A 229728-nucleotide genomic window follows, 5' to 3' on the forward strand; every position below is an offset into this window, starting at 1 on the left:
TCAGGGCTAACGGAAACAACGCATGACCCATCCCAACGAACATCATTTCACCTCTTCGCACGGCGACATCTGCTATTTCGAATGGGGCAGGGCCGGCGAGGGCCGGTCCGTGCTGCTGCTCCACGCCACCGGCTTTCATGCCCGCTGCTGGGACAAGGTCGTCGATGGCTTTCCGAAGGGAACCCATGTTGTCGCTGTCGATCAGCTGGGCCATGGCCGCAGCGCAAGACCGGAGATCAAGGACTGGGCGATGATTGCCGACGCAACCACGGAATTGGTGAAGTCGCTGGATGTCGCGTTTGATGTTGCTGTCGGCCACAGCATGGGCGGCCATTGCCTGGTCCAGACAGCCGCACAGCTGCCTGACAGCATCAAGAAGCTGGTGCTGGTTGATCCGGTGATCATGCTGAGGGCTTCCTACCAGCAACCATCCGATTTCAGTGCGACCAGCGAGATGGTCGGCAAGCGCCGCAACAGCTGGGCCGGGCCGGATGCGATGTTTGACCGGTTCAAGGATCGCCATCCCTATAGCCTCTGGGACCCGGCGGTGCTGCGCGACTATTGCGAATATGGCCTGCTTGCCGACGGCGAGGGCGGTTTCGAACTGGCCTGTCCACCGCAGACCGAGGCCTCGGTCTACGCGACCAGCCTCTCCCTCGACCCCTGGCCGCTGATCGAAAATATCGGGCAGCCGGTGAAGGTGCTGCGGGCGCCGCAGCTCGCCCCGGGCAAGGCCTTCGATTTTGCCAGTTCGCCGACACCGCCCGAGCTCGCCGACAGCTTTGCCGACGGCACGGATGTCTATCTGCCGGACCTGACCCACTTCATGCCGATGCAGGACCCGGCACGGATTGCGAATCTGATCATTTTCAGCTAATAGGCGGGACCGCAAAATTCAGCGAATGATCGATTGTCAGGGGGTGGGGCATGAACCGGTTGTTGCCCGCAGGAATCACCGCATTGATTGCGATGTTGGGGCTGCCCTCGCTCGCGCGGGCCTAGGTTCTGACCATCGAAGGCCTGACTCCTGCCGGTTCTCCGGACTTTGCCGATATCCGGTCGGTTGCCGTGGACGGATTCGGCGGCCGGGATGGCCGCGCGCTGGCGTTTGAGCTGGAAGACAGGTTGTCTGCGGTGAATATCCTTGGCCAGCCCTATTTTGACGTGATCGGCGGTCGCTCGGCGGTGCAGCCGGATGCGAGCCTTTCGGGCAATGTGACCGCCGACATCACCCACCGGGACACGGTTGCCAAACGGCGGCGCTGCGTAGAACGCGACGCCAAGGACAAATGTACCTCCTACAAGGACATCGACGTGGATTGCCGGACCCGGCTGATCGATTTCCGGGCCCAGATAAGGGCGACCCGTTTCGAGGACGGCCGGACCATCTATGCCGAAAGCTTCCCCAACCGCAACGAGCAGACCGTCTGTTTCGGTGACGATCAGGACTTCGCGAGCAGCGAGACGGTGATCCGGTCGATGATTGCGGACACCGCCGAGGCCATCCGCGGCGACCTTGCGCCGCGCCAATATCGGCAGGACATCCGGATATTGGAAAGCCGCAACGGCATGTCCAAGGCCGACGCTGCGCTGTTCAAGGCGGCGATCCAGATGACCAAGACCGATGCGAGCGAAGCCTGCCGGATGTGGGATGAAGCCGACGCAAACAGGCTGGTCCATCTGTCGCTGCAGTTCAATCGTGCGCTTTGTGCGGAACAGCGCGGCGATCTCGACGAAGCGCTCGCCCTTTATCAGGAAGCGGGCCGGCTCTCTCCCGGTAAGCTGGAAGTGACCCAGGCGCTGCAACGCACCAGCGACCATCGGCGCGCGCTCGACGAGTGGGAATTGCGCCAATCGGCCAAGCCCTGAAATCCAAAATGATGATCAGGGTTAACCGGTTGGCGGTTTGCGCGCATCTGGTATAGGTTGAGCCGGGCAATGAATGCCATGTGCGCTCGTCGCCCTCCGGGCCGGCAGGTTCGGCGCAAACGGAGTGAAGATGACGATAAATCTGTCCGACTTTGAATCCGGCGATAAATTCGACGGCGACTATGAAGCGGCGCTGCAATCTTTGCAGGAACGGCTCGCCCATGTCCATTTCAAGCATATCATCCATGGTAGCCGGTCGATCCTCGTGTTCGAGGGTTGGGACGCGGCGGGCAAGGGCGGAACGATCCGCCGGATGACCGGCGAATGGGATCCGCGCTATTATGACGTCTGGCCGATTGGCGCCCCGACGAAGGAAGAGAAAGACCGCCATTTCCTCTGGCGCTTCTGGCAGAAATTGCCGGGCAGCCGCGAAATCGGAGTGTTTGACCGCAGCTGGTATGGCCGTGTGCTGGTAGAGCGGGTCGAGGGCTTTTGCGAGCCCGCCGACTGGAAGCGGGGCTATGACGAGATCAACGAGTTCGAGGCGCAGCAGATCGACGGCGGTACCCAGCTGGTGAAGCTGTTCTTCCACACCACTCAGGAAGAGCAGGACGACCGCTTGGCCAAGCGGCTCGACACGCCACACAAGCGCTGGAAGATCACCGCCGAGGATTTCCGCAACCGGGACAAGCGCGCCGCGTATCTCGAGGCGATGCACGACATGTTCGAGTTCACCGATACGCGCTGGGCGCCGTGGAAAGTAATCGACGGCAATGACAAGAAGGCAGCCAGGATTGCGGCATTGACCCATGTCGCGGACACGCTGGAGGCGGCGTTGCCGGCCGACCTGCCCGAAGCGGATCCGGAACTGGTGGCATTGGCGAAGGACGCCTTCGGCTACGAACCCGGGAAATAGCCACGGCTTTTTTGGGCAAGTTCGAGCAGGCTGAACGCCTGCCGATGGTGTGCCGGCTCCGCTTGCCAGGCACGATCGGACAAGAAATTTCTCCAAAAAGTTCAATCTGCTACTGAAATAATCGCCACTTCTGCCGTGAACAGGAACAACCATGGAGCAGGATTGAAGGAATTGCCGCGTGCTGCATAAAATCCCGGCCAGCCAGCTCGAGCTGGGAATGTTCGTCCATGCCATGGATGGATCATGGTTTGACCATCCGTTCTGGCGATCGCGGTTCCTTCTGACCGACCCGGCTCAGCTGGAGAAAATCATCGCCAGCGCGACGGTGATGGTCACCATTGACGATTCTCGAGGAACGGCGCCGCCGCTGCCGGAACCAGAGACCCCGCCTGCGCCATCGGCCGAAGCCCGTGCGCCTTCCGAATCGGAGCCGGTCCCGGCCAGCGCTTCGTTGCAGCTGCGCCGACCCCGGTCGCTGTCTCAGGACATCCAGTTGCCGCTATTCACTCGCCTTTCGCCGCGCGCGCGCGGCCGAGGTCCGCAAGGCATCCGGGGCGATCAAGCGATCACGGGCCGCCGTCATGAACCTGTTTGCCGACGCGCGGATGGGCAATGCGATCAAGTCGGACAAGATGGCCCCGCTGGTCGAGCAGATTGCCAGCTCGGTGACGATCGATCCGACGATCATCCTCAATATCGCCCGTCTGAAGACCAAGGACGAATATACCTATCTCCACTCGGTTGCCGTTTGCGCGCTGATGGTCAACCTGGCGCGGAAGATGGGAATGGCCGAATCGGTGATGCAGGAGGTGGGCATGGCGGGGTTGCTGCACGACGTCGGAAAAACCTCGATCCCGGACAATATCCTGTCCAAGCCCGGCAAGCTTGATGACCTTGAATGGATCACCGTTCGCAACCATCCGCAGCGCGGCCACGACATCCTGTCCGCCTCGACCGGAATTGGCAGCATCGCGCTCGAAGTTTGCCTTCGGCATCACGAAAAGATGGATGGCACCGGCTACCCGGGCGGCATCCCGGCCGAAAATCTAAGCGTTTACACGCGCATGGCGGCGATCTGCGACGTGTATGATGCCATCACTTCCCAGCGGTCCTACAATACCCCCATGTCCGCTTCCCAGGCGCTTGCGAAAATGCAGTCCTGGTCGGGTCACTTCGACAAGATGATCCTGCGGGATTTTATCGACAGCCTTGGGATCTTGCCGGTGGGAACGCTGCTGCGTCTCGATCGCGACGAACTGGCGATGGTGGTTGGCGAGTCGCCATCCAACTACGCGGCTCCGATCGTCCGCCGCTTCTATTCCCTGCGCGGCCATTGCGAGATTGAACCGAAGGATCTGGATATCGGACGGATCAAATCCCGCAGGATACTCGCTATCGAGGATCCCGAAGACTGGGGGTGGTCAGACTGGTCGGCCTATTCCCAGAAGCTCCTGGCAAAAACCGCGAGTTGAGGGAAGGCGGTCAGCAGAGACAGTGCTGCTGCGCGTGATCCATCGAGTTTTCGTAACCGCTCACCCGGGGCTGTTCTTCCCGATATAGCGCGTCAGCGGCGTGTCGCTGCGGATCGTTGGGCCGCGGGGGTTCTTGGTGTCATAGACAACTGCATTCTCGAGCACCCGTTTGACGTAATTGCGCGTTTCGGAAATCGGAATCTCCTCGATCCACTTCACCCAGTCGATACCGCCCATGCGAGGGTCGCCATTGGCGCGAAGCCATTTGTTCACATTGCCGGGGCCAGCGTTGTAGGCTGCCACCGCAAGCGGGTAGCTGCCGCCGTAATAGGAGAGCATCCGCTGGATGTAGCCGCTGCCAAGCTGGATATTATATTGCGGGTCATCGGTCAGGGACGACAGGTTGTAGGACAGATTGGCCTTGCCCGACTGTTCCCGGGCGGTGCCGGGCATCAGCTGCATCAGTCCACGCGCACCGGCATGGCTGATTGCGCCTTCCGCGAACTGGCTTTCCTGCCGGGTGATTGCGTGAATGATGGTCCAGCTGCTTTCATGGCCAAATGGTACCGGCATCGTCGGGAAGGATGTCTCGTCGATCGGGCCGACACCGGAACTCAGCGCGCTGATTCCCTTGATCACGCCAAGATCGCGCGCGCCGGTGCGAACGGCAAGGTCGCTGAGCAGCATATAGTCCTTCGGCGTCTTGGCATTATAGGCGAGCGCCCGGTTGAAGCGGATCTGCTCGCGCCACGGACCGGTCCGGAACGAAGCCTTGGCGGCGATGACCAGCGGCTCGCTGTCGTAGGCCCTGCGATCCTGGTCGGTGATCTCGACCGCCGGCTTGCGGTTGAATACCGGCAGCGGGCGTCCCAGCCGTTCCAGCGACAGCTGGCCATAGAAATAGTCCGGAAATGCCGCGGCCTTCTCGAAATAGCCATTGGCCCGGTCGGTCTGGCCGGCTTCCGCCGCGGCGCGACCCGCCCAGTAATAGCCCTTCGAAGTGATATTGGGCGAGTCATAGGATTGCGCGTAAAGGTCGAACATGGGCACCGCCTTGGCCGGCTGGCGCATGCCGTTCAAAGCCGATGTGCCGGCGATCCAGGCGAGGTCGGAATATTTATCGCGCACACGTGAATTCTGGTCGGCGATCGGGGTCGGGACCGGATAGGCATCCTCGATTTTCGAGGCAATGTCATAAGCGACCGTCCATTGGCGGTCGTTGGCGGCGGCTTCGGCATTGATCAGCAGCGCCTCGAACCAGGTTTCCGGCATCGCCGGCTTTACCCGCAGTGGCAATCGCGTGGCCAGCAACTGGCGTGCCGCATAGCTCTGGCCGCTGTTCCGCAAATAGCGGGCGCGGTCGGCGAGATAGCCGGCGTCATCGCGGGCAATGGTACCGACTGCGGTGGCCTGTTCATTGGCATCGCTGGCATCGGTCAGCTGGGCCAGCCTGGCCGCGAACACGGTCCGTCTGGCAGGGGATGTAAAGGCCAGTTGCCCAGCGGCATCCCGCGTCGCCCGTGCCCAGAGGAGCGCATCCATCCGCGCGTCATGGTCGTCCATGCTGAACGCGGAACTGAAGCGCGCCATCAGTGCGGCCTCGTCCTCGTCGGTCAGGGTTCCGCCCCGCCAGGCCGTACGGGCCCATTGCTCAGCCTTGTCACGCTGCCCCGCGGCGAGCAGGGCGACGGCATATTTTGCCGCACCCGCGTTGGTAATCGGCTCGAACCGAGCGAAATAGGCAAGGACACGCGACGGCGAGAAACTGTTTATGTTGATCGCCTGTTCGGCGTTGCGCTGCATCCGCGTATCTTCCGGCCAACCGGGAAAGGTGACCAGGAAACCGGCATAATCCTCGAACGAATAATTGTCCGACTGGGTCAGGACGCGCCAGCGCTGCAAACCCAGCACGGGGTTGCCGCCGGTCGGATCGGACAAGCCGGCGTCGCTGTTCTGCCAACCGAGCTGTTCGCCGAGATTGTCTGCCGCCATGCAGGTCGCGGGGGCCAAAAGCAGCGATGCCATAAGAATTCTTGATACCATGCTGGACATTTTACGCTTAGGCTCCTTATCAGGCGCTGAACGGCGAACTATATCGCCGTTAATGATGGAAAAGACTTGGTGTCGGCTTTGCCGATTTCCAAGGCAAACATAAAGGATTATTAGATGTTCTCGGGTTCAATTCCGGCTCTGGCGACGCCCTTTCGCGATGGATCGTTCGCCGAAGACCAGTTTCGCGCTCTGGTGGACTGGCAGATCGAGCAGGGCAGCAGCGCCCTTGTTCCCTGCGGCACGACCGGTGAAGCATCGACCCTGTCCAACGCCGAACACCATCGTGTCATCGAAATCTGCGTCGAGCAGGCAGCAGGGCGGGTGCCCGTTATCGCCGGCTGTGGCTCGAACGACACGACCAATGCGCTCCTGCACCTCAACTTCTCCAAGAAATGCGGGGCCGCGGCAGGGCTCGTGGTCGCGCCCTATTACAACCGGCCCAACCAGCAAGGGATCACCGCCCATTTTACCACGCTGACCGAGAATAACGATCTGCCGCTGGTTCTTTACAATGTACCGGCGCGGACGGTCACCGACATCATGCCCGACACCGTGGCGGCGCTGTCAAAGCTGCCCAGCGTGGTCGCGATCAAGGATGCCAGCGGTGATCTCGACCGGGTGACCGAGCATCGTCTCAACTGTGCCGATGACTTCGTGATGCTTTCGGGGGTGGATGAACTGTCGCTGGCGTTCAATGCGGCCGGCGGGATCGGCTGCATTTCGGTGACCGCCAATGTCGCGCCGAAACTCTGCGCTGAATTTCAGGCCGCCTGTGCTGCGGGTGATTACGAAAAAGCGCGGGCGCTCAACGACGTGCTCTATCCGCTGCACAAGGCGCTGTTCTCGGATGCCTCGCCAGGCCCGATCAAATATGCCATGTCACGGGTCCTGAAGGATTTTCCGACCGAGCTTCGGCTGCCGATGACGCCGCCGTCACCAGCCAGCTGCAAGGCGGTTGACGCAGCGCTGGAAGGGGCAGGGCTGGTCTGATGGCAAAACCGCGGCCGGAGGAATTTGACAAGCAGAAGATCGTCGCCGAAAACCGGCGCGCGCGCTATGATTATTTCGTCGACGACAAGTTTGAGGCCGGGATTATGCTGACCGGAACCGAAGTGAAGTCCCTGCGCTTCGGGTCGGGTGCGATTGCCGAAAGCTATGCCGAGGTGAAGGATGACGAGATCTGGCTGATCAACGCCAATATCCCGGAATGGAGTCACGGCAACCGCTATAACCATACCCCGACGCGGCCGCGCAAATTGCTGCTCAACCGTCGCCAGATCAACAAGCTGCACGGCGCCGTGATGCGCAAGGGCATGACCATCGTGCCGCTGTCGATCTATTTCAACAGCAAAGGCCGGGCAAAGCTGGAGCTGGCGCTGGCCAAGGGCAAGAAGGCACCCGACAAGCGGCAGACAGAAAAGGATCGCGACTGGAAAAGGCAGCAGGGCCGGCTGATGCGCGAACATGGCTGATCACAAACCGAAGGTGAAGGACAAGGACTTCGCCGCGCGCACGATCAAGAATGCGGTGCAGTGGTTGCAGCGAAAGATGCCGACCCGTGCGGGTATGGAGCGGAACAAGTTTCTCAAGCCGATCGCCCACCGGTTTCTGCGGTCGGAGCTGTGGCGTTTCACCAGGCGCTCGGTGCCGCGGGGCGTCGCCCTTGGCATGCTGGCCGCCTTCCTGGTGCCGGTGGGCCAGATATTTGCCGCGGTTTTTCTGGCACTTCCGGTTCGCGCAAACGTCCCGATCGCGGCGCTGACCACCTTCATCACCAACCCGCTCACCTATCCCTTCTGGATCGCCGCAGCCAACCAGGTGGGCCGGTTCGCGCTGCAGGTCGATGCGCTGACCTCGAGCCGGCCGATCAACACGCATATTCAGAGCGAATTTGGCCAGTGGCTCAGCTGGCTGGTCCGCGAAGCGGGGGTCACGGCCTTCGGCTTTCTGCTGTTTGCCATTGTTTTCGCCGCCATCGGCTACCTGGTCAGCTCGTTCGGATGGCGCTGGTGGATCGGTCACAAGAGAAAGGGACGGCTGAGTCAGATTCTCGCCGATCGGGCCGGCGATGGCCAGTAAGGCGCCGACGACCAGCGGGTTGCTAAACCCCAGTACGCGCCAAATGCAGACCGATGTCCGGATGCGCGCGGTGCTGCTGACGGTGGCCGTGCTGGGCTCGGCCGGTCTTCTCTACTGGCAGGTGCAGAGTATCTCCCTGGTCATCGCGTTTCTTGCCCTGGTCACCTGCATGACAGCCATCGCCTATTTTTTGCGCCCGCAGGCTGCTGCCAAGGATGGCGACGCGGCCGATCCCGAAGACTGGGCGGTGACGCGAATGGTCGCGGACCAGTCCTCGATCGGGCTGGCCATCACCGACCGGGCCGGTCGCCTGGTCTGCGCAAACGAGCTGTTCACCAAATGGTTCAACGGTGCCGCAGTGCCGCCGGAACTGCCCTTGCAGGGCAGCGGCAACGAACTGCTCGCGACAGCCGGCCGCACCGCATGGCGTGATGGCCGGGGCTATGCCGAGGGACTGAAACGCGGGGTCGCCGAATATAGCGCGAAGGTCGTGCGCGCCGGACAGGGCGACGAATATCTGCTGTGGCAGATGATACCGCAGGTGCGGGCGGATCTGCTGGACGACATGATCAGCCTGGTCAGTGGGGCCGGCGGTCGCGCCTTTTCGGAATCGGGCATCCTTGCCAGCGTCATCGGCGGCGAGGGACGGATCCGCGCGTCCAACCAGGCGTTTGCCCTGCGCGCAACCGGGCGGATGGATGCCAATATATCCGGTCGCAATTTCATCAACTTCCTGCGCTCCGACGACAAGGGCACGATCTTTTTCGAGCGCGAGGGACGGCACGGCACGCCGGTACGGCTCTTCCATGTCCCGCTCGACCGGGAGAAGGACAAGGGCCCTGCGCTGATCCTGCTGATCGACGATGACGGCGGCATGGTCGAGCGCGGTAAGGCCCTGGAGCAGGTCGAGTCGATGTTGTCGTTGCTTCCGCTGGGACTGGCGCTGACCGACCGCGACGGGCGTTTCCTGTTTCTCAACGAAACCTTTGCCAAGACGGCGGGCATCGGCGAAAACGAGCAACCGCTCTATCCCGGCGACCTGATGATCCGTGATGACAAGTCTGCGGTGGCCGACGCGGTACGGCGCTACGCAAGCGGCCCTGCGCTGGCTGGAGATCTGGCGGTGCGTCTGCGCAGCGGCGGCGAGGAACCGGTCGCGCTCGGCATTGCCGGCGTCCGCGGACTGGGCGAGGCAGCCGTGCTGCTGTCGATCCGCGACAACAGCGAAGAATCAAAACTGAAGAGCCAGGTGGCGCAGGCAACGAAGATGCAGGCGGTCGGCCAGCTGGCCGGCGGCGTCGCCCATGATTTCAACAATATCCTGACCGCGATCATCGGCCACTGCGACCTGATGCTGCTCCGCCACGCACCGGGCGACAGCGATTATGACGATATCCAGCAGGTCAAGAACAACAGCAACCGGGCGGCGGGGCTGACCCGGCAATTGCTTGCGTTCTCCCGGCAGCAGACGCTGCGCCCGCAGGTGCTGCAACTGCCCGACGTCGTCGCCGATGTATCGAACCTGCTCAAGCGGCTGCTCGACGAAAAAATTGAGCTGGAGGTACGGCACGGGCGCAACTTGGGACTGGTCCGCGCCGATCCCGGACAATTGGAGCAGGTGATCATCAATCTCGGCGTCAATGCCCGGGATGCGATGCCGAATGGCGGCAAGATATCGATTTCAACCCAGGCGGTGGTGGCCTCGGATGTTCGCGCGCTGAAAAGCGATATCCTGCCGGTCGGCGACTATACGGCCCTGATCTTCAGCGACAGCGGCACCGGTATTCCGCCGCACGTGATTGGCAAGATTTTCGAGCCGTTTTTCACCACAAAGGCCGTTGGCAAGGGCACCGGGCTTGGCCTGTCGACCGTGTACGGGATCATCAAGCAGTCCGGCGGCTATATTTTTGCCAGCTCCCAGCCGGGCGCGGGCACTACATTCTCGATCTATTTTCCGGTGCACCGGCCAACCGCCGACGATCTGTCCCGTGCGAGCTTGAGTTCGCCCCCGGTCAAGGCGACCGCGCGGAAGGAATTGTGGGGCACCGGCCATATCCTTCTGGTCGAGGACGAGGACATGGTCCGGGCGGTGGCCGAACGGGCCCTCACGCGCCAGGGCTATACCGTTGTGACCGCCAGCGAAGGCGAGGAGGCGCTGGGGCTACTCTCCGCCCAGGCAGAACAGGAACAGCCGTTCGACATGATCGTGTCCGACGTGGTGATGCCGAACATGGACGGCCCGACCATGGCCAAACATGTGCGCAAGCATTTTCCCGATCTGCCGATCCTCTTCATGTCCGGCTATGCCGAGGAGCAGTTGCGCAAGTCGATCGATCTCGACAGGGTCAATTTCCTGCCAAAGCCCTTTTCGGTGGCACAAATTGCCGAAGCGGTCGGCGAGACCTTGGCCGAACATGCCAAGAAGGGTTGATTTTCGTTCCAATCCTGCAGAAAATTCAGCGAGATAACAAAAAGTAGAAAAAATAATGTTCCCCTCTTGTTCTATGAGAACAAATAAAGTACATCATCACAATCATTGATTGATGCTGCTTAAACATTTAGCGAAGGGGACAGGCAAATGGCCGGCAACTTAAAAGTCGTAGAATCGGAAAATCAATTGAACTCATCAGACAGGCAAAAGGCGCTCGACGCCGCACTGGCGCAGATCGATCGCGCCTTCGGCAAAGGCTCTGCGATGAAGCTGGGTCAGCGCAAGGCGCTCGAAGTGGAAGCCATTTCCACCGGCAGCCTGGGACTGGATATCGCGCTGGGCATCGGGGGACTGCCAAAAGGACGCGTGATCGAGGTTTATGGTCCGGAAAGCTCGGGCAAGACCACGCTGGCACTCCACGTTATTGCCGAAGCGCAAAAGGCAGGCGGCACGGCGGCATTTGTTGACGCCGAACATGCTCTGGATCCGATCTATGCCAAGGCGCTGGGTGTGAATACCGACGAGCTGATCATTTCGCAGCCCGATACCGGTGAACAGGCGCTGGAAATTGTCGACACCCTGGTCCGCTCCAACGCGATCGACATCCTGGTCGTCGATTCGGTCGCCGCCTTGGTTCCGCGTGCGGAAATCGAAGGCGAAATGGGCGACACCCATGTCGGCCTGCAGGCCCGGCTGATGAGCCAGGCGCTGCGCAAGCTGACCGGCTCGATCAGCCGCTCCAAGTGCATGGTGATCTTCATCAACCAGATCCGCATGAAAATCGGCGTGATGTACGGCAACCCGGAAACCACATCGGGCGGCAACGCGCTGAAATTCTATGCCTCGGTCCGTCTCGACATCCGCCGTACCGGCCAGATCAAGGAACGCGACGATATCGTCGGCAACACCACCCGGGTCAAGGTCGTCAAGAACAAGGTTGCACCGCCGTTCAAGCAGGTCGAGTTCGACATCATGTACGGCCAGGGCATTTCCAAGGTGGGCGAGATCATCGATCTCGGCGTGAAGGCCGGCGTGGTCGAGAAATCGGGCGCCTGGTTCTCCTATGACTCGGTTCGCATCGGACAGGGACGCGAGAATTCGAAGCGCTTCCTCATCGAGAACCCGGAAATGATGGCCAAGCTGGAAAACCAGATTCGCGGCAAGCAGGAAGAGGTTGCGGAGGAAATGATGAACGGTCCCGTCGGCAAGGCCGATGACAGCGACGAGGACGCCTAGTCTGATCCCTCCGCCGGTCCGGTGACGGTCGGGCAGGTTACGGCTTTCCCCGTTCTTGCCCGCTACCGATTTGGAGGCCCGACCACCGCCTCGACCGCATCGCCAACAGCTAAGTTTTGCCGGATTGTTCTCCCCCGAGGCGATCCTTGGCATAGGGCCGTCCTTCTGTCCCCCGACACCAAGGACGGCCCGTTTTTATGTCCGGGTGCGGTGGATATGCCGGAAAAGATTGACACGAGACCCGTAGCAAGGCTTCGTCGGTCCTTCGACCCGGTGTCCGTATCGCAGAAGGCCAGACCATATGACCATAATCATCCACCATCTCGAAAACAGCCGCTCGCAGCGGATCATCTGGCTGCTGGAGGAGCTGGAACTCCCCTATGTCATCAAGCGGTATGAACGGCATCCGAAAACCCAGAGGGCCCCGGACAGCCTCAAGGCGATCCATCCCCTGGGCAAATCGCCGATGATCGAAGATGACGGTGATGTCCTTATCGAGACCGCGGCGATTGCCGAATATCTGGTGGCGAAGGCGGGCGGCAAGCTCGGTGCCCCGGACGACAAAAAAGGCGCGCGCCTGTATACGCAATATCTCCATTTTGCCGAGGGCTCGATGATGCCACCGCTCTACGGTTTGCTGGTGGTCGGCCGTCTGGGTTTGCTCGGCCTGCCGGCGCGCAAGCCGGTTGGCCAGATGGTCACCGACCTGCTGGTATGGCTGGAGACCGAACTTGCCAGCCGCGACTATTTTGCCGGGGACAAGCTGACCGCCGCCGATATCATGATGAGCTTCCCGCTCGAGGCGTGCCAGTCGCGCGCTGGGCTGGATTCCCGCTATCCCAATCTGATGGCCTGGCTGGAACGGATTCATGCCCGTCCCCAATATCAGATCGCGCTCGAAAAGGGCGGCCCCTATGCCTATGCCTGACTCGGCTGCCGATTTTTTCCGTTCGTGCAATGACAGCATTGTCAACGGCAGATCGCTCGCCTAAGTCCATGCCATGCAAACAACCAATGATATAAGACGGTCTTTCCTCGACTATTTCGCTGAGCAGGGTCACGAGATCGTGGCGTCAGCGCCGCTCATTCCGTACAATGACCCGACGTTGATGTTCATCAACGCAGGGATGGTGCCGTTCAAGAATATTTTTACCGGTGCCGAAAAGGTCTCTTACACGACTGCCACTTCGAGCCAGAAATGTGTTCGCGCCGGCGGCAAGCACAATGACTTGGACAATGTCGGCTATACCGCCCGGCACCACACGTTTTTCGAGATGCTCGGGAATTTTTCCTTCGGCGATTATTTCAAGGAACAGGCGATCCATCACGCCTGGAATCTGGTCACCAAGGTCTGGGGCATATCGCCGGACCGGCTGACGGTGACCGTATATCATACCGATGACGAAGCCTTCGACCTGTGGAAAAAAATTGCCGGACTTCCGGAAGAGCGAATTATCCGGATCGCCACCAGCGACAATTTCTGGTCGATGGGCGATACCGGCCCCTGCGGCCCGTGCAGCGAGATATTCTATGATCACGGCCCCCATATTGCCGGTGGCCCTCCGGGTAGTCCGGACGAAGACGGCGACCGCTTCGTCGAGATATGGAACCTGGTGTTCATGCAATATGACCAGCGCGGCGAGGGGGATCGGGTCGACCTGCCGAAACCGTCGATCGACACGGGCATGGGGCTGGAACGGGTTGCCGCCGTCATGCAGGGCGTGCACGACAATTACGACATCGACCTGTTCAAGGCACTGATCGCAGAATCCGGGTCACTGACCGGCACCGCAACCACCGGTGACAATCAGGCCAGCCATCGCGTCATCGCCGACCACCTGAGGGCATCTTCCTTCCTCGTCGCCGACGGCGTGTTGCCCTCGAACGAAGGCCGCGGCTACGTGCTCCGCCGGATCATGCGCCGCGCGATGCGCCACGCCCATCTCTTGGGCGCGAAGGATCCGCTGATGCACCGGATGGTCGGGTCGCTGACCGGCGAAATGGGCAATGCCTTTCCGGAGCTGATCCGGGCGAAGCCGCTGATCGAGGAAACTTTGCTCCGTGAGGAAACCAATTTCCGGCAGACGCTCGCCAATGGCCTCAAGCTGCTCGACGCCGAGATCGCAGACATGGGCGAGGGCGATGTCCTGGCCGGCGAGACCGCGTTCAAGCTCTACGACACGTTTGGGTTCCCTTATGACCTTACCGAGGACGCGCTGCGGGCCTGTTCGCTCGGCGTCGACCGCGAAGGCTTCGACAAGGCGATGGCAGAGCAGAAGGCTGCCGCCCGCGCCGCCTGGAAGGGTTCTGGCGATCAGGCCTCCGATGCCGTCTGGTTCGACATTGCCGAGCGCGAAGGCAGCACGGAGTTTACCGGTTATACAGCGCAGGAAGGCGAGGGCGTAGTGATCGCGCTGGTCCGGGATGGTGCAGAAATCAGCAGCGCGCAAAGCGGCGATACGGTCACACTGCTGACCAACCAGACCCCCTTCTATGGCGAGAGCGGCGGTCAGATGGGCGATGCCGGAGAAATTTCTGGAGCCAATGGCTTTGCCGCCACGGTTTCCGACACCCGCAAGCCGCTGGGTCGGCTGCATGCGCACCAGGTCGAAATCGGATCGGGTTCGGTGGCGATCGGCGACAGTATTCACCTGGTCGTCGACGGCGCGAGGCGGAGCGCGCTGCGGGCCAATCACAGCGCCACCCATTTGCTGCACAAGGCGTTGCGGCACCATCTCGGTGATCATGTGACGCAGAAGGGCAGCCTGGTGGCACCGGATCGGTTGCGCTTCGATTTCTCGCACGTGTCACCCCTTACGGATGCGGAACTGCAAGCCGTGGAAGCGGATGTGAACGCGCAAATCCGGGGCAACAGCCCGGTCACCACGCGTCTGATGAGTCCCGACGAAGCGGTCGCCGCGGGCGCGCTTGCGCTATTCGGCGAAAAATATGGCGACGAGGTTCGGGTCCTGTCGATGGGCAGGGATCTGGACCTCGACTATTCGGTCGAGCTGTGCGGCGGCACCCATGTCCACGCGCTCGGCGAAATCGGGGTGATGGTTGTCATCGGAGAATCGGCCGTGGCCAGCGGGGTTCGCCGGATCGAGGCGCTGACCGGAGAGGCGGCGCGCCTGTGGCTCACCGACCGGGACGCCAAGTTGAAGGCAATCGCGGCATCGCTCAAATCGTCACCGGAGGAGGCCGCTGATCGCGTCGCCACGCTGGTCGAGGAACGCAAGAAACTCGAGCGCGAGCTAAGCGAGGCAAAGAAATCCCTGGCTCTGGCCGGCGACGGCGGCGGCGCGAAGGCTGCCGAAGCGGAAACTATTGGCGATATCGCTTTCGCCGGGCAGGTGATCCATGGGCTCAATCCCAAGGAACTGCGCGGCCTGGTGGATCAGGCCAAGAAAAAGCTCTCGAGCGGGGTCAGCGCGCTGGTCGCTGTCAATGATGGCCGCGCGACCGTCGCAGTGGGTGTAACCGATGATCTCACCGGCCGATTGAGCGCGGTTGACTTGGTGCAGGCAGGCGTGGCAGCCGTCGGCGGCAAGGGTGGTGGCGGTCGTCCGGATATGGCTCAGGGCGGCGGGCCCGATGGCGCAAAGGCCGAGGACGCGATCGCGGCGATCAGGTCTGTTCTTGCGGGCTGAGCCCGTCGGGTACCAGATCGTCGGCAGTGGCTTGACCGACGGACGTGCTCATCGACTTGAGCTTGGGTTCATATTCTAGGTCGCCTTCTTCCTGAATCTGCTTGCGATAGATGTCGCGCAATTCATGGATTGAGGCGATGACGGGTCCCATGGCGACGCCATTTTCCACGAGCACGGCTTCTGACAGCTGCAGGGAACCCTCCAATGCTTCCGGAACCGCGTTGGTTGCGCCGGCCTGATAGAGCTCGGCGGCATGCTCAATGTCCCGGGCCCTCGCAATGATCGGCAGGTCGGGCACCCAGGCCCGAACCTTTTTGACGATCTGCACCGACAGGACCGGTTCGTCCATCGTCAGCACCAGCGCCTTCGCATGGCCCAGGCGCAGCCGATCAAGCATTTCGTTGCGCGAGACATTGCCAAAAATAATGGGATAGCCCGCGCGCCGCGCGCGCGCGACCGAGTCAATGTTGGACTCCACGGCCAGAAATTTCTGGTTGTGGGTCTTGAGCAACTCGGCAACCAGCTGCCCGACTCGGCCAAAGCCGATGATGATCGTCTGCTGCGCCTCGACCGGTTGCTCATCCGGCGCCGGTCCGCCGTCGCTGCGCATTTCCATGCGTCGGGCGATGTCATGACCAAAGCGGGCGAGCAGCGGCGTGATGGTCAGGCCGATCGCGGTCACGATCTGCCAGAATGCTGCCGTCTGTGGCTGGATCAACTGCGCCTGTGTTGCCGCAGCGAGCACGATCAGTGTGGTTTCGGAGGGACTGGCCATCAGCACGCCGGCTTCGGTGGCGGTGCCTGGACGAGCCCCCGCGAAGCGAAGCAATCCGCCGGTGACGGCCGCCTTGACGAGAACGACGCCGACCACGGCGGTCAGCAGGCTTGCCCAGTTTTCCAGGACCACGCGAATATCGACCTGCATGCCGACCGTGATCAGAAACACGCCGAGCGCCAGGCCCTTGAAGGGTTCGGTGATCACCTCGACTTCGCCGTGATATTCGGTCTCGGCAATCAGCAGGCCTGCGAGCAACGCGCCGACAATCGGCGACAGGCCCGTGGCCGCCGTGGCCAGACTGGCGAGAATGATGACCAGAAGGCTGACCGCGAGGAACAGTTCCGGGCTCTTGGTCCGCGCTGCCTGGGCAAAAATCCTTGGCAGCAGCAGCCGCCCGAGTACCAGCATTATGGTGATCACCGCGCCGCCCATCAGCAGCGTCTTGCCCAGACTGTCCCAGCCGCCATCGGCGGTGATTGCCGGCGAAATCGCACCGAGCAGGAAGATGATCGGAACGATGGCGACATCCTCGAACAGGAGCATGGCCAGCGCCGCGCGGCCGACCGGGCTCTTGGTTCCGGACATCGGCAGCACCAGCGCGGTCGAGGACAGGGCCAGCGCCAGGCCCAGGCCAAGCGCACCTGGCGCATTCTGGCCAAGCAGATAGAGCACCGAACCGATGATCAGGCCCGACGCCAGCAGTTCTGCCGCACCGACTCCGAAGACAAGCCGCCGCAGCGACCAGAGCCGCTTGAATGACAATTCAAGCCCGATCGAGAACAGCAGCAGGATGATGCCCATCTCGGCGAAGGGTTCGATCGCCTCGCGGTCGCTGATCGTGACAAATCGCAGCCATTCATATTGGGTCTGCAGCGAGCCCAGGCCAGACGGGCCGAGCAACAGCCCGACCAGGATGAAGCCGATGATCGGCGTGATCCGGAAACGCGTAAAGGCCGGGATCACGATGCCGGCGGCTCCGAGTATCACGATGGCGTCAATGAAGGCGGGATTGTCGAGCGGGCTGTGCATGGGAAGACTCTATACGCGAACAATGCTATTTGTCAGCAGCTTACATTGAGGAGAGCGTCAATGGAGGACCGCACGCGTGACATATTGATCGTCGGTGGCGGACCGGCGGGGATGATGGCCGGCTTGCTGTTCGCCCGCGCCGGACTGAAGGTGACCGTGCTCGAGAAGCATGCCGATTTCCTCCGGGATTTCAGGGGGGATACGGTTCATCCCTCCACGCTGGAGCTGTTCCATCAACTCGGCCTGCTGGATGAGCTGCTGGCACTGCCGCACAGCCGGGTGGACGAGGCATCGATCCATATTGCGGGTCAAGAGATGAAGGTGATCGACTTTCGGCATTTGCCGGTCGCTGCGCCATCTATCGCGATGATGCCGCAATGGGACCTGCTCAACTTCATCGCCCTGCAGGCCGGCCGATATCCCGGCTTTGACCTGCAAATGGAGAGCGAAGCGATCGACCTGATCGAGGACGAGGCGGGCCGCGTTTGCGGTGCCGTCACCCGCGTCGGCGACAGGTTGCCTGCCAGGCTGGTCATCGCCGCCGACGGGAGGCACTCGGCGCTGCGCAACAGGTCAGGCCTGCCGCTGCAGGATATCGGTGCGCCGATGGATGTGTTCTGGTTCCGGGTCGACAAGCCCGATGGTTGTGGCGGGGATGTTTTCGGCACGGTGCAGGCGGGGCGCTTCATGGTGATGATTGATCGCCGCGATTATTATCAGTGCGCCTTCGTGTTCAACAAGGGGCAGGCGGACAAGGTCCGGGCAGAGGGGCTGGAGGCCTTTCGTGCCGGCCTGCGATCGCTGGTGCCTGACCTCGCCGCCGCGTTCGACCAGATTACCAGCTGGGATCAGGTCAAGACACTCGAAGTGGCGCTGGACCGGCTCGAGCGCTGGCACCGCCCTGGTCTGCTGGTCATAGGTGATGCGGCGCACGCGATGTCGCCGATCGCCGGGGTGGGGATCAATATTGCCGTGCAGGATGCGGTGACCGCGGCAAATGTGCTGGCGGGAGCCATGGCGAGGGGAGAGGATCCGGACCCGCTATTGAAACAGGTCCGGCACCGTCGTATAGGGCCGGTGCGGCGCATGCAGGGGTTGCAGAAACTGGCGCAGGACCGGGTGATCGCGCCGCTGCTTCGGCGCACGACGCCGATCAAAAAACCGTTTCTTCTGTTGCGTTTGCTTAACCGGGTGCCGCTATTGCGCCGTATCCCGGGGCGGATCGTCGGGCTGGGCTTCGGGCGGGAAGATATCCAGTCACCCGAAGCCGCTAGCCCGCGAAACTGACTATTTCCAGTTCTGCATTTCCGCTTCGAGATTGGAACGAACGGCTTCGAAAAACTGCTCGGTCGTCATCCAGGATTGGTCGGGACCGATCAGAATCGCGAGATCCTTTGTCATGTCGCCATTTTCAACGGTCTGGATGCAGACCCGTTCCAGCGTTTCGGCAAAACGCGTCACATCGGGCGTATCATCGAACTTGCCGCGATAGATCAGGCCGCGGGTCCAGGCGAAGATCGAGGCGATCGGGTTGGTCGAGGTCGCCTTGCCCTGCTGGTGCTGGCGATAGTGGCGGGTCACGGTGCCGTGCGCCGCTTCCGCTTCCACGCAATCGCCGGTCGGGGTCATCAGCACCGAGGTCATCAGGCCGAGCGAACCGAAGCCCTGCGCGACCGTGTCAGACTGGACGTCGCCGTCGTAATTCTTGCAGGCCCAGACGAACTTGCCGCTCCATTTCAGCGCCGAGGCGACCATGTCGTCGATCAGGCGATGCTCGTAGGTGATGCCCGCCTTGTCGAACTTGTCCTTGAACTCTTCCTGGAAGATTTCCTCGAACAGATCCTTGAAGCGCCCGTCATAGGCCTTCATGATCGTGTTCTTGGTCGACAGGTAGACCGGCCATTCGCGGTTCAGGCCGTAGTTCATCGAGGCGCGGGCAAAATCGCGGATCGAATCGTCGAGATTGTACATCGCCATCGCAATGCCGGGGGACGGGAACTGGAACACTTCCTCGTCGATGGTATCGCCATTGTCGCCTTCCCAGATCAGGCGCAGCTTGCCAGGGCCGGGGACCTTGAAGTCGGTGCAGCGATACTGGTCACCAAAGGCATGACGACCAACCACGATCGGGTCGGTCCAGCCCGGCACGAGGCGCGGCACATTGTCGATCACGATCGGCTCGCGGAACACGACGCCGCCGAGAATATTCCGGATGGTGCCGTTCGGCGATTTCCACATCCGCTTCAGACCGAATTCCTCGACCCGGTCCTCATCGGGGGTAATGGTTGCGCATTTTACGCCAACGCCATGCTTCTTGATCGCATTGGCCGCATCAACCGTAATCTTGTCATTGGTGTCGTCGCGGACCTCGATCGAGAGGTCATAATAATGCAAGTCGATGTCGAGATAGGGTTCAATCAACCGTTCGCGAATCCATTGCCAGATGATCCGCGTCATTTCGTCGCCGTCAATTTCGACGACCGGGTTTTTGACCTTGATTTTCGACATAGTGCTTAATTCTTTCCTGAATCGGGAACAGAAGGGAGGAATGATGTTGCGAGCCTCTTAGCAAAGATTGTCATTTGTTCAACCTAGAGTTGCGCGGGGCGATTGTCGGTCGCGGCGCAAATAGGCATTGGCGAATTTTCAATATATCAACGGGAGTGTTGTCAGAACAATGAGCCGCCTCTAAGTAGCATCCATGGCAATCGAGAAATATTCAAACAAGGGGCTGGGAGAGGCCAAGTGGTCTTTTCCCCCGGTGCACCCGGAAGGCCGCAAATTTGCGGTAATCGCGGGGGCCATCACGCTGTTTTTTGCGTTGATGGCGTGGGAGACCCTCGCTTGGCCGATGGCGGCGGTGACGGCATGGGTCCTCGCCTTCTTTCGGGATCCGAAACGGGTAACGCCGCTCGATGAAAAATATATCATGGCACCCGCCGATGGACTGATAAATTTGATCATGCCGGTGAAGCCACCGGTGGAATTGCGGGGTGAAGGCGGACTCGGAGACGAAGAGCTGATCCGGGTCTCGATTTTCATGAGCGTCTTCGACGTACACATCAATCGTACGCCGATTGAAGGTACAGTGAAGCGGCAAGCCTATATTTCCGGAAAATTTCTCAACGCCGATCTCGACAAGGCAAGCGAAGAAAATGAACGGCAGCATTTCCTCGTCGAACGCAGCGACGGCCTGAAAGTCGGATTTACCCAGATCGCTGGGCTCATCGCGCGGCGGATCATGTCCTTCGTCAAGGAAGGCGATTTTGTTGCCGTCGGCCAGCGTATCGGCCTGATTCGCTTTGGTAGCCGTGTTGATGTCTATCTGCCCAAGGGAACGACGCCCAATGTGGTGCTGGGACAACGCTCCATCGCCGGGGAAACCGTTCTTGCGGTGGTCGGTGACATGCGCGAGATTGAAGGTGTCGGCCAATGACCATCACTCCGCTCCACAGCAGATCGCGGCAAGGCTGATGGCAAAAAAAGGTTCGTTGAAACGGCCCGAGCGGGGCATTCCGCTGCGCGCATTTGTTCCCAACGCGGTTACGGCGCTGGCGCTGTGCGTCGGCCTGAGCAGTGTCCGTTTTGCCTATATGGACCAATGGGTGTTGGCCGCAGCATCGATTGTGCTGGCAGGCATATTGGACGGCCTAGACGGACGGGTTGCCCGCCTGCTCAACGCGCAGAGCCGTTTTGGCGCGGAACTGGACTCGCTGTCCGACGTGATCGCGTTCGGCGTGTCACCGGCGCTGGTCATGTTCCTCTGGTCGACACAATATATGCCGCAATTCGGCTGGGTGCTGGCGCTGACCATGGTTGTGGCCTGTGCGCTTCGCCTGGCACGTTTCAACGCCCTGATCGATGCTGATGACCAGCCGCACAAGTCGGCCGGCTTCCTGACCGGCATACCTGCTCCGGTTGGCGCGGGCCTGGCGATGCTGCCTCTCTATCTCTGGATGATAACCGGCGAGGATATTTTTCGCCACTATGCGCTGGTGTCGCCGTGGATCGTCTTGATTGCGTTTCTCATGCTGTCCAACACCGCCACCTACAGCTGGTCATCCCTGCGCTTGCGCAAGAATATCCGGCTGGAAGCCATCGCCATCATTGCCTTGGTTGGCGTCGCGCTGATCAATTCACCATGGATCATGCTCTCGGCGATCAGCATTGTTTATCTGATAATGATACCGTTCAGCGTCCGAAGCTACGCGAAGGTCAAGCGGCAGCGCGCAGCGGAACGGTCTGCAGCGAGCGATGCTGGCTCATAAGCTGCGGCGTTTTGACCGTGCGATGACGATACGGGGATGACGGTGTGCCGGCCTTGGCCCTGATGGGCTGGAGTTCCGCCTGGATCACGCTGGCAATCTTGTCCCGATATTGAAGAAACATCATCGCGATAACAGCAGCGGAGCCGAGGAAGGCGATTACAAAAAAAGTCGAGATAGCGATACCGAGCATGTGATAATTCCATTCGTTCTATCAATGAACTCTTAATGTTCCATTTATGTTCTCATTGTCAAGCGCTTTTTGGAACATGTATATCAATGCAGCTGATGCCTCGAAGGTTCCATTCTGGTGGCCCAACGGTTCTCATTTTATATTGGTTATGAGAAAAGCCGGGCGCCGGTGAGTCGGCGCGGGCGCAGGCTAGCGCCGTCCGGGCAGCATCCGTTGAAGCGTATTGTCCTTCACGACATAGTGGTGGAACAGCGATGCGAGAGCGTGCAGCCCGATCAAATAATATCCCACAGTGCCCACCGTCTCGTGCAGTTCTTCGATTTGTTCGGACAGGGTCTTGTCCGGTCCGATCAGGGGAAACAGCTCCAGACCGAAAAAGGGAATGGTCTTGTCGCTGCTGCTGAGGATCAGCCAGCCTGCAATCGGCATCGCCAGCATGAAGGCGTACAGCGCGAAATGCACCAGCTTGGCCAGTATCATCTGCCCGTGCGCCGGTACCGGCGTGATCGGCGGTTTGGCGGTCAGCAGTCGGGCAATGACCCGGACAATCACCAGCAGCAATACCGAAAGCCCCAGCATGAAATGCCAGCTTTTCAGGCCTTCGCGCAGGTCGCTGCCCCTCGGATAATATTCGCGCAGCAGGATGCAGGCGTATACTGCGGCTATCAGGAGCAGCATCCCCCAATGGAGCAGGATGGAAATGGACGAATAGCGAGCGGGTGTTGCGGGTGCAGTCATGGACGGGTCCTTGTTTTCGGGGAAGGGGCATGAATGCGCCCTTGGACAGGGCGTTCCGGTAATTTGGCGTCGATGCCGTTGATCATTGCCGTCCCTTTAGGTGCCCAATGCCGCTCGCCACCTAACTCCCACCTGATCAGGTGTCACGCGCGGAACGATTGATGTCCCGATTAGCATCAACGGCAGGCCAACAGTACTCTGGAAATATACCTATCTCGCGGAAACGGGATGGCGAGAGCGCTAAGCTCTTCTGGCAACGGCGGCAATCTCTGCTAGGTCGGGCTTCACGGATTGCCCGTCTGTTTGGTTGGGGCCGAGTTTTGGGGTTGCATTTCCTCGCGCTTGGCCTTAACGGCACGCTCATCCCACATGGAAAGCACTCATACCGGTGCCAATGGCGGTCTTTCAGGCTGTTTGAGGTTCTCAGCTTTCCAGAGGCATAACCGGACAAGGAGAAATATTATGGCGGCCCCTGTCGTCACCCTACAGCAATTGATTGAAGCCGGAGCGCATTTCGGCCACCAGACCCACCGCTGGAACCCGAAGATGAAACCTTACATCTTCGGCGCCCGCAACAGCGTCCATATTCTTGACCTGTCGCAGAGCGTACCCCTGTTCGCACGGGCGCTCGACTTTATCGCCAACGCCACTTCGGCTGGCGGCAAGGTCCTGTTCGTCGGTACCAAGCGTCAGGCGCAAGAGCCGATTGCCGAAGCAGCACGCGCCAGCGGCCAGCATTTTGTCAACCATCGCTGGCTCGGCGGCATGCTGACCAACTGGAAGACCATTTCCAACTCGATCCGCCGGATGAAGACCCTGGAAGAGCAGCTTGGTGGAGACACCGCAGGCTTTACCAAGAAGGAAGTCCTGCAGATGACGCGCGAGCACATCAAGCTCGAGCTTTCGCTTGGCGGTATCCGCGACATGGGCGGCATTCCCGATGTCATGTTCGTGATCGATGCGAACAAGGAAGAGCTGGCGATCAAGGAAGCCAATGTTCTGGGTATTCCGGTCGTCGCAATTCTCGATTCGAACGTTGATCCAAGCAACATCGCATTCCCGGTTCCGGGCAATGACGATGCGGCACGGGCAATTCGCCTCTATTGTGAATCCGTTGCTGCGGCCGCTACCAAGGGCGGTCAGGACGCTTCGGTTGCAGCGGGCGAAGATCTCGGCGCAGCGGTTGCTCCTCCGGTCGGACAGATTGTTTCGAGCGAAGCCAATGCCAGTGCCATGGTTTCCGGCGAGGAAGCGGCGGTTGCCGACATCGCGGATATTGCTGCGGAAATGACGGCGGCAGACGAAAAGGCTCCGGCTGAAGAACCAAAGGCTGCAGAGACGCAGCCAGCCGAGAAAAAGGAAGAAGCAAAGGCAGACGAAAAAGCCTGAACTTGAAGCTTCTTTCTGCGGTCATATATGGACTGTAATGAAACATAAGTGGGGCGGCATTTTTGTCGCCCCAATTTCACATTTCCCGATCAAGAAATTGAGGAACCTACAATGGCTATTACAGCAGCAGCAGTGAAAGAACTGCGCGAACGCACCGGTGCCGGCATGATGGACTGCAAGAAGGCACTGAACGAAACCAATGGCGACGTGGAAGCGGCGGTCGACCTGTTGCGGACCAAGGGTCTGGCAGCGGCGCAGAAGAAATCGAGCCGCACCGCGGCCGAAGGGCTGGTTGGCGTTGCCGTCGAAGGCACGCGCGGCGTTGCCGTCGAAGTAAACAGCGAAACCGATTTCGTTGCCAAGAATGACCAGTTTCAGGATTTCGTTGCCAAGGTTACGGATGTAGCGCTCGGTCTGAAGGATGACGATGTCGAGGCGCTGGCTGCGGCAGAATATCCTACCGGCGGTACGGTCAAGGACGTCCTGACCAACAATGTGGCAACCATTGGTGAGAACCAGGCGATTCGCCGGATGAAGACCGTTGCGGTCTCGAGCGGCCTTGTTGTCCCGTATATTCACAACGCCGTGACCCCGACGATGGGTAAGATCGGCGTTCTGGTTGCGCTGGAAAGCACCGCCGGCGCCGACGTTCTGGAGCCGTTGGGCAAGCAGATCGCGATGCATATCGCTGCTGCCTTCCCGTTGGCCCTGAACGCCGACGGCCTCGATCAGGAAATGCTGGCTCGCGAGCGGGCGATCGCGACCGAGAAGGCTTCTGAATCGGGCAAGCCTGCCAATATCGTTGAAAAAATGGTTGATGGCGCAATGGCAAAATTTGCCAAGGAAAACGCTCTGCTCAGCCAGACGTTCGTCATGGACAACAAGACACCTGTTGCCCAGGTAGTCGAGCAGGCCGGCAAGGATGCTGGCGTCGAAATCAAGCTTACGGAATATGTCCGCTTCCAGCTTGGTGAAGGCATTGAGAAAAAAGAAGAAGATTTCGCAGCGGAAGTTGCGGCTGCGGTTGCCGGCTAATCGAGCAGCTGATTCAATATTTCAGGCGGTAACGCTTGGCAGCATGGCGCGGACTATCTATGGTCCGCGCCATATTTGTTTTTGGGGCCGGGCGATGATTCCGGCGGGATGGAATTTGCATGAAACGACCGGCGTTCAAACGCATATTGCTCAAGCTCTCGGGCGAAGCCCTGATGGGGACGAGCGAATTCGGTATTGATCCGGAAACGGTAAATCGCATCGCGGCGGAAGTGAAATCCGCCAAAGAGGCAGGATTTGAACTCTGTCTTGTGGTCGGCGGCGGCAATATTTTCAGGGGGCTTGCTGCGGCCGCAAAAGGTTTCGACCGGACCAGCGCCGATTATATGGGGATGCTGGCCACGGTGATGAATGCTCTGGCGGTGCAGAATGCGCTCGAACAGATGGGCTGTGATACCCGTGTGCTTTCTGCAATCCCGATGGCAAGCGTGTGCGAACCTTATATCCGGCGCAAGGCCGTGCGTCATCTGGAGAAAGGGCGTATCGTGATTTTTGCGGCCGGCACCGGCAACCCCTATTTCACCACCGATACCGCTGCCGCGCTGCGCGCCGCTGAAATGGGTTGCGAGGCCCTCTTCAAGGGAACCAGCGTGGATGGCGTCTACAACGCGGATCCGAAGCTTGATTCCGCCGCCGTTCGTTATGAAGAGCTCAGCTTCGATCAGGTGCTGAGCGACAATCTCAAGGTCATGGATGCCAGCGCCGTTGCGCTTTGCCGCGAAAACAAGATACCGATTGTCGTCTTCTCGATCCGGCAGCAGGGCAATCTCGCCACCGTATTGGGCGGCGGCGGTACCGCCACCATGGTTGGCACAACCGAATAATATTTAGAGGAAACAGCAATGGCAAAATATGACAAAGCCGATCTGCAAAAGCGGATGCTAGGCGCCCTGGAGGCACTGAAGCACGATTTGAGCGGTCTGCGCACGGGTCGGGCCAACATCGCCCTTCTCGATACCATCAAGGTCGAAGTCTACGGCTCGAACATGCCGCTCAACCAGGTGGCTACCGTGTCCGTGCCGGAACCACGGATGCTGTCGGTCCAGGTCTGGGACAAGGGCAATATCCAGCCGGTTGAAAAGGCGATCCGTTCGGCCGGCCTGGGACTGAACCCGATGGTCGATGGCCCCAATATCCGGCTTCCGATCCCGGATCTGACCGAGGAACGGCGCAAGGATCTGGCCAAGCTTACCGGCCAATATGCCGAAAAAGCGCGGATTGCCATTCGCAACGTGCGGCGCGACGGCATGGATGACCTGAAGGCGGACGAGAGCAAGAAGGAAATCAGCGAAGACGACAAGAAGCGGCTCGAGACCGAAGTCCAGAAGCTGACCGACGAGATGATTGCCGAAGCCGACAAGCTGTCCGAAGCGAAAGAACAGGAAATCCTCACCCAGTGAAGCTGGCACGTTCCAAGAACGGCTCTGATGATCCGGCAGCGGGCACGGCCGGTTTATCCGACCCGACCTTTGGCGTGCGCCATGTTGCGATCATCATGGATGGCAATGGCCGATGGGCCAAGCGCAAGCATCTGCCGCGCGCACTGGGCCATAAAAAAGGGGTCGAAGCCGTTCGCAATATTGTCCGCACGGCCGGGGAAATGGGTGTCGAGGTGATGACCCTCTATGCCTTTTCCTCGGAGAACTGGAGTCGGCCCGAGGAGGAAGTCAGCGATCTCATGGGATTGCTGCGCCAGTATATTCAGTCGGATATCGAGGAATTTGTCCAAAATGGTGTCCGGCTCAAGGTTATTGGCAACTACAGAGCGCTGGATGGCGATATCGTCGCAATGATTGACAATGCGATTGAACGGACCGCGCAGAACAGCAAGATGACGCTTGCCGTGGCCCTCAATTATGGCGCGCAGGATGAGATGTTGCGGGCGGTCCGGCATCTAGCGGAACGGGTTGGTGAGGGCGAGCTTGATCCGCAGGCGATTGGTCTCGATGATATTGCCAATGCGCTCGATACCGCTGATCTGCCGCCGCTCGACCTGCTGATCCGAACCTCGGGAGAGCTGCGACTGTCCAACTTTCTGCTCTGGCAAGCAGCCTATTCCGAGCTTTATTTTACCGACGCGCTGTGGCCGGATTTCGACAAGGCAGAGCTGGAAAAGGCATTTCAATCGTTCGGCCACCGGGAACGACGTTTTGGTGGTCGTTGAGCATGTCTGAGCCCGCTGCTCCGGCGCCTGGCAAGGCCAGCGAATTGCAAACCCGCATCATCGTCGGGGTTCTGTTGATCGCCGCAGCCGTGCTCGCGGAATATTTCGGCGGGGCTTTTCTCTGGATTCTGGTCATTCTGATGGCGCTGGGCATCATGAGCGAATGGGCCGGTCTCACCGGTCGCCGGAAGAACCGGCTGCTGGCTATGTACGCCTTGTCGGTGCCGCTCGCAATCATGTCGCCCTGGGCGGCCGGACCTTCCTTTCTGGCGCTCGGCATGATCATGGGGGCGGCAATGTTCGTCGCGGTCTTCGATCAGTCGCTCAAGCTGGCAGCGGGGGTATTTTACGCCGGGCTGCCGGCGCTCGCGATCGTCTTCATCCGGGAAATTGACAACGGCATCCTGATCCTGTTCTGGACGCTGGTCTTGGTCTGGGCGACCGATATCGGCGCGTATTTTGCCGGCCGAGCCATCGGCGGTCCGAAACTGGCGCCGCAAGTCAGTCCGAACAAGACATGGGCGGGTCTGATCGGCGGGGTCGCCCTGACCGCAGCGGTCAGTTTCGTCCTGCATGTCTATTGGGACCTTCCCTTCCATCTGGTGCTCCTCAGCATCCCGCTGGCGGTGCTGGCGCAAATGGGTGACCTGTTTGAAAGCTGGCTCAAACGGAAGGCGGGAGCCAAGGACAGCGGCACGATTTTTCCCGGCCATGGCGGCGTGATGGACCGTCTCGACGGCCTGATCCCCGTGGCCCCGGTTGTTGCCCTGATCACGCTCGGCGAAAACCTCGCCGCTCTGTCATGACCAAGTCGGTCTCGATATTCGGCGCGACGGGATCGGTGGGGCAGTCCACTCTCGACCTGATCCGTCAGAACCCCGACGAATATAATGTCGTCGCCCTGACCGCGAACGGAAACGCTGCTCAGCTGGCGGCGCTGGCAAAGGAATTTTCGGCGCAGGTTGCGGTTGTGGCCGACGATTCCGCTTATGATGAACTCAAGCAGCGGCTGGCAGGAACGGCGATAGAGGCAGCCAGCGGTACCGACGCGCTGAGCGCCGCGGCCGCGATGGGCGCGGACTGGACGATGGCGGCAATAGTGGGCTGTGCCGGCCTGCTGCCGACGCTGGAAGCTCTGCGCTGCGGAAAGACGGTCGCATTGGCGAACAAGGAGGCTCTTGTGTCAGCCGGTGCGCTGATGATCGCCGAGGCCCGCAAGGCGGGCGCGACGCTGCTCCCGGTCGACTCCGAGCATAACGCTATTTTTCAGGCGCTGCAGGGCGGCCGGATTGATCAGGTCCGCAAGATAACGTTGACGGCCAGCGGAGGGCCATTTCGGACGTGGACGCGCGAACAAATGGCGGTCGTGACGCCGGAACAGGCCGTGGCCCACCCCAATTGGGATATGGGCGCGAAGATTTCCGTCGACAGCGCAACGATGATGAACAAGGGGCTGGAACTGATCGAGGCCCATCACTTGTTTCCCGTCGGGCTGGAGAATATCGAAATACTGGTGCATCCGCAGTCGGTGATCCATTCCATGGTCGAATACCGCGACCGTTCCACGCTGGCCCAGCTGGGCTCGCCGGATATGCGGATACCGATTGCCAACAGCCTCGCCTGGCCGGATAGAATGACCACCAATTGTGAACCGCTCAATCTGGCGGATATTGGCCGGCTCGATTTCGAGCAACCGGATGAAATCCGGTTCCCGGCCACCCGGATTGCGCGGGCGGCGATCATGGCAGGTGGCGCCAAGCCGGCAATGCTCAACGCGGCCAATGAAGTCGCGGTCGCGGCGTTTCTCGATCGAGCGGTTCAGTTTCTGGACATCACAGAGATTGTAACGCGGCTGCTGGATCGTTATAGCCCGCCGGAACCGAGCGCACTGGCGGATATTTTCGCGATCGACAAGGAAACGCGCGTGCGAACCGAGCAACTGGTCAAGGAATTGAGAGTTTGACGGATAATCCCGGCATTTTGGTATATTTGTTATCATTTCTGGTTGTCATCGGCGTGCTCGTATTCGTGCACGAGATGGGCCATTATCTGGTCGGCCGCTGGTGCGGGGTAAAGGCAGAGACATTTGCCATTGGCTTTGGCAAGGAAATAGCCGGCTGGACCGACAAGCGGGGTACGCGCTGGAAAATCTGCATGTTGCCTTTAGGGGGCTACGTCCAGTTTGCCGGCGACATGGACCCGGCTGGCACGAAAAGCAAAGAGTGGCTCAGTCTGCCCGCAGCGGAGCGCAACCAGACCTTCCAGTCCAAGTCTCTCTGGCAACGGGCCGCGATCGTGTTTGCAGGTCCTGCGATCAATTTCATATTTGCGGTCTTGATCATCATGGGCTTCGTGATCGCCTATGGCACCAGCGCCACACTGCCTGTGGCAAGCACAATTACCCCGGATTCAGCTGCCTCGGCCATCGGGATGCAGCCGGGGGATCGCATAGTCTCGATCGATGGCGAACAAATCGAGCTGTTCGAGGATCTCCGGCAGAAAGTCATGTTGATCCCGGAGCAGGACGTTGAAATCACCTATGAACGGGATGGCGAGCGCATCACCCGACAGGCCGAGATCGGCGTCCAGATATTGCAGGACCGGTTCGGCAACGAATATCGTTTGGGCATGCTTGGCATGTCTTCAGACAATGTGGAGTGGCGCGAAGTCACGCCGCTCGAGGCGCCAGCAGTGGCAGTCGAAAAAACCATCGGCATCGTTGACCAGATCGTCACCACTCTTGGTCAGGTGATCTTGGGCAAGCGGTCGATAAAGGAACTGGGGGGGCCGCTCAAAATAGCTCAGGCGTCCGGTGAGCAATTCAAGCTGGGCATGGAAAGCTTCATTCTTTTTGTGGCGCTCATCTCAATTAACTTGGGGTTCATCAACCTGCTGCCAATTCCCATGCTGGATGGAGGGCATCTGATGTTCTATGCGATCGAGGCCGTGCGGAGAAAGCCGGCCAATGCGAAGGTTCAGGAATGGGCGTTCCGTTCCGGTCTGGCACTGGTCATGGTGTTCATGCTGGTCGTTACATTCAACGATTTGTCGTCTTTTGGTCTGTTCCAGTCTTTCTCTGGATGATTGACCATTGATTGACACGCTGCATTGGGGCAGGGGGTTGGCGAAGCTGGCGCGTTGAAGCCAGTTTTATTTATTTTTGGTTTATGGTGTGAAAGCGAGTTTGTCTGTGAATCATAAAAAGCGACTTTTGCCCCTGTTGATGTGCGGCACGATCTTGGGTGGCACGGCGGTTTCTGCGCAGGCGCAGGAGCAGGGCGAAGCACAGGCCAGTCCTGCAGCTCAGGATACTATACGATCGATCGTGGTCAATGGTTCCCAGCGACTGGAGCCGACAACCGTGCTCTCCTACATGAAGTTGCGCGTTGGCCAGACCTACACCCAGGAAGCGGCCGATCAGGCGCTGAAGGATCTTTTTGAAACCGAGTTGTTCAAGGATGTCAGCATCCGCAACAACAACGGGGCCGTGGTGGTCGAAGTTGTCGAAAATCCGGTGATCAACCGTATCCTTCTGGAAGGCAACAAGCGGATCAAGGAAGACAAGATCTATCCGGAAATCCGGCTGGCTCCCCGTCAGATATTCACGCGCTCGAAAGTTCGTGCCGACGTCGCTCGGATCATCGAACTGTACAAGCGCAAGGGCCGCTTCGCAGCGAATGTTGAACCGAAGATGGTCCAGCTGGAGCAGAATCGCGTCGATATCGTTTTCGAGATCAACGAGGGACCGAAATCCAAGGTCCAGCAGATCAATATCATCGGCAACGAGGAGTTTTCGGACGGCAAGCTACGCGGCGAAATGGTGACCAAGCAGTCGCGCTTTTATCGCTTCTTCAGTTCCAGCGACACATATGACCCGGATCGCCTTGCGTTTGACCAGCAAAAGCTGCGTCAATTCTATTTGACCGAAGGCTATGCCGATTTTCGTGTGATCTCCGCAGTGGCAGAGCTGACACCCGACAAGCGCGACTTTATCATCACCTATGTGGTAGAGGAAGGCGAGCGATATAAATTCGGCGACGTCACGGTCGAAAGCGAGATACGGGATTTTACGCCCGAGTTTCTGACTCCCCAGCTGCCGATGAAGTCCGGAGACTTCTACAACGCCAAGCAGGTTGAAGATACCGTGGAGCGTCTCTCGGAGACCGCGGGGCTGTTTGGCTATGCGTTCGCGGATGTCCGCCCGCAATTTACGCGAAACAAAGAAACGCTGACCATGGATATCCTGTTCCAGGTCGCGGAAAGTGACCGCGTGTATGTCGAGCGGATCGACATCAATGGCAACACCCTGACGCAGGACAAGGTAGTGCGGCGGGAATTCCGTCTCAACGAAGGCGATGCGTTCAACAGTTTCCAGGTCAAGCGCTCTGCCAACCGGATTAAATCACTGGGGTTTTTCCAGGAAGATCTGGAAATCGAGCAAAAACAGGGCAGTGCGCCGGACCGGATCATATTGGAAGCCAATGTGGAAGAAAAAGCCACAGGCGAACTCCAGCTTTCGGCCGGCTTCTCGAGCGTCGAGAATTTCATTTTGCAGGCGTCGGTCCGACAGCGCAATTTCCGCGGCAAGGGCCAGGAGCTGCGGGCCAGCGTGAGTTATTCGAGTTTCTCGCAATCGATCGAACTCGGCTTTACCGAGCCCTATTTGTTTGACAGAAATATTGCCGTTGGTGCGGATGTTTTTCGCCGTGACCTGAACAGCTTCAATTTCGTCAATAATAATCGCGAAACAACCTTTGAGCAGTTGACCACCGGATTCCAGATCCGGGCCGGTGTGCCGATTACTGAATATCTCTCGGCTTCCGTCCGCTATGGCCTCAGCCAGGATGATGTCACGCTGGAACCCAGCCTGTTCTTTACGGATAGCAACGGTGACGGTATTCGCGGCAACAGCCCCGCCGATGCCTGCGACCCGCTGCTTGCCGGACGGTTCTTGTGTGATGCCCTGGGCAGCCGGACGACCTCCTCTATTGGTGCCTCCTTAATCTATGATGATCGGGACAACCGCATTCGGCCGTCCCGTGGCCAATCGATTGTGGGTAGTCTGGATTTTGCCGGACTGGGTGGTAGCGTCAAATATGTCCGCGGCCGTCTCAATGCCTCCAAGCACTGGCGTGTCTTGGGTGACTTCATCTTTTCGGTCAGCGGTGAGGGCGGATATATCCACCCGCTGGAAAGCCGTTCCACCGGTCCGGGCGACGGCATCGATGATGTGCGGCTGACCGATCGCTTTTTCCTTGGGGAACCCCAAATTCGCGGCTTTGATATTCGCGGGGTTGGTCCTCGCGTCGTCCGCTCTTCGACGGTTCCGGGACTGGATGCTAACGGCAATCCGATCAACGAGATTGTTGAAGTGACCAATGGTCGTCAGACAGATGATGCGATCGGTGGCCGGGCCTATTATCTGGGGCGAGCCGAATTGGAGATTCCACTAGGATCCGGCGCGCGTGAGCTTGGCTTGCGGCCGTCCATTTTTGTCGATGTTGGAGCAGTGTTCAAGGTCAGGCAACCTTTGTTGCTCACGGATCTGCAGACTCAGCGCCAGCGCACGATATTTGACGATGACGGAAACGCGATTGGTGTGGCCCCTGAATATCTGACGGTAGATGCCGACGGCAATGCTGGCGTGACGCTTGATGCGGTGGATGCCAACGGGAACCCCAATCCGATAGCAACCAATTTCGTCGAACGCTTTTTCGGGGATTCTCCGAGTCCTCGCGTTTCGGTGGGCTTCGGCGTCAACTGGAACTCGCCCTTCGGTCCATTCAGGATCGACATAGCCAAGGCGCTGCTCAAGGAGCCTGGCGATGACACCAAACTTTTCACATTCAACGTAGGAACACAATTCTGATGACACGTTTTCTTAAAACTGCACTCACTGCACTGACCCTTACGGCGGCTCCCTTGGCATTTGGTTCGGCCGCCCAGGCACAGGTATCTGGCATAGCGACCGCAAATCCGACCATCGCGATTGCAAGGTCAAAGGCCTTTTCAGCCGCCTATTCGCAGATTGGAACCCAATATGCGTCGAACTTCGACCAGATTGACACCCGCAACAAGACCCTGAACGGTTTGCGTGCTCAGCTGGACACCGACAAGAACAAGCAACTGACGCAGGAAGAAATCGATGCGGCGGTAAGAGGCAACAATCCCGTTCTCAAGAGCATTGAGACGGAAGAAACCGAAATACAGAAGCTGCAGACACCAGCGATAAAGGCGCAGATGTTCGCTGTGGAGAATATTTTCAAAGAATATTCCAATGCCCAGCAGCAGGTTGTTTCGGACAAGAAGATTGCGGTAATCCTGAGCCCGGATGCATTTATCTACGCGCCGCCGCAGGCGGACGTGACCGATGCGATCACCGCAGTGCTCGATACGCGCATTCCATCAGTCAGCACCGCAGCTCCTGCTGACTGGCAGCCGCAGCGCAATACGGTTTCGCTGCATCAGCAGCTTCAGCAATTGCTGGTGGCAAGTGCCCGCAATCAGGCAGCCCAGCAGCAACAGCAGCCGCCAGCCGCTCAGCCGGCCAGCCGCTAGTTGATCCGGCATGACGGAATTGCTCGACTATGACGTAACCCGGGTGATGGCGGTGCTGCCGCACCGCTATCCCATGCTTCTCGTCGATAGGGTGGAAGAGCTCGTAAAGGACGAATCCATCCGGGCGATCAAGGCCGTGACCTTCAATGAAGGGTTTTTCCAGGGCCATTTCCCTGGTCGACCGATCATGCCCGGGGTCATGATTGTCGAGGCGCTGGCGCAAGCCGCCGGCGTACTCGCCATGGAAAGCTTTGACATGGTGGGGTCAGGCAAACTGGTCTATTTCATGGCAATCGACGGCGCCAAATTCCGTCAGCCGGTCGAGCCTGGCTGCCTGCTGTCGCTGAATGTGAAATTTGAGCAGAAGCGCGCACGCGTCTGCAAGTTTTCGGGGCAGGCGATGATTGGTGACAAGCTGGCCGCCGAAGCAAGCTTCACTGCGATGATTGCCGACCCTCCTGCAGCCTAAGCTTTTGCAAAAGAATCTTGCCCTTTTGCCAATCCGCGGTTAATGGGCCGCTTCCGCTAAATTTATTCGCTTTGGGTCTGGTTGGTAACCAGCCCGTTTAGGAGCCGAAAATGAAATCCGATACGCATCCAGACTATCACATGATCACCGTTCAGATGACCGATGGCACCAGCTATGAAACCCGTTCTACATGGGGCAAAGAAGGTGACACGCTGCAGCTGGATATTGATCCGTCGTCGCATCCTGCATGGACCGGCGGCAATCAGCGCCTCCTTGATCAGGGTGGCCAGGTGGCTCGCTTCAACAAGCGCTTTGGCGGTCTGTCGCTCAAAAAGAGCTAGGGCATCTCGGGCTTGCCCCGAGCGCCTACCATAAATCGACCCGGCCCAGCCAGGAAGACAGCAGGGAAAGCTTCTCCCTGAGGATTTCTGCTGCGCGCTGAGGGGTGATGGCGACAAATTGAATCTTGGCGCCCTGACGCAGCTGACCGATCAAATGTCGGTCGGCGCGGATCACCTGTGCAATTCTGGGATAACCTCCGGTCGTTTGCGCATCGGGACCGAGCAGATAGGGTTGGCCGTTTGGCGGCAGCTGGAGCGTTCCCGGAAAAACCGCGGCACTGGGCATATTTGCGGATTCCAACACTTCAAGCCGAGGGCCTTCGAGAGCCATGCCCATGCGGCTGCTGCGATACCCGACGGTATAGGGATGGCTGCAAAGGTTTGTCAGCAGATTGGCACTGTCTCCGGTGGCTTCGGGGCCGGCGACAACGCGCAAAAGATGATCATCGCCATAATGGGGCCTGAGCGCCTCGGGTGTCGCCCGGTCCATGCCGTCCGCTGCCGAATCCGGCGAAAGCGCGACCAAGTCACCGTCTTCCAGGGCTCGACCATGAAATCCGCCAAGTCCTGCGGCGAGACAGGTCGACCGACCGCCCAGCAATTCGTCCGCATGAATGTCTGCGGATAGCGCCAGATAGGTCCGGCAGCCACTGTGGCTTGGTCCGATTCCCAGCGAATCCCCCGCAGCAACGGACAGCATTTGGTGTTTGGGCATCTCTTGCCCGTTGATCCGCACAAATTCGGCCGGTCCCACCACGGCAATCGCGCAGGCTTCCATCATCGTGAAAACCGCTTCCGATTGCGTGATCTCGAATGCTATTGCGTCACCGGCCTTGCCGACAAGAAAATTGGCCAGCGCCAGCGACAGGCAATCGGCGGCGCCGGCTGCCGGCATGCCGAGATGTCGATGGCCCCGGAACGGTGCGCCCTGCAGGCTTGTCTGGAGTCCCGCTTTTTCAACCCTGATGCTCATCTGGCGGCCGGTGTCCATTCGTCGAACATTGTCCTCGAGATCGGCTCGAAGCGAACCGTCTGTCCGGCGAAGAGCAAGGCTGGCGGCTGCAGCGCGGCGTCAAACAGCGACCGGGGAGTGCGCCCGATAATAGGCCAGCCGCCAGGGCTATCGAAGGAATAGATGCAGCTTTGCTGGCCGATGATCCCGATGGAACCGGCCGGGATCCGCTGCCTCGGTTCCGCCAGCCGGCCAATGACCGAGCAGGGCTCCGGACTCTCGAGATAGGCAAAGCCGGGCATGAAGCCGAGCATGGCCACCCGCTGTTTCCTGGATGCGTGCCAGCCCGGTAACGCCTCTGCGTCGATGCCAAGTTTGCCGGCTACGAAGGCAAGGTCGGGAGCGAACTCACCTTCGTAACATACCGGGATCGTTATATCTCTATTTTGCCTCTCCGGGACATTTGCCGCACCGCCGAGTTGCTCCCCAATCCTGTCGGCGGCGTCATCGGGACAGAGCAAGGCAGGGTCGAACCGGACGGCGATACTGTCCATGCCGGGAACGATTTCGGTCCATTGCCGATGTGCAGCAAAGCTTGCCTGTGCCGACAGGATCGACTCTCGGTCCGGCAAAGTGACGTTGATCCAGTCATCGCAGACGTGAATGCGGGGTGGCTGGTCAGGCATCATCCCCCGACCCCGACGGTTATGCCGGCCCTTTCCAGGGCCTGCCGCATCAATCTGGCAGTTTCCACCGCCCCGGTGCTGTCGGAATGGAGGCACAGGCTGTTCGCCTTGACGAGCAGCTTGGTTCCGTCCCGTGCAGTCAGTGGCGTTCCCTTCGCCAGCGACAGGCCTTGGTCGATTCGGTCTTCTTCGCTTGCGATCACCGCTCCCGCTTCGTTCCGCGGAACCAGTCGGCCAGCACTGGTATATTGCCGGTCGATGAAGGCTTCTGCGATGAAGTGCACTTTTCGCTTCGCAGCCATTTGCTCGATCAGTGATCCCGGCATGCTGACCAGCGCAAGATTGGCTGTCGCGGCGACCTCTGTCAGCAGGCCAGCGAGCGCCGGATCATCCTGCGCATCGTTGTACAGCGCGCCATGGGGCTTGAGATGGGTCAGTGGCACGTCAACATCTTCTGCTATCATCCTGATATCGTGCAATTGCCCGGTCAGGCTCGCTTCGAGATCGGCAAGCGACATATCCATGGATGTGCGGCCGAACCCGTCGCGGTCTGGATAGGAGGGATGGGCTCCGGCCGCGATCCCTTTTGCGCCCGCGGCTGCCAGCATTTTGCGCATCGAACTGGGCGAACCGGCGTGGCCGCCGCAGGCGATATTGCAACGAGAAACAATGTCCATGATCGCCAGGTCACGCGCGGTGCCGGCCGGGCTCTCATCCTCGCCGAGATCCGCATTGAGATCGATTGCGACTGTCATGGCCAGAATCCGAGGGCGCGGGCGATCAGCCGCAAACCGAGTGCGGTGGTGATCAGCAAGATCGCGGCTCCGAGAATATTGGCCCAGAGCCCATTGGCATGTTGCCCGAGCATGTTTCTGTTGTTCGCCAGCTTCAGCAGAAACAACGCGACAATCGGCAGCAGCAGTCCGTTGGCGATCTGTGCCACGAAGATCAGCTCGACTGGTCGGTATCCCGCCAGCGAGGCCAGCGTGCCGGAGGCAATCACCAGCAGCGCCCCGATCTGGAAGGGCTTGCGGGAGTCCGAGGAATGGAAAATTTCCTGCACGATATAGCCCGTCGCCAGCGGTGCGGTGATGGCCGAGGTCAGCCCGGCCGCAAACAGCCCGGTACCGAGCGTGACGGTTGCTAGGCTGCCGAACAGGGGGGTCAGCTGCCCGGCCATGTCCACCGCGTTTTCGATGGCCTTGCCACTGCCAAAAAGGCTGGCGGCAGCGGTCGCCAGTATCGTCATCGAGACCAGTCCGCCGATCCCGATCGAAATACGGTTGTCGAGCTGCGCGTCGGGCAGCTCAGCGACGGTCCACCGTTCGCGCACGCTGGCGGCATGAAGAAAGAGATTATAGGGGACAATGGTCGTGCCGATCAGGGCAATGGCCGTCATCAGCCCCTCATCGGGGATGGCTGGAATGAATCCCTGCAACAATGCACCAAGATCCGGCCGGATGAGCAGGAATGTCAGAACGAAGGCAACGCTCATCAGCAGCACCAGCAGGATCAGGATATTCTCGATCCATTTGGGTTTGGAAAAGACCAGCATCGCGGATGCGAACAGGGCAATGGTGATGATGACCGGTGCAATGCCGAAAGGCAGCGGTCCGCCATTCATGGCTTCCAGCCCCAGGGCGGCTCCCGACATGTTGCCTGCTTCATAGGCGGCGTTGCCCAATACAAGCGCGGAGATCAGCAACAGCGCTGCCAGTACCCGGATGGCCGGTGAGGCGACGGTCTTCAGCATTGCTTCGGCCAGTCCCATCTGGGTGACAAGCGCTATGCGGATTGCAAAGGACTGGAGAATGACGGTCGTGAGCGTGGCAAATACCAGCGCCCAGAGCAGTGCGAATCCGAAATTCGCGCCGGCCAGCGTACAGGCGGTAACGGTTCCGGGACCGATGAAGGCCGCCGACACCAGCATGCCGGGCCCGGGACGATAGCGTAGGATGTTCATGGAAACTGGGGCAATCGGTTCATCCGTTCCAGGGCCATGGCTTCTCGCGATACCATTTGGTGATCACATATTTCGTCCCTTTGCGGACCTTCATCCCGTGATGCAGCGTCCAGTTGTTAACCGATCCGTCGGGATTGCGGTTGTTCCAGCATAGCATGGTGCCGGTTTCGGGGGTGAAGCTTTTCTTGAAATGCGTGAACCGGGTGGCGCCGCCGGCGTCCGGCTCGTTGAGATAGATCATGAAGGTCCAGCTGCGCTGACCGGACACCGAACAATATTTCTGAAAATCCTGGCCATGGGGGTCAAAAAAGTCCGTGTGCGCCTTGAACTCCTGCCCGACGCCATAGCGCTGGCCCTGAAGCGGCTCGCCAAATTGTCGCCCGATATCGGCGAAACTGCATATCCTTTCGTCAATTTCGGCCACGAAGCTATTCGAATGATCAAGGTCACAGGTCTCGCTGGTACGAAAATAATCGTCGCCATTGGGATCGGCGATGTCGGAAGGGCGGCGTTTTTCGTCTATCAGGGTGATCAAGCGGTTGCATTCCTCGCTCGTGAGGAAGTTTCGCACCTGGCAGAGCTCGATTTCTTTCCGCGGGAAACGCTGGACCTTTCCTAGGGCGACCAGATAGTCAGCCGATGTATTATTGGCTTCTGTCATATGAACGTCCAAAACTGTCCCTAATCGCGCCCGGTCAGGATAAATGAATTCGCCTTGATCGCAACCGCTGTTTGCGGCTGGAGACAATCGGCATATAAGCGAGATCGATGGAAAAAGCGTCACCATGGCCCGTTGAGGGGAACGGCTTCACTCTGGTCGAGATGATGGTGGCGCTGTTCATCTTTGCGATGCTTTCGGTGGCGGGGGTGATAATGCTCCGCGGAGCCGTCGACAGCGACGAAGTCACGGCAGAAAACCTGGGCCAGATGGCGGAAATGCAGCGGTTTGTTTCGCTGATGGAAGCTGACCTCAGCCAGGCCTTGCCGCGCCCGCCCCGCGACGAGCGTGGCGATCGGACAGCGGCTTTTGCGAGCGAGACCGGAGGCGGCGAAGAAGCCCTCCTGAAGTTCACGCGAGGAGGGCAGAGCAATATCAATGGTGAGGCCCGGTCCAACCTGGAGAGGGTGGAATATCGGCTCGCCGATGGCAATCTCGAGCGGTGGCGCTACCGGATGACGGATGGCGGCGCGATCGACGAACCGGCCATCCTGATCTCGGACCTCGATTCCATCGAGCTCCGGTTTCGGGACAAGCGCGGGCAATGGTCCGATCGCTGGGAAACCGAAAGGCTGGCAGACCTGCCAAGAGCGGTGGAAATCCAGTTTGACCAGAAAGAGCGCCGTTACCGGCACCTGTTTCTCGTCGGAACCGGCTATTTATGAACAGCGTGAGGGAAGCCGGACCGAAGAGGGAGCGCGGAGCCGCGTTGCTGACGGTCTTGTTGCTGGTCGCCGTGATTGCAATATTGGCAGCCCATGGCATCGACCGGCTGGCCGGTGCGACGAAGCTGGCATCGAATGCACGGGAATTGTCGCAGGCCAAGGCCTATCTGATCGCGGCCGAATCGATCGGCATGGAAACGGCCGAACAGATTGTGTCGGCCTCGCCCGGCAGAACGATCAATGCCGGCGGCTGGAATGGCCGCGAGCAGAAATTCCCGGTGCCGGGCGGGGTGATCGCCGCGACCCTGGCCGACGGCGGCAATTGCTTCAACGTCAACAGTCTCGTCACTCAGCAGGGGGATGTGCTGACGGCGCGCCCGGAAGGTCTGGCGCAGTTTTCACGAATGATGGTGATGCTCGGCGTGCTCGACGGCGATGCTGCCGATATTGCCGAATCGGTGGCCGACTGGATCGACAGCGACACCGCCGCGGCACCACGCGGTGCCGAGGACCAATATTATCTGCAGCTGGAAGAGCCCTATCGCACCGCCAACGCGCTTATTGTCGATGTCAGCGAACTGCGCACGGTAAAAGGCGTCACCGATGATGTGTTCGTCCGGCTGTCTCCGTGGGTTTGCGCGCTTCCCTCGACCGACCTGTCGCCGATCAACATCAATACACTGCGGCCTGAACAGGCTATCCTGCTGGCTATGCTCGGCGCGATGCCATCCGATCTGACACCGGCGCGGCAGTTTCTGGGGCGGCGGCCGGAGCTGGGCTATGGCAGCCTGAACGATTTCTGGGCCGAATCCTATCCGGCCAGCCTGGGAGCATCGCAGGAAGTCCAGGGGCAGGTCAAACTGACCACCCGCTGGTTCCGCGTTGACCTTGCGGTGGAAATGCAAAGCGCCTTGGTCGAGGAGCGCGCCCTGATTGACGCTGCGCGGCGACCCGCCCGTCTCGTTCATCGCCAGCGTGGGGATGCGTTTTAATTCCGAATGCCCCCGCTAAATGCTTGACGATTGCTATCTGCTGTCCCTATGCACCGCGGCGCAATGCGGCTTAACAGCGCGCGGCCTGTGGCGATCGTAGCTCAGTTGGTTAGAGCGCCGGTTTGTGGTACCGGAGGTCGGGGGTTCAAGACCCCTCGATCGCCCCATTTTCTCTAGAGAAGCAAAAACAGGACAAGGGCACGTGAGCGAGCCCTTGGAGAAAATTTGATTCTTTATTTGTAATTAAATTACAGCTATCAGATATTTAATTACTTCAATTTGCCAGGGATAGAAGCATGAGCATGATGTGGGACTTGCCGGATTTTGACGACCATGAAGCGGTCCATTTTTTCCACGACATCGAATCCGGTCTCAGCGCCATTGTCGCCCTGCACAGCACGCATCTCGGGCCTGGCGCTGGCGGCACCCGCTTCTGGCACTATGAAAATCGCGAGACCGCGGTGACCGATGCGCTGCGCCTGTCGCGCGGCATGAGTTTCAAGAACGCCATGGCCGGCTTGCCGCTTGGCGGCGGCAAGGCGGTGATCCTCGCCGATCGCAACCGGACCAAGACCCCCGAAATGCTCGCTGCCTTTGGCCGGATGATCGAATCGCTGGGTGGCAACTATATCACCGCCGAAGATGTGGGAATCAACGCAGCCGACATGGTCGCGCTGACCAAGGAAACGAAATATGTCTCCGGCCTTCCGGTCAGCAACAGCGGCGAAGCCGGGGGTGACCCGGGTCCGTTCACTGCCATGGGTGTCTATCTCGGTATCAAGGCGGCGGTATCGCACAAGCTTGGCCGTGACAGCATGGACGGCGTCCATGTCGCGATTCAGGGTGTCGGCAGCGTCGGCGGCGGCGTGGCCCGTCTGCTGGCGAAGGACGGCGCGAAGCTGAGTATTGCCGATATCAACAAGGCGCATGCAGAGGCGCTGGCGCAGGAAGTCGGAGCGACGGTTGTCGGTCTCGACGAGGTGATGCGGGTCGAGGCCGACGTGTTCAGTCCCAACGCACTGGGCGCCATACTCGACAAGGTGTCCATCGCCCATCTCAACGTTCCGATCGTTGCTGGCGGTGCCAACAACCAGCTCGCCACACCGGAAGATGGCCAGCGGATCTTTGATCGCAACATCCTGTTCGCCCCCGATTATGTGATCAATTCCGGCGGCATCATCAGCGTCGGCCTGGAATATCTGGGCGATGGCGACGTTGCGGAAGTCAACCGCCGGGTGGCGATGATCCCCGAGCGCCTGACCGAGATCTGGGCGCAGAGCGCAGCACAGCAACTGCCCGATTCCGATGTCGCGGACAATATGGCGATGGCGCTGATCGGCCGCTAGGGAGGCCTGCGCCGCCTAAATGGGATCCATCCAGGCGCGGATCGCATCGGCTATCTCGCTACTTGCCGGATTCCGGATTGGCTTCCGGGCGGGGCGGTTTATCAAATCCGTGCAATCCCATCCACCATTGCAGCGCGATGATCGCGCCCTTGGCCGGTTGCAGCAATGCGCCGATCAGGATCATCGCCATGACGATGATGATCGCGAGATTGGTCCACATCGAGAAGTCGGTTTCGCTGACCATGTAGATGATGACCGGCGCCATGATGTGACCGGTCAGAATGATCGCGACATAAGCGGGGAAATCGTCCGCCTGTTGCGCTGTCCAGTCCTGCCCGCATAGCGGGCAATGCGCGAAGGGCTTGAGCAGCCGGGGAAACATCCGGCCGTTTCCGCAGCTGGGGCAGTGGCCCCGCATCCCGCGGACAGCAGCCTGCAGCGCCGAGCCCGGCAAATCGGGAGCATGAAATGAACCGGAATCATCTGCATCTGCCCGATCCTCACTGGGCATGTCGTCGGCGAGACGGTCGAGCATGGTTTCAAATCCGGTCATCTATCTTGCCTGTGAGGGTTGTGGGTGGGGGCTGCGTCGCTTGCTCGATCACCAATCGAATAGCAACGTCGAAACATGACTATACAGATTTAATTTAAATTGTTAATACTGATAAATGATGTTTAATATATCAATATCGAGAAAAAAATGATCACTTCCCAGCAAATGCGGGCGGCGCGGGCGCTGCTCGGGATCGATCAGCGTCAGTTGGCCGAACTGGCCGGGCTGTCGTTGCCGACGATCCAGCGCATGGAGGCCTCGGACGGGCAGGTGCGGGGCGTGGTCGACACGCTGGTCAAGGTCATCGGTGCGCTGGAAGACAGCGGCATCGAACTGATCGGCGAGAACGCCTCCAGCATCGGTATCGGGCGGGGCGTGCGGTTGCGCGAGACGATGGACGGCAAGCCTGTGCACAAGGTGGGCTCGATCCTGTTTGACCAGGCAAAGCCGGAAACGGACGCGGGATAGCGGGGCGCTCCGGTGCACAGCTTCACCCCCAAATTGATTACGACCATGCGCGAAGGCTATGGTTTCAGCCTGTTCAAGTCCGATACCGTTGCCGGCCTGACCGTTGCGATTGTCGCCCTGCCTTTGTCCATGGCGCTGGCCATTGCCAGCGGTGCGTCACCTGACAAGGGGCTGGTCACGGCCGTTATCGCCGGATTTCTGATCTCCTTTCTGGGCGGGTCCCGGGTCCAGGTGGGCGGCCCAACGGGTGCCTTTGTCGTCGTCATATTCAATGTGATAGCCCTGCACGGCTATGATGGACTGCTCATCGCCACGTTCATGGCGGGCCTGATCCTGGTTGCGGCAGGAGCGTTGCGGATCGGACGCCTGATCAAGTTCATCCCGCACCCGGTGGTGACCGGTTTCACATCCGGCATCGCGGTGATCATCGCGACCAGCCAGGTGAAGGATTTCCTGGGGCTTTCGCTGGCTGTCGTGCCGGCTGAATTCCTGCCGAAGTGGCAGGCCTATTTTGGCGCAATCGCCTCGGTGCATTTGGCCACCCTGCTGGTCGGATCGGGCGCTCTGGCCCTGATTGTGCTGCTGAAGAAATTTGCGCCGAGACTGCCCGGCTTCCTGATCGCGATCATCATTGCCTCGGGCGCGGTTGCGCTGCTCGGCTTGCCGGTCGAAACCATCGGCACCCGTTTTCCGGACATGCCAGTCGGACTGCCCGTACCGTCGCTGCCTGCATTCTCCTGGGGCAAGATCGTCGAATTGCTGCCATCGGCCTTCACCATCGCCTTTCTCGCCGGAATCGAGGCGTTGCTCTCTGCCGTCGTCGCCGACGGCATGACGGGAACGCGCCACCGCTCGAATCAGGAACTGATCGGCCAGGGTCTGGCCAATCTGGGTTCGGTGCTGTTCGGCGGCTTGCCGGCAACCGGCGCGATTGCCCGCACGGCGACCAATATCAAGGCGGGCGCCAGGACGCCGGTGGCCGGGATGATGCACGCGCTGTTCCTGCTGCTGTTCATCCTGTTTGCCAGCGATTTCATGGCCTATGTGCCGATGGCTGCGCTCGCCGCCATCTTGTTCGTGGTCGCCTGGGGCATGAGCGAAGCGGACCGGTTTGTCGCGCTTCTCCGGATGCCGAACAGCGATCGGGCGATATTGTTGCTGACCTTTGGGCTGACTGTCTTTGTCGATCTGACGGTGGCCATCGGCGTCGGCGTGACGCTGGCATCCTTGCTGTTCATGGCGCGGATGAGTGAGACCGTAACCGTGGAAAGCGGAAACACCCCGCACCAGGACAGCGAGATCGACAACGAAGACCCTGAGCAGCGCGACGCGCTGCCCAAGGATGTTGAAGTGTTCCGGATCAGCGGGCCGGTGTTTTTCGGCGTGGCCGGGGAATTGCTCGATGCCATGCGCAAGATTGGTCGCAAGCCGAAGGTGATCATCCTCCGCATGCGGCTGGTCCCGCTGCTGGATGCCAGCGGCGTGACGATGATCGGGGAATTTGTCGAACAGGCACGGTCGGCGGGGACCAAGGTCATCCTGTCCGGCGTCCAGGGGCAGCCGCGCCAGATGCTATCCCGCATCGGGCTGCCGGGCGATCACGGCGATGTGCGGTTCGAAAGCGACTATGGTTCCGCCCTTGCATTGGCCGGAAAATTGGCCGGCGCTGCGGATGACTAGCCAGCTTCCACCGTTGCCGCCGCCCGTGGTCGTGATCGGGCGAGCCGAGAGAAAAACGCAAAAACACTTGTCGCTGCGCGATGCTTCTGCCATCGAATTTCCGCAATGACACTGGACGCGATCTAGCTCGAGGCAATCACCGCTCAATCCATGCACGCTTTTGCAAACCCGACCCGTTTTTTGACGCTGGCCAAGCCACTGACCCTCTGGTTTCTGGCTGCCGGGCTGGTGCTGGTCGTCGCCGGGTCCGCCTACGGCCTGTTCTATGCGCCGCAGGACCGGCTGATGGGCGACAGCGTCCGCATTCTCTATATCCACGTGCCGACCGTCTGGCTCGCCATGGGCGGCTGGACGGCCATTGCGATTGCCAGCATCATGCAGATCGTCTGGCGCCACCCGCTGGCGGCGGTGGCGGCGCGCGCAGTCGCCGTGCCCGGCGCGGTCTTCACCGCGCTCGGACTGATCACCGGTTCGATCTGGGCGCGGCCGACATGGGGGACATGGTGGGTCTGGGATGGCCGGGTAACCTCGGTGCTGGTCCTGTTTTTCCTGTATCTCGCCTATATCGCCCTGGCCAATGCAAGCGGCGACAAGGGAGGCGTGTCCCGCGTCACCGCGATTTTCGGTATCGTCGGCGCGGTCAATATCCCGATCATCAATCGTTCGGTCGTGTGGTGGAACACCCTGCATCAGCCGGCCAGCATCACCACCAGCGGATCGTCGATCGATAGCGCCTTTCTATGGCCACTGATGGTGAATGTGACTGGCTTCAGCCTGCTGTTTGGTGCAATCGTGCTGATGCGGATGCGCGGCATCCTCGCCCAGACCAAGGTCGAAGCCCGGCTCAAGAGAATGGCAGCCGAATGAACCACTGGCCTTTTGTCCTCGCTTCTTATGCCATCGTGCTGGTTGCAACGGCCGCGGTTCTTGCGGGCAGCTATGCGGCGATGCGCAGCGCGGAACGCAAAGCAGATCAATTGAGCAAGCGGAAATGAAGGCAAAACATCAAAGACTGACCCTGGTGCTGCTGGCGCTGGTGGCGCTGATCGGCGCCGGATTGCTGGCAGCCTATGCCTTGCAGGATCAGGCGAGCTATTTCTACACCCCGTCCGATATCGCGGCCAAAAGGCCTGAGGCAGGGGTGGCGATCCGGCTGGGCGGCATGGTCGAGGAAGGCTCGATCGAGCGATCGACCGACGGCGTCACCGTACAGTTCATCGTCCAGGACGGCACTGCCCAGCAGCGGGTCACCTACACGGGCATAACGCCGGACCTGTTTGTGGAAGGATCCGGCGTCGTGGCCGACGGCCGGCTTGACGGCAGCGGCATGTTTGTCGCCGAGACCTTGCTGGCCAAGCATGACGAAAATTACATTCCCCGCGAGCTGGAAGGCATTGACATGACCGCTGGTCAGCACAAGACCGAAACTCTCGTTCAGTGATCGCGGAAACCGGCCTGATTGCGCTCTGGCTCGCCGCCGCCCTCGCGCTCCTGCAATTTGCGCTGGGCGCGATCGGCCTGCGCGCGAACCGGGACGACTATTGTGCGGCCATCCGTCCCGTCGCGGTGGCACAGGGTCTGTTTGTCGGCCTGTCGTTCGTGCTGCTGATCTGGCTGTTCCTCCGTTCCGACATGTCGGTCCGGCTGGTCGTGATGAACAGCGCCTCGGTAAAGCCGTTGCTCTACAAATTTGCCGGAACCTGGGGCAATCACGAGGGTTCGATGCTGCTCTGGGTGACGGTCATGGGCTTGGCCGGCGCCTTTATCGCCTTGTTCGAGCGTTCGCTGAAACGCGAGACGCTGGTGGCGACGCTGGCCGCCCAGGCCTTTATCAGCATCGGTTTCTATGCGTTTCTGCTGGTGTCCTCCAATCCCTTCGAGCGGATGTTTCCGGTACCTGCCGACGGGCAGGGGCTCAATCCGCTGCTCCAGGATCCGGGTCTCGCCTTCCACCCGCCGACGCTCTATTTCGGCTATGTCGGCCTTTCCGTCGCCTTCTCCTTCGCGGTCGGCGCGATGATCACCCGCGATGTGGGTGCGGCCTTCGCCAAGGCGATGCGGCCCTGGGTCCTCGGCGCCTGGATTTTCCTCACTCTCGGCATCACCGCCGGCAGCTACTGGGCCTATTACGAGCTCGGCTGGGGCGGCTGGTGGTTCTGGGATCCGGTCGAAAATGCCTCGCTGATGCCGTGGCTCGCGGCTACCGCGCTATTGCACTCGGTCACCGTGCTGGCGACGCGGGACGGGCTGCGTGCCTGGACGCTGATGCTGGCCGTGGTCGCCTTTTCGATGTCGATGATCGGTACCTTCCTGGTCCGGTCCGGCATTTTGACCAGCGTGCACGCCTTTGCGGTTGATCCGGAACGAGGCAGCTTCATTCTGGCCTTGCTCGCCATCTATATAGGCGGCGCGATGGCCCTGTTCGCGCTGCGCGTCGGCACCGTCAAGGAAGGCTCCCGCTTCGAACTGGTCAGCCGGGAGGGAGCGCTTGTCGCCAATAATCTGCTGCTGTCGGTGATCCTGGCGCTGGTATTCATCGGCACGCTCTATCCATTGCTGGTCGAAGCGGTGACCGGCGAAAAGCTCTCGGTCGGCCCGCCTTATTTCAATCTGGCGACCGGCCCGCTGGCGCTGCTGCTGGCGGCGGTCATGGCGGCAGGGCCGTTGCTGCGCTGGCGGCGGGACAATGCGAAGACGCTGCTCAACCGCATGGCAATCCCGATCCTGGTCACCGCCGCGGCGCTGTTCGCGCTGGCGCTGTTCACCACCGGCATGTCGGTGCTGTCACTGCTCGGTCTTGCCCTGGCCGCCGGCGTCGGGATCGCCAGTTTTGCACCGCTGTGGAAACGCAATCTGCGGCGCACCCCGATCCACACCTATGGCATGATCATTGCCCATTTCGGCATCGCGGTGGCGCTGGTCGGGATGGCGAGCGAGAGCAGCTTTACCGAAGAACGGCTGGTCGCGGCGAAGCCGGGTGATGAAATCACGGTCAACCGGTGGAAGTTGCAGTTTGAAGCGATCGAACCGGTAGCGGGACCCAACTGGACGGCGCTGGAAGGCCGGATGACGGCGCAATATGGCGATGGCGTACTGCAGGAGATCAAGCCGCAGAACCGGATGTTTGCTGCGGCCCAGACCCAGACCAGCGAGGCGGCACTGCTGACCCGCTGGAACGGTCAACTCTATGTCGTGCTTGGCGATGGTGACAGCGAGGGACGCTGGCAGGTGCGGGTGTGGTGGAAGCCGTTTGTCACCCTGATCTGGTATGGCGGGGTCCTGGTTGCGCTGGGCGGATTGCTTGCGATGATCGGCCGGTTGCGGCGCGGCTACAAGCAGCGCCAGCAGCGCGAATATGCCGAGGCGATGTTGTGAACCGCTGGCTGCTCTGGGTGCCGCTGGTGATTTTCGGCCTGTTTTTTGCAGCCGTTGCGGTCGGCCTGATCATGCCGAAGGACAATGTCATCGCCAGCAAGATGGTCGGCAAGCCGATGCCGGAATTTGCCCTGCCTGGTGCCATCGAACAGAGACCGTCGCTGAGCAGCGCCGACCTCAAGCGGGGCAAGCCGACCTTGCTCAACATCTTCGCCAGCTGGTGCGTGCCGTGCATCGCCGAAGCGCCCCAGTTGCTGGAACTGCAACGGGCAGGAGTCGAGATCAATGCGATTGCCAGCCGTGATACGCCGGATGATGTCGCCAATTTCCTCAACCGCTGGGGCAATCCCTATACCAGGATCGGCAGCGACACGACGAGCAGGGTGCAGCTCGAACTGGGTTCGTCCGGCGTACCGGAAACCTTCGTGATCGACAGCAAGGGCATCATCGTCCACCAGCATATCGGCGATATCCGGCCAGAGGATGTCGCGCCGCTGCTGCAACTGGTAAGGGAAGCGGGATGAAGAAACTTCTTTCCCTGCTGCTCCTGCTTTGCCTCGTCGCGCCAGCGGCCGCGCAAACCGGTCTCCCGCCGGCACCCTATGCCGACCGGCAGCTCGATGATCCGCGCCAGGAAGCCGCGGCGAGCGACCTGATGGAAGAACTGCGCTGCCTGAAATGCCAGAGCCAGTCGATCGCCGACAGCAACGCGCCGATGGCCGGCGACATGCGCAGCCAGGTGCGCGAAAGAATCGCCGCGGGCGAAACGCCGGAGCAGGTCCGGAGCTGGCTGATCGAGCGCTACGGCAACTGGGTATCCTACAATCCGCCGATCGATTCTGCCGTCACCTGGCCGCTGTGGATCGCGCCGATCATCCTGCTGCTCGCCGCCCTCTGGCTGGCGCGCGGCCGGTTTCGCAAACCCGGGGGTGATGCATAATGGGCTGGATCATATTGTTGATATTGGTGCTGCTCTGCGCTGTTGCCCTTGTCAAACTGGGCAAATTGGCGCGCGGCACGTTCGAGATGACGGCGGCGGCGCTGCTGCTCGGGGTGGCCGGCTACGCGTGGCAGGGCAATCCCGGCATGGCCGGTGTTTCGATAGAGCCGAAGGAAAAGCCCAACAGCTTTGACGAGGAGACGATCGATGCGCGCAACGATATGGGCGAGCGTTTCGGTACCGCGCGGGAATGGCTGGTTTTTTCCGATTCGCTGAACCGCGCCGGGAAGCATGGCGCCGCCGCCAATTATCTGCGCAACGGGGTGAAGGAGCATCCCGAAGATCCCGACCTCTGGGTCGGGCTGGGTAACGCACTGGTGGTCCATGCGAATGGCGTGATCACCCCCGCCGCGCAATTTGCGTTCCAGAAGGCCGCCGACTTGTCGCCGGAACATCCCGGCCCGCCGTTTTTCCTTGGTCTGGCCTATGCCCAGTCGGGCAAGATCGACCAGGCGCGCGCGATCTGGACCGAATTGCTGGCGCGGAGCAGCGAAGATGCCCCGTGGCGCGCCGATCTCGAGTCGCGGCTCGCCGCGATGGAAAAGATCCAGCCTTCGCTGCCAATCGCCCAAGAACCGAGCGGGGAACAGTAAAAGTCTAGTATTTCTAATGGGTTGATATTCGGGTATAGGCGCTTTGTTGCACCTGCTAAGGGTGCGTGCTAAGCGCCCGCGCTTGCTGAAACGAATGTCAGTAAAAACGCCTTTTGTGTCCAACTGATCGGGGTACGCCTTAACGGCCAATCAATGTCCGCAGAACCAGACAACAGCGCACAGGCGCCAGCGAGCACGGTGCAGACCCACGGCTCGCCACAACGCAACACGGCCATTGCCAAGCTGGCAGCGGGCGCGATCGGAATCGTGTTCGGTGACATTGGTACCAGCCCGCTCTACGCATTCCGCGAAACATTCATCGGCGCGCATCCGCTGGAACTGGACCGGATCCATGTTCTCGGCGTGGTCAGTCTGATCTTCTGGTCGATGACGCTGGTGGTGACGATCCAGTATGTCACGATCACCATGCGGGCGGACAACAAGGGACAGGGCGGCAGTCTCGCGCTTGTCGCGCTGATTTCCGGAGCGATGCGACGATCCAAATATGGCTGGCTGGCGATTTTGCTCGGTGTTTTCGCGACGGCACTTTTTTACGGCGACAGCATGATCACGCCGGCGATTTCGGTGCTCTCGGCGGTCGAGGGGCTGACCGTTGTCCAGCCCGGACTGGGGCATCTGGTCATTCCGATCGCGCTTGGCTTGCTGATTTTCCTGTTCCTCCTCCAGTCCCGCGGTACCGCAAAAATCGGCGCATTATTTGCTCCCGTGATGTTCGTTTATTTCCTTGTGATCGGGACGCTAGGCATCATCCAGATCGTTCTCCACCCCAGCATTCTTGTCGCCTTCAATCCCTGGTATGCCATACAATTTTTCCTGACCGACGGTTTCAAGGCCTTTCTGGCGCTGGGTTCTGTCGTGCTGGCGGTGACCGGTTCGGAAGCCCTGTTTGCCGACATGGGACATTTTGGTCGCAAGCCGATGCGCATCGCTTGGTACGGATTTGTCATGCCGGCCTTGCTGTGCAACTATTTCGGCCAGGGAGCGATGATCCTCTCTCTAGACGCAGCGGGTGCCGCCGACGCGATCCAGAACCCGTTTTTCATTCTGGCACCGGAAATGTTGCGCCTGCCGCTGGTGATCCTGGCAACCATGGCCACGTTCATCGCCAGCCAGGCGGTTATTTCGGGGGCATTTTCGGTTACGCACCAGGCCATCCAGCTGGGCTTTATCCCCCGGCTGACGATCAAGCACACCAGCGCGTCTGAAGCGGGGCAGATATATATCCCGTTTGTCAACTGGGCGATCATGATCTCGGTGATCCTGCTGGTACTGACCTTCCAGACCTCGAGCAATCTTGCAGCAGCCTATGGTATCGCGGTGACCGGCGCAATGTTCATCGATACCTGTCTGCTAGCCATCGTGATGGTCGTCCTGTGGAAATGGAAGCCATGGATTACCATCCCGCTGCTCGCCGTCTTCTTCATCGTCGATGGTGCCTATTTTGCGGCCAATCTGACCAAGGTCCCCGATGGCGGCTGGTTCCCGCTGGCGGTGGGCGGAGTCGCTTTCGTGATTCTCACGACCTGGGCCAAGGGCCGCCAGATCATGCGCAAGAACATGGCGGAAGCAGCGATGCCGATCGAGATTTTCACCAAATCCGCTGCCAACAGCGCGACCCGGGTAGCCGGCACGGCCATCTTCATGGCCTCCTCTTCGGCTGGCGTGCCATCGGCGCTGCTCCACAATATCAAGCACAACAAGGTCATCCACGAACGCGTGGTCATCCTGACTGTGAACATCATGGACGTTCCGACCGTTGATCCGGAAAAGCGCTGCGAAGTGAAGGATCTCGGCGACGGCTTCTACCGGCTGATCCTCCATTTCGGCTTCATGCAGGAAACCGACGTGCCGGAGGCGCTGAAGCGGGTCAAGGGATGCGGCATGGAATTCGACATGATGACCACCAGCTTCTTCCTGTCGCGCCAGACGCTGCTGCCGTCGAAAAAGCCCGAGATGATGATCTGGCGCGAGAAGCTCTTTTCCTGGCTGCTGCGCAATGCCGCGACCGCCATGGAGTTTTTCAAGCTGCCGACCAACCGCGTCGTGGAACTCGGCAGTCAGATGGAAATCTGAGCGCTGCTGGCCGGCGCAGAAGGCCTGTCAGCGCAATCATCGCGAGGAGGAAAAGCGTCTTGCCGCCCCGGTTGCGGCTGCTTCTGCCGGATGCTGCGGCGCATCAAATATTTGGTGGCCTATCGGGGGACTCTCTACTAAATAGCGGCCCATCGATTCTAACCACAGGAACTGCCCATGCGTGTCGCCATCGCCTCCGACCATGCCGCCCTCGAAATGAAGGCGGCGCTCGTGGGCTGGCTGCAGGACGCAGGGCACGAGGTTGCCGATCTTGGCCCGTCGACCACCGACAGCGTCGACTATCCCGATTATGGCTACAAGCTGGCCGAGGAAGTGGCGTCCGGCCGCGCCGAACGCGGTGTCGCGCTATGCGGATCGGGTATCGGCATCTCGATCGCCGTCAATCGCCATCCGGCCTGTCGCTGCGCGCTGTTGTCGGAAGGATTGTCGGCCCGGCTGTCGCGCGAGCATAATGACGCGAACGTCATCGCGATGGGCGCGCGTCTGGTCGGCATGGAAATCGCGAAAGACTGTCTCGACATCTTTCTGAACACCGAATTTGGCGGCGACCGGCACCAGCGCCGGGTCGATAAACTGTCCGCACCAGCTATTGAAGGAGCAAGCGCATGAGCAACGTCGCAGATATGCAGGATATCAGGCAGACCGGATTTTTCGACTTTTCCGTCGACGAGAGCGACCCGGCGGTCGCCAGCGCAATCAACTCGGAACTGTCGCGCCAGCAGAACCAGATCGAGCTGATCGCTTCCGAAAATATCGTCTCCCGCGCGGTGCTGCAGGCGCAAGGCTCGGTCTTCACCAACAAATATGCCGAAGGCTATCCCGGCCGCCGCTATTATCAGGGCTGTGCCCCCTCGGATGACGTCGAGACTTTGGCGATCGAACGCGCCAAGCAGCTGTTCGACTGCGGGTTTGCCAATGTCCAGCCGCACTCGGGTGCCCAGGCAAATGGCGCGGTGATGCTGGCGCTGGTCAAGCCCGGCGACACCATCCTCGGCATGTCGCTTGATGCCGGCGGCCACCTGACCCACGGCGCTAAGCCGGCCCAGTCGGGCAAGTGGTTCAATGCGATCCAATATGGCGTGAACGACGACGATCATCGGATCAACTATGCCGAGGTCGAGGCGCTGGCGAGGGAACATCAGCCAAAGCTGATCATCGCCGGTGGTTCCGCCTATCCGCGCCAAATCGACTTTGCCAAATTCCGTGCCATTGCCGATGCCGTCGGCGCCCTGTTCATGGTCGACATGGCACATTTTGCTGGTCTGGTGGCCGCCGGACTGCATCCGAGTCCGCTGGAGCACGCGCATGTCGTGACGACCACCACGCACAAGACCCTGCGCGGACCGCGCGGCGGCATGATCCTGACCAATGACGAAGCCATTGCCAAGAAGATCAACTCGGCGGTTTTCCCGGGATTGCAGGGTGGCCCGCTGATGCACGTGATCGCAGCCAAGGCGGTTGCCTTTGGCGAAGCATTGCGTCCGGAGTTCAAGAGCTATTCCGCCGCGGTCATCGAGAATGCGAAGATTCTGGCCGCCACGCTGAAGGAGCGCGGCGCCGATGTCGTCGCCGGCGGCACCGACACCCATCTCGCGCTGATCGATCTGTCGCCGCTCGGCATCACTGGCCGTGACGCCGACGAGGCGCTCGAACGGGCCGGCATCACCTGCAACAAGAACAGCATCCCCAACGATCCCCAGCCGCCGATGAAGACCAGCGGCATCCGGGTCGGCTCGCCGGCCGGTACAACCCGCGGCTTCGGCCCGGCCGAATTCCGGCTGATCGGCGACATGGTTGCCGACGTGCTCGACGGGCTGAAGGACAAGGGCGAGGGCGGTGATCCGGCGGTGGAAGCCGATGTGCGCGAGCGGGTCCAGGCGCTGTGCGACCGTTTCCCGATCTATCCGGCGTAACCAGAAAGCCCCATCATGCGTTGCCCTTTTTGTGCCCACGACGACAGCCAGGTCAAGGACAGCCGTCCGACCGAGGACAACACGACGATCCGGCGGCGGCGGCAGTGCGAAAGCTGCGGCGCGCGCTTTACCACCTTTGAACGCGTGCAATTGCGCGAAATAACGGTGGTGAAGAGCGAGAACCGCAAGGAACCGTTCGACCGCTCCAAGATTGATCTGTCGGTGTCGCTGGCCTGCCGCAAGCGCGGCCTGGCGCAGGAACAGATGGACCAGCTGGTTTCCGGTATCCAGCGGCAGCTGGAGACAAGCGGCGAGACCGAGATCCCGTCGAAGACGATCGGGGAGATGGTCATGGAAGGACTGAAGACGCTCGACAGCGTGGCCTATATCCGCTTCGCCTCGGTCTATAAGGATTTCACCGAAGCCAAGGATTTCAAGGAATTTGCCGGCAGCGTCAAAGATGTCGGCGGAGCGTGATCAACCAGCCCGCCATCATATTGGTCAATCCGCAGCTCGGCGAAAATATCGGCAAGGCGGCGCGAGCGATGCTCAATTTCGGAATGACCGAAATGCGCATCGTCGACCCGAGGGACGGTTGGCCCAATCCGGCCGCCGGGCCGTCGGCTTCGGGTGCGGACCTGGTTCTCGAGCAGGCCCGAATTTATGAAACCACGGCGGAGGCGGTGGCCGACTGTTCCCATGTCTATGCGACTACGGTGCGCAAGCGGGGAATGACCAAGACCGTTCTGACCCCTTGGGAAGCGGCGGAGGATATTGCCCAGGCCAGCGGCAAGTGCGCGATTCTGTTCGGGCCGGAGCGGGCTGGTCTGGAAGTGGTCGACGTGGAGCTTGCCCGCAAGATCATCACGGTTCCAATCAATCCGGAATTCGGCTCGCTCAATCTGGCGCAGGCGGTCATTCTGGTGGCCTATGAGCTGTCCAAGATGGACGCGACCGGCAATGTTCAGCCGACGCTGGAAAAAAGGATTGCCGAGCCGGCGCCGCAGCGCGAACTAGACATGTTCTACGAGCATCTCGAACGGGCGCTCGACCGGAACGGCTATTTCTACCCGGCGGAACGGGCCGTTGCGACCAAAGTGACGCTGCGCAATATGCTGACCAAGCCGGCGTGGACCAACGAGGAGGTCAAGACCTGGCGCGGGGTGATATCCTCGCTCGAACGGCCGCCGCGCAAGGACAAGGCCGAGTAACCCTGGACCGCTGCTATTTGCGCAACTGGTCCCATTTCTGCAGTTCGTAGCCGATCGACGTTTCCACCAGCATCTCCCAGATCGCTGCCATCGTCGGCACCGGAATGCGGGCTTGCTCCGCCAGCTGCTTGACGTTTTGCAGCACGGCGGCCTTGCGGACCTCGTCCCGCACGATGGTGCGGTCCTGCTTGATCCGGGCGGCGGCATCCATGCAGGCAAAGCGCTGCGCCATCAGGGCGATGATTTCGGCATCGATACGGTCGACCTGTTCGCGGACATCGGTCATGGTTTCCATGGGTGGCAGGGATGGGGTCTGGGTCATAGTCGGGCATTAATCACGGCGGCATGGAGAGTCGAGACTTGTTGGTCAATCCCGGACGATTTTCGCCGACCAACGCTGTTGACAATGGCTGCTTTGCTCGCCATAGGCGCGCTCTTGCAATTGGTCCCGCACCCCGGTGAAGCGGTGGCCGCATCAGGATCCCGACAGGATGGGATGTTGATGGTGCGCTCCGGGAAGACTTAGAAACAGCAAATCAGGAGTCATTCATATGACCAAACGTACCAGTTCGAAATATAAGCTCGATCGCCGTATGGGCGAAAATATCTGGGGCCGTCCCAAATCTCCCGTCAATCGCCGCGACTATGGTCCGGGCCAGCACGGCCAGCGCCGCAAGGGCAAGCTGTCCGACTATGGTATCCAGCTGCGCGCCAAGCAGAAGCTCAAGGGCTATTATGGCGACGTGACGGAAAAGCAGTTCCGCCGCGCCTATAAGGAAGCGGCCGCGATGAAGGGCGACACCAGCCAGAACCTGATCGGTCTGCTTGAGCAGCGCCTCGACATGGTTGTCTACCGCGCCAAGTTCACCCCGACCATCTTTGCTGCGCGCCAGCTCGTCAGCCACGGCCACATTCGCGTCAACGGCGTCAAGTGCAACGTTGCCTCGCGCAAGGTTGTACCGGGCGACGTGATCTCGCTGAGCGCCAAGGCCCAGGAAATGCTGTTGGTGATCGAAGCCCAGAGCCTGCCGGAACGCGATATCCCGGAATATGTGACACCGGACGGTACCGACAAGGTCACCTATGTCCGCATTCCGACGCTGGACGAGGTGCCTTATCCGGTAACCATGGAACCCAATCTGGTCGTCGAATTCTATTCGCGCTGATCGGTTTCAGACAAGTTTCAAAAAAAGGCGGCCCCTCGGAGCCGCCTTTTTTTTGTCGTTCCAAGTGAAATCTATTTCGGCAGGAATGCCAGTGACCGCTGTAGCATTTCAATTCTTGCTTCAGGTTTGAACAGGCTGTGCTCCAGCTTTGGATACTCTATGTACTGGACCGTCTTGCCGGCGTCCTTCAGTTTCCTCTCCATCAGCCGCGAGTGTCCAACGTCGACGTTGCGGTCAAAATCACCATGCACGAGCATCACTGGTACCGTTATCTTGTCTGCATTCTGCGCGGGCGAACCCTCTCTTATATGCGGCCCGCTGCCTATGAAGTCCTTGACCACTTTTTCGTTATAATAGTCGTTCGAATCGCTCTTCAGCAATTGAAGATCGGTGACCGGCGCGATCGCGACCACGGATTTGAAAAGGGCAGGATTGACGACAGCGGATTGCAATGCTGCATATCCCCCATAGGACCATCCCACAATCGACAACGCCTCGGGCTTGGCAATGCCTTCTGAAATCATCCATTTGCCAGCATCAGCGACGTCGCCAATTGCGGTTTGCCACGACTGGAAACCGTTCTTCTGATACCAGCTGTCGCCATAGCCGTCGGACCCGCGATAGTTGGGCTGCAGTACGGCAAAGCCCTTGCTTGCGTAGAATTGCGCCCACCAGTCAAATCCCCACTCGTCGCGGCTGTCGGGGCCTCCATGCGGCATTACGATAGCGGGCAGGTTTTTCCCATCGGATCCGACCGGAAGCGTCAGGTAGCCCGGGATCATAGTGCCGTCCGCGGCAGGGTAGGAAACGGGTTTCACTGGTGCCAGCTTGACGTTGGCCAAGAGCGGACGTGCCGAGAGGAGAGGTCGCATCGACTTGGTGGCTTTGTCGAAGATATAATATTGCCCCGGGTCCACATCCGAGCTCGCGAACAGGAGCAGCTTGCTTTCGTCTAGGCTGGAGTCAACAAATTGTACGCTCTTGTCCCCGCCAAGCGCTGATCCCAGCGCTGCCGACAGCTTCTTGAGTTCGGGATCAAAATAGATGCCGTTCCGCTTGTCCGTCGCATAGCTTACCCCGACCACGCGATCCTTGCGCCCGATCCGGATCAGTCCATCCACGTCGACGGTATCATTGGAATAGATGATTTCTACGCGGCCGCTTCCATCCATGCTCATTGCCATCAGGGCGCGCCGTCCCTTGTGAGGCTTGAATCCATAAACCACATTCTTTGCCGGGTCGACCGCATACGGGTTAAAACCGGCTCTTTCCGCATAATTCAGAGTAGACAAATCTTCCCAATTGTCGCTGCCTTTTCTTCGGAAAAAATACTTGATCCGACCTGAATCAAGTTCAGTACGGCCTTCCTTGATGCGCATGCCGAGAATCCGGACATTGCCTTCACCATCGGTGATATACTCGCTGGCTTCAACCTTGGCCGGTTCCTCGATCTTGGTTTTGCCGGTCAATGTATCGACCCGATCAACGCCCCAGCCAACGCGTTCGCGGCCCGTGACGCCTCCCGACTCGCCGTAGTATCTCGTCATCAGGATGAAGTTTTCTTCTTCGGGCAGCCAATCGACAACACTGCCGCCTCCCAGCGAGATGGCAATTGAAGCATCGTTCGGGCGCTTGCTGAGCAGCTTCGGTTCTGACCCGTCCATGTTCAGCGCAAATATGTTCGTGAACCCATATATTTCCTTATTGTATTCCTGATAGCCACCGATTTTGCAAACCAGACGCTTGTTGGAAACCCATCCGCAACCCATCAGGCGCTCTGGATCGCCCGATGCGGTAAGTATTTTTTTCGGCAAGCCCGTTGCAAGATCGATAGTGAATAAATCCGTTTTCAAACCCGCTCCCGGCGCAACAAACGCGATATTGTTTCCATCCGGCGACATGCTGATGTCGAGAACGCCGCCAACCGAGCCGAAGGCTTCCGCCAAATCGTCCTGCGCCCGCGCTGCCGGTGCCAGCAACAGTGATGAAAGTGAAAGAACGACGAAAACGCGCATACAAAATTGGATCACAAATATTTCCCCTGACAGAACTTCAGCAGGCTAAATTTTTAACCCCGCTTAAACAAGGGAAAATGGTCGGTCTTCCCTGATAGTTGCGGCCACGGACTTTCTTGCAAGCTCGAACCCGCTCTGTCATGATGGTCCCAGAAACCAATTGAAACGGATGTCTATGAGATTATTATCCCTCACCGTGGTCCCTGCATTAATTCTGTCAGGTTGCACTCAAATCAACGAAACCGACAATGGTTCAGCATTCCCCGAAATCGCTGCGCCGGAACTGTCGGTCGAGACCATGAAATCGATCACCGAAGAGCTGTCGTCCGATGCCTATGAGGGCCGCGCGCCCGGCACGGCCGGCGAGGAAAAGGCGACCAAGCTCATTTCCGAAAAATTTGCCGCCGCCGGGCTGGCGCCGGGCAATGGCGAGAGCTGGTTCCAGGACGTGCCGCTGGTCGGCATCACCGCGAAGAACATGACACCGCTGACCATCAGCGGCGGCGCGACCGATCTCTCCTTTGCCTATGGCAATGAGTATGTCGCTGCCAGCTACCGGGAGCAGCCAAAAGTCGCGGTTGCCGAAAGCGATGTCGTGTTTGTTGGCTATGGCATCACTGCCCCCGAGCGCGGCTGGAACGATTATGCCGGTGTCGACGTCAAGGGCAAGACCGTCCTGATCCTGGTCAACGACCCGGATTTCGGGACCCAAAGCCTGGAAGGTGAATTTGGTGGCCGGGCAATGACCTATTATGGCCGCTGGACCTATAAATATGAGGAGGCGGCGCGCCAGGGCGCGGCCGCAGCCATCATCATCCACGATACCGATCCGGCGGCCTATGGCTGGAATGTTGTGGAATCGAGCTGGACCGGCGAGCAATTCTATGCCCAGTCGGCCAATGGCGGCGCCGACCAGACCAAATTGAACGGCTGGATCCAGAAGGATGCCGCGGCGAAAGTCTTTGCCGCTGCCGGGCAGGACCTGACCGCGCAAATGGCGGCAGCGAAGAAGAAGGGATTCAAGGCGGTTGATCTCAAGCTCAAGGCGTCCGCTTCGCTCGAAAATGACATCAAGAAAACCGACAGCAAGAATGTTGTCGGCATACTCAAGGGCAAGACCCGCCCCGACGAATATGTGATCTACACCGCGCACTGGGATCATCTGGGTCGCTGCAAGCCGGCTGCCGATGGTGATGATATCTGCAACGGGGCGGTCGACAATGCGACCGGCACGGCTGCGCTGGTGGCGCTGGCGGAAGCCTATGTGAAAGCCGGCGCACCGGACCGCAGCGTCATTTTCCTGGCGGTAACGGCAGAGGAATCGGGCTTGCTCGGTTCCAAATATTATGCGGAAAATCCGATCTATCCCCTCAGCCAGACCGTTGGCGGGGTCAACATGGATGCTTTCGCCATGGCCGGACCGGCAAAGAATGTCGTGGTCGTCGGCAAGGGCAAGTCGCAGCTGGACGGTTATCTCGAGGCAGCGCTGAAGGATGACGGGCGCGTGGCCGAAGCCGAGCCAACCCCGGAAAAGGGCTTCTACTATCGTTCCGACCATTTCAGCTTCGCCAAGCTGGGTGTTCCGATGATCTATTTCGAGGGTGGCGAGGACCTGGTCGACGGCGGCCGCGAGGCAGGCGAGGCGGTGTCGAAGGACTATACCGACAACCGCTATCACGGACCGAAGGACGAATATGATCCCGACTGGGACTGGACCGGCGTGATGGGCGATCTGAAAATCTACTACACCGTTGGCCGGATGCTGGCGATGACGGAGGAATGGCCCAACTGGAACGAGGGCGACGAGTTCCGGGCCACGCGCGACAAGAGCCGGGCCGGCAACTGATCAACGCCGGCAGATCCAAGGTGACATGGCCAGCAGAATGGGCGCCACACCAGGCTGTGTGGATTGGCTTTCCCGGTGATCCGGCGGAGTGGCCGGTGGCGCGTGAAGACGCGCAGCGGGAAGTCGTGGCCTTTGCCAATGCGGTGGCGGACGGGGGAGCGGGCGAAGCGGTCGTGCTGGTCTGCCGGACGGAGGCGGACGCGGGCATTGCCGCCGCGCTGGCGGACACGGGCGTGGCCGTCGTCACCGAGCCCTTTGGCGACATCTGGCTGCGCGACTCCGCACCGATCTTTGCTATCGATCGTGACAGACTTGTTGGCCGGAACTTCGGCTTCAACGGCTGGGGCGGCAAGTTCGCCATGACGGGCGACCAGGATATTGGCGAGCGGCTGGCGCAGCGCTTCGATCTGGCGATTTCTGGCGAGGACTGGATATTGGAAGGCGGCGCAATCGACGGCGATGGTGCCGGCTGCCTGGTTACCACCGAACAATGCGTGCTCAACCCGAACCGCAACCGGTCGCTGGACAAGCGGCAGGTCGCCGAACGGCTGCGTGCGGCGCTGGACATCGACGATATTTGCTGGCTCGGCGATGGCTTGATTGCCGACCATACCGATGGCCATGTCGACAACCTGGCCCGTTTCGTAGCACCCGGCACCGTGGCCATTCCGCGGGCGGACACGCCGGATGATCCCAATGCGGACATTTTCGAGGACGCTGCCCGCCGGGCGGATCGCTCGGGACTGCAGCTGGTGCGCTTGCCCTCCGCCGGACTCTACGAACTGGACGGCGATATTGCGCCGGCCAGCTACATGAACTTCTATATCGGCAACAGGGTGGTCGCGGTCCCGCAATATGGTGTCGCCAACGACGGCACGGCCGTCGACCAGATCGGTGCGCTGTTTCCGGATCGCAAGGTGGTCGGGCTGTCGAGCCGGGCGCTGCTGCGCGGCGGTGGTAGCTTTCACTGCATCTCGCAGCAGATCCCGCTGCTGCCGTAACGCGGGCGGCTGCATGCCCCAGCCCTTGTCGGGGCAAGGGAAGCTGCTACCCTGTTGGGCCTGCTGAAGGGACATTGGATGACGGACGGAATTTTGGGTATACTGAGCGCGCTGACCTATATTTTCATTTTGCTGTTGGGTGTCGGGCTGGCGGCGCTGGTCGTCCTGTTTGTCGTCGATATCAGCCAGAAACAGGATGCGGTGCGGCGAAACTACCCGGTGATCGGGCGTTTCCGTAATATCTTTTCGACGCTGGGTGAATTTTTCAGGCAATATTTTTTCGCCATGGACCGCGAGGAAATGCCGTTCAACCGCGCCGAGCGGGAATGGGTGGAGAGAGCCGGCAAGGGCAAGGACAATACCATTGCCTTCGGGTCGACCAAGAATCTCGACCCGCCCGGAACCGCGATTTTTGTCAACTGTCCGTTCCCGGCGCTGGCCAGCGATTCCGCAGAAACGACAACCTGCATAATTGGCCCCCATGCCAGATATCCCTACGAAGCGGGCTCGCTGTTCAATATTTCCGGGATGAGCTTTGGCGCGCTCTCGGTACCCGCTGTGCGGGCGCTGTCGCACGGGGCGAAGCTGGCGGGGTGCTGGCTGAACACGGGCGAAGGCGGGCTGTCGCCCTTCCATCTCGAGGGCGGCTGCGACATCATCTTCCAGATCGGCACGGCCAAATACGGCGTCCGCGATCTGGACGGCAGGCTCAGCGACGACAAGCTTCGTGCGGTTGCCGCCCACGAACAGGTCCGCGCGTTCGAGATCAAGCTGTCGCAAGGCGCCAAGCCGGGCAAGGGCGGCATATTGCCGGCGGTAAAAGTGAACCGGCTGATCGCTGATATTCGCGGGATTGCCGAGGGACAGCCGAGCATATCGCCCAACCGTCACCCCGAAATTGCCAATATCGAGGATCTGCTCGACTTCATCCACCATGTGCGGGAGGTGACCGGCAAGCCGACAGGGATCAAGGCGGTCGTCGGCGCCTATGGCTGGCTGGAGGAGCTGTGCGAGGCGATTCATCGCCGCGGGATCGAGAGCGCACCCGATTTCTTCACGCTGGATGGCGGCGACGGGGGTACCGGGGCCGCGCCGATGCCGCTGATGGATAACGTCGGTTTGCAGCTGAAGGAGAGCCTGCCGATGCTCTCCGATATCTTCCATCGCTATGGTCTGCGCGACCGGATCAAGATCATTGCCGCGGGCAAGCGGATCACGCCCGGCAGCGTCGCCTGGGCCATTTGTGCGGGTGCCGATTTCGTCAATTCCGCGCGCGGCTTCATGTTCTCGCTCGGCTGTATCCAGTCGCTGAAGTGCAACAAGAACACTTGTCCTACCGGGGTTACCACGCACAACCCGCGGTTGCAGCGCGGTCTGGATCCGCAGGACAAGAAGGTCAAGGTCGCCAATTACTGCCGGAACATCGTGCACGAGGTCGAGGTAATCGCGCACAGCTGCGGCGTCGACGAACCGCGGCATCTCGGGCGGCGGCATGTCCGCATTGTTCAGGATACGGGCAAATCCGTGTCCTATGACGAACTTTATCCCCGCCCGGAGGTCCTGCCGCAATACAGGGCGTCTATGGAACGTGCCCGATAATACATATTGAACGCGGCCCGCACCCGCGTAGGATTGTCCCTTACGAACCATGGTTCGGGGAAGCTGAGAGGAAGAAAATCATGAAAAAATTACTGATGGCAAGTGCCGCACTGGCCCTGTTGGGCACCGCTGTTCCGGCCGCTGCCGCGCAAAAGGCAGATAGCGGAGCAGCGATGAACAATCCCGCCCTGCAGTCCGCGCTTGCCGACCAACGCCGGGCCGATGACAGCGCCCGTGATGTCTATCGCCATCCGGCAGAGACGCTGGCCTTCTTTGACGTGAAACCGGACCACACGGTGGTCGAATACAGCCCGGGCGGCGGCTGGTACACGAAGGTGCTGGTGCCCTATCTGGCCGGCAGCGGACAATATATTGCGGTCAACAGCGACAGCTCGGCATCCACCTTCCCCGACCGCGCCCGCGAGGCACGGACCAAGGGCTGGCCGGAAAGCTTCCCCGCCACCGCCGCGAATTGGACGGGTGTCGATGCCAAGAACATCATGGCCTTTGAAAGCGACGAGATGCCCGACGAGATGAAGGGCAAGGTCGACCGGATCCTGATCTTCCGCGCGCTGCACGGACTGCTCAACGCCAACCGCGCCGATTCCGAACTGCGCGCGCTGCGCGACATGCTGGCCGACGACGGCATGGTCGGCGTGGTCCAGCACCGGGCGAAGGATGACGCCAGCTATGCCATGTCCAGCGGAACCAAGGGCTATCTCAAGCAGGCATCGGTGGTGGCGCTGTTCGAACTGAACGGTTTCGAACTGGTCCGCAAATCCGAAATCAACGCCAATCCCAAGGACAGCGCCGATTACGAAGGTGGCGTATGGACCTTGCCGCCGGTGCTGCGCCTCGGCGAGACCGACAAGAGCAAATATGAAGCCATCGGTGAATCGGACCGGATGACTTTGTTGTTTAAGAAGCGTCCCTAGGCCGCTATCAGGGCCGCTATGAGCAATTTATGCGTAGCGGCCCTGCAGCTGCCCCTCGGCGGCGATGAACGGGAAAATATTGGTGCCGTCACCGGCCTGGTGGCCGAGGCGGCCGAACAGGGTGCGCAGATCATCCTGCCGCCGGAGCTGTTTGCCAGCCCCTATTTCTGCAAGACCGAGGACGAGGAACTGTTTGCGCTGGCGCAGCCGGTAAGCGAGAGCGCGCCGGTCCTCGCCATGCAGAAGCTGGCGCGGCAATTTGGCGTCGCCATCCCGGCCAGCTTTTTCGAACGCGACGGGCACCATCACTACAACAGCCTGGCGATGATCGATCCCGATGGCGAGATCATGGGCGTCTATCGCAAGAGCCACATTCCGGACGGGCCCGGCTACGAGGAAAAATATTATTTCCGTCCCGGCAACACCGGGTTCCGGACGTGGGATGTCTTCGGCACCCGCATCGGGGTCGGCATCTGCTGGGACCAGTGGTATCCGGAAAGCGCCCGCGCGATGGCGCTGATGGGCGCGGAGCTGCTCTTCTATCCCACCGCGATCGGATCGGAACCCTATGACGCCGACCTCGATACCAGCCGCATGTGGCGGCGGGCGATGCAGGGCCATGCGGTGAGCAACTGCATGCCGGTGGTGGCCAGCAACCGGATCGGGATGGAGGATGACCAGGCCTTTTACGGGCACAGTTTCATCGCCAACCAATGGGGTGACCTGGTTCAGGAATATGGCTCGGACGAGACCGGCGTGCTGGTCGCCTCCTTCGATCTGGAGGAAGCGCGCACGCATCGCGCTGGCATGGGCTTCTTCCGCGACCGCCGTCCAGAGCTTTACGGACGACTGGTCGAGGACAGATAGGCCGCCCGGGCGAAGATCTTTTCGAACATCGCCGCCGTCAGCCGTCCCGTGTTCACATTATACCGGCTGCAATGATAGCTGTCGATCAGGGTGCGACCACCAGCGAGCTGGTGGATCGCGCCGTGGACGAATTTGTGATCGGCGAGGCGCTCGCCGGACAGCCGGATGATGCTGTCATGGGCGACCTTTCCCAGCGCCACGATGATTTGCAGACGGGGCAGTCCGTCCAGCGCCTTCGCGAGATAAGGGCGGCAATTGTTGATTTCGGCGCCGGTGGGCTTGTTCTGCGGTGGCAGGCACTTGACCGCATTGAGGATCACCGCGCCGTTCAGCCTGATCCCGTCGGCGGGATCATTGGCGAAACGGCCGTGGACAAAACCGTGTCTGGTCAGGGTGGCAAACAGCATCTCGCCCGAGGCGTCGCCGGTAAACGGCCGGCCGGTGCGATTGGCACCTTCCCGGCCCGGGGCGAGCCCGACAATCGCCAGCCACGCATTCGGATCGCCAAAGGCGGGAACCGGTGCATTCCACCAGTCGGGCTGGTCCTTGCGCAGCGACCGGCGCAGGCCGGCCAGCCGGCTGCAGCGGCGGCATCCGGCCGGCGCTTCGGCAAAGGGAAGGGGGCCATGATCGCTCACGACCCCCCGCCTAATTTCATATCGCGACAGCGTCCAGAATATTAGTCTTTCAGGTCCGCCGGGACGATGCCGCCGGCTTCGGCAATCTTGTTCATCACCTGCTTGTGCAGCAGGATATTGTCTTCCGCGCTGCCGCTATAGTCGTCGTTGCCCAGTTCCTGCGCCAGCTCCTTGCGATTGCCGTAGCTGGCATCGATCTGGACCAGTTTCATCAGGTCGACGATGGACGTGCGCCAGTTGAGCTTGTCGGAGCCGGGGATATTGTCGAGCCGTGCCGCGACATCGACTTCGCTGATCGCCGCGCGCTCCGGCGAAACCTCGGCAACCGGCGCTGCTGCCACGGGCGCTGCCGCGGCCTTTGGTTCTGCCGCCTTCGCATCGCTGCCAAAAATGGCGTTCTTGATTTTTCCGAAAATGCTCATCTGCTGATCCTTTGTGATTTTCGGGCCGCCTGAGTGCCCTTTGCCAATAAATGCCCCTGCACAGTCATCTTCACCCCGCGCGTTGCCGAGTCAATCGCGGCCCGGTCCGGTCCACGTCTTTTTGCGATCAATCCGTTGTAAATATTGGTAAAACGACCGGGCATGCGGTTTAATGACCGAAAATATGCTAGGTCGTCTTTGCGGGAGAGAATCACTGCACCCTGTGATGGCCAGAAGGAGAGCGACGATGGAAATTATGGACATGCTGCAAAAGTCGGGCGGCATTGGCACGATGGCCAGGGAATTGGGCATCAGCGAAAGCGTCGCGGAGACCGGAGCAGCAGCCTTGCTCCCTGCCATATTGGGGGGATTCAAGAAGACCACCCAGACACAGCCCGGCGGGCTGGACGGACTTGGCGGATTGCTGGGGCAGTTGGGCGGGGGCGGATTGCTCGACAGCGTGCTCGGCTCGCAGCCCACACCGGTGGACAAGGGCAATGACGTGCTCGGGCAGATATTCGGCTCCAAGGAAGTCAGCCGGACGGTTGCCGCGGGCGCGGAGCAACAGACCGGCATCAGCAGCGAGCTGCTGAAAAAAATGCTGCCCGTGGTGGCGATGATGGTCGCCGGCTATATGGCCAAGCAGAGTGCCGGCAGCAACGACGCTGGCGGCGGTCTCGGGGGCCTGATTGGCGGGCTGCTCGGTGGCGGCAAAAAGACGTCTGCCGGTGGCGGTCTCGGTTCGCTGCTCGACCTCAACGGCGACGGCAATGCGCTCGACGATATCATCGGCATGGCGGGCAAGCTGGTCCGCTAGATCCGGCGACAGGGGGAGGACAGAAATCATGAGCATGCTCGACAAAATCATGGCGATGTTGCCGGACAATTTCACGCTGGACGATATTGCCGAAAAGGCCGGGATGACCACGGAGGAAGCCCGGAGGGGCGGTGAGGCGCTGTTCGCCAGACTGCGCGAGGGAGGCACCGACCGGATGACGGCGATCCGCGAAGCCGCCGCCGAGGCCGGGATCGACCCGGAGAAACTCAAGGGATTGTTGCCGGCGATGGCGGAAAAAGCCGGTCTCGATGGCGAGGGCGGTCTGATGGACCGGCTCGGCGGGGAAAATGGCCTGCTCGGCAAGGTCACCGGCTATCTCGACCGCGACGGCGACGGCAATCCGATCAATGACCTTGCCAATATGGCGAAGGGCTTCTTCAGGAAATAGGCTGGCTGCCCGGCTGCGCGCCGTTGTCAATCGCCTCCAGACGAAGGACACCGGCTTCGACCGCCGCGACCTTTGCGATCATGCCCTTTGCCAGACTGGGCCCCTGGGCCGGCCATTCGCCGTCCCCGACTTTGACCCGTCCGCTGGTCGCGGATACCGCCTCCACCACGGTCACGGTTCGGCCGACCAGTTGCGCAGAGCGGTTGTTGAGCAGCGGATTTTCGCTTTCGACATTGTGGGTGAGATACCAGCGGCGACCGCCCAGCACGGCCAGGATGGTGGCCAGGCCGAACAAAGTCAGCTGACCCGCCACTGTCAGATCGATGAACAGCGACAGAATACCCGTCACGGCCGCCGCGGCGGCAACCCAGATCAGGAAAACCCCGGGTACGAACAGTTCGGCGAGCGCCAGCAGCGCCGCCAGTCCCAGCCAGACATATTCCGGATTGCTGATCGAAAAATCATCCACCGTCTTGTGCTCCCTCGCTGTGCGTTGTCACTCGTCCCGATTGTCGAACGGGCCCTTGCGCGGCGGCGGCGGCGGCGGCGAAAATGTCTGGGCAGTGTCGCCAAAGGCTTCTCTGGCCAGTGCGCCGATACCGCCGAGGGTGCCGATCAGCTGGGTCGCCTCGACCGGGAACAATATGGTCTTGGCATTGGGCGAGGTGGCAAATTTCTCGACCGCCTTCACATAGTCCTGGGCGACAAAATAGTTGATCGCCTGGGCATTGCCGCCAGCGATCGCCTGCGACACCATTTCGGTGGCCTTGGCTTCGGCCTGCGCTTCGCGTTCGCGGGCTTCGGCGTCGAGGAAAGCTGCTTCCTTGCGGCCTTCCGCCTGCAGGATCTGCCCCTGCTTCTCACCCTCGGAGCGCAGGATTTCGGAAGCGCGCGCGCCTTCGGCATCCAGGATATTGGCGCGTTTCTCGCGTTCCGCCTTCATCTGCCGCGCCATCGCGTTGACGATGTCCTGCGGTGGACGAATGTCCTTGATCTCGACGCGGGTGATCTTGATCCCCCAGGGCGTGGTGGCGTCGTCGATCACCACCAGCAGGCGGGCGTTGATCTCGTCGCGCTTCGACAGGGTCTCGTCGAGGTCCATCGATCCCATCACCGTGCGCAGGTTGGTGGTGACGAGGTTTAGGATCGCGTTGTACAGGTCGTTGACCTCATAGGCTGCCTTCGCCGCGTCCAGAACCTGGAAGAAGACCACGCCGTCGGTGGAAATCATCGCATTGTCCTTGGTAATGATCTCCTGGCCCGGAATATCGAGCACCTGCTCCATCATGTTGACCTTGCGGCCGACGCGATAGAGAAAGGCAGGGTAGAAGTTGAAGCCCGGTTGCGCGGTCGTGGTGTAGCGACCAAAATATTCGACGGTATAATGGTAGCCCTGCCGAACGATCTTGATGCTCGCAAAAAGATAGATGATGGTGACCAGCAGCACCAGCAGCAACAGTGAAACACCCATTTCCATTCTCCCTCGCGACCCGTCTCATTGTCATTGATTATTTGCGGGATAATGCCAAGGGAAAAGCGAACGGCTTGCCTGAGTGAAAGGGTTTTCTCCGCAATGCGTATCATTGCATTACTTTGTGTTACCGGGCTGGCCTTTTCCAGCGCGGCGCGTTCCGAGCCGATCGCGGAGGCTGATCTGCTCCGCCATATCGAAATACTCGCGAGCGATGCCTTCGAGGGCCGGGAACCCGGGACCCTGGGCGAAAACCGGACCGTCAATTATATTGCCACGCAATGGGCGAAGACCGGCCTTCGCCCCGCTGGTGCAGACGGCTCCTGGTACGCGCCGGTGCAGCTGGTAGAGCGCGTGCCGGAACGCTATCGCATGACGGTTGCACATGGGCCGGGGGGCAGGCCAGCGACACTGCCGCAGGAAGAGATAATTCTGCGCAGCCGCGCGCCATCATTCGAACAGAGGGATATGCCTCTGGTTTTCGCCGGTTATGCAGATTCTGATCCCGGTCTGTCGGTCAGCGGAAAACTCGTCCTGTTGCCGCTCGCGCCGCTGGCGAAAGGCGAGCATATTCCCGACTTTCGGTCGCGCAAGCGGCAACTGATGCGGGACGGGGCGGTCGGGGTGATCATGGTCCTGGAGAAGCCGGACCAGTGGCCCCGATACCGGCGTTTCTTCGCGCGCGGCGCGACGGGCCTGTCCGTGGTCGAGGATCATGCAGCGATCGAGGGGATGATAAGTCCGGACCAGTTCCGCGCCATCGTCCGGCAGTCGGGGCGCGATGACCGGCAGTTGCTGGCGGACCGGGATGCGATCGCTGTCATCGATCTTGACCTGCTGGCCAGTGCCGGTGCCGAGACACGGGTCCGTTCCTATCTGTCGCACAACGTGATCGGCAGGATCGCCGGTACGGAACCGGAAAGCGGTGCGCTGCTGTTCCTGGGGCACTGGGACCATTTCGGCATCTGCCGGGCCGAAGATCCGCAGGACCCCGACAAGGACCGGATCTGCAACGGCGCGGTCGACAATGCCAGCGGCCTGTCGCTGCTGATCGAAACGGCGAAGCGGTTGTCCGCTACCCCGCATGACCGGGACATCTATTTTCTGGCAACCACTGCCGAGGAAAAGGGCCTGCTTGGGGCGCGGGCCTTTGTCGAAAGCCCGCCGGTTGCACTGGAAAAATTGGTCGTCGCCTTCAACGCCGATACGATCGCCCTCTCGGCCAATGCGACGCGGATTGCGGTGCTGGGACTGGGAGAATCCGGCCTGGATGCGGACATCGAGATCGTCGCAGGACAGGAAGGGCGAGAAATCGACCGCAGCGGCATTTCTGATCCCTATGTCAGGCGACAGGACGGCTACGTGTTTCTCGAACGTGACATTCCGGCCTACCTGATCACCAGCGCCTTTACCGATCAGGAACGGCTGGATGCTTTTATCAATGGTCCCTATCATGATGTCAGCGACGAGGTGAACGATGACCTTCTGCTGACCGGTGCCGCGGCAGATGCCAATTTTCATGTCGCGCTGGGCCGCTATTTTGCCTCAGCCGCTACTTATCCGGGAAAAGCCACTAGCGGCGAGGCCGATAACTGATTACATGGGCCGCCACAGAATCACATTCACGACATCGGAAAGTGGCGATCATGAGCAGGCCGGGCAAGCATAAAGATATTCCATTGGGACTGACGTTTGACGATGTCCTGTTGCGGCCAGGCGCGTCCGATATCGTGCCAAGCCAGGCCGATACCAAGACCCGCCTCACCAAGCTGATCGGCCTGAATATCCCGATCCTCTCGTCGGCGATGGATACGGTCACGGAATCGGACATGGCCATCGTGATGGCGCAAATGGGCGGCATCGGTGTTCTGCACCGCAATCTGACGCTCGAACAGCAGATTGCGGCGGTGCGTCAGGTCAAGCGCTTCGAATCCGGCATGGTGGTCAACCCGATCACCATCGCCCCGGAAGCCACCCTTGCCGAAGCGCAGGCGACGATGCAGCAGAACCGGATATCGGGCATTCCCGTGGTCGAGAAATCGGGCAAGCTGGTCGGCATATTGACCAACCGCGACGTGCGCTTTGCGGAAAATCCTAAACAGCCGGTTTCGGAGCTGATGACCCGGGATAATCTGGCGACGGTTCCAGCCGGTGTCAGCCAGGAAGAGGCGCGCCGGACACTGCACCAGCGCCGGATCGAGAAGCTGCTGGTGGTGGATGACAATTATCATTGCGTCGGCCTGATCACGGTCAAGGATATCGAGAAGGCGGTGACCTATCCCAACGCGACCAAGGATATCTCCGGCCGCCTGCGCGTCGCGGCGGCATCGACCGTGGGCGACAGCGGGCAGGAGCGAACCGAAGCGCTGATCGACGCGGAGTGCGATCTGATCGTGATCGACACCGCACACGGCCACAGCGCGATGGTGGCGCGGGCCGTCGAAGAGGTCAAGAAACGGTCAAACGGCGTCCAGGTCATTGCCGGCAACGTCGCCACCGCCGCGGCAACCCGGGCGCTGATCGACGCCGGCGCCGACGGCATCAAGGTCGGCATCGGACCGGGTTCCATCTGCACCACGCGGGTGGTGGCCGGTGTCGGCGTACCCCAGCTGACCGCGATCATCGAATGCGCGGAAGAAGCCGAGAAATCCGGAATACCGGTGATCGCCGATGGCGGTCTCAGAACCTCGGGCGATGTCGCCAAGGCGCTGGCCGCAGGCGCGTCGGCGGTGATGATCGGATCCCTGCTTGCCGGTACCGAGGAAGCACCAGGCGAAACCTTCCTCTATCAGGGCCGCGCCTACAAGAGCTATCGCGGCATGGGCTCGGTCGGCGCGATGGCGCGCGGATCGGCGGACCGCTATTTCCAGCAGGACATTACCGACCAGATGAAGCTGGTCCCCGAAGGGATCGAAGGCCAGGTGCCGTTCAAGGGACCGGCGCGCGACGTCATTCACCAGCTGGTCGGCGGCGTGAAGGCGGCGATGGGCTATACCGGCTCGGCGACGCTGGAAGATCTGCGCGAACGGGCCGAATTCGTCCGCATCACCAATGCCGGATTGCAGGAAAGCCACGTCCATGATGTGGCGATCACGCGGGAAGCGCCCAATTATCCGACGCGCTAGCGCCTGCGGAGCGATCGCGTGATCGAAGCCAAGATCTTCTTGCTGATGCTGGTCTGGCCCACCGGCCAGTCCGACGCCCGTCCGCTGTGGGCGACAGATGCCTATCTGACCGTGGAAGACTGTGAACAGGCGGCGGTGCAGCGCAAGGCACAGGCCGTCATGGCCCATGGCGCCGCGGCGCGTGCCAGCCACTATTGCGTCCATGCCGACGATCGCATGAACCCGTGACCCCCTCGGCCAGACTGCAGGCAGCGATCGATCTGCTCGACTGGATCATTGCCGCGGCCCGCGACAACGGCGCCTCCGCCGACAATATCGCGAAGAAATTCTTCAAGGAGCGCCGCTACGCCGGATCGGGCGACCGCCGCGCGATCCGCGAACATGTCTACGCCGCCATCCGGCGCTGGGGCGACCGGCCGGACAGTGGTCGGCAGGCGTTGCTGGGACTTCTCGACGAACAGCCCGAATGGCGGGAATTGTTCGGTGGCGGCAATTACGGCCCCGCCGCGATTGCTGCCGATGAGCCGGTTGCCAGCGGCCCGCAAGTGCCGGCCTGGCTGGCCGGCCGGTTTGCCAGCCTGATCGACGAGGCGGAACAGAGCGCGCTGTTCGATCGCGCGCCGCTGCACATCCGGGTAAACGCCCAACGCGCCACCGACGCGTCAATCACCGCCGCCTGGCCGGACGCGGTCGCTCTGCCGCTGCCTCATGCCTTCGCGCTTCCGACCGGCACGCAGGTGGAAGACATGCCGCTCTATCGCGACGGCGCAGTCGAAATCCAGGATATGGGCAGCCAGGCGATTGCCTTGGCTGGCGCTGCATCGACGCCGAAACTGGCGCTCGACCTGTGCGCGGGGGCGGGCGGCAAGACCCTCGCGCTGGCGGCGATGCTTCCCTCCGACAGCCAGATCATCGCGGCGGATACCGATCGCGGGCGGCTGAGCCGGATCGATCCGCGCAAACGCAGGGCCGGTGCCGACAATATCGAGACGATCCTGCTCGGACCGGGCAGGGAAGCCGAATCGCTCCAGCATCTGAAATCGCGTTGCGACCTGGTCCTGATCGACGCGCCCTGCAGCGGTACCGGTACCTGGCGGCGCAACCCCGAGCTGCGCTGGCGGATGACGCCGAAACGCCTCGACCACACCACCGAGCTGCAGCAGCGGCTGTTTGAGCTCGGCAGCGAGATGGTGAAGCCGGGCGGACATCTGGTCTATGCGGTATGCTCGCTGCTCGACGCAGAGGGCGGAGAGCAGACCGAGAGTTTTCTCGAATCACACCCCGGATGGCGGGAGAAACCGATTGATTTGCCGATTGGCCGCCCATATCGTAAAGGCGTTCTTCTTTCACCCTGTCATGACGGAACGGATGGCTTTTATTTTACCTGTCTCGAAAAATTGTGATAGCAGGCCATGTTAAGCCAGCATGCAGATGATCCTGGCTATGGTCGCGAGAGTTTAATGGAGCTGATTATGCGTTTTTCCCCGGCTGTTGTTGCCTTGTCTCTCGTTTTTGCCACCGTTTCGAGCGCCGGTTTTGGCCAGTCTGCCGATATCGAGATCAAGCAGCAGTCAGTGGAATATATGCAGCTGGGCGAAGCGGCGCAGAAGCGCGGCGAACTCGATCTGGCGGCGGACCTCTACGAAACCTCGCTGGCGGTCGATCCGCGCAACGGTTCGGCCTTTATCGCGCTCGCCCAGATTGCCCGGGTGCAGCAACTGCCCGGCAAGGCGATCCGCCTCTATCGCGAGGCGCTGATTCTCGATCCGAACAATCTCGACGCACTGGCCGGTCAGGGCGAAGCCCTGATCCAGCGCGGCGCTCTGGAAAAGGCGCGGGTAAACCTGTCGCGGATCGAAACCCTGTGCCGGGCGCGCTGCACGCAGAACGACCAGCTGGCCTCGGCAATCAAGCTGGCCGAACAGAAGCCGGTGCTGTCGGCCGAAGCGGTCACGCCCAAGCCGAAGATCGGTGACGAGGAACCGGCGAGCGAAACGCCCTGACCGCGCGCACCGCGAGTCTCCCTAAAAATCGTAGACCAGGGTCGCGCGGCTGAGCGTATCGGTTTTCCGGCGACCGACCGGCGGATTGGTCTCGTGCTCCACTGTATAGGACAGACGCGTCGACAGGCCGCCGATCAGCTTTGCGGTCAGCGCGGTTGTCGCCGTGATGGAGGTGTTGTCGCTGTCGATCACGGCGGTTCCCGACGTAAAGCCCTGCGCGTCGCTGGCATAGGTGCCGCCGGCATCCTGCGACAATTTGATATTGTCGGCAATCTGCCAGTCAAAATCCACGCCGACCAGGCCGGCCAGGCTGCTTTTGCTGTCGCCGGCGGGAAATTCCGTGACCCGAACCGCCGGTCCGGCCTTGACGGCCAGCCGCATGGCGTCGGTTTTCACCAGCTCGTAGCCGAGGCCGCCCGACAGGGTGTAACGGGCCGAAAAGCCCTGGAAGCGGTCGCGTTCAAATTGCGCCAGGCCATAGGCGTATAATTTCTCGCTGAACTTGTAGTTCGGCTCGATCGTCGCGTTCAGCTGCTCCCGGGTGGTCCTGCCGCGGTTGCGCTCATAGTCGGCGCGCGCCTGAAAGTTCAGCCGCCATTTGACGGCATCCTTCACCAGCTTGACCCCACCCGAAAGGCCGAGATTTCTGGTGTTTCCGGTCGAGCGAAACCCGCCCAGTTCGCCCTGGCCCGTCCAGTTTTCAAAAAAGCCGGCTTCCTGCTTCTCCCGCAGCGCCGCGGCCGCGGTCCTCGCGAGACTGGCATTATAATCGGCCATCAGGGCGTCGATTTCCGGGACATCGTCCGGGTTGGTGGCCTTCGCCAGTTTGACGACAGCCGCAACATCCTGCTTGTTTCCCGATGCAATCGCCGCGTCGATCATTGCCCTGACCGGATCGGGCAGGGCAGCGGTGGCCTCCGCGGATAGGCTCGCGGAGCCAAGAATTGCGGCGGTCAGGGCCAGTCTGTACATAGGAAATCTCGATTGGATGTGATTAGATCAGCGGCTGAAATTCCTTCAGCACCGCGCGATACAGATCCCTTTTGAAGGGAACGATAAGGTCCGGCAGACCCGCCGGATCGGTCCATTTCCAGTTTTTGAACTCGGCATGTTCGGTCCGGATATCGATATGATCATCCTCGCCCGTGAAGCGCATCAGGAACCAGCTTTGCCGCTGGCCGCGATATTTGCCCTTCCAGATCTTGCCGAGCAGTTCGTCTGGCAGGTCGTAGAAATATTCTTCCCGCGTCCGGCCGATGATCTGGACATGATCGGCAACAACGCCGGTTTCTTCCCACAATTCGCGCAGGGCAGCGACTTCCGCATCCTCGCCCTCGTCGATCCCGCCCTGCGGCATCTGCCAGGCGTCCGGATAGGGGCTGTCGGCGGCATCGAGGCGCTGGCCGACGAAAACCTGGCCGTCGCGGTTGGCAAGCATGATGCCCGCGCAGGGGCGATAGGGGAGAGCGGTAAAATCGATGATACTGGGCCTTTCGGACATGTTTATAGGCACGCCGGCGCTAGTTGGCCAGCGAGGCGATCAGGATCTTCCACGCGGCAATCATTTTGTCGACGTCCTGCGCCGCGGACGGCACCGCCTTGCGGATGTTGATGAAGCCGTGCACATTTCCGGGCATTTCGATGAAATGCGTGTCCACGCCATGGCCGATCAACGCGGCGGCATAGGCCCGTCCCTGGTCACGCAGCGGATCCAGTCCGGCGGTCACCAGAACCGTGGGTGGTGACCGGGACAGATCGCCAAGATAGGGCGAGACCATGATGTCTTCACCAAGCGGCGCGTAGTGACTGTTGAAATATTCCATGCTGTCGCGGGTGAGCAGGAAGCCTTCGGCAAATTCGTCCATCGATCCGCCTTCGGCATCCATCCGGGTGGCGGGATAGATCGGAAATTGCGCCACCACCGGAACCGCAGCGGGCTCGGCGGCCAGCGCCTGCCCGACGACCAGGGCCAGATTGCCGCCGGCGCTGTCGCCGCAGGGTATCAGGCCGCTGATTTCCAGTTTCAGCTGCTGCTGGTTGTCGGCAACCCACCGGGTCGCGGCTAGGCTGTCCTGCGGCGCGGCGGGGAAGGGGGCCTCGGGGGCCAGCCGGTAATCCACCGCGATCACCGGCAGGTCCATCTCGCGCGCGACATGGGTGCAGAAGCTGTGGTGCGATTCCAGGTCGCCGATGACGAAGCCGCCGCCATGGTAGAAGACGATCACGGGCGTTGCCCCGCTCCGTTCCGCCTGGCTGTCATAGAGGCGGAGCGCGATGTCGCCGGCAGGGCCGGGACAGGTCAGATCTTCGATCCTCGGCAACGCGACCGGGTCGGCTTCCAGCAGCGCCGCCATCATGTTGTACATTTCGCGGGCGGCGACCGGTTCGACCTCCGACATCAGCGGCTGGTCCGATTGCTCCATCATGGTCAATATCATCTGCACATCGGGGCGCACGTAAATGTCGGTCATCTCTCTTCTCCCGCAAGCGAACCGGAGGATTAGATCAGGCCATGTTCACTAGGCAAGGGCTAATCCGGGAGGGACGCCCAAACAAATGCTTTATCCCTATTAGTTTTTGTGGTTTGAAGCCCCACGCATTGCTGCTCTACAGCGGTTTGCATAATAACAAAGGCACGGAAAATCAGTCATGGCCACCGTTTTGAAGCAGGAAGAACCGAATAATCCCCATCCCGAAGGCGCGGAAAATGTCGTCGTCCGTTTCGCTGGCGACAGCGGCGACGGGATGCAGCTGACCGGAGGGCAGTTCACCCTCTCGACGGCGCTGGCCGGCAATGATCTCGCCACCTTTCCGGATTTCCCGGCAGAGATCAGGGCTCCGCAGGGTACCCTGTTCGGCGTCTCCGCCTTCCAGATCAACTTCGGTTCGCGAGCGATTGAAACCGCCGGCGATGAACCCGATGTACTGATCGCGATGAACCCGGCAGCGCTCAAGACCAACGTCCAGGCGGTCCGGCCCGGCGGCCTGGTGATTGCCGACGAAGGCGAATTCGGAAAGCGCAATCTCGACAAGGCCCATTATGACAGCAATCCGCTGGAAGACGGCTCGCTGGCCAAATGGCAGCTGCTCAAGCTCAACATTTCCCAGCTGACGCTGGATGCGGTGAAACCGTTCGGTCTGGGCAACAAGGAAGCCCTGCGCTGCAAGAATATGTGGACTCTGGGGCTGGCGCTGTGGATGTTCGAACGCGATCGCGAACCGATCGTGCAATGGCTGAAAAGCAAATTTGCCAAGTTGCCCGAAATCGCGGAAGCGAATATCGCCGCACTCAACGCCGGCCACGCCTATGGCGAAACGGCGGAAATTTCCGGTGACGGCCTTGGCGGCGGTCATCTGCAGCATCACAAGATTGCCGCAGCACCAGCGGAAGCGGGCACCTACCGCACGGTCACCGGCGCGGAATCGATCTCGCTGGGACTGGTCGCTGGCGCAAGGCTGGCCGGACTGCCGATGTTCTTCGGCGGCTATCCGATCACTCCGGCTTCAGCGATCCTGCACCATCTGTCGCGGCTCAAGGAATTTGGCGTCACCACGTTCCAGGCCGAGGACGAGATTGCCGCGATCACCGCCGCGATCGGTGCCAGCTATGCCGGCAGCCTTGGCATTACTTCCTCTTCCGGTCCCGGCATTGCGCTGAAGGGCGAGGCCATGGGCCTTGCGATCATGACCGAACTGCCTTTGGTGATCGTCAATTCGCAGCGCGGTGGCCCGTCGACCGGCCTGCCGACCAAGACCGAGCAATCCGATCTCTACCAGGCGGTCTATGGCCGCAATGGTGATGCGCCGATGCCGGTGATTGCCGCGCGTTCGCCCGAAGACGCCTTTTACTGCGCGATCGAGGCGGTGCGGATTGCCGTGCAATATATGACGCCGGTGATGCTGCTGACCGATGGCTATATCGCCAATGCGGCGGAGCCGTGGAAGATTCCGGACGTAGATACGCTGGAACGGTTCCCCGTCAGCTTCATGACCGAAAAGCCCGAAGGGCCCCTGCTGCCCTACAGCCGCGACGAGAAGCTGAAGCGGCCATGGATCAAGCCGGGCACGCCCGGACTGATGCACCGGATCGGCGGCATCGAAAAGGGCGTCGACACCGGCCATATCGAATATGGTCCTGCCAACCACCAGACGATGACCGAAATCCGGCGCGACAAGATATTGGGCGTGGCCGACAGCCTGCCCGATCAGGACATTGCGCTGGGCAAGGCCGGCGCCAGGCTTGGCGTCATTGGCTGGGGCTCGACCTTCGGTCCGATCCACCAGGCGGTGCTGCGCGCCCAGAAGGCCGGCCAGGATGTCGCGCATGTCCATATCCGCAATATCTGGCCGCTGCCGAAGAATCTCGGGGATCTGCTCAAGAGCTTTGACCGGATCATCGTGCCGGAAATGAACACGGGTCAGCTGAAGACCATATTGCGCGACCAGTATCTGGTCGATGCCAAGCCGGTGAACAAGGTTTCCGGCCAGCCGTTTACCATCGCCGAGATTGTGACGGCGATCGAGGAGAATTTGTCATGAACGAGATGACCAAGATCACGACCACGCTGAAAGACTGGGAAACCGATCAGGAAGTCCGGTGGTGCCCGGGTTGCGGCGACTATGCGATCCTCAAGGCGGTGCAGCGCACCATGCCGGATCTCGGTGCCGACCCGTCGAACACCGTGTTCATCAGCGGCATCGGCTGCTCCTCGCGCTTCCCTTATTATATGGAGACCTATGGTTTTCATACGATTCACGGCCGTGCGCCGGCGATTGCGACCGGGGTCAAGCTCGCCAATCCCGAGCTCGATGTTTGGATCATCACCGGTGACGGCGATGCGCTGTCGATTGGCGGCAACCACACCATGCACCTGCTGCGCCGCAATCTCGATTGCCAGCTGATGCTGTTCAACAATGAAATTTACGGCCTGACCAAGGGCCAATATTCGCCGACCAGCCGGCAGGGCACGCACAGTCCCTCCACGCCTTATGGCTCGGTCGACCGGCCCGCCTCGCCCTGCGCCTTTGCGCTGGGTGCCGGCGCACGCTTTGTCGCGCGCGGCATCGATATCCATAAGGGCCTGCCCGATGTGCTGAAAGCCGCGCATGCGCACAAGGGGACATCGTTCATCGAGATCTTCCAGAACTGCATCGTCTACAACAAGGATGTGTTCGAGGAGTTCGCCGCCAAGAAAACCGCCGATGATACCCAGCTGCATCTGCTGAACGGCGAACCGATGCTGTTTGCCAAGGGCCAGAAGGGCATCACGCTCAATCGCAAGACATTGCAGCTGGAAGTCGTCGACGTGGTCGATGGCGACTGGGAAAGTGCCGGCGTGATCGTGCACGATGTGACCAACCGCTCGGTCGCGCATATGCTGGTCGAAATGCAATTTGGTGCATTCCCGATGGCGCTCGGCGTACTCTATGATGATCCGCGCCCGACATTCGAAGCCGCGGTCGTAGCGCAAAACGTCGCCTCGTCTGCCGGCAAGAAGCCCGATCTGCAGGGACTGCTGAACAAGGGCCAGACTTGGACGGTGACCGAGGACGGACCGGAATTATAGGTCAAAGTCGATCTTCGCTTGAAATGTTGGATTTGATTTGGCAGCATGAATCCATGGTTCTGCTGCGAAAAATTTCTTCCTGTGCCTCGAACAGGCGCGCTCATTTTATCGCTGACAGAGAACGCTTCGACTGAATTTTCGCGGTACCTGCCGTCATTTGTGTCAACTTTCATGCCAGATGAATTTGTCTGGCGGTGCGCCTTCGTGTCTTCGTGTGAGGAAAATTTTTGGACAACCTGACCCACAGCCTCGCCGGCGCCGTTCTCGGCCAGATGGGCCTGAAAAAGAAAACCGGTCTCGGCATGGCGACGCTGATCATCGCTGCCAATATTCCGGACATCGATGCGGCGGCGACGCTGCTGGACGGGGTTCAGCATCTGGCGATCCGGCGCGGGATCACCCATGGGCCGATCGCGATGCTGCTGCTGCCGCTGCTGCTGACCGGGATCATGATCGGCTTCGACCGCTGGCAGACCAGGCGCGGCAGGCGGCCCGCCAACCGCTTGCCGATCCACAAGGGCTGGCTGCTGGCGCTGGCCTATATCGGCTGCCTCAGCCATCCGGCGCTGGACTGGCTGAACAGCTACGGGATCCGCCTGCTTGAGCCTTTCTCGTCGCAATGGTTCTACGGCGACAGCATCTTCATCATCGATATCTGGATTTGGGTGGCACTGATCGCCGGTTTCTGGATGTCGCGACGGCGGGAGAAGAAGGGGGCCGACCGCTGGCAGCGGCCGGCCTGGATCAGCTTTGCCGCGGTCTGCGCCTATATCTTCGCCAACGGCCTGATTACCGGCAAGGCCGAAGCGGAGACCAAACGGCAGCTGACCGAGCTGGCGGCGGATGCGGGGTCTGCCGAACTCATGCAGCGGCGGCAAGCGCTGGTCGTCGCCAACCCGCTCCCGCTCCAGTTCTGGAAGCGGGAAATATTGTGGCGCGACGACTCTGCCTACGGTTCCGGGGCCTTTGTCCTGTTCAACGGCTTGACGCTCGGCGACGAACATAAAATTGCCGGAAATTCTGCCTTTCTCGAATCCGAGGTCGCACGATCGAGCAAGGATGGCGCGGCTTTCCTGTTCTGGTCCAGAATGCCGGTGGTAACGGCGGTCGGCGCGCGCGTGACCGTCCGGGACCAGCGCTTCATGGACCCGCTCGTCGGCGATCGCTTCACGGTACGCGCCAATGTCCGCAAAGACAGGTTGGAAGATGCGCGTCCCTGACTAGATGCATGGCTATGACAAAAGCAAAAATCATTTGGTTCCGCCGCGATCTGCGCCTCTCCGACCAGGCGGCCGTGCTGGCCGCTGCAGCAAGCGGCCCGGTGATTCCGGTCTATATTCTTGACGACGAAACGCCGAAACACCGCATCATGGGCGGGGCCTCGCGCTGGTGGCTGCACTATTCGCTGACAGCGCTGGACGCCCGTTTGCAGGATCTGGGATCGCGGCTGATCCTGCGGCGGGGGGATGCTGCCGAGCAGCTCGCCGACATTGCCCAAACCTCCGGTGCCGATGAAGTCCATGCCCTCCACCATTACGAGCCCTGGTGGCGCAATGCGGAGCGGGCGCTGGAGAAATCGCTCGGCGACGAGGCCCGGCTGGTGCTGCACGATGGCAATTATCTGCTGCCGCCGGGAACGGTGACGACCGGATCGGGGGATCCCTACAAGATCTACACGCCCTTCTGGAAGGCGCTGCGCCAGCACATGCCGCCGGGGGAGGCGAGGTCTGCGCCGGACGAGCTTGCCGAGCCGAGGCAATGGTCGGACAGCGACAGTCTGGATGACTGGAATCTTTTGCCGTCCAAGCCGAACTGGGCAGCGGCTTTTGACGACCATTGGCAACCCGGATCGGCGGGCGCTGAGACCAATCTCGAAGATTTCGCCGACAAGGCTGCGGAATATGACGAAGGCCGCAACCTGCCGTCGGAAGAACTGGTCTCCCGCCTGTCGCCGCATCTGCATTTTGGCGAGATCAGCCCGGCGACGATCTGGAACCGGCTGGCCGGGCAGGGGAGCAAGGTCGAAACCTATCTCAAGGAACTTGTATGGCGCGACTATGCGCAGAATGTGATCGACCAGTTCCCGCAATATGGCGGCGAGAGCTATCGTGAGAAGATGCGCGCCCTGCCTTGGCGCGATATGGACGATGCCAAGGTGCAATCCGATTTCGATGCCTGGTGCCAGGGCAAGACCGGCTATCCGATCGTCGATGCCGGGATGCGGGAACTGTGGGCGACCGGATGGATGCACAATCGGGTCCGGATGATCGCGGCAAGCTTCCTGATCAAGCATCTGCTGATCGACTGGCGGGAAGGCGAAAAATGGTTCTGGGACACTTTGGTCGACGCCGACTACGGATCAAACAGCGTCAACTGGCAATGGGTGTCGGGCACCGGCGTCGACAGCAACATGTTCGTCCGGATCATGGCACCACTGACACAATCCGAAAAATTTGATGCCGGAGACTATATCCGGCGGTGGGTGCCGGAACTGGCCGATATCGATGACCCTTATATCCATGATCCCGAAGATTCCGGATGCAAGCCCGGCGGCTATCCGGCGAAGATCATCGGTCATCGCGCGGGACGCGAACGAGCCCTCGCTGCCTATCAGGAGGTGAAATGATGGCCGACCGGATGACCGGAAAAAGCTGCGTAGTGACCGGCGCCGCACGCGGGATCGGCAAGGCGATCGCCAAGGCCTTTATCGATGAAGGCGCGACCGTGCTGCTGACCGACTGCGATGCGGATGCGCTGATCGCCGCCGGCGAGGAACTGGGCGGCGACACGCTGGTTCTCGATGTGCAGGAAGAAGCGCACTGGGAGCGGCTGGCGAATATGCGGCCGGCGGTTGATGTCGTCGTCAACAACGCCGGCATAACCGGCTTCGAAAAGGGTGTCGGTCCGCACGACCCGCAACATGCCTCGCTGGAGGACTGGCGCGCGGTGCACCGGGTGAATCTCGACGGGACGTTCTTGGGTTGCCGCTATGCCATCAAGGCAATGAAGGACAGGGGCACCGGTTCGATCATCAATATTTCCTCGCGCTCAGGCCTGATCGGAATTCCGGGTGCCGCTGCCTATGCATCTTCCAAGGCGGCGATCCGCAACCACACGAAGTCGGTGGCGCTTTACTGCGCGCAGCAGGGCTGGCAGATCCGCTGCAACTCGATCCACCCCGCCGCGATCATGACCCCGATGTGGGAACCGATGCTGGGCGAGGGCGAGGCAAGGGCCGCCTCGGAAGCGGCCCTGGTCCGCGACATTCCGCTGCAGCGCTTTGGCGAGGCCAGCGAAGTCGCGGCAATGGCGGTTTTGCTGGCGTCCGATGAGGCGGCTTATATCACCGGCTCGGAACTCAATATCGATGGCGGGATTCTCGCCGGTTCGGCCGCGGCCCCGGGACAGGCCGATGACGCTTAGGCCAAAGGCGTTTTACGGATAGTTCCGCATTGCCAAGCACTTGCCGCTCGTCCATTATGGCACTATGAATGCGCAGGCACCCAAGAGAGGCAAACATTTGCTGGACGCGCGCAAGCGGTTCGGCTCCGGCGGCGGCCTGTTCGCGCGGCTCTCTGCGCCCGGATTTCACCGGATACTGGACCGGATTGACGCGGGACTGGATCACGGCACATTCGAAGGTCAATTGCCCGACGGCACGACCCGTATTCTCGGCGGGCGCGGTGAAGGGCCGACGGCACGGATCACCCTGCACAGCTGGAACGCGCTGCTGCGGCTGGTCAATTCCGGCTCGATCGGCTGGTATCGGGCCTGGGAAAAGGGCGAGTGGGAAAGCCCGGATCTGGTCGAGCTGTTCGACCTGTTCACCCGCAATCGCGCCGGGCTGAAAGATACCGGAAGGGCCGGCGGTCTGTTCCGGCTGATCGCCAAAATGCGGCACAGCCGCAGGAACAACGACAAGCTGCGGGCGCGGCAGAATATCCAGTATCACTATGATCTGGGCAATGATTTCTATGCGCTCTGGCTGGACCGGACCATGAGCTATTCGAGCGCGCTGTTTGTCGATGCCGAGGATGATCTGGAAAGCGCGCAGCGCAACAAGATTGCAGCAATCGCCGGACGCCTGTCGATAAAGCCGGGCGACAGCGTGCTGGAAATCGGCTGCGGATGGGGCACGCTGACGGGCACCCTGGCACGCGATCACGGACTCGCTGTGACCGGCATCTCGCTGTCCGACGAGCAGACCGCATGGGCACGGGACCATCATCCCGAGGCGCAGTTTCTCATTCAGGATTACCGCGATGTCGCTGGTCAATATGACGCGATCGCCAGTGTCGAAATGGTGGAAGCGGTCGGGCAACGATATTGGCCCGATTTTCTCGACTGCATAAGCCGCAATCTGAAGCCCGGCGGACAAGCGGCCTTGCAATACATCAGCATTGCCGATGATATTTTCGAGGAATATGCCGCCAGCGCGGATTTCATCCAGACCTATATCTTCCCCGGCGGCATGCTGCTTTCGGAAAGTCGCTTCCAAGCGCTGGCGGAAGCCCGCGGCCTGCATTGGACCGACCAGAAAAGCTTTGGTCTCGACTATGCGGAAACGCTGAAAATCTGGGGTGATCGCTTCGACGAGGTGGTTGAGCAGGGCGCGTTGCCGCCTGGTTTTGACGAGAAATTCGTTCGGTTGTGGCGCTATTATCTGGCCTATTGCGAGGGCGGTTTTCGTGGTGGTGGAATTGATGTCGCACAAGTGACACTGGTAAAAGACAAATGAAAAAGGGAGAGCGGATCGATGAGAGCATTGGCAAAACTGGCGCTGTTGGGCGTAGCCTGTATCAGCCTTACAGCATGCGAACGGGTGCAGAAAGTGGCGGCGAATGCAGCCGGTCTGCCGACTGACGAAAACGTGCTGTTCTGGACCCAGGATCAACGCGACAACGCATTCCGCCAGATGGAGGTTCTGACCACCACCAGAACAATTGAAGCAGGCGACAACCTCCGGCAACTCGAAACGGGCAAGCCCTTGCCAGCCACGTTGAAGACCGGTCAGGGTGAATTGAGCATAGATTCCTATATGGCCGACCAGCGGCTCGCCGGTATCGTCGTCCTGCAGGACGGAAAGATCCGGCTCGAAGAATATCGCATGGATTTTGACAAGGACAAGCGCTGGACCAGCTTCTCTGTCGCCAAATCGCTGGTATCGACCTTGGTCGGGGCGGCAATCAAGGACGGCTTCATCAAGTCGCTGGATGACCCGCTGACCGCCTATATCCCGGAACTGGAAGGCAGCGGCTATGACGGCGTGACCGTCCAGCAACTCCTGACCATGACCTCGGGCGTGAAATGGAACGAGGATTACGCGGACAAGAACAGCGACGTTGCCCGGTTCAACACCACCAAATCCAAGGACGGTGTGGACCCCGTCATCCTCTACATGAAGACCTTGGTAAACGAGGCCAAGCCCGGTACCCGCTGGCAATATAATACCGGCGAGACCAATCTGATCGGCGTGCTGGTCGCCAAGGCGACGGGCAAGTCTCTCTCCGAATATCTGTCCGAGAAGGTCTGGCAGCCCTATGGCATGAACCAGGATGCGGTCTGGATTTTGAATGACGGCGGGAAGGAGATCGGGGGCTGCTGTATCTCCGCCACAACGCGCGATTTCGCCCTGTTCGGCCAGTTTGTCATGGGCGGCGGAAAGATCGGGGATACAAGCGTCGTGCCCGATGACTGGTTTGCCAAGGCAGGTTCTAAGCAGACGGATATTGGCCAGCCTGGCGCGGGCTACGGCTATCAGTGGTGGACATTCGATGACGGCAGTTTCGCTGCCCAAGGCATTTTCGGTCAGGGGATCTTCATCGATCCCAGCCGCAAGCTCGTGATCGCCAGCAACGGCAACTGGCCTACGGCAACGCCGGATGACAAGAAAGCGGGGCGCAATGCCTTTTACAAGGCGGTGCAGGAGTATCTGGACAGCGAAGCGACGCCAGCCGGCTGATCTCGGCTAGCTGATTTCGAACCGCTCGCCGGTTTTGAAATCGCTGGCTAGTATCTCGATCAGGCGGTTCGCCACCACCTCCGGAAGCTTCACGCTGGCCGGATCTTCGCCAGGATAGGCATTGGCGCGCATTTCGGTGCGGGTGCGGCCGGGATCGACGACGGCGGTGCGAATCTTGCCCAGATTGCGCATCTCCTCGCCATAGCTGAGCACCAGCGTTTCCAGCGCGGCCTTTGATGCGCCATAAGCGCCCCAGAAGGCGCGCGGCTTGCGCCCGACGCTGCTGGTCATGGCCAGCAGCCTGGCATCCGGACTCTTGCGCAACATCGGATCAAAGCCGGCGATCAGTGCTTGCTGCGCGACCAGATTGAGGGTCAGTATCTTGTTGAATTCCTTGCCGTCAATCGATGGAACCGGGCCCAGCGATCCGAGCATTGCTGCGTTGAGAACCAGAATGTCAAGGCCGTCCCAGCGACCCGCAATCGCCGTTGCCAGCCGCCCGATGCTGTCGCCATCGGTCAGGTCAAGCGGTGCGATCGTTGCATGGCCGCCGGCCTGATGAATCTGCTCCTCGATCCGTTCCAGACCTTCGGCGTTGCGCGCCGTGATGACGACATGGGCACCCTCGCTGGCCAATGCCAGCGCGGTTGCCGCGCCGATGCCGCGGCTCGCGCCCGTCACGAGCGCCAGTTGGCCTTCAAACTTCATGGTCAGCCCGCCGTCTGCTTGATGCGCGGCAGGTCGCCCGAGGGGATTTCCTTGCGCGATGATCCGGACCCGTCGAGCCGCTCGTTGAGCATGCTGAGCTGGTCGGTTTCTTCCTCGCCATCCCTGTCGGTCAGCGCCGTCGGATAGGCTCCGGTGAAACAGGCATCGCAATATTGCGGCTGGATATCATGGCGTGCTTCCTCGCCGGCCGCGCGGTAGAGCCCGTCGATCGATACGAAGGCGAGGCTGTCGGCCTGGATGAATTCGCACATTTCATCGACCGACTTCTGTGCAGCCAGCAGCTTTTCGCGCTTGGGCGTGTTTACGCCGTAAAAGCAGCTGTGCATGGTCGGCGGGCTGGCGATCCGCATATGGACTTCAGCCGCGCCCGCGTCGCGCATCATCTGAACGATTTTCATGCTGGTGGTGCCGCGCACGATTGAATCGTCGACCAATACGATCTTCTTGCCGTTGACCAGTGGCCGGTTGGCATTGTGCTTCAGCTTGACGCCGAGATGCCGAACGCCATCGCCGGGTTGGATGAACGTACGACCGACATAGTGCGACCGGATGATGCCCAGTTCGAACGGGATGCCGGACCGCTCGGCAAAGCCAAGTGCAGCGGGCGTGCCGCTGTCTGGAACAGGAATCACGATGTCCGCATCCACCGGACTCTCAATCGCCAGCTGCGCGCCGATTTCCTTGCGGACGCTGTAGACCGAGTTGCCGTCGACTATCGAATCGGGGCGCGAAAAATAAACATGCTCGAAAATGCAGGGGCGGGCCTGACCCTTGGCAAAGGGATGATGCGAGCGCAATTCGCCGTTTGTGACAACGATCAGCTCACCAGGCTCCACGCTGCGGACATATTCCGCGCCAACCAGATCCAGAGCCACGGTCTCGGAGGCAAAAACATAGGCTTCGCCGATCCGCCCCATGACCAGTGGCCGGATACCCAGAGGATCGCGGCAGGCGATCATGCCCTCAGCGGTCATGCAAATCAGAGAGTAGGCTCCTTCGACCTGTTTCAGGGCGTCGATAAACTTGTCGAGCAAGGTCCGGTATTTGGACGTGGCCAACAGATGGATGATGACCTCGGTATCGCTGGTCGACTGGAAAATCGAACCATGGCGGACAAGCTTGTCGCGCAACGCCAAGGCGTTGGAAATATTGCCGTTGTGAGCGATGGCGAAGCCGCCGGACGCGAGGTCTGCTTCAAGCGGCTGGATATTGCGCAACGTGCCGGCGCCGGTCGTTGAATAGCGGACGTGACCGCAGGCCGAGTCGCCGCGCAGGCGGTTGATCACTTCTTCGCTGTCGAAATTGCCGGCGACCGGGCCGAGGGCGCGGTGGCTGTAAAATTCCCGGCCGTTGCGGCAGGTGATGCCAGCCGCTTCTTGGCCACGATGCTGGAGCGCGTGCAGACCGAGCGCCACCATCGCCGCGGCATCTTCAATGCCGGCAACGCCAAAAACGCCGCACTCTTCCCGCAGCTTGTCGTCATCAAACGGGTGGGTCGTCAGCATATCTCACCTGGCTTGTAAGTGGTCGGGCGGGGAATGTGTCGCATATAGGTTTGAAAGGGGAGTTTGTCTGCCCCCAATGTCATAAAATCATAATATTGCGCGGATGGGCTGCATTGCCATCATACATACCCTTATTAGCCGTTGCGCACGACATGATCGGGTTTTAATCCACTGGCATGGAAAAAAATGAAACGGATCGCGAAACCGGAAACCTGCTGCAGCCGAAATATGATTCGAACGGTCTGATCACCGCGGTGGTAACCGACGATTCGACCGGCGAGTTGTTGATGCTGGCCCACATGAATGCCCAAGCGCTCCAGTTGACGCAAGAAAGCGGAGTGGCGCATTTCTATTCCCGCAGTCGCCAGTGCCTATGGAAGAAAGGCGAAACGTCGGGCCATATCCTGTCGGTGACAGAATTGCGGATCGATTGCGACCAGGACGCGCTATGGGTCAAGGCGATGCCTGCTGGCCCGGCCTGTCATACCGGGGAACCCAGCTGTTTTTATCGGAAGATTGTCGACGGCAAGCTGGAGCCCGTCGGATGATCCGCAGCATGGCTTTGCTTCTCGCATTGCCGCTTGCGGGCTGCGGGGAGGACAGACAGAATCCTGACCAAAGCACAAAGGAGCTTCCTCCGCTGGAACAGGCAGCGGTTGATGCCGGGGTGATCCCCGATGTCCGCAAGGTGACGCTGTCGGGCGCATTCGAGCGCCGCAGTGATCTCGGAACAGACAGGTTCTGCGCGGTCGGCAATGATGAAAACGGATATCAGATCGGCATTATTGCGGTGTTCGGCCCGGGCACCCAGTGCGAAGGGCTGGGTGAGGCTGAGCGCGACGGGGAAACAGTCCGGATCACGCTCAACAGTGAAGAACGATGCAGCTTCAACGCCCGGTTTGACGGCGTAGAACTCAAAATGCCCGGCCAACTTCCGAATGGCTGCGCGAGTTATTGTAGCCCCCGCGCCGGCTTCGAAGGGGTCAGCTTTTACATGATCGGAGAGGGCGATGCCGTCGCCCGTTCGACAAGCGGTCGCGATTTCGAAAGCCTGTGTCCCGGGGCGTAGGCTTGACGTTTACGTTAGCGTAAGCTATGCAGGCGCTATGTCCAAGCCGCCAAACCATGCCGAACTCGACACGCCGGATCTGAAGAATCGGGAAACCTATACGATATCCGACCTGTCAGAGGAATTCGGCGTGACCGCCAGGGCCTTGCGCTTCTACGAGGACGAGGGTTTGATCGCCCCCGACCGCAGGGGATTGTCGCGCATCTATACCAAGCGCGACCGCGCGCGGCTCGCCTGGATCATGCGGGCGAAGAATGTCGGTTTCAGCCTGATCGAGATTCGCGAGATGATCGATCTCTATGACGTCGGCGATGGTCGGCAGACACAAATGCAGGTCACGGTCGAGAAATGTCAGGAAAAGGTGGATACGCTGAAAAAGCAGCGTGCCGATATTGACAGTTCGATCAAGGAATTGACGGGTTTCATAAAGACTGTGCAGGCCGCGATGGCGGACGCCAAAGTACAGCAACCCTAGTAGAGGATCGCTGCCGGAGTGATCCGGCACTCCCCCCTTCTTTTTGCTTAGAAAGTAGAACAATATGCCCAGCTATACCGCACCCATCGGCGAAGTCCGGTTCATTCTCAACGAAGTGCTCAATCTGGAGAAATATTCCAATCTCAACGGTTTCGAAAATGCGACACCCGAAATGGTCGACGCGATCCTGACCGAGGCGGGAAAATTCTCCACCGAGGTGCTTCACCCGCTGAACCAGTCCGGGGACGAGGAAGGCTGCACGCGTCACGAAGACGGGTCGGTCACGACGCCGAAGGGTTTCAAGGAAGCCTATCAGAAACTGACGGAAGGCGGCTGGACCACCCTGTCTTCGCCCGAGGAATTTGGCGGTCAGGGGCTGCCGCGCGTGGTCGGCAATGCAGTGATGGAATTCATGGTATCTGCAAACCAGGCGCTGGAAATGTATACCGGTCTGACCCAAGGTGCCATTGCCTCGATCCTGACGGAAGGCAGCGAGGAGCAGAAGCAGCTATACGCCACGCGGATGATTTCGGGCGAATGGACGGGAACGATGAACCTGACCGAAGCGCATTGCGGGACCGATCTCGGTCTGATCCGCACCAAGGCAGAACCAGTGCCGGGCGGCAGCTATTCGATCACCGGCCAGAAAATCTTCATTTCGGCTGGCGAGCATGACCTTGCCAAGAATATCATCCATCTGGTGCTGGCCAAGACGCCAGGCGCGCCCGACAGCTCCAAGGGCATCTCGCTGTTCATAGTGCCCAAGTTTCTCGTCAACGAGGACGGGACGCTTGGCGAGCGCAACGGCGTGACCTGCGGCTCGATCGAGGAAAAAATGGGCATTCACGGCAATGCCACCTGCGTGATGAACTATGACGGCGCCACCGGCTACATGGTCGGCGAGGAGAACAAGGGCCTGCGTGCGATGTTCATCATGATGAATGCAGCGCGGCTGGGTGTTGGCTTGCAGGGTCTTGCCCAGGGCGAAATCGCCTATCAGAACGCCGTGATCTATGCCGGCGATCGCCGCCAGGGCCGGTCGCTGACCGGCGCCAAGGATCCGGACCATAATGCGGACTTGCTGTTCGTCCACCCGGACGTGCGCCGGATGCTGATGGATGGCAAGGCCTTCACCGAATCAATGCGCGCACTTGTGCTGTGGGGTGCTTTGCAGGTCGATCTGGCCGACAAGGCAGAGGGCGAGGAAGAGCGCCAGCTGGCCAACGATCTGGTCAGCCTGCTGACGCCGGTGATCAAGGGTTATGGCACCGCCAAAGGCTATGACATCTGCACCGAGTCGCAGCAGGTTTATGGCGGGCACGGCTATATCAAGGAATGGGGCATGGAGCAGTTCGTGCGCGATGCGCGGATCGCCATGATCTACGAAGGCACCAACGGCATCCAGGCGATGGATCTCGTCGGACGCAAGCTCGGCCAAAACGGCGGCCGGGCCGTGCAGGCCTTTTTCAAGGTTGTGGCGGACGAGCTGGCCGAGGCGAAGGGTCACGAGAAACTTTCGACCTTTGCCGGCGCGCTGGAAAAAGCCAATGGCGAGCTACAGAAAGCCACCATGTGGTTCATGCAGAATGCCATGGCCAACCCCAACAACGCCGGAGCGGGTGCCTATCACTATATGCAACTGATGGGCATCGTATCGCTCGGGCTGATGTGGCTGCGGATGAGCAAGGCGGCCCAGGCCGCCCTGGATGCGGGGACGGACAATCCGAAATATTACCAGGCCAAGCTGGTGACGGCGCAATATTTTGCCGAACGCTTCCTGCCGGATACCGGATCGCTGCGTCGCAAGATCGAGGGTGGCAGCGAGTCGATCATGGCGCTGGACCCGGAGATGTTTGCGGTCGCCTGAACCGAAGGCCATGCCGGTCGATTCCGTTCAATCTGCCCATAAATTTCAAGGCTTTGCCGGCTGTCCTGTACAAAGGATGACCGGCGCATGGTCGGCAGGTCAGACAGCTGCCCGGTCGTTTGCGCTGTGCAAGCGGCCGGGAATCGGACAAATTTCAAGCGGCAATTTGCCCAAGATATCGGCAGCGCTCGCGCGAGTTGAATCGTGCATATTTGTCGATTAATGTCGGATTTCAGCCACTTGGCTTCTATTCTGCCCACATGGCCGCCGGTCGCTGGACCCGCGGGGGCGGGTGCGGCAAAAGAACCGTGACAGGGGAATGATATGCATAAGGAGTATATGCAATGCATTCCAAAACAAACGCCAATCGCCGCCGTCTGCTGACGCCCTTTCTCGTGACCGTGGGACTCGGATTATCGATCAGTGCCCATGCGGCAGAACCGGATGCGCCCGACGAAATGGAATCGGAAATTCCAGCGCCAACCATCGACACGGATGGGGATGGCGTCATGGATGCCTGGGACCGGAACGCCGATGAGCAGCCTGATGCCTGGGACAGCGATGGAGATGGCCAGCCGGACAAGCTGGACGAAAACGGCGATGGCCAGCCGGACTAACTGCAGCGCCTTTCTATCTACGGAACACCGGGTCTATTCATGGTCCGGTGTTCCGTTTTTCTCGAATATCTCGTCAAACATGTTGAGCATTGCGGCTTTGCTCTGGCGGTCAGCCGACGGGTTGTAGCGGACCGCTTCGACCGGTTTGGAATTGCTGGCTGGATCGGTGAAGCCATGGAGCACGCCGGAATATATGTGCACGTGGCAATCGGCGCCCGCGATATCCATTTCCTCGAGAAACTCGCGCAGCTGCTTGGGCGGGACAAACGGATCCGCCCTTCCATGGCAGACAAGAATGCGGGATTTGATTGTTCCGCGCTTGGCCGGAACAGGTGTGGCCAGCAGTCCGTGGAAACTTACGACAATGGCGATATCCTCGCCGCTGCGAGCCATTTCGAGAACGATCTCGCCGCCCATGCAATAGCCGATGGCGCCGATCCGGCTGTTGGCCAGCTTCGATCGCAGACGCAATTCTTCCAGTGCGCACCGGAACCGTTGCCGGTAATATTCCGGATCTGCCCGCAATGCATCCGCCAGCTTTCGCGCTTCGCGGATATCCTCGATGACACCCTCGCCATAGAGGTCGCACACCATGGCGCTATAGCCCAGCGACGCCAGCCAACGGGCGCGATCGAACATCAACTGCGTCGGCCCCGCTATGGTCGGGACGATCAGGATGCCGGCACGCGGATAGCGGCTGGGTTGCGCCAAATAGCCCGACAATTCCACATCACCGTGCCGGTAGGTGAACTGCTGGACCTCGATGGAACTCATTCTTCTGGCAAAAACTCTGGGACGGAGAGATAGCGCTCGCCGGTGTCATAGTTGAAGCCAAGGACTTTCGCTCCATCGCCCAGTTCGGGCAGTTTTTGAGCAATCGCCGCCAGCGTGGCACCGGACGAGATGCCGACCAGCATGCCTTCTTCCTTCGCCGCTCTCAGCGCCATGGCCTTGGCATCGGCCGGATCGACCTGAATCACGCCGTCTATGCTCTTCGTGTGCAGGTTGCCGGGGATAAATCCCGCGCCAATGCCCTGGATGGGGTGCGGGCCAGGCTGGCCGCCGCTGATCACTGGCGAGGAAGTCGGCTCGACCGCATAGACCTTCAGTTGGCTCCAATGTTCCTTCAGCACCTCGGCGACGCCGGTGATATGGCCGCCGGTGCCGACGCCGGTGATGATCGCATCGAGTGGATCATCCTTGAAATCGTTGAGGATTTCGATCGCTGTGGTGCGCTTGTGTACTTCAAAATTGGCCGGATTCTCAAATTGCTGCGGCATCCATGCCCCCGGAGTCTGGTCGACCAGTTCCTGCGCCCTTTCGATCGCGCCCTTCATGCCCTTCTCTTTCGGGCTGAGGTCGAAGGTGGCTCCATAGGCGAGCATCAGGCGGCGGCGTTCGAGCGACATCGACTCAGGCATGACCAATACCAGCGTATATCCCTTGACCGCGGCCACCATCGCCAGTCCGACACCGGTGTTGCCGGAGGTCGGTTCAATGATCGTACCGCCGGGCTTGAGCGCGCCGGATTTCTCGGCATCCTCGATCATGGCGAGACCGATACGGTCCTTGATCGAACCGCCGGGATTGGAGCGTTCCGACTTGATCCAGACATTGGCATCGCCGAACAGGCGCTGCATCCTGATGTGCGGCGTATTTCCGATGGTTTCGAGAATATTGTTGGCAATCATTATCCTGCACTCCTCTTGGTCTGTTCAGCTTGCTCCGGTTCTAGTTCCTCCGGCGGATCAAAAGTCTTGGCTGCGCCCAGCTGGGGGAAGAGGCGCGACCACAATCCGGTCACCACTATAGCACCGGCACCGCCCGCCACAATGGCTGCAACGGGTCCGACGAGGACGGCGAGGCCGCCGGACAGTGCATCACCGAGCTCGTTGGAGGCGCTGATCGTCATCTGGCTGACCGCACCGACCCGTCCGCGCTTGGCGTCCGGCGTGTGCAACTGGATCAGCGAGCTGCGCACATAGACGCCGAACATGTCTGCCGCGCCGCACAGTCCGAGGCAGGCCATCGACAGATACAGGTTGGTGCTGAGGCCGAATCCGATCGTGCCGAGCCCGAAGACCGCCATCGCGGCCAGCATGCTGTTGCCGACATTCTTGCTGAGCGGGGCAAAGGAGAAGATGAGTGCAACAATCACCGCGCCGACCGCGGGCGAGGCGGCGAGCAGCGACAGGCCAATCTCGCCCGCATGCAATATGTCCTTTGCAAATACAGGGATCATGGCGGTGGCGCCAGCCAGAAACATGACCAGCAGGTCCAGGGTGATTGCACCAAGCACCAGCTTGTTGGTCCAGACATAGGCCATGCCGTCGCCGACCTGTTGCAATGGCCCCTTGGTCTTGTCGGCTGTGGGGCGAGGCACCGGTCCGATCAGAAAAATCGCCAGCGTTGCCAAGGCATAAAGACCGGCGCAGATGAAATAGGGCAGGGCGGCATCGACCTTGTACAATGGCCCGGCCATGCCCGGTCCGGCGATCACGCCGACCTGCCAGGCGATGGTCGAGAGGGCGATGGCGCGAGGGATCGAGGCTTTCGGGACCAGATTCGGTGCCAGCGAAGTGACAGCGGGTCCGAGAAAGGCCCGGCAGATGCCCAGCAAGACCGCAATCACGTAGATCGACCAGAGCGTGATTCCGCCCGAGGCAGTCATCAGGCCGAGCGCGAGCGCGATCAGCGCCTGCGCCGCCAGGACGATGCGGGCAATCCAGCGGCGGTCCATATGATCGGCAACCCAGCCGACCAGTGGCGTCAAAATGAACAAAGGCACGAACTGCAGCAGTCCGAGCAGTCCGAGGATACCGGCCGACGCGCTGATTCCCATGTCCTCGCGCGCCAGATTATAGGCCTGCCAGCCGAGGATCAGCATCATCGCATAAAGGGCGAACATTGACGCGAGCCTAGAGAACCAGAGATAGCGATAATTGGCTATGGTGAAGGGGTGGGGTGCGGGATTGATCACGGGATATGCGCTAGCGATAGTAGGAACGTGCTGCAATCCCTTCTTGCCGGGAGCGGACCATTTTGCGGGTGATGGGGTGACTGCGTGCATGTACCGTCGTTAACGCTCCCTCTTAACATTCCAGATCTACCCGTACCGCCGCGGGACGACCGGAAATTTGCCGCTTTTCCGAAGCGGATCCATGGTAAATGCTTTGTTAACGCAGGGAGCATGAGCGATGGTCGAGAAAATTGCATATCGGATAAGCGCTTCGGTTCTGCTGGTGGCGGCACTGGCGATCGTGGCGCTGCTGGTGATGGGGCTGACCCGGGCGGACGCCGGTTCGCCGGCTGCGCCGCCGCCGCAAACGCAAGTAAACGGGACCGCCGTGGTCGAACCGATCATGGATGACGGCGCTGCGCCCGAGCCGGTGCTGGAGGCGACGGTTGACAGCGAAACCGGTCCGGTCCTCAGCGACAGGTTCACGGTCAAGCGCATCCTGCAGATCGACGAGCCGTTCGTGCATGGCTATTACAAGTGGGATGACGAGGGCGTGCCGGACGGCGAGCTGGTGGTGACGGTCGATCTCAAGGCCGAGAGCATTTCGGTGTTTCGCGCCGGCTATGAAATCGGTGCAGCGGTCATCACCTTCGGCGACTCCGAAAAGCCCACCCCGACCGGGGTGTTTCCGATCACCCAGAAGAGCAAGGACCATGTCTCGAACATCTACGGCTCGCCGATGCCCTACATGATGCGGCTGACCAACGACGGGGTCGCCATCCATGCCTCCGATGTCAAATGGGGCTGGGGGACGCGCGGCTGCATCGGCGTGCCGCTGGAATTTGCCAGGCTCCTGTTCGAGCAGGCGAAGCTGGGCGACCGGGTGATCGTGACCAATGGCAAGATGCTCGATCTGGGCGACGCAATTTTGTAGGTTGCCGCCGCACACTTTCCGGTCGCGGCCTCAGATCTCGACGGGTTTCTGATAGGCGTTAATGGCCTCGAAAATTGTCGTCAGCGCGCCGCGCTCGGCTTCGGAAATTTCTGGTCTCCAGATTTCGAACAGCAGGATTACCCGCCGCTGGTCGCTGCGGTTCCAAGCCTCATGCTCGAAGCTGTCGTCGAAGATCAGCGCTTCGCCGGCTTTCCAAGCTCTGGTTTCCGAACCCACGCGCAGACCACATTCCGGCGGCAGGATCAGCGGAATATGACAGATCAGTCGGGTATTCAGCATCCCGAAATGCGGTGCGATGTGGGTGCCTGGTTCTAGCACGGAATAAAGCGCCATCGGTGAGCGTTCCTGGATCACCGGAATAGGCGCCGCTGCCAGTGCCGCCATCGTTGCCGGGCAATGACGCGAATTATCGGTTATCTCGACGCCGTCCTTCCAGAAATAATGCGCTCCCCAGCTGGGGTCGTCAAGCAGCGGGTTGTTCGGCCGCGGCCGGTTGGGCTGACCCTGAACATATGGATCGAATTCCCGGGTCCGATCAATAACCTGCCGCAGTTCGTCCTGCATCGCCGGAATCGCGGCTTCCATTTCGGCCAGCCAGGGGAATTCGGACCGTTCGTAGAACTCCCGCTGCGGCATGCCGGGATAATAGAAGAGCGATGGTTTCTGGTAATGGATTTCCCGTCGCCCCATCAGCAGATCAATGGCGTGGCGCACCGGGATCGGGGTGTCATCGTCCGAGAGGCCGGTGTCCTTCAGTTTCTGCAGCAGAAAGGCTTCAAAGCGGCCATGCGCCCCGGCGAGGAAACCCTCTGCCTGATTCAGCTTGGCCTGAAGGTCGGGCGAAACGGCCGCGCCAGCGCTCGCGACGTTCAGTGCCGTCCTGTAAAAGCTGTTGGCGGCGCGGTCGTCACCGGTTCGCGCCTTGAGTTCGCCCATCAACAGCAGCGCGGCCAGATGGCGCTTGTCGGCAGCGAGCAATTTGTGCAGCGCCGCTTCCTCGCCGCTGTCATCCCCCAGCATCCGGCAGGCATGGGCCAGCAACAGCCATTGCGGCTCGACCCCGCTTTCCGGCGCGCATAATCGTTCGAGCAGCTCCTGCGCCTTGCCTGCCTCGCCCGCGCGCAGATGCTGGATTGCATCGCTGCGCAACTGATCGGAACGGGACGGGGTCAGAGCCATTCTTTTGCTATATCCAATCAAAATATTTGAGCAACTGCTTCGTGAGCGCGATCGTCGCCGGAAAAAAGTTGACACAAATGTCGCTACCACCCGGAGAAATTCCGTTTAATCGTGCTTCTTGGTCGATGAACCGAGTGGCTGGTTCTGCACCCCGCGCAGCTTTTCTTCCCGGCGGTCGCCACGGGCGAGGGCGGCGAGCAGCAGGCGGTGGTCGTAGCGGCGGATCGTGCCGCATTGCCGGCCGCCATAGAAATAGGGCAGCTCATAGCCGTCGAGCGCGCGAGCGATGGCATGATCCTCGGCATTGCCTAGGCCCATCTCGAGCGCCAGATCCCAGGCTTCGGCGAAACTCTCCGCACCCGTCTTCTCGCGCAGGGCATAAGCCGACTGCCGGCTCATCCCCACCGCCCGTGCCGCGGGCGCGACCAGGCCGATGCGGGCGAGATAGCCGATGAAGGCGCGCTGACGCTCGGCGGTCCAGCCGTTGTGGCGCCGGCATGGCGCGGGGATGAAATCCGGAATGTCGAATGCGGTCGCATCGGTCATGCCCGCATATTGCCACAGGCGGCGCCCTGTAGGAAAGCGCGGGTGCCGGCGATGGCCGCGATCGCCAAATCCTCCCCGAAAAACCTCTGCTTACATTCCGGCCGCCTCGTGCCTATATAGGAACAAGGCCGAGGCGCTCCGTCGAGCGCTCTGCAAACCGGTCGTGTCGCGCAGCGATCAGAATGAACCTGATCCGCATTGCGGACACCGGACCATCGCCGTGCCTTCGCTGCCCCGCCTGTCTTGCCGCCCTTCGCCTTGCCAAGCCCTGCCGCAGCCGCCCTGTCGCCGTTAAGCGTTTCATCCCGAAAGGACCAAATCATGGCCAAATCCCAGAAGAAATCGAACAAGGAAATCCGCAAGCCCAAGGCCGCCAAGGTCAAGACCAGCGCCGCCAATCCGTCCGCCAAGACCGGTGTCGTTGTCGGTCTCGAGCATATGAAAACCGGCCGCGGAAAATGACCGGCCAGGAAAGGCGAAGATCATGCGCGTAAAGGCATCCGTTTGCCGCGAACAGGAAGCGCGGCAGCTTGATCTGGCGGCCAATGATCCGCTGGAAAGCCGGCGCCGGGTCGCCGCGGCCGCGGCCAAGGCCTGGGGCATTGAGGCGATCCAGGCAGAAAAGCGCGAGGCCGGCCATATCAGCCCGCGCGACAAGCTGGACGCGGAAATCCGGCGGGAATTTGCCGAAGAGAGCGAGAGCAAGGGGTGGACGGACGACGATTAGGGGCAATTCGACCGGTGCCTGCAGGCGAGAACTGCTTCGACAGGCTCAGGACGAACGGGAATCAGTCAGGAGCGCCGTTAGCGGTGTGCTTGTCGAACCACGCTTTTCGTCGATAGGCGCCGTTGAGCTTCGCTCGACCTTCGGGTCGACAAGCTCAGGGTTAACGGATGCTCGGGTTCAAGACGAACGGAAGTTTGGATATTGAAAGAACCGGAAGGCCTCAAGCCACCTCGACAAAACTATCCAGCACCCTTTTATCCCCGCTCTTCTCAAACGCGATCTCCAGCTTGTTGCCTTCCTTCACCTTGACCTCGCCATAGCCGAACTTGGTGTGGAAGACGCGCATGCCGACGGTGACGTCGTCGCGGCCCTTGTTGCCGAGGGAAACGGCGCTGCGGCGGGCTTCCTTTATCACGCGCGGGTTCTTGTCGAAGCCGCCTGCCGAGGATGCGGCGCGTTGCCAGCCGGGGCCGCGCTGGCCGGCGCGGGTGGCGTTGGCGGCGGCGAGATGGGCGAACGGGTCGCTGTGCTCGCTCCAGTTGGCGCGCCACAGGCTTTCGCCGCCGCTCATGCTGCTTTCGTGCTCGACATGCTCGTCGGGCAGTTCGCCGATGAAGCGCGACGGGATCGAGCTGGTCCACTGGCCGTAGATGCGGCGGTTGGCGGCGTGGAAGATGGTGCATTTCGTCTTGGCGCGGGTGATCGCGACATAGGCGAGGCGACGTTCCTCCTCGAGGCTGGCGTTGCCGCCCTCGTCGAGGCTGCGCTGCGAGGGGAAGACGCCTTCCTCCCAGCCGGCACAGAAGACATGGTCATATTCCAGGCCCTTGGCGCCGTGCATGGTCATGATCGTGACCTTGGCTTCGTCGTCGCGCGCGTCATTGTCCATCACCAGGCTGACATGTTCCAGAAAGTCGCCGAGCGTCTCATATTCCTCCATCGCGCGGGCAAGTTCGGTGAGATTCTCGAGCCGGCCGGCGGCTTCGGTGGAGCGGTCGGCCTGCAGCATCGTCGTGTAGCCGCTCTCGTCGAGCACGATCCGGGCGAGTTCGGCATGGTCGGTGTCGGCCGCCATCTCCCGCCAGCGAGCGAAATTGCGCATCAGCTCGAGCAGGGTGTTGCGGGCCCGGGGCGGCAGTTCGTCGGTGTCGCAGATCGTATAGGCAGCGGCGGCGAGCGCGATGCCCTGCGACCGGGCGAGGCGGTGAACCTTCTCGATGGTTTTGTCGCCGAGGCCGCGCTTGGGCGTGTTGACGATCCGCTCGAACGCAAGGTCGTCGGCGGGCTGGGCGATCACCCGGAGATAGGCGAGGGCATCGCGGATTTCGGCGCGCTCGTAGAAGCGGAAGCCGCCGATGATCTTGTAGGGCATGCCGATCGAGATGAAGCGGTCCTCGAACTCGCGGGTCTGGAACTGGGCGCGGACCAGAATCGCGACATCGTTGAGCGAGACCTGGTGAAGCTGCTGCAGCGCCTCGATCTCGTCGCCGGTCCGGCGGGCTTCCTCGGGGCCGTCCCAGACGCCGATCACCTGCACCTTGTCGCCTTCGGTTTCCTCCGTCCACAGGGTCTTGCCGAGGCGACCGCTGTTGTGGTCGATCAGGCCGGAAGCGGCGGCCAGAATATGCGGCGTGGAGCGGTAATTCTGCTCCAGCTTGACCACCTTGGCTTCGGGAAAATCCTTTTCGAAGCGCAGGATATTGGCTACTTCCGCGCCGCGCCACGAATAGATCGACTGGTCGTCGTCGCCGACGCAGCAGATATTCTTGTGGCTCTGGGCGAGCAGGCGGAGCCAGAGATATTGCGAGCTGTTGGTGTCCTGATATTCGTCGACCAGGATATATTTGAACCTTTGCTGGAAGCGTTGCAGGATTTCGCGGTTGGTTTTCAGCAGAGTGAGGATGTGGAGCAGCAGGTCGCCGAAGTCGCAGGCGTTGAGCGCGATCAGCCGGGCCTGATAGGCGGTGTAAAATTCCTGGCCGCGGCCATTGGCATAGCGTTCATTCTCGTTGGCATCGAGATCGGCGGGATTGAGACCGCGATTCTTCCACTGGTCGATCAGGCCGGCGAGCATCCGCGGCGGCCAGCGTTTCTCGTCCACCTCCGCCGCCTGGATCAGCTGCTTGAGCAGGCGCAGCTGGTCGTCGGTGTCGAGAATCGTGAAATTGCTCTGCAGGCCGACCAGTTCGGCGTGCTGGCGCAGCATTTTCGCCCCGATGCTGTGGAAGGTGCCGAGCCAGGGCATGCCCTCGAAGCTTTCACCGACGATGGAGGCGATTCGCTCCTTCATCTCGCGCGCCGCCTTGTTGGTGAAGGTCACGGCGAGAATCTCGCTCGGCCAGGCCTTGCGCGAGAACACGATATGCGCCAGCCGGCGGGTGAGGGCAGCGGTCTTGCCGGTGCCCGCGCCGGCGAGGACCAGCACCGGCCCCTCGGTGGTGAGCACGGCCTCGCGCTGCGGCGGGTTCAGGCCGCGCACATAGGGCGGGTCGCTCTCTTGCGGTATATTGACGATATCGGTCACAGGTGAACAGTTAGGGAACATCGCCGAGCGGAGCAAGGCCCGTTTTGCCTTGCCGGGCAGACGGCGGGAACCGTTGTGCTGGCCGGGGGTTGATCACGCAGGAACAACAGACGTGGAGAGCAACATGCGTAAGACAGCAATTTTCGGCGCCGTGACAGCAGCCTCGATGGCCTTTTCCGGAGTCGCCATGGCGAGCCAGAGCGACATGCAGGATGAGGCCAAAATGGAAACGAAGGCGGAAGTCGTCAAAAAGGCGTCCAACGGCCGGGCGCAGACGATCATGATGAACGGCAAGGAATATACCGTGTGCACCGCCGACGTAACCGACGGCTGCATCAACCCGCGCGAAGCCGGTCTGAATTTCGGCAACCGGGCGCTGGATCACTGGCCGGGCAAGCCCGCCAGCGAGATGTAGGTTTGAGACGAGGGCACTTTTCAGACGAAAGATGCGCAGACCCTCGCCGCTAGCGGGGAGGATCTTGAGGAACGGGTCCGGGCCATCAAAGGACGCGGCTCGCTTCTCTCTTCTCCCGTGCGGGAGAAGGATACAGAGCCTTGTGAGCGGAGTGAATTAGGCGGCGTTGGATGAGGGTGTTCTGCGCTCTGAAGCGAAGTACACCCTCATCCAGCTACGACTAGGCAGCAAGCTGCCAAGTCTTCGCATCCTTCTCCCTCACGGGAGAAGGGTCAGAGAGAAAGCGAGGCGATTCGGCGGATCGGCTCGCTTTTTCATGATTTGCACCAAGGGACAGGTTGATAATCATGTTGCAATGCACCATTTGTCAATCAATGGACGGCAAGGCAGCCGCAACGCATCCCACGGAGTTTGACATGAGCAAGAGACTGACCACGAGCGCGATCATCGCGACGCTGCTGCTGGCCGCGACCAGCGTCTACAGCAGCACCCATATCGACCAGCCCGAATCGGCTTCGCGCGCGGTGCTGATGGGCGGCTAGAGGTCTGCCGGGCGCAGGATGTGAATCCGCGCCTTGCCGCTGTCACGGGTGCAGTCGAGATCAAAGCCCTTTACCTCGATCGTTTCATGACGCGCCGTTTCGATGGCGATCCAGGCCGACGGTGCAAACCAGCCGTGGCGGCCCAGCTTGTCCAGCGCGACCGCACCCGCGCCTGAACCATAGGGCGGGTCCATGAGGACCAGGTCATAGGGCTTGCGCGCCTGTCCCAGGTGCAGCACCGAGCCGACCCGGACATCCGCGTCGGCGCCTAGGGACTCGATATTCTTTTCCAGCGCCTTCAGCGCGTCCGGGTCCTGCTCGACAAAGGTGCAATGGGCGGCGCCGCGCGACAGCGCTTCGAGACCGAGCGCGCCGGAACCGGCAAACAGGTCGAGTATCTGCAGATCTTCAAAGTCACCGAGTCGGCTGGTCAGCATCGAGAACAGCCGTTCGCGGGTGCGGTCTGCGGTTGGGCGGGTTGTGTCGCCCTTGGGAGCGACAATTTTTCTGCCGCGCCAGTTGCCTGCGATTATGCGCATTTCTTTTCCGAGCGGTAAAATGCCGTTCGTGCTGAGCCCGTCGAAGCACGCCTCCTGGAGGAGAGATGTCCTTCGACAGGCTCAGGACGAACGGGTTTCATAACCAAAAGATACGCCGTCATTTCAGCGATTTGCGGAACTGGACCAGGTCATGCTGGCGCACCTGGTCGATCTCGCCCTTCTGCAGGTCGCCGAGCACGAACGGACCGTAGCGGGTTCGGATCAGGCGGGAGACCTCGAGGCCGAAATGTTCCAGGACCTTGCGGACTTCGCGATTCTTGCCCTCGGTCAGGGTCATCTCGATCCACTGGTTGCGGCCGGTGCGGCGTTCGAGATTGGCGGTGATCGGGCTGTAGTGCATGCCGTCGATGGTGATGCCGCGATAGAGTTCCTCGAGCTGGTTCTGCGAGATATCGCCGAAGGTGCGGGCGCGATAGGTGCGCTCGATGCCGTTTTTCGGCAATTCCATTTGGCGCTTGAACTCGCCGTCGGTGGTCATCAGCAACAGGCCCTCGGTGTTCATGTCGAGGCGGCCGATCGGCATGATCCGTTCCATGTCGGCGGGGAGCACGTCGTAGATCGTCTTCTTGCCGGAAAAGTCGCGTTCCGCGGTCAGATAGCCGTTGGGCTTGTGGAAGCGGAACAGCTTCGCCGGCGAGGGTTCGGCGACCGGCTTGCCGTCGACGGTGATGCCGGTCAGGTTCTTGAGCAGCAGCGAGGGATGCTCAACCAGTTCGCCGTTGAGCGCGACCCGGCCCGCCTCGATCATCCGCTCGATCTCGCGGCGCGAGGCGACGCCGGCGCGGGCCAGCAATTTGGCGATGCGCTGGCCTTCGCGGGCATCGCCGGCGGGCGGCTTGGGCGCGGCGGGCGCTTTCGCACCCGGGGTCGGTTTGGCACGATATATCTTGGCTGGTTTGTCTTCGGTCATGGGGCGGTTCCATGGCGGAAAAACGGCCGCGCTGCAATCTGTAACCTTTGGTTTCGCGCCCGCGAACGGCTAGGGTCACCCCGTGGAGCAAGAAATGCGCAAGATCATCCCCTGTCTGCTGTTTGCCGGAGCGAGCGTCGCCGCGCTCCTGTTTCTGCAATTCGTTCCCCCGGCGCAGGCGGGTTCCGTCCCGGTGGTCGGCTCGGTGGCGCGGCCGGGCCACCCGGTGGTGATCGAGCTGTTCACCAGCCAGGGATGTTCCTCCTGTCCGCCGGCCGATCGGCTGGCCAGCCGTCTGGCGAAGGACCGCTCGCTGCTGGTGATCACGCGGCCGGTGACCTACTGGGACCGGCTGGGCTGGACCGACACGCTGGCGCGGGAGGCCAATACCAGGCTGCAGCGCGCCTATGCCGCGAAGAACCGCGAAGGCGCGGGCGTGTACACCCCGCAGATCGTGGTCAATGGTGGCGGCGCGACGGTCGGATCGCGCGAAGGCGATATCCGCTCGCTGGTGCGCCGGGCCGACCGGTCGGGTCCGCGGATTCTGGTGTCCGGTGCTGCCGGCGGCGGGATGACGGTCACGATCGACGGCATCTCGGACCATATGGCCAGCGTCTCGCTGGTCGCGCTCAGCTCGTCCGAGACCGTGCGCATCGGCCGCGGCGAGAATGGCGGGCGGACGCTGCATTTTACCAATGTGGTGCGGGATGAGCGGGTATTGGGCAGCTGGCGGGGCAGGCGCGAGCGCTTTGCGGTGCCGGCGGGCGATCTGAAGGTCAGGGGTGCGGACCGCTATGCGATCGTCGTGCAGCAGCCGGGGGCTGGGCGGATTGTCGCGGCCAAGATGCTGGATATCTGAGGCGTCCCAAAATCAGGCTGGCATTCAGGCGAATAGGCGCTAAACATTCCCCCGGTTCGAGGGAGAATGTTGCGTGAGTGGTCAATCGGCAAATCTGGGATGGCGCGGATATCTTCCCGCCGGCGTGCGTCCGTACAGCGAGGCGGCACCCCTGGCGGCGCTGTTTCTGGGTGTCTCCTCGGCGCTGCCGCTGACGATGATCGCGGCGACGCTGACCACCCGGCTGGCGCAGGCGGGGATCGAGAAATCGACCGTCACCGCCTTTGCCCTGACCTTTCTTGCCTATAATTTCAAATGGCTGTGGGCACCGGTCATTGATGTTGTGAAATTGCCGGTCATCGGCCGGGTCGGGCAGCGCCTGTCGTGGCTGATCGTGACCGCGGCGCTGGCGATGCTGGCGATCATCTATCTCGGGTCGCTTGATCCGGCAGAGGATATCGCCGCCGTTGCCGTCGCCGCGATCATGGTCGGGATTGCCGGTGCCACCTTCGACGTGGTGATCGATGCCTATCGCATCGAGCTGCTCGAACCCGAGCAGCTTGGGGTCGGATCGGGCATGTCGCAATATGGCTGGCGGATCGGCGCGGCGACCGCCGGCGCGGTGGCGCTGGTGGTAGCGGCGCGGACCAACTGGTCGATTGCTTATTATGTCTGTTCGCTGTTCGCGCTGTTTGCCGTCATCGTCGGCCTGGTCATGCGCGAGCCAAGCCGGCGGCAGGAACCGATGGCGCTGAAGGGCCCGCTGGAAGCGGCAAAAGCCTATGTCAGCCCGCTGGTCGAGTTCTTCAAGCGTTCGGGCGCGCTGCTGGTGCTGCTGTTCGTGCTGGTCCACAAGATCGGCGACACGCTGGCCAACCTGACCTTCCGGCTACTGTTCGAGGACCTGGGCTTCACCAATGATGAAATCGCCTTCTACGATGTCAGCCTGGGCTTCTTCGCCTTTCTGATCGGCATTTTCATCGGCGGCATCGTCTATTCGCGGCTGGGCATGAAGAAGGCGGTGATGCTGAGCCTGATCCTGATGGCGGTGAGCAATCTGTCCTTTGCCGGGCTGGCCGCTGCTGGTCACAGCAACTGGGGCATGGCTGGCGCGATCGGTTTCGAGAATTTCGCCAGCGGTGTCGGCGGTGTTGCCGTGGTCGCCTATCTGTCGGCGCTCTGCAACCTGCAGTTTACCGGGACGCAATTTGCGCTGCTGTCGGCGGCGGCGAGCATTCTCGGTCGTTTCCTGACGGGGACCACGGCGGGGTCGCTGATCGAGGCGATGGGCTATGTGAATTTCTATCTGCTGACCACGCTGGCGGCCTTTCCGGGCGTGATCATGTTCTGGCTGATGATCCGCTATGGCCTGGTGGACCGGTCGCTGGGAACGGCAGGATCGATCCATACCGGCGACAAGGAAGCGGGAACGCCTTCCGGTTAGGGTTGGCTCATTCCCTGGTGATGTTTTGGGGGCGGTTTGTGTCCGCTGTCATTGTGCGGGGGATTGAGGGCGGGACTGTCCTGGGCCCCGGCCTGCGCCGGGGAACCGGGTTCCGCTAGTCCGGTTGCTGCTCGTTTAGTTTCAGCACCTCGCCGGCCAGATAGAGCGAACCTGCAATCAATACGGTCTTGCCCGGCCCGAGCGTTAACGACTGCAGGGCGGCGCTGATATCGGCGGCTTCGGCCATTGGCGCATCGGCTGGCGGATAGTCGCCGAGCGCGTGGGATTCATGGCCGGGTACCGGGATCACGGTCACGCTGGCCAGTTTCTCGTGCAGCGGAGTGATGATGGCCGCCGGATCCTTGTTCGCCAGCATGCCGATGACCAGATCGATCGATCCGGCGGCGTGGTCGGCGAAATGACGCGCCAAGGCCAGGCCGGCGCTGACATTGTGGCCGCCGTCGACCCAGACTTCGGCATCGCCGGGCAGCAGATGGGTGAGCGGGCCGGCGATCAGGAAATGCATCCGGCCCGGCCATTGCGCCCAGCCCATCGCCGCCTTGAGCGCGGCATCGGAAATCCGGACCGCATCCTGGTGGCGCAGCATCGCGATGGCGAGCGCGGCGTTGTCGGCCTGATGGGCGCCGACCAGAGCGGGCAGGGGCAGGTTCAGCTTTCCCTTCGCGTCCTTGTAGTGCAGCTGGCCTTCGTAAACCGCCGCGTCCCATTCCTCGCCACGCGGGAAATGCTGCGCCCCGATGTCTGCAGCATGATCGGCGATAATGTGCAGCATATCCGCAGCATATTTTTGCGTCAGCAGCGGAGTATTTTTCTTGGCGATGCCCGCTTTTTCCCAGGCGATGCGGACCATCGGGTCTGGCGGCGTGCCTTCTTCGGGACTGAGCAGAAAGGCTTCATGGTCAATCCCGAGCTCCGCTATGCCGGTCGCCGCCGGACGGGAAACCACATTGGTGGCATCGAGCCGGCCGCCAAGACCGACCTCGAGGATGCAGGCATCGGCGGGGGTTTCCGCGAAGGCCAGCAACGCCACCGCAGTGGTCGCCTCGAAGAAACTGGGGTTGATGTCGGTGCAGCTGTCGAGCACGCGCGCCAGCAGTCCGGCGAGATAATCGTCCTCGATCAGCTTGCCGGCCAGCCGTATCCGTTCGTTGAAGCGGACCAGATGGGGGCTGGTGTAGACATGGGTCTTGAGGCCCTCCGCCTCGATCGCGGCGCGGAGGAAGGCGCAGGTCGAGCCCTTGCCGTTGGTGCCGGCGACATGGAAAACCGGGGGAAGCCTGTCCTGGGGATTGTCGAGGCGGTCCAGGATCGCGCGGATTCTCTCCAGCCCCAGCACATCGCGCCCGGGCGAGAGCATTTCCAGCCGGTCGAGCTGCTGCTGGACCGCCGGGTGATCGGAACGGGCACTGTCGGCCACTATCGGATGTCCGTCATTTGCAGGAATCGGGTTGGCGCAGGTCGCGAGGGAAGCGAGCGGCTTTCGCTGCCCCGCCCCCGGCCCCTCCCCTGAAGGGGAGGGGAGAATCCGATCAAGCCGCGTCTTTCCATGCCATCAGATAGCCCATGACCCGGGCGAGCGTTTCGCGCAGTTCCTTGCGGTGGACCACCATGTCGACCATGCCGTGCTCCCGCAGATATTCGGCGGTCTGAAAGCCCTCGGGCAGTTTCTCGCGGATGGTGTTCTCGATCACCCGCTGCCCGGCAAAGCCGATCATTGCGCCCGGTTCGGAAATATGCACGTCGCCGAGCATCGCATAGCTGGCGGTGACGCCGCCGGTGGTCGGGTCGGTCAACACCACGATGAACGGGATTCCCGCCTCGCGCAGCATCGAGATGGCGACCGTGGTCTTCGGCATCTGCATCAGCGACAAAATGCCTTCCTGCATCCGCGCGCCGCCGGCGGCGGTGAAGATGATATAGGGGCACTGGTCCTTGAGCGCCCGCTTGGCACCATCGACAAAGGCCTGGCCGACAGCGAGCCCCATCGAGCCGCCCATGAAGGCAAAATCCTGTACGCCGACGACGCAGGGGATCGATTCGATCGTGCCCCTGACGTTGATCAGCGCATCCTGCTCACCGGTCTTGGCCCGGGCTTCCTTGAGCCGGTCGCTGTATTTTTTCTGGTCCTTGAACTTGAGCGGATCTTCCTGGACCTTGGCCCAGGAGATCAGTTTCCAGCTGTTGTCGTCCATGACCTGGGCGAAGCGGGTCATCGGTCCGATGCGACCGTGATGATCGCATTTCGGGCAGATGTGCATATTCTCCTCATATTCCTTGAGGAACACCATCGCTTCGCATTTCTTGCACTTGTGCCACAGATTGTCGGGCGTCTCGCGCTTGGTGATCGACGCGATCTTGTTGCGGACATTGCTTAGCCAACTCATGGGATCATTCCTCTATTCCGTTCGCATCGAGCGGGATTCGATTTTCAATATTCTCTGGCCGCCCTGATAGCATCGGAAAGCGATTTGACATAGTCCCTGACGTGCGGCGCGGCCTCCTTGCCATATTTCCCGACAATCTCGACGATCGCCGAGCCGACGACGACGCCATCGGCGACGCGGGCAATATCGGCGGCCTGTTCGGGCGTGCGCACGCCAAAGCCGACGGCGACGGGCAGGTCGGTGCCGGCTTTCAGGCGGGCGACGGCTTCCTCGATGCTGGCCTGGGCCGCCTGCTGCTGGCCGGTGATGCCGGCGACCGAGACATAATAGAGAAAGCCGGAGGCGTTGTTGAGGATCGTCGGCAGGCGCTCGGCGTCGGTGGTCGGAGTGGCGAGACGGATCACCGCGACGTCGCGATCGCGCAGGGCGTCGCCGAGACTTTCATCCTCCTCGACCGGGATATCGACGCAGATCACGGCGTCGACACCGGCGTCGACACAGGCATCGGCGAACCATTCGGAACCGCGGATCGTCATCGGATTGGCATAACCCATCAGCACCAGTGGCGTATCGGGATGGCGCTCGCGAAATTCCTTGGCCATGTTGAAGATGTCAGCGGTCTTGGTGCCAGCGGCGAGACTGCGGATATCCGCTTCCTGAATCGAGGGGCCGTCGGCCATCGGATCGGTGAATGGCATGCCCAGTTCGATAATATCCGCGCCGCCTTCGACGAGCGCGTCGAGGATCGCGCCGGTGTCGGCAGGGGTTGGGTCGCCAGCGGTGACGAAAGCAACGAGAGCTGCTCGGTCGGACGGGAACGATTGGGAGAGACGGGTCATTGGTTTTTCTTAAATATAGAGTGGATGGAAACGATTGCTTTGATGAGGCACAGGATGGCAGCAGTTCCAAGTGCAACTGCCCAAGGTATCATTAACCAGAGCGAAGGCGAAACAAAGCACTCATGGTAGAGTGCGCCATTCAGTTGATCACAGCTATTATATTGCAGAAATCCCAAATCCATCAATAGAAACAGCGAGATTGCCGCGATCATCAGACATAAAAAAATCCGGTATTTTGTTAGTTTGGCGACCAGCGCTGTCTCTGGCATTCCTCTTTCTGCAAAATCAAACAGGTGCCAAACTAAAAACAGGGGAAGCAAAAAAGCATAGAGAAGAAAGGATTCGCCGAATGGTCCAGCTATATCGACAAGGTTGATCGAAATACTTCGTTCAACCAGATTAGGGAGATCAACAAGCCAAAAAAACAATGGTGCCAGCGAAGCAGCGAAGAGCGAAAGCGTTACACTACAAAACCAGTTGAGCAGTTTTTGATGGAAGCCCTCGCTCAATGGATCATATCTCCGTCCCCAAAGCCTCGGCGACGGTGAAAATATCCTTGTCGCCGCGCCCGCAGAGATTGGCGAGGATGATCTGGTCGCGGTCCATCTTTACCGCTTCGCGGGTGACGGCGGCGATCGCATGGGCGGGTTCGAGTGCGGGGATGATGCCTTCGGTGCGGCAGAGCAGCTGGAAGGCGTCCAGTGCTTCCTTGTCAGTGGCGCTGTCATAGTCGACGCGGCCGGATTCCTTCAGCCAGCTGTGCTCGGGGCCGATGCCGGGATAGTCGAGGCCGGCGCTGATCGAATGGGCTTCGGTGATCTGGCCGTCTTCGTCCTGCAGCAGGTAGGTCTTGTTGCCGTGGAGAATGCCGGGGCCGCCGCCAGCAAGGCTCGCGGCATGTTCCTTGTCGAGGCCATGGCCCGCCGCCTCGATGCCGAGCATCCTGACGTCAGGATCATCGAGAAACGGGTGGAACAGGCCGATGGCGTTGGAGCCGCCGCCGATTGCCGCGACCAGCAGATCGGGCAGGCGGTTGATCCGCGCCAGCATCTGGGCGCGGGCTTCCTTGCCGATCACGCTCTGGAAATCGCGGACCAGCTCGGGATAGGGATGGGGACCGGCGGCGGTGCCGATGATGTAGAATGTGTCGTGGACATTGGCGACCCAGTCGCGCAGCGCCTCGTTCATCGCGTCCTTGAGCGTGGCCGAGCCGCTGGTCACCGAGACAACTTCTGCGCCGAGCAGCTTCATCCGGAAGATATTCGGCTTCTGTCGCTCGATATCCGTCGCGCCCATGAAGATCGTGCAGGGCAGGTTGAAGCGGGCGCAGACGGTCGCGGTGGCGACGCCATGCTGGCCGGCGCCGGTTTCGGCGATGATCCTTGTCTTGCCCATGCGCAGGGCGAGCAGGATCTGGCCGATGCAATTGTTGATCTTGTGCGCGCCGGTGTGGTTGAGCTCGTCGCGCTTGAACCAGATTTGTGCGCCTTTGCCCTCGGGCGCATCCTTGCGGACTTCCTCGGTCAGACGCTCGGCATAATAGAGCGGGCTGGGGCGGCCGACATAATGTTCGAGCAAGTCGTTGAACTGTTCCTCGAACGCCGGGTCGGCCTGCGCCGCGCGATAGTGCTTTTCCAGGTCAAGGATTAGCGGCATCAAGGTTTCGGCAACATAGCGGCCGCCGAATTCGCCGAAATGGCCACGGTCATCGGGCATGTTGCGGAAGCTGTTGGGGGGTGTGTCGTTCATTGTGCGATTATATCCGTTCGTGCTGAGCTTGTCGAAGTACGAACCCTTGCGGCAATCACCCTTCGACAGGCTCAGGGCGAACGGGTCTTACTTGGACGCGTCATAGTCCCGCACCGCTTGGCAAAAGGCGGCGATTCTGTCCACCTGTTTGACGCCCGGTGCGGATTCGACGCCGGAAGAGACATCGACGAGGGGGGCGCCGGTCGCCCGGAGCGCCTCGGCGACATTGTCCGGATCGAGCCCGCCGGCCAGGCCCCAGGCGATCTGGTGATCGTGACCGGCGAGCAGCGACCAGTCGAAGGAGGTGCCGGTGCCGCCGGGCAGCGCTTTTGCCGGGGCATCGAACAGCAGCCGGTCGGCCGCGCCGACATAGCGGTCGCTTTTCGCGAGTGTCGGCTGATCCCGGACGCCGAGCGCCTTCCAGATTTCGACGGAGCTATTGTCGGCGACCAGCTTCAGCCATTCGGGCGTCTCGCTGCCGTGGAACTGCACAATATCCGGCTGGACGCGGTCGATGGCCCGTCCGGTCGCGGCCGGATCGGCATTGACCAGCAGCAGCACGGTCTTCACCCGGGCGCCGGCATGGCTGCGCAGCTGGGCGGCGCGGTCGAGCGCCACGTGGCGCGGGCTTTTCTCGAAATGGACAAGGCCGATATGGGTGGCGCCGGCGTCGATGGCGGCGTCGATGGCGGTTTCGGTGGACAGGCCGCAGATCTTGATTTGGGTTTGCATGGGATGGCTATTAGCGAGACAAACAATATTCGTCATCCTGAACTTGTTTCAGGATCTCTTCCGGCACAGCATGACCTCACGGGGTCCTGAAACAAGTTCAGGATGACGTCTTCTGGTTCAGGATGACGTCTTCTGGTTCAGGATGACGTCTGTTGGTTCAGGATGGCGTCTGTTGGTTCAGGATGAGGAGGGGAAGATCAGAGCGTTGCCTCGATCGCCCGGGCGGCGCTGTTCGGGTCTTCCGCTGCGGTGATCGGGCGGCCAATGACCAGCACGCTGGCGCCATTGTCGCGGGCCTGGGCGGGCGTCACCGCGCGCTTCTGGTCGCCCAGCGCGCCGCCCTTTGGGCGGAGGCCGGGGACGACGAAATAGCCGTCCTTCCAGTTTTTGTGCGCCGCCTTCACTTCGTTGCCCGAGCAGACGATCCCGTCTAGCCCCGCCTGCTGCGCCAGTTCGGCCAGTCGCTCGACCTGGTCATGCGGCGAGCCCGTGTAGCCGATCCGGCCCATGTCGCGCTCGTCCAGCGAGGTGAGCAGGGTGACGCCGACCACCTTGGTATGGCCATTGGCAGCGGCCTTGGCGTCTTCCATCATCGCCCGGCCGCCGGAGGCGTGGACCGTGACAATGGCGGGCTCCAGCATGTTGATCGCCTGCATCGCCTTGGCGACGGTGTTGGGAATGTCATGCAGCTTGAGGTCGAGAAAGATCGGCAGGCCGAGCTTCTGGATTTCGTGGACGCCGTGGTGGCCGTGGGCGCAGAAAAATTCGAGACCGAGCTTCAGCCCGCCGACATGGCCCTTGACCGATTGCGCGATCGCGATCGCCCGTTCGAGATCGGGCGTGTCGAGCGCGACGAAGATCGGATTGCTCACAGGCCCGGTGCCTTCGACTGGTCCACCGAAGAGACGGCTGGAGCGGGTTCGGCGGTCGGAGCCGGTGATGATGGCGGGGATGCAGGCGGCGCCGTGCGGGTGGTGGTTGTGGCGACAGGCCGCGCGGCGTCTTCCAGCGTCTTGATCCGGCGCGAGAGCCGCCATTTGGAGCCGCGCAGCAGCAGCCATGTCGGCAGAAAGCCCAGCAGGAAGGCGCCTACGACAAAGGTCGAGACCCGTGCTTCCACGACCGCTGCGCCAAGGTCGAGCGAGGCGCGCGCTTCATTGGTCCACCAGAAGATGAAGGTCGCGACAAGCAGAAGAACCCAGAACAGGATTTTGATAAATTGCATCTCTCACCTTCTTTTCATGTGCCGGCCATCCTAGCCCGAAAAGGGGCGGGTGGCCAGATGCTATGCGACCGGGGCGAAAAGCGGCCTATTCGCCGAAGACGCGCGCGAAGATCGTGTCGACATGCTTGAAGTGATAATCGAGATTGAAGCGCTCCTCGAGCTCGGCATCGGACAGTTTCGCCGACACGTCGGGGTCGGCCTTGAGCAGATCGAGCAGGGCGATTTCGCCGTCCGATTCCCAGACCTTCATGGCGTTGCGCTGGACGATGCGGTAGCTGTCCTCGCGGCTGATCCCTGCCTGGGTCAGGGCGAGCAGCACCCGCTGCGAATGGACGAGGCCGCCCATGCGGTCGAGATTCTTCTGCATCCGTTCCGGATAGATCAGCAGCTTTTCGATCACGCCGGTGAGCCGGACCAGCGAGAAGTCGAGGGTGATCGTTGCATCCGGTCCGATCATCCGTTCGACCGAGCTGTGCGAGATATCGCGCTCGTGCCACAGCGCGACATTTTCCATCGCCGGCAGGGCATAGCTGCGCACCATCCGGGCGAGGCCGGTGAGATTTTCGGTGAGGATCGGGTTGCGCTTGTGCGGCATCGCGCTCGAGCCCTTCTGGCCCGGCGAGAAATATTCCTCCGCCTCGAGCACTTCGGTGCGCTGCAGATGGCGGACTTCGACGGCGAGTCGCTCGACCGAGGAAGCGATCACGCCGAGCGTGGCGAAAAATTGCGCGTGGCGGTCGCGCGGAATCACCTGGGTCGAGATAGGTTCGACGGTGAGGCCGAGCTTCTCGGCAACATGCTCTTCGACCTTGGGATCGATATTGGCGAAGGTGCCGACCGCGCCGGAAATCGCGCAGGTGGCGATTTCCTTGCGCGCGGCGACCAGCCGTTCGCGGTTGCGCTGGAACTCGGCATAGGCCTGCGCCAGTTTCAGGCCGAAGGTCACCGGCTCGCCGTGAATGCCGTGGCTGCGGCCGATGGTCGGGGTGAACTTGTGCTCGTAGGCGCGTTTCTTGATCGCGGCGAGCAGCGCGTCGATGTCGGCGAGCAATATGTCGGAGGCGCGCGCGAGCTGCACGGCCAGGCAGGTGTCGAGCACGTCGCTCGAGGTCATGCCCTGGTGCATGAAACGGGCTTCCTCGCCGACATTTTCCGCGACATTGGTCAGGAAGGCGATGACGTCGTGCTTCACTTCCCGCTCGATCTCGTCGATCCGTGCGACATCGAACTTGCCCTTGGCCCAGATCGCCTGCGCCGCTTCCTTCGGCACCACGCCGAGTTCGGCGAGCGCGTCGGTGGCGTGCGCCTCGATCTCGAACCAGATCTGGAATTTCGATTCGGGCTCCCAGATGGCGGTCATTTCGGGGCGGGAATAGCGTGGAATCATGATTGGTCCTTGGACAAAGGGTTTGACTGCGGCAATGATGCGCCTTGATTTGCGGTCCCGCTAGCACCTACGAAATGAGTCGGCAATGCAGCGGCGGGAACAGGGAGAATAAAATGCGTCTGGCGATACTCACCGGCGGCGGCGATGTGCCGGGCCTCAATCCCTGCATCCAGTCGATCGCGACATCGGCCTGGCAGCGCGGCTGGGATGTGGTCGGGCTGCGCCGCGGCTGGGAAGGGGTGCTGGAAATCGACCCCGCCGATCCATGGGCTTCGCAAAACAGCGTCATGATGCTCGACCAGAACCATGTGCGCGGCATCGACCGGCAGGGCGGCACGATATTGCACAGTTCGCGCTGCGATCCGCGGGTGACCGAGCAGGGCGACCAGACCCAGAAGGTGCTGGATGTGCTCGACGCGCTGGAGGTCGATGCGCTGATCACCATGGGGGGTGACGGGACGCTGCGTTTCTCCGCCCACCTGGCGAGCCTGGGACGCAATGTCATCTCGGTGCCCAAGACGATGGACAATGATGTCTATGGCACCGACTATTGCATCGGTTTCTCGACCGCCGTGACCCGCTCGGTGCAGGCGGTCAACTCGCTGCGGACCACCGCCGCAAGCCATGAGCGGATTGCGGTGATCGAGCTGTTCGGACGGCGATCCGGTGAAACGGCGCTGCTGTCCGGATTTCTGTCGCAGGCCGACCGGACCGTCATCGCGGAAGTCCCGGCCGATATGGACGTGTTGCTCCCCCTGTTGCTGCGCGACAAGCGGGACAATCCCGAATCCTACGCGGTCTGCCTGGTTGCGGAAGGGGCCAAGCTGTCCGGGGCGACGAATTTTGTCGATGAAATCAACAAGTCGAATACCAATCGCGACGGCCTGAACATCGGGACCCAGCTGGCGCGCGAAATCGAGGCGCGCAGCGACGAGCGGACGATCGTGCAGGAGCTGGCCTATCTGATGCGCGCCGGCGAACCCGACGCGATGGACCGGATGGTCGGTTTCGCCTTTGGCGCGCTGGCGGTGCAGCTAATCGAACAGGACCGCATGGCCAATATGGTGTGCCTGACGGACGGCAATTATGGTGCGGTCCCGATCGGCACGCTGCTGGAAGGGAGCAAGGGGGTCAACGTGTCCGGCCTCTACGACGCCAACCAGTATCGTGCGAACCTGATCCAGGTCGAAGGCATGCCGATGTTTCTTTATTGATGGCGGGTTCGGTTCACCAATCGCCGCCGTCGAACAAGTGATCCGCTAGATCAATCCTTTCGATCGGAAGGAAGTGTGGCCGTCCTTGCCGATAATGATATGGTCATGGACGCTGATGCCCAGGGTCCGGGCAGCGGCGCAAATCTCCTTCGTGATGGCAATATCCTGTCGGCTGGGGCTGCTGTCGCCGCTTGGATGATTGTGCACCAGAATGAGGGCGGCCGACCCGAGGGCAAGCGCCCGCCTGATGACCTCGCGGGTGTAGATGGCCGCCTGGTCAATCGATCCTTCGCTGACCAGTTCATCGCGGATCAGCCGGTTCTTGCTGTCGAGATGCAGGACCCTTACCCGTTCGTGGGCCAGATGGGCCATATCGGCCCGCAAATAGTCGAGCAGCGCCTGCCAGCTGCCCAGCACCGGTTTCGTCCGGACCGGTTCCGAGATCAGGCGCAAGGCAGCGATGCGGACGATTTTGAGCGCGGCCACACTGGTTTCACCCATGCCGGGAAAGGTCTGCAGCGCATCGGCATCGGTAGCCAGCAGCTGCGAGAATCCCCCAAACTCCTCGATCAGCTTCCGCGCGAGCGGCTTGGTGTCGCGGCGGGGAATGGCAAGCGCCAGCAGATATTCGACCAGCTCGTGATCGTGCAGGCCAGCGCCCTGGTCGGTCAATATGCGATGGCGAAGCCGGGCGCGGTGGCCAATGCTCGCATCATGCGGAGCTGATCCGTTCCGGTTGTCGTCGTCCATCGCGCCACTATATCCGGAACATAACAGGAACAAATAGCCTGCCGGGAGCGGCGGCCGCAAATGTCCAACCTCGCCAGCCTCTCTAAAAGCTTGTGGTGGAACACTTGTACATTGCAACTTCATACAGACTTCGGCATTTCACCTGCGATGGATGAAGAAATCGCCAATGACCCCGTCGGTCGCAACTCCCGGTTTCGACTGTTCGGCGCGGTTTCGCTTGGCCTTGTTCTGCTTGCCCTGATCGCGCTGTGGATCAGCAGGACGACGCTCGCCGACAATGTCATCCAGTCCCAGCTCGACGAAATGGATATCACGGCGAGCTACGAGATCGAGGATATCGGACTGCGGCGACAGGTCATCCGTGATCTGGTGATCGGCGATCCGGATCGTCCAGACATGACCGCCGAACGGGTCGAACTCGGCAACAGCCTGAGCCTGGGCGGCGTCGGGATCAATTGGGTGCGGGCCAGCGGAGTCCGGCTTTACGGTCGCCTTGACAAGGGCGCGATCAGTTTCGGCGAACTCGACAAATTTGCCGACCCGGACGATGACAGCCCGCTGGCTCTGCCGGATCTGTGGCTCGGCCTGGACGATGCCCGGCTGAGAATCGACACCGCCTATGGCGTGGTCGGGCTGGCGCTTAACGGAAAAGGCGAGCTACACGACGGTTTCAAGGGAGAGATCGCTGCGATCAGTCGCAATGTGCAGGCCGGCGATTGCATTCTGGCGAGGCCGAGCTTTTTCGGAACCGTCGCGATTCGCCGCAAGCAACCGCAGTTGCAGGGTCCGTTGCGACTGCCGAACATAAGCTGCAGCGGGCTGGATGCGGGCGCGCAAAATGTTGCGGCAAAACTGTCGATGGAGTTGGGCGAGGACCTCGCCAGCTGGGCCGGCAATATCAGCCTCACCGGCGGCCCGTTTCGTTATGGCGCATATAAGAGCCAGAAAATCGACGGAGAGATCAATCTCGCGGGGAATCCGAAGCAGAGCAGCGGCGATGTCGACCTGACCGCCAGCGGGTTGCGTTCGCACTATGGAAATGCCGAACAGACCTGGGTGAGGGGACCGTTCACCGTTGGATATGGCAGCGCGGTAATGACGGCAAGCTTCGCAGGCCATCCGGAAATTCGCGGCGCGCAGGTCGACAGGGATCTGCTGCGGGAGGTGTCCGGCGTCTCGGCATCGCTGGGCGGAACGCCGGTCGGGCCGCTGGCGGACCGATTTGCGAAAGCGGTCCTGCTGGCAGGCAGCCGCTTCAATGTTACCAGCGATATCAAGTTTACCAAGGGAATCAGGCGGACCACGCTCTCGCTCAACGCGCTGGATGCCCGTTCCCGGTCCGGAGCCACGGCCGGGCTCAGCGATCCGCTGCTGCTCGCCTTCACCGACAAGAACCTGCGGATGCTGGCAGACGGGAATATCCGGCTGGCGGGCGGCGGATTTCCGGATGCCACGCTGCGGCTTGAAGATGGCAGCCTGTCCCGCGGATTCTCGGGTCGGCTGGAAATGGCCAATTATCAGGCCGGCGGAGCGCAGCTGAAAATACCGTCGCTGACCTTTTCCCCCGCGCGCCAGGGCGGCACCAATATCGACGGGCGTTTCATTCTGACCGGTCCCCTCGGCGACGGGCAGATCACCGGGCTGCAAGTGCCGGTCAGCGGCAATGTTTCACCGAACGGGCGGTTCGCCCTGTTTCGCGAGTGCGTCACCCTGCAGTTCGCCAGCCTGCGCACCGCATCGCTCAGGGCCGGCCCGACCAGCACGCGACTATGCCCGCAGGGTGATGCCATCCTCTCCGGCAGCGGATCGCAGGTCAACATCGCTGCCAATGCGCCATCGCTCCGGATCGTTGGCGACGTCGGCGGGACACCGCTGACACTCTCCAGCGGCGCCCTGGGCTATTCGCGCACGCAGGGTCTCGTCGCGCAAAATGTCGGGGTCCGGCTTGGCCGGCCGGGCAGCATGACACGCCTGGACGTGGCGGTGCTGACCGCCGCCTTCGGGCAGATGATCAGCGGGCGGCTGCAAGGGGCATCGGGCCAGGTCGCCAACGTGCCGTTGCTGATGGAACAGATCGAAGGCGACTGGCGCTACGAAAATGGCGCGTTTCTGGCCGATGCCAGCATGCTGGTCCGGGACGAGCAGCAGGTGGAGCGTTTCCGGCCACTGGTCAGCAATGATGTCGCGCTGAGATTTGACGGCAGCGACATTACGGCGACCGGCCGTTTGCGCGAACCGGAGACGCTGACCAACGTCGCCGCGATAGATATTTCCCACCGCCTGGGCAGCAGCCAGGGCCGGGCATTGATCGACGTGCCGTCGCTGGTGTTCAACGATCGGCTCCAGCCGGAACAGATCACGCCACTGACTCTTGGTGTGATTGCCAATGTGCAGGGGGAGATATCGGGCACCGGCCGGATCGACTGGGATGCGTCGACCAGCGGCATCAAGAGCACTGGCAGCTTTCGCACCAACGGCCTCAACCTCGCGGCGGCCTTTGGTCCGGTGACCGGCCTGGCCGGCGTGGTCAATTTTACCGACCTGCTGGCGCTGCAGACGGCTCCGGGTCAGCTGGTATCGCTCGCCGAAGTCAATCCCGGGGTCGCCGTCTTTGGCGGGCAGATTCGCTATCGTCTGTTGCCCGACTATAAAATGCAGGTCGAGGGCGGAGAGTGGCCGTTTGCCGGCGGCAAGCTCTATCTCGAACCGACCATCCTGGACCTTGGCGAAGATGCCGAACGGCGACTGCAATTCACCGTCGAAGGCGTGGATGCGGCGCAGTTTCTGACCCAGTTCGATTTCGAGAACATGAGCGCGACCGGGGTCTTCGACGGCAAGCTGCCGATGGTCTTCGACCAGGATGGCGGCCGCGTCGTTGGCGGCTATCTGGTGGCGCGGGAGGGCGGCGGCTCGCTCGCCTATGTCGGGGATCTGACCTATGAAGACATGGGTACCATGGCCAATTTCGCCTTCAACGCGCTGCGGTCCATCAAATATCGCAATCTGACGATCGGCATGGATGGCGATATTGCCGGCGAGATCATCACCGAGGTCAAGTTCGACGGGCTGCAGCAGGGCGAGGGCGCGAGCCGAAACTTCATCACCCGGCAGCTCGCGCGGATTCCAATCCAGTTCAACGTCCGCATCCAGGCGCCCTTCATGCAGTTGATGAGCAGCGCCAAATCCTATTATGAGCCGGAAATCCTCGTCGGCCAGAATCTGCCTGCGCTGTTGCGGGCGCAGGAGGCGCGGGCCAAGGAAGCGGTGAAGGTACTCGAAGATGATGAATAGCCCATTCAGCCGGGGGAAAGCGAAGATAATGTATCAGACAAGTCAATTGACGGATCGGGCATATGATGCGATTCGGGACAAGATGAGGAGCTTGACCACAACCAGCCTGATTTTGGGTGTTTTGACAGGGCTTTCTGCCTGTGTGCAGGTAAGCGCGCCGGACAAGCCGATTGTCATCAATCTCAACATCAACATCAAGCAGGAAGTGGTCTATCGTCTCGACGGCGATGCAAAGAGTTTAATCAACGAAGAAGCGGATATTTTCTGATGTTTGACTATGTAAACAAAAAAGCAGCCTTGGCGGTCATGGGCGGCGTTGCGCTGACCGCGATTGTTGCCGTGCCGGTGATGGCGCAGCGCGATCCCGCTTATGAAGCGGCCCGCTCTTCGGGCAAGATCGGCGAAAAGCCGGACGGCTATCTCGGCTATGTGAGTTCGCCGTCCCCGGCGATCAAGGCGCTGGTCGAGGACATCAACATCAAGCGCAAGGCTGCCTATACCCGCAAGGCCCAGGAAACCAATTCGACGGTGGAGCAATTCGCCTTTACCTCGGGCTGCAACCTGATCATGCGGACGGAACCGGGTGAAAAATACCAGACGCCGGCCGGGACATGGAACACGCGGGACAGTTCTGCGCCGGTCCGCGATTCGCGCTGCCCCTGAACCAGTTCGAGCCAAAAAAGACGAAAAGGCGTGCCGATGCGATCGGCGCGCCTTTTTTTTGCCCCTGCGGATTGTGTTGCAGCCTTGGGTTCAGGCGGCGAAGAACTGCTGGGCGATGAAGATCTTGGCGCCCAGGCCGATCAGGATCAGGCCCCCCAGCACCTCGGCCCATTTGCCGACCCTTGTGCCCAGCTGCGCGCCCAGGAAGGCGCCGGGATAGGTCAGCAGCGATGTCGTGAGCCCGATCACCAGACAGGCCACAAGGACCGGGGCGCCAAAGCTGGGCAGGGTGATGCCGGCGATGGCGGCGTCGATGCTGGTGGCAACCGCCATCACCAGCAAGGGCCAGAGCGCCAGATCCTTGCCCGGGGCTTCCGGGTCGCGATCAAATCCCTCCCGGATCATCCTGAGACCCAATATCCCGAGAAGGGCGAACGCAATCCAGTGCGCCACCGATTGCACGAAGGCGGCAAAAGCCATCCCCAGAGCCCAGCCGAGCAGCGGCATGACCGCCTGGGCCAGCCCGAAGGCAAAACTCATGCGCAACGCGGCGGTGCGACTGGGGCGAGCGGACGCACCCTGGGCGACCGCGGCGGCAAAGGCGTCCGTCGCCAGGCCGAGGGAGAGGAGAAGGATGGACAGGGCAATCATGGCCGCGCCCTGAAGCCTTCTGATCGGAAATTCAACGATTCTGTCATGCGATCATCTCCGTGCCACGCGATTCTTCACTCCGTTTCATGGCGTGTTTGTCCACGCGTCTCCTGCGGGATGGACTGACGGTCGGGCGCAGCGCCCGGTTCCGTGGCGGCCACCAGCCCCAGCCGGTTCGCCAGCCAGTTGATCGTCGGGCCCTGGATCATGCTGGACAGGAGCACGACGAAGAACACGATGTTGAAGATCGTGAACGCGCCCGGCACGCCGGCGACCATCGGAAAGGTCGCCAGCACGATCGGTACCGCACCGCGCAATCCCGCCCATGACACGAACAGCTTGGCCCGCCAGTCGAACCGGCGAAACGGCGCGAGGCACAGGAATACGCTGATCGGGCGGGCTACGAACATCAGGATGAAGGTGATGGCAAGGCCCGGCACGATGACGCCGGCGAGGTTCGACGGGGTAACCAGAAGGCCGAGCGTGAGAAACATTACCACCTGGGCGAGCCAAGCCATGCCGTCCTGGAAGGTGGAGAGAATCCGGCGCGCTGCATAGACGCGGTTGCCGGCGACCAGCCCGGCGACATAGGCCGCCAGAAAGCCGTTGCCGCCGAGCATCTCGGCGAGGCCATAGGCGATCAGCGCGCCGGCGATAGAGATCACGAAGGCGAGGCCGCCGTGCCGATATTGCGCGCGTTTCAATATTTCCGGGAGGAGATAGCCGGTGGCGAGGCCGATGCCGGCGCCCATCGCCATCTCGACCACGAAACCCGGGACCAAGGTGAGCGGGGAAGCGTCGGGAACCGTCATGAACATCAGGGCAGCGCCGACCAGGAAAATGGCCATCGGATCGTTTGAGCCGGATTCGACCTCGATCAGGGCAGGGACGTCGCCGTGCAGGTCCAGGCCGGTCGAGCGCAGGATCGCGAACACCGCCGCCGCATCCGTCGACGCGACAACCGCCCCCAGCAGCGCGCCCTGAAAGGGGCCGAAGCCGAGAATGAGGATCGACGCCAGCGCAATCAGTGCGGCGCTGACCAGCACGCCGATGGTGGCGAGAATTAGCGCGGGGGTGGCGACGCGGCGGACGTCGCGCCAATCGGTGTCGAGGCCACCGGAAAACAGGATGAAGATCAGGCAGGCGATACCGACGCCCTGGGTCAGCTGATAATTGTCGAACGCGATCCCGCCCGGACCGTCAACGCCAGCGAGCATGCCGAGACTCAGGAAGCCGATCAGCGCCGGCAGGCCGAACCGGCTCGACAGGCTGCCGGCGAAGACCGTGGCCAGCAGCAGGACGCCGAGGATGAGAAGCGCGATTTCGGGGGATACGCTGAGCATTGTTGTCTCTTTGTCGGCAATGGCCGCGAGAAACAAGCCCCATGCTGCAGCCTTTTTGGATTGCGCGGACAAGGGTGGAAGCCTTTTCGGTTCGCAACATACTATTCGCCGCGTCGAGCTTGCGTGCGCCAGCATCTGTTTGCTTCCGGAGATTTGTCGCAAATGTGCTGGAGAATGGTCTCGCAACACCCTCGGAAAGCCGAAAATTCGGGCCCGCAAACGCGCAATTTTTCGCAATGCAGCATGGCTGTTGACTTGGACACGTTGCTTTCCTAAACGGACCGCGCCTTGGCGGGTCGGCCTGTCGTTGTTTGTGGCTCTTTCTGGCGCTCTTCGGGGCTTTTGAGGGATTGAAATGACGGCAAGCGAATCTGATCGTGATCCCCTCGAAGAGGATGTGCGGGTTTCATCGCTGGAAGAGCGGCTGGAACTGGCTCAGAATCGGGAGCGGATCAAAGCGGGGCACCGGAACAAAGGGCCAGACGAAAGTCAGCGGCTCGGCGGGAGGGTGCTGAGCTATTTGATCGGGGGCGTGGCTGGCGGTTTCATACTCGGGTGGATATTCGACACCTGGCTGGAAACGACGCCTTTGTTCCTGTTGCTGTTCTTTGTCCTTGGGGTTGGGGCAGCGTTCAGGAAGATTTATGTGATTTCGAGCCAGCCGGTGAATGACATCGGTACGGCGCTACCAGATGATGACGATTGACGATCAGGGGTTAAACCAGTGGCTACCGAAGGCAAAATTGATCCGATGCACCAATTTGAAGTGCAGCCCATCTTTGATGGCTTCACTTTGTTCGGGCAGCAAATCAGTTTCACGAACAGCGCGCTATGGATGTTCGTTGTCCTGGGGCTGCTTTATGTATTCATGATCGGTGGCATGAAGCGCGAGCTCGTCCCCGGTCGCTGGCAGGTCATGGTCGAGGGCATTGTCGGCTTCATCGATAACCTGATCCTCAACAGCATCGGTCCCAATGGCAAGAAATACACGCCGTGGATCTTCACGCTGTTCATGTTCATTCTGTTTTCCAACCTGCTGGGCATGATGCCGTTCGGCATCATTCCGGGCGTTCACCCGTTCACCGTGACCAGCCAGTTCACCGTTACCGGTCTGCTTGCGGCGATCAGCTTCTCTATCGTCCTGATTGTCGGGTTCTGGAAGCATGGTTTCAAATTCTTCGGCCTGTTCATTCCGCACGGCACTCCGCTGCCGATGATCCCGCTCATCTTCATGGTCGAAGTGCTGTCTTTCCTCGTGCGGCCGTTCAGCCTCGCGTTGCGGTTGTTCGTCGCCATGATCGCTGGCCATATCCTGATCAAGGTGTTCGCTAGTTTCGTTATTCAGGCCATTGATGCCGGCGGCGCAAGCTGGATTATTGCATTGCTCAGCATCATCTTCATCGCCTTTGTCAGCGCGCTGGAGCTTCTGGTCTGTGCCATCCAAGCCTATGTTTTTGCGCTTCTCACTACCTTGTATATTAACGATGCGGAAAATCTTCACTAAGTCACTTTCAATCCCAATTTTTCAATACGGAGTTAAAAAATGAATCTCGCTTCTGCACAAGTAATCGGCGCTGGCCTTGCAGCCATCGGTATCGGCGTTTCTGCTGCCGGTGTTGGTAATGTTTTCGCTTCCTTCCTGGAAGGCGCCCTGCGTAACCCATCTGCGGCTGACGGCCAGCAGGGCCGGCTGTTCATCGGCTTTGCTGCTGCTGAATTGCTTGGTCTGATCGCTTTTGCTGTTGCGATGATGATCCTCTACGCTCCACCAGCTGAAGCACCGGTTGAAGTTATTGCCGCCGAAGCCGTTGTGGCTGACGCACCGGCAGCAATGGAAGCGCCGGCAGCAGCACCAGCTGAATAATTGTCAAAGCGGGCTGGCCATGCCAGCCCGCCTTCGAATTTCCGATTTTTCGTTTCGAACTGTCAGGTGAATAATGCCTCAAATTAGCCAGCTCATGGATGTCTATCTTGGCCAGTTTTTCTGGCTGCTGATCGTCATTGGCGTCATCTATTTCGGCATTGCCAAAAATATGGTGCCAAAGATCAGCAAGACCGTGGATGACCGTCAGAAACGGATTTCCGACGACCTTGCCGCGGCGCAAGCCGGGCAGGACAAGGCTGAACAGATTGAAGCCAATTATCGTGCGAGCATCAACGATGCCCGGGCCGAGGCGGTCAACCTGGTCAGCGAAGCCAAGGCGAAGGTGGCACTGAAGAACGAGGCTGCCATCAAGCGGGCCGAAACCGCCATCAGCAAGAAGGCCGAAGAGGCCGATATCGCGCTGAAGGCAGCCCAGAGCAGCGCCATGACGGAAATCGAAGCCGTGGCTGCCGAAGCGGCACAGGCGATCGTGAAAACGGTCTCCGGTGCGAAAGTTACGGCCACCGAAGCGAAAAAGGCGGTCAAGGCCGCTTTCTAGCGCCTGCTGAAGGAGATAGACCATGCTATTGACGATGTTGGCAGAAGGCGCCGAAGCCAGCGCACTGGGCCTTACCACCACGGGCTGGGTTGCAGTCGGCGTGCTGATTGTGTTCGCGATCATGTTGTGGACCAAGGTTCCTGCGATCATTGCCGGAATACTGGACCGGCAGATCGCGGAAATCCGGCAGAATCTGGATGAAGCGGCCAATTTGCGCAAGGAAGCCGAGGCTCTGAAAGCGGAGTATGAGGCCAAGACGGCCGGGGCGCAGGCCGAAATCGAAGCGCTGATGGACAGCGCCGAAAAAGAAGCCGCGACACTGGTCGAAGAGGCGACGGCCGACGCCAAGGCGCTGATCGCTCGCCGGAAGAAAATGGCCGAAGAGAAAATCGGCGCTGCCGAACGCTCCGCCATTGCCGCGGTTCGGGCCAAGGCCGCAACAGCGGCGACGCAGGCGGCAGAAGCCCTGATCGCTGCGCGTCATGACGCTGCCGCCGACAAGTCGCTCGTCGACAAGGCGATTGGCGACATCGGCAAGACCCTGAACTAATTTGCTCCTCTCCCCCTGAGGGAGAGGAAGAGCTTCTCATGTCCTCTCCTTCAAGCGGAGAGAATTTAATCGCTCTGGCAAATGCCGGTCGAGCATCCTAGATTATTTCCATGTCCAAGGCCGACCGTCCCGATCATCCCAATGCCGCGTCCCGTTTCAACGAGGACAAGGCGACCTATGCCGTGCGCGGGGAGGGGGATGTCCCCGATCTCGAGGCAGGCATGGCGGCGATCCGCGAGGTGCTGAGCACGCTGCCGACGCGGCCCGGCGTCTACCGGATGCAGGACAAGCGCGGCGACGTCCTTTATGTCGGCAAGGCGCGGTCGTTGAAGGCCCGGGTCGGGGCCTATGTGCAGATGAACCGGCTGCCGCACCGCTTGATGCGGATGGTGGCGCAGACCCGTTCGATGACGATTGTCACCACCGGCAGCGAGGCGGAAGCGCTGCTGCTCGAGGCGCAGCTGATCAAGAAGTTCCGGCCCGCCTATAATGTTCTGCTGCGCGACGACAAGAGCTTCCCCTTCATCCTGCTGCGCGAGGGGCATGATTTTCCGCGCATCACCAAGCATCGTGGCGCGCAGCGCGTAAAAGGCCAATATTTCGGGCCATTCGCCAGCGCCGGATCGGTCAACCGGACGATCAACGCACTGCAGAAGCTGTTCCTGCTGCGCTCCTGCACCGACAGCTTCTTTAACAACCGCTCGCGGCCCTGCCTGCTCTATCAGATAAGGCGCTGCTCGGCGCCCTGCGTCGACCGGATCAGCAAGGAAGATTATGCCGAACTGGTCGATGATGCGCGCGATTTCCTGTCGGGCAAGTCGACCGAGGTGCAGCAGAAGCTGGGCGAGGCGATGGAAAAGGCGGCCGATGCGCTCGATTTCGAAATGGCGGCGGTCTATCGCGACCGGCTGAAGGCGCTGACCTTCATCCAGGGCAACCAAGCGATCAACGCGGCCGGACTGCCCGACGCGGATATTTTTGCGCTGGCGGCAAAGGGATCGACCGTCTGCATCCAGGCCTTCTTCATTCGCGGCGGCCAGAACTGGGGCCATCGCAGCTTCTTCCCGGCGCACACCACCAGCGTCGAGGTCGAGGAGGTGTTCTCGAGTTTCCTGATGCAATTTTACGAGCGGATGCCGCCGCCGAAGCTGGTGCTGCTGGATCGGGAGCTGCCGGATGCGGACCTGCTGGCGGAAGCGCTGAGCACCAAGGCCCTCTACCGGGTTAGCGTCTCCAAGCCGCAGCGCGGTGACCGGCGCCGGCTGCTGACCCAGGCCAGCCGCAATGCCGAGGAAGCGCTGGACCGGCGGCTGGCGGAAACCTCCACCCAGTCCAAGATCATGCGGGAAATGGTCGACCTGCTGGAACTGGACGCGGTGCCGGACCGGATCGAGATTTACGACAACAGCCATATCCAGGGCACCAACATGGTCGGCGGCATGGTCGTCGCGGGGCCGGAGGGCTTTCGCAAGAATGCCTATCGCAAGTTTAACATCAAGAATCCCGACATCGCGCCGGGTGACGATTTCGCGATGATGCGCGAAGTGCTCGAACGACGCTTTTCCCGTGCGCAGAAGGAAGACCCAGACCGCGAGAAGGGCGAATGGCCCGATCTGGTGCTGATCGACGGCGGCAAGGGCCAGATGAGCGCAGCGCGCGCCGCGCTGGAGGAAATCGGCGTCGAGGATGTCGTGATGATCGGCGTCTCCAAGGGCCCCGACCGCAATGCCGGGCGCGAAACCTTCCACCTGCCCGACGGCCGCGCGATCAACCTGCCGCCGAACAGCCCGGTGCTCTTCTATCTCCAGCGGCTGCGCGACGAGGCGCACCGCTTCGCCATCGGCGCGCACCGGACCCGGCGGGCGAAATCGGTCGGCCACAGTTCGCTGGATGACGTCCCCGGTATCGGGCCGTCGCGGAAAAAGGCGCTGCTGCTGCATTTCGGCACCGCGCGGGCGGTGAAGAACGCCTCGCTCGACGACCTGCAGGCCGCACCCGGCGTTTCGGCGACGGTGGCGCAGAAGATCTACGACTTTTTCCATGGGTAGTTGAGCTTGTTGCCACAATCGGCCGGTCATGATATTATTGGAACCATGAACGAACACCGCAAGACAGATGCTGTGAAGACCATTATTTCCGGCGAAAAACCGGACGCGGGATATGACGCCTGGTTCCGAACCAAAGTCCAGAATTCGATGGACGAGACGGACAAGGGTGCCAAAACCTATCCGGCGGAAGAAGTATGGGCTAAACTTGGTCTAGATGATTGAATTTTCGTCGGGCGCGCTCAGGGACCTTAAGGACATATTCGACTGGATCGCGCAAGACAGTCCTGCAACGGCCCTTCGGGTAGTGGGTCGGCTCCGGCAGAATATCGAGATCCTGGCTGACTTTCCCCATTTGGGAACGGTTGGCAGGATTGATAAGACCTTCGAATTGTCGGTGACCAGACTGCCCTATATAGTGGTCTATCGTCTCGGCATTCGCGGCGAGCCGGAGAATATCCTGATCGAAGCCATCGTGCATAGCAGTCGAAATTTTCCGTCGGTCGAATGATTTGCCCCATCTCCGCACCTCCGCGATCATCTGTTCGGTCAAGTCGCATGGCGAGCATGGCGCGGTGGTGCGATCGCTGACGCCGGCCAATGGTCTGGTGACCGGCTATGTGCGCGGCGCGCATTCGCGCGTGATGCGGCCGATCCTGATCCCTTCCAATATCGTCCAGGCAGACTACCGGGCGCGGACCGAGGACCAGCTGGCGTCGATGACGGCCGAGCTGCAGCTGAGCCGCGGACCGTTTCTGGGCGAACCGCTGGCCAGCGCGGCGCTCGACTGGGTGACCGCACTGACCGCCGCGGTGCTGCCGGAGGAGCACAGCTATCCGCAGCTCCATTCGGCCCTGTCGGGGCTGCTCGACGCGATCTGTGCAGCCCCTTCCGCCAGGGGCTGGTCGGTGGCGCTGGTCCGCTACGAGTTGCTGCTGCTCTCGGAGCTGGGCTTTGGCCTGGCGCTGGACAAATGCGCGGCGACCGGTTCGATCGACGATCTCGCCTATATCAGTCCGAAGAGCGCGACTGCGGTCAGCGCGGCCGCCGGCGCGCTCTACAAGGACCGGCTGCTGCCGCTCCCCGCTTTCCTGAGAGAGCCGGTGACGCCGGAATGGGAGGATATATTCGACGGCCTGCGGGTCACCGGATTCTTCCTCAAGCGCCATTTTTTCGAGGACCGCCGAAGGGATGTGATGGCGGCGCGATCGGTATTGGTCGACCGTCTGAAAAGGGTGGTTGCGTAAGCGCGCGTTTCTCGGCAGGAACGGCGCGCTTACAGGAAGGAATATTCATGCATATTGCGGTGCTTGCCGGCGACGGCATCGGTCAGGAAATCATGGTCGAGGCGCTGCGCGTGCTGGAAGCCCTCGATCTGCCCGACCTGCGCCTCGATCATGCCGATGTCGGCGGCGTCGCCTATCGCAACCATGGCCATCCGCTGCCGCCGGAGACGCTGGAACTGGCGAAATCGGCCGATGCCATCCTGTTCGGGGCGGTGGGCGATCCGGAGCTGGACGGTCTGCGCCGCGAGCTGCGGGTCGAGAGCGCCGTCCTCGGCCTGCGCAAGGAATTGCAGCTGTTCGCCAATCTGCGACCGGCCAAGGCCTTTGCCGGTCTCGAGAATCTATCGGCGCTGAAGCCGGAGATCGCCGGCGCGATTGACCTGCTGATTCTGCGCGAACTGACCGGTGATGTCTATTTCGGCGAAAAGGGCCAGCGCGAGACCGCGACCGGCCGTCGCCAGGGCTATGATATCATGGCCTATGACGAGGACGAGGTGGCGCGCATCGCCCATGTCGCGTTCAAGGCAGCGCAGGGGCGGCGCAAGAAGCTCTGCTCGGTCGACAAGGCCAATGTCCTGCAGACCTCGGTGCTGTGGCGCGCGGTGGTCGAGGAAGTGGCCGCCGGCTATCCCGACGTCGAGCTCAGCCACATGTATGTCGACAATGCCGCGATGCAGATGGTCCGCAATCCCGGCCAGTTCGACGTGATGCTCACCGGCAATCTGTTCGGCGACATCCTTTCCGACCAGGCCAGCATGTGCGTCGGCTCGATCGGCCTGCTGGCCTCGGCCTCGCTGGGCGAAGGCACACGAGGCCTGTACGAGCCGATCCACGGCAGCGCGCCGGATATTGCCGGGCAGGGCATAGCCAATCCCTGCGCGATGATATTGTCGGCGGCGATGATGCTGCGGCACAGTTTCGGCATGGACGCGGCGGCCGAGCGAGTGGAAGCGGCCGTTGCCGCCGTCCTCGCGCAAGACGTGTTGGGCCATGATCTTGGCGGCGACGCCTCTACCACGCAAATTGGCGACGCTGTTGTTGCCCAACTGACAGACGACTAGGAAGAAGCATGAAGAGACATACCGGCCAGAACCGATCGGTGACCAAGAACTGGCGCCCGGCGACCCAGGCGATCCGCAGCGGCACGATGCGCAGCGAGTTCGGCGAGACATCGGAAGCGCTGTTCCTGACATCGGGCTACAGCTACGACTGCGCCGAAGATGCGGCGGCCCGCTTTGCCGGGGAACAGGAGGGCATGACCTACAGCCGCCTGCAAAATCCGACCGTGCAGATGCTGGAAGAGCGGATCGCGATCATGGAAGGCGCGGATGCCTGCCGCGCCACCGCCTCGGGCATGGCGGCGATGACCGCGGCCTTGCTCTGCCAGCTGGAAGCCGGCGACCATGTCGTCGCCAGCCGGGCGTTGTTCGGATCGTGCCGCTGGCTGACGGACAGCCTGCTGCCGAAATTCGGGATCGAAACCACCGTGGTCGATGGCCGCGACCTGGAAAACTGGGAACGGGCGATCACGCCGAAGACCAAGGTCTTCTTCTTCGAGACACCAGCAAACCCGACCATGGACGTCATCGATATCCGCAGCGTGTGCGATATCGCCCGGGCCAAGGGCATCACGACCGTGGTCGACAATGCGTTCGCCACCAACGTCCTGCAGCGGCCGATGGAATATGGTGCCGATGTGGTCGCCTACAGCGCCACCAAGATGATGGACGGCCAGGGCCGGGTGCTGGCCGGTGCGGTCTGCGGCAGCGAGCAATTCATCGAGGAAACCCTGCTGGCCTTCACCCGCAACACCGGGCCGACGCTGAGCGCGTTCAACGCCTGGGTGGTGCTCAAGGGACTCGAGACGCTCGACCTGCGCATCCGGCGGCAGAGCAGCAACGCGGTCGAAGTCGGCAAGTTTCTGGAGCAAAGGGTGGAGAAAATCCTGCACCCGGGCCTGCCCAGCCATCCGCAGCACAATCTCGCAATGAGCCAGATGGAAGCCGCCGGGCCGATCTTCTCGCTCTATGTCGGCGGTGGCCGCGCACGGGCGCACGCCCTGCTCAACGGCCTGAATCTGATCGATATTTCCAACAATATCGGCGACAGCCGCTCGCTGATGTGTCACCCGTCCTCGACCACCCATCACGGGCTGGGCGAGGAGGCACGGGTCGAGATCGGGATTACCGAGGACATGCTGCGGATCAACGTCGGGCTGGAAGATCCGGTCGATTTGATCGAGGACCTTGATCAGGCCCTTTCGTCGGTCGGGCTTTAACCCTATATCATGCTCATGGAATCATTCTTCCCCTTTGCCGAGACCACCGAGGGGGTTACCGTCCGGGTTTCGGTGACCTTTTTGCCGGAGCAATCCGACATCGGTGGCGAGCGATGGTTCTGGGCCTATCATATCCGGATCGAGAACCACCGCGACTCGGCGGTGCAGCTCTTGACCCGCCACTGGCGGATCAACGACGAACGGGGCGGGCTGCAGATGGTCGACGGCGAGGGCGTGATTGGCGAACAGCCGGTCATCCAGCCCGGCAAGTCGCATGACTATGTCTCGGGCTGTCCGCTCAATACACCCAGCGGATCGATGGAGGGCCATTTCGTCATGGTCGGCCGTGCCCCGCCTGCCTTCGAGGTCCGCATTCCCCATTTTCCGCTCCCCGAACCGACTGTCGGGCAATGAAGAGAACCCATTTGCCGCTGAACGGACTGCGCGTGCTCGATGCCGCCGCCCGGCATCTCAGCTTCACCAAGGCGGCGGATGAGCTGGCGGTAACCCCGGCAGCCGTGGGCCAGCAGATCCGCGCGCTGGAAGATATGCTCGGCGTGGTGATGTTCCGCCGGACCCCCAAGGGACTGGAACTGACCGACGAGGCATCCGCCGGCCTCGACGCGCTCCGCTCGGGCTTCCTGCAGTTTGAAGAGGCGGTCCGCGCGATGCAGTCGGGCCAGTCCTCGCACAAGCTGACCATTGCCGCGCCCCGCGACTTCACCCAGAAATGGCTGAACGAGCGGCTGTCCCGCTTTTCCGCCGACAATCCGGATACCAGCTTCGCACTGGTGGCGGCCGACAATGAGATCGACTTTACCGAGGCCAATCTCGACGTCGCGGTCTGGCTTGGCGACGGCCCGGGACAGCATGAGGGCAAGATGCTCGGCGATACCGTCTTCGTGAAAATCGCGGCCCCGGGTGCGAACAGCGGCAACAAGATCGACTGGCCCGGCTGCCCGATTTCGGAGGGCGAGGACAGCCTAATGCGGGTTGCCGATGGCGGCCTTGCGATCGAAGCGGCAGCCAACGGCTTCGGCTATGCCTGGGTCCCCAGGATGCTGGTGCAGCGCGATCTCGCCGCCGGGCGGGTGGAAATCATCGGCGAAGACAGCGTGTCCTCGCGTGGATACTGGCTGATGGCGCCGCTGCCGCAATGGCGGCAGCAGAAGGTCAGGGCGCTGGTGGAGGCGCTGGCAGCGGCCTAGCTTGTCAGTTCCTTCCGTACGGCGTAGTAACAGGCGTGGGGTGGGGGACTTGCTATGACGAGACTCGGACTATGGGTGGCAGCTGCGCTGCTTTTTGCCGCTTCCGGCGCCCAAGCGCAAAAGGTTGCCTTGATCATCGGCAACGCGGGATATCTCAACACCAGCCCTCTGGAAAATGCCGACGACGATGCCAATCTCGTGGCCGAGGCGGCGAAGAAGGCGGGCTTTGATGACGTTACCATTGCCCTCGATCAGTCCGTCGACGACTTTCGCCTTACCTTGCGGAGGTTCCGGGAAAAGGCCGATGGTGCCGATATCGCTCTTGTCTACTATGCCGGTCATGGTCTGGAAGGGCAGGGAGAAAATTGGCTGGTTCCCACCGATGCAGAGCTGAATTCCAGCTTTGACCTGCCGTTTGAAACGATCAATCTCAACCGCCTGATGGAAACCGTCGCCGGCGCCCAGGTACGGGTGGTTGTGCTGGATGCCTGCCGCAACAATCCTTTTGCAAACAGCTGGCGCGCCGGATCGCGCGCCGTGACCCGAGGCTTGGCGGGTATTGACGTAGATGATGTGCTGGTGATCTATGCCGCTGCGCCGGGCCAGACCGCCAGCGATGGCGAAGGCGCAAATTCTCCCTTCGCGCTGTCACTGGCCAGCCGCCTTCCGGAACCCGGTCTCCCGCTGCAATTGCTTGGCGGAACCGTGCGGGATGACGTGCTGAAGGCAACCGGGGGCAAGCAGCGGCCCTTTGTCAGCGCCAGTATCACGGGTACGCCAATCTATCTGATCCCGAGAGCAGCCGAGCCGACAGCAGCGTCGGTCTCTACCGGCAGCTCGGCATCAGGCATAAACCAGGCCGAGCTGGAAAGCATTACCTGGCGCGGTGCCCTCGCTACCGACAGCGTCAGCGCCTTCACGACCTATTTGTCGCTGTTTCCGGGCGGCGAACATGCACTCTTGGCGGCCCAGAAAATTTCGGCGTTGCTGGCCTCGCCCGTGGCGCTGGCAAAGCCAGGCGGAACCACGGCTCCCGGCTCCGGAAAAGCTCTCAGGGTTTCCAGCATCGTTATCCAGAATGTCAAACTGACCGGGTTCATGGGTCTGCCCGATGACCTGTTTCTGCGGTTCAACAATGGCGAGCGATATCCGGATGGCGGCGGCAAATACAAGACATTCAAGAAGGGCGACAGCTGGATGATCGGCGAGACCTTCGAGCTGACCGATCCGGTGGTCTTCAAGGTGATGGAGCATGACACGATCGGCGGCCATGATACGATCGGCACGGTCGTGGTCAGCTCCATGCCCGGAAAATATACCCAGACCATGAACGGCGACCGGAGCGAATATGTCATCACCTATGAGGTGAGCCCGGCCGAATAGAGCAGAGGACCGGAGGCCTTAGCCTGTCACTCTGCCAGCAGGTTCACCAGACGGGTGGTGAGGCTGAGCAGTTCGCTTTCCTGCAATGATTGTTCCGGGTTGTTCCAATTGACCGACACGGCATAGCCTTTGCCTTCGGTCGACCGCAGCAGAAAATTATAGGACAGGACGCCCGGTTCCGATCCGCCCTTGTAACCGAAATAACTCCATTTGCGCGCGGCATCCTGGCCAATGCCCGGGTTGACGGAGAGAATGGCCAGCGTTTGCGGACTGGCATTGCGGTGCAGGAACCCGAGCAGCCGGGCCATGTCCTGCGGCGTGGCAAACCATTCCAGCTGGTCGATATAATTGGGTTTGCTGGTCAATATGCGGAAATCCAGGCTTTCGAGCGTAAGCGCCTTGTCGAATTCCGCCAGCAGCTTTTCCCGCTCGCCCGGGCTGCTGGACAGAAATCGGTCCCGTCGTTCGGCATGGCCGGGCATTTTCAGGGCGGAGGCCTGGCGCGTCATCAGAAACGGGCGCAATTCCGATGGTTCGTGGTGGCCCGCGGCCCGCACGATCTCCGACAGTCTCTCTTGCCCTAGCACCCTGATCAGCGTGTCCGTGGCGCTGTTGTCGCTGACCGAGATCATCAAGGTCGCCAGCGTGTGCAGCGTAACCGGTGCATCGTCGGGCCAGTCCTGACTGACCCCGGACGGATGGGACTTTGGTCCCAGTTGCACCACGTCGGACCATTTCCGTTCGCCCGTGCGCACCGCGCGGTCGAGTTCCGCCAGTATGTAAAGCTTGAAGGCGGATGCGATGGCATAGCGTCCGTCCGGATCGATCGTGGCCAGCGGTGGCGCTGCGGGGCCGTCCAGCGGCTGGATCAGCACGCCCTGGCGACCGGGAAGCGCTTCGATCATGGCGAGCAGTTCGTCGACCGAAGCGGCAGCGGCTTCGAAGCCGGTCAGCAACAGGCCGGAAATCCGGTGCGGCGAGCCGGCCTCGAGCGCCAGCGTGACGGTTCCGATGGCCCTTTCAAAGCGGATCCGGACGGTCGCGGAATTGGCGTTCTGCGGCACGATCGATTCGATGGCCAGCGGCTTGCCGTGCTGCGCCCTGACCTGAGCTGTGAGCACGCGAAACTGGGCAGGGGGGACCGCATTGCGGAAATTCTCGTCGAACACCCCGGCTTCGATTTCGGCGCCTTGCAACAGGCGCAACACGTCATCGGCGCGCGCCTCGAGCTGTTCGGATATGACGGGCCGGGTCTGCGCCATGGCCGGCTCTGCCCTCGACACCAGCGAGCAGCTCACAAGACACAGGGCAATAGCGGAAAGAAAGCGCACGATGGTCATCCTCTCGGTTGGTGGCCGGAAGACAATTGTTAGGCATCGATCACGTCCTCATCAAGGCTCGCTGCATTTTGCTGGATGAAGTTGAACCGGTGTTCCGGATTTTTCCCCATCAAGCGGTCGACCAGATCCTTGACGCCGGCGCGCTGCTCATATTCCTGGGGCAGCGTGACCCTGAACAAGGACCGGGTTTCCGGGTCCATCGTCGTTTCCTTGAGCTGGTTCGGATTCATCTCGCCAAGGCCCTTGAAACGGCTGACCTCGACCTTCTTGCCCTTGAACGGGCCGTTTTCGATCGCGGCGCGGGCGCGTTCGTCCTGCGCATAATGGCTCTTGCCGCCGGCGCTGATCCGGTAGAGCGGCGGGCGGGCGAGGAACAGATGGCCCTGGCGGACCAGTTCCGGCATTTCCTGGAAAAAGAAGGTCATCAGCAGCGTCGCGATATGGGCGCCGTCGACGTCAGCGTCGGTCATGATGATCACCCGCTCATAGCGCAGATTGTCTGGATCACAGTCCTTGCGGGTGCCACAGCCGAGCGCCAGGATCAGATCGGCGATTTCGCTATTGGCAAATATCTTGGCGCTGTTCGCCGATGCGACATTGAGGATCTTGCCGCGGATCGGCAGGATCGCCTGCGTCTTGCGGTCGCGCGCCTGCTTGGCCGAGCCGCCGGCGCTGTCGCCCTCGACGATGAATATCTCTGTCCCCGCCGGGTCATTGCCGGAACAGTCGGTCAACTTGCCGGGCAGGCGAACCTTGCGGCCCGAGGTGGCGGTCTTGCGCTTGACCTCGCGCTCTGCCTTCCGCTTCAGCCGCTCGTCCATCCGCTCCATGACGAAGCCGAGCAGCGCCTTGCCGCGATCCATATTGTCGGTGAGAAAATGGTCGAAATGGTCGCGTATCGCATTCTCGACGAATTTCGTGGCCTCGGGCGAGGTCAGTCGGTCCTTGGTCTGACTCTGGAACTGCGGGTCGCGAATGAACACCGACAGCATCATTTCGCCGCCGGAGATGATGTCGTCGGCGGTCAGCTGCGCCGCCTTCTTGACCTGGACCAGTTCGCCAAAGGCGCGCAGGCCGCGGACCAGCGCGTTGCGCAGGCCGGTTTCGTGGGTGCCGCCATTGGGCGTGGGATGGTGTTGCAATACCAGCTGTAGCTGCCGTCGGTCCAGATCGGCCAGGTGATCGCCCATTCGACCCGGCCTTCATTGTCGGGAAAATCCTGGCTGCCGGCGAAGAAATCGGTGGTGACGCATTCCCGGCCCCCCAGCTGTTCGCGCAGATGGTCGGACAGGCCGCCGGGGAATTGGAACACCGCTTCCGCCGGCACATCGTCGCTGGCCTGGCTGGGGTCGCATTTCCAGCGAATCTCGACGCCTGCGTAGAGATAGGCCTTGGACCGCGCCAGCTTGAACAGTCGCGCCGGCTTGAAGCGGTTGCCCTCGCCGAAAATCTCGACGTCGGGGACGAAGGAGATGCTGGTGCCGCGGCGGTTCTGGGTGGTGCCGACCTCCTCCAGCTTCGAGGTCGCGAGACCCTGAGAGAAGGTCTGGCGATACAGCGTCTTGTTGCGCGCGACCTCGACGACCGTGTCCGACGACAGGGCGTTGACGACGGAGACGCCGACCCCGTGCAGGCCGCCCGAGGTGGCATAGGCCTTGTCGGAAAACTTGCCGCCCGAATGCAGCGTCGTCATGATCACTTCGAGCGCCGACTTGCCGGGAAACTTCGGGTGCGGATCGACCGGGATGCCGCGGCCATTGTCGCTGGCGGTCAGCCGGTTGTCGGCGTCGAGCGTGATCTCGATCCGGCTAGCATGGCCCGCGACCGCCTCGTCCATGCAATTGTCGATGACCTCGGCCGCGAGATGGTGCAGAGCGCGCTCGTCGATCCCGCCGATATACATACCCGGCCGCTTGCGGACAGGCTCCAGCCCTTCCAGAACCTCGATTGCCGAGGCATCATAGTCACCGGTTTTGGAATGGCTTGGCGGGTTGGACCCGAACAGATCATCAGACATGGACGATCCTATAAGAGGGCAGGACTCACACTGGCAAGAGACTTATGCGGTCTCTGGCCAGCGCGTTGAAAAATCACGGGATTTGGCGGGTTGCCTAGCGGACGCGCGGGCCGCCGAAGGGCAGCGGCGGCGGCGCGCGACGGGCACCGCGGGGCAGCTGCGCCTGGAACGCGCGACCACAATGCTCGACGCAATAGGGAAAGCCCGGGTTCACTTCCTCGCCGCAGAAATGGAAGTCGGGTTCACCCGGATGATTGATCGGCCAGCGGCAGATCTTGTCATTGAGGTCGAGCAGGCTGGTCTTGTCGGCAATCTCGTCGCTCGGCTTGGCCGGAACCAGACGGCGCGGCGGGGCCGGCGGAATCGGAGCCTGCTGGTCGCCGGGACCCTGGCGGAGGAAGCCGCCGGGGCCGACGGACACGATCTTCGGGCCGTCATGCTTGGGCTGGCGCGCCTGCTGCGCGGCATGGGTGCGGGCGGCCGGGGTTGGTGGCGGCATCGCGCGGCGAGCGACATGTTCTTCCTTCGGCGTGTCGGCCGCAGCGGTCTTGGCCGCGGGCTTCTTGGCCTTGGCCGCCGGCTTGGCGCTTTTCTTGGCCTGTGGCTTGGCCTTTACCGGGGAAGGGCGGGACTTGAGTCCAAGGCGGTGGGCCTTGCCGATCACGGCGTTGCGGCTGACGCCGCCCAGTTCTTCCGCGATCTGGCTGGCGGTCAGACCTTTTTCCCACATATTCTTCAGCGAATCGATCCGCTCATCCGTCCAAGCCATGCAAAGTCCCAATCATTTCCGAGTTGTGGCGATATAGGGTCGCCGGGGTGATTATACAACCACGATAATGCCACGGATTGGCGCGATATGGCTTGTGATTGGCGCTGCGAGCCGATAGGCGGAACCAATATGCTGGACCAAACCAAAAATAACCGAACAGACGGCGAGACAATGGCTGCAACCCGCTTTTCCGAGCCCGGGGTGCCGATCATCCGCGGGGTCAACTGGGGCGGATTCACCGCGCTCTACTGGAAAGAGGTTCGCCGGTTTTTCAAGGTGCAGCTGCAGACCGTCTGGGCGCCTTCGATCACCACCTTGCTGTTTCTGGTCATCTTCACCGTGGCCATGGGCCGCGGCGACCGCAGCGTCATGGGCGCGCCGTTCGCCGATTTTATCGCGCCCGGCCTGATCTGCATGGGCATGCTGCAAAATGCCTTTGCCAACAGCAGCTTCTCGATGCTGGTCGGCAAGATCCAGGGCACGATCATCGACTATCTGACGCCGCCCCTGTCGGTCGGCGAGCTGCTGGCGGCGCTGGTCACGGCCTCGATGACCCGCGCCTTTCTGGTCGGTTTTGCGGTCTGGCTGGCGATGTTCCTGTGGCCCGGGGTTAGCGTCGGGGTGTCCCACTGGTGGGCGGTGCTCTGGTTCGGCATCATGGGCTCGGCGATGCTCTCATTTCTCGGCGTGCTGACCTCGATCTGGGCAGAGAAGTTCGACCACGCCGCTGCGGTTACCAATTTCGTGGTCGCGCCGCTGGCGCTATTATCCGGCACCTTCTATTCGATCGACCGGCTGGCGCCGACCTTTCAGGCGGTCAGCCACGCCAACCCGTTTTTCTACGCGATTTCGGGGTTCCGCTATGGCTTCCTCGGCGTGGCCGACTCACCGATACTGGTGGGCGCGCTGGTGCTGCTTGCGATCAACGTCGGGCTGGCGCTGGTCTGCTATTTTCTGCTGAAATCGGGCTGGAAGATCAAGTCCTGACCGCTCGCCGGCTAGTGCCGGTGAATGCGGTGCAGCTTGTATTTTCCGCCCTCGGTCGCGTGGAACAGGCGCGCCACGTCGGGATGCCCCACCGGTTCGCCGCTGTCGTCGGACAGCAGGTTCTGCTGGCTGACATAGGCCACATAGCTGCCATCGGCATTTTCCGCGAACAGATGGTAGAATGGTTGGTCTCTGGGCGGCTGCAGGTCCTTGGGGATGGCTTCGTACCATTCCTCGCTGTTGGCGAACACCGGGTCGATATCGTAGATCACCCCCCGAAAGTCGAATATCCGGTGGCGAACGACATCTCCGATCGCGAAGCGCGCATCCAGGATGGCAGGCGTGTCGGGTGGCAACGGATTGCCGGACTTGTAGGGATCTGCTGAATTCATACCCATAATTTAGGCGTTTCGGAAGCAGATGCAAGCACTGCATCGGAATCGCGGAGCGAAGCGGCCGGCGATCGGCTTCACTGCAAGCGTGGCCGCCCGCATGCAATCGCCTGGCTGCCGGATCAACGTCGTCGCGGCGTTATTTTACAACAGATAATATTGGTTATTGCAAATGCTAATGATTCGCAATAGTAGCCCCACATCAATATAAATCTGAGCGAAAACAATGCCACTTCTGAAAACTGCGATTTTGTGCGCGACCGCGCTTGCTCCTGTGCCAGCCATGGCCGCAAGTGCTGCGGCGGATGCGGAGCAGCGCACCATCATCGTCACCGGAGCACTGGAAGAGGGCAGTACGGCCACCAAGACCGATACGCCGATGATCGAGACGCCGCAGCCGATCACCGTGATCGACGACCAGCTCTATCTGGCGCAGGGCGCGGTCAGCATTGGCGACACGCTGAACTATGTCGCGGGCGTGACCACCAATCCTTACGGACCCGACAGCCGGGTCGATGGCGCCTTCGTGCGCGGCATCAATGCCCTGCAGTTCCGCGACGGCATGCGCGACATTTTCAGCTATTATGCCAGCATCCGCTCCGATCCCTATAATTTCGACCAGGTCGAGCTGGTTCGCGGCCCCGCCTCCGTGCTGTTCGGTCAGGGAGCACTCGGCGGGATCGTCAATCTCGTGTCAAAACGGCCTGAATTCGAGGCGAGCGGCGAAGCCTCGATCCGCTATGGCTCGTTCGACCGCAAGGAAGCGCTGGTCGACGTGACCGGTCCGCTGAGCGACACTGTCGCCGCGCGGCTGGTGGCGCGGGTGCGCGATGCCAACACGCAAACCGACTATGTGCCCGACGACCGGGTGATGATCTCGCCCTCGGTCACCTTCAAGCCGTCTCCCGACACTGACTTCACGCTGATCGGCCTCTATCAGGAAGACGACGGCGGCTCGACCTCGCAATTCCTGCCGCTGGTCGGAACGATCCTGCCCAATCCCAACGGCCAGCTGCCCAACAACCTGTTCATCGGCAAGCCGGGCTGGGATCGCTATGACGGCCGCCTGCTGCAGGGAACCGCCCTGTTCGAGCATCGTTTCGGCGAGACGGCGAAGCTCAATCTCAAGGCGCGCTATATCGACAGCGACCTGACCTATTTCACCCATTATCCGAACAGCTATTCCAACCCCGCCAATCCCTACGTACTGCTCGACCCCGTCACCGGCCTGCCGGTGCTCGACGCAGATGGCGTGCCGCTGCCAGACCCGGAGCAGCGCACGATCGGACTCTACTCGAGCGGCAGCATCGCGCGGATGGAAATTTTCTCCACCGACAACAATGTCCAGTTCAACTTCAACACCGGCTCGGCGATTGAGCATACATTGCTCGCGGGGATCGATTACAGCTACAACACGGTCCACAAGACGGATGGGTTTGCGACCGAATATTTCGATATCTACGATATCGATTATGACGCGCTGTCCGACTATGGCGGCGGCCTGCCTGCGCCGAGCTATGTCTCGGAGGATGTCGAGCAGGACCAGCTCGGTCTCTATGTCCAGAACCAGATGCGATTCTTCGACCGCGTGTCGGTCGTGCTTGGCGCCCGGCGCGACTGGACCAGCGCGCAGAGCATGGGCGGTCCGACCCGGCATGATGCCGCGACGACCTTTCGCGCTGGCGTGATTGCCGAAATTATCGACGGCGTCTCGCCCTTCTTCAGCTACACCGAGAGCTTCGAACCGATCGCCGGCACCGCCAGCAACGGCAGCGCCTTCATTCCCAAGTCGGGCCGCCAGTTCGAGGCGGGGATCAAGTTCCATCCGACCGATGCGATCCTGATGACCGTCACCGGCTATCATATCAAGGAAAGCAACCGGCCGGTGTCGGACGACAGCACCGCCGATCCGTTCGACCAGATCCAGATCGGGTCGCTGGTGTCGAAGGGCGTCGAGTTTGAAGGTACGGCGGCGTTGTCCGGCAATCTCAACATCATCGCCAATGCCAGCTATAACGAGGCCGAAGAGGCGGGCACCGGGCGTCAGCTCGACAATGTCCCGAAATTCAACGCCTCGCTCTGGGCCACCAAGGGCATCGATCTGGGCAATGACACCGCGCTGCTGCTCGGTGGCGGCGTGCGCCATGTCGGCAAGAACCGTTCGTTCGGCCCGGCCTTTCCGGCGGGCATACTGACGCCCTCCTATACGCTGGTCGATGCGCTGGCCGAAGTCACCTATGCCCGCTGGAGCTTTGCGGTCAACGCGACCAACCTGTTCGACAAGCGGCATTATTCGGCCTGTCTGGCGCGCGGCGACTGTTTCGTCGGCGCCGAACGCAATGTCATGGGCACGCTGAGCTACCGTTTCTGATGGCCGCGGAGAGTCTCTTTGTCGCAGCAACCGGCGGCGCCATGGCGGCGGTGGCGGTGTTGCGCCTCTCCTGGGCGAGGCCACGGCGATCGGCCGCGCTTAACGCCGCCGGCTGGCTGCTGCTCGCCCTGTCGGTGACGGCAGGCTGGGCTTATGCCGGGGCATGGGGTGTATCAATCCTGTCGCTCTGGGCGATGGGCGCGGCCTTTGTCGCGCTCGCCATCGCGGCATGGACGTCGCCGCCGGCCCGGCGCAAGGCCTCCACCCGCCGCGCCGGCATGCTGCCCGAAGCGGGCGAGCCGATGCGGCTCGGCAGGCGCATTGCCACTTTTGTGATCGTCGTGCTGGCGGGGATGATCGCGGCCATTGCGCTGGGACTCGCGACCCGCTGGCTCGCCTTGTTGGTCGGGGCCAGTGAGGCCAATGCCAATGTGCTGGCATTGTTTGTTGTCCCGCTTGGCTGGACCCTGCTGGTCTTCCTGATCCTGATGAGTGAAAGCCGCAAGCGCCAGTTCGCCATCCTGGCCGCTGCCTTCGCCACCGCCATCCCATCGCTAGTAAGCGGGAGTCTGTCATGAGCAAAGCCATCGAACCGGGGACGGTGAAGAAATCCCTGTCCGCCCATGCCGCAATCGGCCTGATCGCCGGAGCTCTGCTCTATATCATCTCACTGACCGGGACAGTCGCGGTTTTCTATCAGGAGCTGCAGCGCGTCGAGCAACCGACCGCCCCGGAAATGGCCGCGATCGCGCCGGAAGCGGTGCAGCGCGGCATCGAGGCGGTGCTGGCCAGTGAAGCCGGCAAGCCGACCACGACCCATCTCTATGTCCATCTTCCGGTCGAGGACATGCCCCGCGCGACCGTCACCACCGATACCCAGGCGCAGCATCTGACGCCGGAGGGCACGATGGCCGGGCCGGAAGAAATCGCCTGGTCGGACTTTCTGGTGCAGCTCCATTATACGCTCAATCTGCCCGTGCTGATCGGCATCACCATCGTCGGGATCCTGGGCGTGATGATGCTGGCGTTGGTGGTCAGCGGCGTGGTCGCCCATCCGCGCATCTTCCGCGATGCCTTCCGCCTGCGCGCCCGCAACGGCAACGGCACCGGGCTGGCCGACTGGCACAACCGGCTGAGCGTCTGGACGCTGCCTTTCACCGTAGCAATCGCGCTGACCGGCGCGCTGATCGGATTGGCAAGCGTTGCCGCCTACGCAATCGCCGCGGATGACTATGACGGCGATGTCGAGGCGGTCTATGGTCCGATCTTCGGCGCGGAAGGCGAGCCCGACCCGCGGCCGGCGCCGGCACCCAATGTCGCGGGCGCGCTGGCGCACATGGCAGAGGCCTATCCCGAGGTTGAGGTGACCTACGCCATTCTTCACGATCCGCTGACCAGAGGCCAGCATGTCCAGATCGTCGGTGCGCACGACCGCAGGCTGATCTTTGGTGAATATTATGCGTTCAATGCCGATGGCGGCTTCGAGCATAGCGCCGGGCTGTCCGATGGCGAGCTCGGGCAGCAGGCGTCCGCCTCGACCTATGATTTGCACTTCGGCACCTTCGGTGGCCTGCCGGTCAAGCTGGCCTATGTGCTGTTCGGGGTTGCGCTGACGGCTATTTGCGGAACCGGCACCTATATCTGGCTTGGCAAGCGCCGGCGGCGCGGTATCGAGGAGCCCGGGCTGCGCGGGGCTTGGCATGGCCTGATCGTCGGTACGCCCGCGGCCTTGCTCCTGTCCTTTGTCGCCAGACTGCTGCTGGGCAATGAAGCAAGCTTTGCTGCTGTCTTCTGGCTTTGCCTGCTCGCCGCCATCGTCGTCGGAGGGCTGATCGCGCAACGAAACGTGGCCGCCAGCTAGCAGGCACGAGTGCGGCGGCCCGGTGGCCGGATGATTCCCTGTCGTCTATTGCGATAAAAAAGCCCCGTGCGGATGCACGGGGCTTGATTGGCTTGTTGGTATTGGTGCGGGAAATTGTCGGTTCAGTAGGACCGTTCGAACTCGTCGATTTCACGCTCCGCTTCATCTTCGGCGCGGCCATATTTTTCCTGGATCTTGCCAGCAAGAATTTTGCGGTCGCCATTGATCTGGTCCAGTTCGTCATTGGTCAGTTCGCCCCATTTCTTCTGGACGTTGCCTTTGACCTGTTCCCAGTTTCCCTTGATTGTGTTCTCGTTCATATCTTGTCTCCTTTATGTTGGGGTTACCCAATCAATGACTGGGGAGCGGTTTTGGTTCCGTTTGAAACGATAATAATCGGGAAAGCGGCGTCTCTTCGAGGCACATGAAATTTCCGGTGCCATTGATTTTCGCGGCCCCGATTTCTGCAAGCAGCAAAGGCGCGGAACCTAATTTCCGATCTCGCGTAACTTCATGTATAAAAGCGAAAGCGGGAATCCAGCGCCCGTTCGAAAAATCTGCAATTGCAAATAGGAGAAGTGGAGATGAAAAGACATATTGCGATGCTCGCCGGCATTTCGCTGCTCGCCGCCTGTCAGGCGGAAGAGCGCGGTGCCGATGGTTCTGGCCAGCCGATGGCAGAAAATACGGATACCATGAACGACGCCGCCAATTCAGCCAATTCGGACGAGATACTGGCGAAGAAATCGCTTGCCGGGATGGACCAGGCTGGCGCGGATATCGATCCGACGGACGGCAAGAATGATGAACTGAACCAGGATATAACGCTGCCCGCCAAGTCCCGCTACGCCACCTATTATCTGGGCAGCTATGCGCCAAAGGGACAATGCGCCGGTTCGGAACAATATCTCGAGCTGGATCAAGCCAAGGTCACCTATGGCGAAACCGCGTGCATGATCAAGGGCATCACCGGCGACGGGTCGAGCCTGACCGTCAGCCTCAACCAGTGCAAGGCAGAAGGGCAGAATGCGTCTGATCGCTCCTATCGCCTGGATTTGCCGAAGATGGACCAGCTGAAACTCTCGGGTGCCGCGAACGCGGACCTGGTACGTTGCGGGTCCAAGGGCTGAGCGCCTTGGGGACTTCGTAGGGCTGCACTATGAACGATAGTCTGAGATAGATTCGCTGTCGCGCGAAATGGGCTTTCCTACATCTCAGTCTGTCTGGTACGCATGGCGCTATCGGTCCCCGGCGGCATGAAGATTTTCGTCCGGCGCGATTCGTTGCCTGGTCCCCGCCTGTTCTCTGGTCAGGCGTTGGTGAAACTCATCTGTCATCCATCCCCGTTCAGGGGAATAAGGGAATAGCCCTTTGGGGGGTGTGACCCCGTGTGACCCTGACAATATCATTGGCGGCATCATTGCCGCCGACAGGGAGACACGTTCCTTGAGCTCCTTGTCGAAATGCTTGATATTATATGGGATTGGCGAATTCGGCGGGCTTCTGGCCGCCATTCTGTCAGTGGAGGTGCGTTAGGGATTCGAACCCTAGATACCATTGCTGGCATACCGCATTTCGAGTGCGGCGCTTTCGACCACTCAGCCAACGCACCTCATGACGGGGCCGCATGTAGCGATCATCCGGCAGTGCTGCAACCCATATTGGAGCGTCCGCTGAAATCCTTCCCCACCAGAGAAGATCGGCACGGGCAGGGGGGCATAGTTGCTCTGGGCTTTGTCGTTGCTTCCGACAATCAAACCCGTCACCTCGTGATTATGCGGCGCGCAATGTCGAATCTGTCTTGAACTTTCCGCTTGGCGTCTCCACTTCGTTTACCTTCCAATGCTTCCATATTTGAGAGTTTCGCATTTGTCCCAACCGGCTGCCGAGATCGATTGTCAGCGTCATCCCGCGTGGATGGCTCGGCTGGTCCTGAGCGGCTGGTTGATCCTTGCCAGCCTCGGGCTGGCCGCGCAGTTCGATACCCAATGGGGTCTCGGCCCCGGGCAGAATGACGAGCCGTCGGCGGTCATGGCAAAGGCGGATTGGGCGCCTTATGCTCTGACGAAGACGGCCCATATCATAGCTTCGGCTCGACAGCAGGTCCCCCAGGACAGCGGGCCGGACCAGACGCCACAAACGCCGACCTTGCGCAATTATCCCGGGTTCGGCGCTGCTTACCAGTCTGCCCGTCCTGCCGCCATTTCGGGATTTGTTGCGGAGCATATATTATACCGGGACGGTTCCCGGTCGATATCCGCGCGCGCGCCACCGTTGCATTTCTCAGCTTAGAAATAACCGGCCCCACGGGCCTTTTGATCATATCACTGAACGGCGCTGGCTTTCCAGCCGACTGTTCGTGACTGAAATTGAAATGCACAGATATGAATGGAAAAGAAAATGACTCTGCCGCGCCTGCGGCAGAAAACGGACGGCTGCATATAGAAAGCCTGCTGTCCAAATATCCGTCGGTCACTGCAGAGGAAAGGATCGCGATCCTGACCTTTCTGACCACAGCGTCGGCGCTGGAAACCGCCTTGCTGACCTGCAACGAGAGCATCACTGACCGGCTTGAGGCGTTCCGGCATGACAACCGCAAACAGCTGGGCATCACTTGGCAAAACTGGCTGTTTCTCGGGTTATTGCTTGGTTTGGTCGCCTATGCGGTTTCCCTGATGTGGGAGGTTGGATACTAGAGTGATCCGGAATGGCCACAGGGCAGGCCGGTTCTGTCCTGTGGTCGCTCGGCTCCCTTGGTTGCAACAGATGTCATTGCATGCGGGTCAAATCGAGCTTTTCCGCAATAATCGCTGGGAAAGCCGGCTGTTTTTTGGCACGATGACAATAGGGCAAAGGACATCTGGATGACCAAGAAGAAAAGCGCTGACTATCAATCCCATTTGCAGGACGTTCTGGATGCGCCGGAAGGCCCGCATATCGCGGCGCTGTTCGACTTTGATGGCACGATCATCGCCGGCTATTCGGCCACCGCCATGCTTTGGGAAAAGATCAAGCGGCGGGAAATGACCGCCGACGAAGTCGTCGAAACCATCAATGTCATGGCCCAGTACAGCACCGGCAACATGGGCTTTTCCGGCCTGATGACCGGCGCCGCCAAATTCATGAAGGGCGTGACCGAAGACAGCTACTTCGAATTCGGCGAAGAACTTTACGCCAAATATATCGCCCGCAAGGTCTACCCCGAAGCACGGGCGCTGATCGAAGCGCATCGCGCCAAGGGCCATACCATCGCCATCGTCTCATCCGCCACCATCTACCAGATCGAGCCGACCGCCCGCGATCTCGACATCGAACATGTGCTCTGCTCGCAATATGAAGTCGAGAATGGCGAGTTCACGGGCAATATCATCCGCCCGCTCTGCTTCGGCGAGGGCAAGGTCATTGCTGCGGAAAACCTCGCGGCCGACTATGGGCTGGATCTCGACAACAGCTATTTCTACTCCGACAGCTATGACGATATCGAATTGCTCGAACGCGTCGGCAAGCCAAGGCCGCTGAACCCCAACACCAGATTGCGCGAGGCCGCGCGGGAGCATGGCTGGCCTTTGGAGAAATATGAAAGCCGCGGGCAGGGCAAGCCGGTGGATTATGTCCGGACAATCTATGCCACCGGTTCGCTGATCGGTTCGGCAATTGCCTCGCTGCCGATCTGGGCGCTGACCGGATCGCAGCGCGAGGCGATGAATTTCTCGACCGGCCTGTTTGGCGACATCGCCACAGCACTGACCGGTTGCGAACTGGACGTGAAGGGCGAGGAAAATCTGTGGACCTCGCGCCCCTGCATTTTTGTCTTCAACCATCAGAGCAAGGCCGATGTCATGATCCTCGCCAAGCTGATCCGGCGGGACATGGGCGGCGTGGCCAAGAAGGAAGTCCGTGATACACCGGTGATCGGCAAGCTGATGGAACTGGCGGGGACCGTCTTCATCGACCGGGCCAACGCTGGCAGCGCGATCAAGGCGATGGCGCCGCTGATTGACGCGGTCAAGATCGATGGCAAGTCGATCGTGATCGCCCCTGAAGGCACGCGCACGCTGTCGCCGAAACTGGGCCCGTTCAAGAAGGGCGCCTTTCACATGGCGATCCAGGCGGGTGTGCCGATGGTGCCGATCGTGATTCACAATGCCGGGGATGTTGCGCCGAAAAACGAGTTTCTCATGCGCCCGGCCAAGGTGCGGGTTGACGTACTCCCCGCCGTCGACACCAGCCGGTGGACCACCCGGACATTGAACCAGCATGTGGCCGAAGTGCGCGGGATGTTTCTCGACGCGCTGGGTCAGGCCGAAGAGGAGGAGGCGCTCGAGGCGCTGGTCAACGAGGAGGCGGCACCGGCAAAAAAGACGGGAGTAGGGAAGCAAGCTGGTAAACCGGTGGCCCGAACAGGCAAGCAAGCAGCAAAAAAGGCCGCAGCGGGGAAGAAAAGCGTTAAGACGGCTCCCAAAAAGACAGTAGCAAAAAAAGCCGTTGCAAAGCCGACGGCAAACCGATCTACCCCGGATAGGAAATCCGCGACCGCACGAGTGCCGGTGAGCGAAGCGGCGAAATAGGCAGGAACCAAGGGGCGGGGATGGACGAAGCAACGCAGATAGCACATTCGGGGGCGTTGCTTGCGCAAGGTCCGAAGCTATTTGTGATCGATGCGCGCAACGGGGTCGAACGGCGCCATCTGCTCGACTGGCTGCACAGCTCCATGGCAGAGGGTGGCCCCGGGGGGCAGCTGAACTGGGTCAGTCTTCCGATCTCCGATGAACGCGCGAGGATACGCCTCGACCGGCTGGCCGAGAAGCTGAAGGGAAATCCGGAAACGCTGGTGGTGCCGGTTCGCATCGCCTGGCGCATCCCCAATTTCGAGAAGAACCGCGCGGTCAAGCTGCGCCATGTGATTTTGGGTGATCCCCGCAATCCTGGCAGTTTGCGGGCAAAGTCGATCCTCCTGCGAAACAAGCGCCGCGCGCATTGCCTGACCGGTCAGCCGGCCACGATCGGCGAGCTAGAGGACCGCTTTGCGGACATCAGCAGGGACTATGACCAGACAGACAATCAGGAATTCGCCGCCTTCGTGGTAAGGCAGGCGGGCCTCGTGCTGGACATTGCGGAGCGGGGATTGCGGGGGCGTCGTTACAAGGTACCACGGCATGTCGCCGATGGCCTGAGAAGCGATGCACGGTTTCGCGCCGCGATGACCCAGCTCGCCGGCGAGATGTGCACGAGCGAAACCGCGCTCTATGAGCAGGCCGCGAAATATATGAAGGAACTGATCGCCCGGCCCAGCCCGCTGTTTATCGACATGAAGGCCAAGCTTGATCGCTTCATGCTGTCTCAGGGTTATGAAGACAATGTGGTTTTTGACCCTGAAGAACTCACCCGCTTGCGCAAGACCATGCGCGAGCATCCAACCTTGCTGCTGTTCACCCACAAAACCTATATCGATGGTGTAACCGCCACCGATCTTGCCTATCAGAATGACCTGCCGCTCATTCATGTGTTCGGAGGCATCAATCTCGATTTCTTCGGTCTCGGGTTCATGCTGCGCCGCGCCGGCACCATTTTCATCCGCCGCAGCTTCGAGAACAACCCGGTCTACAAGCTCGTCCTGCGCTATTATGTAAGCTATCTGCTGGAAAAGCGTTTTCCCATGACATGGGCCTTCGAGGGCACCCGGTCGCGGCTGGGCAAGCTGATGCCGCCGCGCTACGGCCTGCTCAAATATGTGATGGACAGCGCGCACAGCAATGACATCAAGAATGTACATATCATCCCGGTGGTTACCAGTTTTGACCTGATCCGGGATGTCGAGGAATATGCGAGCGAGCAGACGGGACGGATCAAGAAGCCGGAATCGCTGAGCTGGTTCATCGGCTATCTGCGCAGCCTGCGCGAACCGATGGGCAAGGTCTATGTCGATTTCGGCGAGCCTGTGATCGTCAAGAAGGCGCCCGGTCCGAATGATCGCCTTGCGCTGTCCAAGATGGCGTTCGAGGTGGCGGTCCAGGCCAACCGGGCCACACCGCTTACGCTCACGTCGCTGATGTGTCTCTGTCTGCTCGGCACGGCACCGAGGGCGATGACCGAGGAAGAGTTGCGCGCGGTCATCAACTTCCTCGTCGGCTGGGCCCGGGAGCGCAATATCCGGATGAGTGACGATCTGACCGACAAGAATCTGGAAGGTGTGCAGAGCGTGATCGAGACTCTGGTCAACAACGGCCTGCTGGTCCGCTACGACAAGGGATCAACCCTGGTCTATGCGATCGAGCCGGACCAGCATCCGATCGCCAGCTATTACCGGAATACGATCATTCATCATTTTCTCGACAAGGCGATAATCGAACTGTCGATCCTCAAGGCGCGCGAGGTCGGTGACCGAAGCGCGGCGGAGGTGTTCTGGGAAGAAACCGACCGTCTGCGCGATCTGTTCAAGTTCGAATTCTTCTATCCCGAGAAGCAGCAATATCGCGAAAATCTGGAGGCAGAATTGCAGCGCGCGGATCCGGAGTGGCGAGCCAAGCTTGCGGAAGGCGGGGTGAAGCTTACGAGTTTGACCAATCGCTTCCAGCCGCTCATCGGCCACGCCGTGTTCCTGCCCTTTGTCGAGGCCTATACCATCGTTCTCGATATTCTTTCGCGCCTTGAGCCGGGTCACGCCATCGACAAGAAGAGTTGCGTGGATATGGCCCTGAAAGAGGGCCGCCAGGCCTATTTGCTGCGCCGGATAACCAGCGAGGCCTCGATCGGGAAAATCCTCTTTGAAAACGGGTTCAGGATGGCGGCGGGTCTTGGGCTGACCGGAGAAACCACGCCCGCCACGATCGCCGAGCGGAAAGCGCTGTTGCGGAAGTTCAAGGCGCTTTCCCGGCGGATGGAAAAGTCCCGTCTCGAACTGCTGGCACTGGCTGACAGGATATTTGAATGACCGAGCCCCTGAAAGGATCCGCTGGATGACCGAGCAGAGCAATATAAGTCAATTAAGCGCACAAGATGCCCAGTTTCTGTATATTCAGTCCGCCACCAATCTGACCCATTTGATGGCCGTTTATATTTACGACCCGTCGACCGCTCCGGGGGGCAAAGTGCGGTTCAAGGACATCATCGATCATATGCGCAAGCGGATGGACGTGTCCCCGATGTTCAAGCGCAAACTGTATCGACTGCCGCTGGACATCGATCATCCCTATTGGGTCGAGGACGAGCATTTCGATCTCGAAGCGCATATTTCGCACAGTCGCCTTCCCGAGCCAGGCGACTGGCGGCAGTTTTGCATCCATGTCGCCCGGCATCACAGCAAGCCGCTGGACATGACCCGTCCGCTCTGGGACATGTACGTCGTCGAGGGGCTCGACAATATCCCGGGCTATGCCAAGGGCAGCTACGCCATTTTGACGCGCATCCATCATTCCACCATCGACGGCGTGTCCGGCGCGCATTTCTTTGCTGCCATTTCTGACAAGGATGTTGAAGGCACGCCCGCGATACCCTTGCCCGAAGGGAAAGGGTCGGGAAACAAACTGCCAACCGCGTCCGAGATTCTAAGCCGGGCCATAAACAGCACGGTTACCTCGCCGGTAAAACTCACTCAGGCTTTGCTGAAATTTACGCCGGCGCTTCTTTCCACTGCGCAGAACAGTTTCAAGGGGGGCGACGAAAAGACCAATACCGGCGTTCCGCAAACCCGTTTCAACGGCCCCGTCACGCCGCACAAGATGTTTGATGCAGTGACATTTGATCTCGAAGAACTGAAAAAAATGCGCCTCAAGGTGGCCGATGCGACGATCAACGATGTCGTGCTGGCAATCTGCAGCGGCGCGTTGCGCCGCTATCTGAACAAGCACAAGGAGCTCCCGAAGGAATCTCTGGTGGCTGTGGCTCCCGTCAATGCGCGGAGCCGTTCGGGCGACGAAGCGAACCCCGGCAACAATATTTCGGCGATGACGATCAAGATATCGTCCAATATTGCCGACCCGATCAAGCGTCTCGAGGCGATCAAGGACACAACCCGTGAAACCAAGGCGGCGAAGTCGGGGTTGAGCGCCCGGATCATGACCGACCTGACCAAGCATATTCCTGGTGTCACAATGGCAGGTGTGGCGAGAATTCTGACCGACGAGCGCTTTGCACCAAAAATGAGCAACTTGATGGTCTCGAATGTTCCGGGCCCGCAAATCCAGCTGTACATGAACGGTGCGAAGCTTACCCATCAATATGGCCTGGCGCCGCTGGCGCATGGAATGGGCCTGTTCATTGCAACGCCGAGTTACAACGGAACGATATCATTCAGCATCATTTCCGATCGCAAGATGATGCCAGATGTTGAGTTTTTTCGGGAATGTCTGCAATTAGCGTTTGACGAGTTGCGCGAAGCCAAGGCAAGTAGCGTTGTGCAACGGATCGAAAAAGCGGCGGCGGAACCAGACAAGCCGATAGTCCCGACTGACGGATCGGTCATGTATCGACGGGTCGCCAGGAAACCCCGAGCGACCGGGACGAAACCCGTCGGCGGCAACAAGCCGAAAGTGAAATAAGGAGCGGATATATTTTCAGGTCGCCCGATTCCCGGGTGGTCAATGCGGCCATATGCAATAGTGGCGAAAGAACGGACCGAAGATGATTCTGAATACGACATTGAAAATGGAAAAGGCGATGGCGCAGGCCCAGAGCTATTCGGAGTGGTCGAAAGCGGCGAAAGCGCACGACGCATCCACCGGGGTCGACATTTGGAAGGCATCTGATGAGAGCAAGCATTTCGATCACACATCGATCCGCCGCCGCCTGAAACGGCTGTCCAAGCTCTGGAAATCTCAGGACAATGCCGGACTGCTCTACGCTCTGAACGAAGGCATCCACGGCAATATGGACGGGATGGGCCATGCACGGCTTTACCAGAAGGCGAAATTCGGTACCAAGCAGCTGATCCAGGACTATGTCGATGCGATTGCAAATTCACTCGAATATCTTGCCAGCCCCAAGGTAACCGACATCCCGTTTGAAGAGAAGCTGGACTTTTTCCGCCGTGCCCAACATTGCTATGGGCGTTCCGCTTTTCTGATGAGCGGATCGGGCGCCTATCTCTACTTTCATGTGGGGGTGGCAAAAGCACTATGGGAGCAGGGGTTGCTGCCCCATATCATGTCGGGATCCAGCGGCGGTTCGGTCGTCGGAGCGTTGATGAGTACCCATACGGATGGCGAGATCCCGCCATTTTTTGATCCGGAAAATCTGGTGATCAGTACCGACCATGACGATCATGGGAATGGCGGATTGCTTGGTGGGCCGAGACGGATCCGGGCGGATGAAATTCGTCAGCGCCTGGCAGACCTGTTGCCCGACCTGACGTTTCAGGAGGCCTATGAGCTAACCGGCCGTCACCTGAATGTCTCCATCGCACCGGCAGAAAAGCACCAGACTTCGCGCTTGCTCAACGCCATTGCCTCTCCCAATGTGTTCATTCGCGAAGCGGTTCTCGCATCCTGCGCTGTACCGGGCATCTACCCGCCGGTTACGCTGGCAGCGAAAGACCATCGCGGCGAGCGGGTACCCTATTTGCCCAACCGCAAGTGGGTCGACGGTTCGGTGACCCATGATCTGCCGGTCAAGCGCCTGGCGCGGCTTTATGGGGTGAACCACCATATTGTCAGTCAGGCAAACCCGCTGATCACCCCGTTTGCCACCGACGTCAGTCAGACGCGCAATCCGCTTTCGTCCATCCGGAACGCAACGACGGCGACGATGAAGGCCTGGGTGAATGCCAATGTCGAAATCATGCAGAAGCCTCTGTCCTATTTCCCTCGGCTCAACAGCATGGCCAACATGGCCCTGTCGGTGATCAATCAGGATTATACCGGCGATATCAATATCATACGTCCGACCATGTTTTGGGGTCCGTCCAAGCTTCTGAGCAACTTGCCGGTCGAGGATATTGCCGAACTGATTCAACTGGGCGAACGTACCACCTGGCCCAAGATCGAGATGGTCCGTACCCAGACCAAGATAAGTCAAACGCTCGATCGCATCCTGTTCGAGTATGAAAATGAACTGGCGCATGACCATGAACTGGTCAAAAAAAGGAAGATCGCTTGAGAGAGCAAGAAGGATCGCTGAAGCTGCCCATGGGGTCGAAGGCAGCCGGTGCCAAATTGCACCTGCAGACGTGGACCCCCGATAGTGCTCCGAAAGCGATAATCCTGCTGATCCACGGTTATGCGGAACATGCAGGTCGATACCGGTATTTTTCCGCTCATTGCGTCAGCAAGGGGTACGCGGTCTTTGCCGTCGATCATTGGGGACATGGCAAATCCGATGGCGTTCCCGGTTTCGTACCCGGTTTTTCCGTCTTTCACGATGGCGTAGATCAGCTGCTCGCTGCCGCAAAACAGGATTATCCCGGACTACCGATTGTTCTCGTCGGCCACAGCATGGGCGGCCTGATCGGTGCCACCTACCTGCTTTCTCATGAATCGGAGTTTTCTGCCTGTGTTCTGTCCGGGCCGGCCATCAAGGCCGCTGAGGAACCATCTGCCATGCTGAAGGGTGTGAGTGGGTTTCTGTCGCGGTTTTTCCCCAAGCTCGGGGTGGTGCAACTGGATCCGAACGGGGTCAGCCGTGATCCGAAAGTCGTTGTCGACTATCTGGCCGATCCGCTGGTCTACAATGGCAAGATGGGCGCCAGACTGGCAGCGGAAATGCTCAAGGCCATGACTGATATCCAAGATCGTGCTGCCCGGATTTCACTGCCCATGCTGTTGCTGCATGGTGAAAAGGACAGTCTTGCCGCTGCGGACGGGTCTGAATTTCTCCACGCTCAGATTTCGTCCACCGAAAAGCGACTGATCATTTACCCCGAACTGTTTCACGAAATTTTCAACGAACCGGAGAAGGACAAGGTCCTCGGCGATATGACTGGGTGGCTGGACCAACAACTTGCTGCGGAAGGAATCTGAGGTGCAGGCATTTCAACTATTTCTGACTATCCTGGGGATGGTGCTGCTGTCCCTTTTTGCGATTTACGCCTTTGCCCCGCGTCGCCTATATTCGTTTCTCCGCAACACGCTCCGCCGCAAGGGCAAGCTTGCGGAAAAATCCATCACAGTGGGCAATCTGGTGTGGCCCTATCTTGAAGGCGGTCCGGCAGAGGGTGAACCGCTGGTGCTGCTGCACGGCTTTGGCGGCGACAAGGACAATTGGGCGATGTACGCGCCCGAAATGGTTGGGAAATATCGGCTCATTGCGCCGGATTTGCCGGGATTTGGCGATAACATTCGCGATATAGGCCATGATTACGACATGGCTACGCAAGCGACGCGGGTCCGCGATTTTCTGGACGCGATGGGGATAGAGAAATGTCATTTGGGCGGCAACAGCATGGGCGGCTTCGTCGCCTTGCGCTTCGCCCTGGATTATCCCGAGCGCCTCCTTTCGCTGACCTTGTTCAACAACGCCGGGGTCGTGGGCGCCGAAGAAAGCGAGCTCCAGAAACAGGCGCTCACCGGCAAGAACCCGCTGGAGATTCACAGCGCGGACGACGTCAAGCGGATGATGGCTTTTGTCGCGCACAAGCCGATGAAGATTCCCGGCCAGTTTCGCAAGATTTTCTACGAGGATTTCGCGGCCCACCGTGACCTGCTCGACAAGATTTTCTGGAATCTCGTGGAAGACGGCACGGAGAAGCCATTGAATGACCAGCTGGATAAAGTGAAGGCGCCGACGTTGATCATCTGGGGACGCCATGACCAGCTGATTGACGTCAGTTGCGTCAAGGTTCTCGAAGACGGCATTCCCAACGCGGAATCGGTCATTTTCGAGGACGTGGGGCATGTGCCGATGATAGAAAACCCCAAGGCAACTGCGGCTCGGCATCGCGAGTTCCTTGCAAAATACTGAAATCCCCTTCAATTTGCATCGGGTCGACTCTCCGTAGAAGAGTCGCTGGGGGGTGTTTATGGAACTGAAGGTTGGATTGCTTGGCGGCGGGTCATGGGGCACGACCGTAGCGTCTTTGGTATCACGCAACGCTCCGATCAAGCTGTGGGCACGGGATGTCGAAACCGTTACCGATATCAACGACAATCATTGCAACAGCAAATATCTTCCGGGAATAAAATTGCCGCCGGCCGTGACGGCGACCTCGGAGATTGGCGAGGCCGTAGCGGGCGCCGATGTACTGGTGATGGGCATACCATCGAACAATTTCCGCAGCGTTCTGGAAGAGGCGAGGCCGCATTTGCGGCCCTGGGTCCCGGTGATCAGCCTTACCAAGGGCCTGGAACTGGCAACCAGCAAGCGCATGACCGAGGTTATCGAGGAAGTCCTCCCCGGACATCCGGTCGGTGTTCTGACCGGACCCAATCTGGCGCGGGAGATCATGGCCGGTCAGGCTGCTGCCAGTGTCATTTCCATGGAAGACGAGATCATCGTGAAGCAGCTGCAGCAGCTGTTTCACTCGGGCTTGTTTCGAGTCTACACCAACACTGATTTGCTGGGTTGCGAACTGGGCGGCGTTCTGAAGAACATCATTGCCATCGCCGTTGGTATGGGGGATGGCCTGGGCGCCGGGGACAACACGCGCTCGGCATTGATAACCAGAGGCCTTGCCGAGATAACCCGTCTTGGGGTTGCCATGGGCGGCAAGCCTGAAACCTTCGCCGGGCTCACGGGCATGGGGGATATGATAGCCACCTGCACCAGCCCCCTCAGCCGCAATCGGCATGTCGGGGTGGAACTCGGCAAGGGACGCCCTATCGATGAAATCATCGAAGAAATGCACATGGTTGCAGAAGGCGTAAAAAGCGCGCCAACGGTGATCGCGCTGGCGAAGAAATACGGCGTCGCCATGCCCATTGCCGAAGATGTTTTCGAGGTCACCAAGGGCAAACGCTCTGCCGTGCGCGCTTTTCGCGGATTGGTGAACCAGTCCGCCGGAGCGGAGTCAGACGCAGGCTGAAAATGGTGAACGTGAGGGGCGATTATTCCTGCAAAACCAAGTCGGGTTAGCAGGACTAAATCGAGAATTTTGTTGTTTGCTGGCCGATATTAACAAACACGCACCCTGTTTTCTGGGGACTAAACGACTCCAGAATAAGTAAATTTGCGAGTCAATTAAGCATGTTAGGAAATCTTCTCGGTTTTACTTGCATTGAAATGGGGCATACCATAAAATTTTATTCCGTAGGCAGGGGATTTTGTTAGGCTTTGTAACGCTGCATACCCTCGTCACACATGGAGTATCATATGGACTTTCGTAGTCGCGCTGCCAACGAGTTGGATCGGAACTTGCCGATGGGAGCCGATGATATGGTGGTCCAGACGCTGCCCATCTCCGACCCTGACATTTTTGCCAAACAGTTTCGCGAGATCGAGCTTCGGTTCGACCGTTCCGATGAGATTTTCTGGTGTTACATGAACCAGACATCACGTCCGAGCTACACTTATGAACTGGGCGACGAGATACAGCAGGTCCAGGACTGGATACATTCGACATATGCGAGAGAGGGAACCAAGGATTCGGATCCCTTGCGCTATTTCGTCTGCGGTTCGAGAACGCCGGGTATCTACAACCTCGGCGGTGATCTGAAGCATTTCGCCGCGTGTATCCGCCGGCGTGATCTGGGTGCCTTGAAGAAATACGCCCGCACCTGTGTGCATATGCAATATGAGAACAGCACCGCATTTGGCGCGCCGATCATTACCATGGCGCTCGTTCAGGGAGACGCGTTGGGCGGGGGCTTCGAGCATGCGCTGGCTTTTGACATACTCGTTGCTGAAAAAAGCGCTCGATTGGGTCTGCCGGAGATTCTATTCAACCTGTTCCCCGGCATGGGCGCCTACAGCTTCTTGCGTCAGCGCCTGAGCCGAAAAGAAACCGAGCGCTTCATTCTTGAGGGCAAGTTGTTCACTGCTGCAGAACTATACGACATGGGCGTTGTCGATATTTTGGCGGAGGACGGAATGGGGGAAGCCGCGATCGTCGAATATACCCGGGAAAATCGAAAGCGTTTCCATGCCGAGCGGGCGGTCTATCGTGCACGGAAAATTGCCAATCCGGTGAGCCTGGAAGAGCTGCTGGAAATCACCGATACTTGGGCCGAGACCGCGCTCTATCTCGAAGAGGCTGACGTCCGAAAAATGGAGCGACTGGCAATTGCGCAGGATCGGCGTATTCTCCGGTCGTTGCGTACCGTCTGAGCGCTTGCTGGACAATCTATAGCATTGCTGCTTTTTCGCCGGTTTGATCCTCTTCGCTATTTGCGGATCTGGCTTCCAGACAGGTGCGGATATCGTCAACCTGCCGTTCGATTCTTGCAAGATACTCGAACCTGCGGTTCCTGAATTCCGGTTCGGAAATCACTTCGAGCATCGCGCAGGTCTCGACAAGCAGCAGCGCACCGACATTTGCTGCGCCGCTTTTGAAGGCATGGGCATGAAACCGGAAGTCATCGACCGATTCTTCCACGACCGATTTTTTGAAGGATTGCAGTATCTCGCTCGCGTCCTCCAGATAGGCCTCGATTATGGACTGGACGAAGGCTTCATCTCCGATCGAAAGAAGATAGTCCAACTGGGCTGGATCAATGGCCGGCGGAGTCGTTTCGTGTAGTCTGGCATCGATACTGGTGACCACGCCCAAAGGATCGGGTGCAATATTGTTGGTCTTCTGGCGACTTTTCTGATCCGTCTGCGATGCGACCACGGCGATCAACTCCGTGGCTTCGATCGGCTTGGTTATTCGCAAGTCCATTCCCGCATCGAGACATTTCTTCTCGGTTTCAGCAGTGGAGTCAGCTGTCAGGCCGATAATGGGGACATGTTGTCGTGGACCTTCGATCTGTCGCCACAACTTGCAGCATTCGATGCCCCCCATGACCGGCATATTCACATCGAGGAAAACAATGTCAAACAGACCGGTTTCGAGCTGTTCGAGAGCCTGCTCGCCATCGGCAACAACAGTCACTTCGTGGCCCGCGTTGGATAGGATCGTTTCGAGGACCATCTGGTTTGTACGATTGTCATCTGCGATCAGCACGCGAACGGAAGCCGCGCCAGCTGCCTCTGCATCGTGGTTGATTTCGGGGCTCTCGCGCCCACCAGGACTGACAAAGGAACATCCAATTCGCACCGCACTGCGTATGGCGCTGAAATCGGATCCCGCCGGGAGCACGGTCGCGAAAGCCGCCCGAAGTTGAATGTCTTTGAGGTTTCTCTTTTTGCCTTCCTCGAGCAAAACCGGCGGCAATTTCGCATTGCGAAACACAGTCCACAGGGGAGACTGTTCGTCGTGGTCGCGGGCAATGGTTTCGTCGAGCAACGCGATGTCATACCGCTCGAGGCTGCGGCCATTCAAAATCTCTGCCAGGTCATCCGAATGATGATATTGGATATGGTCTATGACGGTGGCTTGATCGCGATCATTGCAGATGGTCGGTACATTGCCGTCGACTGTGACAGACAATATCCGGACGGACGTCTCGTCATCGGAAATTTCTGCCGATTCGACATGCTCGACCGGGAAGGAGAGGGTGAATGTGCTGCCAGCGCCCGGTGCGCTATCGAGAGAAATGTCGCCGCCCATAAGATGGGCCTGCTTCCGGCAGATCGCCAATCCCAACCCGGTTCCGCCGAACTCGCTCGCGATTGAGTCATTGGCTTGTTGGAAAACATCGAATATTTTCTGTTGCGCATCTTTCGGAATTCCAGGTCCGGTGTCGCGTACAGAGACCCACATCTGTTCTTGGCCATACGCCGAGGCAAAACCGCATCTCAAGGTGATCGACCCGGTTTCGGTAAACTTCACCGCATTGCTGGTCAGGTTGATGAGAATATTGCGCAAATAGTCCAGCTGGCCTGCAACGACCCGCTCGCTGCCGGTTTCTGCCTGAAGGATGATGGTCAGATCCTTGGCATCGGCAGCAATCTTCATGATATCGCGCACTTCGGTCAGAATCTCTACGGGCGAGAACGGCCTGGGATCGGGCAATTCGTCGCGGGATTCCGAATGGGCGAAATTGAGCAGTTGATTGATCAGATGCAGCAGATGCCGTCCGGCGGATACGCTTGTGGCGACCATCTGATGCTGCTTCTCCGGCAGCTTCATGTCGAGCAGGTGAGTGCCATAGCCAATGATCGCGTTCAAGGGTGTGCGCAGCTCATGGCTGATACTGGCGAGGAACAGGCTTTTCGCCTTGTTTGCGGCTTCGGCTTCCTCCTTGGCCTGGGATATTTTGGTGATCAGGGTGGAGCAATAGGCGGGTATCACGATCAGGCCGACGAGCAGCCCGATCGACAGCGACGGACTGTTGCGCCAGTAATCAACGGTATAGATGGTGAAGCCGAAAACGGCGGCCGCCATTGCCGACGCCAGGTAAAGCCAGTTGACGCCAAAGCGAAAACCATTGCCGAGGATCACCCAGAGAAGGGCAGGGTAGACCGCGGCAAAACTCTCGCCCCCGATCTGAAAGAGGAAGGCAGCCGCGCCAAAATCTATGCACAGTCCCATGAATCTGCGGAGGTTTGACGGTCGGGGATCGAGGCGATAGGCAATTGCCACGGCGATACTTACAGCGAAATAGATGCCGAAGCCGGTGATGAGACCGGCTGGTCCCCCGAGAATCGCAAAGGATGACCATGCCAGAATGATCAGGACGATCCGGTTTTTGATCATCTCATGTTCGCGGTCGCGCATCTGGCCGTCCATGCCGCTTTTTCGATGGCGGTGGTGCACGTGCGCTCTAGTGGATCGGTCAGCTCTGCTGGCTAGCAACTTGCCTAACCCTTCGCCGCGCGGCTCGGCGGGTCATCTTTTTGCTCACCAAATAATTTGCCCAGATCTTCGGCCCGTTGCGGGCGCGCGATCTTGAAGCCCTGAATTTCGTCACACCCGGAAACACGCAGCAAATCCAGCTGGGCATCATTTTCAACACCCTCGGCAACGACCCGCATATCCAGCGCATGGGCCAAATGGGCGATCGTTCCGATAATCGCGCGGTCTGCGGCGCTGTGCTCGATCCGGGAAATGAAGGTTCGATCAATCTTGAGACAATTTGCCGGAAGGTCCCGCAGATATTGCAGCGAGGAATAGCCGGTGCCGAAATCATCGATGGATATTCCTACCCCGTGACTGCGGATGCGTTGAAGCGTCGCTCGCACTTCCTCATTATTGTCGATCAGCAGTTCTTCCGTGATCTCGATAGTGATCTTGGACGGGGCTATGCCATTTGCCTGGATGTTTGACAGCAATTCATCGCAGATATTCTGGTTCTGAAATTGCCTTGGCGAAACATTGATGGCGACGCGAGGCAGATCAATGCCGCGATCCGCGTAAGCCTTGATCTCGCGGCAGACCTCGCCGATGACCCAGCTGCCGAGGACGTCCATAAGACCGCTTTCGTCGGCAACCCGGATGAACTGGATCGGAAGCAGCCGGCCCCGCTGCGGGTGGTCCCAGCGGATAAGAGCCTCGAGTCCCACATATTCAAGCGTTTTGGCATCGACAATAGGCTGGTACTCGAGCGCAAACTGATTGTGGTTGAAGGCTTCCCGCAATTCATTTTCAAGCGCCGCATCGGCCTGGGCGATCTCGTTCATGTCCTCAGAGAAAAACCGGTGGCAATTTCGACCATTGGCCTTGGCATCATACATGGCCAGATCAGCCATGCGCAGAACTTCCTCATATTCGTCGCCGTCGCTGGGAATGAGACTAACACCGATCGACGCGCTTATTATCTGGCCAACGCCGCTGATTGCATAAGGCTCGCTAATCGCTTTCAAAATCTTCGAGCAGCGCGAATTGATCGAATCAATGCTTTCGAAACGACTCAGGATGATGGCAAATTCGTCACCACCGATGCGCGCCGCAAAATCTTCGGGACTGATTATCTTGGAAATGCGTTCCGCCACTTCGCGCAACAGCGCATCGCCGCTGTGATGTCCGCGGGTGTCGTTGATGATCTTGAAACGATCGAGATCGAGCAGCAGGAGCGCGGATTCGGTCCGCGTTTTCTTGCAGTTTTCGATCGTGGATTTTACGTTTTCTGCCAGAAGGACGCGATTGGGCAATCCGGTAAGCATGTCATGCAGGGCCAAATGGGTCCGGTGTTCCTCGGCGAATTTCCGTGCCGTGATGTCAACTGCGGTGGTGAGGACACCGATTGTCTCCCCCTTGTGATTGAGCAATGGCGATTTGTTGCAGTGAAAGATCAGATCGACACCATCGCTGGTGATCTTCTCTTCATAATGCGGGATGGCCAGACTCGATTTCAGCACGAGGGCATCCCGTCGCCGCGTATTGGCGGCGAGCGTGGGATCGAAATTGTCGGCAAAGTCCATTCCTACCATTTCATCTGGATCCTTGTCGAACAGCGCGGATTGATATGCGTTGGTAAATAGGCATTTTCCCGAGCGGTCAGTGGCGTTGATCATGATCGGAATGGTGTCGATAATTTGTTCGAGCATGCTTTTGCCCGACGATCCTTCGCTGACCATCGCTGTGTCCGACGCGGCATGCTTGCGCCCAATCTCCGACGCTCGCCGCCGCAGAGTGACCGCCTTGTTGCTCTTGGTCAGCAGCGATGACGCGCGGCTGCAGAACTCGACGTGCGACACGGGGCTTTGCAGGAAGTCGGTTGCGCCGGCGTCCAGCGCAGCAAGACGGCACTCGCGGTCCTGATGGGCGGTAATGACAATGGCAGGAACTTCATTGGCGCCCGGCATCAGCCGGACCCTGCGAATGAATTCCGCACCGTTCATCTGGGGCATGCGATAGTCGACGACCATCAAGTCTGCCTTGTTCGTTTGCAGCCACTCGAGCGCTTCAACAGGGTCGGCGAAGGTCACGGCGGAATATTGCTCGCCCATCAGCGTTACGAACTGAGCATAGATTCTCAGATTGGTCGGTCGATCATCGACAATAAGGACGCGCGTGGTCATGATGACAGGCACTACATGCCTATGCTCAAGATAAGGTTAACGCCTGTTTTCGATTCTGCGGTGGCGATTTTCTTTGAAAATGTTACTGGTCTCGGAACGATCACAAGCGGAGAGAGGGGTACATCTGGCTTCAGATCGCCCCCGGCGATGGTCGGGAAGAGAGGATTCGAACCTCCGGCCCCTGCGTCCCGAACGCAGTACTCTACCAGACTGAGCTACTTCCCGATCCGCTTTGCATCTTTGGCGCAAAAACGATGTGCGTCCCTATTTATAATGGAAGCGCAATCGGGGTTCAAGACAATGGTGGAATTCGGTGTCTTGGGCAACAGGCCGGTTGAGCCGCCGCGCTTACAGGTCTAGCGTTGCAAGATTAGAACGGTGGAGAATAGTCGCTTGATTCCCGGACAACATTATGAGCAGCAATATCTCGAATTGATGCGTCAAATCTGGACCCATGGCGATGAACGCGTGGACCGCACCGGCGTAGGCACACGGGCCGTTTTTGGCGTGACCATGCGGTTTGATCTCGGCGATGATGCCATCCCGTTGCTGACGACCAAGCGGGTGTTCTGGAAAACCGCTGCGCGCGAGATGCTCTGGTTCCTGACCGGCGATACCAATATTCGCGAATTGGTCAGGCAGAATGTTCATATCTGGACCGATTGGCCACTCGACAAATACCGCAAGGCGACGGGCGAACAGGTGGATCGCGACACGTTCGAACAACGGATAGCTGAAGATGACGACTTTGCAGCCCGGTGGGGAGACCTGGGTCCGGTGTACGGCAAGCAATGGGTGGACTGGCCCAAGTATACGCCGGCGGAAGGCGGTCTCTTTCGTCGCGAGGAGAAAGGCATCAACCAGATAGCCGCGTTGATCACTGGCATCAGGGATAATCCAGGGTCACGCCGCCATATTTTCACCGGTTGGAATGTCGCGGAGCTGGACCAGATGGCGCTCCCGCCCTGCCATAAGACGTATCAATTCTACGTCTCTCAGGGCAAATTGTTCGGCCTGCTCTATCAGCGCAGCTGCGATCTCGGACTCGGCTTTGCCTTCAATGTCTTCTCTGCAGCGATGCTCATCCGGATGATTGCGCAGCAATGTGATCTGGAGCCTGGCGAACTGGTCTGGAATGGCGGCGATGTCCATCTCTATCTCAACCACGCCAGTCTGGTTGAAGAACAACTGGCACGGCAGCCTTCGGGCACGCCCAGGCTGAAAATCCTGCGGAAGCCCGAATCGATATTCGACTATGGCATCGATGATTTCGCGGTGACCGATTATAGTCCGCAGTCGCACATTTCCGCGCCGGTTGCGGTCTGAGCCTACGAAAGGACAGCGAGATTGACCTAAATTACTTTCTGTAATATTGTAACAGCTCGTTGAACAAATATTGTCGCGTAAAACATGCGTGATTCTTGCTGGAGAGGCCCGATGGCTGAGGAAAGACCCAAAAGCAATTTACCTCCGTTAACCCTGCATGTGCCTGAGCCCAAATTTCGGCCGGGCGACACGGTGGACTATAGCGATCTGGATATCCCCGAAGCCGGTGTGCAGCCCCGGCCGGACACTCACACCGCTCCCAAAGACATGCAGCACATGGTCCACGACATGATCCGCGTGCTGGACGATGACAACAAGGCCGTCGGCCCGTGGGATCCCAAGCTGGATGACGAGACGCTCCTGAGCATGCTGCGCACCATGGTGCAGGTGCGGACCTTTGATGACCGGCTGCATCGCCAGCAACGTCAGGGTAAGACGAGTTTCTACATGAAGTGTACGGGCGAGGAAGCGACATCCGTGGCGGCCACCATGGCTCTCCACGGAGACGACATGTGCTTTCCCAGCTATCGCCAGCAGGGGATCCTGTTCGTCCGCGGTTATCCGATGGTGGAGATGGTCAATCAGATTTTCTCGAACAAGGCCGACAAGCTGAAGGGCCGCCAGCTGCCGATCATGTACAGTTCCCGCGAGCTGAATTTTTTCACCGTCTCCGGCAATCTGACCACCCAATATCCACAGGCAGTGGGCTGGGCGATGGCCAGCGCAAGCAAGGGCGACAGCCGGATTGCAGCGGTGTGGTGCGGCGAAGGGTCGACCGCCGAGGGAGACTTTCACGCTGCCATGACCTTTGCTGCAGTCTATAATGCACCGGTGATCATGAATGTCGTCAACAACCAGTGGGCGATTTCCTCCTTCTCCGGATTCGCGGGTGCTGAGCGGACCACCTTTGCCGCGCGAGGCGCGGGCTATGGCATCGCGGCGCTCCGCGTCGACGGCAATGATCCGCTAGCGGTATATGCCGCCACCCGCTGGGCTGCGGAACGGGCGCGAACCAACCAGGGACCGACCCTGATCGAGCATTTCACCTATCGCGCCGAAGCCCACAGCACCTCGGACGACCCGACGGCCTACCGCAGCGCGCAGGAGCGGGAAGAATGGCCGCTCGGCGACCCGATCATGCGGCTCAACAAACATCTCATCGACCGGGGTATCTGGAGTAGCGAGCAGCAGGAGAAGCTGGACGCGGAATGCCTCGATGCGGTGAAACAGGCGGTTACCGAAGCCGCGAAGAACGGAATTTTGGGTCACGGACTGCATCAGCCGTTCGAGACCATGTTCCAGGACGTGTTTGAAGAGATGCCTTGGCACCTCAGGGAGCAGGCGGATCAGGCGAACAGGGAGCGGGAAATCAAATGGCCGTCATGAACATGATAGAGGCCATCAACAATGGCCTCGAGACAATGATGCAGCGCGACGAGAATGTCGTGATCATGGGCGAGGATGTCGGCTATTTCGGCGGCGTGTTCCGCGCGACGGCTGGCCTGCAGGAAAAATTCGGCAAGACCCGCTGCTTTGACACGCCGATTTCGGAATGCGGGATCATCGGCGCGGCCGTGGGCATGTGTGCCTATGGCTTGCGGCCGGTACCGGAAATCCAGTTTGCCGATTATATCTATCCGGGCATGGACCAGCTGATCTCCGAAGCGGCGCGTCTGCGCTATCGGTCGGCGGGCGAGTTTACCGCTCCGATGACCGTCCGCTCGCCAGTCGGCGGGGGCATTTTTGGCGGCCAAACCCACAGCCAGTCGCCCGAGGCCATGTTTACCCATGTGTCCGGCCTGAAAACGGTGATTCCGTCCACGCCTTATGATGCCAAGGGACTGCTGATTGCCTCGATCGAGGACAATGATCCGGTGCTGTTCCTGGAGCCAAAGCGTATCTACAACGGCCCGTTCACCGGCTATTATGACAATCCGGTCGCGCCCTGGTCGAAATTTGCCGAGTCCGAAGTGCCCGAGGGTCATTATACGGTACCGCTGGGCAAGGCCAAGATCGTCCGTGAAGGCGATGCGGTGACGGTGCTGGCCTACGGCACTATGGTGCACGTCGCCAAGGCCGTGGTCGAAGAGCATGGGATCAATGCAGAAGTCATCGACCTGCGAACGCTGGTGCCGCTCGATATCGAGACCATCGAGAAGTCGGTCAAGAAAACCGGCCGTTGCCTGATCGTTCATGAAGCAACGCGGACCAGCGGCTTCGGTGCCGAGCTGTCGGCGCTGGTGCAGGAACGCTGCTTCTATCATCTCGAGGCACCGATCGAACGGGTGACCGGATTTGATACACCTTATCCGCACAGCCTGGAATGGGCCTATTTCCCCGGACCGGTGCGGATCGGGGAAGCGCTGGAGAAGATTGTCGGGGATTTGAAATCATGAGCAAATATATATTCAACCTGCCGGACATTGGCGAAGGGATTGCCGAGGCGGAAATCGTCAAATGGCATATCAAGGTGGGCGATGTCGTAGCCGAGGATGATCAGCTGGCGGACGTGATGACCGACAAGGCGACGGTGGAGATGGAAGCACCGGTTTCGGGCACGATCACCGCGATTGCCGGGGAAGAAGGCGATATCATCGCGATCGGTTCGATGCTGGTCGAGATCGCGGTCGAGGGGGAAATCGATCCGGAGAAATTGGAAGAATTGGAAGCTTCCGACAATGGTGCGGAAAATGCCAAGGCTGACGCCGTGACGTCAGTGCAAGATGTTGATATTAAAGAGAAAAATACACCATCCGAGCCTGCTGTTGAGAAACAGTCTGAAGCAGCGCCGGCGCCGGTAGAGACCGCAGCCGACACCGCGAGCGAAGCCTCGCAGAGCGAGGGAAACAAGCCGCTGGCGACCCCCGCGGTGCGCAAGCGCGCCGCCGATCTGGGTGTCGATCTCCGGCAGGTGAAGGCACAGGGCGAGCATATCCGGCACAGCGATCTCGACGCCTATCTGAACTACGGATCCGGCGAAGGTTATCGCCCGGCCGGTGCCTCTCGCAAGCGCGAGGACGAGACCATCAAGGTGATCGGCATGCGCCGCAAGATTGCGCAGAATATGGCGGAATCAAAGCGACATATCCCGCATTTTTCCTATGTCGACGAAATCGACATGACCGAACTGGAGGACATGCGCGCTGACCTCAATGCCAATCGCGGCGACCGCCCGAAGCTGACGATGCTGCCGCTGATGATCGTCGCCATTTGCCGCTCCTTGCCGGACTTTCCGATGCTGAACGCGATCTATGACGATGAAGCCGGTGTCGTGACGCGTCACGGCGCGGTCCATCTCGGCATGGCGACCCAGACCGATCAGGGCCTGATGGTGCCGGTGCTGCGCGACGCGCAGGACATGAATGTCTGGCAACTGGCGACCGAAATCGGCCGCCTTGCCGCCGCCGCCCGCGACGGAACGGCAAAAGCCGCGGAATTGTCGGGTTCGACACTGACCCTGACGTCGCTTGGCCCGCTCGGCGGGGTCGCCACGACCCCGGTGATCAACCGTCCCGAAGTGGCCATCATCGGCCCCAACAAGATTGTCGAGCGGCCGGTGATCATCGACGGCGAAATTCATGCGCGCAAGCTGATGAACCTGTCAATCTCATGCGACCACCGGGTGGTCGATGGTTATGATGCCGCCAGCTATGTGCAGGCGCTCAAACATCTGCTGGAAACCCCGGTGCTGCTTTTTGCCGACTGAGGTGCCGAAGGTCTCCGGACTGGTTTTGATTGGCTAGTCGCCGTTAGCGCTGAGCTGGTCGAAGGGCGCTTCTCGGCGATAGGTGTGGTTCGACAAGCTCACCACTAACGGTAACGCGCTGCACCACTCAGGGTATTCCGCAGACTGGTCGCTCAAAGCCCCAGGCTTCCCAATGTCTGCTGATCAAATTTGAGACGGAATGTGATGAATGGTCCGTCCCGGGTGTAGCGGCTTTCCTCGAAATCACGGTCGGCAAAACCGACGACATTATAACCGACCGAAATATAGCCGTTCTTGAACGGGGTGATGCCGACAGACGGTCCGCCGCTATAGGCGATGGTGTCGAAATCGTTGCCGACGCGCGCCGTTGCCTGGCCGCCGATGTCGAGCGTGTCCGACAGATCGAACTTCACGTCCGCGCCGACCACGTTGCTCCATCCTTCGAGATCGTCTTCCCCGAACCGGTCGAACACGTAGCGGCTGCCCCAGAACAGGCCATATTCGCCCGCTTCGCTGAACAGGCCATTGTCTGATCCGACCGGCGCATAGTTGATGCTCAGGCTGTTGATGATGCGCCGCGATGTGACGTCGCCGTCGACGAGCAGCGGAGCCCCGCCAATCGGTCCGGACGCGCCGGCCACCGCATTGCGGACGCGATCTTCGCGGAATTCGAGTTTCTGCAGCCAGGACCATTGGCTGTCGAGCGGGCGATGGGCCCAGCTGGCTTCGGCTTCGATAACCCTGGTGCTGACACCGGTCTGGTCTTCGGCGACGAACATGCTGGCGAGCGCACCGAGGGCGCTGCCTTCGCCGATCTGCTTGAGCAGCGCGGTGGTGAAGCCGTAGCGTTCGCTGATGTCGCCATCGCGATATTCGGCGCGTCCGTTCCAGCTCCAGTCATCGCTGCGGAAGGTGAAACCGGCGGTGACCGCAAGAAAATCCTCGGTCAATGTCGTGCCATTGCCCAGGAAGCCGCCAGCAGCGACCGGCTGCTGTTCGTTGATCACGTCACCGCGATCAAATCCGCCGATGGTTTCGTTGCCGTCCAGCGACACGTCGATGGTCCAGTTCTCATCGAGCGGGATGCTTTGGGTCAGGCCATAAGCGGCAAAGGTACGCGGACCATATTCGCGAATGTCCTGCTGGTTCATGCTGCTGACGACCCGCGCGCCGTTCCACGGCGAGACGTCGACCCCGATCCGTGCGGTGCGGGCGTCGATATTCTCGCCTTCGGCAATTTCATAGGTGCCGATGATCTTGACATCGTCGGTCACGGCGTAGCGAGCCGAGACGGTGTGGCGGGCGGGGAAGTCGATGCTTTCGTCCTGGCCACCAAGAGCAAATTCGGTCTGCGCATCCAGTTCGAGCTTGCCGTCGAACAGCCGCTGGGTGGCGCCGAGCCGGACCAGCGTGGACTGGTTGACAGAGCCGTCGGACAACTGGTCCTGGGCATAGACAATGCCCGCGCGGAACGACGTCTGGTCCGTGCGATATTCCAGTTCCGCGGTGCCGGCGCGGCGGCGGGCATCCGATACCAGGAAGTTTTCCTGGTAGCTGGTGACCGCCAGCGACAGATTCTCGCGGATGCGGACCCGGCCGTCGATGCCGAACTTGCGGGTGCCGCTTTCGGCCGCGTTCAGCTGTCCCAGACCGAATCCGGAGGTCTGGCGACGGACATAGGCCAGAATGTCGAAATTCGCGCCATGATGCTCGGCTTCCACCAGCCAGGCGGTGGCGGTGCGCCCGGTGGCGGTTGCCCCGGCATTTTTCGCCTGGTTGTCGGTGAGGGCCAGTTCCGCCCGCACTTCGGTCTTGAGATCGGGCTGGTAGCGGACATCGACGCCGAGCATATCGGTTTTCACGCTCTGGTTTTCGTCATGGACCGCCGTCGCGCCGATCCGCAGCTTTTCGTCGGCGGTCTGGTAGGTCGCCCGGCCACCGGCGTTCAGATTGCGATCGCCGACGCCCAGCACTTCATATTCGGCGATGATGAATTGCGGGTCGAGGCCACTGCCGCGGCTGAGGATCGGTTCGCGGAAGCGCAAGGTGCCGCCGAGATAGTCGATGTCATAATCGATATGGCGGGTCAGTTCGCGGCGCTCGATGATCCGGTCCGACCGGAGCCGGTCGCGGGTTTCCAGCGTGATCCGTTCACTGTTGGCAAGGATGTCGCGGGTCGACAGTGCATAGGGCCCCGAGAGACCGTTGCCCTGGATTTCCTCGCGGCGGAACCGGTTGGCGGAGTCGGCGGCAAAGGCGTTCAGATGCACCTGTTCGTTGCGATATTCGGCCTTGATGCCGTTGAACGCGCGCTGGTAGCGGGCGAGCTGCGGTTCATCGATGCCCGTCTCATAGTCGCCGAACAGCGCGTAAAACTGGGGCCGCTCGAGCTTCAGGTAGAGCCGGCGTACCGACGCGGCATCATAGCGCTGTTCGCTGCGGTCGGCATAGACGGTGTAATAGCGGCGCGGGTCGATAATGCCCTGGAAACGGGTTTCGTCTTCCTGCTTGTCGCTGTCATAGGCGAGGGTCATCAGCCATTTGCCGGTGACCCGGCCCTTGGCATAGAGCGCGACCCGTCCATCGACGTTGATATTGTCATCATCGTCGACCAGATCCTCAAGCCGCTCGTCGAGGGTGTTGAAGCCAAGCGTGCCGGCAGCAAAGCCGACCACGGTCCAGGGCCGGTTGCCGGGATCGAGCCATGTTGATATCCGCTGGTTCCGTTCCACCTCGCCGTCGCGAAACGGGAAAGAAATGCTGAGCGAACCGGAGGCGGTTGTTGGCGCCAGTTCGATATAGGCGATACCCTCGTCGCCTTCCACCCGCCATACCGGCGCGGCCCGTTCAAGGCCGGCCAGCTGGTTGGCCTGCTGTGCGTCGATTTCAATGGCCGGCGCATAGGGAGCCGGAACCGTGAAGTCGCCCACCATGCCGTGGCGCGCCGGCTTGCCGTCGCGGTCGGTCAGGCGAACCGCGAGAACCGGCCGGGTCACCCCGTCGGCGATCAGGATCGACCGGTCCTTCAGCAGTTCGGCATGGAGCGGGCTGCTGGCATAATGGACGGTTCTATCGAGCTGCTCGACCAGTTTGCCGTCGCGGTCCAGAACCCGCGCGACGAAGACATTGCCGCGGGCCTCGATCTCGATGCCGCGCCAGGTGCTGACCCTGATCGTGCCATCGGCGCTCTTCCTGGTGCCGTCAAAGGCAAGCGGGTTGACCGGCTTGCCGTTGACCGACAGTTCCACCGTCTGTCCGGCATGATGCTGGATCGCGACGCGCAGCGCCTTGACGCGCGGATTGTGATCGGCCTGCGGGAACAGCCACGCGATGCCGGGTTTCCGGCCGGTCAGCCAGTCCTGGCCCGCGCCAGCGGCTTCCGGATCGGAGGCGACTTCGGGCTTGTGATACACCTCGCGCGTGTCGATCGTGCGCGGGGCGACTTTTTTCGCGTAGAAATTCGCGCGTTTCAGCGCGCCGCCCCGGCCCTCGACGAAGCGGGAGATGGCGCTGCCGGCGCTGCGGGTGTTGCGGGCGCAATCGACCGGTGCGCGGTCGGCCGGAAAGGTCGAGGGATCGACCTGGACGACGTGCAGTCCGGGACGCAGTCCCTCGAAATGATAGCGGCCTTCGCTGTCGGTGACGGTGTAGGTTCCGTCCTGGAGCATGACACGGATACCGCCAACCCCGGCAGCGTCACGGGGGCTGACGCCGCATTCGCCGTCGGTGATCCGGCCAATCAGCGTGAATCGGTCGGAAATGCCGTCGCGTTCGATGCGGACAACCGCATCGGTGGTCGGGCTGGTCGTGCCGCGATCGTCGATGGCCGAGGCGAGATTCAGCGCATCACCCGGCGCGGCGTCCTGGCGGACCTCGGCGATATAGGTGAGCAGGCCGCTGCCGGACGGGAGCAGGGGCGGGGCCGCGACGGTAAAATCCTGGCCATTGGGCCGGATGTCGGGGGCAACCAGCTGACCGTTGTAGCGCACGGTATTGGTTTTCAAGCGCATCGCCGCCGGGAGGCGGTCGGAAATGGTGATCTCGCCCGTGCTGCGGGTCGGATCGCTGTTGGTGACGGTGATCCGGTACTGGACGGCGTCTCCCGGCACCGCTTGCGCGGTCGAGGCTGCCTTGGCGATGAACAGCGGCGAGCCGGGGCGGTCCATCGGCACATCGACGCGGACCGGGGCCGGATCGTCCAGAATGATGACGCCGCCGTACGAGCCATCGACAATCGTGAAGGGCAGGCCGTCGGTGCGGCGCAATCCCGTCAGTTGCTGGGGTGTGGCCGCGGACGCAAAGCGATAGGGCGCGGGCGGCTCTACCAGCAGCCGGTAGCTGCCGCGCCGGGCGAAGGGGAAACGGTAGAATCCCTCGCTGAACTCATAAATCGTGCCGCTGCTGTCGGTGACGGTGCTGCCGGTGATGACCGAATTGGGAAATGCGGAAACGCCGTCATCGCCGAAAACCTCGGCCGGCTGTCCGGTAGCCATGTCGATCAGGGTCACGCGGGTGCCCGATATCGGCGTGCCGTCGCCGCTGTCGAACGTTTCACCAAAGGGATCGACGAGAATCGACACCTTGACCCTACCCAGCGGGGTACCAGCGGATTCGCCGATGATCACGTCCAGCGTATCGCACTTGTTGACGGACAGGCGGCAGTCGCCCTGGACCGGATTGGGCGGGATCGCGGCGGTATTGATGAGGCCGACAAACCGGCCGCTATTCGGGCCGGTTTCCGATATCGTGATGATTTCCTGGTCGCCCGCATCGGTCGAGACGGTGATATCAAAGCTGTCGATCAGCGCGGGGTCGAGATTCCGGTTGGGCGCGAGGATCGATATGATCAGCGGCGCGCCGGCGCGAATCTTGTCGGCAGGGAGGATGGTAGCAGGATTTGTCGAGATCCCGGCGAACGCGCCATGCAGTTCGATGGGTATTGCTCCGCCTGATCCCCTGCACATCGTGCCTGGAATGGCGATCCGTTCGGCGCCCGAAGGGTCGCCAAACTGGTAGATCGTGATTTCCGGGGGGGCTTGCGGCGGGGGAACCACCTGGATATCGACCCGGTTGGACGGCCGTGACTGCCTGGTGCCGTCTCTGTCCCACTCGGCCCGGGCAATATTGCTGATCAGCGGCAGGTTCTGTGCCTGCGCGATGGCAAAGTCCGGGGCATGCGGCTGCTCCTCGGCAAACTCGGGCTGTGCGAGTGCCGGTGCGACAGGCGCGGTCAAGGCGCATGCAGCAGCTGCCAGGCCAAACGGCCGGAAAAGGCTGGTCAGAAATCCCATGGATCAAGCAGAAAGCTGGCGGCCGGCAAACGCATGAACGCCTGCCTGCCGCCAGTTTTGCTATGGTCTAGTCAACGGTGACGCGGAAGATCATCGCACGGTTGGTGCCGGCCGAGATGTCGGACAGGACACCGGTGACGGTCGGATCGGCAAAGCTGCCACCCGCAACGCCGCCCGTACAGGTCTGCGTCTGCGGCGGACCAGCCGTGATCGTCGCCGTAGCGTCGATCAGAATGGACCCGGTGACAAAGGTGATGCCGTTGCCGCCCACGTCGGCCGGTAGCGTATCGGTGATCGTCACACCGGTCGCCGTCGCCGAACCGGCGCCGTTGGCCACCGAAATGCAATATTCGATGACCGCGCCGGGAATGGCCTTCGGATTGGCCGATCCAAGAGGATCGCTGACCACCCGGCTCGACTTGAACACCGAGATATTGGCCGCTGCGACCTCATAGGTGTCGGTTGCGCTGTGGCGACCGTCGCCGGCAATGTCGCCGCTGGCGGTGCCGGAGCCGTCGGCAAAGACGTTCTGGACCACGGTGGCATCATCCACATCGCCGCTGTTGTTGACAAAGGCGACGCCGGTGGCTGCATTGGCTGCCTGGCCGATCAGCACGATATCGGCGAGGTCGCCGGTGACGATGCCGGTCGGGATGTTGGCGACCGCGTGAACGGTAACCGTGACATCTTCCGCAAGGTTGTCGATCGAGCTGATCAACGTGTCGCCGCCATCAAAAATGCCGTTGCCGTCATCAAGATAGAAGGTGATCGGCCCGGTGACGTTGAAATCGTCGCCGCCCAGCTGTTCCGCGCTCAGCAGCACGTCGATGGTGTCGTTGGTCTGGTTGCTGACGGTATAGGTCACGGCCTGCTGCGTGGCCCCTGGCGCAACGGTGGTGTTCGACGTGTCGCTCTTGGCGATGACAAGATTGACTTCGCGGTCGACGACGAAAACGTCGCTGTCGGTGGACGCGGTCTGCGCGGTTCCGCCGACATTGAAGGCGACGCTCACATTGTTCGTAATGCTCGTTCCTGCATTAGTTCCCAAATCTGCAGCGAACGCCGGGTTTGCACCCAGCGCCGCTACAGAAATGGTACTAGTGGCAACGAGAAGTTTCAGTATACTGGTCATAACTGTCTCCTGTTTCACTTAAATTGGATCGCCAAACCCGCGACGATCCGGTACGGTTGCGGTCACTTCACTGTGCCACGAAATACCAACTTCCCCCCTGATCCTGCTGAAATAGAACGATTAAACTTCCATTTCACATGAGTGACATCGGTCATCAGGGCGGGGCGGACATCGCCATTCTCGCCAAGATAGGTGAGGGCCGAAAGCGGGCCCCAGCTCTTGCCGCCGTCAACGGAGACAAGTTCGGTGCCGTCGGCGGTGCCGTTGAACGCCACTGCCTTGGGCAGCGGGTTGGTGACGGAAAAATCGGTGGCCGGCGCGTTGCCGACGTTGCGATAGTTGACGACGAACACCAGCTTGTCGCCGGGGGTGACGGTTTTCGGCTGCTCGAGCACCAGCGCGGTGGTGCCGTTGGGCTTCGCCACCTTGCGCTCGACGAACACGTCGCTCGACAGGCTGACATTGTTGGCCGCCATGGCGGCGCCCGGCAGCAGCAGGGCAATGGCGCAGAAAAGTCTTCCGATCATGTTGTGATACCCCCCGGTTGCGTTCAGTCGATGGTGACTTGAAAGGTGATGGTCCGCGTCTGGCCGCCAGGCACGGTGCCAAGCGCAACGGCGATCTCGCTGCCGGCGAAGGATCCGGCATCGCCATCGCCCGCCGCATCGCCGAGGGCGGTGCCATCGAGCGTCAGGCTCTCGGCCTGGTAGCTGGTGGCGGCGGGGATCGTGTCGCGGATGGTGAGATTGGCGATGTCGCCGCTGCCGACGGTGGTCGCGACGAGCTGGTAGCGGATGACCGCGCCGGGCACGGCCTCGCTGCCGCCGAACGGATCGGTGATGGTGGCGCTCTTGACGAGCGTGACCTCGGTCGCCCGGACGACGAAGAAGCCGCTGTCGGTGCTGCTCGCGCCGGTGGTGCCGGTGACCGCGTCGCTGCCGCCGTCGCCCAGTCCGGCGAACACGGTGCCGGGGGTGCCGCTGCCGGTGACGGCGGTGGCGGAAAGCGCGATTTCGGCCCGATCGGTATCGGTGACCGAGGCGGGGATCGACGAGAGGATGAAGACGGTGACGCTTTCGTCCGGGGCGAGCAGCGGATCGTTGCTGCCTGGCGTGTAGACGGTGTCGACGCCGGCATCGTAGACGCCGTTCCCGTTGCTATCGAGGACGATCTGCTCGAACAGCGTGTCAAATGCATCGCCGGGGCGCGCGGTATCGGCGGCGAGGGTGAAGGCCTCGGAGCCGTTGCCGCTGTTGGTCACCTGATAGGCGAGGACCTGTCCGGTCGCGCCGCTGGCGACCGGGACGTCGCCGGGGTCGCTGGCCTTCACCATGACGTCCAGCAGTTCGTCCACCTTGATGGTGACCGTGTTGGAATCGATCGTCAGCGGAGCGCCGCCGCCGGGCTTGTCATAGGTCGCCTGGGCGACGTTGAGGATGTCGGTGCCGGCCACGGTCCCTGCAGCCTGGGCTGCAGAGGGAGCCAAGAACAGGCTCGCGCCTGCCAGCGCAACCGCCCAGGGGCGATGGCGAACAGGGTGTGCGAGCGCGCTTGAAGGGCGGCGAAATATCTGCTGGTCTCTGTATTTCATGCCGTCCCTATGACGAAGAAAGGCAAATATTTCGTAAACGTCCGATAAATGACGTCATGGATATTTTATGTTTGGGAGGCGCGGAAATCTGCAGAAAAATATGGTTTAGAGAAGCTGCGCGCGGCACCGGTTAACCAGCTGTTTACCGTAACTTCTGGTAACTTCGCTGCATGGGGTCGCTCCAGCGGACGGGTTCGCAGGATCGCCAGAGGCGCGCCCGAGAGAGCCGCGGAGCGGCCGAATGGGACGGGTTTTTGAATTTTCTCGAATAATCGAAAGAGTGTAGTTGACAGGAAAGCGAGGCTCTTCTACTTGCGCTGCTTCACCGCCCAATGCAGGCGCATACGCGGGTGTAGCTCAGTTGGTTAGAGCGCCGGCCTGTCACGCCGGAGGTCGCGAGTTCAAGTCTCGTCACTCGCGCCATTTCCCCGAATATGCGGGGGGATGGCGCTTCAGGGCCGGAGTTTTCCGGTATTCATCCAGATCAGCAACGGCTTGACCGGAAAGATCCAGGCAATGCCTGCGATGATGTAGATCGGCAGCTGCGCGAGGAACGGCAGGCCGCTGATCCAGTCGATCATGCTGACCACGATCCGGCACCACAGCAGAATCACCGCCAGAATCAGGATGATGCCGGCGGGCTGCCGCCAATTCGGGGCATCGGGGGGATTATGCGGCAGGTCGGGGTCCTGATCTGTTGTCATGACATCTCTTCAACTCTTTGAATTATTTCGCATTCCGTCACGATCATGTCGAGGCGAATATCGTGTTCCTCGGTGGGAACCCGATCGGTTTCCTGCACCGACCAGGCGAATCCGATACGTTTCGCACCCGGATGACGGGCGAAGCTGCGGTCATAATGGCCGCCGCCCTGGCCGAGCCGATGCATCGACCGGTCAAAGGCGAGCATCGGGGCGACGATCAGGTCCGGATCTACGACGGGACAATCCGGCCCGGGCTCCGATATGTTGCGGAATCCGGATTCCAGCAGGTCGATATTGTCGATCCTGCGAAATTCCAGCGGCGCATCGCCCACACACAAGGGGTAGGCAATGGTCTTTCCGATTTCCGCGAGATAGTCGGCCAGACGGGATGTCGGCGCCTCGGCGCCGGCCGCGCTATACAGCGCGATGATCTCTGCCTGATCGATCAGGCGGGCCAGAGGCGAGGGTGGCCGGCGAAAGGCCAGTCCGCGGGTGGCCGCGTCCAGCTGGCTGTAAAATGCGTCTCTCCGCCGTCTATATTCTTCGCGCAGTTTCTTCTTATCATCGCCTAAGCTGCTCAAAAGACTATTCTTTCGGTCGAGGAGTGACGGGACCATCTTGGTCGTTTGCCGGAAAATCCTCTGACGCCTATTACGTCAGGTGGGCGCCATATGCATCGGACCCGACTGCCAAACAGTCCGCAATCCGGGCAGGGACAGCTCCCTAGGAAGTTATATCGCCTCAGGGATGTTCGTATCAAGCTCGTGCCAGACAGTACCCGTCACACCCTATCTAGGCGCGCCGCGGTCGTTACTCAAGGCTGTTCGCCAGTTGCTCTGCGCGATCGGCCAATTTTTCCAGCGCGGCGATCGCCTGTTCGTCCCTCGGATCCGGCCCGGCAGGCTGCGCCGGCTCCGCTGGCTCGCCATTGCCGGTCCGCGCGCTGTGCAGCTCGTCCGCCAGCAACAGCGACGTGAACAGCAGCATGCGGCTCTCGTTCAGCCCGGCGGGGTCACCGGACTCCCGCGCCTTGCCGTCGACCATCGCGGCGAGCCTCGTCAGGTGCGCTTCCTCGCCGTCCTGGCAGGAAACCATGAACGACCGACCACCAATTTCGAGTTTCATCTGCGCCATGTCAGTTCTCCTGCCGCTCGATCAGCCGGTCGATCGTCCGGATCGCCTGTTTCATTTCGGTTTTCAGCGCCTCGTGGCGCGCCTCCAATGCCGCATCGGCTTGCGCCTTCATGCTGTCCTTTGCCGATTCAATCCGGCTCAGCGCCCGTTCGATCCGTCCGATCGCCAGGATGACGCGTTCATTGTCCATAAGCAATTTCCATAGCTTGATTGCAACAGGTAAGTTCCTGTCTTTCGTTGCTAACAATCTATTCCCGCGGCGTAAACACTGGATAGTGAAAAGCGATCCTTGACGGCGCCTTGCCGGATCATCAAAGGAGGGGGCAAAATAGCGAATCGCAGCAATTTGTTGCGTGCGTGCACGCGCCAATCCGGGGGACCAGACCAGTCATGACTGTTACCGAAAAAAACATGGCAAACGCCATCAGAGCGCTTGCGATGGATGCGGTGGAGGCTGCCAACAGCGGCCATCCCGGGATGCCCATGGGCATGGCCGATGTCGCCACCGTGCTGTTCAGTGATTTTCTGAAATATGACCCGGCGGCACCGAAATGGGCGGATCGGGACCGGTTCGTCCTGTCGGCCGGCCACGGATCAATGCTGATCTACTCGCTGCTACACCTGACCGGCTACGCGCGCCCGACGTTGCAGGACATCAAGGATTTCCGCCAGATCAGTTCCCCCTGTGCCGGCCATCCGGAAAATTTCAAGCTCGAAGGCGTCGAAACCACGACCGGACCGCTCGGCCAGGGATTTGCCACGGCCGTGGGCATGGCCGTTGCCGAACGGCATCTGAACGCCCTGTTCGGCGATGATATCGTCGATCACCGCACCTGGGTCATCGCCGGCGATGGCTGTCTGATGGAAGGGATCAACCACGAAGCGGTCGGCCTGGCCGGTCACCTGGGTCTTGGCAGACTTAATGTCTTGTGGGATGATAATGGTATAACCATCGACGGTAAAACGGATTTATCGACAAGCGAAGATATCCCGGCTCGCTATCGGGCGTCGGGCTGGCACGTGGTGTCCTGCGACGGTCACGATGTTGATGCGATCCGCCAGGCGCTGAGCGAAGCCCAGGCCGACCCTCGGCCTTCGCTGGTCGCCTGCAAGACCATCATCGGTTATGGCGCGCCCACCAAGCAGGGAACCGCGGCTACTCATGGTGCACCGCTTGGCGGCGACGAGATTGCCGGCACGCGGGCGGCGCTCGGCTGGGATCACGAGCCCTTTGTCATTCCCGATGATGTCCTGACATCGTGGCGCGCGCTGGGCGACAAGGGCGCGACGGCGCATGCGGACTGGCAGAAACGGCTCGAAGGCCATGCCCAGGCTGCGGAATTTACCCGCCGGATGGCGGGCGAGCTCCCCGCCGGCAGCGCGATGCAGGATTATCTCGACAGCCTGGCCAAGGACCCGCCAAAGGTCGCAACGCGCAAGGCTTCGGAAATGGCGCTCGGCGCGATCACCGAAGCGCTCCCGGAAATGCTGGGTGGCAGCGCCGATCTCACCGGTTCAAACAATACCAAAACATCATCGACCAAGCCTTTGACAAAAGACGATTATTCGGGTCGCTATATTTATTATGGCATTCGCGAATTCGGCATGGCTGCGGCGATGAACGGGATGGCGCTGCACGGCGGAATCATTCCCTATGGCGGAACATTCCTGGTCTTCACCGACTATTGCCGTGGGGCCATGCGCCTGTCGGCAATACAGAATGCGCGCGTCATCTACGTGATGACCCATGACAGCATCGGACTGGGAGAGGACGGGCCGACCCACCAGCCGATCGAGCATATCCAGAGCCTGCGCCTGATGCCCAACATGCAGGTGTTCCGGCCCGCCGATGCCATAGAAACCGCGGAATGCTGGGCGCTGGCCATCAAGCGGTCCGACGGTCCATCGACTCTGGCGCTGACTCGCCAGAACCTTCCTCCGGTCCGCGATGATGTCAGCGTAAATCTTTGTGAAAAAGGCGCTTATCGCCTGAAGGCTGCCGAGGCAGACAAGCGGGTCGCGCTGGTCGCAACCGGGTCCGAAGTGTCGCTGGCGCTCGACGTCGCTGCCAAGCTGGAGGCCGCGGGTGTCGGGGCCGACGTGATCTCGATGCCCTGCGCGGAATTGTTCGACGCGCAGAGCGACGCCTACAAGTCCGATTTGCTCGGGGGGCAGGGCGTGCTGCGCGTATCGATCGAAGCGGGAACCACGATCGGCTGGGAGCGCTATACCGGCCTCGACGGGATGCGGTTCGGTATTGACGGGTTCGGGGCTTCGGCGCCGATTGACGATCTCTACGCGCATTTCGGCCTGACCGTGGACGCCATCACCCCGAAGATACTGGAAAAAATCGGCTGAACCAAGCCGGCGCGTTTTGAATTCAAAGGAGCAATAGCATGACGAAAGTAGCAATCAACGGATTCGGCCGGATCGGCCGTCTTGTGGCCCGGGCGATCCTGGAACGCGATGACGACGATTTCGAGCTGGTCGCGATCAACGACCTGTCCGATGCCGACGCCAATGCCCTGCTCTTCGCCTTTGACAGCGTCCATGGCCGCTTCCCCGGCGAAGTGTCCGCCCATGGCGACCATATCCTGGTCAACGGCAAGAAAATCGCGGTAACCTCCGAGCGCAATCCTGCCGACTTGCCGCATGGTGAAATGGGCGTCGACATCGTCCTCGAATGCACGGGCTTTTTCCAGTCGAAGGAAGCGTCGCAGCCGCATATTGATGCCGGCGCCAAGCGCGTGCTGATCTCGGCCCCGGCCAAGGGTGATCTGAAAACCGTTGTCTACGGCGTCAACCATGACGTCCTGACGTCAGAGGATATCATTGTTTCCAATGCTTCCTGCACGACCAACTGCCTTGCCCCGGTCGCCAAGGTGCTCAACGATACCGTGGGCATCGAGCGTGGGTTCATGACCACCATCCACAGCTACACCAACGATCAGCGCATGCTCGACCAGATTCACAGCGACATGCGCCGGGCCCGGGCGGGTGCGGTCAACATGATCCCGACAACCACCGGGGCAGCGCGCGCCGTAGGCCTGGTGTTGCCCGAACTGAACGGCAAGCTCGACGGATCGTCGGTGCGCGTGCCGACGCCGAATGTCAGCCTGGTCGATCTGGTGTTCACTCCCGGTCGCGACACCAGCGTCGAGGAAATCAATGGCGCGCTGAAGGCCGCAGCCGAAGGCGCGATGAAGGGCGTATTGGTCTATGAAACCAAGCCGCTCGTCTCCAGCGACTTCAATCATCAGCCAGCGAGCAGCTCGGTCGACAGTCTCGAAACGACGGTGATGGACGGCAAGCTGGTCCGCGTCGTCAGCTGGTATGACAACGAGTGGGGCTTCTCCAATCGGATGATCGATACCGCGAAGGTCATGGCGGGCCTGCTTTAATCCATAAGGGTTCTGATAAATGTCGGTTAACAGTTTCAAAACGCTTGATGATATCGGCGACGTAGCAGGGAAATGCGGCTTCGTCCGCGTTGACCTGAACGTGCCGATGGCGGATGGCAAGGTAACCGACGATACCCGCTTGCAGGCGGTCATTCCGACGGTCACCGAATTGGCGGACAAGGGCGCAAAATTGCTGCTGCTGGCCCATTTCGGACGACCCAAGGGGGAAGTGAAGCCGGAATATTCGCTCGAACCGGTCGTGGCACCGCTCGCTGATATATTGGGCCGTCCCGTGCAGTTCATGCAGAAGCCCGATCAGGATGCGATTGATGCCTTGCCCAACGGCAGCATCGTCGTTCTGGAAAACAGCCGTTTTGCGCCGGGCGAGGAAAAAAATGATCCGGCGATGGCCGCCGCGCTCGCCGCGTTCGGGGATTTCTATGTCAATGACGCCTTTTCGGCTGCCCATCGCGCGCATGTGACCACCGAGGGGCTTGCGCATCACCTGCCTTCTTATGCCGGCCGTTCGATGGAACGCGAGCTGACGGCGCTGGACAAGGCGCTCGGCGATCCCGAGCACCCGGTCGCAGCGGTTGTTGGTGGAGCAAAGGTTTCGAGCAAGCTCGACGTCCTGCGGCAGATGGTCGAGAAGGTCGATCATCTGATCATCGGTGGCGGCATGGCCAATACCTTTCTCGCGGCGCGCGGCGTCGACGTCGGCCAGTCGCTGTGCGAACATGATCTTGCCGACACCGCCAATGAAATAATGGAAGCCGCCGATCGCGCCGACTGCACCGTGCACCTGCCCTATGACGTGGTGGTGGCGAAGGAATTTCGCGCCAATCCGCCAATCCGCACCGTCAATGTGCACGAGGTCGCTGGCGACGAGATGATCCTTGATATCGGGCCGGCGGCGGTCGAGGCGCTGTCCGATGTCCTCAAGACCTGCCGGACCCTAGTCTGGAACGGTCCGCTCGGCGCCTTCGAAACGGCGCCCTTCGATCAGGCCACGGTGGCCCTGGCCAGAACCGCGGCTGCGCTGACCAAGGAAGGGCAGCTGCTGTCGGTTGCCGGCGGCGGTGATACGGTCGCGGCGCTCAACCATGCCGGCGTGGCGGATGATTTCAGCTTTGTATCGACCGCAGGGGGCGCTTTCCTGGAATGGATGGAAGGCAAGCCCTTGCCCGGCGTCGAAGCGCTAACCAAATAGATGAAACTGTCAGGAAAACAGAAATGGCGAATAGTGAAATGCTGAGCAAGATCGAAAACGGGCAGGGCTTTATCGCCGCGCTCGACCAGAGCGGTGGCTCGACCCCCAAGGCCCTGGCGGGATACGGCATCGGCGCGGATTCCTTTTCCAATGATGACGAGATGTTCACCCTGATCCACAAGATGCGCAGCCGCATCATCACCTCGCCCAGCTTCGGCAACGGCAAGGTGATCGGCGCCATCCTGTTCGAAAAGACGATGAACGGCGACGCCGGCGGCAAGCCGGTGCCGGAAGCGCTCTGGGATCGCGGCGTGGTGCCGTTTCTCAAGGTCGACAAGGGGCTGGAGGACGAGGCCGACGGCGTGCAGCTGATGAAGCCGATCGCGGATCTCGATGCGCAGTGCAAGCAGGCGTCCGCCAAGGGCGTGTTCGGCACCAAGATGCGGTCGGTGATCAACAATGCCAATGCCAAGGGAATCGCCTCGATCGTCGGACAGCAGTTCGACTTCGGCAAGCAAATCCTGGGCCATGGCCTGGTGCCGATCATCGAGCCGGAAGTGAATATCCAGAGCGACGAGCGCGCCGCGTGCGACGAGATCTTGCTCGGCGAACTGACCAGGCAGCTGGACAAGCTGCGCGATGACCAGCGGGTGATGCTGAAACTGTCGATCCCGGTCGAACCCAATCTCTACAAGCCGCTGATCGATCACCCGAAGGTGATCCGGCTGGTGGCGCTGTCGGGCGGCTATTCGACCGAGGATGCCTGCGCCGAACTGGCGAAGAACGAGGGCATGATCGCCAGCTTCAGCCGCGGGCTGCTGCAGGATCTGCGCGTCTCGCAGAGCGACGAGGAATTCGACGCGGTGCTGGGCGGCGCGATCGACCAGATTTATCGCGCCTCGATCGCCTAGATCCAGCCGGCTGCCGTGAGCGATCCTCAACCCTGCCAGCTCTACCTGATTTCGCCGCTGGAAACCGGCGGCGATTTTCCGCAGCGGCTGCGGCAGGCGCTGGAGGCGGGGCCGGTGGCGGCCTTCCAGTTCCGGGTCAAGGATGTCGAACCGGAGGACGCGGCGCGGCTGGCGGAGCCGCTGCAGGCAATCTGCGACGAATTTGATGTCGCCTTCATCGTCAATGACGATGTCGCGCTGGCCAAGCGGCTGGGCGCGGACGGCGTGCATCTGGGGCAGGGCGACGAGGGCCTGGAAGCCGCGCGGGCGGTGCTGGGCAAGGATGTGCAGATCGGCATTACCTGTCATGACAGCCGCCATCTGGCGATGGAAGCGGGTGAGGGCGGGGCCAATTATGTCGCCTTCGGTGCGTTTTTCCCGACGACGACCAAGGAAACCCATCACAAGCCGGAACTGGATCTGGTTCGGTGGTGGGCCGAGATGATGGAACTGCCCTGCGTGGCGATCGGCGGGATCACGCCGGACAATTGCCCGCCGCTGGTCGCGGCGGGCGCCGATTTCCTGGCGGTCTCCGGCGCGGTCTGGAACGATCCGGCGGGGCCGGCTGCGGCAGTGCGGAAATTTGCCGATATTCTGGAAGGCGGCGCAGAGGCCTAGGAGGCGCTGCGCGTCCTGCCGATATTCGACGCCAGATAGCGGCTGACGAAATCGCTGGCCGAGGGCGGGGCAAAATGGGGCATCTGCTCGATGTCGCGCAAATAGCCCTCTGTCTCCCGGAACGAGCGCAACTGGCCGTCGCAGATCGAATAGCCGAACAGGCCCGTGGCCGGCGCGTAGGGGCAGGGGTGCGCCGCGTCCGTGCGGTCGTCGCTGGGCTCGAGAAGAAATGCGTTTTCCATGAGCCGACAATAGGCCGCGATTGATTCGCCGTATTGTATGAAAAAGACCTGTGCGCCACCGCACAGCCTGTCGGGTCGTGCCGCTTTCATCGTCACCGGGCTTGCCTATTGGCGGCCAGCGGATTACAGCGCCGCTCAATCAAACCATCTATCGAGCGAGACAAGCGATGAAGATCAGCGGTGTGGATATCCGTCCGGGCAATATATTGGAATATGAAGGCGGTCTGTGGAAGGTTGCCAAGATCCAGCATACCCAGCCGGGCAAGGGCGGCGCCTATATGCAGGTCGAGATGAAGAATCTCGTCGACGGCCGCAAGACCAATGTCCGCTTCCGCAGCGCCGACACGCTCGAGAAGGTGCGGCTGGACACCAAGACCTTCCAGTATCTGTTCGCCGAGGACGACATGCTGACCTTCATGGACAAGGAAAATTACGAGCAGATCACGCTGCCGGCCGACCTGCTCGGCGACGCCGCCGAATTTTTGCAGGACGGCATGGACGTGCAGCTCGAACTGTATGACGAGAAGCCGATTTCGGTGGCACTGCCAGACCAGATCGAAGCCGTGATCGTCGAGGCGGATGCTGTGGTCAAGGGCCAGACGGCTTCGTCCAGCTACAAGCCCGCGATTCTCGACAATGGCGTCCGCGTCATGGTGCCGCCGTTCATTTCGGCCGGAACCAAGATCATCGTCGATGTCTATGCCCGCGAATATGTCGGCAAGGTCAACTGAACATGCCCCCTCCCGCTTGCGGGAGGGATCAGGCGCGGGCGCGATCATCGTGCTCGCCCGCTCTTTGAAAACCCTGTAGACCCACCCCCAAGCCCCTCCCGCAAACGGGAGGGGGGAGATTGAAAATGCCCGCACATTCCGCCCTTATCACCGTCATGGAACGCGCCGCGCGCAAGGCGGGATCGCGCCTGCGCCGGGACTTTGGCGAAGTCGAGCATCTCCAGGTGTCCAAAAAAGGCCCGGCCGACTTTGTTTCCAAGGCCGATATGCGCGCCGAACGGATTCTGTACGACGAATTGCTGAAGGTTCGTCCCGGCTGGGGTTTCGTGCTCGAGGAAGGCGGCATGATCGAGGGCGAGGAAGGCAAGCCGCGCTGGATCATCGATCCGCTCGACGGCACCACCAATTTTCTGCACGGCATTCCCCATTTCGCGATTTCGATCGCGGTGCAGGAACGCTCGCTCGACGGCCGCGGCTGGGGCAAGATCACCAGCGGCCTGATCTACGAACCCCTGACCGACCTGACCTGGTGGGCAGAAATGGACAAGGGCGCATGGCTCGGCGAACGACGGCTGCGCGTGTCCGCGCGCCGCGACCTGTCGGAATCGCTGATTGCCACCGGCATCCCGTTCAAGGGCCACGGCGATCTCAGCGAATGGGCCCGGATTTTCGGCGCGGTCGCGCCGCAGGTCGCAGGCATCCGTCGCAACGGGTCGGCGGCGCTCGATCTTGCCTGGCTGGCCGCCGGACGCTATGATGGCTTCTGGGAAGCGGGCCTGCAGGTATGGGACGTGGCTGCTGGCATCTTGATGGTTCGGGAAGCCGGTGGCTTCGTCACCGACTTTACCGGCGGCGACCAGCCGGTTGGCCAGCGCGAAATATTGGCCGCCAACGAAGCGCTGCACAGCAAGCTGCACCGGATATTGGCGAAGTCGCTGCTTTAACTGCGAACGCCTCGCAAAAGGCCGGAAATTTAAGCGACTTCACCCTTGCGGCATGCGGAGCCACTCCCTAAAAGCGGCCCGAATATTAGCGAAACGAGTCATCTGTGGTCGATCTTTCCGAATATGCACCGATATTATTGTTCCTGTTTGTAGCGATAGGTCTGTCAACAGCCTTCGTGTTCCTGCCTATGGGTGTGTCCCGGCTGACCGGAACCCACAATCCGAGTGCGGAAAAGCTCTCCGAATATGAATGCGGCTTCCCTGCTTTTGAAGATTCTCGCAGCCAGTTTGACGTCCGTTTCTATCTGGTGGCGATCCTGTTCATCATCTTCGATCTCGAAGCGGCATTTCTCTTTCCCTGGGCGGTTTCGCTGGACCTGACCGGCTGGGTCGGCTGGTCGACAATGATGGTATTTCTGGCAGAGCTGATCATCGGCTTTGCCTACGCCTGGAAGGTGGGAGCACTGGAATGGGACTAGAAACGACGACAAGCGGATCCGCGATCCTGAATGCCGACGGCACGCCGATGCGCGCCGCGCAAGAGCCGGACGAGGGCTTTTTCAAGGATCTCAATTCGGAAGTGAATGACAAGGGCTTCCTGGTCACCTCGACCGAGGAGCTGTTCCAATGGGCGCGTACCGGTTCGCTGTGGTGGATGACCTTTGGTCTCGCCTGCTGCGCGGTCGAGATGATCCATGTCAACATGCCGCGCTACGACATGGAGCGCTTCGGCGCTGCACCGCGCGCCAGCCCGCGCCAGTCGGACGTGATGATTGTTGCTGGCACGCTGTGCAACAAGATGGCGCCGGCGCTGCGCAAGGTCTATGACCAGATGTCGGATCCGAAATATGTGATCTCGATGGGCAGCTGCGCCAATGGCGGCGGCTATTATCACTACAGCTATAGCGTCGTTCGCGGCTGCGACCGGATCGTGCCGGTCGATATCTACGTGCCCGGATGCCCGCCGACAGCGGAAGCCTTGCTCTACGGCGTGATGCAATTGCAGCGGAAGATCCGGCGGATCGGGACGTTTGAACGGTGATGATGATCGGTAAGCTGAACCCGTTAGTCCCGAGCCTGTCCATGCTCCCGTTAGCACTGCGCTTGTCGAAGTGCGTTTATCGTCTTGAGGCGTCGTTGACCTGCGGTCGTCTTCGACTCGACAGGCTCAGGACTAACGGCAACTCGGACCAGCTCACCGCCAACGGCAACTCGGTCAAGTTCACTGCAAACGGTCTCTCGACTTCGCTCGAGACGAACGGAGTTATCTGATGGCTCATTCCGCACCCGCCATTTCCAGCAATGACGGCGTTGCCGCAAAGCTTGGCAAGGCAATTGGCGCTGCCCTGCTCGATACCGTCGAAGCCTATGGCGAGATCAGCTTCACCGTCGAGCGGGCCAAGCTGGCCACCGTACTGGAAAAGCTGCGCGAGAAGCATGAATATCAGCAGCTGATGGAAATCGCCGGCGTCGACTATCCGGATCGTGCGGAACGGTTCGAGGTCTGCTATCATCTGCTCAGCCTGACCAAGAACCACCGCATCCGCGTCAAGGTGACGACCGACGAGGACACGCCGGTGCCGAGCGTCACCCATATCTGGGAAGTCGCCGGCTGGCTGGAACGCGAAGTGTTCGACATGTACGGCGTGTTGTTCGACGGCAACACCGATTTGCGCCGCATCCTGACCGACTATGGTTTCCAGGGCCACCCGTTCCGCAAGGATTTCCCGCTGACCGGCTATGTCGAGATGCGCTATTCGGAAGAAGCCAAGCGCGTGGTCTACGAACCGGTGAAACTGGCGCAGGATTTCCGCAGCTTTGATTTCATGTCGCCCTGGGAAGGCGCGGACTATATCCTGCCCGGTGATGAAAAAGTCGAGGGCGTGGCGCCGCCGCCGATCCCGAAGACGACCGAGAAGACAAACGATACCGGCGCCGGCGACAAGGCCAACAAGAAGGCGGCCAAGCCCTCGAAGCGCAAGGAAGCGGCGGCCAAGAAGCCGGCCCCCAAGCGGACCAAGTCGGGTACGCAGAAGAAGGGGGAGGGTAAGTGATGGCATTTTCTCCCTGTTTTCCTGCGACGGCAGTTATCAATCTCCTGCCAGTGCCGCTTGACGCCGTGGTCCTAGATGGGCCCCTGCCTCCGCAGCGGCACGTTCACTCCGAAGGAGATAAACGTGTCTGACTATCTCGAAGAAATGGATCATCTCGCCGACGACGCCGATCCCACGACCGGCGATCTGGAGATCCAGAATTTCACGATCAATTTCGGGCCCCAGCATCCCGCCGCGCACGGCGTGTTGCGGATGGTGATGGAGCTGGACGGCGAGATTGTCGAGCGGGTCGATCCGCATATCGGATTGCTGCACCGCGGCACCGAGAAGCTGATCGAGCACAAGACCTATTTGCAGGCTCTGCCCTATTTTGACCGGCTCGACTATTGCTCGCCGCTGGCGATGGAGCACAGCTATGTGCTGGCGATCGAGAAACTGCTCGATCTCGAGGTGCCGCTGCGCGGCCAGTATCTGCGGGTATTGTTTGCCGAGCTGACCCGGATCTGCAACCATATGCTCAACATCGGCGCCCATGTCATGGACGTTGGTGCGATGACCCCGAATATATGGGTGTTCGAAATTCGCGAGCAATGCCTGGAATTTTTCGAACGCGCGAGCGGTGCCCGCATGCACAGCGCTTGGTTCCGGCCGGGCGGCGTCCATCAGGACGTGCCGCTGAAGCTGCTCACCGATATCGCCGACTGGCTCGACGAGTTCCCGACTTTGTTCAACGATGCGATGAGCCTGGTCGTCGGCAACCGCATCTTCAAGCAGCGCAATGTCGATATCGCCACCGTGTCCAAGGATGATGCGGTGCGCTGGGGCTTTTCCGGCCCGGTGCTGCGCGGCAGCGGCGTTGCCTGGGATCTGCGCAAGTCGCAGCCCTATGATGTCTATGACCGGATGGAATTCGACGTTCCGGTCGGCACCCGGGGCGACTGCTATGACCGGTTCATGGTGCGGGTCGAGGAAGTGCGCCAGAGCGCCAGGATCATGCGCCAGTGCCTCAACGAAATGCCCGATGGCCCCGTTGCCTCCACCGACCGCAAGATCGTCCCGCCGAAGCGCGGCGAGATGAAGCAGTCGATGGAAGCGCTGATCCACCATTTCAAGCTGTATACCGAGGGTTTTCATGTCCCCGCCGGCGAAGTCTATGTCGCGACCGAAAGCCCCAAGGGCGAATTTGGCGTCTATCTGGTCAGCGACGGCACCAACAAGCCCTATCGCTGCAAGATCCGGCCGACCGCCTTCTCGCATCTGCAGGCGATGGATTTCATGTGCAAGGGGCATATGCTGCCGGACGCCACCGCGATTCTGGGCGCGATCGATATCGTGTTCGGGGAGTGTGACCGGTGAGTTTGCGCAATTCCAATGACGTCATTGCGAGCGAAGCGAAGCAATCCAGGGCGGCACTCGCAGACGCCCTGGATTGCCGCGTCGCTGCGCTCCTCGCAATGACGGGAGACTGTTAATGGCTGAAGCACCCAACATCCCCGACGAAATCGAAACCCGCGCCAAATGGGGCGATTTTGCGTTCACGCCGGAAAACGAGAAGCTCGCCAAGTGGCAGATTGCGAAATATCCTGCCGGCCGCCAGAAATCGGCGGTGATGGCGCTGCTCGACATCGCCCAGCGGCAGGTCGGTGCGGACACCAAAACACAGGGCTGGCTGCCGGTGCCGGTGATCGAATATGTCGCCGCCTATCTCGATATGCCCTATATGCGGGCCTATGAGGTCGCGACCTTCTACACCATGTACAATCTGGCGCCGGTTGGCCGCTATCATGTGCAGGTCTGCGGCACGACGCCGTGCATGTTGCGCGGCAGCGATGATGTGATGGCGGCGTGCAAGAACAAGGGCATGGCCAAGGGCAAGACCACGCCCGACGGCCTGTTCACGCTGACTGAGGTCGAGTGCATGGGCAATTGCTCGAACGCGCCGATGGTCCAGATCAACGACGACAATTATGAAGATCTCGATTATGATATCATGAGCCGGATCCTCGAGGATCTGGCAGCGGGCAAGGAAATCCCCGTCGGCTCGCAAATCGGCCGGAAGACCAGCGAGGCCGAGGGCGGGCCGACCAATCTGCACGCGATGGTCGAGGAAAATCACGATTATCGGGGAGAATGGTGATGGGCATTTCACACGTTCATCCCCGTGCGCGCCACCTTCCCAAAGCTGCGCTTCAGGGAGGATATTAATGCCATGCAAGTCGACGGATATGCAGGCTGGATCGCGCTCGCGGTGGTTGCCATTGGTATCATTGGCGGTGTCATGGGCCGCTGGAGGAAAAAATAATGGCGTTTGATTTTCTCCAGGACAAGGACCGGATCTTCACCAATGTCTACGGCTTCCAGTCGTGGGACCTGAAGGCAGCGCAGAAGCGCGGTGACTGGGACAAGACCGCCGACATCATCAAGCTTGGCAATGACAAGATCATTGAGGAAATGAAGGCCAGCGGCCTGCGCGGTCGCGGCGGCGCGGGCTTTCCGACCGGCCTGAAATGGTCGTTCATGCCCAAGGAAGCGCCCAAGGACAGCCAGGGCAATCCGCGGCCGAGCTTTCTCGTCATCAACGCCGACGAATCCGAGCCGGGTTCGTGCAAGGACCGCGAAATATTGCGCAACGATCCGCACAAGCTGATCGAGGGCGCGCTGATCGCCGGTTTTGCGATGCGCGCGCGGGCGGCCTATATCTATATCCGCGGCGAATATATTTTTGAAGCCAAGGTCATGGAGGCAGCCGTCAAGGAAGCCTATGACGCGGGGCTGCTCGGCAAGAATGCCGCCAAGTCCGGCTATGATTTCGACGTCTTCATCCACCGCGGCGCCGGTGCCTATATCTGCGGCGAGGAAACCGCGATGATCGAGAGCCTGGAAGGGAAAAAGGGCCAGCCGCGCCTTAAGCCGCCGTTTCCGGCCGGGGCCGGTCTTTACGGCTGCCCGACGACGGTCAACAACGTAGAGAGCATCGCGGTGGTGCCGACGATCATGCGGCGCGGTGCCAGCTGGTTCGCCAGCTTTGGCCGCGAAAACAACCACGGCACCAAGCTGTTTCAGGTCTCCGGCCATGTCGAGAAGCCGGCGGTGTTCGAGGAAGCGATGTCGATCCCGTTCAAGGACATGATCGAGAAGCATTGCGGCGGCATCACCGGCGGCTGGGACAATCTGCTGGCGGTGATTCCGGGCGGCTCCTCGGTGCCGCTGGTGCCGGCGGCGCAGATCATGGACGCGCCGATGGATTTCGACGGGCTCAAGGATCTCGGCTCGGGGCTGGGCACGGCGGCGGTGATCGTGATGGACAAGTCGACCGACATTGTCCGCGCCATTTCCCGGCTGGCCTATTTCTACAAGCATGAAAGCTGCGGCCAGTGCACGCCATGCCGCGAAGGCACCGGCTGGATGTGGCGGGTGATGGAGAAGATGCGCGACGGCGATGCCGATATCGAGGATATTGACACGCTGTACGAAGTGACCAAGCAGGTCGAGGGCCACACCATCTGCGCGCTCGGCGACGCTGCGGCCTGGCCGATCCAGGGCCTGATCCGGCATTTCCGGCCGGAGATGGAGCGGCGCATTCGCGAGCACAAGGGTGATCAGTTGACGCCAGACGTAATGGAGGCTGCGGAGTAATTATGCCTAAAGTCACCGTAGATGGCATCGAAATCGAAGTGCCGCAGGGCGCGACCGTGTTGCAGGCAGCGGAGCTGGCGGGCAAGGAAATCCCGCGTTTCTGCTACCACGAGCGGCTGAGCATCGCCGGCAATTGCAGGATGTGTCTGGTCGAGGTGAAGCCGGGTCCGCCGAAGCCACAGGCCAGCTGTGCGCTGCCGGCCGCCGATGGCCAGGAAATCCGCACCGACAGCGAAATGGTCAAGAAGGCGCGCGAAGGGGTGATGGAATTTCTCCTGATCAACCATCCGCTGGATTGCCCGATCTGCGACCAGGGCGGCGAATGCGACCTGCAGGACCAGGCGATGGCCTATGGCAAGGGCGGTTCGCGCTACGAAGAGAACAAGCGTGCAGTCACCGAGAAATATATGGGGCCGATCGTCAAGACCGCGATGACCCGCTGCATCCACTGCACGCGCTGCGTGCGCTTTGCCGAGGAAGTCGCTGGCGTCGAGGAAATTGGCGCGATCGGGCGCGGCGAGGGGATGGAGATAACCTCCTATCTCGAAGGCGCAGTGCACAGCGAATTGTCCGGCAATGTCGTCGATCTCTGCCCGGTCGGCGCGCTAACCAGCAAGCCTTATGCGTTTGAAGCGCGCCCGTGGGAGCTGACCAAGACGCTCGGCATCGACGTGATGGACGGCGTCGGCACCAATATCCGGATCGATTCACGCGGCCGTGAAGTGTTGCGCGCGCTGCCGCGGGTCAATGACGACGTGAACGAGGAATGGGCGACCGACAAGACCCGCCATGCGATCGACGGCCTGATCAAGCGCCGTCTCGACAAGCCCTATGTGCGCAAGAACGGCAAGCTGGAAGTGGCTACCTGGAACGAGGCTTTTCAGGCGATCGCTGACGTAAACGCTGGCGGTTCCGTCGCCGCGATTGCCGGCGATCTGGTCGATTGCGAGACCATGTATGCGGCGAAAAAGCTGCTGGCGTCGATGGGCTCCGATCTGCTCGAAGGCCGGCAGACCGGCCTGTCCTACGACGTTTCCAATCTCGCGGCGGTGAATTTCAACACGACCATCGCCGGGATCGAGGAAGCGGATGTGATCCTGCTGGTCTCGACCAACCCGCGCTGGGAAGCGTCGCTGGTCAACACGCGAATCCGCAAGGCCGTGCGCCAGGGCGGCGCGAAGGTGTTCGGGATTGGGCCGGAAACGGACCAGACCTATTCGGTCGAATGGCTCGGCGATGACATGGGCCTGCTGGCGAAGCTGCCCAAGGCGTTGACGGAAGCGCTGAAAGGCGCGGAGAAGCCTGCGATCATTCTTGGTGGCGGTGCGCTGAGCATCGACGGCGCGCATGGCGCGGCGCTGAAGCTGGCAAGCAAGTTCAAGATCGTCCGCGATGGCTGGAACGGCTTCAATGTCCTGCATATCGGCGCTTCGCGTACCGGCGGGCTGATGCTTGGCTATGCGCAGGACGGCGGCATCCGGGCGATCGCGGAGAAGAAACCGAAATTGCTGTTCGCGCTCGGCGCAGACGAAATGGACTACGGATTGTTCCAGGACAGTTTCAAGGTCTTCATCGGTCATCATGGCGATGCCGGCGCCCACGCGGCGGACGTGATCCTGCCGGGCGCCGCCTATACCGAAAAGAACGGCACTTATGTCAATCTGGAAGGCCGGGTCCAGCGCTCGAACAAGGCGATCTTTGCGCCGGGCGATGCCCGCGAAGACTGGAGCATCCTGCGCGCGCTGTCCGACGTGATGGGCAATACGCTGCCGTTTGACTCGTTCGAGGAACTGCGCGGCCATATGGCGGCGGATCATCCCGAGCTGGCCAACGAAGGCCTCGTGACCTTTGACTGGGCACCGCCCGAGGGCCTGTCGAGCACACCGAAGGGGCAGGGTGTCCATCCGATCAAGGATTTCTACCTGACCAACAGCATCGCCCGCGCCAGCGCGACGATGCAGCGCTGTTCGGCGGAATTGCTGCACGCCGATGACGAGATTTTGGAGGCGGCGGAATGATCTATTCAACCTCAAAAAAATCCGTCATCCTGAACTTGTTTCATGACCTCCCTCGGTCGGACGCGCTCTACAGTCACGGGATCCTGAAACAAGTTCAGGATGACGAATCCGGAGCACGCGCATGACCGCCTATCTCCAAACCCTCCTCGGCTATGAAGCCGGCTGGTTCGTCGGCACGCTGGCGCTGGTGCTGCTGATCGCCTTCCCGCTGATGCTCGCGGTGGCGATGATCATCTACGCCGATCGCAAGATCTGGGCGGCGATGGCGCTGCGCAAAGGGCCGAATGTGGTTGGTCCCTTCGGCCTGCTGCAAAGCTTTGCCGATGGCCTGAAGGTGTTCCTGCAGGAAACGATCATACCGTCGGGCGCCAACAAGGGCCTGTTCCTGCTCGCGCCGATCATCACCTTTACCGTGGCCCTGCTCGCCTGGGCGGTGATTCCGTTCGGCGAAAATATGGTGCTGGCCAATATCAATATCGGGCTGCTCTACATCTTGGCGGTCAGTTCGCTGGGCGTTTATGGCGTGGTGATTGCCGGCTGGGCGAGTAACTCCAAATATCCGTTCTTCTCGGCGATGCGCGCCGCGGCGCAGATGATCAGCTATGAAGTCTCGATCGGCTTCATCATCATCTCGGTGGTGCTGTTTGCCGGCAGCTTCAATCTGCAGGACATCATCCTAGGCCAGAAATCGCACCTGCTCGGGATCAATGCCTATGGCATCAACCCGCTGCTGTTCCCGATGGCGGTGATGTTCCTGATCTCCTCGCTCGCCGAAACCGCGCGCACCCCGTTCGATCTTACCGAGGCGGAAAGCGAGCTGGTCGCCGGCTACCAGACCGAATATTCGTCCATGGCTTTCGCGCTGTTCTGGCTCGGTGAATATGCCAACGTCCTGCTGATGTGCACGCTCAACGCGATCCTGTTCTGGGGTGGCTGGCTGCCGCCGATCGACTGGGAACCGCTGTACATGGTGCCCGGCATCATCTGGCTGTTTGCCAAGATCTTCTTCTTCTTCTTCATCTTCAGCTGGGTCAAGGCGACGGTTCCGCGCTACCGCTATGACCAGCTGATGCGCCTCGGCTGGAAGATATTCCTGCCGGTTTCGCTGTTCTGGGTTTTTCTGGTCAGCGGATTTCTAATGCTGACTAGATATTCAGCATGACCATGTTACAAACCATCACACTCTTCACCGTCATTGCGAGCGCAGCGAAGCAATCCAGTGCGTCGCTTGCCGCTCTGGATTGCCGCGTCGCTGGCACTCCTCGCAATGACGTGACCGGGAAAAACGCATGAGTATCGCACAAACCATCAAGGCCTTCACCCTGTTCGAATTTATCGGCGCGCATATGCTGACGCTGAAATATTTCTTCAAGGCGAAGAAGACGATCAATTACCCCTATGAAAAGAACCCGATTTCGCCGCGGTTCCGGGGCGAGCACGCGCTGCGCCGCTATCCCAATGGCGAGGAACGCTGCATCGCCTGCAAGCTGTGCGAAGCGGTCTGCCCGGCACTGGCGATCACGATCGAGGCGGAGCCGCGCGAGGATGGCTCGCGCCGTACCACCCGCTATGACATTGACATGACCAAGTGCATCTATTGCGGTTTCTGTCAGGAAGCCTGCCCGGTCGATGCGATCGTCGAGGGTCCGAATTTCGAATATGCGACGGAAACGCGCGAAGAGCTGATCTACGACAAGGCGAAGCTGCTCGAGAATGGCGACAAATGGGAGCGGGCAATCGCGGCAAACCTTGCCGCCGATGCGCCCTATCGGTAAGGGGCGCTGTGATGATTCCAATAGGGGTAAATGTGCGAAAACACGCTGAACTTTTCCTCCCTGTGCGGAGCATGGGAAGAGGGACCGACCGAAGGTTGGTGGAGGGGCGCTGCGCCATCTTCACTTTGTTCGGCCCCTCCGACACGCCTTCGGCGCGCCACCTCCCCGAAGCTTTGCTTCAGGGAGGATGTGTATAATGCAAATCTTCGCTTTCTATCTTTTTGCGGCCGTGGTGCTGGCCAGTGGTGCGTTCTGCATCTTCGCGCGCAACCCGGTGCACAGCGTGCTGTGGCTTATCCTCGCCTTTTTCAACGCTGCCGGTCTGATGGTGCTGGTCGGCGCCGAATTTATCGCCGCGCTGCTGGTCATCGTCTACGTGGGCGCAGTCGCGGTATTGTTCCTGTTCGTCGTGATGATGCTCGATATTGATTTTGCCGAGCTTCGGGCGGGTTTCATGAAAAACCTGCCGCTCGGCCTGCTGCTGGCGCTGGTGCTGGTGGTGGAAATCATCTTCGGCGTCGGCGCATGGCAGTCGTCCGGCATGGGCGAAGCAACCGCCGCGGTTGGGCCACCAGCCGGAGCGCCATCCAATATCGAGCAGCTCGGTGCCTTGCTCTACACCAAATATGTGTTCCTGTTCGAAGCCGCAGGCCTCATCCTGCTGGTGGCGATGGTTGGCGCGATCGTGCTGACGCACCGTGCCCGCGGCGGTGTCCGCAGGCAGAATATTGCCGACCAGATCGCGCGCCGGCCCGAGGACGCGACGCGGAATACGCAGCCCGAAGTTGGCAAGGGGGTTGAACTATGATGCGCTATTCATCCACTGCAAACACCGTTCGTCCCGAGCCTGGCGAAGGACTTGGCCAGTCGACGAGCCACCCTGCCGGCGGATGTGTTTCGACAGGCACAGCACAAGCTGATTGTCTCTTGATCCTTCATCCAAGAGCGGGGGATATGTCATGATCGGCATCGAACATTATCTCGTGGTCAGCGCAATCCTGTTCGTGATGGGCATGCTCGGTATCTTTCTGAACCGGAAGAATATCATCATCATCCTGATGGCGATCGAACTGATCCTGCTCGCCGTGAACCTCAACTTTGTCGCGTTCAGCGCCTTTCTGGGTGACATGACCGGCCAGGTATTTGCCATGTTCATCCTGACCGTGGCCGCCGGCGAGGCCGCCATCGGGCTGGCCATTCTCGTGATTTATTTCCGTCAGCGCGGCACCATTGCCGTCGATGATGTCAACCGGATGAAGGGTTAGGACCTTGACGATTCAGCTTATCGTGTTCCTGCCCTTGCTGGCAGCGATTGTCGCAGGCTTCGGCAACCGGATCATCGGCAATGTGCCGGCGAAGGTGATTACCACGGGCGCGCTGTTTGCGTCCTGCGCGCTCAGCTGGCCGGTGTTCATCGGCTTTTTGAACGGCACGAGCAACGCGGACGTTGTGCCGGTGCTGACCTGGCTCGTCTCCGGCGACCTCAATTTCGACTGGGCGCTGCGCGTGGATGCGCTGACCGCGGTGATGCTGGTGGTGGTGACCACCGTGTCGGCGCTCGTCCATCTCTACAGCTGGGGCTATATGGACGAAGATCCGGACCAGCCGCGCTTCTTCGCCTATCTCTCGCTCTTCACCTTCGCCATGCTGATGCTGGTGACCGCGAACAATCTGGTACAGATGTTCTTCGGCTGGGAAGGCGTCGGGCTTGCCTCCTATCTGCTGATCGGTTTCTGGTTCAAGAAGCCGAGCGCCAATGCCGCCGCGATCAAGGCCTTTGTCGTCAACCGCGTCGGCGATCTCGGGTTCATGCTCGGCATCTTCGGCACCTTCCTGGTATTCGGCACCGTCTCGATTCCGGAAATTCTCGAGGCCGCGCCCGGCATGGCCGGTTCGACCATCACCTTTGCCGGGATGCGTCTCGACACGATGACCATCCTCTGCCTGCTGCTGTTCATCGGCGCGATGGGCAAGTCGGCGCAGCTTGGTCTCCACACATGGCTGCCCGACGCGATGGAAGGCCCGACTCCGGTGTCGGCCCTGATCCACGCCGCCACCATGGTGACGGCAGGCGTGTTCATGGTCTGCCGCCTGTCGCCGATGTTCGAAACCAGCCCGGTTGCCCTGACGGTTGTCACCATCGTCGGCGCGTCGACCGCGATCTTCGCCGCCACCGTTGGCCTGGTCCAGCATGATATCAAGCGAGTGATCGCTTATTCGACCTGCTCGCAGCTCGGCTACATGTTCTTTGCCGCCGGTGTCGGCGCCTATAGCGCGGCGATGTTCCACCTGTTCACCCACGCCTTTTTCAAGGCGCTGCTGTTCCTTGGCGCCGGTTCGGTGATCCATGCGATGCATCACGAGCAGGACATGCGTTTCTATGGCGGCCTGCGGAAAGAAATCCCGCTGACCTTCTGGGCGATGATGGCCGGTACGCTGGCAATCACCGGTGTCGGTATCGTCGGACTGGGCGGCTTTGCCGGCTTCTATTCCAAGGACGCGATCATCGAGGTCGCCTTTGCCAGCGGCACCGAGGTCGGCCAGTTCGCCTTCTTCATTGGCGTGCTCGCGGCGCTGCTGACCAGCTTCTACAGCTGGCGGCTGATGTTCCTCACCTTCTGGGGCACGCCGCGCTGGATCCAGTCCGAGCATATCCAGCACGCCCTGCACGGCCATCATGACGACGCACAGCATGACACCCATGGCCACGAGGAAGTGGCTGCCGACAATCCACCGTCGCAGGAAGATGCCGGTCACGATGCCGTCGCGCATGCCCACGGCGCAGGGCAGCACGCGCCCGGCACCGGCGGCTATCATCCGCATGAAAGCCCGCTGACGATGCTGATTCCCTTGCTCGTGCTGGCGACCGGCGCGGTTTTTGCCGGCTTCCTGTTCCACAACCAGTTTGTCGAAGCCGCCGAGGGCGCCGTCTTCTGGGCCGGAAGCCTGGCCTTTGACGAGCATCTGATGCACGAGATCCACGAAGTGCCGCTGTGGGTGAAACTGTCCTCGACGGTGGCGATGCTCACCGGTCTCGGCACGGCGATCTTCCTCTATTTCTTCGGCAAGGATCGTCCGGCGCGCCTGGCGGCAACGTTCAGCCCGTTGTACAATTTCTTCTTCAACAAATGGTATTTCGACGAGCTCTACCACCTGATCTTCATCCGTCCCGCCTTCTGGCTGGGCCGGCTGTTCTGGAAGGGCGGCGACGAGGGCACCATCGACCGCTTCGGTCCCAATGGCATCGCCTCGGTGATCGCCAGCGGTTCGGGCGTGATGAAGCGCTTCCAGAGCGGCTATCTCTATAGCTACGCCCTGGTCATGCTGCTCGGTCTGGCGGCTGCCGCGACCTGGATTATCGTGCAGGGAGCCCGCTAATGAACCAGCTAGATTTCCCGATCCTGTCGCTGATGATGGGCCTGCCGATGCTGGCCGCGATCGTCTGCCTGTTCCTCAGCGCCCAGGCCGCGCGCTGGCTGGCGCTGGCAACGACGCTGGCGCTGTTCGTGCTGGGCGTGGTGCTGTGGGCCAATTACGATATCGGCGGGCCGCAATGGCAATATGTCGAGCGCGCCGAACTGTTCGGCAATTTCGCCTGGGCGCTGGGCATCGACGGCATTTCGATGATGCTGATCATGCTGACCGTGTTCCTGATGCCGATCTGCATCGGCGCCAGCTGGGAAGCCATCCAGACCCGGGTCGGCGAATATATGGCGGCCTTCCTGTTCATGGAAGTGCTGATGATCGGCGTGTTCGCGGCGCAGGACATTTTCCTGTTCTACATCCTGTTCGAGGCCGGCCTGATCCCGATGTACCTGATCATCGGTATCTGGGGCGGGGCGAACCGGATCTATGCCAGCTACAAATTCTTCCTCTATACGCTGCTCGGCTCGGTGGTGATGCTGATCGCGATGCTGTGGATGGTGCAGGATGCTGGAACCAGCGACATCCCGACCCTGCTGAACTATGATTTCGCGCCCGAGGCACAGACCTGGCTCTGGCTGGCCTTCTTCGCCAGCTTTGCGGTCAAGATGCCGATGTGGCCGGTCCACACCTGGCTGCCGGATGCCCATGTGCAGGCGCCGACCGCCGGTTCGGTGATCCTTGCCGGCGTGCTGCTGAAGATGGGCGGCTACGGCTTCCTGCGCTTCTCGCTGCCGATGTTCCCGGAAGCCTCCGAACAGTTCATCTGGCTGGTCTTCGGCCTGTCGATGGTGGCAGTGGTCTATACCTCGCTGGTGGCGTTGGTGCAGCAGGACATGAAGAAGCTGATCGCATACTCGTCGGTCGCCCATATGGCGATAGTGACGCTTGGCCTGTTCGCGTTCAACCGCCAGGGCATCGAGGGCGCGATCATCGTGATGCTGAGCCACGGCCTGGTCTCGGGCGCCTTGTTCCTGTGCGTCGGCGTGATCTACGACCGGCTGCACACGCGCGAAATCGATCGTTACGGCGGGTTGTCGATCAACATGCCCAAATATGCGATCCTGTTCCTGCTGTTCACCATGGCCTCGATCGGCCTGCCGGGCACCAGCGGCTTTGTCGGCGAGTTCCTGTCGCTGATCGGACTGTACAAGGTCAACAGCTGGGTAACGCTGGTCGCGACGACCGGGATCATCCTCGGCGCGGGCTATATGCTCTATCTCTATCGCCGGGTCGCCTTTGGCGAGCTGGTCCACGAGGATGTCAAGGCGATGCCCGACCTGTCGGCGCGCGAAATGGCCCTGCTGGCACCAATTGCCGCCGCCGTGATGTGGATGGGTGTCTATCCGGAAAGCTTCATGGCCCCGATCCGCGGCGATGTCGGCGCGCTGGTCGCGCGGATTGACCGGGCCGCACCGGAAGGCGACGCGCACCTGAAGATGGGCGCAGCGAAACCGGCACTCAAAGCTGAAGCCCATGGGGAGGCGCACTAATGAACCTTGCATCGTCTCTCTGGCTGGTATCGCCCGAACTGTTCCTGTCGGTCTCCGGCCTGATCCTGCTGATGGTTTCTGCCTGGAGCCAGGAAAAGGCGGCGCGGCTGGTTACGATCCTCGCGGTGGCGGCGCTGTTCGGCGCGGCGACCCTGCTGATGGTGCTGTCCCACAACCCCGATTTCAAGGGCGGCGCCGACGCGTTTGACGGCCTGTACCGGATGGATGCGTTCGGCAGCTCGGCGAAGTTCCTGATCTATCTGGCGGCGATTATCTCCTTGATTGTCGCGCCACGGTTCTTCCTGGCGGGCGGAAAATACCGTTCGGAATATCCGGTGCTGATCCTGTTTGCCACCATCGGCATGGGGATGATGGTCTCCGCGAGCGACATGATGACGCTCTACATCGGCCTCGAACTGAACAGCCTGGCCGCCTATGTACTGGCCAGCTTCATCCGCACCGACATCCGCTCCTCGGAAGCGGGACTCAAATATTTCGTGCTCGGCGCGCTGGCGAGCGGCATGCTGCTGTTCGGCATTTCGCTGGTCTACGGCTTTGCCGGTTCGACCAGCTTCGCGGTAATCGGCGAGACCCTGACCGGCGACCTGTCGACCGGACCGCTGATCGGTTTGGTGCTGGTACTTTCGGGTCTCGCGTTCAAGATCAGCGCCGTGCCGTTCCATATGTGGACGCCGGACGTCTACGAGGGTGCACCGACCCCGGTGACGGCATTTTTTGCCAGCGCTCCCAAGGTCGCCGCCATCGCGCTGACCGCGCGGGTGATCGTCGAAGCCTTCGGCGGCCAGACTTCGGCCTGGCAGCAGATCATCGTGTTTGTCGCTCTTGCTTCGATCATCCTCGGCGCGGTCGCCGCGATCGGACAGCAGAATATCAAGCGGCTGCTCGCCTATAGTTCGATCAACAATGTCGGCTTCCTGCTGATCGGCCTTGCCGCCGGTACCCCGGCCGGCATTTCGGCGATGATGTTCTATCTCGCCATCTATGTCGCGATGACCCTGGGCAGCTTCATCTGCGTGCTCGAGATGCGCGACCGCGATGGCAAGCCGCTGGAAAGCCTGGCAAGCCTCGCTGGCCTGTCCCAGACCCGGCCCGGCCTTGCTGCCGCCTTTGCGGTGTTCATGTTCTCGCTGGCCGGTATTCCGCCGCTGTTCGGCTTCTGGGGCAAGTTCCTGGTGTTTGATGCAGCGGTCGCAGCGGGCATGTTGCCGCTCGCGGTGATCGGTATCGCCGCGTCGGTGATTGGTGCCTTCTATTATATCAAGGTCGTCAAGATCATCTATTTCGACGACCCGGCCGGAGAGATTGTCAAGACCGGGCACAAGTCCGAAAATATCCTGATCGGTCTGATGGCGCTGTTCGTATCGCCGCTCGGATATCTGAGCATCCCATTCATCGCGCCGATCACAACCACCGCCGCGGCAGCGCTCTTCTGACTATCCGGATAGAAACGGTTGCCGAAACCGCGTCGACCAATGCGGACCTGAAAGCCCTCGCGCTTCAGGAGAGCGTATCGGAAGGTTTCTGGCTGCGCGCCGTGCAACAGACAGGCGGCGTCGGTCGCCGCGGCAGAAAATGGGAAAGCCCGCAAGGCAATCTCTACTGCAGCACGGTCGTCGGGATGCGGCCTGGTGATCCAGCGCCTGCTTCGCTGTCCTTCGTCGCCGGCCTGGCCGTCCACGCGGCGATCCGGTCGTGCCTCCCGGACACGCCGATGATTCTGAAATGGCCGAACGACATTCTGGTGTCGGATTCCAAGATTTGCGGCATCCTGCTGGAGCGCGTCGGGAATCAGGTGATTGTCGGCATTGGCGTGAACGTCGCGGTAGCGCCGGAGGTTGAGGGCAGGGCGGTGACCAGCCTCGTGGCGGAAGGGGCGGATATTGATGCCGCCAGCCTGCTCGAACGGCTGGCCGGTGCATTCGAGCAATGGGTGGCGCAATGGCGCCAGGCGGGTCTGGAAGACCTTCTGGGAAAATGGCAGAATTTGGCGCATGCGGTGGGAACTCTCGTGACCACCAGCGACGATGATGGCGAAAAGATCACCGGCGAATTTGCCGGTCTGGAAACCGACGGCGCGCTGCGCTTGAGAAAATCGGACGGAACGCTTATCGCAATACGCGCCGGTGATGTTTCCATCGGATAGAAGGACGAGTCGCCCATGCTTTTGGCCATCGACGCCGGTAACACCAATGTTGTTTTCGCCCTGTTCGATGGCGACGACATCCGCGCCCGCTGGCGGATCGCCACCGATGCGCGTCGCACGGCCGACGAATATGTCGTCTGGCTGCGGCAGCTGCTTGACCTGGAAGGGCTCCAGCTCGCATCGATCGATGCCGTGATCATCGGCACGGTGGTGCCGCGGGCGCTTCACAATCTGACGGTGCTGGCGGAGAAATATTTTGGCGTCACCCCGCTCATTGCCGGGCGCGGCGATGTGCCCTGGGGGATTGCGCTCGACGTCGAGCAACCGGACAGCGTCGGGGCGGATCGCGTGCTCAACGTGATCGCGGCGCATCAGAAATACAAGCAGGACATCGTGATCATCGACTTCGGCACGGCGACCACCTTCGACGTTGCCGATTTTCAGGGTGCCTACAAGGGTGGAGTGATCGCGCCGGGCATCAACCTGTCGCTCGACGCCCTGGTCGGTAAAACCGCGCAATTGCCGCGTATCGCTCTGGAATCGCCCGAAGATGACAATGTGATCGGCACGACCACCGAAAGCCAGATGCTGATTGGCATTTTTTGGGGTTATGTGGCAATGATCGAGGGACTGGTGGCGCGCACCAAGGCGCAGATCGGACGACCCACCAAGATCATCGCCACCGGCGGTCTGGCGGTACTTTTTGACGAACATACAGATGTATTTGATCATCTGGAATCGGACCTGACTCTCCAGGGCCTGCATTTCCTCTATCAGCGAGCAACACACGCTTCATGACAAAACCAAAAAAAGAACTTCTCTTCCTGGCCCTTGGCGGATCAGGAGAAATCGGCATGAACGTCAACCTCTACGGCTGCGATGGCAAGTGGATGATGGTCGATCTCGGCATGACCTTTGCCGACCCCAGCTACCCGGGGATTGACCTGATCCTCCCCGATCTGGAATTTATCGAGAAGAACCGCAAGGACCTGCTCGGCATCGTGCTGACCCATGGTCACGAAGATCATATCGGCGCGGTGCCCTATTTCGCTGCCGATCTCGATGTGCCGCTGTTCGCGACGCCGTTTACGGCCGGACTGATCCGCCGCAAGCTGGAAGAGGTCGGCCTCGAACGCGAGGTGAAGCTCAACATCATCCCCAACGAGGGCAGCTTCGATCTAGGCCCGTTCGGATTCCGCTATCTGCCAATCGCGCACAGCATTGCCGAGGGCAATGCCATGTTGATCGACACGCCCTATGGCCGGATTTTTCACACCGGTGACTGGAAGCTGGATGATGAGCCCGTTCTCGGCGTACCGTCCACGCCGGAAGAGCTGAAGAAAATCGGTGATGAGGGCATCCTCGCCATGGTTTGCGATTCGACCAATGTCTTCAACGACAAGGCCTCGGGTTCCGAAGGCGAAGTGCGTCGCAACCTGATGCGCGTCGTCGAGAATATCGACACGCGGATCGTGGTCACCACCTTCGCATCCAACGCCGCCCGGCTGCAGACGCTGGGCGAGGTCGCCATTCATGCCGGTCGCAAGCTCTGCGTTGCCGGTCGCTCGCTGGACCGCATCATCGAGAATTGCCGCGAAAACGGCTATCTGAAGAATTTCCCGCAGACGGTCGATTTTCAGGAAGCGATGAGCCTGCCGCGCGACGAGATCATGATCATCGCCACCGGTGGCCAGGGAGAGGCAAGGGCGGCGCTCGGCCGGATTGCTGGCGACAGCCACCAGATCAAGCTTTCCGAAGGCGATCACGTGCTGTTCTCCTCGAAGCAGATTCCCGGCAATGAGATCGCGATCGGCCGGATCCAGAACCAGCTGGCCGCCAAGGGCGTCGTGATGATTACCGAACGGCAGGAGGATATTCATGTATCCGGTCACCCGGGACAGCCGGAACTGGCGCAGATGTACCAGTGGATCCGGCCGGAAATCCTGGTGCCGGTCCATGGCGAGATCCGGCACATGAAGGCACAGGTGCGCTTCGGCCTGGAAAAGGGTGTTCCCCAGGCGATATTCCAGCAGAATGGCGATGTCGTGCGGCTGGCGCCCAACGGCCCGAAAATATTGGGTCAGGAACGCACCGGCCGGTTGGTTGTTGACGGCGACGTGATCATCCCGGCCGACGGCAAGACCCTCAACGACCGGCGCAAGACCGCTCATAACGGGCTAATCTCGGTCGCCATCGGTCTCGATGAAAAGGGCCGGATTTTCGGCCAGCCGGTGCTGAAGATGCATGGAGTGCCGCTGGAAGAGGACGAGGAAGATTTTCTCGACGAGGTCACCGACAAGATCCAGGCGCAATATCGGAAACCGGTGGGCGACATCGACAAGTTCAACGAGGCGATCCGCCTGCTTGTCAGGCGCAGCGCCACCGAGTGGACGGGCAAGAAGCCGATTGTCTCGGTGCTCACCATCGAGGCTTGACCGGCGATGGAACTCACCTCTGTTGCCGCGATCTACGTCTTGTTCTGGGTAACGGCTGCGTTTATCGTGCTGCCGATCGGCATTCGCAATCACCATGAATCCGGCGTGGAAATGGTCAAGGGGCAGGCCGACGGCGCGCCGGTCAATTTCCGGCCGTGGCGGATATTATTGCTGACCACGCTGCTAGCGACGGCAGCTTTCGGGCTATTCTATCTCAACTATGCCAATGGCTGGATCACGCTGGATACGATCGACATCTTCAACAGCCGGGAACGGATGAAAGATATTTGAACCTAGCTGCGCAGGCGCTCGATCGCCTGCGCCAGCGCCACATAGAGCTTGCCGATATCCGATGACAGCAGGGTCACGCTGACGGCGCTGCCGTCGCGGGTGGCAAGCACCGCACGCAGCATCGCCTCGAAATCGTGGATATAGCGGTTCACATGCTCGCGGAATTCGTCATTGCCGGAATATTGGGCGAGTATCTCGCGCACTTCGCGGCCGTCGAGCAGGCGCACGGCGCGCCGGGTGAAAATGCCCCGATCACCCTTGAGATAGGCGGCCCACTCGGTATCGGTGACGTCGTTGGACAATATCTTGCCGACGTCGATCGAGATGGAATTGAGCGATTCGGTCAGCTGCGCCACACGCCGGGTGAAATTCTCGTCGCTGCTCTGCTCGGCCTTTTCCTTGGCGAACAGGATACGCTGTTCGAGACTGCTGGTCATGTTCTCGATCGCCGTCAGCTGATCGGTGAGATGGGCGGCGGTCGACTGGCTGGTGGCAACCGCGCTGGCTACCGCCTGCTCCAGTTTCGGCGCGATCGACGCGATCTTGTCGTCGATGATCCGGTTCAGGGCCTCTTCGCTCATCTTCTCGAACGCCTCGGTCGACCCGGCGATGGAATTTTCCAGCGCCTGCCGCGAATGTTCGGATGCCTGCTTCGCTGTTTCCTTCACGCGCAACAATGCGGTGATCATCTTTTCGCCGGCGCTTTCGGCCAGCGCTTCATTCTGTTCGCGGACCTGTTCGAGGGCTTGCGAGATATCGGCAATCTGCCCTGCGATCGATTGGCTGGACAGGTCGCTGTCGTCGCGCAACTGGCGCAGATGGTCCTGCTGTTCGGTGATCGAATGATCGGTCTGGGCAACCTGCTGTGCCACCCGGCCCGCGTCTTCCTGCGCCTTGCGCGCCGCCCCGGCCATCTGGCCGTACAGGGCGAGGCTTTCTTGGGATTTCTGTGCCACCCGTTCGAAGGCAGTGGGCAGGGTCTCGTCCATTTCCCGGGCGCTGCTGTCGAGCGCAACGAGCAGTCTCTCCATCCGCTCGATCATGCCATCGGCAACGCCGTATCCGTTTTCGAGCGATTGCTGCAGCGCGGCGCTGTTCTGCTCCATCGCCGACATGGCAAAGGCAAGCTTCGCGGTTTTCTCGCCGCCGTCATTGTCCAGATTCTTCATGTTCTCGGCAATGTCGGCGACATTCTGGTTGAGCGCGGCCGCCAGCGCCTGCAGGCGGTTTTCCTCCTGATCCGCGACAGCGCCGGCCTTGGTCAGCGCGGATTCCAGTGCCTCGAGATCGGTCCGCAGGGCCTGTGACGAATCCGATGCCTCGGTGGCCAGCCGGGCCCGTGTCTTGTGGATGGTCTCGACCGTTTCGGCGGTTGTTTTCCGCAACAGCGCCGCCAGCTGGTTGGAGCCGGCCTCCGCTTCGTCGAGCTGCTCGGACAGGCTGATCTTGATCCGCTCGGCTTCCGCCGCAAGGCTTTGGAGCGACAGGTCGGACTTCTCGTTCAGGTCGTCGAGGCTCCGCTTCGCGGCGGTACCGACTTCGCCGATCCTTGTCAGGGTCGACACCATTGCCGCCATTTGCGACTGGGCGCTCCGTCCGGCATTGCCGATCTGGTTGGTTACATCCTTGGCGGTGCTGATCACCACCGGTAAATGTTCGCGCAGCTGCTCGAGGTTCCGGTATGCGGTGCCTCCGACCTCATCCAGTTTCTGCATCTTGCCGAGACCGTCGTCGATCGACTTGCGGATCAGCTCGGCGGCGGCGGTCAGCTTGCTCGTCGATTGGCTGCCAAGCGATTCCAGCTCCCGGCTTTCCTGTCCGAGAAATTCGCGTGCGACATTCAGTTCGTTGTTGACGGTCTTCAGTCGGGTTTCGAGCAAATCGGACTCGGCCCGCAGCGATGCGGCGACATCGGCAAAGCGGCCGGCTTCTCGGGTGCTGTTGCGCATATAGAGGAGATAGCCGATGCCAAGCGCTATGACGGGCAGGCACCATTGCGTCAGTAGCTCGATGCCGACTTTTGGCGAGGGCATTGTGGCAAAAATATCGCGGTTGGCCCAGAGGAAAAAACAGGTCCAGACCGCCACGGCAAGGCCGATCAAAACCAGCGGCGCGACTCGGCCGCGAGACGAGGCAGTATCGCCATCGTCGGCGTAGTGATCCCAGTCATCCTCCGAGGAAAGTTCGATATTTTCCTGAATTTCTTCCGGAAAACCGTCCTCTTCCGTGCCCGCCACGGACCCTTCGTCATCCATGCCCGCGGTGGTTTGCGTCTGGCCTCCATCGGGACTTTCGTCCCGATCGCGCCACATCCCGATTATCTTAGAGTTCCCTGCCATGACACTATTTAACACATTTACAGATCATAGAAACCATAAGTTAACCATATCGTGCGTAATAGGGTAGCGATGTCATTTGATTATGGAGCTCTGGATGCCGCTCTTACGGCTGCGGTGGGAGACGATCAGTCCCTTATCGCAGAATTGCGCGCGGCGTTTCTGGAGAGCGCCAAGCGGCAGGTGGACCTGCTGGGGCGAGCGCGGTGCGATGCCAACTGGGAATATGCGGCCTGGCGGCTGAAGGGCCTAGCGGCGAGCTTCTCGGCGACCCGGATCCTGCAGCTGGCGGATGAAGCCGCGCATTCCGCGCCCGGCGACCCGGTCATCTTGCGCAAGCTCGAACGCGCGGTCTCCGCCGTCGAGGCCCACCGGGACTGACATTCCGCTCCACTGGCAGCGTCGGCGTTGCCTTACCCAGAATATCGCTTGGCATGTCCGGACGCCACCATATATGGACAGGATGATATTTCCTTTTCATCGTTCGGGACCCCCATATTCGTGAAACTGGCTCTGATTTCTCTGGCAAAGGATGATCTCGACGGGAACGGGCCGATCGCGCTGCTGCCGCTGTTCGCCGGGAATCTCCTGGATTTGCAGATCAGCGCCGCGCAACGCTTCGGCTGCGAGAAATTCATCTTCCTCTGCCCGGTCACCCACGGGGCGCTGCTGCAGACAATCGACGGAATGAAGCAGCAGGGACTGGATGCGGAATATGTCCGCAGTCCCAGCGACCTGGTGCAATATGCCAGCGAGCAGGATCACATCATCTATCTCGCCGATGGCATATTGCCCAATGAGGAAATCGTCGATCAACTGGCCGGTCCGCCGCAGGAACTGCTGTTCACCGTGCTGCACGCCGAGGAATATCGCGAATTCGAGCGGATCGACCTCAACCAGCGCTGGCTCGGGATCGTCTCGCTGAACGCGGGGCGGCTGGTGGCGATGATCGATATCCCTGACGAATGGGAGGTCGGGTCGGCGTTGCTGAGAACCGCTGTCCAGGCCGATTGTCCGCGCGCGATCATCTCGGATCGGCGGATGGGGGCAGGGGCGATATCCCACATCCAGAGCGAAGTCAGCGCCGAACAGTTCACCCGTCGCCGGCTGCGCGCCATGCCGGCCCGGAAGGACAATTTTCTCAACCGCTTTCTGCTGCGCCCGCTGGTCAAGCGCAGCCTGCCGAGGCTCTGGACGCAAAAGTCCTCGCCCCGCTATCTGCAGATTTTTTCGCTGGTGGCCGGGCTGGCGGGGGCGGTAACCGCAGGCTTCGGCTACGCAGTTGCCGGCTTGGCGCTGTTCATTCTCGCCAGCATTGCCCAATTTGTTCGGGGGTCGATGCGGCAATTCGAGAGCACGGCGGAGCAACGGGACTGGACCGCCATCCTGCTGGACCTGCTTGCGGCCGCCGGCGTCGCCTTTCTGGCCGTCCGCGGGTCCAGCGCGCTGACATGGCTGCCGGATCTGGTGATCCTGGCGCTGCTGCTTGCGCATCTGCTGCTGCTGCTGAGGAGCGGGCCGGAGAATGGCCGGCTGACGCTGTTGCGACCGGATCTGCGGCTGGTGCTGCTGATTCTTCTGATCGCGACCATCTTCGGGCCGATAAGCTATGGCATTTACGCGGCCGCGCTCTACTCCGGCCTGAGTCTCGTTCTGGAACGCTATCTGACCGGGAAATCCCCGGGCAAAGCGGGTATACCGAACGGATAACCGGTCGGACCCTTAGCGGCTTGTTAACCACATTGGGGTACGGCCAGGGTATGGCAGAGCGAGTTTTTCCGATGGACCGAACCAGGTCTCAAGATATTGTCCGTCAGGCAGGCGCGATAGCCGCGCAGGCCCCGTGTGTGGCGGATGATTTCGCCCAAGCGCTTTTCCCCCGATCCGCCGTGGTGTTCAACGACCGGATGCGGTCGAACGCGCGGCAATATCTGCACAGCGCGATCGGTGCGATCGAGCAGCGGATATGCCAGATCGCCGAGCGCGATCTTGGCGTCAGCCACGAAATGGTCGCGAAAATCGGCGGTGGCGGAGAACCGCAGAGCTTTGCGCTGCTCGAACACAGCGGCTTGCTGAAGACCACCGATATTGTCGGTCATCTGTTCGTTCGCGCCCAGCATGGCGAACTCGCGGCGCGGATGCTGCAGAAGATATCCCAGGAAGAGCTGGAGCTGACGCTGACCCGGCATCTCGATCACGACGATCCGGATGTAGCGGAGGCAGCGATGGGACTCTTGGTGGCGCAGTCGCGCACCACCGGCACTACCGGGGAACTTGTCGCAAGTCTGGCCGATCTGCCGCCGGAAATTGTCTACGCGCTGGCATGGCCGGTAACCGCCGCGCTCGCGAGCCGTGCGGGCATTTCCGGGCCGAACCTGCAGCAGGCGGCCGAACGCCTGCTCGCCGAACATGACGAAAGCGGCGGTGTCGCGCGCAAGGCCGAACGACTGGCGCAGTTGCTTGATGCATCCGGGGTCAAGGCCGACCCGTTTCCCCATCCGATGCGGGACGGGCTTGCGCTGTTCATTGCGCGGCTGGCCCGGCAATCGGGGCTCGCCAGCGAACAGATTATCGGTTTCACCGCCGAACCGGACATGGCACGACTGGTCGTGGTCATGCGGGCAGCGGATTTTCCGGTGCAGGAAGCGCTGTCGGTCTTTGCCGCGCTGGACGGCGGCGACAATATCCTGACCGCGGCCACCTATGGCGAAACCGACCGTGACCGCTCGCTGGCGCTGGTGTCGGCATGGGCAGCACCTCAGGCCTACCAGACCGCAGAACGGCTGCTCGCCGACGACTATGGCGGCGACCGGCAAAAATGACATCGGTGCGCAAACTTGCGGAACCCGTGGTCGGGCAGGTCGACGCAGACGGGCTGCTGCTGTCTGCGGATCCGCTGCTCTTGCGGCTGCATTTCCGTTGCGGCGGCAAGGAGGGCGGGCCGCTGGCGGTGCCACAGCTCGCGGAACTCTGCCGACTGAGTCGAAGGCTTGGGATGAATTTGTCGCGGCCGGTGCAGGCGTCTGATGACGATTGCCGCATCGAGATGTGGGTCGAAACCCGATTGGTGTCGGCCGATAAGGGCAAGCGGGTCGATATCTCTATTGTCGACTGGAAGGAATATCCTGGGGAGGAAAGCGACAGCTCGGACAAGGCGCGGGAGCGCGACTTTGACCGGCTGGAAGGCAAGGGGACCATCCGTACCGACGCGGCGCTTAGGATCATCGCCCAGCAAATGCCGGGCGGCGATACGCCGGATTCGGACAGCATCGGTCGCTCCCTGCTCGATATCTATGATGTCATTCCGCCGTCCGCCCACGCAAAATTGCTCGAGGCGGTGGCCGAACGCCAGCCGATCCGCAGCCAGCGGGTCCGGCAGCAATCTGGCGCGAAAAAGCTGTTCGTGCTGCAGGGCCACCCGCTGATCGACAAGGCCGGACTGTTCGCCGGTTATCGTTTCGTCGCGTCGCCGGATGAACCGGACACGGCTGTCGACAACACCGGACAAGCGAGCGTACAGCTGATCAGCGATAGCCTGTTTGGGGCGCAACTGGGCCCGGCACTGCGCCAACCGCTGGGCAAGATTATCGCCAATGCCGAGACGATCAGCAGCAAGCTGGAGGGGCCTTTGCGCGGCGACTATGCCAGCTATGCCCGGGATATTGCCACCGCCGGACGTCATCTGCTGGAACTGGTAAATGACCTGTCCGATCTGGAGGCGATCGAACGGCCGGATTTTAAGGTTGTCGGTGACGCGATCGATCTTGTCGATCTGGCGCACCGGGCGGCGGGACTGCTTGCGGTCAAGGCCGCGGATCACCGAATCCGGATCGCGCTACCCGACGAAAAGGAAAAAATGCCGGCCAGCGGCGAATTTCGCCGGTCGCTGCAGATATTGGTCAATCTCATCGGCAATGCGATCCGCTATTCGCCCGACGGTTCGGTCATCACGATTCAGGTTTCGTCGGAACCGGGTTTCTCGCTGATCTCCGTGAGCGACCGGGGCGACGGGATCGCTGCCGAAGACCAGGAACGGATCTTTGAAAAGTTCGAGCGCCTCGGCCGGTCCGGTGACGGCGGCAGCGGCCTGGGCCTGTTTATCTCGCGGCGGCTGGCCAGGGCGATGGGCGGCAGCCTGACCGTCACCAGCGTTGTCGGGGAGGGCGCCACCTTCACCCTCGCGCTCCCCGAACGCCTGTCCCAATAAAAAAGGGGAGCGCGATGGCTCCCCTCTTTCTCAATTCTGTTGCGGCCTAGCGCTTGTCGATTGCCACATAGTCGCGCTTGGTCGGACCGGTGTAGAGCTGCCGCGGGCGGCCGATGCGCTGGCCCGGATCGGAAATCATCTCGTTCCACTGCGCAACCCAGCCCACGGTGCGGGCGAGGGCGAACAGCACGGTGAACATCGACGTCGGGAACCCGATCGCCGACAGGATGATGCCGGAATAGAAGTCGACGTTCGGGAACAGCTTCTTGTCGATGAAATAGGGATCGTTGAGCGCCATTTCCTCGAGCTGCAGCGCGACCTCGAAGACCGGATCCTTGACCTTCAGCGTGTCGAACACTTCGCGGACGGTTTCCTGCATCACCGAAGCGCGCGGGTCGTAATTCTTGTAGACGCGGTGGCCGAAGCCCATCAGGCGGAACGGATCGTCCTTGTCCTTGGCGCGCTTGATATATTCCGGGATCCGGTCGGGATGGCCGATTTCGTGCAGCATGTTGAGCGCCGCTTCGTTGGCACCGCCATGCGCGGGACCCCAGAGGCAGGCAATGCCGGCCGCGATGCAGGCAAAGGGATTGGCACCCGACGAACCGGCGAGGCGGACGGTCGAGGTCGACGCGTTCTGTTCGTGATCGGCGTGGAGGATGAATATCCGGTCCATCGCCTTTTCAATCGCCGGGTTGACGACATATTCCTCGGCCGGAACACCGAAGGTCATGCGCAGGAAGTTGCCGGTATAGGACAGTTCGTTGTCCGGATAGACGAATGGCTGACCAATCGAATATTTATAGGCCATGGCGGCAATCGTCGGCATCTTGGCGACCAGCCGGTGGCTGGCGATCATCCGCTGGGCGGGATCGTTGATGTCGGTGCTGTCATGGTAGAATGCGGAAAGCGCGCCGACCACGCCGCACATGATCGCCATCGGGTGCGCATCGCGGCGGAAACCCTGGTAGAAGCCGCGCAGCTGTTCGTGCACCATGGTATGGCGGGTGATGGTGTTGTTGAAATCCTCGAATTCCGCCGCCGACGGCAGTTCGCCGCGCAGCAGCAGATGGGCGACTTCCATGAAGCTGCTGTGTTCGGCCAGCTGCTCGATCGGATAGCCGCGGTGCAGCAGCACGCCTTCGCCGCCATCGATGAAGGTCAGTTCGGACTCGCAGCTCGCGGTCGAGGTGAAGCCGGGATCATAGGTGAAGGCACCGGTCTGGCCATATAATTTGCGGATATCGACGACATCGGGGCCTTCCGTGCCGGTCAGAACCGGATATTCGTAATTTTCCCCATTGATGCTGAATTTTGCGTTTTCGCCCACGATTTTGTCCTTTCTTCTCCTGATAGTCAGGTATTTGCTGTTTGATCTGCAAGACGTCCGAGAGACTCTTCCTTGCCGAGGAGTATCAGAACGTCAAAAATTCCGGGTGAACTGGTGCTTCCCGTCAGTGCCGCGCGCATAGGTTGTGCGAGCTTTCCCAACCCCAATTCGGCAGACTCCGCGATCGCTTTTATGGCTTCTTCCGTTGCCTCGAGCGTCCAGTCATCCAGATCGTTCAGGGCATGGTGAATCGATTTAAGCAGCGTCCGTGCGTCAGCGTCTAGCAGGTTTTCTGCCCGTTCGTCGAGGCCAAGTGGGCGATTTTTAAAGAGAAATAGACTGGATTCGGCCAATTCGATCAGGTTTTTCGCCCGGCTTTTCAAAACCGGCATCGCCTGGCCCAGCAAAACCCTCTCCGCATCCGACAGCGCGCGGCCCAGATCTTTCTCGATCCAGGGCGTCGCTAGGCCGACCAGCGCCTCATCCTGTGCGTCGCGCATATAGTGGCCGTTCAGATTCTGCAGCTTCTTGGTATCGAACCGCGACGGCGACTTGCCGACCCCCGCCAGCGCAAACCATTCGATCGCCTGCTCCCGGGGAATGATCTCGTCGTCGCCGTGACCCCAGCCGAGCCGCAGCAGATAGTTGAACATCGCGTCGGGCAATATTCCCATGTCGCGATAGGCCTCGACCCCCAGTGCGCCGTGGCGCTTCGACAATTTGGCGCCGTCATTGCCGTGGATCAGCGGGATATGGGCATAGACCGGTTCCGGCCAGCCCATCGCCCTGATCAGCGCCAGCTGCCGGAAGGCGTTGTTGAGATGGTCATCGCCGCGGATCAGATGGGTCACGCCCATGTCATGGTCGTCGACCACCACCGCCAGCATATAGGTCGGCGAACCGTCGGAGCGCAGCAGGATGAAATCGTCGATCTCGCTGTTCTGCACCGAAACCTCGCCCTGCACGGCATCGGCGATCGTGACCTTGCCCGCGGTCTCGGTCTTCAGGCGGATCGCGTAAGGCGCGCCTTCCGGCGCTTCCGACGGGTCGCGGTCGCGCCAGCGGCCGTCATAGCGCATCGGCTTCTTCTCGGCCCGCTGCTGCTCGCGCATCGCGGTCAGCTCTTCCGGCGACGCGAAACATTTATAGGCATTGCCCGCCGCCAGCAGCTCGTGCGCGACTTCGGCATGGCGGTCGGCGCGCGCCGACTGGAACACCGGCTCGTCGTCCCAGTCGAGGCCGAGCCATTCGAGCCCCTCCAGGATCGCGTCGATCGCTTCCTGGGTCGAGCGCGCCTTGTCGGTATCCTCAATCCGGAGCAGCGCCTTGCCGCCGTGATGGCGGGCGAACAGCCAGTTGAACATCGCCGTCCGGGCCCCGCCGATATGCAGGAAACCCGTCGGCGATGGCGCAAAGCGGGTGACCACTGCGTTTGTCTGTTTCGGCTGATCGTCGGTTTTTGAATTCACGCTGGCTTTGTCCCTGTGATAGGTTTTTCGGATGCGGGATAGAGAGAGCCCGAAGAGCGCCAGAGGCACCGGTTCCGGACCGATTGCTGTCGCCCTTAGCATGCCGTTTCACTGGCGACAATTGCCAGATTACTGGCAAGATAAACAGGCCCTGCAAATGCTGGAGTCGGTGCTGGAGCGCGAGCGCGACCAGTTGCCCTTGTGGGTGCCGGTGGCGCTCGGCTGCGGCATCGCCGTCTGGTTCGCGCTCGCCAATCCCGCCTGGTGGCTCGCCTTCCTAAGCCTGTGCGGTGCGATCTGCCTGCTGGCCGTCGGCAAGGGCCGGCACCTGCGCGCCGGCCAGGCGCTTTTCTGGCTTGCGCTGCTGGCCGCAGCCGGCTGCGCGCTGGTCTGGTATCGCTCGTCGAGCGTCGCCGCGCCGGTGCTCGAACGACCGCTCGTGACCATATTCAACGCCGAAATCGAGCGGACCGAGCCGGTGCTGGCGCGCGACATGGTCCGCCTGACCCTGCGCACCGGCGACCATCCCGAACTGCCGCCGCGGGTCCGGGTCAATGTCCCGCTCGAGAATGCGGGTCCGGCATTGCAGCAGGGCGCCCTGATCCAGCTGCGCGCGCGGCTGATGCCGCCGGCGATGCCGGCGCTGCCGGGAGCCTATGACTTTTCCGAACGCGCCTGGTTCGAGGGGCTCGGCGCGACCGGGCAGGCGCTTGGCCCGGTCACCATCCTGCGGCCCGCCGACCCCCGCTTCGCCATAACCCGCTACCGCCAGCGCCTGTCATCGCACGTCCAGTCGCAAATGGCGGGTGCCGCCGGGGCGATCGGCGCGACCCTGGCCACCGGTGACCGCGGCGCGATCGCGGAAGCGGATGCCGAGGCGATGCGGCGCAGCGGCCTGGCGCACCTGCTCTCAATCAGCGGCCTGCACGTGACCGCGGTGGTCGGTGCGGTCTATCTGCTGGTGCTGAGGCTGCTGGCGCTTTCGCAGACGCTAGCCCTGCGCTTCCGGCTGCCGGTCGTGGCGGCGGCCTGCGCGGCGCTGGCGGCGGTCGGCTATACGCTGCTGACCGGGGCCGAGGTGCCGACGATCCGGGCCTGCGTCGCGGCGCTGCTGGTGCTGGTGGCGCTGATCATGGGACGCAGTGCGATCACCCTCAGGATGGTCGCTGCGGGCGCGCTGTTCGTGCTGGTCTTCTGGCCGGAGGCGCTGGTCGGGCCGAGCTTCCAGCTCAGCTTTGCCGCGGTCACCGCGATCATCGCGCTGCACGACCATCCCCGCATCAAGGCGCTGTTCCGGCTGCGCGAGGAACATCCGCTGCAGCGCGCCGGGCGGTTCGTCCTGTCGCTGTTCCTGACCGGCCTGGTGGTGGAGATCGCGCTGATGCCGATCGCGCTCTACCATTTCCACAAGGCCGGGCTCTACGGTGCGCTGGCCAATATCATTGCCATCCCGCTGACCACCTTCGTGATCATGCCGCTCGAGGCGGTCGCCCTGCTGCTCGACAGCATCGGCCTCGGCGCGCCGGCCTGGTGGCTGTGCGAGCGGGCGCTGGCCGGGCTGATCGGGCTGGCGCATTTCGTCGCGAGCCGGCCGGGCGCGGTGACGATGCTGCCGACGATGCCGGTGCCGGCCTTCGGCCTGCTGCTGCTCGGCGGCCTGTGGCTCTGCCTGTGGCGCGAGCGGTGGCGTTACTGGGGGCTCGCCCCCGCGCTGGCCGGCGGCCTGATGATCGCCACCACCCGCGCGCCGGACATCTATGTCACCGGCGATGGCCGCCATGTCGGGATCCGCAGCGAGCGCGGAGAACTGGCGATGCTGCGCACCCGCAGCGGCGATTTCATCCGCGCGATGATCCTCGAAAATGCCGGGGTGGCGAGCGACGCGCAGCCGCTGGAAGACTGGCCAAACGCCGACTGCAATCCCGATTCCTGCCTGGTCAGGCTCCGGCAGGGCGCGCGCGAATGGCGGATATTGGCGACCCGCAGCCGCCACCATATCCCGGTACTGGCGCTGTCCGCAGCCTGCCGCCGCGCCGATATCGTGGTCAGCGAAAGATGGCTACCAAGCGCCTGCCAGCCGCGCTGGCTGACGATCGACCGCAACCTGCTGTCACAGGTGGGCGGCATCACCATCGATCTGGAAAATCGGCATATTGAGACGGCGCGCGGCTGGACCGGCGACCATCAATGGACCCGCTATCGCGCCGGCGACGACCGCGGCTACTAACCACTCCATGCCAGGGCAATTCTGCCGGCGCTCCCGTGCCGGAGAGAATATGCCAGCGGCCCTTGCGGTGAATATTGCCGTTAGGGGTGAGCCTGCCAGTTTCTTCTCCCGTGAGGGAGAAGGATGCGGAGACTTGCGAACTTGTTCGCTAGGCGCAGCTGGATGAGGGTGTTCTGCGCTTCGGATTGTGGAACGAACTCATCCAACGCCGCCTAATCGCTGAAGCGACAAGGCTCTGTAACCTTCTCCCTCGCAAGAGAAGGAGGAAACAGGCTCAGGACCCGCGAAACATCCCAGCCCCTCTTTTCAAAGGGAGGGGTTCATCTGCGTTGATGACGTCGAATCCCCTCGACGGAAACCGGCTTTAGTAGCGGCGGAGCAGCCCGGCCATCTTGCCCTGGATGCGAACCTCGCCCTCGCCATAGACCTGCGGCGCATAAGCGGCATTGGCCGGGTCAAGGCGGATCTGGCCATTTTCCTTGCGCAGATATTTCAGCGTCGCTTCCTCGTCGTGGATCAGCGCCACGACAATCTCGCCGTTGCGCGCCACTTCGGTCTTCTGGATCAGCGCATAGTCCCCGTCGAGAATACCGGCCTCGATCATCGAGTCGCCGGATACTTCCAACGCATAATGTTCGCCGGGGCCGAGCAGCGCGGCGGGCACGCTGAGCGCCGACTGGCCCTCCAGCGCCTCGATCGGCGCGCCGGCAGCGATCCGGCCGTGCAGCGGAATTTCCAGCACATCATTATTGGCCGCCGGAGCCGGGTTGGACATCACCTCGCGCACCGGTGTTTCGGGATGCAGCGACACGACATTGGACGGCGCCACCTCCTGCACGCCGCCTTCCGGCAGCTTGAGCACTTCCAGCGCGCGGGCCCGGTTGGGCAGGCGGCGGATGAAGTGCCGCTCCTCGAGAGCGCTGATCAGCCGGTGGATGCCCGACTTGGACTTCAGGCCCAGCGCCTCTTTCATCTCCTCGAACGAGGGGGAAACGCCGCTGTCCTTGAGCCGGTCGTCGATGAAGCAGAGCAATTCATGTTGCTTTTGCGTGAGCATGTCCACTGTCCTGTTCTGGGAACGAATAAGGAACAATTATGAAACAAAAGGGGGGAAGTCAAGCGGGAAGTGAACATCCTCCTGGCAGAAAGGCGGGGGGGAAGGGACAGATGGAGTCGCGCGCTCGATGGCGGCTATTCCAGTTTTCCCTTGAAAAGCTGCCGTTCGGCACACGACCCATTTGCAGACGTTGACCTGCTGGCCATATATTTGAATTACGTATATGCTTATCAAACCTTGCGGGAGTTAGATACACGGTGAGTTGGGTTTGGTCAGCTATGTCTTCCTTTGGTGCTGCATTGGTATTATTTTATGCCCTGCATTGTTGGCGTGTTCAGCAACATTGGCAAATGCAGGGTTGGTTTTCGAACGGGTTAGGCCTCACCATCACAGCGGAAGCGAACCCCCGAGCATTTGGGCTGGCAATCGCGCTGATGAAGGCCTTTGCCATGTTTGGCTTGGTCATCGCGTTATTTGCTTTGGCGATTTCTATCGGATGGGTTTGGAAAGGCTTGGGATTATAAGTGGCCAGAGTTAGCTAATGACCGCTCTCCACCCAGTTAAAGCCATTAGGCCTCCTCGCAGGAAAACCAAAAGCTGCCGTTCCGCAACTCATCGCGGTCTTCCTGCGGCTCTGCTCTTCGCCAGACGGCCACCCGACAGCTAGGTTCACCCAACGATTTTTTTGGCGGCCTTCCAGCCCAGGACAAAAAACACGACCGTCCCGATCAGTGCCAGCACGAAGATGACCAGCGCTACATTGGCGAGACCTCCTGCCAGTCCGCCAAATCCGAGAATGGCAGCAATCAAAGCGACAATTGCAAGGGTAAACGCCAATCCATACATGATAATCTCCTACTGATTTAACACTCCAGCCGATCGCCCGTTGCCGTGCGCGGCGCCTGGATCACTGTCTCTGGTTATAATCCACGAGCACCGTTTTTGTTCCAATTGGCTGGCCGGTCAGTTGGACCTCGTCCCGCCCGCGGTGCCCTGATTCCGGCCGCCCGCTACGCGCCCGCCGCGATAAAATCGCCTGCGTCCATGTCCTGCTCGGACAGCGGCTGGGAATGCCATTCTTCCCCCTCGAGCGAGAAGCCGACATGGCTGGCGCGCTCGAATGTTTCACCATTCCAGACGATCACCTGCAATTCCATGCGGTTGCCCCGTTCGACATGGAGCCAGTTGAAGCTCTGGGGTTCCTGGTTGCGCAGCCGCGTCGATGTCGCGGTTCCCGCCTGGATGACCAGCGTCGGTCCGGCCTCGGCGAGCATCTTGCGGGCGGCCTCGGCATAGGTGCGGTGGAAATGGCCGGCAAGCGTCAGGTGGATGCCGGCATCGTTGATCGCCTTCAGTGCATCCTGGTGCCGCCCCACCGCCTCGCTGAGCTCGTTGCCCTGGCCGATCGGCAGTTCGAACAGGGGGTGGTGGGTCACCAGGATCCGGGTCTTGCTGGCGGCGACACCGCCGAACCGCTGGCGAATGAGCTGCATCTGGTCGGTGTTGATGCGGCCGTCCTTGATCGTCAGCGAGCGGGCGGTGTTGATGCCCAATATCGCGACCTCGTCGGTTTCCATCCAGGGGCACAGATCCTGTCCAATATGGCGCTTGTAGCGGCCAAGCGGGGAGGCAAACCGCCGGATCACGTCATAGAGGGGCACGTCATGATTGCCCGGAACGACCAGCAACCGGTGCCCGTTGTTGCGCAGCGCCGCCAGGTAATCGGCCGCGTCCCGGAACTGGGCTTCGCGCGCGCGCTGGGTCAGGTCACCGCTGATGATGACAATATCCGGCTGCTTTTCCTTGAGCCAGTCGATCGTTGCCGCAACGATGGCCGGATCATTGGCGCCAAAATGAATGTCAGACAAATGTGCGATCCGGGCCATGAAGGGTCAACGGCCCAGCGGCAAAGAAGTTTCATCGTGCATCCAAACAACCTCTGCCGCGTAGTCCCTCCATGAAAAACAAATCTCTCCCTCGGGATGCCGTTCTTGTCGTCAACGCCGGATCCCGAAGGGGAGGCGACCTGTTCGAAGAAGCGAAAGCCAAGCTGACGGAAGCGGGTGTCAACCTGATCGACGCCGTGGATGTCACCAATCCCGGCGATATCCGCGCGATCGTCCGGCAGGCCATTCAGGAGGGCGCGCCGATGGTCATCGTCGGCGGTGGTGACGGTTCGCTGTCCGGCGTGGTCGACGAATTTGTCGGTACCGATTGCGTCTTTGCCATCTTGCCGCTGGGCACCGCCAACAGCTCGGCCCGGACGCTGGGCTTGCCGCTCGATCTGGACGGCGCGATAGACGTCATCGCCCAAGGCGAGCGCAAGCGGATCGATCTCGGCATGATCGATGAGGATTATTTCGTCAACGCCGCCTCGCTCGGGCTTTCGCCGATCATCGGGGAAACCGTGCCGGCCAAGCTGAAACGCTATCTCGGGCGTTTTGGCTATCTGTTCTGGGCGATCAAATGCCTCGCCGCCTTCCGGCCCTTCAAGCTGATCCTCGACGATGGCGCCGACAAGCATATCTTGTGGTCCACCGAGGTGCGGGTCCTCAACGGCCCCTATCATGGCGGCCTGGAACTGTCGGACAATGCAAAGGTCGACAGCGGCCAGATCCTGATTCAGGCGGTGGTCGGCAAGAGCAAGTGGAAGCTGGCGTGGGACTGGTATGCCAAGGCGCTCAAGCTGAGAGACAGGAACGCCAACGCCCGCGAATTTACCGGCACCTCCTTTCTTCTGGAAACCAGACCGAAGCTCAAAATTTCCATCGACGGCGAAGTGCTGGCCACGACGCCGGTGCAGGTGCGCGTTTCAACGCAAGCGATAGAGGTCGCCTGTCCTTGCAAGAAATCCGAAGAACCTGCTGCTAGCTATTGATAATAAGTGACAAATTTCCACAGTGACGACTAGATCGCGATAAAGTCCACCATCGCACCCGTCTCAGCCGCCTCGGCATCGGCTGGTCGGCAGAGCAGGGCGTTGGACGCCGCCAGCACCGAAAGCTTGGCGCTGTCCTGGCTGAGGAAAGGCGTAATCCCGGCCTGATCGACCTTGGCGCGCAGAAATTGCGCGCGGGGGCCGTTGGCGGACAGCGCCTCGGTGGTCGGGGCGCTCTGGTAGTCCGGCAGATAGCGCTTGGCGCCGGCCATGAAGCGGACCAGCGGCAGCAGGAACAGGATGGCGGAGACAAAGGCGGAGGCGGGGTTGCCGGGCAGCGCCAGGATCACTGTCTCGCCGAGCCTTCCGGCCATCACCGGCTTGCCCGGCTTCATCGCGATCTTGTAGAAGTCGATTTCGGCGCCCAGCTTGCGGAAGGCCGGCCCGACCAGGTCATGGTCGCCGACCGACGCGCCGCCGATGGTGACGATGATGTCGCAGTCGCGGGCGCTGTCGAGCGCCGCGCACAGCACGTCCATCTCATCGGCGATGCGGCTCAGGCTGCGGGTTTCGGCGGTCAGGCCGGAGAGCATCGCTGACAGCATGACGTCATTGCTGGCGGGGATCTGGTGGGGCAAGGTGTCGCTGCCCGGTTTGACCAGTTCGTCGCCGGTCGATACCACGGCGACGCGCGGCAGTCGTCCGACATCGAGTTCACCATGGCCGGCGATCACCGCTTCGCCGAGCGCCGCGGGGCTGAGCAGGCTGCCGGCGGGCAGGGCGATGCTGCCGCGCGCGAAATCGCCCCCTTTGTGGCGCACATGGCGCCCTTTCTCCCGCGATGGCTCCTCGGTCAGACGGATGGTGGCGCCATCGGCCGCGACATTTTCCTGCATGACCACGGTATCCGCGCCTTCGGGCAACAGCGCACCGGTGAAGATCCGCGCGGTTTCCCCCGGTTTCAGCGCCGCGCACGGCGGGCTGCCGGCCCTGCATTCGCCGACCAGCGTCCACGGGCCGTCACGATCCTCGAAGCGGATGGCATAGCCGTCCATCGCCGACATGTCGGCCGCCGGCTGTTCGCGTTTCGCAAACAGGTCGGCTGCGAGATAGCGGCCAAGCGCGTGGTGAACGGAAAGCGTCTCTGCGGGCAGGCGGGATGCCAAGGCGATCAGCCGCCGCTGCGCTTGCTCGAGAGGCAGCAGGCCGCTCATCCCGCGACCCAGTCTCCCGACTTGCCGCCGGTCTTGCTGAGCAGGCGAATATTGTCGATCACCATGTCCTTCTGGATCGCCTTTGACATGTCATAGATTGTGAGGAGTGCGACAGAACATGCTGTCAACGCTTCCATTTCCACGCCAGTCTTGCCGGTAAGGCGGGCCATGGAACGGGCGAGGATGCCGTCGTCCAGAAAGTCGAACTCAACCGCTACCTTGGTCAGCGCCAGCGGGTGGCACAGCGGGATCAGCTCGCTGGTCTTCTTCGCCGCCATGATCCCCGCAATCCGGGCCGTGGCCAGCACGTCGCCCTTCTTTATCGCATTGGTCCTGATAGCTTCCAATGTTTCCAATTTCATGCGGATCCGGCCCTCGGCCCGGGCCTCGCGCACCGTGTCGGCCTTGTCGCCGACATCGACCATATGGGCCGCGCCGTCGCCGTCGATATGGGTCAGTTTGCTCATGCGCTTCCTGTCAGCAGCAGCCGGGTCGCCGCCTCCACATTATCCTGCCGCATCAGCGATTCACCTACCAAAAAGGTGCGGGCTCCCGACCGCGCCAGGCGCTGGCAGTCGGCGTGGCTGAAGATGCCGCTTTCCGATATCATGATCCGGTCATCCGGCACCAGTTTCGCCAGCCGTTCGGTCTGCTCGAGGCTGGTCTCGAACGTCTTGAGATCGCGGTTGTTGATACCCAGCAGCGGCGACTGCAGTTTCAGCGCCCGTTCCAGTTCATCCTCGTCGTGCACCTCGACCAGCGCATCCATGCCCAGCGCCAGCGCCTCCGCCTCTATCTCCGCGGCGAGACTGTCGTCCAGCACCGCCATGATGATCAGGATCGCATCCGCGCCCAGCGCCCGCGATTCCGCGACCTGCCAGGGATCGACCATGAAATCCTTGCGCAGGCAGGGCAGCTCGACCGCCGCCCTGGCAGCCAGCAGATAGGCGTCGTCGCCCTGGAAATAGGGCTTGTCGGTGAGCACCGAGAGACAGGCAGCACCGCCAGCCTGGTAGGCGCGGGCATGGGCCGGGGGATCGAAATCCGCGCGGATCAGGCCCTTGGACGGGCTGGCCTTCTTGATCTCGGCGATAAGCGCAAATCCGTTCGCGGATTTCTCGCGGATCGCGGCGGCAAAGCCGCGCGGTGCGGATTGACGAGCGATGTCATCGCTGATCTTCGACGCCGGGATATCGGCTTTCCGTTGCCGCACATCATCCCGCGTCGTCGCGCAGATTTCCTCGAGCTTGTTCATGCGGCCCCGTTGGTAAAATCGATCCAGCAATCGAGCAAGGCGTTGGCCAGCCCCTTGTCCAGAGCTTCGCCAGCCTCCTCGGCGCCTTCGGTCAGTGTCTCGACGGCACCGGCCACCAGCAAAGCGGCGGCGGCGTTGAACAATACCGCATCGCGATAGGCGCCCCGCTCTCCCAGCAACAGCCGGCGCAGCGCCGCTGCGTTAAATGCGGCATCGCCGCCGCGGATGGCCTCGACCGGATGCGGCGCCAGTCCGGCGTCGGACGCCGCCCAGCGCCGCATGACCACGCCTTGCTCGCCGATATCGGCGACCTCGTTGCCACCAGCCAGCGACAGTTCGTCCAGCCCTTCATCACCCGACACGATCAGCGAACGCTCCGTGCCCAGCCTATCCAGCGCGTCGGCATAGACATGCACATATCCCGGTCGCGCGATGCCGATCAGTTGGCGGGTGACCCCCGCCGGATTGGCCAGCGGCCCCATCAGGTTGAAGATCGTCCGCTTGCCGATCGCCTTGCGGATTGGCTGGATGCGTCGCATTGCCGGATGGTGGTTCGCGGCGAACAGGAAGCAGATTCCGATCTCGGCCAGCGATTGCTCGGCAGAGCGTCCCGCCGCCTCCATATTGAGCCCCAGAGCCTCCAGCGTGTCGGCCGCGCCGGCTTTCGAGGAGGCAGCGCGGTTGCCATGTTTTGCCACCGGCACATCGCAGGCGGCGACGACCAGCGACACGGCGGTCGAAACATTCAGACTGTGGTGGCCGTCGCCGCCGGTGCCGCAGACATCGATCGCGCCGTCGGGCGCGGCGATCGGGATCAGCCGATCGCGCATGCCCTGCGCTGCCGCTGCGATCTCGATAGCTGTCTCTCCCCGTTCGGATAGCCCCACAAGGAACTGGGCGATCGCCTCGTCGGGCACCGTACCGTCGAGGATCGCGGCAAAGGCATCGGCGGCATGTTCGCTGCTGAGCGGTGCGGTTGGATCGGGCAATGTCATGCCGCTTCCTTCGCTGCAATCCCCGCAATTGCCAGGAAATTGGCCAGCAGCGCGTGGCCATGCTCGGTCGCGATGCTTTCCGGGTGGAACTGCACGCCGTGAATTGGCAGGCTTTCATGGCGAAAGCCCATGACCGATCCGTCGCTGGCTGTGGCGTTGACGGGCAGGCAGGCCGGAATATCCTCGACGATCAGCGAATGGTAGCGGGTCGCGGTATAGGGCGAGGGCAGGCCGGCAAAGACGCCGCTGCTGTCATGGGTCACCGGCGATGTCTTGCCGTGCATCAGCCCCCCGCGCACGACCTTGCCGCCGAAATGCTGGCCGATGCTCTGGTGACCGAGGCACACGCCAAGCAATGGCTTCCCGGCATCCGCGCAGGCCGCAACCAGATCGAGCGAGATACCCGCTTCATTCGGCGTACACGGACCGGGCGAAATCAGGAAGGCCTGTGCCCCCGTGCGCAGCGCCTCGGCGGCTGTCAGCGCGTCATTGCGCTCCACCCGCACCTCGGCGCCCAGTTCCATCAGATAATGGACCAGGTTGAAGGTGAAGCTGTCATAATTGTCGATGACCAGGATCATGCCAAGCTGCCTAGTGGGAAATTGATGGCAGGCCAAGTGATTCTGCGAAGGCTTTGACCTTAAACCACTCCGTGATAGGAGCCGCGTCCTGAACAGCCGTTGGTCCTGGGCTCGGCGAAGGACGCTTCAAGTCCAGAAGCGCAATTTGACCGGTTCGATGCTAACGGCTTTCCTGGCCTATTCACTGGAGACTTATCATGGGCGAACCCGTTACCGTCAATATCCCGCACAAACTTGGCGCGGCGGAAGCCAAGAGCCGGATCGGCAGCGGCATTCACAGATTGAGCGATATCATTCCGGGAGCAAGCATGACCGATCATCACTGGGAAGGAGACCATCTCCACTTCACGCTGGAAGCCATCGGCCAGCGCATCGTTGCCGACATGCATGTCCGCGAGGACGAGGTCTACGCCCTGTTTGACCTGCCACCGATGCTCGCGATGTTCGCCAACAAGATCAAGGCGAAGCTGCAGAAGGAAGCGCCGAAGATGCTAGAGTAAAGTCGCCATTGTGCTGGTACAGGCTTGTACTTACTGTCCAAATCCCACATCCCGCGCCCGCTTGACCGCCTCTTTCGCCGCCGCCAGCAACGCCCCGGCCTTGGCCCGGCACTCCGCCAGTTCATAGTCCGGATCGCTGTCGGCCACGATGCCCGCGCCAGCCTGCACATGCAGCATGCCGTCCTTCACAATCCCGGTCCTCAGCACGATGCAGCTGTCCATGCTGCCATCGGGAGAGAAATAGCCGACGCCGCCGGCATAGGCGCCCCGGGTTTCCGGCTCGAGTTCGGCGATGATCTGGCAGGCACGGACCTTGGGCGCGCCGCTGACCGTGCCGGCGGGGAAGCCGGCGAACAGAGCGTCGAGCGCATCCTTGCCCGGTGCCAGCTGGCCGACGACATTGGACACGATATGCATGACATGGCTGTAGAACTCGACGGTATAGCTGTCGGTGACCTCGACGCTGTGCGCGCTGGCGACCCGGCCGACATCGTTGCGACCAAGATCGAGCAGCATCAGATGTTCGGCGCGTTCCTTGGGATCGTCGAGCAGGCTGTCGCGATTGGCCTTGTCCTCGGCCGCATTCCTGCCCCGCGGGCGGGTGCCGGCGATCGGGCGGATGGTCACTTCACCGTCGCGCGCGCGAACCAGGATTTCCGGACTGGAACCGGTCAGCGCAAAGCCGGGAAGGTCGAGAAAGAACAGGAAGGGCGAGGGATTGATCCGGCGCAGCGCCCGGTAGAGTTCGATCGGCGGCAGCGTGAACGGGGTGGTAAAGCGCTGCGCCAATACCACCTGGAAGATGTCACCGGCCTCGATATAATCCTTGGCGCGCAGCACCATCTCGCTGTATTTCTCTGCCGACACTTGAGGCGCGAATTGAATTTCGTCCGCGCTCAGCGTACCTGGCAATCGTCCCGCGTCAGTCTCCGGACGAACAGGATTCGACAGGCCCCGCTGGGCCTCGTCCAGCCGCTGTTCCGCCGAAGCGATCCTGGCATCGCTGTCGCCAATGGTCTCCGGCCACACCGGTGCCACGAGAAACAGTTCATCGGCGAGCCGGTCGAAGATCAAAATCACGGTGGGCCGGACGAACAGCATGTCGGGCAGGGCCAGTTCCGATTGTGGTGCGCGCGGCAGTTTTTCTACCAGCCCGATTGTTTCATAGCCGAAATAGCCGACCAGACAGGCCAGGGCACGGGGCAGTTCCTCGGGCACCTCCATGCGGCAGGCCTCGACCAGCGCCCGCAGGGCAGAAAGGCTGTCCCCGGTTTCGGGGCAGAAAGCGTCACGGTCTTGCAGCCATGAGCGATTTATCGCGGCCTGTTCACCATCCGCACGAAACACGAGATCGGGCGCAAGGCCGATCATGCTGTGTCGCCCTCTTGTCTCGCCCCCTTCAACCGATTCAAGCAGATAGTCGCCCCGGCCTTCCTGCATCAGCTTCAGTGCCGCGGACACCGGGGTTTCGGTGTCCGCCACCTGTTGCCGCCAGATCAGCGCAGGCTTACCACCGTCCAGTGCCGCGCGCGCCGCTTCGATGCCGAAACTGCTCGCCATGGAGGCTTCAATTGCCGCCGAGGAGCTGGCTTTTCAGCGTCGAAAGGGCATCTTCGTTGCGCTTGACGCCGACATCCGCCTTCATCGCGTCGATGAACTGTGCGGTATATTCATTGCCGAACACCTGCTTGAATTGCGCGCGCGTGGCTTTCAGCAAATCGTCTCGCTTGGATGCGTCGCCGCGATTCAGCTTGTCCAGTACCACCACAAAATAACCCTGGTCGCGCGGTGCTGCGAGCGACTTGGCGGTACCGGGCGCCATGCTGAACATCAGGCTGAGCGGAGGCGGTACCTGGCCCTGCTGGCTTTGCCGGGCGAGATCGGCGCGGGTCGAGCTGATCTTCTGGATGCCGGGCAGCTTGACCCCTGCATCGGCGATGGCCTTGGACAGGGACGTACCGCCGCTGACCGCCTTGGCAATCTTGTCAGCCACGATCTTGGCCTGCTTTGCGCCCTGGTCCAGCATGTAATCGCGGGTCACCAGCTGCTCGATCTGTTTCAGCGGCGGCGGCGCCGCTTCGGTAATGTCGCTGACCGCGATTGCCGCATATTGCTGGCCGGGAATGATCTCGACGACCTGCGGGTCTGAATCCGCGTCCATCGCAAAAGCGGTTGGCAGGATGCGTTCCATTTCGGGGATGGGCTTGTAGTTCTGGTCGTTCGGGTTCTGCCCATTGGCGAGCAGCGCGGGTGTTGATTCCACCTTGAGCTGCTCGGCCTTTGCAATGTCGCCCAGCGTCGCACCATCGGCAAATTCGTCCTCCAGCCGGACCGTGAGTTCGGCCATGGCTTCCTCGATTTTTTCGCGTGTCAACTCGCTGACAATTTCGGGACGAGCCTGCGCCAGCGTCCGGCCGGGGATTTGCTTGATGCCATCGACCTTGACGATATGCCAGCCAAGCGCGCTTTGCGCCGGTCCGGCAATGCCGCCAGAGGGCGCCGAAAAGGCTGCGTTGGCAACCGCCTGCGACGCCACGTTGACGAAGTCGGCTTTGCTGATCGATCCCACTTCGGCGGCGGACAGGCCGACCGATGTCGCTGCCTGCTCCAGCGAGGTGCCGCCGCCGATCTTGGCCGCCAGCGTCTTGGCTGCCGCTTCGGTGGGCACGATTACCTGATTGAGATTACGGGTTTCGCTGGCCGAATAGCGGGCCTGGTTGAGCTTGTAATAGCCAGCGATGTCTTTCTCGCTGGGCTTGATCTTGTCGTTGAAGCGGGATTTTTCGAACAAGGCGTAGCGAATCGTCCGGCGTTCCGGAATTGTGTAGCGGGAGGCATTTTTCGCGTAAAAGGCCTCGAGCGCTGCCTTGGCCGGCTTCTTGTCATCGATGAAGGCGACCGAGGGAACGGTGGTGATCTGGCCCTCGCGCGATTCCAGCAGCAGGGAGGCATAAGGCAATACCAGCTTTTGCGGCACCGCAGCGCCGAACCCGGCGGTCGTCAGCAGCTGGTCGGCGATCAGGTTGCGGGTAAAATCATCACGCAGCTGGGCTTCGTTGATCCCCTGCTGCTGCAGCGCGCGCCGAAAATTCTCCTCGCTGAACTGGCCGTCGGCGCCCTGGAAGGTCGGGATGTTGGCGATTTCGCCGTCCACCAGCCGTTTGCCGGCGGCCATGCCATATTTGCTGCCGAAATCGGCGATCGCAAAGCTGTTGATCAGCCGTTCCAGAACATCGTCGAATCCGCCGCCGTTGATATAGGTCTTCAGATCCAGACCGGTGTTCTCGCGCTGTTCGCCGCGAAACGCATTGTTCACCGACTGGCTGAGCTCCGCGGTGGTCAGTTTGCTGTCACCAACCTGGGCGGCGGTGCCCGACCCGGTCACGCCGCCGAATGTGCCGCTGCTCGACACATCGGCCGTGGCAAAGGCGACGGCGATCAGTCCGATGAAACAGAAGGTCAGGAAAAGCCCCAGTTTCGAGGAGAAGATGCGGCGGAAAAAACTGATCATGAAAGAGATGTTCCATTGCAGGAGTAGGATTTGGGCCTGCTTTAGGCGGCTTGGCTTTGCGGTTCAAGCAAAAGCCTGCCGAAGGAAATTGGCAAGCGGAAGGATATTTGTTAGCGCACCGGCATTGGCAAAAATTGAGAAGGCTAAGGGCATCATGGCAAATCGGAAATATATTGTCGGCAACTGGAAAATGAACGGCCTGCGCGCGCAGCTGTCGGACATAGCGGCGATTGCCGCGATTGCTTCCAATCATGACCGGGCGGATGTCGGCATCTGCCCGCCCGCCACGCTGATCGCTGCCGCCGCGCAGGCCAATCCCGGCTTCGCCATTGGGGCGCAGGATTGCCATTTTGCCGAGAACGGCGCCCATACCGGTTGCCTGTCGGCCGAGATGCTCAAGGAAGCGGGGGCCACTTACTCGATCCTCGGTCACAGCGAACGGCGTGCCGACCAGCAGGAAGGCGATGCCGAAGTCAAGGCGAAGGCGGAGGCGGTGCACGCTGCGGGCATGGGTGCCATCATCTGCGTGGGCGAAACCGAGGAGGAGCGCGATGCCGGTCAGGCCATTGAAATCGTGACGGTGCAGCTGGCCCGTTCCTTCCCCTCCGGCGCGAGCGCCGACTGGCTCACCATCGCCTATGAACCGGTCTGGGCGATCGGAACCGGGCGGGTTCCCGAAGCCGCTGATGTCGAGGAAATGCACGCTGCAATCCGGCGCAAGCTGGCTGAACTGATGGGCGAGGGCAGTGACGCCGTGCGCATTCTTTATGGTGGGTCGATGAACGGCAGCAACGCGGCGGAATTGCTGGCTATTGCCAATGTCGACGGCGGGCTGGTCGGCGGTGCCAGCCTGACTGCGGCGAAATTCGCACCGATTGTCGAGGCGGCTGCCGCCAGCTGACCGGTCATACCCTGTTCTCTCTGCGCGTTTTCAGCGCTTGAACTCGGGCAGGCCAATCGCTATGTGCGCTGCACGTCGGAGCGCATGCTCGTCTTATCAGTTCGGAAAATCCATGTTTCTATTCGTTACCGTCCTTCAAGCCATTGTCGCCGCCATGCTGGTCGGGGTCATCTTGATGCAGAAATCCGAGGGCGGCGGACTGGGTGTTGGCGGCTCGCCTTCCGGCATGATGTCCGCGCGCGGCGCGGCCGATCTGTTGACGCGCACGACATCGGTGCTGGCGGTATTGTTTGTCGCGCTTTCGATTACCCTGGCCGTGATGGCCGCGGCCGAAGGCAAGGTCGAATCGATCGACCAGAGCCTGCAACGCGATACCGGCGCCCCGGTTTCGGCGCCCGCCAATGATGTTCCGCTGGTCGGGGACGATCCGCTGGCCGCTGCTGCGGCCGCAGCCGGTGAAGAAGCGCCCGCAGGCGAACAGGCTCCTGCGGCGGCTTCTGACGGATCCATCCCGCTCGACCAATAGGCCCGATTCCCGACGTCGGCGGGACATGGTTTGTCACTCCAGTCGCCTTTTGGCCTGATCCGCTGAAACGGCAAGGGTCTCGCGAGCGGCCAATTCCCGAAGCGCACCAATATTTATTTCACTTTTCCGGATTCGCGGGATTGCCATTTGCGGGGATTACGCCTTAAGCCTCTCCTCCCATGGCGCGATATATTTTCATAACCGGCGGTGTGGTTTCCTCTCTTGGCAAAGGTCTGATGGCGGCAAGCCTCGGTGCGCTTTTGCAGGCGCGCGGATATTCTGTGAGAATCCGGAAACTTGACCCCTATCTCAACGTTGATCCGGGCACGATGTCGCCCTATCAGCATGGCGAAGTCTACGTCACCGACGACGGGGCCGAAACCGATCTCGATCTCGGTCATTACGAACGTTTCACCGGGGTGCCATCGCTGCAATCCGACAATGTTACTTCCGGGCGGATCTACCAGTCAATCATCACCAAGGAGCGCCGCGGCGACTATCTCGGCGCGACCGTGCAGGTCATCCCGCACGTCACCGATGCGATTCAGGAATTTGCCCAGGACAAGCTGGACGGGATCGACTTCGTCCTGTGCGAGATCGGCGGGACCGTGGGCGATATCGAGAGCCTGCCGTTCATCGAGGCGATCAGGCAGCTGCGCAACAAGGTTGGCCGGGACAACGCGATATCGGTTCATGTGACGCTGGTGCCCTATATAGCAGCGGCCGGGGAACTGAAGACCAAGCCCACCCAGCACAGCGTCCGTGAACTGACCTCGCTCGGTATCCAGCCGGATATCCTGCTCTGTCGCTGCGAGCATCCGCTGCCGGACACGGAACGGGCGAAAATCGCCCAGTTCTGCAATGTCAGCAAGGAATCGGTGATCCCGGCGCTCGATGCGAGCAATATCTACAACGTGCCGCTGCAATATCACAACGAAGGCCTCGACACCGAAGTTCTGCGCGCCTTTGGCATAACAGGTGCCCCGGAGCCCGATCTGTCCCGCTGGCATGATGTCATGGAACGAATCGAGCACCCGGAAGGCGAAGTGATCGTTGGCGTGGTCGGCAAATATGTCGGTCTGCAGGACGCCTACAAGTCGCTTCAGGAAGCACTGTTTCACGGCGGGCTGGCCAATCGGGTGAAGGTGCAGGTTCGCTGGCTTGATGCTGAACTGTTTGAAAATGAAGAAGATCTTGCCGCCAAGCTGGAGCCGCTGCACGCCATTCTGGTGCCCGGGGGCTTTGGCGAGCGCGGCAGCGAGGGCAAGATCGGATCGGTAAAATTCGCCCGTGAAAACAACATTCCGTTCTTTGGCATTTGTCTCGGCATGCAAATGGCGTGCGTCGAAGCGGCCCGCAATCTTGCCGGCATCCAGTCCGCGTCGACTACGGAATTCGGCGAAACCGAGGAACCCGTGGTGGGCTTGATCACCGAATGGATGAGCGAAGAAGGCCTCCAGAAGCGCGAGGCCGGCGGAGATCTGGGCGGCACCATGCGACTGGGTGCCTATGACGCCGTGTTGCAACAGGGATCGAGAATCAGCGAAATCTACGGCAATCGTGAAATCAGCGAACGCCACCGCCACCGATATGAAGTGAACAAGGGCTATGTCGAGCGGCTGGAAGCCACGGGCCTGATGTTCGCGGGCATGTCGCCGGACGGGGAATTGCCGGAAACCGTCGAGCGGCCCGACCACAGCTGGTTCGTCGGCGTACAGTTCCATCCGGAACTGAAGAGCAAGCCGTTCGATCCCCATCCGCTGTTCG

At 60.9% G+C, this 229728-nt stretch carries 217 protein-coding genes, 4 tRNA genes and 3 pseudogenes (1 of these 224 only partly in view); 151 read left to right on the forward strand and 73 right to left on the reverse strand.

What is annotated here, in order from left to right; genetic code table 11:
- The first annotated feature begins 22 nt into the window (after window positions 1-22).
- The 5 genes and pseudogenes from V7650_RS02285 (at window position 23) to V7650_RS02300 (ending at window position 4257) form a co-directional block, all read left to right on the forward strand.
- Window positions 23-877 carry an alpha/beta fold hydrolase gene (locus tag V7650_RS02285; protein ID WP_335654621.1) on the forward strand — a complete coding sequence of 285 codons (855 nt, stop codon included), beginning with the start codon at window positions 23-25 and terminating at the stop codon, window positions 875-877.
- Between the two features lie 191 nt (window positions 878-1068).
- On the forward strand, window positions 1069-1869 hold the full coding sequence (locus V7650_RS02290) for a tetratricopeptide repeat protein (RefSeq protein ID WP_335654622.1): 801 nt from the start codon (window positions 1069-1071) through the stop codon (window positions 1867-1869).
- Window positions 1870-1999: 130 nt separating this feature from the next.
- Window positions 2000-2785 carry a polyphosphate kinase 2 family protein gene (locus tag V7650_RS02295; RefSeq protein ID WP_335654623.1) on the forward strand — a complete coding sequence of 262 codons (786 nt, stop codon included), beginning with the start codon at window positions 2000-2002 and terminating at the stop codon, window positions 2783-2785.
- A 178-nt stretch (window positions 2786-2963) separates the two neighbouring features.
- A pseudogene (locus V7650_RS18180) lies at window positions 2964-3224 on the forward strand (DUF3391 domain-containing protein); the annotation flags it as partial.
- 142 nt (window positions 3225-3366) lie between these two features.
- Window positions 3367-4257 (forward strand): HD-GYP domain-containing protein, encoded by an 891-nt coding sequence (locus V7650_RS02300; RefSeq protein ID WP_335654624.1) that lies wholly within the window; start codon window positions 3367-3369, stop codon window positions 4255-4257.
- Between the two features lie 60 nt (window positions 4258-4317).
- On the opposite strand, the gene V7650_RS02305 is transcribed toward V7650_RS02300, so the two are convergent.
- Window positions 4318-6282 carry a lytic transglycosylase domain-containing protein gene (locus V7650_RS02305; RefSeq protein WP_335654625.1) on the reverse strand — a complete coding sequence of 655 codons (1965 nt, stop codon included), beginning with the start codon at window positions 6280-6282 and terminating at the stop codon, window positions 4318-4320.
- 141 nt (window positions 6283-6423) lie between these two features.
- On the opposite strand from V7650_RS02305, the gene dapA reads away from it, so the two are divergent.
- From dapA to alaS, 7 genes are all read left to right on the forward strand, one after another.
- Window positions 6424-7299, forward strand: coding sequence for a 4-hydroxy-tetrahydrodipicolinate synthase (dapA, locus tag V7650_RS02310; protein WP_335654626.1), 876 nt, complete (start codon window positions 6424-6426; stop codon window positions 7297-7299).
- On the forward strand, window positions 7299-7781 hold the full coding sequence (smpB, locus tag V7650_RS02315) for an SsrA-binding protein SmpB (RefSeq protein WP_335654627.1): 483 nt from the start codon (window positions 7299-7301) through the stop codon (window positions 7779-7781). The genes dapA and smpB overlap by 1 nt, the downstream gene beginning before the upstream one ends.
- Window positions 7774-8388 (forward strand): DUF2062 domain-containing protein, encoded by a 615-nt coding sequence (locus tag V7650_RS02320; RefSeq protein ID WP_335654628.1) that lies wholly within the window; start codon window positions 7774-7776, stop codon window positions 8386-8388. The genes smpB and V7650_RS02320 overlap by 8 nt, the downstream gene beginning before the upstream one ends.
- Before the next feature lie 43 nt (window positions 8389-8431).
- Window positions 8432-10819 (forward strand): response regulator, encoded by a 2388-nt coding sequence (locus V7650_RS02325; protein WP_335654629.1) that lies wholly within the window; start codon window positions 8432-8434, stop codon window positions 10817-10819.
- Window positions 10820-10966: 147 nt separating this feature from the next.
- Complete coding sequence (gene recA, locus V7650_RS02330; RefSeq protein WP_335654630.1) at window positions 10967-12055, forward strand: recombinase RecA; 1089 nt, start codon at window positions 10967-10969, stop codon at window positions 12053-12055.
- Between the two features lie 301 nt (window positions 12056-12356).
- Window positions 12357-12983: a glutathione S-transferase family protein gene (locus tag V7650_RS02335; protein ID WP_335654631.1), complete on the forward strand. Its 627-nt coding sequence runs from the start codon at window positions 12357-12359 to the stop codon at window positions 12981-12983.
- 73 nt (window positions 12984-13056) lie between these two features.
- Window positions 13057-15705, forward strand: a complete 2649-nt coding sequence (gene alaS, locus V7650_RS02340) for an alanine--tRNA ligase (protein WP_335654632.1) — start codon at window positions 13057-13059, stop codon at window positions 15703-15705.
- On the opposite strand, the gene V7650_RS02345 is transcribed toward alaS, so the two are convergent.
- Window positions 15683-17512, reverse strand: coding sequence for a cation:proton antiporter domain-containing protein (locus V7650_RS02345; protein WP_335654633.1), 1830 nt, complete (start codon window positions 17510-17512; stop codon window positions 15683-15685). The two genes, alaS and V7650_RS02345, sit on opposite strands and share 23 nt — an antisense overlap.
- 60 nt (window positions 17513-17572) lie before the next feature.
- On the opposite strand from V7650_RS02345, the gene V7650_RS02350 reads away from it, so the two are divergent.
- Window positions 17573-18799, forward strand: coding sequence for an FAD-dependent oxidoreductase (locus V7650_RS02350; RefSeq protein WP_335654634.1), 1227 nt, complete (start codon window positions 17573-17575; stop codon window positions 18797-18799).
- On the opposite strand, the gene V7650_RS02355 is transcribed toward V7650_RS02350, so the two are convergent.
- Window positions 18800-20020: an NADP-dependent isocitrate dehydrogenase gene (locus tag V7650_RS02355; protein WP_335654635.1), complete on the reverse strand. Its 1221-nt coding sequence runs from the start codon at window positions 20018-20020 to the stop codon at window positions 18800-18802. It abuts the gene before it with no gap.
- A 193-nt stretch (window positions 20021-20213) separates the two neighbouring features.
- On the opposite strand from V7650_RS02355, the gene V7650_RS02360 reads away from it, so the two are divergent.
- The gene (locus V7650_RS02360) at window positions 20214-20948 is read left to right on the forward strand and encodes a phosphatidylserine decarboxylase (protein ID WP_335654636.1); all 735 of its coding nucleotides are present in this window, start codon (window positions 20214-20216) and stop codon (window positions 20946-20948) included.
- A 37-nt stretch (window positions 20949-20985) separates the two neighbouring features.
- Window positions 20986-21780 carry a CDP-alcohol phosphatidyltransferase family protein gene (locus V7650_RS02365; protein WP_335654637.1) on the forward strand — a complete coding sequence of 265 codons (795 nt, stop codon included), beginning with the start codon at window positions 20986-20988 and terminating at the stop codon, window positions 21778-21780.
- Here V7650_RS02365 and V7650_RS02370 read toward each other — a convergent pair.
- Both V7650_RS02370 and V7650_RS02375 read right to left on the reverse strand, forming a co-directional pair.
- Window positions 21728-21970, reverse strand: a complete 243-nt coding sequence (locus V7650_RS02370) for a hypothetical protein (protein WP_335654638.1) — start codon at window positions 21968-21970, stop codon at window positions 21728-21730. The two genes, V7650_RS02365 and V7650_RS02370, sit on opposite strands and share 53 nt — an antisense overlap.
- Window positions 21971-22159: 189 nt before the next feature.
- Window positions 22160-22708, reverse strand: a complete 549-nt coding sequence (locus V7650_RS02375) for a cytochrome b (protein WP_335654639.1) — start codon at window positions 22706-22708, stop codon at window positions 22160-22162.
- A 462-nt stretch (window positions 22709-23170) separates the two neighbouring features.
- On the opposite strand from V7650_RS02375, the gene rpsB reads away from it, so the two are divergent.
- From rpsB to rpmE, 12 genes are all read left to right on the forward strand, one after another.
- A complete protein-coding gene (gene rpsB / locus V7650_RS02380) occupies window positions 23171-24097 on the forward strand; it encodes a 30S ribosomal protein S2 (RefSeq protein WP_335654640.1) in 927 nt (308 codons plus the stop codon).
- 111 nt (window positions 24098-24208) lie between these two features.
- The gene (gene tsf, locus V7650_RS02385; protein WP_335654641.1) at window positions 24209-25132 is read left to right on the forward strand and encodes a translation elongation factor Ts; all 924 of its coding nucleotides are present in this window, start codon (window positions 24209-24211) and stop codon (window positions 25130-25132) included.
- Window positions 25133-25251: 119 nt separating this feature from the next.
- Window positions 25252-25974: a UMP kinase gene (gene pyrH, locus V7650_RS02390; protein ID WP_335654642.1), complete on the forward strand. Its 723-nt coding sequence runs from the start codon at window positions 25252-25254 to the stop codon at window positions 25972-25974.
- Window positions 25975-25992: 18 nt separating this feature from the next.
- A complete protein-coding gene (frr, locus tag V7650_RS02395; protein ID WP_335654643.1) occupies window positions 25993-26550 on the forward strand; it encodes a ribosome recycling factor in 558 nt (185 codons plus the stop codon).
- 2 nt (window positions 26551-26552) lie between these two features.
- Window positions 26553-27314, forward strand: coding sequence for an isoprenyl transferase (locus V7650_RS02400; protein ID WP_442955254.1), 762 nt, complete (start codon window positions 26553-26555; stop codon window positions 27312-27314).
- Window positions 27315-27316: 2 nt separating this feature from the next.
- Window positions 27317-28120, forward strand: a complete 804-nt coding sequence (locus V7650_RS02405; RefSeq protein WP_335654645.1) for a phosphatidate cytidylyltransferase — start codon at window positions 27317-27319, stop codon at window positions 28118-28120.
- The gene (locus V7650_RS02410; RefSeq protein ID WP_335654646.1) at window positions 28117-29277 is read left to right on the forward strand and encodes a 1-deoxy-D-xylulose-5-phosphate reductoisomerase; all 1161 of its coding nucleotides are present in this window, start codon (window positions 28117-28119) and stop codon (window positions 29275-29277) included. The genes V7650_RS02405 and V7650_RS02410 overlap by 4 nt, the downstream gene beginning before the upstream one ends.
- The gene (gene rseP / locus V7650_RS02415) at window positions 29274-30398 is read left to right on the forward strand and encodes an RIP metalloprotease RseP (protein ID WP_335654647.1); all 1125 of its coding nucleotides are present in this window, start codon (window positions 29274-29276) and stop codon (window positions 30396-30398) included. The genes V7650_RS02410 and rseP overlap by 4 nt, the downstream gene beginning before the upstream one ends.
- A gap of 139 nt (window positions 30399-30537) precedes the next feature.
- Complete coding sequence (gene bamA / locus V7650_RS02420) at window positions 30538-33183, forward strand: outer membrane protein assembly factor BamA (RefSeq protein ID WP_335654937.1); 2646 nt, start codon at window positions 30538-30540, stop codon at window positions 33181-33183.
- Window positions 33183-33872 (forward strand): OmpH family outer membrane protein, encoded by a 690-nt coding sequence (locus V7650_RS02425; protein WP_335654648.1) that lies wholly within the window; start codon window positions 33183-33185, stop codon window positions 33870-33872. Before bamA ends, V7650_RS02425 begins: the two co-directional genes overlap by 1 nt.
- A 10-nt stretch (window positions 33873-33882) precedes the next feature.
- Window positions 33883-34341, forward strand: a complete 459-nt coding sequence (gene fabZ / locus V7650_RS02430; RefSeq protein ID WP_335654649.1) for a 3-hydroxyacyl-ACP dehydratase FabZ — start codon at window positions 33883-33885, stop codon at window positions 34339-34341.
- 110 nt (window positions 34342-34451) lie between these two features.
- Window positions 34452-34682, forward strand: a complete 231-nt coding sequence (gene rpmE, locus V7650_RS02435; protein ID WP_335654650.1) for a 50S ribosomal protein L31 — start codon at window positions 34452-34454, stop codon at window positions 34680-34682.
- Between the two features lie 25 nt (window positions 34683-34707).
- Here rpmE and V7650_RS02440 read toward each other — a convergent pair whose 3' ends face one another.
- The 5 genes from V7650_RS02440 to V7650_RS02460 are packed head-to-tail and all read right to left on the reverse strand — an operon-like array spanning window position 34708 to window position 38944.
- On the reverse strand, window positions 34708-35655 hold the full coding sequence (locus V7650_RS02440) for a biotin-dependent carboxyltransferase family protein (protein WP_335654651.1): 948 nt from the start codon (window positions 35653-35655) through the stop codon (window positions 34708-34710).
- A complete protein-coding gene (locus V7650_RS02445) occupies window positions 35652-36323 on the reverse strand; it encodes a 5-oxoprolinase subunit B family protein (RefSeq protein ID WP_335654652.1) in 672 nt (223 codons plus the stop codon). Before V7650_RS02445 ends, V7650_RS02440 begins: the two co-directional genes overlap by 4 nt.
- Window positions 36320-37075 (reverse strand): 5-oxoprolinase subunit PxpA, encoded by a 756-nt coding sequence (pxpA, locus tag V7650_RS02450; protein WP_335654653.1) that lies wholly within the window; start codon window positions 37073-37075, stop codon window positions 36320-36322. Before pxpA ends, V7650_RS02445 begins: the two co-directional genes overlap by 4 nt.
- On the reverse strand, window positions 37072-38283 hold the full coding sequence (locus tag V7650_RS02455) for an Nramp family divalent metal transporter (RefSeq protein WP_335654654.1): 1212 nt from the start codon (window positions 38281-38283) through the stop codon (window positions 37072-37074). Before V7650_RS02455 ends, pxpA begins: the two co-directional genes overlap by 4 nt.
- A gap of 19 nt (window positions 38284-38302) precedes the next feature.
- Window positions 38303-38944 carry a prolyl hydroxylase family protein gene (locus V7650_RS02460; protein ID WP_335654655.1) on the reverse strand — a complete coding sequence of 214 codons (642 nt, stop codon included), beginning with the start codon at window positions 38942-38944 and terminating at the stop codon, window positions 38303-38305.
- 107 nt (window positions 38945-39051) lie between these two features.
- On the opposite strand from V7650_RS02460, the gene gspJ reads away from it, so the two are divergent.
- The 4 genes from gspJ to V7650_RS02480 all read left to right on the forward strand — a co-directional run bounded on the left by gspJ (window position 39052) and on the right by V7650_RS02480 (window position 42004).
- Window positions 39052-39666 carry a type II secretion system minor pseudopilin GspJ gene (gene gspJ / locus V7650_RS02465; RefSeq protein WP_335654656.1) on the forward strand — a complete coding sequence of 205 codons (615 nt, stop codon included), beginning with the start codon at window positions 39052-39054 and terminating at the stop codon, window positions 39664-39666.
- Window positions 39663-40658, forward strand: coding sequence for a type II secretion system minor pseudopilin GspK (gene gspK, locus V7650_RS02470; RefSeq protein WP_335654657.1), 996 nt, complete (start codon window positions 39663-39665; stop codon window positions 40656-40658). Before gspJ ends, gspK begins: the two co-directional genes overlap by 4 nt.
- Window positions 40659-40748: 90 nt before the next feature.
- A tRNA-His gene (locus V7650_RS02475) sits at window positions 40749-40825 on the forward strand.
- Between the two features lie 129 nt (window positions 40826-40954).
- Entirely contained in the window at window positions 40955-42004 is a 1050-nt protein-coding gene (locus V7650_RS02480) for a Leu/Phe/Val dehydrogenase (protein ID WP_335654658.1), read from the forward strand.
- A gap of 58 nt (window positions 42005-42062) precedes the next feature.
- On the opposite strand, the gene V7650_RS02485 is transcribed toward V7650_RS02480, so the two are convergent.
- Window positions 42063-42557, reverse strand: coding sequence for a DUF983 domain-containing protein (locus V7650_RS02485; RefSeq protein ID WP_335654659.1), 495 nt, complete (start codon window positions 42555-42557; stop codon window positions 42063-42065).
- 147 nt (window positions 42558-42704) lie between these two features.
- Here V7650_RS02485 and V7650_RS02490 point away from each other — a divergent pair, with 147 nt between their 5' ends.
- The 14 genes from V7650_RS02490 (at window position 42705) to V7650_RS02555 (ending at window position 54912) form a co-directional block, all read left to right on the forward strand.
- Window positions 42705-43025 (forward strand): helix-turn-helix domain-containing protein, encoded by a 321-nt coding sequence (locus V7650_RS02490; RefSeq protein WP_335654660.1) that lies wholly within the window; start codon window positions 42705-42707, stop codon window positions 43023-43025.
- Window positions 43026-43037: 12 nt separating this feature from the next.
- A complete protein-coding gene (locus V7650_RS02495) occupies window positions 43038-44705 on the forward strand; it encodes a SulP family inorganic anion transporter (RefSeq protein ID WP_335654661.1) in 1668 nt (555 codons plus the stop codon).
- Window positions 44706-44855: 150 nt separating this feature from the next.
- Window positions 44856-45572 carry a heme ABC transporter permease CcmC gene (gene ccmC, locus V7650_RS02500; protein ID WP_335654662.1) on the forward strand — a complete coding sequence of 239 codons (717 nt, stop codon included), beginning with the start codon at window positions 44856-44858 and terminating at the stop codon, window positions 45570-45572.
- The gene (gene ccmD / locus V7650_RS02505) at window positions 45569-45700 is read left to right on the forward strand and encodes a heme exporter protein CcmD (RefSeq protein WP_335654663.1); all 132 of its coding nucleotides are present in this window, start codon (window positions 45569-45571) and stop codon (window positions 45698-45700) included. The genes ccmC and ccmD overlap by 4 nt, the downstream gene beginning before the upstream one ends.
- Window positions 45697-46146: a cytochrome c maturation protein CcmE gene (gene ccmE, locus V7650_RS02510; RefSeq protein WP_335654664.1), complete on the forward strand. Its 450-nt coding sequence runs from the start codon at window positions 45697-45699 to the stop codon at window positions 46144-46146. The genes ccmD and ccmE overlap by 4 nt, the downstream gene beginning before the upstream one ends.
- The gene (locus V7650_RS02515) at window positions 46143-48080 is read left to right on the forward strand and encodes a heme lyase CcmF/NrfE family subunit (protein ID WP_335654665.1); all 1938 of its coding nucleotides are present in this window, start codon (window positions 46143-46145) and stop codon (window positions 48078-48080) included. Before ccmE ends, V7650_RS02515 begins: the two co-directional genes overlap by 4 nt.
- A complete protein-coding gene (locus V7650_RS02520) occupies window positions 48077-48604 on the forward strand; it encodes a DsbE family thiol:disulfide interchange protein (RefSeq protein ID WP_335654666.1) in 528 nt (175 codons plus the stop codon). The genes V7650_RS02515 and V7650_RS02520 overlap by 4 nt, the downstream gene beginning before the upstream one ends.
- Window positions 48601-49020 (forward strand): cytochrome c-type biogenesis protein, encoded by a 420-nt coding sequence (locus V7650_RS02525; RefSeq protein WP_335654667.1) that lies wholly within the window; start codon window positions 48601-48603, stop codon window positions 49018-49020. Before V7650_RS02520 ends, V7650_RS02525 begins: the two co-directional genes overlap by 4 nt.
- Window positions 49020-49673 carry a tetratricopeptide repeat protein gene (locus tag V7650_RS02530; protein ID WP_335654668.1) on the forward strand — a complete coding sequence of 218 codons (654 nt, stop codon included), beginning with the start codon at window positions 49020-49022 and terminating at the stop codon, window positions 49671-49673. The genes V7650_RS02525 and V7650_RS02530 overlap by 1 nt, the downstream gene beginning before the upstream one ends.
- A 153-nt stretch (window positions 49674-49826) precedes the next feature.
- Window positions 49827-51767 carry a potassium transporter Kup gene (locus V7650_RS02535; RefSeq protein ID WP_335654669.1) on the forward strand — a complete coding sequence of 647 codons (1941 nt, stop codon included), beginning with the start codon at window positions 49827-49829 and terminating at the stop codon, window positions 51765-51767.
- Between the two features lie 177 nt (window positions 51768-51944).
- A complete protein-coding gene (rpiB, locus tag V7650_RS02540; protein ID WP_335654670.1) occupies window positions 51945-52397 on the forward strand; it encodes a ribose 5-phosphate isomerase B in 453 nt (150 codons plus the stop codon).
- A gap of 14 nt (window positions 52398-52411) precedes the next feature.
- Complete coding sequence (gene glyA / locus V7650_RS02545; protein WP_442955255.1) at window positions 52412-53701, forward strand: serine hydroxymethyltransferase; 1290 nt, start codon at window positions 52412-52414, stop codon at window positions 53699-53701.
- A gap of 15 nt (window positions 53702-53716) precedes the next feature.
- Window positions 53717-54178 (forward strand): transcriptional regulator NrdR, encoded by a 462-nt coding sequence (nrdR, locus tag V7650_RS02550; RefSeq protein WP_335654672.1) that lies wholly within the window; start codon window positions 53717-53719, stop codon window positions 54176-54178.
- A complete protein-coding gene (locus tag V7650_RS02555; protein WP_335654673.1) occupies window positions 54175-54912 on the forward strand; it encodes an RNA methyltransferase in 738 nt (245 codons plus the stop codon). The genes nrdR and V7650_RS02555 overlap by 4 nt, the downstream gene beginning before the upstream one ends.
- Before the next feature lie 13 nt (window positions 54913-54925).
- Here the strand turns inward: V7650_RS02555 and V7650_RS02560 are convergent, their stop codons facing one another.
- Window positions 54926-55234, reverse strand: coding sequence for a chorismate mutase (locus tag V7650_RS02560; RefSeq protein ID WP_335654674.1), 309 nt, complete (start codon window positions 55232-55234; stop codon window positions 54926-54928).
- A 229-nt stretch (window positions 55235-55463) separates the two neighbouring features.
- On the opposite strand from V7650_RS02560, the gene rpsD reads away from it, so the two are divergent.
- On the forward strand, window positions 55464-56078 hold the full coding sequence (gene rpsD, locus V7650_RS02565; protein WP_335654675.1) for a 30S ribosomal protein S4: 615 nt from the start codon (window positions 55464-55466) through the stop codon (window positions 56076-56078).
- 71 nt (window positions 56079-56149) lie between these two features.
- Here rpsD and V7650_RS02570 read toward each other — a convergent pair whose 3' ends face one another.
- Window positions 56150-58108, reverse strand: a complete 1959-nt coding sequence (locus V7650_RS02570; protein WP_335654676.1) for a S9 family peptidase — start codon at window positions 58106-58108, stop codon at window positions 56150-56152.
- 160 nt (window positions 58109-58268) lie between these two features.
- Here V7650_RS02570 and V7650_RS02575 point away from each other — a divergent pair, with 160 nt between their 5' ends.
- From V7650_RS02575 to aguB, 5 genes are all read left to right on the forward strand, one after another.
- The gene (locus V7650_RS02575; protein WP_335654677.1) at window positions 58269-59939 is read left to right on the forward strand and encodes a M28 family metallopeptidase; all 1671 of its coding nucleotides are present in this window, start codon (window positions 58269-58271) and stop codon (window positions 59937-59939) included.
- Between the two features lie 20 nt (window positions 59940-59959).
- Window positions 59960-60940 carry an agmatine deiminase family protein gene (locus tag V7650_RS02580; protein WP_335654678.1) on the forward strand — a complete coding sequence of 327 codons (981 nt, stop codon included), beginning with the start codon at window positions 59960-59962 and terminating at the stop codon, window positions 60938-60940.
- Window positions 60941-61018: 78 nt separating this feature from the next.
- On the forward strand, window positions 61019-62539 hold the full coding sequence (locus V7650_RS02585; protein WP_335654679.1) for an FMN-binding glutamate synthase family protein: 1521 nt from the start codon (window positions 61019-61021) through the stop codon (window positions 62537-62539).
- Window positions 62540-62619: 80 nt separating this feature from the next.
- Window positions 62620-63474, forward strand: a complete 855-nt coding sequence (locus V7650_RS02590) for a class I SAM-dependent methyltransferase (protein WP_335654680.1) — start codon at window positions 62620-62622, stop codon at window positions 63472-63474.
- Window positions 63475-63492: 18 nt separating this feature from the next.
- Window positions 63493-64341 carry an N-carbamoylputrescine amidase gene (aguB, locus tag V7650_RS02595; RefSeq protein ID WP_335654681.1) on the forward strand — a complete coding sequence of 283 codons (849 nt, stop codon included), beginning with the start codon at window positions 63493-63495 and terminating at the stop codon, window positions 64339-64341.
- Here aguB and V7650_RS02600 read toward each other — a convergent pair.
- Window positions 64314-64979, reverse strand: a complete 666-nt coding sequence (locus V7650_RS02600; RefSeq protein WP_335654682.1) for a uracil-DNA glycosylase — start codon at window positions 64977-64979, stop codon at window positions 64314-64316. The genes aguB and V7650_RS02600 overlap by 28 nt on opposite strands.
- 41 nt (window positions 64980-65020) lie before the next feature.
- On the reverse strand, window positions 65021-65401 hold the full coding sequence (locus V7650_RS02605; RefSeq protein ID WP_335654683.1) for a DUF3597 domain-containing protein: 381 nt from the start codon (window positions 65399-65401) through the stop codon (window positions 65021-65023).
- A 247-nt stretch (window positions 65402-65648) separates the two neighbouring features.
- Between V7650_RS02605 and V7650_RS02610 the strand changes: the two genes are divergently transcribed.
- Both V7650_RS02610 and V7650_RS02615 read left to right on the forward strand, forming a co-directional pair.
- Window positions 65649-66218, forward strand: coding sequence for a DUF937 domain-containing protein (locus V7650_RS02610; RefSeq protein WP_335654684.1), 570 nt, complete (start codon window positions 65649-65651; stop codon window positions 66216-66218).
- A 28-nt stretch (window positions 66219-66246) separates the two neighbouring features.
- The gene (locus V7650_RS02615; protein WP_335654685.1) at window positions 66247-66627 is read left to right on the forward strand and encodes a hypothetical protein; all 381 of its coding nucleotides are present in this window, start codon (window positions 66247-66249) and stop codon (window positions 66625-66627) included.
- Here V7650_RS02615 and V7650_RS02620 read toward each other — a convergent pair.
- Together V7650_RS02620 and V7650_RS02625 are read right to left on the reverse strand one after the other, a co-directional pair.
- Window positions 66617-67096 carry an NfeD family protein gene (locus tag V7650_RS02620; RefSeq protein WP_335654686.1) on the reverse strand — a complete coding sequence of 160 codons (480 nt, stop codon included), beginning with the start codon at window positions 67094-67096 and terminating at the stop codon, window positions 66617-66619. The two genes, V7650_RS02615 and V7650_RS02620, sit on opposite strands and share 11 nt — an antisense overlap.
- A gap of 27 nt (window positions 67097-67123) precedes the next feature.
- Window positions 67124-68098 (reverse strand): SPFH domain-containing protein, encoded by a 975-nt coding sequence (locus V7650_RS02625; protein ID WP_335654687.1) that lies wholly within the window; start codon window positions 68096-68098, stop codon window positions 67124-67126.
- Between the two features lie 102 nt (window positions 68099-68200).
- Here V7650_RS02625 and V7650_RS02630 point away from each other — a divergent pair, with 102 nt between their 5' ends.
- From V7650_RS02630 to V7650_RS02650, 5 genes are all read left to right on the forward strand, one after another.
- Window positions 68201-69694, forward strand: coding sequence for a M28 family peptidase (locus tag V7650_RS02630; RefSeq protein ID WP_335654688.1), 1494 nt, complete (start codon window positions 68201-68203; stop codon window positions 69692-69694).
- 50 nt (window positions 69695-69744) lie between these two features.
- Window positions 69745-71223 (forward strand): IMP dehydrogenase, encoded by a 1479-nt coding sequence (gene guaB, locus V7650_RS02635; RefSeq protein ID WP_335654689.1) that lies wholly within the window; start codon window positions 69745-69747, stop codon window positions 71221-71223.
- Window positions 71224-71241: 18 nt separating this feature from the next.
- A complete protein-coding gene (locus tag V7650_RS02640) occupies window positions 71242-71451 on the forward strand; it encodes a hypothetical protein (protein WP_335654690.1) in 210 nt (69 codons plus the stop codon).
- Window positions 71448-72626 carry an RsmB/NOP family class I SAM-dependent RNA methyltransferase gene (locus V7650_RS02645; protein ID WP_335654691.1) on the forward strand — a complete coding sequence of 393 codons (1179 nt, stop codon included), beginning with the start codon at window positions 71448-71450 and terminating at the stop codon, window positions 72624-72626. The genes V7650_RS02640 and V7650_RS02645 overlap by 4 nt, the downstream gene beginning before the upstream one ends.
- 69 nt (window positions 72627-72695) lie before the next feature.
- Window positions 72696-73226 (forward strand): tetratricopeptide repeat protein, encoded by a 531-nt coding sequence (locus V7650_RS02650; RefSeq protein WP_335654692.1) that lies wholly within the window; start codon window positions 72696-72698, stop codon window positions 73224-73226.
- Between the two features lie 21 nt (window positions 73227-73247).
- On the opposite strand, the gene V7650_RS02655 is transcribed toward V7650_RS02650, so the two are convergent.
- From V7650_RS02655 to V7650_RS02665, 3 genes are read right to left on the reverse strand one after another with little or no spacing between them, the layout of a single operon-like run.
- A complete protein-coding gene (locus tag V7650_RS02655) occupies window positions 73248-74198 on the reverse strand; it encodes a DUF481 domain-containing protein (protein ID WP_335654693.1) in 951 nt (316 codons plus the stop codon).
- A gap of 22 nt (window positions 74199-74220) precedes the next feature.
- Complete coding sequence (locus tag V7650_RS02660; RefSeq protein WP_335654694.1) at window positions 74221-74727, reverse strand: RNA pyrophosphohydrolase; 507 nt, start codon at window positions 74725-74727, stop codon at window positions 74221-74223.
- A gap of 19 nt (window positions 74728-74746) precedes the next feature.
- The gene (locus V7650_RS02665) at window positions 74747-75697 is read right to left on the reverse strand and encodes an alpha/beta hydrolase (protein WP_335654695.1); all 951 of its coding nucleotides are present in this window, start codon (window positions 75695-75697) and stop codon (window positions 74747-74749) included.
- Between the two features lie 178 nt (window positions 75698-75875).
- Here V7650_RS02665 and V7650_RS02670 point away from each other — a divergent pair, with 178 nt between their 5' ends.
- From V7650_RS02670 to V7650_RS02700, 7 genes are all read left to right on the forward strand, one after another.
- Entirely contained in the window at window positions 75876-77765 is a 1890-nt protein-coding gene (locus V7650_RS02670) for a 2-oxoacid:acceptor oxidoreductase subunit alpha (protein WP_335654696.1), read from the forward strand.
- Window positions 77762-78793 (forward strand): 2-oxoacid:ferredoxin oxidoreductase subunit beta, encoded by a 1032-nt coding sequence (locus V7650_RS02675; RefSeq protein WP_335654697.1) that lies wholly within the window; start codon window positions 77762-77764, stop codon window positions 78791-78793. Before V7650_RS02670 ends, V7650_RS02675 begins: the two co-directional genes overlap by 4 nt.
- Window positions 78794-79020: 227 nt before the next feature.
- Complete coding sequence (locus V7650_RS02680; protein WP_335654698.1) at window positions 79021-80013, forward strand: metal-dependent hydrolase; 993 nt, start codon at window positions 79021-79023, stop codon at window positions 80011-80013.
- A gap of 14 nt (window positions 80014-80027) precedes the next feature.
- Window positions 80028-81419, forward strand: coding sequence for a cryptochrome/photolyase family protein (locus tag V7650_RS02685; protein WP_335654699.1), 1392 nt, complete (start codon window positions 80028-80030; stop codon window positions 81417-81419).
- Complete coding sequence (locus V7650_RS02690; protein WP_442955244.1) at window positions 81416-82216, forward strand: SDR family oxidoreductase; 801 nt, start codon at window positions 81416-81418, stop codon at window positions 82214-82216. Before V7650_RS02685 ends, V7650_RS02690 begins: the two co-directional genes overlap by 4 nt.
- A 64-nt stretch (window positions 82217-82280) precedes the next feature.
- The gene (locus V7650_RS02695; protein ID WP_335654700.1) at window positions 82281-83531 is read left to right on the forward strand and encodes a cyclopropane-fatty-acyl-phospholipid synthase family protein; all 1251 of its coding nucleotides are present in this window, start codon (window positions 82281-82283) and stop codon (window positions 83529-83531) included.
- Between the two features lie 18 nt (window positions 83532-83549).
- Window positions 83550-84755, forward strand: coding sequence for a serine hydrolase domain-containing protein (locus V7650_RS02700; RefSeq protein ID WP_335654701.1), 1206 nt, complete (start codon window positions 83550-83552; stop codon window positions 84753-84755).
- Window positions 84756-84761: 6 nt separating this feature from the next.
- Here V7650_RS02700 and V7650_RS02705 read toward each other — a convergent pair whose 3' ends face one another.
- Together V7650_RS02705 and purF are read right to left on the reverse strand one after the other, a co-directional pair.
- Window positions 84762-85463, reverse strand: a complete 702-nt coding sequence (locus V7650_RS02705) for an SDR family NAD(P)-dependent oxidoreductase (protein WP_335654702.1) — start codon at window positions 85461-85463, stop codon at window positions 84762-84764.
- Between the two features lie 2 nt (window positions 85464-85465).
- Window positions 85466-86989: an amidophosphoribosyltransferase gene (gene purF, locus V7650_RS02710; protein WP_335654703.1), complete on the reverse strand. Its 1524-nt coding sequence runs from the start codon at window positions 86987-86989 to the stop codon at window positions 85466-85468.
- A 176-nt stretch (window positions 86990-87165) separates the two neighbouring features.
- Here purF and hisI point away from each other — a divergent pair, with 176 nt between their 5' ends.
- The 5 genes from hisI (at window position 87166) to V7650_RS02735 (ending at window position 91017) form a co-directional block, all read left to right on the forward strand.
- Window positions 87166-87537, forward strand: coding sequence for a phosphoribosyl-AMP cyclohydrolase (gene hisI, locus V7650_RS02715; protein ID WP_335654704.1), 372 nt, complete (start codon window positions 87166-87168; stop codon window positions 87535-87537).
- On the forward strand, window positions 87534-88058 hold the full coding sequence (locus V7650_RS02720; RefSeq protein WP_335654705.1) for a hypothetical protein: 525 nt from the start codon (window positions 87534-87536) through the stop codon (window positions 88056-88058). The genes hisI and V7650_RS02720 overlap by 4 nt, the downstream gene beginning before the upstream one ends.
- Before the next feature lie 37 nt (window positions 88059-88095).
- A complete protein-coding gene (locus V7650_RS02725; RefSeq protein WP_335654706.1) occupies window positions 88096-88533 on the forward strand; it encodes a MerR family transcriptional regulator in 438 nt (145 codons plus the stop codon).
- Between the two features lie 64 nt (window positions 88534-88597).
- On the forward strand, window positions 88598-90400 hold the full coding sequence (locus V7650_RS02730) for an acyl-CoA dehydrogenase C-terminal domain-containing protein (RefSeq protein ID WP_335654707.1): 1803 nt from the start codon (window positions 88598-88600) through the stop codon (window positions 90398-90400).
- Between the two features lie 344 nt (window positions 90401-90744).
- The gene (locus tag V7650_RS02735; RefSeq protein WP_335654708.1) at window positions 90745-91017 is read left to right on the forward strand and encodes a hypothetical protein; all 273 of its coding nucleotides are present in this window, start codon (window positions 90745-90747) and stop codon (window positions 91015-91017) included.
- 33 nt (window positions 91018-91050) lie between these two features.
- Here V7650_RS02735 and V7650_RS02740 read toward each other — a convergent pair whose 3' ends face one another.
- Genes V7650_RS02740 through V7650_RS02750 form a run of 3 tightly spaced genes read right to left on the reverse strand, consistent with a single transcriptional unit; the run spans window position 91051 to window position 94087 of the window.
- Window positions 91051-91791, reverse strand: coding sequence for a dienelactone hydrolase family protein (locus V7650_RS02740; protein WP_335654709.1), 741 nt, complete (start codon window positions 91789-91791; stop codon window positions 91051-91053).
- Window positions 91788-92708: a cysteine synthase A gene (gene cysK, locus V7650_RS02745; protein ID WP_335654710.1), complete on the reverse strand. Its 921-nt coding sequence runs from the start codon at window positions 92706-92708 to the stop codon at window positions 91788-91790. Before cysK ends, V7650_RS02740 begins: the two co-directional genes overlap by 4 nt.
- Window positions 92708-94087, reverse strand: a complete 1380-nt coding sequence (locus tag V7650_RS02750; RefSeq protein WP_442955245.1) for an MFS transporter — start codon at window positions 94085-94087, stop codon at window positions 92708-92710. Before V7650_RS02750 ends, cysK begins: the two co-directional genes overlap by 1 nt.
- A 127-nt stretch (window positions 94088-94214) precedes the next feature.
- On the opposite strand from V7650_RS02750, the gene V7650_RS02755 reads away from it, so the two are divergent.
- Window positions 94215-94910 (forward strand): L,D-transpeptidase family protein, encoded by a 696-nt coding sequence (locus V7650_RS02755; protein WP_335654712.1) that lies wholly within the window; start codon window positions 94215-94217, stop codon window positions 94908-94910.
- A 30-nt stretch (window positions 94911-94940) separates the two neighbouring features.
- Here the strand turns inward: V7650_RS02755 and V7650_RS02760 are convergent, their stop codons facing one another.
- Window positions 94941-96110 carry an aspartyl/asparaginyl beta-hydroxylase domain-containing protein gene (locus tag V7650_RS02760; RefSeq protein WP_335654713.1) on the reverse strand — a complete coding sequence of 390 codons (1170 nt, stop codon included), beginning with the start codon at window positions 96108-96110 and terminating at the stop codon, window positions 94941-94943.
- 105 nt (window positions 96111-96215) lie between these two features.
- The gene (locus V7650_RS02765) at window positions 96216-96656 is read right to left on the reverse strand and encodes a hypothetical protein (protein WP_335654714.1); all 441 of its coding nucleotides are present in this window, start codon (window positions 96654-96656) and stop codon (window positions 96216-96218) included.
- A 321-nt stretch (window positions 96657-96977) separates the two neighbouring features.
- On the opposite strand from V7650_RS02765, the gene V7650_RS02770 reads away from it, so the two are divergent.
- Together V7650_RS02770 and V7650_RS02775 are read left to right on the forward strand one after the other, a co-directional pair.
- Window positions 96978-97118: a hypothetical protein gene (locus V7650_RS02770; protein WP_335654715.1), complete on the forward strand. Its 141-nt coding sequence runs from the start codon at window positions 96978-96980 to the stop codon at window positions 97116-97118.
- A gap of 22 nt (window positions 97119-97140) precedes the next feature.
- On the forward strand, window positions 97141-97383 hold the full coding sequence (locus V7650_RS02775) for a hypothetical protein (protein WP_335654716.1): 243 nt from the start codon (window positions 97141-97143) through the stop codon (window positions 97381-97383).
- Between the two features lie 220 nt (window positions 97384-97603).
- Here V7650_RS02775 and V7650_RS02780 read toward each other — a convergent pair whose 3' ends face one another.
- A complete protein-coding gene (locus V7650_RS02780; protein ID WP_442955256.1) occupies window positions 97604-99898 on the reverse strand; it encodes an ATP-dependent helicase in 2295 nt (764 codons plus the stop codon).
- A gap of 133 nt (window positions 99899-100031) precedes the next feature.
- Between V7650_RS02780 and V7650_RS02785 the strand changes: the two genes are divergently transcribed.
- Together V7650_RS02785 and V7650_RS02790 are read left to right on the forward strand one after the other, a co-directional pair.
- Complete coding sequence (locus V7650_RS02785) at window positions 100032-100322, forward strand: hypothetical protein (protein WP_335654717.1); 291 nt, start codon at window positions 100032-100034, stop codon at window positions 100320-100322.
- A gap of 416 nt (window positions 100323-100738) precedes the next feature.
- The gene (locus tag V7650_RS02790; RefSeq protein WP_335654718.1) at window positions 100739-100864 is read left to right on the forward strand and encodes a hypothetical protein; all 126 of its coding nucleotides are present in this window, start codon (window positions 100739-100741) and stop codon (window positions 100862-100864) included.
- Here the strand turns inward: V7650_RS02790 and rsmD are convergent.
- Together rsmD and V7650_RS02800 are read right to left on the reverse strand one after the other, a co-directional pair.
- Entirely contained in the window at window positions 100861-101403 is a 543-nt protein-coding gene (gene rsmD / locus V7650_RS02795; RefSeq protein ID WP_335654719.1) for a 16S rRNA (guanine(966)-N(2))-methyltransferase RsmD, read from the reverse strand. The genes V7650_RS02790 and rsmD overlap by 4 nt on opposite strands.
- Window positions 101404-101521: 118 nt before the next feature.
- Window positions 101522-102334: a pseudouridine synthase gene (locus V7650_RS02800; RefSeq protein ID WP_335654720.1), complete on the reverse strand. Its 813-nt coding sequence runs from the start codon at window positions 102332-102334 to the stop codon at window positions 101522-101524.
- 94 nt (window positions 102335-102428) lie between these two features.
- Between V7650_RS02800 and V7650_RS02805 the strand changes: the two genes are divergently transcribed.
- Together V7650_RS02805 and V7650_RS02810 are read left to right on the forward strand one after the other, a co-directional pair.
- Window positions 102429-103193 carry a DUF1223 domain-containing protein gene (locus V7650_RS02805; RefSeq protein WP_335654721.1) on the forward strand — a complete coding sequence of 255 codons (765 nt, stop codon included), beginning with the start codon at window positions 102429-102431 and terminating at the stop codon, window positions 103191-103193.
- Between the two features lie 73 nt (window positions 103194-103266).
- Window positions 103267-104616, forward strand: a complete 1350-nt coding sequence (locus V7650_RS02810; protein WP_335654722.1) for an AmpG family muropeptide MFS transporter — start codon at window positions 103267-103269, stop codon at window positions 104614-104616.
- 115 nt (window positions 104617-104731) lie between these two features.
- Here V7650_RS02810 and V7650_RS02815 read toward each other — a convergent pair whose 3' ends face one another.
- The 9 genes from V7650_RS02815 to purB all read right to left on the reverse strand — a co-directional run bounded on the left by V7650_RS02815 (window position 104732) and on the right by purB (window position 112953).
- A complete protein-coding gene (locus V7650_RS02815; RefSeq protein WP_335654723.1) occupies window positions 104732-106054 on the reverse strand; it encodes a bifunctional folylpolyglutamate synthase/dihydrofolate synthase in 1323 nt (440 codons plus the stop codon).
- A 112-nt stretch (window positions 106055-106166) separates the two neighbouring features.
- Complete coding sequence (gene accD, locus V7650_RS02820) at window positions 106167-107021, reverse strand: acetyl-CoA carboxylase, carboxyltransferase subunit beta (protein WP_335654724.1); 855 nt, start codon at window positions 107019-107021, stop codon at window positions 106167-106169.
- A gap of 44 nt (window positions 107022-107065) precedes the next feature.
- Window positions 107066-107860: a tryptophan synthase subunit alpha gene (gene trpA / locus V7650_RS02825; protein WP_335654725.1), complete on the reverse strand. Its 795-nt coding sequence runs from the start codon at window positions 107858-107860 to the stop codon at window positions 107066-107068.
- Window positions 107857-108369, reverse strand: coding sequence for a hypothetical protein (locus V7650_RS02830; protein WP_335654726.1), 513 nt, complete (start codon window positions 108367-108369; stop codon window positions 107857-107859). The genes trpA and V7650_RS02830 overlap by 4 nt, the downstream gene beginning before the upstream one ends.
- A 4-nt stretch (window positions 108370-108373) precedes the next feature.
- The gene (gene trpB / locus V7650_RS02835) at window positions 108374-109609 is read right to left on the reverse strand and encodes a tryptophan synthase subunit beta (protein WP_335654727.1); all 1236 of its coding nucleotides are present in this window, start codon (window positions 109607-109609) and stop codon (window positions 108374-108376) included.
- An 87-nt stretch (window positions 109610-109696) separates the two neighbouring features.
- Window positions 109697-110341, reverse strand: a complete 645-nt coding sequence (locus V7650_RS02840) for a phosphoribosylanthranilate isomerase (RefSeq protein ID WP_335654728.1) — start codon at window positions 110339-110341, stop codon at window positions 109697-109699.
- A 197-nt stretch (window positions 110342-110538) separates the two neighbouring features.
- Entirely contained in the window at window positions 110539-111213 is a 675-nt protein-coding gene (gene pyrF / locus V7650_RS02845) for an orotidine-5'-phosphate decarboxylase (RefSeq protein ID WP_335654729.1), read from the reverse strand.
- Window positions 111210-111566, reverse strand: coding sequence for a LapA family protein (locus V7650_RS02850; RefSeq protein WP_335654730.1), 357 nt, complete (start codon window positions 111564-111566; stop codon window positions 111210-111212). The genes pyrF and V7650_RS02850 overlap by 4 nt, the downstream gene beginning before the upstream one ends.
- Window positions 111567-111651: 85 nt before the next feature.
- Window positions 111652-112953, reverse strand: coding sequence for an adenylosuccinate lyase (gene purB / locus V7650_RS02855; RefSeq protein WP_335654731.1), 1302 nt, complete (start codon window positions 112951-112953; stop codon window positions 111652-111654).
- A gap of 113 nt (window positions 112954-113066) precedes the next feature.
- On the opposite strand from purB, the gene V7650_RS02860 reads away from it, so the two are divergent.
- Complete coding sequence (locus V7650_RS02860; protein ID WP_335654732.1) at window positions 113067-114167, forward strand: 6-phosphofructokinase; 1101 nt, start codon at window positions 113067-113069, stop codon at window positions 114165-114167.
- A 45-nt stretch (window positions 114168-114212) separates the two neighbouring features.
- Here V7650_RS02860 and radC read toward each other — a convergent pair whose 3' ends face one another.
- The gene (gene radC / locus V7650_RS02865; protein ID WP_335654733.1) at window positions 114213-114917 is read right to left on the reverse strand and encodes a RadC family protein; all 705 of its coding nucleotides are present in this window, start codon (window positions 114915-114917) and stop codon (window positions 114213-114215) included.
- Window positions 114918-115064: 147 nt separating this feature from the next.
- Between radC and V7650_RS02870 the strand changes: the two genes are divergently transcribed.
- Genes V7650_RS02870 through V7650_RS02880 form a run of 3 tightly spaced genes read left to right on the forward strand, consistent with a single transcriptional unit; the run spans window position 115065 to window position 118871 of the window.
- A complete protein-coding gene (locus tag V7650_RS02870; RefSeq protein ID WP_335654734.1) occupies window positions 115065-118208 on the forward strand; it encodes an intermembrane phospholipid transport protein YdbH family protein in 3144 nt (1047 codons plus the stop codon).
- Window positions 118198-118476, forward strand: coding sequence for a YnbE family lipoprotein (locus V7650_RS02875; protein ID WP_335654735.1), 279 nt, complete (start codon window positions 118198-118200; stop codon window positions 118474-118476). The genes V7650_RS02870 and V7650_RS02875 overlap by 11 nt, the downstream gene beginning before the upstream one ends.
- The gene (locus V7650_RS02880; protein WP_442955246.1) at window positions 118476-118871 is read left to right on the forward strand and encodes a YdbL family protein; all 396 of its coding nucleotides are present in this window, start codon (window positions 118476-118478) and stop codon (window positions 118869-118871) included. Before V7650_RS02875 ends, V7650_RS02880 begins: the two co-directional genes overlap by 1 nt.
- A gap of 90 nt (window positions 118872-118961) precedes the next feature.
- Here V7650_RS02880 and V7650_RS02885 read toward each other — a convergent pair whose 3' ends face one another.
- Together V7650_RS02885 and V7650_RS02890 are read right to left on the reverse strand one after the other, a co-directional pair.
- The gene (locus V7650_RS02885; RefSeq protein ID WP_335654736.1) at window positions 118962-119522 is read right to left on the reverse strand and encodes a manganese efflux pump MntP; all 561 of its coding nucleotides are present in this window, start codon (window positions 119520-119522) and stop codon (window positions 118962-118964) included.
- Window positions 119523-119596: 74 nt separating this feature from the next.
- Window positions 119597-120865 carry a potassium/proton antiporter gene (locus V7650_RS02890; RefSeq protein ID WP_335654737.1) on the reverse strand — a complete coding sequence of 423 codons (1269 nt, stop codon included), beginning with the start codon at window positions 120863-120865 and terminating at the stop codon, window positions 119597-119599.
- Window positions 120866-121220: 355 nt separating this feature from the next.
- Between V7650_RS02890 and V7650_RS02895 the strand changes: the two genes are divergently transcribed.
- The 14 genes and pseudogenes from V7650_RS02895 to V7650_RS02960 all read left to right on the forward strand — a co-directional run bounded on the left by V7650_RS02895 (window position 121221) and on the right by V7650_RS02960 (window position 132038).
- Window positions 121221-121571: an AtpZ/AtpI family protein gene (locus tag V7650_RS02895; RefSeq protein ID WP_335654738.1), complete on the forward strand. Its 351-nt coding sequence runs from the start codon at window positions 121221-121223 to the stop codon at window positions 121569-121571.
- Between the two features lie 45 nt (window positions 121572-121616).
- A complete protein-coding gene (locus V7650_RS02900; protein ID WP_335654739.1) occupies window positions 121617-122369 on the forward strand; it encodes a F0F1 ATP synthase subunit A in 753 nt (250 codons plus the stop codon).
- Window positions 122370-122408: 39 nt separating this feature from the next.
- Window positions 122409-122627: pseudogene (locus V7650_RS02905) on the forward strand (F0F1 ATP synthase subunit C); the annotation flags it as partial.
- Between the two features lie 196 nt (window positions 122628-122823).
- On the forward strand, window positions 122824-123288 hold the full coding sequence (locus V7650_RS02910) for a F0F1 ATP synthase subunit B family protein (RefSeq protein ID WP_335654740.1): 465 nt from the start codon (window positions 122824-122826) through the stop codon (window positions 123286-123288).
- 22 nt (window positions 123289-123310) lie between these two features.
- Window positions 123311-123838: a F0F1 ATP synthase subunit B family protein gene (locus V7650_RS02915; RefSeq protein ID WP_335654741.1), complete on the forward strand. Its 528-nt coding sequence runs from the start codon at window positions 123311-123313 to the stop codon at window positions 123836-123838.
- 110 nt (window positions 123839-123948) lie between these two features.
- Window positions 123949-125886: an excinuclease ABC subunit UvrC gene (gene uvrC, locus V7650_RS02920; RefSeq protein ID WP_335654742.1), complete on the forward strand. Its 1938-nt coding sequence runs from the start codon at window positions 123949-123951 to the stop codon at window positions 125884-125886.
- Window positions 125887-125931: 45 nt separating this feature from the next.
- Window positions 125932-126108, forward strand: a complete 177-nt coding sequence (locus tag V7650_RS02925; protein WP_335654743.1) for a hypothetical protein — start codon at window positions 125932-125934, stop codon at window positions 126106-126108.
- Window positions 126101-126394, forward strand: coding sequence for a type II toxin-antitoxin system RelE/ParE family toxin (locus V7650_RS02930; RefSeq protein ID WP_335654744.1), 294 nt, complete (start codon window positions 126101-126103; stop codon window positions 126392-126394). The genes V7650_RS02925 and V7650_RS02930 overlap by 8 nt, the downstream gene beginning before the upstream one ends.
- Before the next feature lies 1 nt (window position 126395).
- Window positions 126396-127130 carry a DNA repair protein RecO gene (gene recO, locus V7650_RS02935; protein ID WP_335654745.1) on the forward strand — a complete coding sequence of 245 codons (735 nt, stop codon included), beginning with the start codon at window positions 126396-126398 and terminating at the stop codon, window positions 127128-127130.
- A 47-nt stretch (window positions 127131-127177) separates the two neighbouring features.
- Complete coding sequence (gene leuB, locus V7650_RS02940) at window positions 127178-128230, forward strand: 3-isopropylmalate dehydrogenase (RefSeq protein ID WP_335654746.1); 1053 nt, start codon at window positions 127178-127180, stop codon at window positions 128228-128230.
- An 8-nt stretch (window positions 128231-128238) separates the two neighbouring features.
- Window positions 128239-129447 (forward strand): trans-sulfuration enzyme family protein, encoded by a 1209-nt coding sequence (locus V7650_RS02945; RefSeq protein WP_335654747.1) that lies wholly within the window; start codon window positions 128239-128241, stop codon window positions 129445-129447.
- A 15-nt stretch (window positions 129448-129462) separates the two neighbouring features.
- The gene (gene apaG / locus V7650_RS02950; protein ID WP_335654941.1) at window positions 129463-129861 is read left to right on the forward strand and encodes a Co2+/Mg2+ efflux protein ApaG; all 399 of its coding nucleotides are present in this window, start codon (window positions 129463-129465) and stop codon (window positions 129859-129861) included.
- Window positions 129858-130655 (forward strand): LysR family transcriptional regulator, encoded by a 798-nt coding sequence (locus V7650_RS02955; protein ID WP_335654748.1) that lies wholly within the window; start codon window positions 129858-129860, stop codon window positions 130653-130655. Before apaG ends, V7650_RS02955 begins: the two co-directional genes overlap by 4 nt.
- A gap of 54 nt (window positions 130656-130709) precedes the next feature.
- Window positions 130710-132038 carry a caspase family protein gene (locus V7650_RS02960; RefSeq protein ID WP_335654749.1) on the forward strand — a complete coding sequence of 443 codons (1329 nt, stop codon included), beginning with the start codon at window positions 130710-130712 and terminating at the stop codon, window positions 132036-132038.
- 26 nt (window positions 132039-132064) lie between these two features.
- Here the strand turns inward: V7650_RS02960 and V7650_RS02965 are convergent, their stop codons facing one another.
- The 3 genes and pseudogenes from V7650_RS02965 to V7650_RS02975 all read right to left on the reverse strand — a co-directional run bounded on the left by V7650_RS02965 (window position 132065) and on the right by V7650_RS02975 (window position 136164).
- Window positions 132065-133369 carry a serine hydrolase gene (locus V7650_RS02965; RefSeq protein WP_335654750.1) on the reverse strand — a complete coding sequence of 435 codons (1305 nt, stop codon included), beginning with the start codon at window positions 133367-133369 and terminating at the stop codon, window positions 132065-132067.
- A 38-nt stretch (window positions 133370-133407) separates the two neighbouring features.
- A pseudogene (gene parE, locus V7650_RS02970) lies at window positions 133408-135395 on the reverse strand (DNA topoisomerase IV subunit B).
- 94 nt (window positions 135396-135489) lie between these two features.
- Window positions 135490-136164 carry a GcrA family cell cycle regulator gene (locus tag V7650_RS02975; RefSeq protein ID WP_335654751.1) on the reverse strand — a complete coding sequence of 225 codons (675 nt, stop codon included), beginning with the start codon at window positions 136162-136164 and terminating at the stop codon, window positions 135490-135492.
- A gap of 171 nt (window positions 136165-136335) precedes the next feature.
- Between V7650_RS02975 and V7650_RS02980 the strand changes: the two genes are divergently transcribed.
- Complete coding sequence (locus V7650_RS02980) at window positions 136336-137151, forward strand: ABC transporter permease (RefSeq protein WP_335654752.1); 816 nt, start codon at window positions 136336-136338, stop codon at window positions 137149-137151.
- Window positions 137152-137162: 11 nt separating this feature from the next.
- On the opposite strand, the gene hspQ is transcribed toward V7650_RS02980, so the two are convergent.
- The gene (hspQ, locus tag V7650_RS02985; protein ID WP_442955247.1) at window positions 137163-137549 is read right to left on the reverse strand and encodes a heat shock protein HspQ; all 387 of its coding nucleotides are present in this window, start codon (window positions 137547-137549) and stop codon (window positions 137163-137165) included.
- A gap of 220 nt (window positions 137550-137769) precedes the next feature.
- On the opposite strand from hspQ, the gene V7650_RS02990 reads away from it, so the two are divergent.
- From V7650_RS02990 to V7650_RS03000, 3 genes are read left to right on the forward strand one after another with little or no spacing between them, the layout of a single operon-like run.
- Window positions 137770-139914, forward strand: a complete 2145-nt coding sequence (locus tag V7650_RS02990) for a TonB-dependent siderophore receptor (protein ID WP_335654753.1) — start codon at window positions 137770-137772, stop codon at window positions 139912-139914.
- A complete protein-coding gene (locus V7650_RS02995; protein ID WP_335654754.1) occupies window positions 139914-140492 on the forward strand; it encodes a hypothetical protein in 579 nt (192 codons plus the stop codon). The genes V7650_RS02990 and V7650_RS02995 overlap by 1 nt, the downstream gene beginning before the upstream one ends.
- The gene (locus tag V7650_RS03000) at window positions 140489-141775 is read left to right on the forward strand and encodes a PepSY-associated TM helix domain-containing protein (RefSeq protein WP_335654755.1); all 1287 of its coding nucleotides are present in this window, start codon (window positions 140489-140491) and stop codon (window positions 141773-141775) included. Before V7650_RS02995 ends, V7650_RS03000 begins: the two co-directional genes overlap by 4 nt.
- A 122-nt stretch (window positions 141776-141897) precedes the next feature.
- Here the strand turns inward: V7650_RS03000 and V7650_RS03005 are convergent, their stop codons facing one another.
- Window positions 141898-142095: a CsbD family protein gene (locus V7650_RS03005; protein WP_335654756.1), complete on the reverse strand. Its 198-nt coding sequence runs from the start codon at window positions 142093-142095 to the stop codon at window positions 141898-141900.
- A 264-nt stretch (window positions 142096-142359) separates the two neighbouring features.
- Between V7650_RS03005 and V7650_RS03010 the strand changes: the two genes are divergently transcribed.
- Window positions 142360-142905: a hypothetical protein gene (locus V7650_RS03010; RefSeq protein ID WP_335654757.1), complete on the forward strand. Its 546-nt coding sequence runs from the start codon at window positions 142360-142362 to the stop codon at window positions 142903-142905.
- A 392-nt stretch (window positions 142906-143297) separates the two neighbouring features.
- Here the strand turns inward: V7650_RS03010 and V7650_RS03015 are convergent.
- Window positions 143298-143387, reverse strand: a tRNA-Ser gene (locus V7650_RS03015).
- Window positions 143388-143644: 257 nt separating this feature from the next.
- Between V7650_RS03015 and V7650_RS03020 the strand changes: the two genes are divergently transcribed.
- From V7650_RS03020 to V7650_RS03065, 10 genes are all read left to right on the forward strand, one after another.
- On the forward strand, window positions 143645-144067 hold the full coding sequence (locus tag V7650_RS03020) for a hypothetical protein (RefSeq protein ID WP_335654758.1): 423 nt from the start codon (window positions 143645-143647) through the stop codon (window positions 144065-144067).
- A 92-nt stretch (window positions 144068-144159) separates the two neighbouring features.
- A complete protein-coding gene (locus V7650_RS03025; protein ID WP_335654759.1) occupies window positions 144160-144471 on the forward strand; it encodes a hypothetical protein in 312 nt (103 codons plus the stop codon).
- Window positions 144472-144639: 168 nt separating this feature from the next.
- Entirely contained in the window at window positions 144640-146343 is a 1704-nt protein-coding gene (locus tag V7650_RS03030) for an HAD-IB family hydrolase (RefSeq protein ID WP_335654760.1), read from the forward strand.
- Between the two features lie 20 nt (window positions 146344-146363).
- Window positions 146364-148706, forward strand: a complete 2343-nt coding sequence (locus V7650_RS03035) for a glycerol-3-phosphate 1-O-acyltransferase (RefSeq protein WP_335654761.1) — start codon at window positions 146364-146366, stop codon at window positions 148704-148706.
- 25 nt (window positions 148707-148731) lie between these two features.
- Complete coding sequence (locus tag V7650_RS03040) at window positions 148732-150312, forward strand: WS/DGAT/MGAT family O-acyltransferase (protein WP_335654762.1); 1581 nt, start codon at window positions 148732-148734, stop codon at window positions 150310-150312.
- Between the two features lie 82 nt (window positions 150313-150394).
- Entirely contained in the window at window positions 150395-151867 is a 1473-nt protein-coding gene (locus V7650_RS03045) for a DUF3336 domain-containing protein (protein WP_335654763.1), read from the forward strand.
- Complete coding sequence (locus V7650_RS03050) at window positions 151864-152727, forward strand: alpha/beta hydrolase (protein ID WP_335654764.1); 864 nt, start codon at window positions 151864-151866, stop codon at window positions 152725-152727. The genes V7650_RS03045 and V7650_RS03050 overlap by 4 nt, the downstream gene beginning before the upstream one ends.
- 1 nt (window position 152728) lies before the next feature.
- Window positions 152729-153667: an alpha/beta fold hydrolase gene (locus V7650_RS03055; protein ID WP_335654765.1), complete on the forward strand. Its 939-nt coding sequence runs from the start codon at window positions 152729-152731 to the stop codon at window positions 153665-153667.
- Window positions 153668-153725: 58 nt separating this feature from the next.
- Window positions 153726-154727, forward strand: coding sequence for an NAD(P)H-dependent glycerol-3-phosphate dehydrogenase (locus V7650_RS03060; RefSeq protein ID WP_335654766.1), 1002 nt, complete (start codon window positions 153726-153728; stop codon window positions 154725-154727).
- A 353-nt stretch (window positions 154728-155080) separates the two neighbouring features.
- A complete protein-coding gene (locus V7650_RS03065) occupies window positions 155081-155968 on the forward strand; it encodes a crotonase/enoyl-CoA hydratase family protein (RefSeq protein WP_335654767.1) in 888 nt (295 codons plus the stop codon).
- Between the two features lie 16 nt (window positions 155969-155984).
- Here V7650_RS03065 and V7650_RS03070 read toward each other — a convergent pair whose 3' ends face one another.
- The 3 genes from V7650_RS03070 to V7650_RS03080 form a co-directional block, all read right to left on the reverse strand.
- On the reverse strand, window positions 155985-158501 hold the full coding sequence (locus V7650_RS03070) for an ATP-binding protein (protein WP_335654768.1): 2517 nt from the start codon (window positions 158499-158501) through the stop codon (window positions 155985-155987).
- A 44-nt stretch (window positions 158502-158545) separates the two neighbouring features.
- Window positions 158546-160705, reverse strand: coding sequence for a putative bifunctional diguanylate cyclase/phosphodiesterase (locus V7650_RS03075; RefSeq protein ID WP_335654769.1), 2160 nt, complete (start codon window positions 160703-160705; stop codon window positions 158546-158548).
- A gap of 148 nt (window positions 160706-160853) precedes the next feature.
- A tRNA-Pro gene (locus V7650_RS03080) sits at window positions 160854-160930 on the reverse strand.
- A gap of 168 nt (window positions 160931-161098) precedes the next feature.
- On the opposite strand from V7650_RS03080, the gene thyA reads away from it, so the two are divergent.
- From thyA to V7650_RS03100, 4 genes are all read left to right on the forward strand, one after another.
- Window positions 161099-162031, forward strand: a complete 933-nt coding sequence (gene thyA, locus V7650_RS03085; RefSeq protein ID WP_442955248.1) for a thymidylate synthase — start codon at window positions 161099-161101, stop codon at window positions 162029-162031.
- A 111-nt stretch (window positions 162032-162142) separates the two neighbouring features.
- Window positions 162143-163417: a 3-methyl-2-oxobutanoate dehydrogenase (2-methylpropanoyl-transferring) subunit alpha gene (locus V7650_RS03090; protein ID WP_335654770.1), complete on the forward strand. Its 1275-nt coding sequence runs from the start codon at window positions 162143-162145 to the stop codon at window positions 163415-163417.
- Entirely contained in the window at window positions 163405-164427 is a 1023-nt protein-coding gene (locus V7650_RS03095; protein WP_335654771.1) for an alpha-ketoacid dehydrogenase subunit beta, read from the forward strand. Before V7650_RS03090 ends, V7650_RS03095 begins: the two co-directional genes overlap by 13 nt.
- Window positions 164424-165737, forward strand: coding sequence for a dihydrolipoamide acetyltransferase family protein (locus V7650_RS03100; protein ID WP_335654772.1), 1314 nt, complete (start codon window positions 164424-164426; stop codon window positions 165735-165737). Before V7650_RS03095 ends, V7650_RS03100 begins: the two co-directional genes overlap by 4 nt.
- 152 nt (window positions 165738-165889) lie before the next feature.
- On the opposite strand, the gene V7650_RS03105 is transcribed toward V7650_RS03100, so the two are convergent.
- The 4 genes from V7650_RS03105 to V7650_RS03120 form a co-directional block, all read right to left on the reverse strand.
- A complete protein-coding gene (locus tag V7650_RS03105) occupies window positions 165890-170971 on the reverse strand; it encodes a hypothetical protein (RefSeq protein ID WP_335654773.1) in 5082 nt (1693 codons plus the stop codon).
- 124 nt (window positions 170972-171095) lie between these two features.
- Window positions 171096-172160, reverse strand: coding sequence for a hypothetical protein (locus V7650_RS03110; protein WP_335654774.1), 1065 nt, complete (start codon window positions 172158-172160; stop codon window positions 171096-171098).
- A 62-nt stretch (window positions 172161-172222) separates the two neighbouring features.
- Window positions 172223-172687, reverse strand: a complete 465-nt coding sequence (locus V7650_RS03115; protein ID WP_335654775.1) for a hypothetical protein — start codon at window positions 172685-172687, stop codon at window positions 172223-172225.
- 23 nt (window positions 172688-172710) lie between these two features.
- On the reverse strand, window positions 172711-173613 hold the full coding sequence (locus tag V7650_RS03120) for a hypothetical protein (protein WP_335654776.1): 903 nt from the start codon (window positions 173611-173613) through the stop codon (window positions 172711-172713).
- A 484-nt stretch (window positions 173614-174097) separates the two neighbouring features.
- Between V7650_RS03120 and V7650_RS03125 the strand changes: the two genes are divergently transcribed.
- Window positions 174098-174174, forward strand: a tRNA-Asp gene (locus V7650_RS03125).
- A gap of 29 nt (window positions 174175-174203) precedes the next feature.
- On the opposite strand, the gene V7650_RS03130 is transcribed toward V7650_RS03125, so the two are convergent.
- The 4 genes from V7650_RS03130 to V7650_RS03145 form a co-directional block, all read right to left on the reverse strand.
- The gene (locus tag V7650_RS03130; RefSeq protein WP_335654777.1) at window positions 174204-174455 is read right to left on the reverse strand and encodes a DUF2842 domain-containing protein; all 252 of its coding nucleotides are present in this window, start codon (window positions 174453-174455) and stop codon (window positions 174204-174206) included.
- Window positions 174452-175036 carry a 5-formyltetrahydrofolate cyclo-ligase gene (locus tag V7650_RS03135; RefSeq protein WP_335654778.1) on the reverse strand — a complete coding sequence of 195 codons (585 nt, stop codon included), beginning with the start codon at window positions 175034-175036 and terminating at the stop codon, window positions 174452-174454. The genes V7650_RS03130 and V7650_RS03135 overlap by 4 nt, the downstream gene beginning before the upstream one ends.
- Before the next feature lie 229 nt (window positions 175037-175265).
- Complete coding sequence (locus tag V7650_RS03140; RefSeq protein WP_335654779.1) at window positions 175266-175589, reverse strand: cell division protein ZapA; 324 nt, start codon at window positions 175587-175589, stop codon at window positions 175266-175268.
- Between the two features lies 1 nt (window position 175590).
- Complete coding sequence (locus V7650_RS03145) at window positions 175591-175779, reverse strand: hypothetical protein (RefSeq protein ID WP_335654780.1); 189 nt, start codon at window positions 175777-175779, stop codon at window positions 175591-175593.
- 200 nt (window positions 175780-175979) lie between these two features.
- Here V7650_RS03145 and tkt point away from each other — a divergent pair, with 200 nt between their 5' ends.
- Genes tkt through thiE form a run of 5 tightly spaced genes read left to right on the forward strand, consistent with a single transcriptional unit; the run spans window position 175980 to window position 181768 of the window.
- Window positions 175980-177947: a transketolase gene (tkt, locus tag V7650_RS03150; RefSeq protein WP_335654781.1), complete on the forward strand. Its 1968-nt coding sequence runs from the start codon at window positions 175980-175982 to the stop codon at window positions 177945-177947.
- A 38-nt stretch (window positions 177948-177985) separates the two neighbouring features.
- Window positions 177986-178990 (forward strand): type I glyceraldehyde-3-phosphate dehydrogenase, encoded by a 1005-nt coding sequence (gene gap / locus V7650_RS03155; protein ID WP_335654782.1) that lies wholly within the window; start codon window positions 177986-177988, stop codon window positions 178988-178990.
- A 19-nt stretch (window positions 178991-179009) separates the two neighbouring features.
- A complete protein-coding gene (locus V7650_RS03160) occupies window positions 179010-180200 on the forward strand; it encodes a phosphoglycerate kinase (RefSeq protein WP_335654783.1) in 1191 nt (396 codons plus the stop codon).
- Window positions 180201-180223: 23 nt separating this feature from the next.
- Window positions 180224-181111 carry a fructose bisphosphate aldolase gene (locus V7650_RS03165; RefSeq protein ID WP_335654784.1) on the forward strand — a complete coding sequence of 296 codons (888 nt, stop codon included), beginning with the start codon at window positions 180224-180226 and terminating at the stop codon, window positions 181109-181111.
- Between the two features lie 15 nt (window positions 181112-181126).
- Window positions 181127-181768 (forward strand): thiamine phosphate synthase, encoded by a 642-nt coding sequence (gene thiE / locus V7650_RS03170; RefSeq protein ID WP_335654785.1) that lies wholly within the window; start codon window positions 181127-181129, stop codon window positions 181766-181768.
- Here the strand turns inward: thiE and V7650_RS03175 are convergent.
- Window positions 181765-182010, reverse strand: coding sequence for a hypothetical protein (locus V7650_RS03175; RefSeq protein ID WP_335654786.1), 246 nt, complete (start codon window positions 182008-182010; stop codon window positions 181765-181767). The genes thiE and V7650_RS03175 overlap by 4 nt on opposite strands.
- A 167-nt stretch (window positions 182011-182177) precedes the next feature.
- On the opposite strand from V7650_RS03175, the gene efp reads away from it, so the two are divergent.
- The 20 genes from efp to V7650_RS03275 all read left to right on the forward strand — a co-directional run bounded on the left by efp (window position 182178) and on the right by V7650_RS03275 (window position 202974).
- Window positions 182178-182741, forward strand: a complete 564-nt coding sequence (gene efp / locus V7650_RS03180) for an elongation factor P (RefSeq protein ID WP_335654787.1) — start codon at window positions 182178-182180, stop codon at window positions 182739-182741.
- A gap of 125 nt (window positions 182742-182866) precedes the next feature.
- Entirely contained in the window at window positions 182867-183685 is an 819-nt protein-coding gene (locus V7650_RS03185) for an inositol monophosphatase family protein (RefSeq protein WP_335654788.1), read from the forward strand.
- A gap of 104 nt (window positions 183686-183789) precedes the next feature.
- Entirely contained in the window at window positions 183790-184164 is a 375-nt protein-coding gene (gene ndhC / locus V7650_RS03190) for an NADH-quinone oxidoreductase subunit A (protein WP_335654789.1), read from the forward strand.
- A gap of 47 nt (window positions 184165-184211) precedes the next feature.
- Entirely contained in the window at window positions 184212-184727 is a 516-nt protein-coding gene (locus V7650_RS03195; protein WP_335654944.1) for a NuoB/complex I 20 kDa subunit family protein, read from the forward strand.
- Window positions 184728-184956: 229 nt separating this feature from the next.
- Window positions 184957-185739, forward strand: coding sequence for an NADH-quinone oxidoreductase subunit C (locus V7650_RS03200; protein ID WP_335654790.1), 783 nt, complete (start codon window positions 184957-184959; stop codon window positions 185737-185739).
- Between the two features lie 123 nt (window positions 185740-185862).
- Window positions 185863-187095: an NADH-quinone oxidoreductase subunit D gene (locus tag V7650_RS03205; protein WP_335654791.1), complete on the forward strand. Its 1233-nt coding sequence runs from the start codon at window positions 185863-185865 to the stop codon at window positions 187093-187095.
- A 115-nt stretch (window positions 187096-187210) separates the two neighbouring features.
- Entirely contained in the window at window positions 187211-187876 is a 666-nt protein-coding gene (locus V7650_RS03210) for a complex I 24 kDa subunit family protein (RefSeq protein ID WP_335654792.1), read from the forward strand.
- A gap of 164 nt (window positions 187877-188040) precedes the next feature.
- The gene (nuoF, locus tag V7650_RS03215) at window positions 188041-189375 is read left to right on the forward strand and encodes an NADH-quinone oxidoreductase subunit NuoF (protein WP_335654793.1); all 1335 of its coding nucleotides are present in this window, start codon (window positions 188041-188043) and stop codon (window positions 189373-189375) included.
- 2 nt (window positions 189376-189377) lie between these two features.
- Window positions 189378-191393 carry an NADH-quinone oxidoreductase subunit NuoG gene (gene nuoG / locus V7650_RS03220; protein WP_335654794.1) on the forward strand — a complete coding sequence of 672 codons (2016 nt, stop codon included), beginning with the start codon at window positions 189378-189380 and terminating at the stop codon, window positions 191391-191393.
- Between the two features lie 121 nt (window positions 191394-191514).
- Window positions 191515-192555: an NADH-quinone oxidoreductase subunit NuoH gene (nuoH, locus tag V7650_RS03225; RefSeq protein WP_335654795.1), complete on the forward strand. Its 1041-nt coding sequence runs from the start codon at window positions 191515-191517 to the stop codon at window positions 192553-192555.
- 127 nt (window positions 192556-192682) lie between these two features.
- Window positions 192683-193168 (forward strand): NADH-quinone oxidoreductase subunit NuoI, encoded by a 486-nt coding sequence (gene nuoI / locus V7650_RS03230; RefSeq protein ID WP_335654796.1) that lies wholly within the window; start codon window positions 192683-192685, stop codon window positions 193166-193168.
- A gap of 193 nt (window positions 193169-193361) precedes the next feature.
- Entirely contained in the window at window positions 193362-193976 is a 615-nt protein-coding gene (locus V7650_RS03235; RefSeq protein WP_335654945.1) for an NADH-quinone oxidoreductase subunit J, read from the forward strand.
- 151 nt (window positions 193977-194127) lie between these two features.
- Complete coding sequence (gene nuoK, locus V7650_RS03240) at window positions 194128-194433, forward strand: NADH-quinone oxidoreductase subunit NuoK (protein ID WP_335654797.1); 306 nt, start codon at window positions 194128-194130, stop codon at window positions 194431-194433.
- Window positions 194434-194437: 4 nt separating this feature from the next.
- Window positions 194438-196546, forward strand: a complete 2109-nt coding sequence (gene nuoL / locus V7650_RS03245; RefSeq protein ID WP_335654798.1) for an NADH-quinone oxidoreductase subunit L — start codon at window positions 194438-194440, stop codon at window positions 196544-196546.
- Complete coding sequence (locus tag V7650_RS03250) at window positions 196546-198084, forward strand: NADH-quinone oxidoreductase subunit M (RefSeq protein ID WP_335654799.1); 1539 nt, start codon at window positions 196546-196548, stop codon at window positions 198082-198084. Before nuoL ends, V7650_RS03250 begins: the two co-directional genes overlap by 1 nt.
- The gene (nuoN, locus tag V7650_RS03255; protein ID WP_335654800.1) at window positions 198084-199538 is read left to right on the forward strand and encodes an NADH-quinone oxidoreductase subunit NuoN; all 1455 of its coding nucleotides are present in this window, start codon (window positions 198084-198086) and stop codon (window positions 199536-199538) included. The genes V7650_RS03250 and nuoN overlap by 1 nt, the downstream gene beginning before the upstream one ends.
- 8 nt (window positions 199539-199546) lie before the next feature.
- On the forward strand, window positions 199547-200248 hold the full coding sequence (locus tag V7650_RS03260; protein WP_335654946.1) for a biotin--[acetyl-CoA-carboxylase] ligase: 702 nt from the start codon (window positions 199547-199549) through the stop codon (window positions 200246-200248).
- A 15-nt stretch (window positions 200249-200263) separates the two neighbouring features.
- Window positions 200264-201046, forward strand: a complete 783-nt coding sequence (locus V7650_RS03265; protein ID WP_335654801.1) for a type III pantothenate kinase — start codon at window positions 200264-200266, stop codon at window positions 201044-201046.
- Window positions 201043-202683 carry a ribonuclease J gene (locus V7650_RS03270; RefSeq protein ID WP_335654802.1) on the forward strand — a complete coding sequence of 547 codons (1641 nt, stop codon included), beginning with the start codon at window positions 201043-201045 and terminating at the stop codon, window positions 202681-202683. Before V7650_RS03265 ends, V7650_RS03270 begins: the two co-directional genes overlap by 4 nt.
- A 6-nt stretch (window positions 202684-202689) precedes the next feature.
- Window positions 202690-202974: a DUF1467 family protein gene (locus V7650_RS03275; RefSeq protein WP_335654803.1), complete on the forward strand. Its 285-nt coding sequence runs from the start codon at window positions 202690-202692 to the stop codon at window positions 202972-202974.
- A gap of 2 nt (window positions 202975-202976) precedes the next feature.
- Here the strand turns inward: V7650_RS03275 and V7650_RS03280 are convergent, their stop codons facing one another.
- Complete coding sequence (locus V7650_RS03280) at window positions 202977-205286, reverse strand: hypothetical protein (RefSeq protein WP_335654804.1); 2310 nt, start codon at window positions 205284-205286, stop codon at window positions 202977-202979.
- Between the two features lie 96 nt (window positions 205287-205382).
- On the opposite strand from V7650_RS03280, the gene V7650_RS03285 reads away from it, so the two are divergent.
- The 4 genes from V7650_RS03285 (at window position 205383) to V7650_RS03300 (ending at window position 209517) form a co-directional block, all read left to right on the forward strand.
- A complete protein-coding gene (locus tag V7650_RS03285) occupies window positions 205383-205691 on the forward strand; it encodes an Hpt domain-containing protein (RefSeq protein WP_335654805.1) in 309 nt (102 codons plus the stop codon).
- A gap of 120 nt (window positions 205692-205811) precedes the next feature.
- Window positions 205812-207020: a hypothetical protein gene (locus V7650_RS03290; RefSeq protein WP_335654806.1), complete on the forward strand. Its 1209-nt coding sequence runs from the start codon at window positions 205812-205814 to the stop codon at window positions 207018-207020.
- A 137-nt stretch (window positions 207021-207157) separates the two neighbouring features.
- Window positions 207158-208132, forward strand: coding sequence for a hypothetical protein (locus tag V7650_RS03295; RefSeq protein ID WP_335654807.1), 975 nt, complete (start codon window positions 207158-207160; stop codon window positions 208130-208132).
- Complete coding sequence (locus tag V7650_RS03300; protein ID WP_335654808.1) at window positions 208129-209517, forward strand: sensor histidine kinase; 1389 nt, start codon at window positions 208129-208131, stop codon at window positions 209515-209517. Before V7650_RS03295 ends, V7650_RS03300 begins: the two co-directional genes overlap by 4 nt.
- Window positions 209518-209563: 46 nt before the next feature.
- On the opposite strand, the gene V7650_RS03305 is transcribed toward V7650_RS03300, so the two are convergent.
- On the reverse strand, window positions 209564-210847 hold the full coding sequence (locus tag V7650_RS03305) for a citrate synthase (protein ID WP_335654809.1): 1284 nt from the start codon (window positions 210845-210847) through the stop codon (window positions 209564-209566).
- Between the two features lie 26 nt (window positions 210848-210873).
- Window positions 210874-212316, reverse strand: coding sequence for a glutamate--tRNA ligase (gltX, locus tag V7650_RS03310; protein ID WP_335654810.1), 1443 nt, complete (start codon window positions 212314-212316; stop codon window positions 210874-210876).
- A 157-nt stretch (window positions 212317-212473) separates the two neighbouring features.
- On the opposite strand from gltX, the gene V7650_RS03315 reads away from it, so the two are divergent.
- Window positions 212474-214543 (forward strand): ComEC/Rec2 family competence protein, encoded by a 2070-nt coding sequence (locus V7650_RS03315; protein WP_335654811.1) that lies wholly within the window; start codon window positions 212474-212476, stop codon window positions 214541-214543.
- 364 nt (window positions 214544-214907) lie between these two features.
- Here V7650_RS03315 and lexA read toward each other — a convergent pair whose 3' ends face one another.
- The gene (lexA, locus tag V7650_RS03320) at window positions 214908-215600 is read right to left on the reverse strand and encodes a transcriptional repressor LexA (protein WP_335654812.1); all 693 of its coding nucleotides are present in this window, start codon (window positions 215598-215600) and stop codon (window positions 214908-214910) included.
- Window positions 215601-215857: 257 nt separating this feature from the next.
- Between lexA and V7650_RS03325 the strand changes: the two genes are divergently transcribed.
- Window positions 215858-216124: a hypothetical protein gene (locus V7650_RS03325; RefSeq protein ID WP_335654813.1), complete on the forward strand. Its 267-nt coding sequence runs from the start codon at window positions 215858-215860 to the stop codon at window positions 216122-216124.
- A 145-nt stretch (window positions 216125-216269) separates the two neighbouring features.
- On the opposite strand, the gene V7650_RS03330 is transcribed toward V7650_RS03325, so the two are convergent.
- Complete coding sequence (locus V7650_RS03330; protein ID WP_335654814.1) at window positions 216270-216446, reverse strand: DUF1328 family protein; 177 nt, start codon at window positions 216444-216446, stop codon at window positions 216270-216272.
- Between the two features lie 164 nt (window positions 216447-216610).
- Complete coding sequence (locus tag V7650_RS03335) at window positions 216611-217486, reverse strand: metallophosphoesterase family protein (RefSeq protein ID WP_335654815.1); 876 nt, start codon at window positions 217484-217486, stop codon at window positions 216611-216613.
- 71 nt (window positions 217487-217557) lie between these two features.
- On the opposite strand from V7650_RS03335, the gene V7650_RS03340 reads away from it, so the two are divergent.
- Window positions 217558-218478: a diacylglycerol/lipid kinase family protein gene (locus V7650_RS03340; protein WP_335654816.1), complete on the forward strand. Its 921-nt coding sequence runs from the start codon at window positions 217558-217560 to the stop codon at window positions 218476-218478.
- Window positions 218479-218507: 29 nt separating this feature from the next.
- On the opposite strand, the gene V7650_RS03345 is transcribed toward V7650_RS03340, so the two are convergent.
- The 5 genes from V7650_RS03345 to V7650_RS03365 are packed head-to-tail and all read right to left on the reverse strand — an operon-like array spanning window position 218508 to window position 222523.
- Window positions 218508-219692, reverse strand: coding sequence for a molybdopterin molybdotransferase MoeA (locus V7650_RS03345; RefSeq protein WP_335654817.1), 1185 nt, complete (start codon window positions 219690-219692; stop codon window positions 218508-218510).
- The gene (gene moaC / locus V7650_RS03350; protein WP_335654818.1) at window positions 219689-220159 is read right to left on the reverse strand and encodes a cyclic pyranopterin monophosphate synthase MoaC; all 471 of its coding nucleotides are present in this window, start codon (window positions 220157-220159) and stop codon (window positions 219689-219691) included. The genes V7650_RS03345 and moaC overlap by 4 nt, the downstream gene beginning before the upstream one ends.
- The gene (gene trpC, locus V7650_RS03355; protein ID WP_335654819.1) at window positions 220156-220947 is read right to left on the reverse strand and encodes an indole-3-glycerol phosphate synthase TrpC; all 792 of its coding nucleotides are present in this window, start codon (window positions 220945-220947) and stop codon (window positions 220156-220158) included. The genes moaC and trpC overlap by 4 nt, the downstream gene beginning before the upstream one ends.
- Window positions 220944-221942, reverse strand: a complete 999-nt coding sequence (gene trpD, locus V7650_RS03360; RefSeq protein ID WP_335654820.1) for an anthranilate phosphoribosyltransferase — start codon at window positions 221940-221942, stop codon at window positions 220944-220946. Before trpD ends, trpC begins: the two co-directional genes overlap by 4 nt.
- Window positions 221939-222523: an anthranilate synthase component II gene (locus V7650_RS03365; protein ID WP_335654821.1), complete on the reverse strand. Its 585-nt coding sequence runs from the start codon at window positions 222521-222523 to the stop codon at window positions 221939-221941. The genes trpD and V7650_RS03365 overlap by 4 nt, the downstream gene beginning before the upstream one ends.
- A 197-nt stretch (window positions 222524-222720) precedes the next feature.
- Between V7650_RS03365 and V7650_RS03370 the strand changes: the two genes are divergently transcribed.
- Window positions 222721-223023 (forward strand): polyhydroxyalkanoic acid system family protein, encoded by a 303-nt coding sequence (locus tag V7650_RS03370; RefSeq protein WP_335654822.1) that lies wholly within the window; start codon window positions 222721-222723, stop codon window positions 223021-223023.
- A 30-nt stretch (window positions 223024-223053) separates the two neighbouring features.
- Here the strand turns inward: V7650_RS03370 and trpE are convergent, their stop codons facing one another.
- A complete protein-coding gene (gene trpE / locus V7650_RS03375; RefSeq protein ID WP_335654823.1) occupies window positions 223054-224583 on the reverse strand; it encodes an anthranilate synthase component I in 1530 nt (509 codons plus the stop codon).
- 7 nt (window positions 224584-224590) lie between these two features.
- On the reverse strand, window positions 224591-226534 hold the full coding sequence (locus tag V7650_RS03380) for a peptidylprolyl isomerase (RefSeq protein WP_335654824.1): 1944 nt from the start codon (window positions 226532-226534) through the stop codon (window positions 224591-224593).
- A gap of 154 nt (window positions 226535-226688) precedes the next feature.
- Between V7650_RS03380 and tpiA the strand changes: the two genes are divergently transcribed.
- The 3 genes from tpiA to V7650_RS03395 all read left to right on the forward strand — a co-directional run.
- Complete coding sequence (gene tpiA / locus V7650_RS03385) at window positions 226689-227435, forward strand: triose-phosphate isomerase (RefSeq protein WP_335654825.1); 747 nt, start codon at window positions 226689-226691, stop codon at window positions 227433-227435.
- 112 nt (window positions 227436-227547) lie between these two features.
- Window positions 227548-227961 carry a preprotein translocase subunit SecG gene (gene secG, locus V7650_RS03390; protein ID WP_335654826.1) on the forward strand — a complete coding sequence of 138 codons (414 nt, stop codon included), beginning with the start codon at window positions 227548-227550 and terminating at the stop codon, window positions 227959-227961.
- A 179-nt stretch (window positions 227962-228140) separates the two neighbouring features.
- Window positions 228141-229728: the 5' portion of a CTP synthase gene (locus tag V7650_RS03395; protein ID WP_335654827.1), read on the forward strand. It continues 44 nt past the right edge of the window; 1588 of the gene's 1632 nt are visible here — the first part of the coding sequence; the start codon lies at window positions 228141-228143; the stop codon falls past the right edge of the window.

The organism is Parasphingorhabdus sp. (genome assembly GCF_036964565.1).
Lineage (GTDB): Bacteria > Pseudomonadota > Alphaproteobacteria > Sphingomonadales > Sphingomonadaceae > Parasphingorhabdus.

Bases quoted from the DNA above. Each gene is read 5' to 3' on its own strand.
- V7650_RS03315 (WP_335654811.1), top strand. From the start codon at position 212,474: ATGCTGGAGTCGGTGCTGGAGCGCGAGCGCGACCAGTTGCCCTTGTGG.
- V7650_RS02320 (WP_335654628.1), top strand. From the start codon at position 7,774: ATGGCTGATCACAAACCGAAGGTGAAGGACAAGGACTTCGCCGCGCGC.
- V7650_RS02860 (WP_335654732.1), top strand. From the start codon at position 113,067: ATGCGTCTGGCGATACTCACCGGCGGCGGCGATGTGCCGGGCCTCAAT.
- secG (WP_335654826.1), top strand. From the start codon at position 227,548: ATGTTTCTATTCGTTACCGTCCTTCAAGCCATTGTCGCCGCCATGCTG.
- V7650_RS02980 (WP_335654752.1), top strand. From the start codon at position 136,336: ATGGCTGCAACCCGCTTTTCCGAGCCCGGGGTGCCGATCATCCGCGGG.
- V7650_RS03175 (WP_335654786.1), bottom strand. From the start codon at position 182,010: ATGGAAAACGCATTTCTTCTCGAGCCCAGCGACGACCGCACGGACGCG.
- dapA (WP_335654626.1), top strand. From the start codon at position 6,424: ATGTTCTCGGGTTCAATTCCGGCTCTGGCGACGCCCTTTCGCGATGGA.
- V7650_RS02740 (WP_335654709.1), bottom strand. From the start codon at position 91,791: ATGAGTTCCATCGAGGTCCAGCAGTTCACCTACCGGCACGGTGATGTG.
- V7650_RS02425 (WP_335654648.1), top strand. From the start codon at position 33,183: ATGACACGTTTTCTTAAAACTGCACTCACTGCACTGACCCTTACGGCG.
- V7650_RS03010 (WP_335654757.1), top strand. From the start codon at position 142,360: ATGAAAAGACATATTGCGATGCTCGCCGGCATTTCGCTGCTCGCCGCC.
- V7650_RS02560 (WP_335654674.1), bottom strand. From the start codon at position 55,234: ATGACCCAGACCCCATCCCTGCCACCCATGGAAACCATGACCGATGTC.
- V7650_RS02375 (WP_335654639.1), bottom strand. From the start codon at position 22,708: ATGACTGCACCCGCAACACCCGCTCGCTATTCGTCCATTTCCATCCTG.
- V7650_RS02685 (WP_335654699.1), top strand. From the start codon at position 80,028: ATGACAAAAGCAAAAATCATTTGGTTCCGCCGCGATCTGCGCCTCTCC.
- pxpA (WP_335654653.1), bottom strand. From the start codon at position 37,075: ATGACAGTCGCAATCGATCTCAATGCGGATCTCGGCGAGGATGAGAGC.
- V7650_RS02975 (WP_335654751.1), bottom strand. From the start codon at position 136,164: ATGGCTTGGACGGATGAGCGGATCGATTCGCTGAAGAATATGTGGGAA.
- tsf (WP_335654641.1), top strand. From the start codon at position 24,209: ATGGCTATTACAGCAGCAGCAGTGAAAGAACTGCGCGAACGCACCGGT.
- V7650_RS03330 (WP_335654814.1), bottom strand. From the start codon at position 216,446: ATGTATGGATTGGCGTTTACCCTTGCAATTGTCGCTTTGATTGCTGCC.
- V7650_RS02285 (WP_335654621.1), top strand. From the start codon at position 23: ATGACCCATCCCAACGAACATCATTTCACCTCTTCGCACGGCGACATC.
- rsmD (WP_335654719.1), bottom strand. From the start codon at position 101,403: ATGCGCATAATCGCAGGCAACTGGCGCGGCAGAAAAATTGTCGCTCCC.
- gap (WP_335654782.1), top strand. From the start codon at position 177,986: ATGACGAAAGTAGCAATCAACGGATTCGGCCGGATCGGCCGTCTTGTG.
- V7650_RS02355 (WP_335654635.1), bottom strand. From the start codon at position 20,020: ATGTCGAAAATCAAGGTCAAAAACCCGGTCGTCGAAATTGACGGCGAC.
- V7650_RS02880 (WP_442955246.1), top strand. From the start codon at position 118,476: ATGTTTGACTATGTAAACAAAAAAGCAGCCTTGGCGGTCATGGGCGGC.
- tkt (WP_335654781.1), top strand. From the start codon at position 175,980: ATGACTGTTACCGAAAAAAACATGGCAAACGCCATCAGAGCGCTTGCG.
- gspK (WP_335654657.1), top strand. From the start codon at position 39,663: ATGAACAGCGTGAGGGAAGCCGGACCGAAGAGGGAGCGCGGAGCCGCG.
- V7650_RS02885 (WP_335654736.1), bottom strand. From the start codon at position 119,522: ATGATTGCCCTGTCCATCCTTCTCCTCTCCCTCGGCCTGGCGACGGAC.
- V7650_RS02995 (WP_335654754.1), top strand. From the start codon at position 139,914: ATGGCCGCGGAGAGTCTCTTTGTCGCAGCAACCGGCGGCGCCATGGCG.
- V7650_RS02615 (WP_335654685.1), top strand. From the start codon at position 66,247: ATGAGCATGCTCGACAAAATCATGGCGATGTTGCCGGACAATTTCACG.
- V7650_RS03110 (WP_335654774.1), bottom strand. From the start codon at position 172,160: ATGACCAGTATACTGAAACTTCTCGTTGCCACTAGTACCATTTCTGTA.
- V7650_RS03090 (WP_335654770.1), top strand. From the start codon at position 162,143: ATGGCTGAGGAAAGACCCAAAAGCAATTTACCTCCGTTAACCCTGCAT.
- purF (WP_335654703.1), bottom strand. From the start codon at position 86,989: ATGCTGACGACCCACCCGTTTGATGACGACAAGCTGCGGGAAGAGTGC.
- V7650_RS02730 (WP_335654707.1), top strand. From the start codon at position 88,598: ATGCCCAGCTATACCGCACCCATCGGCGAAGTCCGGTTCATTCTCAAC.
- V7650_RS02990 (WP_335654753.1), top strand. From the start codon at position 137,770: ATGCCACTTCTGAAAACTGCGATTTTGTGCGCGACCGCGCTTGCTCCT.
- V7650_RS03340 (WP_335654816.1), top strand. From the start codon at position 217,558: ATGAAAAACAAATCTCTCCCTCGGGATGCCGTTCTTGTCGTCAACGCC.
- leuB (WP_335654746.1), top strand. From the start codon at position 127,178: ATGCATATTGCGGTGCTTGCCGGCGACGGCATCGGTCAGGAAATCATG.
- ccmE (WP_335654664.1), top strand. From the start codon at position 45,697: ATGAAGGCAAAACATCAAAGACTGACCCTGGTGCTGCTGGCGCTGGTG.
- V7650_RS02295 (WP_335654623.1), top strand. From the start codon at position 2,000: ATGACGATAAATCTGTCCGACTTTGAATCCGGCGATAAATTCGACGGC.
- ccmC (WP_335654662.1), top strand. From the start codon at position 44,856: ATGCACGCTTTTGCAAACCCGACCCGTTTTTTGACGCTGGCCAAGCCA.
- V7650_RS03145 (WP_335654780.1), bottom strand. From the start codon at position 175,779: ATGGACAATGAACGCGTCATCCTGGCGATCGGACGGATCGAACGGGCG.
- nuoG (WP_335654794.1), top strand. From the start codon at position 189,378: ATGCCTAAAGTCACCGTAGATGGCATCGAAATCGAAGTGCCGCAGGGC.
- trpB (WP_335654727.1), bottom strand. From the start codon at position 109,609: ATGAACGACACACCCCCCAACAGCTTCCGCAACATGCCCGATGACCGT.
- V7650_RS03195 (WP_335654944.1), top strand. From the start codon at position 184,212: ATGCGCGCCGCGCAAGAGCCGGACGAGGGCTTTTTCAAGGATCTCAAT.
- efp (WP_335654787.1), top strand. From the start codon at position 182,178: ATGAAGATCAGCGGTGTGGATATCCGTCCGGGCAATATATTGGAATAT.
- V7650_RS03335 (WP_335654815.1), bottom strand. From the start codon at position 217,486: ATGGCCCGGATCGCACATTTGTCTGACATTCATTTTGGCGCCAATGAT.
- frr (WP_335654643.1), top strand. From the start codon at position 25,993: ATGGCAAAATATGACAAAGCCGATCTGCAAAAGCGGATGCTAGGCGCC.
- V7650_RS03345 (WP_335654817.1), bottom strand. From the start codon at position 219,692: ATGAGCGGCCTGCTGCCTCTCGAGCAAGCGCAGCGGCGGCTGATCGCC.
- V7650_RS02720 (WP_335654705.1), top strand. From the start codon at position 87,534: ATGATCCGCAGCATGGCTTTGCTTCTCGCATTGCCGCTTGCGGGCTGC.
- nuoI (WP_335654796.1), top strand. From the start codon at position 192,683: ATGAGTATCGCACAAACCATCAAGGCCTTCACCCTGTTCGAATTTATC.
- V7650_RS02485 (WP_335654659.1), bottom strand. From the start codon at position 42,557: ATGACCGGATTTGAAACCATGCTCGACCGTCTCGCCGACGACATGCCC.
- nrdR (WP_335654672.1), top strand. From the start codon at position 53,717: ATGCGTTGCCCTTTTTGTGCCCACGACGACAGCCAGGTCAAGGACAGC.
- V7650_RS02705 (WP_335654702.1), bottom strand. From the start codon at position 85,463: ATGAAGTTTGAAGGCCAACTGGCGCTCGTGACGGGCGCGAGCCGCGGC.
- apaG (WP_335654941.1), top strand. From the start codon at position 129,463: ATGGAATCATTCTTCCCCTTTGCCGAGACCACCGAGGGGGTTACCGTC.
- bamA (WP_335654937.1), top strand. From the start codon at position 30,538: ATGTGCGGCACGATCTTGGGTGGCACGGCGGTTTCTGCGCAGGCGCAG.
- V7650_RS02955 (WP_335654748.1), top strand. From the start codon at position 129,858: ATGAAGAGAACCCATTTGCCGCTGAACGGACTGCGCGTGCTCGATGCC.
- V7650_RS02925 (WP_335654743.1), top strand. From the start codon at position 125,932: ATGAACGAACACCGCAAGACAGATGCTGTGAAGACCATTATTTCCGGC.
- V7650_RS03060 (WP_335654766.1), top strand. From the start codon at position 153,726: ATGGAACTGAAGGTTGGATTGCTTGGCGGCGGGTCATGGGGCACGACC.
- V7650_RS03380 (WP_335654824.1), bottom strand. From the start codon at position 226,534: ATGATCAGTTTTTTCCGCCGCATCTTCTCCTCGAAACTGGGGCTTTTC.
- tpiA (WP_335654825.1), top strand. From the start codon at position 226,689: ATGGCAAATCGGAAATATATTGTCGGCAACTGGAAAATGAACGGCCTG.
- V7650_RS02405 (WP_335654645.1), top strand. From the start codon at position 27,317: ATGTCTGAGCCCGCTGCTCCGGCGCCTGGCAAGGCCAGCGAATTGCAA.
- V7650_RS02895 (WP_335654738.1), top strand. From the start codon at position 121,221: ATGACGGCAAGCGAATCTGATCGTGATCCCCTCGAAGAGGATGTGCGG.
- V7650_RS02575 (WP_335654677.1), top strand. From the start codon at position 58,269: ATGAGATTATTATCCCTCACCGTGGTCCCTGCATTAATTCTGTCAGGT.
- guaB (WP_335654689.1), top strand. From the start codon at position 69,745: ATGAGCAGGCCGGGCAAGCATAAAGATATTCCATTGGGACTGACGTTT.
- V7650_RS03035 (WP_335654761.1), top strand. From the start codon at position 146,364: ATGGACGAAGCAACGCAGATAGCACATTCGGGGGCGTTGCTTGCGCAA.
- V7650_RS02670 (WP_335654696.1), top strand. From the start codon at position 75,876: ATGGCCACCGTTTTGAAGCAGGAAGAACCGAATAATCCCCATCCCGAA.
- V7650_RS03200 (WP_335654790.1), top strand. From the start codon at position 184,957: ATGGCTCATTCCGCACCCGCCATTTCCAGCAATGACGGCGTTGCCGCA.
- V7650_RS02910 (WP_335654740.1), top strand. From the start codon at position 122,824: ATGGATGTCTATCTTGGCCAGTTTTTCTGGCTGCTGATCGTCATTGGC.
- nuoH (WP_335654795.1), top strand. From the start codon at position 191,515: ATGACCGCCTATCTCCAAACCCTCCTCGGCTATGAAGCCGGCTGGTTC.
- V7650_RS02625 (WP_335654687.1), bottom strand. From the start codon at position 68,098: ATGGGTGTTTCACTGTTGCTGCTGGTGCTGCTGGTCACCATCATCTAT.
- V7650_RS02675 (WP_335654697.1), top strand. From the start codon at position 77,762: ATGAACGAGATGACCAAGATCACGACCACGCTGAAAGACTGGGAAACC.
- V7650_RS02410 (WP_335654646.1), top strand. From the start codon at position 28,117: ATGACCAAGTCGGTCTCGATATTCGGCGCGACGGGATCGGTGGGGCAG.
- V7650_RS02345 (WP_335654633.1), bottom strand. From the start codon at position 17,512: ATGCACAGCCCGCTCGACAATCCCGCCTTCATTGACGCCATCGTGATA.
- V7650_RS02650 (WP_335654692.1), top strand. From the start codon at position 72,696: ATGCGTTTTTCCCCGGCTGTTGTTGCCTTGTCTCTCGTTTTTGCCACC.
- V7650_RS03115 (WP_335654775.1), bottom strand. From the start codon at position 172,687: ATGATCGGAAGACTTTTCTGCGCCATTGCCCTGCTGCTGCCGGGCGCC.
- V7650_RS03095 (WP_335654771.1), top strand. From the start codon at position 163,405: ATGGCCGTCATGAACATGATAGAGGCCATCAACAATGGCCTCGAGACA.
- smpB (WP_335654627.1), top strand. From the start codon at position 7,299: ATGGCAAAACCGCGGCCGGAGGAATTTGACAAGCAGAAGATCGTCGCC.
- V7650_RS02750 (WP_442955245.1), bottom strand. From the start codon at position 94,087: ATGCACGCAGTCACCCCATCACCCGCAAAATGGTCCGCTCCCGGCAAG.
- V7650_RS02630 (WP_335654688.1), top strand. From the start codon at position 68,201: ATGCGTATCATTGCATTACTTTGTGTTACCGGGCTGGCCTTTTCCAGC.
- V7650_RS03160 (WP_335654783.1), top strand. From the start codon at position 179,010: ATGTCGGTTAACAGTTTCAAAACGCTTGATGATATCGGCGACGTAGCA.
- V7650_RS02530 (WP_335654668.1), top strand. From the start codon at position 49,020: ATGGGCTGGATCATATTGTTGATATTGGTGCTGCTCTGCGCTGTTGCC.
- hspQ (WP_442955247.1), bottom strand. From the start codon at position 137,549: ATGGGTATGAATTCAGCAGATCCCTACAAGTCCGGCAATCCGTTGCCA.
- V7650_RS02900 (WP_335654739.1), top strand. From the start codon at position 121,617: ATGCACCAATTTGAAGTGCAGCCCATCTTTGATGGCTTCACTTTGTTC.
- V7650_RS02445 (WP_335654652.1), bottom strand. From the start codon at position 36,323: ATGATGCCTGACCAGCCACCCCGCATTCACGTCTGCGATGACTGGATC.
- rpiB (WP_335654670.1), top strand. From the start codon at position 51,945: ATGCGTGTCGCCATCGCCTCCGACCATGCCGCCCTCGAAATGAAGGCG.
- gspJ (WP_335654656.1), top strand. From the start codon at position 39,052: ATGGAAAAAGCGTCACCATGGCCCGTTGAGGGGAACGGCTTCACTCTG.
- ccmD (WP_335654663.1), top strand. From the start codon at position 45,569: ATGAACCACTGGCCTTTTGTCCTCGCTTCTTATGCCATCGTGCTGGTT.
- V7650_RS02365 (WP_335654637.1), top strand. From the start codon at position 20,986: ATGGCAAAAAAAGGTTCGTTGAAACGGCCCGAGCGGGGCATTCCGCTG.
- accD (WP_335654724.1), bottom strand. From the start codon at position 107,021: ATGAGTTGGCTAAGCAATGTCCGCAACAAGATCGCGTCGATCACCAAG.
- V7650_RS02360 (WP_335654636.1), top strand. From the start codon at position 20,214: ATGGCAATCGAGAAATATTCAAACAAGGGGCTGGGAGAGGCCAAGTGG.
- V7650_RS02525 (WP_335654667.1), top strand. From the start codon at position 48,601: ATGAAGAAACTTCTTTCCCTGCTGCTCCTGCTTTGCCTCGTCGCGCCA.
- V7650_RS03000 (WP_335654755.1), top strand. From the start codon at position 140,489: ATGAGCAAAGCCATCGAACCGGGGACGGTGAAGAAATCCCTGTCCGCC.
- V7650_RS03270 (WP_335654802.1), top strand. From the start codon at position 201,043: ATGACAAAACCAAAAAAAGAACTTCTCTTCCTGGCCCTTGGCGGATCA.
- V7650_RS03040 (WP_335654762.1), top strand. From the start codon at position 148,732: ATGACCGAGCAGAGCAATATAAGTCAATTAAGCGCACAAGATGCCCAG.
- V7650_RS02605 (WP_335654683.1), bottom strand. From the start codon at position 65,401: ATGAGCATTTTCGGAAAAATCAAGAACGCCATTTTTGGCAGCGATGCG.
- V7650_RS03100 (WP_335654772.1), top strand. From the start codon at position 164,424: ATGAGCAAATATATATTCAACCTGCCGGACATTGGCGAAGGGATTGCC.
- V7650_RS02870 (WP_335654734.1), top strand. From the start codon at position 115,065: ATGGATGAAGAAATCGCCAATGACCCCGTCGGTCGCAACTCCCGGTTT.
- V7650_RS03250 (WP_335654799.1), top strand. From the start codon at position 196,546: ATGAACCAGCTAGATTTCCCGATCCTGTCGCTGATGATGGGCCTGCCG.
- V7650_RS02790 (WP_335654718.1), top strand. From the start codon at position 100,739: ATGAGCAAGAGACTGACCACGAGCGCGATCATCGCGACGCTGCTGCTG.
- V7650_RS03280 (WP_335654804.1), bottom strand. From the start codon at position 205,286: ATGTGGCGCGATCGGGACGAAAGTCCCGATGGAGGCCAGACGCAAACC.
- V7650_RS02690 (WP_442955244.1), top strand. From the start codon at position 81,416: ATGATGGCCGACCGGATGACCGGAAAAAGCTGCGTAGTGACCGGCGCC.
- V7650_RS02325 (WP_335654629.1), top strand. From the start codon at position 8,432: ATGCAGACCGATGTCCGGATGCGCGCGGTGCTGCTGACGGTGGCCGTG.
- V7650_RS03210 (WP_335654792.1), top strand. From the start codon at position 187,211: ATGGCTGAAGCACCCAACATCCCCGACGAAATCGAAACCCGCGCCAAA.
- V7650_RS02440 (WP_335654651.1), bottom strand. From the start codon at position 35,655: ATGAGCATCAGGGTTGAAAAAGCGGGACTCCAGACAAGCCTGCAGGGC.
- V7650_RS02930 (WP_335654744.1), top strand. From the start codon at position 126,101: ATGATTGAATTTTCGTCGGGCGCGCTCAGGGACCTTAAGGACATATTC.
- trpE (WP_335654823.1), bottom strand. From the start codon at position 224,583: ATGGCGAGCAGTTTCGGCATCGAAGCGGCGCGCGCGGCACTGGACGGT.
- V7650_RS03300 (WP_335654808.1), top strand. From the start codon at position 208,129: ATGACATCGGTGCGCAAACTTGCGGAACCCGTGGTCGGGCAGGTCGAC.
- V7650_RS03185 (WP_335654788.1), top strand. From the start codon at position 182,867: ATGCCCGCACATTCCGCCCTTATCACCGTCATGGAACGCGCCGCGCGC.
- nuoK (WP_335654797.1), top strand. From the start codon at position 194,128: ATGATCGGCATCGAACATTATCTCGTGGTCAGCGCAATCCTGTTCGTG.
- V7650_RS02610 (WP_335654684.1), top strand. From the start codon at position 65,649: ATGGAAATTATGGACATGCTGCAAAAGTCGGGCGGCATTGGCACGATG.
- V7650_RS03285 (WP_335654805.1), top strand. From the start codon at position 205,383: ATGTCATTTGATTATGGAGCTCTGGATGCCGCTCTTACGGCTGCGGTG.
- V7650_RS03365 (WP_335654821.1), bottom strand. From the start codon at position 222,523: ATGATCCTGGTCATCGACAATTATGACAGCTTCACCTTCAACCTGGTC.
- trpC (WP_335654819.1), bottom strand. From the start codon at position 220,947: ATGAACAAGCTCGAGGAAATCTGCGCGACGACGCGGGATGATGTGCGG.
- V7650_RS03275 (WP_335654803.1), top strand. From the start codon at position 202,690: ATGGAACTCACCTCTGTTGCCGCGATCTACGTCTTGTTCTGGGTAACG.
- V7650_RS03140 (WP_335654779.1), bottom strand. From the start codon at position 175,589: ATGGCGCAGATGAAACTCGAAATTGGTGGTCGGTCGTTCATGGTTTCC.
- glyA (WP_442955255.1), top strand. From the start codon at position 52,412: ATGCAGGATATCAGGCAGACCGGATTTTTCGACTTTTCCGTCGACGAG.
- fabZ (WP_335654649.1), top strand. From the start codon at position 33,883: ATGACGGAATTGCTCGACTATGACGTAACCCGGGTGATGGCGGTGCTG.
- rpmE (WP_335654650.1), top strand. From the start codon at position 34,452: ATGAAATCCGATACGCATCCAGACTATCACATGATCACCGTTCAGATG.
- V7650_RS02535 (WP_335654669.1), top strand. From the start codon at position 49,827: ATGTCCGCAGAACCAGACAACAGCGCACAGGCGCCAGCGAGCACGGTG.
- V7650_RS02655 (WP_335654693.1), bottom strand. From the start codon at position 74,198: ATGTACAGACTGGCCCTGACCGCCGCAATTCTTGGCTCCGCGAGCCTA.
- V7650_RS02480 (WP_335654658.1), top strand. From the start codon at position 40,955: ATGAGCATGATGTGGGACTTGCCGGATTTTGACGACCATGAAGCGGTC.
- V7650_RS03045 (WP_335654763.1), top strand. From the start codon at position 150,395: ATGATTCTGAATACGACATTGAAAATGGAAAAGGCGATGGCGCAGGCC.
- V7650_RS02875 (WP_335654735.1), top strand. From the start codon at position 118,198: ATGATGAATAGCCCATTCAGCCGGGGGAAAGCGAAGATAATGTATCAG.
- recA (WP_335654630.1), top strand. From the start codon at position 10,967: ATGGCCGGCAACTTAAAAGTCGTAGAATCGGAAAATCAATTGAACTCA.
- V7650_RS03130 (WP_335654777.1), bottom strand. From the start codon at position 174,455: ATGACAACAGATCAGGACCCCGACCTGCCGCATAATCCCCCCGATGCC.
- moaC (WP_335654818.1), bottom strand. From the start codon at position 220,159: ATGAGCAAACTGACCCATATCGACGGCGACGGCGCGGCCCATATGGTC.
- hisI (WP_335654704.1), top strand. From the start codon at position 87,166: ATGGAAAAAAATGAAACGGATCGCGAAACCGGAAACCTGCTGCAGCCG.
- nuoF (WP_335654793.1), top strand. From the start codon at position 188,041: ATGGCGTTTGATTTTCTCCAGGACAAGGACCGGATCTTCACCAATGTC.
- aguB (WP_335654681.1), top strand. From the start codon at position 63,493: ATGAGCAATTTATGCGTAGCGGCCCTGCAGCTGCCCCTCGGCGGCGAT.
- rpsB (WP_335654640.1), top strand. From the start codon at position 23,171: ATGGCGGCCCCTGTCGTCACCCTACAGCAATTGATTGAAGCCGGAGCG.
- V7650_RS02455 (WP_335654654.1), bottom strand. From the start codon at position 38,283: ATGAACATCCTACGCTATCGTCCCGGGCCCGGCATGCTGGTGTCGGCG.
- V7650_RS03030 (WP_335654760.1), top strand. From the start codon at position 144,640: ATGACCAAGAAGAAAAGCGCTGACTATCAATCCCATTTGCAGGACGTT.
- V7650_RS02915 (WP_335654741.1), top strand. From the start codon at position 123,311: ATGCTATTGACGATGTTGGCAGAAGGCGCCGAAGCCAGCGCACTGGGC.
- uvrC (WP_335654742.1), top strand. From the start codon at position 123,949: ATGTCCAAGGCCGACCGTCCCGATCATCCCAATGCCGCGTCCCGTTTC.
- V7650_RS02960 (WP_335654749.1), top strand. From the start codon at position 130,710: ATGACGAGACTCGGACTATGGGTGGCAGCTGCGCTGCTTTTTGCCGCT.
- V7650_RS02490 (WP_335654660.1), top strand. From the start codon at position 42,705: ATGATCACTTCCCAGCAAATGCGGGCGGCGCGGGCGCTGCTCGGGATC.
- V7650_RS02350 (WP_335654634.1), top strand. From the start codon at position 17,573: ATGGAGGACCGCACGCGTGACATATTGATCGTCGGTGGCGGACCGGCG.
- V7650_RS03165 (WP_335654784.1), top strand. From the start codon at position 180,224: ATGGCGAATAGTGAAATGCTGAGCAAGATCGAAAACGGGCAGGGCTTT.
- V7650_RS02770 (WP_335654715.1), top strand. From the start codon at position 96,978: ATGGCCAAATCCCAGAAGAAATCGAACAAGGAAATCCGCAAGCCCAAG.
- V7650_RS02660 (WP_335654694.1), bottom strand. From the start codon at position 74,727: ATGTCCGAAAGGCCCAGTATCATCGATTTTACCGCTCTCCCCTATCGC.
- V7650_RS03075 (WP_335654769.1), bottom strand. From the start codon at position 160,705: ATGACCACGCGCGTCCTTATTGTCGATGATCGACCGACCAATCTGAGA.
- V7650_RS02945 (WP_335654747.1), top strand. From the start codon at position 128,239: ATGAAGAGACATACCGGCCAGAACCGATCGGTGACCAAGAACTGGCGC.
- V7650_RS02840 (WP_335654728.1), bottom strand. From the start codon at position 110,341: ATGCAAACCCAAATCAAGATCTGCGGCCTGTCCACCGAAACCGCCATC.
- V7650_RS02370 (WP_335654638.1), bottom strand. From the start codon at position 21,970: ATGCTCGGTATCGCTATCTCGACTTTTTTTGTAATCGCCTTCCTCGGC.
- V7650_RS02695 (WP_335654700.1), top strand. From the start codon at position 82,281: ATGAATGCGCAGGCACCCAAGAGAGGCAAACATTTGCTGGACGCGCGC.
- V7650_RS02305 (WP_335654625.1), bottom strand. From the start codon at position 6,282: ATGGCATCGCTGCTTTTGGCCCCCGCGACCTGCATGGCGGCAGACAAT.
- cysK (WP_335654710.1), bottom strand. From the start codon at position 92,708: ATGATTGCCAACAATATTCTCGAAACCATCGGAAATACGCCGCACATC.
- V7650_RS02890 (WP_335654737.1), bottom strand. From the start codon at position 120,865: ATGCTCAGCGTATCCCCCGAAATCGCGCTTCTCATCCTCGGCGTCCTG.
- V7650_RS02335 (WP_335654631.1), top strand. From the start codon at position 12,357: ATGACCATAATCATCCACCATCTCGAAAACAGCCGCTCGCAGCGGATC.
- radC (WP_335654733.1), bottom strand. From the start codon at position 114,917: ATGGACGACGACAACCGGAACGGATCAGCTCCGCATGATGCGAGCATT.
- V7650_RS02725 (WP_335654706.1), top strand. From the start codon at position 88,096: ATGTCCAAGCCGCCAAACCATGCCGAACTCGACACGCCGGATCTGAAG.
- V7650_RS02785 (WP_335654717.1), top strand. From the start codon at position 100,032: ATGCGTAAGACAGCAATTTTCGGCGCCGTGACAGCAGCCTCGATGGCC.
- V7650_RS02665 (WP_335654695.1), bottom strand. From the start codon at position 75,697: ATGACCGACATTTACGTGCGCCCCGATGTGCAGATGATATTGACCATG.
- V7650_RS02755 (WP_335654712.1), top strand. From the start codon at position 94,215: ATGGTCGAGAAAATTGCATATCGGATAAGCGCTTCGGTTCTGCTGGTG.
- V7650_RS02805 (WP_335654721.1), top strand. From the start codon at position 102,429: ATGCGCAAGATCATCCCCTGTCTGCTGTTTGCCGGAGCGAGCGTCGCC.
- nuoN (WP_335654800.1), top strand. From the start codon at position 198,084: ATGAACCTTGCATCGTCTCTCTGGCTGGTATCGCCCGAACTGTTCCTG.
- V7650_RS02775 (WP_335654716.1), top strand. From the start codon at position 97,141: ATGCGCGTAAAGGCATCCGTTTGCCGCGAACAGGAAGCGCGGCAGCTT.
- V7650_RS02800 (WP_335654720.1), bottom strand. From the start codon at position 102,334: ATGACCGAAGACAAACCAGCCAAGATATATCGTGCCAAACCGACCCCG.
- V7650_RS02460 (WP_335654655.1), bottom strand. From the start codon at position 38,944: ATGACAGAAGCCAATAATACATCGGCTGACTATCTGGTCGCCCTAGGA.
- purB (WP_335654731.1), bottom strand. From the start codon at position 112,953: ATGATTCCACGCTATTCCCGCCCCGAAATGACCGCCATCTGGGAGCCC.
- V7650_RS02585 (WP_335654679.1), top strand. From the start codon at position 61,019: ATGACGGACGGAATTTTGGGTATACTGAGCGCGCTGACCTATATTTTC.
- V7650_RS02590 (WP_335654680.1), top strand. From the start codon at position 62,620: ATGAAAAAATTACTGATGGCAAGTGCCGCACTGGCCCTGTTGGGCACC.
- V7650_RS03265 (WP_335654801.1), top strand. From the start codon at position 200,264: ATGCTTTTGGCCATCGACGCCGGTAACACCAATGTTGTTTTCGCCCTG.
- pyrH (WP_335654642.1), top strand. From the start codon at position 25,252: ATGAAACGACCGGCGTTCAAACGCATATTGCTCAAGCTCTCGGGCGAA.
- trpA (WP_335654725.1), bottom strand. From the start codon at position 107,860: ATGACCCGTCTCTCCCAATCGTTCCCGTCCGACCGAGCAGCTCTCGTT.
- V7650_RS03005 (WP_335654756.1), bottom strand. From the start codon at position 142,095: ATGAACGAGAACACAATCAAGGGAAACTGGGAACAGGTCAAAGGCAAC.
- V7650_RS02765 (WP_335654714.1), bottom strand. From the start codon at position 96,656: ATGACCGATGCGACCGCATTCGACATTCCGGATTTCATCCCCGCGCCA.
- V7650_RS03370 (WP_335654822.1), top strand. From the start codon at position 222,721: ATGGGCGAACCCGTTACCGTCAATATCCCGCACAAACTTGGCGCGGCG.
- V7650_RS02760 (WP_335654713.1), bottom strand. From the start codon at position 96,110: ATGGCTCTGACCCCGTCCCGTTCCGATCAGTTGCGCAGCGATGCAATC.
- rpsD (WP_335654675.1), top strand. From the start codon at position 55,464: ATGACCAAACGTACCAGTTCGAAATATAAGCTCGATCGCCGTATGGGC.
- alaS (WP_335654632.1), top strand. From the start codon at position 13,057: ATGCAAACAACCAATGATATAAGACGGTCTTTCCTCGACTATTTCGCT.
- trpD (WP_335654820.1), bottom strand. From the start codon at position 221,942: ATGACATTGCCCGATCCAACCGCACCGCTCAGCAGCGAACATGCCGCC.
- V7650_RS02735 (WP_335654708.1), top strand. From the start codon at position 90,745: ATGCATTCCAAAACAAACGCCAATCGCCGCCGTCTGCTGACGCCCTTT.
- V7650_RS02700 (WP_335654701.1), top strand. From the start codon at position 83,550: ATGAGAGCATTGGCAAAACTGGCGCTGTTGGGCGTAGCCTGTATCAGC.
- V7650_RS02300 (WP_335654624.1), top strand. From the start codon at position 3,367: ATGAACCTGTTTGCCGACGCGCGGATGGGCAATGCGATCAAGTCGGAC.
- V7650_RS03025 (WP_335654759.1), top strand. From the start codon at position 144,160: ATGAATGGAAAAGAAAATGACTCTGCCGCGCCTGCGGCAGAAAACGGA.
- V7650_RS02850 (WP_335654730.1), bottom strand. From the start codon at position 111,566: ATGCAATTTATCAAAATCCTGTTCTGGGTTCTTCTGCTTGTCGCGACC.
- lexA (WP_335654812.1), bottom strand. From the start codon at position 215,600: ATGCTCACGCAAAAGCAACATGAATTGCTCTGCTTCATCGACGACCGG.